We start from the raw sequence: 229,096 nt of genomic DNA on the forward strand, positions 1-229,096 counted from the left end.
AACAGCGTGCGCAGTCCGGGCGCGTCGAACGGGCGCACCAGCGCCCCTGCGGGCAGGCCCACTTCGAGCCCGGCACCGTGCTGCCACTCACCCGGCGAGCCGTGGACCGGCGCCGCCACCGACGGGCCCGCCTCCTCCGTCAGGGGCAGCACCTCATCGGCGGGCACTGTGGAGCGCGCCGCACCGGGGAGTGTGAACTGCGCGGTCCACGAGCCGCCGAACGAGCGGCCGCCCAACTTGGGCATCCAGTCCGGCAGATGCTTGCTGTAGTACCCCGGACCCGCGTACGGGTACACGTCCATCGTCACCAGCAGGTCGTGGAGGAACTGCACACTCTCCCCGGACCCGAACCCGAACCCGAACCCGGACCTGGACCTCGGGCCCGACTGGGACGCGGAGCTCTCCGCGGACGCGGCCCCGGACTCGGAGCTGACGACCGACACCGTGTGCTCCTCGGTCACCTCACTCTTCGCGGTCCATGAGTGGGAGTGGCCGAATCCGGCCATGAGCAGGGAGGCCGGACGGTGCGCCACGCCCGGATTGGCGATGGCGTACACGCCCCAGGAAGCGGACAGGCCTGACTGGGTCGTGGCGGTCGTGCGCTCGGTCGTCTCCAGGCCGTCCTTCGAGGTGTGGCGGGAGAGGGTGGCGTGGTAACGCCCCTCGCCGAGCCGGGCCCGCAGCACCACCAGCTGCTCCACCTTGCCGAAGGGCGTGTCACCCGCCAGGAACACCGGCCGCCCGCCGTTCAGCATCTCCTCGATCACCGTGCCGAAGCCGGACGCGGTCAGCGACGGGCCCAGCACGTCGTGGATCAGCCTGTCGTTGATGCGGTCGAACTTCGCCACCCGTGCCGACGCCGTCCGCCCGTTCTCCACCGACCACTGGTCGAGCCGGCGGGCGATCTGCTGGACCAGCTCTCCGCCGGCCTCCAGCCGGTACAGCTCGACGCGCCCGCTGCCCCGGCCCGTGTTCGCGGGCGCCCGTACCGCCGGTATGTCCGGTGTCCCGGCCACCGCGGAAGGTTCGTCCGGCGTCGTGTCCACGGCCGGTTGTGCCGCAGGTGTGCCGTCGGCGGGCTGAAGTTCGGCGTCCGCGTCGGTCTCGGCCGCTGCCGCGCGGTACCGCTCGGCATCGTCGGCGAACAGCCTGGCGATGTCCTGCTCGGTCAGCTCGCCGATGCGGTGGATCTCCCGGGCGGGTACCCACAGGGTGGCCGCGTCCGGTACCAGTGCCCAGGTCGACCGCTCGTCGGCCGGGGTCCGGTGGACCATGGTCGCAAGGTCCTGCCAGGCCGTGTCCTTGCGCGTGCGCACCTCGTACGTCACATCGAAGGTGACCAGGTAACCGCGTTCGACCCACTCGTCGGCGGACATGGCCTCTGCGGCATGTGCGGTGGACGTGCCCTGTGTCTCGGCGTAGGTCAGTGAGCCGCCGAGCTCGGCGCCGACGGAGGTGCGGAGGTCGGTGAGCGGGGTCGTGACGCCGCCGGCGAGCTTGCCCTTGACGGCCCACCCTCGCTGGGTGTCCGACGTCTGCTCGACCTGGCCGAAGCGCGTACCGCCGAAGGTGTGCTCCTCGTCGACCGCCACGATCCGGGGGTCGCCGAGCCGGGCCGACAGATCCACGCGCGCGAGCAGCTCGCGGTTGCCGGCGAGTCCCGCCCGGTTGTGGCTCTTGAGGGTGACGGTGTCCTTGAATCCCACGGTCCGCTCGAACCCGGCCATGCGGGCCGCCGGACCCGTGAAGTTCTCCAGGACGTCCAGGGCGGCGTTGCGTTCGTTGATCTCGTCCGGTGTGCGCTCCAGCCAGTTCTTGCCCTGGTGCTGGTCGAACGCGGCCGGGGCACTGCCCAGCAGCGGCCGGCGGTAGAGCTCCCGCCAGCTCGTTCCGCTTGGCGCGGACAGCATCCCCGCCACCGTGCTCTGCAGCCCCGGGACCGGCTTGAGCGAGTCCAGCCGGTAACCGGCGGGCAGGTGTCCCTCGCGCTGGACGGGCCGCGGCGTGCCCCCTTCCCGCCAGAGCGGGGCGGACGGTTCGGCCGGCGCCTGCGTCGGCTCCGAGAGCGGCACCACGGTCCGCTCGGGCACCGCCACCTCGGCACGGCCGGGAATCGTCGCGGCCACGTAGCCGGCGGCGGCGTCCGCCTCTCGCCACCGCGCCACCTCGCCCGGCTCCGACCAGCGGCCACCCACCCGGACCTCGAAGTCGACCGGGAAGTCGAAGCGATGGATTCCCGTGCCGCCGCCCAGCGGCCGTTCGTCCCGCAGGCGCTGCGTCACCTTGCGGGTGACCACCTGGTTGGCCTTGTAGGCCAGGCCGGTCCCGAGGTACTCGGCCTGGTGCGTCTGGGCGATGGACCCGGCGCCCGCCACTCCGACGCCACCGTCCTTCCGCCGGGTGACGGCGGTGTTCTGGGCGTGGCTCGCGGCGACTGTTCCGCTGAGCGTCACCTGCGCGCCGTCGCCCAGGTACCGGCCGTCCGCGGGCCGCATTACGCCGCGGACGAAGACGTCCGGGGCGCCGCTGCGCCATGCGCTCAGCGGGAACCGTACGCCGTCCCCGCCGTGCGCCACCTCCCGCGCGTGCTCCCGCAGGAAGGCGCGGAACTCCATCGCCACGTCCGGCAGTCGAGCGGCGTCCAGCAGCCCTTCCGCCTCCAGACGGTGCAGGACCCGGCCGGCGATCTCCTCCACCGTCTCGTCCGTGAGGCGGTAGGCGGCGTCCAGCCGGTCCGCCACGGTGAACCGGCTCACCCCGGTCGGCTCCGGGACGAAGGGCCGCGGTGTGGCGGCATCCTGGGATGCCGCGGCGGCAGTGGTGAACGCCGCGGTTTCGGTGGACGCTTCGTCGAGCGACGCGGTGTCAGCAGGGGCTTCGTCGAAGGCCGCGGTCTCGGTCGTGGCGTCCGTGGACACCGTGCGCCCGCTCTCGTCCGCCGGTACCGCGTCGTCACGCTCACGCGTCCACAGCGTCGCCACACCGCCGTCCACCCGCTGCGCCACACCGTCGTGGCCGCCCACGCGGACGACGAGGGCGAACTCCGCCTGACGCTTGTGGATCGGTCCCTTGTACGTCTCCGCTTCGGTGTGTTCGCGTGTGTCGGTGATGTCGGTGACGCTCTTGGTCAGGCTGTAGCCCAGAACGACCGGACCCAGTACGCCGGCCGTGTGGACGGTGTTGCCCACTCCCAGCGTGAGGCCACCGCCCCAGCGCCGGGTCACTCCCTGCCCCCAGGTGCTCTCCTCGCTGATCCGGCGGGTGCGGGTGACCGTGCCTTCCGCCTCCGGTAGGTCCCGTACGACGATGTCCTTGGCGACGGCCACCGCGACCTGGGTCCTGCCCCAACCTCCCTTGAACGGGAAGGACTTGCGGACCACCTGACCGCCGAACAGTTCCGGCGCACGCCCTGGAAGCTGATCCAGCCAGGCACGCAGTTCCCGTGCCACGGGATCGTTCACGCGGAAGGTGCTGCCCAGCGCGCCCTCCACGGCCTTGAGGACGCCGGGGCCGACGCCTGCGAACTCGGCGTGCAGCACTTCCTCGGTCCGCCGTGGCCCGGCGTCCTGCGCCCCGTCGGGCAGCGTGACGGTGTCCGCGGCCGGCTTGGGCCAGGCGAGCTTCACCGGGATGTGGACGACGTCCTCCCGCTTCCTGGCCTCGCTCCAGGGCCAGCGGCCGGGCTTGCGTACCGAGATGCGGTACGTCACCGTGTGGCCGGCCTGCGCGACCGGTACCCCGGTCTCGGCGACCTCCGTCTTCATGTCGCGCTTGGTCTTCGTGGACAGGCTCGTGTCCCGGGCGTTGATCAACCCGGCGATCTTTCCGGCGATCTGCAGGAAGGGCAGGGGGATGCGGGCCGCCCGCGGCTCGAGGACCGGTTGCTGACGCGTGACCGACGCGCCGCGGTTCTCCGTGGTGCGGGTGTGACTGAATCCGAAGTCCTCGGTGGCCGACGCCACCCCGTGCGGGGTGCCGAGACCCACGGCCTCCACCACCACCTGCGGTCCGCCGTCCACACCGGCGCCGAGGTCGACGCTGTAGCCGCCGTCCAGGGAGCGGTGGAAGTGCTCCTTGAGCTGCTCGTCCGAGAAGGCGTTGTCGATCAGGGCGTACGTGGCGTGGTCGGCGGCGGTGCGGCCGACCATCCGGACGATCGCGGTGCGCACGTCGAAGCCGTCGATCTCACCGCTCACCTTGGGCCGGTCCGCCCGCGCCCGCCGCATCAGTTCGGCGGGGTCGAGCGGGTTGCCGCTCGACCCGAGCACGTCCGCCAGGTCGGCCTGGGCGAACAGCTGGTTCAGGGTCCGCTCCGCGGAGCCGGGCTGCTGCGTGGAAGCGGGCGCCGCCTGCATCACACCCATGGCACCGTCCGACACGTCCTGCCCCGTGGCGGCACCGGCCGTGTCCTGCTCGGCGGACGGCTCCGGTAGCGGCTGCCCGGTGGCCGAGTGGGTCACGTCCTGCCCGCCGTCGGACTGAGCCATGTCCTGCCTGGCGGCGGCACGGACCACGTCCTCCTCGGCGGACGGCTCCGGCCGCGACTCGCCGCCGGCGACGCGAGCCGTGACCTGCTCCGTGGCGGCACCGACCGTGTCCTGCCCGGCAGACGGCTCCGGCCGCGACTGCTCGATGGCCGAGTGGGCCATGTCCTGCCCGGCAGACGGCTCCGATAGCGGCTGCTCGATTGCCGAGTGGGCCACGTCCTGCCCGACGGCCGAGCGCGCCATGCCCTGCCCGGTCGCGGCACGGACCACGTCCTCCTCGGCAGACGGCTCCGGCCGCGACTGCTCGCCAGCGACGCGGGCCGCGTCCTGCCCCGTGGCCGAGTGGGCGTCCTGCGCGGTGGCCGAGTGGGCCGCGTCCTGCCCGGCGGCCGAGTGGGCCGCGTCCCGCCCCGTGGCGGCACCGGCCGTGTCCTGCTCGGCGAGTTGCTCCGGTCGTGCCTCGGTCGCCGGTGGCTCCAGAGCGGCCGGCGGCAGATCCTGTTCCGCTCCGTCCGCGTCATCCACCGGCTCCGGCAGCGAATCCTCGCCCGCCGCAACGTCCGTCCGTGACGACCGGGACCCGGCGACCTCCGCACCGACCTCCGACTGCTGGACGCCGGGCCGCTCGAACGGCACCCGGGGTGCCGCCCCGTCCTGCCCCGGAGGCAGCACCCGCGCGTCGCCACCGTCGGTGACCTCCGGTACGGCGTGGTCGAACCGGCCACCGGCGAAGGCGACCGTTCTGCCGTCGTCGGCGACCCGGAGGGCGATGCCGGCCTGGAAGTCGGACCTCCAGTGGCTGCCGGGGAGTTCGTGGTCGGCCGGCGCGGCGACCGTCTCCTCCGGGCGGTGCCCGGTTACGGCCGCCTCCGCAGCGACAGCAAGCTCCTCGGGCTCTCCCTGCGCAAGCGTCCCGTCCTCAGCCGACTCCGCCGCCCTCCGCGGGGGCGAACTCGCCAAGAGGTCCGCCAGACTTGGCCCCGGGTGGCGGGTAGGGACCTCGTCGGGCTCTCCCTGTGGAAGCGTCCTGTCCCCGGCCGCCTCCGCAGCCGCCCTCCTCGGGGGCGAACTCGCCAAGAGGTCCGCCAGGGTCGGCCGTGGGTGGGTGATGGTGATGACCGCGCGGCGGAGGGCGCCCGTGCCGTCGGCAGGACTCGTGCCGGGCGGGTACTCGCGGCCGCGGGACGTGACGACCACGGGGAAGTCGGCGGCATTCAGTGTGGCGGGCGCCCCTGCCTCCGTCAGGTGCCTGTGCAGGCTTTCGGTGAAGGCGTCGGCCACCGCGTCGGCTCGCTCCTGCCCTCGCCGGACGGCACGGCCGTAGTCGGGCCGCCCGAGTACGGTGCCGTTGCCGTGACCGCTGATCGACACAGCCGGCAGCGGCCGTCCCCGCTCGGCGGCCGCCATGCCCTCCCGGGCCGTGTTCGCGGCGAGGGCGTCGATGGCCTGCCTGGCATCGGTGGTCAGCCGGTGGGATCCCCGGTCGAAGAGGATGTGCCGGGTGACCGGTTCGGGCGCCGGCATCTGCTGTGCCGCATGATCGATGTGACGTGCGTCGATCTGGAGGGGCGTGGGCCTGGAGCGCTGCGTGGGCGGGGCGGCCGCGGCGGGGTGGTCCGCCAGGTCGGAGCGGCGGGAGACCGGGTCGAGGGCGGGCGTGCCGGGGTCGGTGATGCCGGCCAGGGAGTCGAGGACCCTTGCCAGCGCCGGGCCGGGCTGCCGTGTGCCCAGCGCCTCGGTGATCCGGCCGCGCATGTCGGCGGCGAAGCCGCGGTACTCGTCGTTCCTGGCCGGGAGGACGATGCTGTCGCCGACCTTGTACCGGTAGTCCTTGAGTATCTCGTCGCGGCGTCTGCGCAGTTCGCCGGTGAGCGCCAGCCGGACGTCGTGCGGCAGGTTCTCCCTCAGCGCGGCCGTGACGTGCGCGCCGAGGGCCTCGAAGCCGGAGCGGATCGCGAACCGCTCGGCCATCAGCTCACCGTGGACCCGGCCCAGTTGCCGGTCGGCGGTCCTGCGCTGCCCCCGCAGGGTGGGCCGCGCCTCGGTGAGGCGGTAGTCCACCGGCCGCTCCGACGGGTTGCTGGTGCGGAACTGCTCGTACTCCTTGTAGAGGGTCTGCGCGATGGTCGCCTGGGAGGCCCAGAGGCTCACGTGGTCGCGGACGAACACGTCGACGGCCGCCCGCTTGCCGGCACGGTCGTGGATGCCGTTCTTGAGGTGCTCGGGGGCGTGCTGGTCGAAGTACGCCTCCACCTGCTTTCTCGACAGGTACTTGTCGCCGGGCTCACGCAGTCCGGGGGTGTTGTAGTGGGCCGCGACGATTTCCCGGAGTGTCCTCGCCATGGCCTCGTTCGTGGCGGGACTGACGAAGCCGGCGCCCTCGGTGAAGACGGGGTTCCCGGGCATGCCCTCGTTCGGGACGCCGAGCCTGCCGCGGAGTTCGCCGAGGGGCCGGACGTCGCCCCAGGAGTCGGGACGACCCTGAGTCGGTCCGTCCGTGTAGGTGCGCACCGAATTGGGCAGCGCCGTCCGGCGGAGCAGTTCGAGGGAGTGGGGGTTTCTGATGCCGAACTGGTTGGACGCGTAGGGCTTGTCGACGTTCAAGTCGTCCATGATCTCGCCGGGCCCGTACGCGCTGTCCCCGGCCTGGTGCTCGTTGACCGCCCCACGCGAGATCTCGTTGGCGACGCGGAGCGGCACGAGGAAGGACCGGATCACCGGCTCGGTCGCGCCCTGGGCCTTGTACTTGTCGATCCATTTGATCTGGCGCAAGGGCTGGCCGATGCTGACCCAGAAGACGCTCTCCGTGGGTTTCGTGTACTCCGGGGTTCCGGTGTGGATCTGGACGACTCCGTTGGCGTCCTGACCGACGTCCTTGTGCTGCGGTTTGTCGGTGCCCAGTTCGTCCCCGAACACGGCCGTATAGACGGCCGCATACGGTTCGCCGTCGATGACGACGACCTCGGGGATGTCGCGGTGGATGAAGCCGGCCCCCCTGGGGGCCGTGACGCGGCTCGCGCTCAGGTACTGCGCGCCGGGGACGGCCAGGGCGCTCCGGTAGGTGTCGAAGGCGTTCAGAGCCCGGTGGGCGGCGTTGACCGACTCGTCGGTGTACTGGGTGTCGGGCAGGGTGTCGATCAGCTGCCGGGTCTCGTGGACCCAGGCCGCCCGGTGCCGCGGTGCGACACCGTCCAGGAACGCGCCGATGCTCTGCCGCAGCCGCTCGGGATCGGCGTCGGGCCTGACCACCAGGTTCTTCAGCTCGTCCCGGAACCGCCCGAACCGCTGGTGTTCTGCGGGGTCTCCCGGGGTCTGGCGGGCGCCCTTTGTCTTCGGCGTGGTGGACGCGGAGTCCGTCAGCGGGTGGTCGCGGACGACCGGTCCGGAGTCCACGGCGTTCTCGATGGCGGCCAGGTATTCCTTCGGGACGCCCGGGGAGGGTGCCTCGACGACATCGGCCATGATGCCGCTGCGGCTGGACTTCCCGGTGGTGTTGCGGAAGACCGAGTCCGGCGCGTAGTAGGTGTCCGGCAGGCCGACGAAGTGGCCGAACTCGTGCAGGCCCAGCAGGTCGTTGAGCTGCCGCCGCCGCGCCAGCTCCTCGGGGGCGAGCGCGGGGTCCTCGCTGTGCAGGCGGAAGCGCAGCTGGTCGGAGCGGCCGGGCTCGGGCGACATGCTGAGCTCGATCGCCTCGGGGTGGTCCGGGACGTGGCTGAGGTTGAGGTCGATGTGGAGCTGATCGCCGGAACGGGGCAGCCGTAGACCGGTGTTGAAGTGGTCGTCCAGCGCCTGCCGCCAGCGGGCCTCGAACCGCGCCAGCATGTCCTGGTGGAAGCCGTCGCCGAACCGCACCGGCAGATGCAGGTTCAGGTTGCGCACCCAGCGGCCGTCGTCGGCCTGGATCCGGCGCACCCACGCCCGGATGAGGGTGCTGCTGCCGGGCAGCGTGCCGTCGCCGGCCGGCCTGCCCCGCTCGGGATCGAAGCGCTCGGTCCACAGCTCGCTGCCGACCGCGTCGGCCCTGCGGTGGCGCCACTGCTCGGGCCGTACCGGATCCGGCGCCGGGAACACGAGTGCCTGCGGTGCGTGACCGGCCTCGCTCCGTACGGCCGATGCCCCGGCCGGCGCCTGCGAAGGCCGCTGCCCCCCGGTGCCCAGGAGGCTCTCGGGTGTCGCACCCTCGCGCCGGCCCCTGGCCAGCCTCTCGGCCAGCATCACACCCTCGGCGGTTCCCCGGCGGGGACCGCCGTGCAGGTGGATCTCCTGCGCCACCCGCATGGTGTGCCAGTACTGCTCGGGATCGCGCTGGAGCAGCGCCGGATCGATCAGGCGGTGCCCGACCAGGGGAGGCAGAGGTTCGTCGACCACTGTGTCGAACGGGTTGTAGGTCCGGGTGATGAAGACGGCGCTGTCCCAGAGGGCGTGGGACTTCGAGATCGTCATCTCGGCCAACTGCTGTGCGAACCGCCGCAGTTCCTCCGGCACCTCCACGGGTGCCGACACCGGCGTCGCGGCGGCCGTGGCGGCCCTCGCCCGCTCCAGGATCTGCTCGGCCTCCTGGGCGGTGACCGGCCTTCTCACCTCGCTGTTGACGGCGGTCGGGTCGAACGCGGGGTTGGACTTCCACCTGCCCCGGATGTGGCTGCCCTGCGCGTCCTCGATGTGCTGCGCCCGCCTGATGAACTGCGGGCGGATACCGCCCGGGAACGCGATCTCGTGCTCTTCGGTGTGCGGGTTTCCGGCCTTCGCGCGTTGCGGTTCATGACCGAGCTCATCGCCCTGCTCGTCGAACCGGTGGTCCTTCAGCGTCTCGTTGACGTCGATGCCACCCGGCGCGTGGATCTCGTACCGGAATTTCGCGGGGTGGGTGTAGTTGTCGTCCTTCGACGTGCTGACGAACATCGAAGGGCCCCACGCGACCACGTACTGCGCCAGGTCGCCCCTCTCGGTTCCCCTGGCCTCGAAGCCCTGCTTGAAGACGACCTTCGGCGGTCTGAGGTCATAGCGCCACAGGGGTTCGTAGGAGTCGCGCCATACGAGGCCCTCCGGGCGCAGACTCGACAGGTCCAGTGTGGGGTCGACGGCCGCCGCGAGCCGGTCCGGCACGATCAGCGACTGGTCGCGCAGCGCTCCGTCCTCGTCGAGGTCCCAGCGCAGCCGCGTCTCCGCCTGCCCCGGCACCGGCACGGTGACCGCCACACCGCCGTGACCGGCGCGCCGGATGTCCGCTCCGGGGACCGGCGAACCGTCTGCGTCCGTCAGTCTCGGCGCGGTGTCGACACCGGAGGGTGTCTCGAACCGCGCGACGTAGCCGGCGCCGGGCAGTGGCACGTCCCGGTGGGTGAAACGGCCGTCCGCCGAGAAGTGCAGTTCTCCCCCGGTGCCGGTGACGATGAAGCCCCCGTCCGGGCCGGACCGCACCGCGTGGCCGGGCAGCGGCGAACCGTCGGGGCCCACGAACTCCAGCCGGTCCGGGACTGCTGAGGCAGCGTCACCCGCAGCCCTCGTGATCCGCGCTCCCTGCTCCGTCAGCGCCCCGGCTCCGCGCAGCGGCAGCGCCGCCGGCTGCACAGACGCCTCCGCAGGCGTTCCGGACTCGTCCGTGAGGGGCGGGCCGTCGGCCTGGAGGGTCAGATCCGCGGTCGGGACCTCGGGAGCACCGCCCCGCAGGCTCTCCCGCACGGCCCCGACGCCGCGCTGTGCGGCCAGGTCCCCGGCCGCGGCCTCGGCCCGGCTCTGCCGGTCCACCGCGCCTTCGCTCCGGTGCAGTACCTGCGCCACTCGCATCGTGGCCCAGTACTGCTCGGGGGCGCGCTCCAGCAGGCCTCGGGCATCCTCGTCCAGCGTGAGACGGAACGGGAGATGCTGCGCGGCGATCTGCGCCGCCTCGTCCCAGAGCCGACGTGCCTTCGGCTCGCTCAGCTTGCCGAACTCACGCTCGGCGAAGCGGCTCAGCGCTGCATCGGGGGCGACCTCCGGGACGCGCTGAGCGGCGGCGCTGTGCCGGTCTCCCTCGGAAGTCCCTGTTTGCGGAGGTGTCTTGGCATGCTGCGGCATCGCGGGCGGTCGCGGTTCTTCGAGCCGGGAGACCATCTGCTGTGCCGCGTCCGCGGCGGGTACGGGGCGCTGCGCGTCGTGGGGCGCGGCGTGCTGTTCGGGGGCTCGGACCGGGGACTGGGGTTCGTCCGGGGTGGCGGAGGTCGCCAGTTCCTCCGCGGCGACCGCGGGTGCCGTGTCGGGCGTGGTGTCCGCGGTGGTCTCGGGGGTCGTGTCGGCTGTGGTCTCGTCGCCGACCGCCCGGACGGGTGCGATCTGTGCTTCCTCCAGCGTGGTTCTGAAGGTGCCCTCGTACTCGGCCTCGTGACGCAGCCACGCCTCGGCGTCGTGGTCCTCCGGGCCCCGGATACGGTCGTGGGCGGTGACCGTGTCGCGGCGGAGGTCGTCCGCGAGCGCGCTGGAGGCCTCAGACGCAGCCTCGGGTTCCTCCGCAACGGCTTGCGACGTGCGGGCCTCCGGCGACGCACCGAGATCGCCGCCGCTGCGGGAGGACGGCGCATGAGCAGACGCGGACAGCGCCTCGGACGGGACCACAACCGGCCCCGACGCGCCCGCCGTTCGCGGCTCAATGGCAACGGACGGCTGGGGATCGGCGGTCGCCGACGGCTCAGGGCCGGTGACGGTCGAGGAGCCAGAGTCGACGGCAACCGACGGCCGGGAACCGGCAATCGCCGACGACTCAGGGCCGGTGACGGTCGAGGGGCCAGAGTCGACGGCAACCGACGGCCCGGAACCGGCAATCGCCGACGACTCAGCGCCAGTGACGGTCGACGGCCGGGACTCGACCGCAACCGACGGCCGGGGGTCAGCGGACTGCGCGAGCGTGTCCGGCTCCGACGGCTGGGGAGCATCGGCGGGTTGTGTGCGCCTGTCCGAATCCAGCGTCACCGGTGTGTCCGCAGGCTGCGCGAGCCTGCTCGGCTCAACCGGCCCTGGTGCATCCGGAGACCCCGCGAGCCTGTCCGCTCCCACCGGCCCTGCAGCATCCGCACGCTGCGGCGCCACCGGCCTGCCGGGCTGGGCGGCCGGGTTGGGCCCCTCGGCCACGGTCTGTTCCGTGGACAGTGCCGGCCGCGAGGCCTCGTGCGGACCGGACGCCGCCGAGTCCGGCGACTCCTCGCCCTCCGTCCCGCCCGGGCGGGACACCCGGGCGTCGGCGGTGGCTGGGTCGGTGTCCAGGCCGGTGCGTGAGCCGATGCCGGCGTCCGTGCCCGTGCCGCCGACGACCGGCACAACCGGCGTACCGCTGAGGGAGTCGGCCCGGGTTGTGTCGACAGGGGCTGTGTCGGCGGAGGAGTCGCGACCGCCGACACGGGGGGTGTCCGCCGTGCCCGTCCTTCCGGCATCTCTGTCGGTGAAGGTCCGCTCCGACGCGGGCTCGGCCACAGGCGTGCTGCTGGGCGTCTGTGTCCGGGCTCCCTCGGAGGTGTCCCCTGAAGGCAGGGCGACGTGATCCGCAGCCCGGCCGGGCTCGGTGCTCTGCTCCGGGGGCGCGGTGGGGTGCCCAGTCGGCTCCGTGGCGCGCTCGGGCTGCGTCGCCGAGGTTCCGCGGGCAGGCGCCGGGGCCACGTCGTGCTGCTCGTGTGTTGCCGAGGTGTCGTGGGCGGGCGCCTGGGCCGCGTCCTGGTGCTCGATCTCCGCGAGGGTCCGCTCGAGGTCCGAGACCTGCGGGACCCGCGAGGGCATGGTGGCCCGGTCGACGCGTGGACCGGGGTCCGGCGGTGACGGCAGTCCCGTGTCGGCCTCCGGGCGCGGCCGCTGGGCCTGTATGACGTCGGACGCGGGCCCGGGTGCGGACGGCTCGACACGCGGCTGCCGCGCCTGCGGGGACGTCTCCGCGTGCCCCTGGCCCGTCGGCACGTCGCCCGGACGCCCCAAGGGAGTCACCGGCGCGCTCGGCAGTCCCCCGACCTCGGAAACGATACGGTCGGCCGCCTCGTCGGACCACGGCACATGCGGCTCGTCGCCGATGGGGCGCGGCTCGGGCGGGACCGTCGCATCGGGCCCGGTGCCGCCGCCCGGCAAGTTCCGCACCTCCGGCTGCGGATCGGGCCGACCGGCGGTCGACGGCTCCGGCCGGGTGGCCGGTGCATTCGGCAGGGCATCCGGCTCGCCGGTGTGGAGGCTCGGCAGGGCGTCCGGCTCGACAGCGTGAGTGCTCGGCACGGACCCCGGCCTGCCAGTCGGCACATCCGGCAGACCGTCCGGCCCGTCGGTGGAGGCGTTCAGCAGGGCGTCCGGCTCGACAGCGTGAGTGCTCGGCACGGACCCCGGGCTGGCCTGGGGCACATCCGGCAGACCGTCCGGGCTGTGGGCGGGGGCGCTCGGCAGGGGGTCGGGGGTGGTCGTGGGGGCGCTGGGCAGGTCGTCGAGCTCGTCAAGGGTGAAGGGGACGTGCTCGTCGGGCTCCTGGTGCAGGAACTGCTGCTCCTCCTGTGTGCGTGCGAGTTCCTGCTCGGCTCGCCTGGTGATGCCTTCCTGGACGAGGCGGTCCAGTCGGCTCCCGGACCCTGTCGTACCGGACTCCGTTCCACTGCCGCGGCCGGACCCCGCACCGGGTTGGTCCGAGCCCGGCGCCGGGTGATCGATCTGCTGCTCGAGTTCGTGGCGCAGCGCGGCGGTGTTCTCGTCGGGGGTGCGCGTCGAGGCCAGGCGCTGTTCCGCCTGGTCCAGTTGCCGCCGGGTCTCCTGTACGGCCTCCTCGGGCGCGCCGGACCGGCGCTCCTGGGTGAGTTGGTCGCGCAGGCGACTGACTTCCTGCTCGTGGGCACGGACCTGCGCCACCCGCTGCTGCTCGTCGGCCTGGCGCTGCTGCTCCCGCTCACCGAGGTAGTCACTCAGGTGCTGTTCGGCGGTACGCGCCTCCTGCGGGCTGCCCGCCGTCTCCATCCGCCGTATCAGCTCGGCCTCGCGCGGGTCCTGATGCGCCCCGTCGCCGCGCAGCGCCTCGAACCGCCGCATCAGGTCCGCGTGGGCCGCCGCGGCAGCCGACCCCGCACCGCCACCGCCCTGCTGACGCAGCCGTTCCTCCAACTGCCGCGTCTGCTCTTCGATCCGGCGGTCGGTGTACTGCTTGAGCTCCTGCTGCGCCTGACGCGCTTCCTGAGGCGTCCGGGCGTTCTCCACCTGCCGTACGAGGTCCGCGCGGTGGGCGTCCGCCTCCGGCGCGCCGCCCGGGGTCAGCACCGTACGCAGCTCGGCCATGCGCCGCTCCGCCGGGGTCCAGTTGTTGAACCTCGCCTGTGCGTCGAGTGCCTGCCCCCGCTCCCGCGGCGTCGTCGCAACATCGACCCGGTGCTGCAGCGCCTCCTGCTGGTGCACGCCCAGCTCATGGATGATCCGGGATCGCTCCTGCGGGCTCGTCACGGCGTCGAGCTGCTGCCGCAGCTCGACCTGGCGGGGATCCTGCGCCGTACCGCCGTTCAGACGGTCGATCCGCCGCAGCAGGTCCTCGTCCGCCGCCTGCGTCCGGGCGTCCTCCTGCGTGTGCAGGCGCTCGGTGAGCGTCTGCTGCTGCTCCTGGATCTGCCGGTCCGTGTACTCCTTGAGTTCCTGGTGCGCCTGACGCGCCTCCTGAGGCGTCCGGGCCTGCTCCACCTTCTGCACCAACTGCTCGCGTTGCGGGTCCTCGACGGGCAGCAGCCCCTCGCGCAGGGTGTTGAGCTGCCGCTCCTGCGGCGCCGACTGGTTGTGCGCGACCAGGTCACGAAGCGCCCGCTCGTGCTCCTCGGGTGTGTCCGCCTGCAGCACCCGCTGCAACAGCTCCTGTCCGCGCGTGTCCGGCAGCGCCCGTGCGCGCAGCGCGTCCAGCCGTCGTTCCAGCGCGGTCTCGGCACTGCCCTGGCGCACGTCGTCGAGCCGCTGCTGCAGGTAACGCTGATCCTGGAACTCCCGCAGCTCCTCACGGGCTTGCGCCGCCTCCTGTGGCGACCGCGCCGAATCCTCCAGCGCGACCGTCCGGCGCCGCATGACGTCGGACGCGGGGTCGGACTGAGCCAGCCGGTCCAGACGCTGCTGCATCTGCTGATGCCACTCCAGGTCCTGCTGCAGCGCCTCCCGCACCGTCGGGTCACTGACCGTGGCGATCTCCCGGCGAATGTGTTCCGCGGCCGAGTCGAAGGAGCGCGGGCCGTTCTCGGAAACCACCTCGACCGGAAGGTGACGCTCGACGAAGTCGGTGTACTCCTTCAGCGCGCTGTCCAGCATGACCGGCTTACCCGTCCGCTGCGCCCGCTCCACGGCGTCCACCTGGGAACGCCAGGCGCCCTCCTCCACCCCCAGCTCACGCAGCCGGGAGAAGCCGCCCTCCACATGGGTACGGAAATCCGTCATCCGCTGGTCGAGGATTCCGTGCTCGACCGCCGTCCGGAACGCGTGCAGACGCCGGGCCGCCTCACCCCAGTCGCCCGCCCCTGCCGCCTCGCGCACCGAGTCGGCCTGCCGTCGCCACTGCGTCTCGGGCAGCCCGGCCGTCCGCGCGATCGTGCTGAGCCCGTCGACACGGCTGCGCACCTGCTGCGGCAGCGGCGCCTGCCTCCCGGTCGGAGCGGCAGGAAGGTCCGTGACCAGCGCGCGCGGCGACGGGTCCGGCAAGGCGGCCGCGTCGAACGGCTTCGGGGCGTCCGGCAGATCCAGGTGTTCCTCGTCGGGACGCTGCACGGTCGTGTCCGGCGACCGGTCCTGCGACGGGACTTCCGACGGATCCGGCGACGAGTCCGGCAACGCGGACGCGTCGAACGGCTTCGGAGCATCCGGCAGATCCAGCTGCTCCTCGTCCGGACGCTGCCCGGTCTCGTGCTCCTCGGGCACCTCCCCGGGCACCTGCTCCGAAGCCTCTTCGGGCACCGGCGCCGGGTGCTCCGGGATGCCCGGTTCGACCTCGCTCTCCAGACCGTGCTTGAGCGTCTCCGCGAACGACTTGTCGACCGTGGGCACGTCGATGTGCTCCGGAGACCTGCCGTCGTGCAGGGTGTGGCCGTGGGCGATGGCCCCGCCCAGCGCTCCGGCCGCGGTGCCCAGCCCGAGGTCCTGGCCGGCGTCGAATATGAGATTGGACGCCTCGGCCGTGCCGAGACCGGCCAGAGCGCCTTCGACGGCATTGCCGAGGAAGGACTTGGAGAACCCCGGGGCCAGGTGGCGCATGAGCTGCCCCATCCCGCCGCCGACGAGCCCACCGAGGGCCCCCATCTCCGCCGCGCTCTTCGTGGAGTTCCAGTCCCAGTGCGTACGGTCGCCCTTCAGGAACTGGAGGACCTGCACCGCGGCGTCCATGCCGACCTGCATCACGATCGACGTGATGACCGCGATGAACAGCTCGCGCAGGATCGTCTGAACTGCGAACCGCCCCATCGTGATCACGGCCGGAACCGCCGCCGCGCCGAATCCCGTGGCCGTCAGATACGCGATTTCCGCGGCCATCCACGCCAGCTGCAGGATGATCATGTACTTCGCGTACTCGATCTCCAGCGCGATCTCCTGCGCCATCTGCCCGAGCTGCTCGGCCGACGTGGCCATCACAGGCAGCGTCGAACTCAACTGGTTGACGAACTGCCCGAACTGTTCCGCCGGAGCCCCGGCCAGACTCTCGAACGTCGCGGCGGTAGCCGGATTGAGCTCACCGAGCAGCTGGTTCAGCTCCTGGGCCGTCGAGTTCCACACCGCGCCCAGTTCGGCGAGGTGATCCTCGTTCCCGGTCGGAAACTCCTGACCGACGGTGATCTTGGCGAATGGCTGCAATTCCGGCGGAATCATTATGCTCATGAATTGCGGGCCTTTCTGCCAGAAAACTTCAGAAAAACGTCAGCGATGTGCAGGGCCGGGGCCGCGCGAACCACCCGACGGCTTCGTGTCCGCGGCGGGAGACGCGTGCGTGCCGGTGCCGCGCTCCAGACCGTGCGCCGTCGCTTTTGCCTGCTCTTCGGTCTGGTGGAAGCCCTTCGCCATGGTCTCCAGACCGTCGGCCGTGCTGTCCAGCACGTCGACGATTCCCTTCAGCCCGTCGATCATCTGGTCCCGGGGAGTGAGGTACTGCTGCGCGAAGGCCTTTCCCATCGGGTCGTCGCCCCAGCAGTCGCCGAGCTCGTTCATACGAGACTCCAGCTGGCCGAGAACCTGCCTCATCTGGTCGGAAAATGCCCGCACCTGAGGGGCGTTCTTGGCCAGACGGTCGGGATCCACAGCGAAGTAGTCGGAAGACACTGCGACCTCCTGTCTCATGTCGACTCAGCGGGGAGAAATCCCCGGATTCCGGGGTTTCCGGGGGAATCTGAGATTCCGGGTTCCAGGAATCCCGGGGGTTCTCAGGCGAGCGGAGGCCGTGCGATCCGGGGACCGCCCGCTCCTCGGCCGGGCCGACCGTTGACGACGTACTCCTGGACCTCGTCCGCCATGGCCGGCGTCTCGGGCAGCAGTCCGCCCAGGTCGGCCTTGCCCTGCAGCAGATCGGTGGCGGAGATCCCCTCGGGAAGGTGGCCGGACAGCACCTCGGCCACTTCCGCCATGGCGGTGGTCCGGGCCTTCTGGATGGTCGAGACGAGGATCTGCGAGAGCTCCAGAGGAGCCATGCGCTTGTAGGCGCCGGTGGGGAACTCGATCGCGGTCACCTCACCCTGTGAGTTCACCGTGACCTTCAGCGCCTGACGAGGAGCCGTCGCGCTCGCCTGGACCTCACGCATCCTGCGCTGCAGGTCGCCGATCTGGGCCCGCTCCCTGCGGTACGCGCCCAGCAGCTCTTCGATGTGCTGGTCATAGGGACTACTTGGCACGTTGCACCTCTCCCACCTGCCATGACGCGAGCGCCCCATGTCAATGGGAGCGCTCCCCGCGTCTCTCGCGCAGATTCGATGAGAGACAGGAAACATGCCCCTCCCGGACTGCGGAACCGATTAGGCCGAGGGTGACCCGAAGGACACCGACCTCTGCCCCAACGGCCAGGTGCGGCGAACGCGGCGGCTGATCCCGACGCGCTCCGCCGCACCGTCACCGCACCGCAGCGTCACGGCGCCGCACGGTCAGCCGAGCGCGTCGGCCTGGTCGGGGACGGCGCCCCAGGAATCGGCGCCCTGCCTCAGCAGGTCGGCGATGCCGTGGCTGCTCTTCGCCTCCTCGCCGTCCTCCTCCGTCTCCTCCGCCTGCTCGTCCTCCTCCTCGTCGTCGGGCACCTCCGCGGTGCTGAGCAGCATCCCGGCGTACCCGGTGACCGGCATCGGCGGCTGTTCGGCGGCTGCGGCCTGGGAGCGGTCGGGCCGCCAGGTGGCCAGGGCCGGAGCGGTGACGGGCTCGGCGGAGCTGATGTCGGGGGCGGGGGTCTGCGGGAAGCCGAGCCCGGCGGCGAAGGCCGCGCCGTCCTCGTCTCTCCACCCCGGCTCCTTGGCAGCGGTGTCCGTGCCGTCCTGCTGGTGCTGCTGCTCGTCCCCGTCGGCGTCCATGCCTGCCTCGGGCACCGCGCCGTCCTCGTCGCTCCACCCGTCGTCGTCGCTGAGGACGTACTTGGGCAGGAGCTCTTCCTCCTCCTCGTCCTCGGTACGGCGTCCGCCGGGCGCCCACAGCATCGCGGGGTCGGAGGCCTCCCAGGCGCTGGTGTCCTCCACGGTCTCCGCACTGCGGACCACCGCGACACGCTCCTCGGCGAGCTCGTCCGACGTCGCGGACGCGGCACCGCGGAGAATCGCCCCTCCGGCGGGGGCCCCCTGCGTCTCGCTCGGCAGGTCCTCGGCTCCGGGATCGGCCCAGCCGTTCTCGGTGTCCCCCAGCAGCCCCGAGGAGTCCGAGCGCTCGTCGGTCCCCCGGGGGGCCCCGCCGGACGCCCCGTACGGCGGCATCATGCCGCCTCCCTGAGCAGCCGCTTCCTCGGATGCCGTGGCCGCACCGAGACCGGCCTCCTCGGCGCCCTCCGGTGCGCCGGCGACCGTCTCGCCCTCGGCGGGCACCGACGCCCCGGCGACCCCCACGCGCGCGGCGGTGGGCAGCGGACCCGGACGTACCACGGTGGGCTCTTCCACCCCGTCCTCCTGGGTCGTCGCCGGTACCGGCGGTGCCGGCGGGGTCGGCTGAGCGGCGCCGGTCAGCGTGCCGGGCAGAGGAAGCAGAGGGGGAACGAGCACGGCGTCGTCGTCATGCTCCTCCTTCTTCTTGGGCGCGGGCATGCCGGCACCCGTCACGCCGGGGAGCGCCACACCATCGACGTCGGCATCTGGCGACACCGTCGCACCGGCGCTCTGGTGCACCAGTCCGGGACCGCCCGCGGACGCCCCTCCGGACGGGGAGACCTCGCCGTCACCGGGTACGTCGCCGTGTGCATCCGCCCACGGCTCGACGCCGCGCGACACCAGTCCGGAGGCGTCCGAACGGTGCTCCTCCTTCGGCGCACCACCAGCGCCCGGCGCCATGGGCATGAACGGCATCCCTCCACCAGCACCTTCCGGCACCGCCACCGAGACGGGAGTCGCGCCGGCGCCTGTGCCGCGCACCCCGCCACCGCCGGCGCTGCCGTGGCCCAGTGAGCCGGCCGGCACAGGGGAAACAGACTCGTGCGGCACCGACCCGCTCGGCACCGACATGTGCGGCGCGGACCCTATGGGCGTCGACATGTGCGGTACGGATCCAGCGGGGAGCGACCCCTCGGGCAACGGCGGCACCGACCCCGGCACAGACCCAGCGGGCACCGACGCGTGCGGCGCAGACCCGGGGGACAACGACCCCTGGGGCAACGGCGACACCGACCCGCTGGACACCGACTCACGCGGCACAGACCCGGCCGGTAGCGACCCACCAGGCACGGACGCCTGCGGCACAGAGCCGGGGGCCAACGACCCCTCGGGCAACGGCGACACCGACCCGGTCGGCACCGACCCAGCGCCCTGGCCCGGCATCACCAACCCAGGCCCACCGGCACCAGCACCCGCGCTCGGCGACAGCTCACCCTCAACGGGCGACACCACACCCTTACCCGCCCACGGCTCAACACCACCCGCCACCAAACCGGAAGCGTCCGAACGGTGCTCCTCCTTCGACGCACCACCACCCGGAGACATCGGCATGAACGGCATCCCCGCACCCATGCCAGCACCGGCACCGGCACCGGGCCCGTCCGGGACAGATCCCAGGCTAGGAACCCCACCCAAGGACACACCGCCGGCACCAACACCAGACCCAGCACCGCGCGCCCCGACACCACCACGACCCAACAGGTCAGACGGCAACGGAGAAGCAGAGACGTGCGGCACCGACACATGCGACACAGACCCGGGGGCCAACGACCCCTCAGGCAACGGCGACACAGAGCCAGGCACGGACCCAGTGGGCACCGACGCCTGCGGCACAGAGCCGGGGGCCAACGACCCCTCGGGCAACGGCGACACCGACCCGCTCGGCACCGACCCAGCGCCCTGGCCCGGCATCACCAACCCAGGCCCACCGGCACCAGCACCCGCGCTCGGCGACAGCTCACCCTCAACGGGCGACACCGCGCCCTTGCCCGCCCACGGCTCAACACCACGCGACACCAAACCGGAAGCGTCCGAACGGTGCTCCTCCTTCGACGCACCACCACCCGGAGACATCGGCATGAACGGCATCCCCGCACCCATGCCAGCACCCGTACCAACACCAGCCCCAGCACCGGCGACATTCCCCTCCGGCGCGGGAATCCCGCCCAACGACACACCACCAGCACCAGAGCCGGCACCAACACCGCGCACCCCGACACCACCATGACCCAACAAGTCAGACGGCAACGGAGAAACAGACACACCCGGCGGCACCGCAACATGCGACACAGACCCGGGGGCCAACGACCCCTCGGGCAACGGCGACACCGACTCCGGCGCAGATCCAGCGGGCACCGACACATGTGACACAGACCCGGAGGGCAGAGCCCCGTCGGGCAACGGCGACACCGACCCGGACGGCACCGACCCAGCGCCCTGGCCCGGCATCACCAACCCAGGCCCACCGGCACCAGCACCCGCCGTCGGCGACACCTCACCCTCAACGGGCAACACCACACCCTTACCCGACCACGGCTCAACACCACGCCCCACCAAACCGGAAGCGTCCGAGCGGTGCTCCTCCTTCGGCGCACCACCACCCGGCGACATCGGCATGAGCGGCATCCCCGCGCCCATGCCAGCACCCGTACCAACACCAGCCCCAGCACCGGCGACATTCCCCTCCGGCGCGGGAACCCCGCCCAACGAGACACCACCAGCGCCAACACCAGACCCAGCACCAGCGCCGCGCACCCCAGCACCACCATGACCCAACAAGTCAGACGGCAACGGAGAAGCAGAGACGTGCGGCACCGACACATGCGACACAGACCCGGGGGCCAACGACCCCTCAGGCAACGGCGACACAGAGCCAGGCAGCGACGCACCCGGCACGGACGCGGTGGGCAGCGACCCGTCAGGCAGCGGCATCACCAGCCCAGGCCCGCCGGCACCAGCACCCGCGCTCGGCGACAGCTCACCCTCAACGGGCGACACCGCGCCCTTGCCCGCCCACGGCTCAACACCACGCGCCACCAAACCGGAAGCGTCCGAACGGTGCTCCTCCTTCGACGCACCACCAGCACCCGGCGACATCGGCATGAACGGCATCCCCGCACCAGCACCCGTACCAGCACCAGTCCCCTCCGGAACAGACCCCAGACCAGGAAGCCCACCCAACGACACACCACCAGCACCAACACCGGCACCGCGCACCCCTACACCACCAGCACCACCATGACCCAACAAGTCAGACGGCAACGGAGAAGCAGAGACGTGCGGCACCGACCCGGAGGGCACCGACAGGTGAGGCACGGATCCGGCGGGCAGCGACCCACCCGGCACCGACACATGCGACACAGAACCGGGGGCCAACGCCCCCTCGGGCAACGGCGACACCGACCCGGACGGCACCGACCCAGCGCCCTGGCCCGGCATCACCAACCCAGGCCCACCGGCACCAGCACCCGCGCTCGGCGACACCTCACCCTCAACGGGCGACACCACACCCTTGCCCGCCCACGGCTCAACACCACGCGACACCAAACCGGAAGCGTCCGAACGGTGCTCCTCCTTCGACGCACCACCACCCGGAGACATCGGCATGAACGGCATCCCCGCACCCATGCCAGCACCCGTACCAACACCGTGCACCCCGGCACCATCCGCACCACCATGACCCAACAAGTCAGACGGCAACGGCGAAACAGCCACCCCCGGCACCGACCCACCCGGCGCCGTCACCCCGCTCGTCGGCACATGCGACGAGAGGGACACGGGCTTGATACCTGCGAGGCCGCCGGCCGGCACGCTCACGCCGCCCGCGTTGACATCCTGCGAGGTGGGAAGCACGCCCCCGACCTTGCTGCCCTTCAGCAAACCCGACGGCATCGGCGACGGAGAGCCGAGAGTGGGCGACGTACGCTCATCGGCGGCGCCCTTGCGCCGGCTCGACGGCATGGTCGGCAGAGGCATCGCACCAGGGTCGACCAAGCCCCCCGTGGGCGACAGCCCTCCACCGGTGGTCGGGAGCGAGCCGAGGGAGACGGGCTTGACGCCTGCGAGGCCGCCGGCCGGCACGCTCACGCCACCCGCGTTGACACCCTGCGGCGAGGGAAGCCCACTCCCGAGCTTGCTGCCCTTCAGCAAACCCGACGGCATCGGCGACGGAGAGCCGATCGACGGCGACGAGGGCCCGCCCTTGATCCCGGGCGCCGTCGGCAACGTCGCGTCCGGCGCGGAGCCAGGGTTGAGGGCCGCGTGCATCGCGGGGTCCAGTTTCCCGGGGAAGGGCGCGGGTGACGGCATGGACCCCGGCAGCGGCGAGTTCACCGGCGCCGAAGCCAGCTTGGCCGACGTCACCGGCGAGCTGCCCGGCAACCCCATCGGCGGCACCCCGAGCACCGGAGAATCGACCGGCGCACCACCCGGAGCGCCCAGCGGGTCTTGCACCGGCGCCGAGGCCAACTGGGTCGGCGTAACCGGCGAGTTGCTGGGCAACCCCATCGGCGGCGCCCCCAGCACCGGAGAGTTCAGCGACGTACCGCCGCCGATGCCCGACGGATCCGGCAAACCCGACGCACTCGGGGCACCCTGCAGCGCGGGCCCCCCGAGTCCCCCCGGGGAGAAGGGCGTCGGAGACGACAACGGGGGCACGGATATCGGCGACGAGGGCCCCACCGGTGCGGATATCGGGGACGAGGACAACTGGGGTACGGATACCGTCTGCGAGAACCCCGGGGACGGGGACAGCGAAGGCACGGATACCGGGGACGGGGACACCGAGGGGATGGTCGGCGTGGGGGGCGTCTTGATGGGGGGGAGAGCACCGCCGGGGTGAACATCCGGCAGCGGTTGGATCTCCGGCGGCGTGAGATTGGGGTTCGGACCGCTGGTCGGAGACGTGACGTTCTCCGGGGAAACCTGGCTGAGCGTGCGCGTCTGGAGGGAGTACTGCCGGGCCAGCGAATGCAGCACAGTGCGCATGTCGTCCGTCATCATCTTGACGATCTGAGGGTTCCGGCTGACCGGAATGAGCCCGTTGTCCATCGGCTCGATGCCGAGGTTCAGTGCCTGCTGCGCGTACCAGTGGTCGATGGTGGCGATGTTCGCCTGGGCCACCGCGAGGTTGTTGCCGGCGTCGACGAGGGTCTGCGCGACCGATGCGCCCATACTGCCCCCGGACAGCGCGTTGGCGCCGGACGCCACCTGCTTGGAGAAGGTCTGCATCATGGTCATGAAGGAGTCCGCCGCGGCACCCTTCCACGGTGCGTCCTGGTGGCCGGCCAGCGCGTTGGCCTGCGCGACGATGTTCTGCGAGACCATCTGCAGGACTTCCTGCACGAACTGGAAGGTGTCACCGGCGTCATAGAGGCTCTGCGGGGAGACCACGCTCTCGGCCCGGTGCGCGTCCTGCTGGGAAGGAAGATTCGAACCACCGACGATGACCGCTTCGATCTGTTTCCAGTTCCAGGTGTCGTAGTCATTCGTGGACCCCATGACGGAGTTGTTGCCGAAGATCCCGGAGGTGTCCGACTCCTGGGTGGTGTTGCCGGTGTTGTAGTCCTTGCTTTCGGGTTTCCATCCCATGGCGTCCAAGCTCCCGTTCGTGCCTGTATGGGCAAACGCCTAAAGCGGCGTCAGGTACACACCCACCTGACGCCGCCTGCGGCAGCCGTACGGCTTGTTCTCATCCACCAGTGCCCATCTTGCTGAAATCGCCCTGTGCGGACTGCATTGCGTTGTTCAGATCCTCCGCCGTCATCTTGGCCTCTTCTTCGGTGGTCTTGTACTTGGCGCTCAGCTGGCGTACGCCGGCGCTGAGATCTGCCAGACCCTGGCCGAGATCGTGGAGTATCTTGATGTATTTGTCCTGGAGCCCCGAGTCACCGTTGGCTCCGCAGGTGACCTGCCGAAGTGCGTAGCCGTCGTAGAAGGCGCCGGGATTGACCCGTTCAAGCTGCATGAGCTTTTTGTACGCCTCCGTCACCGGCCCGGCCAGCTTTTCCATGTTGTCGGCGAAGAGTTCCATGGACGGCGTGTCGACGGACGTCTTCCTTCCGCCGGCCGAACCGCCGGGAACCTTCGGCGGTGTGGGGTCGTGCCGCTGCGGCCCGGATCGCGTCTGCGGCGCGTGGAACGTCGTCGGATCCCACTCCTTCGGCGACGACTGGGGCTGCTCCTTGCCGTACGAACCGCCGTTGTCGCCCCAGTCGAGGGAATTGGTATCCGGCATCAGTGGTTCCAGATGTTCACGCCGGACCGCTCACCGTCGGCGTAGTGGCCGGTGATCTGGTTCAGTGCCATCTGGGCGTTGGCGGCCTGCGTGGCCATGTCTGCGGCGCCATTGGCCCAGATGCTGCGCTGCTGGTCGAACAGGTCGCGCGCGCCGCTCTCCCACTCGACAATCGACTTCATGGTGCCGCTCTGCAGTTGCTCCAGGAAGTCGTTGATCCGATGAGAGATGGTGCCCATCTGGGTGACTGCCTCTTCGAGGCCATCGAACTGGAGGCTGTAATCCGCCATTTGATTCTCCTATTCCTTTTCTGCGGGAGGGGGAGGGGGGAAGGTGACTGTTTCTCAGAAACCGGGGAGGGTCGGAGTGGTGATTCCGGCAGCGGCCTGCTGGGCGCGCTGGATGGTCGCCTGGTTCGTCTGGTCCAACACGTTGGTGTTCTGGGTCAGAGCGTTTTCCATGCCGTTGAGGACCTGGACCACCTTGTTGAAGTCCGCGAGCCAGCTCTGCAGTGCCCGGTCGAATGACTGGTAAGCCTCTCCGCTCCACACGGACGAGATGTTGCTGACCGTCTGGGACATCGACCTGTACTGGCTGTTGAAGTTGGCGACGCCATTCGAGAAGACGTTGATGGCCTGCCGGAGTCCGGCAAGATCGACCTGTGTCATGTTGCCTGCCATGGAATCCTCCTGTTCGGGTTTCGAGTTCCTGGTGGAACCTTCTGCTCATACTTTCTCGGAGCCCGGCGGCGAATGGAATGGCATTCGGCGTCCCTTGCCCGGTCCACCAGCGATCGTTGCCCCGACGACTCCCGTCAGGCGCCTGCGCCCGCGCCCGCCAGAGCCGGGCTGCCCTCCTGCCCAGGCGCCTGACCTGCGCCGACGGTCCCGGCGGCGTCCTCGCGGAGGGCCGGCCGGATGGCGGGAGAGTCGGCCGCGGTCAGACGTTCGGCGAATCGGTGCGCCCCGTACGACCCCGCCGGAGGAGGCGAGTCGGTGAAGTGCTCGACGAGTGAGCCGCGCACATGGTCCTCGACCGTGAATCCACGAACGGTCAGGTACCGCAGGGAGAGTTCCGCCAGCTCCGCTCCGGAGTAGTCGGGGAACGGCAGGTACTCGGCGAAGCACGTGGCCAGTTCGGAGCCCGGTGGCGCGTTCAGTGCCTCCGCGAGGGTCGACTGCTCACCGCAGAGCACCACCGCCACCTCGGCGTTGGCCGCCGCGGCGGCGCGCAGGGCGCCCGTCACGGCGCTGCGTTCCGCCTCCGGGCGGGCCTGGAACGCCTCGTCCAGTTCGAGCAGCAGCAGCCCGCCGGCGGCCTCGTCGAAGAGGGCGGCGGCGTACGCCTCGGCCTGCTCCCGCCAGCGCGCCGGGAACGCCGAGAGGGCCTGCCGGTGTACCGCGCCGGTCGCCAGGAGGCCGTGCTCGGCGAGGCAGCGGGCGTACAGGCAGGCCACGGCGCTGCGGCCGCTGCCCTGCTTGCCGGCGAACACCAGGTTCATCAGCCCCGCGACCGGCTGGCGCTGCCGGTGCAACTCCGCGAGTCCGGCGAGGCGTTCGAGCAACGAGGTGCGGACCGTTTCCAGCCCGACCAGGTTCGCCAGGCGCCGGCTGCTGCGTGGGACCGGCTGCGGGTTGCCCCCGGAGCTGGGTGCGGCGGGCTCGGCGCCGGGCGCGGTCTCCACGTCGTCGGCCGTCAGGCGTGTGAACTCGCAGTCTTCCGCGGGGGGTTGGGTGGCCAGCCGGGATGCCTGCCGGTTGATCATCGACTCGAACAGCTGGCGGGCCACACGGCCGTTGCCGAACGTCGGCCCCTTCGGGATCCGCTCGAAGTAGGCGGTGAGGGCGTCCAGCGCGGAGTCGGTGAGCTCGTAGTAGTGCTTGCCGCACAGGCCTCGGACGATCGTCACGAGCTCGTCCACCGAGTAGTTGGGGAACTCGACGGTGCGCGAGAAGCGTGACGCCATGCCGGGGTTGGAGGACAGGAACTGGTCCATCTGCTCGGAGTAGCCGGCGACGATGACCACGATCTCGTCCCGGTGGTCCTCCATGAGCTTCATGAGGGTCTCGACGGCCTCCTGGCCGAAGTCGGGGCCGCTCCCCTTGGCCTGGCTGGTCAGGGTGTAGGCCTCGTCGATGAAGAGCACGCCGCCGATCGCCTTGGTGAAGACCTCCGTGGTCTTGATGGCCGTGGCGCCGATGTACTGCGCGACGAGATCGGCGCGCGCGACCTCCACGATGTGGCCCTGGCTGAGGATGCCCAGTTCGGCGAGGACCGCGCCGTAGAGCCGGGCCACCGTCGTCTTGCCCGTGCCCGGGGGGCCGGCGAACACCAGGTGCCGGCTCATCGGGGGCATGGGCAGGCCCATCTCCTCCCGGCGCTGAGCCATCTTGTTGAGGTTGATGAGGCCGGTGACCTCCTGTTTGACGCTCTCCAGCCCGACCAGCGCGTCGAGTTCGGCGAGCGGTCCGGTGCCGGTGTGCTGCGCGCTCTCCGGCGCGCCCGGCTCCTGCGCGCCGTCCTGCGGCCGCTGCTTCCCCTTCGGCCCGGACTTGGTCTTCCGGTCGCCGCCGGTCAGGTTGGTGGCGGTGAACTGCGGGTTGTCCCGGAGCTGGTGCACCTGCCGGCCGCCGTTGTCCCGCACCTCGCAGTCGCGGACGACGACGGGCTCCTCGGTGTTGGTGCGTACGCCGTCCCCGGCGTTGTCGAAGATCGTGCAGTTGCTGACCTCGGCCCGCGCCTTGGCCTGGATGTTGAGGCCGTGCCCGCGGGCACTGTGCACCCGGCATCCGATCGCCGTGACCGATCCGCCACCGGTCACCCGGACGCCGTCGGTCCCGGAGCCGGCGATCTCGCTGTCGCGCAGGGTGAGCGTCGCGCCGGTCCCGATGAGGATCTCGCAGCCATGGAGCCAGGCGGACACCACCTCCGCGGAGCCGTCGGTCACGGAGATGCCGGAGCCGCCGGCGGTGCGCAGGCGCAGCCCCTGGAACGTACCGGTCCCCTTCTCGGCCAGCTCGACCGCGTTCGCCCGGTCGGTGGCGATCTCACTGTCCCGCAGCGCGACCTTGGCGGCGCCCGCCACCCGTAGTCCGATGCCGGCGCCCTCGGCCACCGTCAGCCGTTCCAGCTCGGCGGTGGCGCCGTCCGAGACGACCACGGCGGCCTCGGCCGCCCCGCGTACGGACAGTTGTCTGAGGTCGGCCGTACTGCCGCCGTCCACGGCCACGCCCACCGACGCCTGCGTGATCTCGCAGTTCTCCAGCCGGGGCCGCGACTTGCCGGTGATGCGGACCGCGGTACGGCCGGGGGCGGCGACGTGGCACTCCTTGAGCAGCGGACTCGCACCGCCGGCGATGTGCACCGACTCCGCCCCGGACCCGGAGAACCGGCACCCGGCGAGGGTGATCCGGCCCTTGCCGGTGAGGTACGCGTCCACGCTCACGCTGTCCGTCACGGTGAGGCCGGACACCTCGGCCGCGCCGTTCTGCTCGACGACCAGAGCCGGCTTGCCGCTCCCGGTGATCTTCGTGTCCTGGATCTGCGCGTGCCCGTGTCCGTTGACGCAGATCCCGTTGCCCGCGGCCCGGTCGACGACGCTCTTGCGGACCGTCAGCCGCCCGCTCTCGGCGACCACGATGGACGACGAGCGGGTCTCCTTCACGACGGTCCGCTCGACGGTGTTGCCACCGGCCGAGGTCACCACGATCCCGGCGCCCTGCGCCTCGTCGATCCGGCAGTCCCGTGCCACCAGCGTTCCCTGGTGCCACGCCAGGATCGCCGTCCAGCCCGCGCCGGTGATCCGGCAGGTGTCCAGTGCGGCCTCGCCGCGCCGGATCTCGACGGCGGCCGTGTCGTCGTCCCCACCGGAGATCGTCAGCCCTGAGAGCTGCACGGCCTCGGCGTCGATGACGACGGCGCTTCCCGAGCGCGCGCGGATGAGTACCTCGCCCGCGCCGCTCTCGGCGGCGACGGTCACCATGCGCGTGATGACCAGCGCTTCCTCGTACGTCCCTGTGGCTACGGTGATCAGCGCGTCGTCGGAGGCGGCCCGCAGTGCCTCGCCGATGGACTGGTAGGCGCCGGGTCGGTCCGGGGAGACCAGCAGGACCTGCCTCGTCATGGCGTCGTTCCCTTCCTGGGTGGTGCTGTGTCGGCGCCGCGCCGTGCTGCGCTGCGGTCGGTGAGGATCAGCCCCGGCGGATGGCGCAGCGCGCCGACGGCCGTCGCCGGGAGCCGTACGGCGGGTTTGGTGTCCCGCCACTCCGTGGCGGCCTGCTCCAGCCGGGTGAGGGCGATGTCGTCCAGTGGGAGGCGGCGCAGGTCGACGTTCCCGTCCGCGCCGATCTCCGGCCCCGTCAGCTCCCGCAGCAGCAGTACGCGCCGTTCCTCGTCGCGCACCCCGAGCACCTTGAAGCTGGTGCCGGGCAGGTAGAACACCCGGTCGGGGACGGTGGGGTCCAGCAGCGCGGTGCGGCGCGCGGTCATCGACCAGATCAGTACGTCGACGTCGCCGGGCAGGTCCGGATGCGCGGTGGTCAGCGCGGAGCAGAACGCCCACTCGGTGACGACCCGCCGCTTGCCGTACCACTGCCACTCCGCCTCGCTCAGCGTGGTGCGCAGCATCGTGGCACCGCGATAGGAGGGCAGTCGGCGCAGCCCTGACGCCACGCAACGCGCCAGCGGCACGTGCGGGCCGACGGCCGCGCTGCGCACGGCGCTGTCGATCCGGTCGGTTCCGCCGGACAGGTACAGCCGGACCGCGACCAGGTCGGTGACCACATCGTCGGCCGACTGCCGGGAGCCGCCGCGCAGCCCGGGCGACTCGGACAGCACCCGCGCCACGTGGTTCGCGGCGGCGTCGTACTGCTGCTGGAACGTCCGCCGCAACCAGGCGCGCTCCTGCTCGATGCCGCGCTCCGGGAGTGCGGCGCAGGCTTCGGCGGTGGGCACGGGTTGCACGCGGACCGCCGACCGCTGGGCCTTGGGCCGCGCGGCGGGCGGGGCACCCGGCCCGGGGGCGGGCGTCGTCGAAGGGCCGGGCTCAGGGGGCGCCGACGGCACCGGGGCAGCCGTCGCAGGAGGTACAGGGGATGACGTCGGTGCCGGTGCCGCAGGGGGCGGGGGTGAGGTCCGCGGCGCCCGGTGGACGTCGGGCTCGGGATCGACGGTGTCCGCATCGGTGGCGGGAGCGTCGGCCCCAGCGGACGGCACCTCGGCCCCACCGGCTGAAGCAAGATCGGCCGCACCACCGGAAGAGCCCTCGGCCGATTCGGCAGGCGCGGGCCCGGATGGCGGGGCGGACTCCAGGCGAAGGCCCCGCGGGCGGATGGGCGCCGGTAGGGACGGCGTCGCCTGCGCGGTCGGTGCGCCCGGCGTCGCCGGACCGGTGATCGGGGCTTCGGCCGCGCCGGGCACGGGACCCGCCCCCCCGACGTCAGGGGTCGACGCGTGCGCCTTCTCCTCGTCGACGGTCCCTGGGCCGTCCGTCGCGTGTTCCGGTACGGGGCCGACAGGCCCCGGCGCACCTGTGGCAGACGCCGGTACGGCCGCGGGCACACCCTCCCCCGCCTCGGGCACCGCCGCCCCGGTCGCCGACAGCGCACCGCCGACTCCGGGAACTCCACCGCCGGCTCCGGGCACCCCGCTCGCAGGTCCCCTCGGGCCCCGCGCAGGATCAGACGCTCCCGCCTCCGGATCAGCCGCTCCTGCCACAGCCCCCCGCGCGGACTCCGCGGCTCCACCCGCAACCCCCGGCGGCGAACCGAGCCCCTCAGAGCCCGCGGGCGCCTCAGACCCCGCGAACCCGCCAGAACCCGCAGTGCCCTGCCCTCCGGCCCCGCTCCACGGCGCTGCCGCACCCAACTCCTCCAAGGAGCCCCCGCCGGAGTCCGTCTCGGGGATGTGCTTCGGAGCGGGCAGCACCCGGCAGCGCTCGCCGAGCAGCGGATCGAGACCCCGCCGTACCTCTTCGGCCAGCGACCGCATCCGCTCCGCCGACTCGGGGGTGCCCGCGTCGAAGTGGATGACCATGCGGGCCGGATCGCCGGGTACGCGGTGCACCGCGGGGGCGTCGGCCGACGCTGTCGGTGGCCGTAGCCACAGACCGCTCTGGGTCACCTCCAGAACGGCGTCGGGCGTGTACCGGTAGACACCCGGCGCGACCTCCGGCAGGCCGTCCGCCGGCGCACGGCGGCCACGCAGCTCGGGCGGCGGCGCGACGCCACCGGTCGCACCCACGGGCCGGTAGACCATCTCGCGCACGAGGGCGGGCGGGCCGGGTGTGCCGTCGGCGCCGGGCACGCGCAGTTGGGGCCCGTCGGTGCCCGGCTCGCCGGGCGTCGGCAGCCCGGCGTAGACGGTGATCTCATGGCCGAACCGGTCGGCCAGCACCTGACCGAGTGCGCTGCCCTCCGGCACGGCGATCGGCCCGTAGGGCGCGAAGCGCACCAGCGGCCGGGCGTCCGGCGCGACGCATCCCCACAGTCGTTCGATGTCCCTCAGCGACAGGTCCGGGCCGCCGGGGCAACCCAGCACCACGGTGAGCCGGTCGGACTGGCTGAGCAGACCGACCGCCAGCCGCCTGCGGTGGACGTCATGCTCGCTGTCCTGCTGGTCGGACCGCCTGATCCAGATGCCGGCGGGCAGCGGTTCGGCCGTTGCTTCCGCACTGGTCGCGAAGGAGCGCTGCGGTACGGCCTCGTCCCAGCCCGGCACGGGAAAGCGGCGCGACACCCGGGTGACGCGCATGTGCGACACGAGCCGTGACCAGGCGGAGGGGTGGCTCGGGTGGAAGCCCAGCCACCCCGAACCGGCGTCCTCCGGCACGAAGAGCACGCCTCCGGGGGCGGGAAGCATCCAGCCGTCCGGAGCGAGCACGGTCCGCTCGAGCCGGTCGGCCAGGAGTTGCCCGACCTTCTGCGCGCTCGCGCGACACGGTCGGCCCGTGATCAGCCGGAAGGACCGACCCCGGCGTCTGAGCAGGCGGGCGACCGACTCCCAGTCCTCGGCCGGCGGGTCCTCCGGGAGGTCGACGACGACCAGGGTGTGCTCGGGGTCGTGGGCCAGTCCGCCGACGAAGGCTCGCACCTGTGGGTTGAGCTTCCCCTCGGGATGGACCAGCAGCGCATCGCCGATGCTGCGGCATTCCAGGGGCGTACGGTTCACGTCGCTCGGCCCTCGCTCGAGTTGCACCATGTCGCGCCCCCTAGCCCGCACGGGCCGTGACGGCGGCCCGGGCCTTGTTGGTGTCCAGCGTCGGGCCGGTGGGGGCCAGGTCGAGCAGTTGCCCGGGCAGGGTCCGCACCTTGGCCTGGCCGTATCCGAGCGCCGTGAGCGCGTTGCTGTCGGCGAGCGGGTACTTCTCGCCGCTGTCGGTGACCAGGAAGATCCGCGAGGCCGGGTCGGACGCCGTCTGCGCGGACCGTGCCGTGACGAGCAGGCCCTTGGCCGGGGGCACGTACAGACCGGAGGGCCGTGAACCGGCGACGGGCTCGGTGACGACCGAGCCGCCGGTGGAGCTGTCGGCCTTCTGCAGCACGCACAGGGCCGAGTCGCCGGGATCGAAAGCCGGCCTCGACAGGAGGTCGGGCACGGCGGTCAGCAGGGAGCGATCCCGCGAGAGCGGGGCCGCCGCGATGTCGGCCGCGCTCACCTGCCTCGGCGTGCTGGTGCCGGGTACGGCGCTGAGCAGGGCGAACTCGGTGCGGTTGACCGGGGCGAGGCCGTCGGACCGCAGCACGTACATCTCCTGGGCGCCGGCGGCCGTGGTCTGGAACAGCTGCCCCACCTTCGCGGACCGGCCGGCCACCGACCGGCCCCGGGAACCCGCCCCGGGGATGTGCGGAGCGCTCAGCGTCCCGCCGGACGGCAGTCGGGCCAGCCACGCCGAGGAGACCGGGACGGTCGGCTGGGCCATCAGGCCGAGCGCGACCAGTTCGCCACGGGAGCGCAGCTTGAGCGTCCGGCCGTTCCACAGGATGTACGTGGTGCGATCCGGCCCGGAGAGCAGGATCCGCCGGTTGCCCGGGACGGGCGTGGCGCGGCCGGCGGGGGCCAGGTCCACCAGGGTGTGCGCGCTGCCGGGCGGCAGGCACACCGCGCGGTCTCCGGAGAGCAGGTCGGCGGCGCCCGGCACGTCGTCGGGTGCGCCGAGGATGCCGAGCTGCGGGCCGCGCCGGACGTCCGCGAGGGATGCCCGTGCGACGGAGACGGTCTTGCCGCCGTTCCCGGCGGCCAGCAACGCGGAGGCGTAGTTGGCCATGGGGTAGAGCTGCTCGTCGATGTAGAGGTACCGGTTGCCGGTCTCCTGCTCGATGACGATCGCCCCGGGACTGCGCCAGGCCGTGCTCTCCTTCGGGCTGATCAGGCCGTAGACCGCGAAGCCCGCGGCGAGCAGGGCCGCGACCAGCGCGCCGAACTGCATGCCGAGGCTCCCGCGTCGCATGGGGACCTCGACCGGGCCGGGGTCACCGGCCACCAGCGCCGACACGAGCCGGCCGACGGCGAAACGGTGTGCCTGGACGTGATCGCGTCGATTCTGCACCGCAGCCCCCTCAGCCGGCCAGCGAGCGGAAGTACGCGTACGCGTCCAGGACCTGCAGCAGCAGCGGGATGAGGGCGAGGGCCGTGAGGCCCTCGAGGATTTCGCCGAGCCGCCCCCAGATGGGCCGCAGCCTCGCTCCGGGCAGTCGCGAGGCACCCGTCAGCAGCAGCGCGGCGGCGGCGCACAGCCCGAGCATGGCGGCGGCCCGTGCCGGCGGGGAGGCATGGAGCGCGAAGGACAGCACGACCAGGATCGCCCCCAGCCCGCCGGCGACCACCAGCGCGATGCGCTGCACCGCGTTGCCCACGCCGCGTGCGCGCAGCAGCACCGCCGCGCTGAACACGCCGGCGAACAGCGGGCCCGACCAGTGCGGGACCTGCACCAGCAGCGCGAAGGCCACCGTGAGGACACCGGCGGCGGAGAGGGAGTAGACACCGAGGTAGCCGTCCGCGACCGCGACCCGGCGGGTGACCAGGGCCTCCGGCAGCGGGTCGATGCCCTGCTGGAGCTCCTCGGAGTTGTGCGGGAGCGCCACCACGCGCAGTCTGGCCGCGAACAGCGCCAGTCGCGGCAGGACCGGGGACACGGCGAACATGGCCGCTGCGAGGACCGCGGCGACCTGCGTGGCGTCCCACGCCAGGACGATCGACAGGAACGACCCGATCTCGACCGTGCCGGCCAGCATGAGCAGGGGGCCGAACACCGCGATCGGCACCCTGCCGGTGGCCAGGACCGCGGCGGCCGCCACTCCGGTCAGCGCGGCGGTGACCAGCCCGTCGAGTCGTCCCGGTACCAGCAGCCCGGCCGGGCCGGCCGCCACGGACAGTCCGGCCAACGCGGCGAACAGGCATGCCCCGAGGCCGGTGATGGTCCCTGTGGCACGGTCCTGGAGCGTCTTGGTGACCATGGCGCAGCCGACGACCAGTCCCAGGGCGAGCACACCGCAGGTGAGCCCGGTCAGCAGGTGCGGGCGGGCGGCGACGACCAGGGCGGCGAGGGACGCCAGTGTCAGACAGGCCAGCAGGAGGCAGAGCAGCCGGGTCAGCTCCGGTCGCCAGCGGTCGCGTCGGGCGTTGATCGTGGTGGCGACCCCGTCGGCCACGTCGTCGAACTGCAGCTCCGACAGAAGGGCGTCCTTCGGCCGCAGGTACAGGATGTCGCCGTCGCGCAGGCCGAGGGAGTCCGGGGTGCCGTCCAGGTCGAGCGCGGCCTCGCCGAGCCGCTGGAGCGCCCAGCTGCCGCCGAGTTCCTCCTCGCTGACGGCCCGCTTCAGCACCACGGGCAGGATGCTGCCGACCGTGGCGGAGAGGGGGACCGCGAGGTCGGTGCGGCCCTTGGCCGCGCTGATGGTCAGCCTGCAGACGTCGGCGGTCCCCCAGGGCCCGGTACGAGTGGGGGACGACGCGGCGGTGCTCATGATTCTCCTGCGGTGCAAGGACGGGGAAACAGCGATGCGGTGCGCGGGCGCCGTGTGCGAGGTGCGGGGGGCCCGGAGGGCCGGTTCATGACGGGGACGCCGGTCCGGTTCATGACGGTGCCGCCGGTCCGGTTCATGACGGTGCCGCCAGTCCGGTCTGGAGCAGCCCGACCCCGCGCCGGGTGACGATCTGGGCGCGGCCGGGGGGCAGGGTGCGCGGCTTGGCCTCGCCGATGAACTTGCCCTCCTCCTTGGGGTAGGAGAAGAGCAGCGCCGGGGTTCCCAGTTCCCACATCCGGCGCAGCAGCGGGTCCATCATGGCGCGCATCGCTCCGGAGGTGCTGCGCGCGACGACGATGTGCAGTCCGATGTTGGCCGCCTGGGACAGCAGCGGCACCATGGACGACATCGGGTTGTCCATGGCACTGCCGGTGGCGAACAGGTCGTAGTCGTCGATGAGCATGAACAGCCGCGGCCCCTGCCACCAGTCGCGCTGCGCCAGCCGCTCGGGGGCGATGTCGGGGCCGGGCACCCGGCCGCTCACCGACACCGCCGCGCTGCCCGCCAGTTCCGCCAGTGCCTCGGTGCCCACGGCGTAGCCGACGCGGTATTCCTCGGGGACGTCCCGCAGGAGCTGCCGTCCGGGGTCGGCGAGCAGGATGCGTGCCTCGGCGGGGGTGTAGCGGGCGGTGACCGCCTTGGCGACCAGGCGCAGCGCGTTGGTCTTGCCGGTGGCGTCGTCGCCGAAGGCCATCAGGTGCGGCAGCTTCTCGAAGTCGTGCCATACGGGCTGCAGGCGCTTCTCGTCCCAGCCCAGGCAGGCACGCAGGTCGCCGTCCGGCGGCGGCAGTTGGTCGACCGGAAGGCTGGTGGGCAGCAGCCGGACGCCGGGGGCCGAGCGGCCGGTCCAGAACGTCTCGATCTCCGCCGCCGCGGACTTGGTCGCGGTGGTGAGGTCCTCGATGGCCGACGAGCCGTCGAGGCGGGGCAGCGTGGACAGGAAGTGGTGGCCCGAGCTGGTGAGACCGCGGCCGGGGCGGGGGGGCACTCCGGCGGCCTGACGTGTGCCGACCTCGGACTCCATGCTGTCGCCGAGGCGGAGTTCGAGCTTGGTTCCCATCAGGTCGCGCTGCTTGGGGCGGATCTCCGACCAGCGGACCGCCGAGGCGACCACGTGCACGCCGAAGGAGAGGCCGCGGGCGGCCAGGTCGGCGACACGGTCCTCCAGTTCGTCGAAGTCCTGCCGGAGGGTGGACCACCCGTCGACCACGAAGAAGACGTCGCCGTACGGGTCGTCGATCTGCCCGCTCCTGCGCAGTGCGCGGTATGCGGACATCGACTCCAGTCCCATGCTGGTGAAGAGCTCCTCGCGCGTCTCCAGTACCTGGGTCATCTCCTCGACGGTGCGCAGTACCCGGTCGCGTTCGAGGCGGGTGGCGACCGAGCCGACGTGCGGCAGGCCCGCGATGGAGACGAGGCCGCCGCCGCCGAAGTCCAGACAGTAGAACTGGACCTCTTCCGGGGTGTGCGTCAGGGCGAGGGAGAGGATCAGGCTGCGCAGCAGGGTGGACTTGCCGGTCTGCGGGGCTCCCGCGATGCCGACGTGTCCGTCGGCTCCGGAGAGGTCGGCGACCAGCAGTTCGCGTGCCTGCTCGTAGGGGCGGTCCACCATGCCGAGCGGTACTTTCAGGGCACCGAGCGCCGGGTAGTCGCTCGCGCTCATTCCGCGCACCGGGTCGGGCACGATGCCCGGCAGCAACTGGTCCAGGCTCGGCGACTCGTCCAGCGGCGGCAGCCACACCTGGCGGGCGGGCGGGCCGGCGTCGGTGAGCCGGTCGATCATGATGTCGAGCAGGCTCTCGGAGCTCTCGGACTGCTCCTCGTCGTGGTCCGGTCCGTCCGGTTCCGGTGCGCCGGCCGCCATGTCGGCGGCGTCCTGGCCGGCCGGCAGCGGCGGCCGCTGCTCCAGCCCGAACGGGACGATCTCGGCGGCCGGTCCGCTGGGACCATCGCCCGTGGAGGAGTGGGTCTGCGGCTGCGGACAGGGTCCGGAGACGTAAGCGGCCTTGAACCGCACCAGGTTGGTGGTGTCGACCTTGAGATAGCCGTGGCCGGGCGCCGAGGGCAGCTCGTAGGCTCCCGTGATGCCGATCACGCTGCGCGACTCCATGGAGGAGAAGGTGCGCAGGGCGATCCGGTAGGACAGGTGGCCGGCGACCTTGTGGATGCTGCCTTCGTCGAGGCGCTGCGAGGCGAGCAGCAGGTGCACGCCGAGGCTTCGCCCGACGCGTCCGATCATCACGAACAGCTCGATGAACTCCGGCTTGCTGGAGAGCAGTTCGGAGAACTCGTCGACGATGAGGAGCAGCGAGGGCATCGGGGCGAGCCGGGCGCCGCCGAGCCGGGCCTTCTCGTAGTCGAAGAGGTTGGCGTAGCCGGCCTCGCGGAGCAGTTCCTGGCGGCGGATCACCTCACCCTGGAGCGAGTCGCGCATCCGGTCGACCAGCGGCAGCTCGTCGGCCAGGTTGGTGATGACGGCGGAGGTGTGCGGCAGCTTCTCCATGTTGAGGAAGGTGGCGCCGCCCTTGAAGTCGACCAGGACGAGATTGAGGATCTCGGAGGAGTGGGTCGCGCACAGGCCGAGGACCAGCGTGCGCAGGAGTTCGCTCTTGCCGGACCCGGTGGCGCCGATCAGCAGGCCGTGTGGCCCCATGCCGCTCTGGGCGGACTCCTTGAAGTCCAGCTCGACGACCTCGCCGTCCTCGGTCACTCCGAGGGGCACCCGCAGCCGGGCGTGCTGAGGGGTGCGCGGCCGCCACTGGCCGGTGACGTCGAATGCCCGCGGGTCGCGGATGCCGAGCAGGGCGGTCAGGTCGAAGTCGTTCTCGAAGGGTTCGTCGACCAGGTCCACGATCCCGCTGGTGCGCATCGGCGCCAGGTATCTGGCCAGGCGCTCGGCCGCGGCCGGGCTCAGCTCGTCGGCCCGCGCGGACGCGGTCGAGTCACCGGAGGGGAAGCTCACCCGGCCCTTCTCGGCGGTCAGCCGCAGCACCTTGGGGCCACCGGTCATGGCGCCGGTCAGGTCCAGCAGGACGACATTGCGCAGTCCGGCGCCGAGCAGCCTGGACCCGGGTGGGATCCGCTCCCCCACGGCGACGATCACCACGAACGGCTCGGACGTGCTGGGGGCCTCCGACTTGTCGTGGTCGGGGCGGTCGCTGACGTCCTGGCCGAGGAGCTCCATGAGTGCGTCGTGGTCGGTGGCGACGAGCCGCAACGCACCGGCCGCGTCGCCCTCGCGCGGGTGCGCGTTGTGCGGCAGCCACTTCACCCAGTCCCAGTCCGCCCGCCTGCGCTCGTCGGTGAGTACGGCTATCCGCAGTTCGTCCGGCGAGTGGAAGACGGCCAGCTGGCAGAGGATCGCCCGGACCATGCCGTAGGCGGCGGTGCCGTCCCCGGCGAACTCGACGCTGCTGAAGCTGCGCAGTGAGACGGGGACGGCCATGCCCTCGACCGTCTGGTGGGCCTTGATGAACCTGCGCAGCGAGATCGCCGTGAGGGGTTCGAGGTCCTCGACGGGCTTGGTCTCGGGGGGTACGAAGCGCAGCGCGGCGCGCCGTGAGCCGAGCCCGACCCGGACCCGGGCGAAGTCGTCATGGCTGGCGCGGCGCTCCCACAGCCGGGGACCCATCGCCAGGGACCACAGGTCCTGGGGTTCCGGATGGTCCCAGCGGACCGCGGCCCGCTGCTCGGCCGCCGCATCCCTGGCCTGCTTGCGCAGTTGGGCGAGATAGCGCAGGTAGTCCCGACGCTCGGCCCGCATCCGGCGTTTGCGTTCCTTGCCGGACTGCCCGAGCTGGGTCAGGCTCATGGCGATCATGGAGATGCCCATCATCCCGGACATCATGTACGTGGTGGGCGAACCGTGGCCCATGGAGAGCCCCACGGCCATGACCGCCGAGCCCAGTCCCATGGGGAGGAAGGCCAGGGCGGACCCGAAGTCGGCACTCGCCGGCTCGCCGAGCACAGGCGGCTCGGCGAGCTCGATCTCGCCCTCGGGCATCTCGGGCCCGGTCGCGCGCGATCCGCGCTTCACCGCCACCGTGTTCGTCATCGTCGTCCTCCACCGGACAGCCCGCGGGAGCGCTCCCAACAGCTCACAGCGCCCCGCACCGCATCGCATAGGCGACCGCGTGCGAGCGGTTGCGCAGGTTCAACCGCGTCAGCATGCCGCTGACGATGTTCTTGATGGTCCGTTCCGAGTAGTTGAGCTGCTGCGCGATCTCCACGGTGTCCAGGCCGTCGGCGAGCAGCCTCAGGACCTCGACCTCCCTCTCCTGGAGACCGCCGACGGTCAGGCCCTGCGGCACCAGCACGGTGCGCTGGATCGTCCGGACCTGCTCAAGCAGCCATCCGACCATCTTCTCGGGGACGACGGCCCGGTCCCTGCTGCAGTCCCGGATGGCCTTGACCACCCGGTCCCGGTCGGCCTCCTCGCGCGGCAAGAAGCTCACCAAGCCGCTGCTGACAGCCCGCATCAGATGGTGTTCGCCGATGGTCTCGGCGACGAGCACGATGCGCATCTCAGGGTTGGTCGACTCCGAGGCGGAACGTTCCATCCAGCGGACGACCTCCTCAGTGGTCTCGTGGACCGTCACCAGCAGGACGTCGGCCTCGCATCTTCGCTCCGGCGGGAGCAACGTGATCCCGGGCATGGAGCGCAGACAGGCGACGGCACCCTCGCCGGTGACGGGGTCACCGGCGTGCACGGCCACGCCGATCACCTCGCGCCGCTCCCTCACCGGGTTCACCTCTGCCGTGCGGGCGGTCATATCGTCCTGCCCGCGTCGGCCGGGTGGTGCGCGTCAGCCACGATGGGCACCGCAGGGGAACAGACACTGCTCATGGACGCTCCAAACTGTGGTGGTGCAGCCCCCCAAACCTCGCCGCGCACCCAGATGTTGACGTGTCCCCCACCATGTCGAACGAACCGGAACGACCCGGCGAGGGTAAGCGGTTAACTTCTAAGGCACTTCACATAGGGCGGTCAAGCAAAGGTTGGGTAATTCGGATCCTCGGAGACACCCCGGAATTCCCGGCCGACCGACGACTTACCGGTACGGTGCACAAGAGGCGGCCACCGCGGCAATGACACCTTGAGCAAACGTGAGCCACTTCATGGAATGTTCACCAGAAGGTCACCCGGACCTGGCGACAATTGAGGAAATGTCGGATTCGTCGCCTGCTTTCATCGCCCCTTATGGCATATGGAGCGCCCGGTTCACCCCGGCCCGACAGCACCCTCTTCACCATCACCCGCCGGGCGGCAGAAGGATGTGAGGTCCATCACCCAGGACCGCGCCCCGGCCACGAAATAATAACGAAACCCAAACTTGGAACCGGTATAGATCGAGGGCGCGTCTGGACCTGGCGAAAAGGTAAGCGGAATCGTCGGCGGCGAGTAATTCCATGCCTTTCCGGCCGCGCACCCCTCACAAACTAACGGGTATGTGATTCCTAAACTATCAATGCGGCAGACGACCCAAAGGCGGAGTGGGGCCCGGCCCGGACTTCCACTTCGGTGCGAGGCCGTCGCCTTCCCCGAGGCGAAGTTCGTCGCCACCCTCCTCGGCGGCGTCCTGCTCTTCCAGCAGGAGCACGTCCGGGTCGCCGACACCCCCACCCCCGGCGACCGCGCCGCCTGGATCGATCTCCTCGACGAGATGGCCGCCCTCGACCCGCAGTTGGTGGTCCCCGGCCACCGCCTGCCGGGCGCGCCCGCCGACGCCTCCGCCATCGCCGCCACCCGCGCGTACCTGCTCGCCTTCGAGGAGGAGCTGGACAGGGCGGCCGACGGCGCGGCACTGACCGAGGCGCAGGTCGAGCGCCACCCGGGCCACGGTATGCAGATCGCCGCCAAGAACGGTGCGGTACGAGGCCATGACTCCGTAAGGCAGCCGGAGGCGGCCAACTCCCCCCGGACTGTGGACCCGTTCGTCCTGCCGGGCATGGGTCGAGGACCCGACCCATCCCGCGGACAGGCGGTCGCACAAACCACCCGGCACCGGCATGGTTCAGCCATAAAGGGGAAAATGCTATTCCATTAGTGGTATTTACGGCACTTCGGAGCGGCGCGCCGCGTCCGGTACGCGCCCCGAGGCGCACCCCCCGACCCTGCCGGCCCGAAGAACGGCGCAGGTATGAACAAGGGGGACGGCGAGTCCGCTGGGAGACCGGTTGCCGCCTGGCGCAGGCAACTGCGCAGTGCACGGCAGACCCGTCGGCGCGCCCGTCTGCTGCGCAAGGCGGCACGTGAGGCGATGCCCTGGTGGCGCAGGATGTTCCCCACCTGGCGCATGGTTCTCAGCGGCCTGCTCACCATGATCCTGCTCGTGGTCGCGGCGTTCTTCGCGCTGTACGTGACCGTCCAGGTCCCCGACCCCAACGCCGCGGCGGTGAGCCAGAGCAACGTCTACTACTACGCCGACGGCACCGAGATCGGCCGCACGGGCGCGGTCAACCGCGAATCGCTGCCGCTGTCGGAGATCTCCGTCAGCATGCAGCACGCCGTGGTCGCCGCGGAGGACCGGACGTTCTACTCCAACCAGGGCGTGGACGCCCGCGGCATCCTGCGCGCGGCATGGAGCACCGTCACCGGCAGAGGGCTGCAGGGCGGTTCCACCATCACCCAGCAGTACGTGCGGAACTACTACCTCACCCGTGAGCAGACCCTCGACCGCAAGGTCAGAGAGGCCATCATCGCGATCAAGGTCAACGAGACGCAGAGCAAGGACTCGGTCATGGCCGGGTACCTGAACACCAGTTACTTCGGCCGCAACGCCTACGGCATCCGTGCCGCCGCCCAGGCCTACTACGGCATCCGCGCCTCCCAGCTCAGCGTTCCTCAGAGCGCCTACCTCGCCGCGCTGCTCAAGGCACCCAGCAGCTACGACGTCTCCACGGCGACCCCGGCCCTCAGGGCGGCGGCCGTCGCCCGCTGGAACTACGTCCTGGACGGCATGGTCGGCCTGGGCTACCTGGACAAGGACCGGCGCGCCGAAATGACCTTCCCGGAACCGAGGGCGCCGCGGCCCACCCCCGGGGTCGGCGGCCAGGCCGGGTACCTCATCGACATCGCCCGCAGATACCTGATCGACCACGACATCGTCGACGAGGCCACGCTCGGCTCGGGCGGCTGGCAGATCACCACCACCTTCGTGAAGAAGGACCAGCAGGCGCTGGTCACGGCGGTGAAGAAGGGCCTGCGGAACCTGCCGGACACCCGTCAGGCCAGGTCCATCCGGGTCGGCGCGGCATCCGTGGACCCGTCGACGGGACGGATCGTCGCCGCCTACGGCGGACCCGACTACGCCGTCCGCCCCTACAACGACGCCGTCCGGCACGACCTCCAGGTCGGTTCCACCTTCAAGCCGTTCGACCTCGCGGCCGCACTGCAGCACCACGCCACCACCCAGGACGGCCGCGCCATCACCCCCCGAACCCGGTACGACGGCACCAGCCGCCACTGTGTGCAGGGCCTGCCGCGCGGTTTCCACTACTGCCCGCCCAACGAGGACGACCGCGACTACGGCCGGATCAGCCTGCGTACGGCGATGATGAAGTCGGTCAACGCCGTGTACGCGCAGGAGGGCGCCGACGCCGGTCTGACCCGTGTCCGCAAGGCCGCCGTCGCCGCCGGACTGCCCGCCGACACACCCGACATGGGCGCCACACCCGCCCTGACCCTCGGTGTGGCCACGCCCAGTCCGCTCGACATGGCCGGCGCGTACGCGACCTTCGACCACCACGGCCGGCACATCGCTCCGTGGGCGGTGCAACAGCTCACCCGTGACAACAAGCCGTACGACCTGCCCGGTCACGAGGCCACCCGGGCGTTCTCCCGCGCCACGGCCGACCAGGTCACCGCGGTGCTCAAGGGTGTCGTCAGCCCCGAGGGCACCGGCTATCTGGCCACCGCCCTGGGCCGGCCGGCCGCGGGAAAGACCGGCACGACGGACGACAACCTCTCGGCCTGGTTCGTCGGCTACACGCCCGAACTGACCACATCCGTGGCCATGTTCGCCGAGCAGCCCACGGACCACACCCGGATCTCCCTCGGCGACGCCGCCGGCATCAGCCGGGTCAACGGCGGCTCCTATCCGACCCGGATCTGGACGGCGTACATGTCCGCCGCGCTGAAGAACCGACCGGTGCACGACTTCCGGCTCGAGCTGCCCGCGCAGGCCCACACCCCGAGAACCGAGGCCAGGCCACACCCCACGAACCCACCGAGCCACACCACGGCCCCCACCCACAGGCCGCCCACGACTCCCGCCCCCACGACCACGCCCAAGCCGCCGCAGAGCACGCCCCCGGCGACCACGACGCCCCCCACACCCACGCCGACCGAGACCGGACCGCCCACACCCACGGACCCGCCATCGACCCCGACAACGCCACCGAGCGGGACGAGCACCAGTCCCCCGCCGCCCTGACGCAGGCACCTCACGGCCGTTTCGGCGGCTGGATCCATCCCAGGGACCGCTCGACGGCCCGCTTCCAGCTGGCGTACTCCCACTCCCGCCGTCCCGGGTCCATGTCCGGCAGCCACTGGGCGGCCATGTGCCAGTTGCGGCGCAGCACCTGCAGGTCCGGCCAGTAGCCGACCGCGAGCCCTGCGGCGTAGGCGGCACCGAGCGACACGGTCTCGTGGACGAGCGGCCGTACGACGGGAACGTCGAGCACGTCGGCCAGGATCTGCATGAGCAGATGGTCGGAGGTCATGCCGCCGTCCACCTTGAGCTGCTTCAGGGCGAGCGCGGAGTCGGCGTTCATGGCGTCGACGACCTCGCGGGTCTGCCAGCCGGTGGCCTCCAGGACGGCCCGCGCCAGATGCCCCTTGGTGATGTACGAGGTGAGGCCGACGATGACGCCCCGGGCGTCGCTGCGCCAGTGCGGCGCGAACAGGCCGGAGAACGCGGGGACGATGTAGCAGCCGCCGTTGTCCTCGACGGTGCGTGCCAGCGTCTCGATCTCGGGTGCGCTGTGGATCAGGCCGAGCCGGTCGCGGAACCACTGGACGAGCGAGCCCGTGACGGCCATCGGGCCTTCCAGGGCGTAGACCGTGGGCTGGTCCGCGATCTTGTAGGCGATGGTGGTGAGCAGCCCGTGCTGCGAGCGCACGAGGTCGGTACCGGTGTTCATCACCAGGAAACTGCCGGTCCCGTACGTGCATTTCGCCTCGCCGGGCGAGAAACAGGTCTGTCCGAACAGGGCCGCCTGCTGGTCGCCGAGGGCCGCCGTGATGGGCACGCCCGGGAGGAGCGAGCGGGCTTCGCCGTAGCGTTCCGCGGACGGACGGATCCCGGGCAGCATCGAACGCGGCACACCGAAGAAGTCCATCAGGGCTTCGTCCCAGGTCAGCGTGCGGATGTCCATGAGCATGGTGCGGCTGGCGTTGGTGGCGTCGGTGATGTGCAGGCCGCCGTCCGTGCCACCGGTGAGGTTCCAGATCAGCCAGCTCTCCATGGTGCCGAACAGCACCTCGCCGTCCCGGGCGCGCTGCTCCAGCCCGTCGACGTGGTCGAACAGCCAGCGGATGCGGGGGGCGGAGAAGTACGTCGAAGGGGGCAGGCAGCAGTGTTCGAGGAAGAACTCGTCGCCGGGCTGTTTCCTCAGCTCATCGACGAGCGGGGCGGTGCGCATGTCCTGCCAGACGATGGCCCTGCCCAGCGGGGCCCCGGTCCGCGGGTCCCAGAGGACCGTCGTCTCGCGCTGGTTGGCGATGCCGATGGCCGAGATCTGTCCGGCATCGACTCCGGCGTTCGAGAGAGCCTCGGGGACGACGCGCTGGAGATTGCGCCAGATCTCGACGGCGTCGTGCTCGACCCAGCCCGGCCGCGGGAAGAACTGCTGGTGCTCCCGCTGGGCGACCGACACCAGCCGTCCGCTGTGGTCGAACAGGATGCATCGCGTGGAGGTGGTGCCCTGGTCGATGGACATCACATACCGCTCAACCATGATCGGCCCTGCCTTCCGATGTGTCGCGGAGGTGCTGGGGACCTACCAGCGGGCCGCGCCCAGGTCTCTGGAGATCGCACGTGCCGCCTCCCGCAGCACGGTGATCAGGGCCGGCTGAGGCCGGCCTTTGGTGTCGCAGATCCGCTCGACGGCGCCGGACACCCCGATCGCGCCCACCACCAGACCGCCCTGCCCCCGGATCGGCGCGGCGATACCGGCTTCCCCCATGCTCATTTCCTGCACCTCGGCGCCCCAGCCCAGATCCCGTATCTCGGCCAGAGCGCGGTTGATCTCCTCCGGGTGGACCAGCGTGTGCCGGGTGTACGGCTCCGGTGCCTCCTCCAGCAGGACATCGACGGGCGTGACTCCGAAGGCCAGCAGGACCTTGCCGAGCGAGGAGGCGTGCAAGGGCAGCAGTGCGCCGACGTCGAGGGTCTGGAGGGTGTCGTCCGGCCGGAAGACATGGTGGATGACGAGCACCCTGCCCTCCAGGGGCGTGCCCAGGCGTACGGCCTCGCCGCTGCGGGCGGCCAGGGCGTCGGCCCAGTTGATGGAGCGCGACCGCAGTTCGTTCACGTCGAGATAACTGGTGCCGAGGTGCAGCAGAGCCGCCCCGAGCTGGTACTTTCCGGTCGCCGGGTCCTGCTCCACGAAGTCCACGTGTTGCAGGGTGCGCAGGATGCCGTGGGCGGTGCCCTTGGCCAGACCCAGCGACGACGCCACCTCACCGAGCCCCATCCGACGGGATCCGCCGGCGAGCAGGCGCAGGATCGCCGCCGCTCGCTCTATGGACTGGACTGGGCCGGCCATGAAGCGATGGTAGTCCGAGTTCTTCCGGTTTGGGGACTGTCGTTCGGTAATGCCGACCCATGTTCATTGACCGACGGAATTTCCCTCCTTAGCGTGCATCAGTCACGCCCGGCCTGCCGCCCCCACGCTTCCCCAAGGAGGAAACATGACAGCAGCGCAGCTCGACGCCGCGCCCCGCGGGGAAGCCGAACACGTCCTTCCGCTGCCGCACGCCCCGGGGGCCGTCTCGGCCGTACGCCACCACATACGGCAGATCCTCACCGACTGGAACCTGGCCGGGGACATCACCGAGGACGTACTGCTGGTGGCCTCGGAGCTGCTCACCAACGCCATCGTCCACGCCCTGCCCCCGGCGACGCTGAGCCTCTCGCACAGCGAGGTGGACAGGTGCCGAGCGGTACGCGTGGAGGTGACCGACAGGGGGCCGGTGGGATCGGCGGGACTGTCCACGTCCACCGCCGACCCGGACGAGCACGGCCGAGGCCTGGGCATCGTCACCGCACTGTCGACCCGGTGCGGCGTCCACGTGCACTCGGGCGGGACGAGCAGGTGGGCGGAGCTGCAGGTCGGGCTGGGCTGAGGCCACCCTCGACGGAGGCTGTCTCCTCCACTGCTTCATTGCAACGCAACGTTGCATTTGAGGGCAGCGTCATTGCATCAATTTACCGCCTTTCACCTGGGTTGTTGCCTCAATCGAGATTGACGATATTCCGAATGCAACGTAGCTTTCGGGAGCGCCAAACACGTCATGTCTCGTCGAGATGAGGAATAGCGATGAGCGAGTCCCTCCACACGGTCCCGACGCTGCCGACGACCCGTCGGTCCGGCTGCCCCTTCGACCCGCCGACCGAGTTACTCGACGCCCGTCGGCACGGCCCCATCAGCCGCTTCACTCATGTCGGGGGGAAACCTGGCTGGCTGATCACCGGATACGACCTGGTCAGGTCCGTGCTGGCCGACCCGCGGTTCAGCTCGCGCAAGGAACTGCTGAACGTGGGCGACTTCGAGGTTCCTCCGGCGCCGCCCGGCGAGTTCCTCCTCATGGACGAGCCGCAGCACGGGCGCTATCGCAAGCCGCTGGTGGGCAGGTTCACGGTACGTCGGATGCGTCTGCTCACCGAGCGCATCGAGCAGATCACCGCCGACTGCCTGGACGCCATGGAGAAGGCGGGGCCGCCGACGGACCTGGTGACCGCGTTCGCCAAGCCCATCCCCACCATCGTGATCTGTGAGCTGCTGGGGGTGCCGTACCAGGACCGGGATTCCTTCCAGGAGCAGATCGACACGTTCATGGGAGGGGAGACCGGCGACGAGGAGCTGATAGCGGCCTACACGGCGACGCAGGAGTACCTCGCGAAGCTGGTGGCCGCCAAGCGGGCGAACCCCACCGACGACGTGCTCAGCGAACTCACCGACAGCGATCTGACCGACCAGGAGCTGCAGGGGATCAGCCTGATCCTGCTGGCCGCCGGATTCGACACCACCGCCAACATGCTCTCCCTCGGCACCTTCGCCCTGCTGCAGAACCCGGCGCAACTGGCCGCGCTGCGCGCCGACCCCGCGCTCACCGACGCGGCCGTGGAGGAGCTGCTGCGCTATCTGAGCGTCGCCAAGACGTTCATGAGGACGGCCCTCGAGGACATCGAACTGGGCGGCCAGACCATCGAGGCCGGGACGACGGTCGTCCTGTCGTACAACACCGCCAACCGCGACCCCGAGCGCTTCGCCGACCCCCATGTGCTCGACCTGCAAAGGCAGGACGCCGGCGGGCACCTGGCCTTCAGCCACGGCATCCACCAGTGCCTGGGGCAGCAGTTGGCCCGGGTCGAGATGCGGGTCGCGTTCCGCGCGCTGGTCGACCGCTTCCCCACCCTGCGCCTGGCCGTACCGGCTGAGGAAGTCGTCCTGCGCCCGGAGAGCGCGGACATCTACGGCGTGAAGAGCCTCCCGGTCACCTGGGACAGGGCGTAGCCATGACGACGACGCACCTGCGCATCGACCGTGAGCGCTGCATCGGCGCGGGAATGTGCGCCCTGACCGCGCCCGAAGTCTTCGACCAGGACCCCGACGACGGCCGTGTGCTCCTGCTGCACACCGAGCCGACGACCGCCCACCGCGCCGCCGCACGGATGGCCGCCGGCGTCTGCCCCTCCGGGGCGATCACCCTCCACGAGCCGGAACCCGGCGGCTCCTGACGCCGACTCGGCGTGCGCGCCCGGGTCAAGTACCTCACGCGAGCCAACGGGCAGCGGTCTCGTGGGTATTGGCGCGATCAAGCCCGATGACGAGGACTCGAAGGGGTGCACATCGAGCGCAGGGAACGCGCCCCGGCGGCGCCCACCTGTGACCGCCGTCGGGCACGTCCCGGCAGATGCGGCGAGCACTTGCCGGGACACAAGTCAAAACGTTCATTCGCGCATGCGTACACCCGGGGCACACAGCAATGCCGCCCCGATGACAACCAAGGCGAGCGCGGGCGCACAACCCAGAGCGTTCGAAATTTGCTTATTATCCGACCTTCGCAAGGGCTCTTGTCTCGATCTCACGCTCTGCAGCTAGCTATGTGCTGCGTCCGCTTCCTGGGCGGGGTTCCCGATGAACCTCGGCCCGACCGACGGTCCTCTGGGCCGCCGGTCAGGGAGGTGGCCGGCAACCTGCACGTGAGGAGTAGTCATGAAGAAGGCATACGAGGCACCGACGCTCGTCCGGCTCGGTACCTTCCGGAAGGAGACGGGGCTCCTTCAGAGCTCCGGCAACGACCGGCTGATCCTGAGCAAGAACTGACGACCGACGGTCCTTGACCCGACGTCATGACTGAACTGCACGAAAGTGCGGGGACGGGCCCCGGCGACGCGCACTTCGCGGTCTTCACCGACCGTGCGGACGCGGCCGCCGTGGCCCGCTCCTTCGCCCGCCCCGGAAGCCGGACCCTCGCGCATGCGTCGGGCCGGCCCTGGCTGGTCGGCCACTGGCAGGACGACGAGATCGTCACGGCGAGCGCCGGCGACGCCTCCCTCGCCGTCGTCGGCTGCTGCCCGATCGACGTCGACGAACTGCGGCGCCGCGCCGCCCGGTTGCGTGATCTCACGGAGCTCGACGCACTGGCCCGATCCCTCCCCGGCAGTTTCCACCTCGTCGGCGCCCTCGACGGACAGATCAGGGTGCAAGGCACCGCCTCCGGACTGCGACTCGTCTTCCACGCGGAGATCGACGGCGGGCGAGTGGCCGCGACCCGCGCCGACACTCTGGCCGCCGTCCTGGGCCTGGAACCCGACGTGGAGGAGCTGGCCGTAAGGCTGCTGTGGCCCGCCCCGTACCCGCTGTTCGAGACGTCGATGTGGCGTGCGGTCACCGCCGTTCCGCCGCAGGACGCCGTGATCGTCGCCGCGGACGGGCGCACCGTACGGCACACCCGGTGGTGGACACCGCCCGAACCGGTCCGGCCGCTCGCCGAAGCGGCGCCCCTGATCCGGACGGCACTTCAGGAGGCCGTCGGCGCGCGTACCCGTCAGGGCGGCGTGGTGAGCTGCGACCTGTCCGGGGGCCTGGACTCCACCTCCGTCTGCTTCCTGGCCGACCGCTCCCCCGCCCGCGTGGTGGCCAGTACCTGGCCGGGACGCGATCCGGCGGACACCGACCTGTCCTGGGCGAAGCGGGCGATGGAGTACCTGCCGGACGTCGAGCACGTGGTCTGGGACGCCGACGCCTCACCGCTGGTCTACGAGGACCTGCTCGGCATCGACGACCTCCTCGACGAACCCACCATCGGTGTCATGGACCGCTCCCGGGTCCTGCACCACCTGCCCCCGCTCGCCGCACGCGGCAGCCGGCTGCATCTGACCGGCATCGGCGGCGACCACGTGGCATGGTGCTCCGAGGCGTACTACCACCGGCTGCTGCGCACCCGTCCGCTGTTCGCCCTGCGCCAGCTGCGCGGCTTCCGGGCGCTGTGGCAATGGCCGCTCGGCGGCACAGCGCGCGCTCTCGCCGACTTCCGCCCGTACGGGAAGTGGCTCGCCGACGCCGCCGGTGGCCTGCGGGGACCGCTGCCTCCGTCCGTCGCAACGGGGCTCGGCTGGGGCATGGCCCCGCGTCTGTTCGACTGGGTGACTCCCGAGGCCGAGCGGATGGCCCGCCGGGCCCTGCTCGATGCCGCGGCGACGGCCTCCCCGCTGCATCCGGACCGTGGACTGCACACCGACCTGGAGCAGATCCGCTCGTGCACGCGCATCATCCGGCAGTGGGACCGGATGGCGGCCCGCGCCGGCCTCCCGATGGCCTCTCCCTTCCTCGACGACCGCGTCATCGAGGCGTGCCTCGCCGTACGTCCCGGCGAGCGCGTCACGCCCTGGCGGTACAAGCCCGTCCTGAGCGCCGCGATGCGCGGGATCGTGCCCGAGGAGTGCCTGCAACGCAGCAACAAGGCCACGGCCTCCATGGACGCCTCCAACGGACTGCGTGAACACCGCGCCGACCTGCTGGCCCTGTGGGAGGACTCACGGCTGGCGGAACTGGGCCTGGTGGACGGCGCAGAGCTGCGCCGCCTCGCCCGTCGTCCCGCCACCCGGGGGCTCTCCGACGCGATCCTCTACTCCACGATCGCGGCGGAGGTGTGGCTGCGCGGACTTGCCCGCGGCCGCACCCCTGTCTCAAACCCCTGACCGCATCCCGGTCCCTCACGTCAGAAAGGCCCTCACATGCCCCTGCGGTTCGGCGACAACGTCTCCACGGCCGAGACCGACTACGGCACCGTGCTGCTGGACGAAAAGGCCGGTGCCTATTGGGAGTTGAACCCGACGGCCACCTTGGTCGTGCGGACGCTGCTGGACGGTGGCGAGGAGGCGGACGCGGCCGCCGCCCTCGCCCAGGAGTTCGACATCGACAAGGCGCAGGCCCAGCAGGACGTCGAGACGCTCGTACGGGAGCTGCGCGACTCGGGCCTCGCCTCATGACGACGCCCAGCGCGCTGGAGCGGCCCACCGGTGTGCCCCTGGCCCGCCGCCTGGCCGCCCGCCTCGTCCTGCTCCCCGCCGTCGCCCTCGCCCTGCTGCCGCCCCGCCACCTCCGCACCGTGCTCGGCGTCCTGCGGCGCGGCGCCGTGCCTGCGACCAGCGCACAGGCCCAGAACGCACGTGACGCCATGTGCGCCGCAAGCCTGCGCTGCGCCGGACCCAAGGGCTGCCTGCCGCGCTCCCTGGGAGCGGCACTGCTGTGCCGGCTCGGCGGCACCTGGCCGACCTGGTGCACCGGCGTACGGGTCACCCCGCCCTTCACCGCGCACGCCTGGATCGAGGCCGAGGACCGTCCCGTCGGCGAGGGAGTCCCGCAGGGCTACTTCGCCCGGCTGGTGACCGTCGACCCGTTGCCACGGCCGACGGACCGATGACCGGCGCGACGGCCTCGCGCGATGATCGGGCCACGGTCGCCGAAGCCGACAAGTCCACCCTGGCGGCAGTGGCCACGATGTACCGGCTCACCGCGGGACATCGGAGCGCCATCGCCGTCGCCAGCCTGCTGACCCTCGTCGGCTCCGCCCTGGGACTGGCCCAGCCACTCGTCGCCAAGCAGGTCGTGGACGCGAGCGGCCGCGGACAGCTCATCTGGCCGCTGCTGGTACTCCTGGGCATGCTCTTCGTCGTCGAGGCGGCGACGGGGGCAGCGGGACGCTTCCTGCTGGAACGGATGGGCGAAGGCGTCGTACGGCAACTCCGGCACGGGCTGGTGGGCCGGCTGCTCCGACTGGAGATGAGGGAGTACGACCGCCACCGGGGCGGCGACCTCATCTCCCGGGTGACGGCCGACACCACCTTGCTGCGGGAGGTCGTCTCGCAGGCCCTGGTCGATCTCGTCACGGGAAGCCTGGTGGCCGCCGGGGCGATCGCCCTCATGGCGTGGCTGGACCTCATGCTGCTGCTCCTGGTCGCCGCGACCGTGACAGCGGCGGCCGTGGTGGTCGCCTCGCTGCTCACGGGCATCAGGAACGCATCCGAGCACATGCAGGGCTCGGTCGGTGCCGTCGCCGCCGACATGGAACGCGCCCTCGGCGCCCTGCCGATGGTCCGCGTGCACCGCGCCGAGGAGCGCGAGGCGGCCGGCATCGGCGCCCGCGTGGACGCGGCCTACGGCGCGGGGGTGCGCACCGCGAAGCTCGCCTCCGTGATGAGCTCCGCCGTCGAACTCGCCGTCCAGGGCTCCTTCCTCATCGTCCTGGTCGTCGGCGGCCTGCGCGTGGGCGGTCGCGCCGGCTCCCTCGGCGACCTCGTCGCGTTCCTGCTGTACGCCTCCTACCTCGTTCTGCCGCTGTCCTCCGTCTTCCGCGCGGTGGGCCTGGTCCAACGCGGGATGGGCGCCTACCAGCGCATCGACGAGGCACTCCGCCTCCCCGTGGAGCCCATCGCACCCCAGAACCCGAGTACCCCCGCGCCTGCACCCGCGCTGCGGCCGACCGGCCCGTCCGGCACCCGCGAACAGCCCGTCCTCGCCCTGCACGACGTCCACTTCGGCTACGACCCGGAGCGGCCGGTCCTGCGCGGTGTCTCGTTCGCCGTCCCGCAGCGTCGGCACGTGGCCCTGGTGGGCCGGTCCGGCGCCGGCAAGAGCACGGTGTTCGCCCTGATCGCGAGGTTCTACGAGCCGGATGCCGGCACCTTGCTCTTCGACGGGCGGCCGGCGACCGAGCTCACCCGTGACTCCTGCCGCCGCGGCATCGCCGTGGTCGACCAGAACACCCATGTCGTCCACGGCACCCTGCGCGACAACATCACCTACGCCGTACCCGACGCCACGGAAGCGGAGATCCGTCGCGTCGTCGAACTGGCCCGGCTCGACGAGGTCGTCGACCGGCTGCCCGGGGGCCTGGCCACCGTCATCGGTGAACGCGGCGGCAACCTCTCCGGCGGCGAACGCCAACGTGTCGCCCTCGCACGCGCGTTGCTGGCCCGCCCCTCACTGCTCCTGCTGGACGAGCCCACCTCCCACCTCGACGCGATCAACGAATCGGCGCTCACCACTGTCATGAAGGACATCGCCCAGGAATGCGCCCTGCTGGTCATCGCGCACCGCCTGTCCACCGTGCAGCACGCCGACCACATCGTGGTGCTCCAGGACGGCCGCACGGCCGCCGGCGGCCGCCACGAGGACCTGCTGGTCAGCAGCGCCCTCTATCGCGAACTCGCCGCGAGCCAGATGCTCCGGGCGGGCGGGGAGCCCAGGGTCGGCAAGCGCATGCGGACGGACGGGTGAAGCCTCGAACGAGCCCGAGCCTCCGTTCCCACCCCTTGCTCCAGCTATCGATATTCGATAGATTCCCATCGCAACTCGATGGAGGGCCGGGTCATGGGAAAGCTGGCCGTGCGTGCGCTGCGCGCCGTGCTCGTGGTGGTGTTCGGCGGCACCGTGTTCGTGCAGGCAGGGATGGTGTGGGTGCTGGCCACCGGGAGCGACCCCGAGGACGGGACGCTCCCGCTGACCCCGCTGCGCGTGCTCACGATCCTGGGCATGCTGTCGGTCCAGGTCGCCCTGGTCTGCGTAGGGCGCCTGGTGACAATGGTGCGACGGGGAACCGTGTTCTCCCACGCCGCCTTCCGGTACGTGGACGGCGTGATCGGTGCGATCGTGGCGGCCGCCCTTGTGTGGTTCGCGGTGACGGCCGTCAATGCCCCCGGTCAGCGGGACGACCCGGGCGTCACCGTCATCATGGGCGGGATCGGTCTGGCCATCCTCGGGGTCGCGCTCATCGTGCTCGTCCTGCGGATGCTGCTCGCCCAGGCCGTCGCGCGTGACGTCGAAGCGTCGCAGATGCAGGCCGAGTTGGACGAGGTGATCTGATGCCGATCGCCGTCGACATCGACGTCATGCTGGCCAGGCGGAAGATGTCCGTGGGCGAGCTCGCGGACCGCGTGGGGATCACGCCCGCCAATTTGGCGGTACTCAAGAACGGCCGCGCCAAGGCGGTCCGCTTCACGACGCTCGCCGCCCTCTGCGAGGTTCTCAAGTGCCAACCGGGCGACCTACTGCGCTGGGAGGCGGAGGACGCCGCAAGCGGATGACATGACCCTGGACGGGCGGGGTGGGTGCCGCGATGCAGTGACGACCGGCCCACAGGCGCAGGCCCCTGACCCGAACATGGAGTACTGCCATGCCTCTGCTCCGCATCGATCTCGCCAAGGGCCGCAGCGAGGCCCAGGTCCGCGCCGTGGCCGACGCCGTCCACGGCCGGGCTGTCGTCGAGGTACCGGCCGTGCCCGAGCGCGACCCCCTCCAGATCATCACCGAGCACGCGGCAAGCCGGGTCATCGCGCTCGATGCCGGCCTGGGCTTCGACACTGGCTTGCCACAATGGCCACGGACCACCGACCCACCGACCCGAAGGGAACCTCCGTGGACGGCCAACTGGCACAGTTGCTGGGCGACTTGTACGAGGAAGGCCGGGCTCACGACGGACCCCTGGCGGACCGGCTGCTGCGCCTGCGCAACATGACGCCGGACGCGGCGGGGCTGATCGCCCTGCTGATCCGTGTCCAGCACAGCACCAGGGTGCTGGAGATCGGAACGTCCAACGGCTACTCCGCGATCTGGTTCGCCGACGCGGTACGCGACACCGGCGGCCGGCTGACCACGGTCGAGATCGACGAACTCCGTGTCGCGCAGGCACAGCGGAACCTCAGACGCGCCGGCGTTCAGGACCATGTGGACGTCGTACACGGCGACGGGGCCGAGGTACTTGCCCGCACCCCCGACGCGTCCGTCGATCTCGTCGTGCTGGACGCGGAGCGACCTGCGTACGTGGGGTACTGGCCGGAGTTGCGGCGCGTGCTGACGCCGCAGGGAGTTGTGGCGGTCGACAACGCCGTGAGCCACCGTGAGCAAGTGACCTCCTTCCACGAGCAGTTGGCCACCGACCCCGAATTCGCCGTTCACTTGCAGGAAGCGGGCGACGGGGTGCTCACTGCGGTCCGACTACGGTGAGTGCCGCTCGACCGGGGAATCACGTACCCTGCGCGGCGTGAAGGAGATAGTGACGTATCTCGAAATGACTTCGCGTGATCAGCTCAGTCCAGCCGCTCCGGTACCTGGCCTGGTCCTGGAGCCCCTCGACCGGGACTCGCCGCTGGTCGTCGACATACAGGCCGAGATCGGCGCTCCCTATGGCTGGAAGAGCGCAAGCCGCAGCAGGGAGGAATGGCTCATCTGGTTCGCCGAGGCACCGGGCAGGACGTTCTGGTTGCTGTCCTTCGAGGGAGAACCGGCCGGCTTGGTCTCCTGCGATCTTCATCCGGACGGCGAGGTGGAGATCGAGACCTTCGGACTGTTGCCGAAGTTCGTCGGCAGGGGCCTGGGAGGATTCGCGCTGACGCTCGGCGTCCAGCAGGCGTGGGAGTCGGCTCCCTCGGCGAACAGGGTCTGGCTGCACACGTCGACGCTGGACCATCCCCGCGCTCTGCCCAACTATCGCCGTCGAGGTTTCCGCCCCTTCAGAACCGAGGAACGTGAGCGCGGCTGAGGAGACGTTCGCCGGGGCTGTGCGGCGCGAGGGCGATGAGTCCGCCACGGTGAGCCGCGCGAAGTCCCGCCGGAACGGCATACGTTCCAGATTCCACGAAGTACCGGAGGAAAACGAGCGAATCGGTTCGACGTAAGCGCTTCGACAGGAAGCCACGACCGGCGATGTGCGGAGCCGACGGCATATCGCGCGGCGAGTGCGGCACCGACGTGACGGTCGAAGTCCGACCGCTTCCACCGGTGTTCCCCGAACCGGCGCTCGATGGCCCGTCCGTCGGGCTGTATCCCTGCTCAGCGGCATGATGGTGGGTCAGCCGAGCGACCCGGGCTGCGGCGCCGGGTACAGCCGCGACGGCCTCATCGGCCCGGCGGCAGACGGCCACACCGTCGTACCCCTGCCGCCACACCGCAACTTTTCGAGCACGCAGAGAGCTTGCGCACCGCGGGAATCAGCAGTCGAATCGATTCGGCAACAGGGTTCGCGGCAGGGGGCTCCACACCCGTGACAGCCCCCGCGAAGCCGGGAGCACCGTCTCCCCCCGAAACCTCTCTGCAATCCCATAGCACCACGGCACGTTCAAGCGCTTAGGCATGTGAAAGCACCGCCACCACAACCCGAGCGGGTTGCACCGGCACGGTAGGGAGATCAGATGGGAACCACACGTACAAGACGCCACCTGTCGTCCGAGCGCGGTGGCGTCGCGCGGTTACTCGCGACGGTGCGACACCGCGGCAGGCCCGGGAACGCGTGGAAATCGTTCGCCCGGGCGGGGGCCGCCGCCGCCCTCGTCGCGGGAGCTCTGGCCGGCGCCACCGCCACGGCCGGCACGGCCCGGGCCGCCACGTCCGGACCCTGCGACATCTACGCGGCAGGCGGGACGCCCTGCGTGGCGGCGCACAGCACGACCCGAGCCCTGTACGCCTCGTACAACGGGCCGCTGTACCAGGTCCGCCGCGCCTCGGACAACACCACCCGCAACATCGGCGTCCTGAGCGCGGGCGGGTACGCCGACGCCGCCGCCCAGGACTCGTTCTGCTCGGGGACGACCTGTCTGATCACGATCATCTACGACCAGTCGGGCCGTGGGAACAACCTCACCCAGGCACCCGGCGGCGGTGCGGCGGGCGGCCCCGACAACCTCGCGAACGCGACCGCCGCGCCCACCACGGTGGGCGGCCACAAGGCCTACGGCGTCTTCGTGGCGCCCGGCACGGGCTACCGCAACAACCACACCAACGGCATCGCCACCGGGGACAACCCCGAGGGCATGTACGCGGTCCTCGACGGCACGCACTACAACGGCGGCTGCTGCTTCGACTACGGCAATGCCGAGACGGACAGCAACGACGACGGCAACGGCACCATGGAGGCCATCTACTTCGGCAACATCAAGGTCTGGGGCTACGGCAGTGGCAACGGCCCATGGATCATGGCCGACCTGGAGAACGGCCTCTTCTCGGGCGTCAATCAGCACTACAACGCGAACGACCCGACCATCAACTACCGGTACACGACCGCCATCATCAAGGGCGGGGCGAACCACTGGGCGATCCGTGGCGGCAACGCCCAGTCGGGCAACCTGTCCACGTTCTACGACGGAGTGCGCCCCAATGTCGCGGGCTACAACCCGATGCGCAAGCAGGGCGCCATCATCCTGGGCATCGGCGGCGACAACAGCAAGGGCGCCCAAGGCACCTTCTACGAAGGTGTGATGACCTCCGGATACCCGTCGGACGCCACCGAGAACGCCGTCCAGGCCAACATCACCGCGGCCGGATACAGCAACTCCTCCGGGGGAACGGGCACCGGCGCGCTGCACGCGGTCGGCGCCGGCAAGTGCCTCGACGTTCCCAACTCGTCGACCACGGCCGGCACGCAGCTGCAGATCTGGGACTGCAGCGGAGGCGCCAACCAGAGCTGGACCCGTACGTCCGCCAACCAGCTGACCGTGTACAGCGGCAGCAGCCAGATGTGCCTGGACGCGTACAACAACCAGACGTCGGCCGGTACCAAGGTGGTGACCTGGCCGTGCAACGGCGGCGTCAACCAGCAGTGGCAGGTGAACTCCGACGGCACCGTCACCGGCACCCAGTCCGGGCTCTGCCTCGACGTCACCGGTGCCTCCACGGCCAACGGCGCCCTGGCGGAACTCTGGCCGTGCAACGGCGGGTCCAACCAGCAATGGAGCCTCAACTGACCTGAACGGCTCCGTCCCGTGGCCGCCGCACCGGCGACCACGGGCCACCCGCCACCAGACGCGCCACCACCGGAGGATGACCATGTTCAGAGCCGGAGCGCTCCGCGGCCTGTGGGCCGCCCCCGTAGCTCTGCTCGCCCTGCTGGCCGGCAGCCCGGCCACCGCCGGGATCGCATACGCGGTACCGGCAGAACGCCTGGCTGCGACCGCCGACCTGTACGTGGCGCCGGATGCGGCTCCCGGCGGAAACGGCACCGCCGAGCAGCCGTTCGCCACCATCGACCAGGCAAAGCAGCCCGCGCACCGGCTCTCGGCCGACTCGAACGTCGTCGTCCACCTGGCCGGTGGCACCTACCGGCTGACCAAGCCACTTGCCTTCGGCTCCGACGAGGGCGGCCAGAACGGCCACACCATCACCTACCAGGCCGTGTCCGGCCAGCAGCCGGTCGTGACCGGCGCCCAGCAGATCACTGGTTGGCAGGTTCATGATCAGGCAAAGAACATCTGGTCGGTCCACGTCGGCTCCGGCGTGAACACCCGCCAGCTGTACGTGAACGGCAAGGAGGCACCGCGAGCGGCGATCCAGGTGCCCCGCTCCGCCTTCACCTTCACCCAGACCGGCCTGACGATCACCGACTCCTCCCTCGACTACCTGGCCGGCCTCTCGGACCAGAACCACATGGAGGTCGAGAGCCTCAACTCCTTCACCGACCGCTATGCGCCGGTCCAGTCGATCAGCGGCAGGACCGTCACCATGCAGCAGCCCGCGTGGAACAACAACTCCTGGGGCTACGACACCATCAACGCGCCGTTCGCCGGCGGGACGATGTACCTGGAGAACAACTACGCGTTCCTGCAGCAGGCCGGGCAGTGGTACCTCGACTCGTCCACCGGCGACCTCTACTACCGGGCCCAGCCCGGACAGAACCCGAACAGCCTCGACGTCGAACTCCCCCGGTTGCAGAGCCTGCTCGGCATCAGCGGCAGCTACGGCTCACCGGCCACCGGTCTGGGCTTCAGCGGCATCCGGTTCACGGGCACCTCCTGGCTCGGACCCAGCGGGCCCGACGGCTACGCGGACCAGCAGAGCGGCGCCCACATCACCGGCGCCTACGCGATGCCCGCCAACTGGCTGAGCACCTGCAAGTCGGGATGCACGCAGTTCGAGGCCACCCGCAACCACTGGGCGCAGATGCCCGCGGCCGTCCAGGTCTCCGCCGCCAGCGGCATCACGTTCTCCGGCAACGCGTTCTCCGAGCTCGGACAGGCCGGACTCGGCGTGGGCAACGACGGCGTCGCCAACGCGTCCGGCACCGGACTCGGCGCGAACGGCGTCACCATCACCGGCAACACGTTCACCGACACCGCCGGCAGCGGCATCCAGGTCGGCGGGATCCAGCCGGACGCGCACCATCCCGGCAACCCGCAGATGACCAACCAGAACATCACCATCAGCAACAACAAGGTGAGCGGGGTCGGCACCGACTACAAGGAGACCGCCGCGATCCTGTCCACGTACGTCACGAACGCGACGATCACCCACAACCAGTGCGACCACCTGCCCTACGACGGGATCGACATCGGCTGGGGCTGGGGCGCCAACGACCCGGGCGGCAGCCAGGACTACGTCAACCGGGGCACGTACAACTACCAGCCCGTCTACAGCACCCCGACGACGCTGAAGAACAACACCGTCACCCACAACCTGATCTTCGACACCAAGAACGCGATGTTCGACGGCGGCAGCATCTACAACCTGTCCGCGAACCCCGGCTCGGTGATCTCCGAGAACTACATGTACGACAACAACCGCACCACCGCCCTGTACCTGGACGAGGGCTCCCGCTATCTGAAGGTGTCCAACAACGTCGTGCAGGACGCGGGCAACTGGGCGCTCACCAACGCCAACGCCAACAACCACACCGACGACAGCACGTTCTCCGGCAACTGGTACAACGGCGGCAACACGTACGTGGCGACGGGTCCTCCGCACAACAACGTCCTGACCGGCAACGTCCAGGTCAGCGGCACCAACTGGCCCCAGGGCGCGCAGCAGGTCATCCAACAGGCGGGCGTTCAGGCCTCATCAGGCGGTGAATTCCCCACCGGATACCACCAGTTGGTGATCGGCAGCGACAGCCTGTGCCTGGACGTGTACGGCAACTCCGGCAGCGCGGGCGCCGCAGTGGACCAGTGGACCTGCAACGGACAGAGCAACCAGCAGTTCCAGTTCGTACCGGTCTCCGGAGGTTACGGACGGCTGCAGTCGAAGAACTCGGGCCTGGTGGTGGGGGTTTCGGGCAGCCTCACGGCCGCCGGAACGCCCGACATCGTGCAGCAGGCGTCGAGCGGAGCGACCGGCGCCCTGTGGCTGCCGGTACGGCAGTCCGACGGTTCGTACTCCTTCCAGAACCAGAGCAGCGGCCTGTGCCTGGACGTCTACGGCGGCGGCAGCAACCTCGGCCAGCAGCTCGACCAGTGGCCCTGCAAGAACACGGCCGGCAGCAACCAGGACTTCACCCCGCGCTGACCGACTCACCCGCTCGTTCACCCCCACCCACTGTCCCGCACCCAGTGAGGAACACAGATGAAGAAGTCCACGGCACTCCTGGCCGTCGCGCTGACGGCAGCGGTCGGCACCGGCACCGCGTTGCCCGCGGCGGCCGCCACCGGCACCGGATCACCGGCCCCCGCCGCACGGGCCGCCGCCGCGCCCACCGCCCTACGGCTGATGCCGCTGGGCGACTCCATCACCTGGGGCGTCGGAAGCCCGTCCGGGAACGGCTACCGGGGCTTCCTGTGGAACCGGTTGGCGAACGAAGGGCATGCCCTGGACTTCGTGGGATCGGGCCGCAACGGCACGATGTCCGACCCGGACAACGAGGGCCACTCCGGCTGGCACATCAGCGAGATAGCCGGCATCGCGGACTCCGTGCTGGCCCGGTACCGGCCCAACGTGATCACTCTGGAGATCGGCACCAATGATCTCAACGGCGGCTCTCAGGCCGAGCCCGCCGCCGAACGGCTCCATGCGCTCATCGACCAGATCACGGCCGACGCCCCTGACGCGACGGTCCTCGTCGGCACCGTGATCGTCTCCACCAGCGGCACGGAGGAGGCCACCCGCCCCGCGTTCAACGCCAAACTGCCGGGCATCGTCCAGGCCGAGCAGGCTGCCGGCAAGCATGTGCGCCTGGTGGACATGAGCGCTCTGACCACCGCGGACCTGTCCGACTCCTTGCACCCCAACGACAACGGCTTCGGCAAGATGGCTGACGCCTTCAACGCCGGGGTCCAGGCCGCGGACGCGGCAGGCTGGATCAAGCCGCCGGTCTCCGTGGGCGGGCCGGTGCGCTCCGGGATCGCCGGGAAGTGCCTGGACGTCAACGGCGGCAACAGCGCCAACGGAACCGCCGTGCAGATCTGGTCCTGCAACGGCGCCGACGCGCAGCTGTGGTCCGCGCGCTCGGACGGCACCTTGCGGGCGCTCGGGAAGTGCCTCGACGCCACGGGCGGTGGTACCGCCAACGGCACCAAGATCGAGATCTGGGACTGCAACGGCGGCACCAACCAACAGTGGCAGGCCTACAACGGCGGTTACCGCAACCCGGTTTCCGGCCGCTGTCTCGACGACCCCGGTGCGTCTGCCACCGACGGTACACAACTGGTCCTGTGGGACTGCAACGGCGGAGCCAACCAGCAGTGGAGCGCACCGCCGGTCAGCTCGGCCTTGTGACCGGCCCGACTCGCGACCCCGGCACCGGCTTGTGGTCGGTGTCTCTCCCCCACACACAAGGAGAACGATCCGTCATGTTCTGGCTCAACGCAGAGCCCCGTCCGCGCAAGGCCTTGGCCCTGGCCGCCTCACTGGCAGCCGGCACGGCTCTGGCCCTGGCCGGCCCGGCGAACCCCGCCGCCCACGCGGCCTCCGGCACCCTGGGCGCGGCGGCGGCCGACAGCGGCCGCTACTTCGGCACGGCCGTGGCCGCGGGCCGTCTCGGCGACCCGACGTACTCCACCATCCTCGACCGGGAATTCAACATGATCACCCCGGAGAACGAGATGAAGTGGGACACCACCGAACCGTCCCGCGGCAACTTCAACTTCGGGCCCGGCGACCAGATCGTCAACCACGCCAACGCGCACGGGCAGCGAATGCGCGGGCACACGCTCGTCTGGCACTCCCAACTTCCGTCCTGGGTCAGCTCCATCAGGGACGCGAACACCCTGCGCGGTGTGATGGACAACCACATCACCACCGAGATGAACCACTTCAAGGGCAAGATCTACGCCTGGGACGTGGTCAACGAGGCGTTCGCCGACAACGGCAGCGGCCAGCAGCGCAGTTCGGTGTTCCACGACGTGCTGGGCAACGGCTTCATCGAGGAGGCGTTCCGCACCGCGCGGACGGCCGACCCGGCGGCCAAGCTCTGCTACAACGACTACAACATCGAGAACTGGTCCGACGCCAAGACCCAGGGCGTCTACAACATGGTCAAGGACTTCAAGTCCCGCGGCGTGCCCATCGACTGCGTCGGATTCCAGTCCCACTTCGGCACCGGCGGCCCGCCGGCCAGCTTCCAGACCACGCTGTCGAACTTCGCCGCGCTCGGCGTCGACGTACAGATCACCGAGCTGGACATCGCGCAGGCGCCGGCAAGCGCCTACGCGAACACCGTCAAGGCGTGCATGAACGTCGCGCGTTGCACCGGCATCACCGTGTGGGGCATCCGCGACAGCGACTCCTGGCGCAGCGGCGAGAACCCGCTGCTGTTCGACAACAACGGCAACAAGAAGCCCGCCTACGACGCGACCCTGACCGCGCTGGGCGGCGGCACCGGGAACCCGGGCGGCGGCATCGTCTCGGGCCAGGTGTACCAGGTGAGCGTGGCCTCCGCCGGGCGGGTGCTGGACGTGCCGAGCGGGCAGACCGGGAACGGCACGCCGGTGCAGGTCTGGGACGCCAACGGGAGCGCCGCGAACCAGCAGTGGCGGGCGAACCAGAACAGCGACGGCTCGTACACGCTGACCAACATCGCCAGTGGGCGGGTGCTGGACGAGCCCGGTGGCCAGACCGGCAACGGCACGCGGCCGACGATCTGGGACAACAACGGCGGTGCGAACCAGCACTGGCGAGCCACCCAGAACGGCGACGGTTCGTACACCCTGATCAACGTGGCCTCCGGCCGCGCGCTGGAGGTCCCCGCGGGGCAGAGCGCCAACGGGAGCCCCGTCCAGATCTGGGACTCCAACGGCGGCGCCAACCAGCACTGGAATTTCAGGTGAGGCGATCGGCACCCAGCGCCCGCACCTGATCCCCCGACGAACGCCTGCGTCCGGCACTCCGGTCGTCGCCGGACGCGGGTTTCGGCTGCCCTCAGAGCGGCCTGACCAGGACAAACATGGGATGGATCGCACCCCGAAAGGCTCGGAAACTTCTATTGACAGGGCCATACCCCTGTGGGATCACTGTGCGACATGGGATGTATGAGTGCTCCCTGTGCGTGCACGGCACTCTCCGTCCTTTCCCTCCCTCCCCCCCCGCCCGCATATCCGAGGACACAGAATGCAGCCTCCATCCGCTCCGCACCGCAGCCCCGCGGCTCGTGCATCGCGCTTACCGGCTGCGGCCGCCGTATCCGTGATGGCGCTGCTGGCCATGTTGCTGGCGACCGCGCCGACGTGGTCGGCGCCGGCGTCCGCGGCAGCCCTGGTGAGTTCGGCGTCGGGGCGGTGCCTGGACGTCAAGGGCAACGTCGACACGCCGGGCACGGGGCTGGAGATCTGGGACTGCAACAACCAGGCCAACCAGGCGTTCGAGTTCACGGCGGCGGGTGAGCTGAGGACGATGAGCGGCACCCGGTGCGTGGACGCCTACGACACCCGGACGGCTCCCGGAGCCCCGGTGGTCGTCCGGGGGTGCGACGGGCGGGCGACCCAGGTCTGGCGACAGAACCCCGACGGGTCCGTCACCGGAGTCGCCTCCGGATTCTGCCTGGACGTGAGCGGGGCGGGAACGGCCGACGGCACCGCGGTCATCCTGTGGACCTGCAACGGCCAGAGCAACCAGAAGTGGACCACGAACCCGTCGACACCTCCGCCTCCCGCCAACGGGTCGGGCCCGTGCGACATCTACGCCGCGGGCGGTACGCCGTGCGTGGCCGCGCACAGCACCGTGCGCGCGCTCTACGGTTCGTACAACGGCTCCCTCTACCAGGTCAGGCGCGCCTCGGACAACGCCACCAGGGACATCGGCGTCCTGGCGGCGGGCGGCTTCGCCGACGCGGCGGCGCAGGACGCGTTCTGCGCGGGCACCTCGTGTGTGATCACGGTCGTCCGCGACCAGTCCGGACACGGCAACGACCTGTGGTACCAGGGGTCGGCCCAGGTCCCGGGGTCGAGTCAGAGCAGCCCGGCCAAGGCGACGTCCGAGTCACTGACGGCCGGCGGCACCAAGGCGTACTCGCTGTACATCAACCCCGGCAACAGCTACTGGCGGGACGGCCATCTGACGGGCGTACCGACCGGTGCCGCACCCGAAGGCGCATACATGGTGACCAGCGGCACCCACGTCAACAACGGCTGCTGCTTCGACTACGGCAACAGCGAGACGACCAGGAAGGCCGACGCCGCCGGGGCGATGGACGCGATCAACTTCGGCACCCAGTGCTGGTTCGGCGGCTGTTCGGGCAGCGGCCCCTGGGTGCAGGCCGATCTCGAGTGGGGCCTGTACCCCGGCGGCAGCCAGTCCTGGAACCCCAACCAGCGGGCGTTCACGAGCAAGTTCGTCACCGCGATGCTGAAGAACAACGGCACGTCGAGGTTCGCCCTCAAGGGCGGCAACGCCCAGTCCGGCGCCCTGACCACCCTGTGGGACGGCGGGTTGCCCGGCGGATACAGCCCCATGAAGAAACAAGGAGCCATCGTGCTGGGCAGCGGCGGCGACTGCTGCAAGCCCGGCGGCGGCGCCAACCTGAGCGCCGGCACCTTCTACGAGGGAGCCATGGTCGCCGGCTACCCCTCCGACGCGACCGACAACGCGGTGCAGGCCAACATCACCGCCGCCGGCTACCGCTGACCCGCACCCCAGCTCCCCAACTCGCCCCAGGAGTCGATGACTTATGCCCACGACCACTGCCAGAGCCAAGCGTCCTAGGTCGCTGTCCCGGCTGCGTTCCCTGCGCAGAACCCTCGCGCTCGCCTTCTCGGCCGTGCTGCTCACCGCGACCGCGCCCCTCCTCTCCCTCGGCACGGCCGGGCCCGCCGCCGCGCTCGGCAACGGGCTCGCGCCGACCCCGCAGATGGGCTTCAACGACTGGAACGCGTACGGCTGCGACGTCTCCGAGTCGCTGATCAAGTCCACGGCCCAGGCGATGCACACCAACGGCATGCAGGCGGCCGGCTACACCTACGTCAACATCGACGACTGCTGGATGACCCACAACCGCGACTCCGGCGGCCACCTGGTGCCGGACCCGGCGAAGTTCCCCGACGGCATCAAGGGCACCGCGGACTACGTGCACTCGCTCGGACTGAAGCTGGGGATCTACGAGGACGCGGGCACCGCGACCTGTGCGGGATACCCGGGCAGCCTGGGCCACGAGACCACGGACGCGCAGTCGTTCGCGGCGTGGGGCGTCGACTACCTCAAGTACGACAACTGCAACAACACCGGCGTGGCGGCGAAGACCCGGTACACGGCGATGCGGGACGCCCTGGCGGCCACCGGACGGCCGATCCTGTACAGCCTGTGCAACTGGGGCCAGGAGAACGTGTGGACCTGGGGCGCGGACGTCGGCAACAGCTGGCGCACCACCGGTGACATCAGCCCGACCTTCTCCAGCATGCTGTCGATCTTCCACAGCAACGTGGGCCTGGCCTCCTACGCGGGCCCCGGCCACTGGAACGACCCGGACATGCTGGAGGTGGGCAACGGCTCGATGACGGCCACCGAGAACCGCAGCGAGTTCAGTCTGTGGGCGGAGATGGCCGCACCGCTCATCGCGGGCACCAACATCCCCTCGGCCAGCTCCTCCACCCTGTCCGTCCTGACCAACTCCCGGGTGATCGCGGTCGACCAGGACCCCCTCGGCAAGCAGGGGACCATGGTGTCCTCCTCGGGCGGTCTGGACGTGCTGGCCAAGCCGCTGGCCAACGGGGACGTGTCGGTGGCGCTGTTCAACGAGACGGGCTCCACGGCGACCATCACCACCACCGCTTCAGCGGTCGGGAAGACCGGGGCGTCCGCCTACACCCTCACCGACCTGTGGTCGGGCGCGTCCTCGACCACCTCCGGCACCATCAGCGCATCGGTACCGGCGCACGGCACGGTCATGTACCGGGTCGCGGGCGGCACCAGCGGTGGCGGCGGCACCAGCGTGACCGGCCCGCTGCACGCGGTCGGCGCGGGCAAGTGCCTGGACGTGCCGAACTCCACCACCACCGCGGGCACCCAGGTGGAGATCTGGAGCTGCAACGGCGGCGCCAACCAGACCTGGACGCACTCCACCTCCAACCAGCTCACCGTCTACTCCGGCAGCGGTCAAATGTGCCTGGACGCCTACAACAACCAGACCACACCGGGGACGAAGGTGGAGATCTGGCAGTGCAACGGCCAGAGCAACCAGCAGTGGACGCTGAACTCCGACGGCACGATCACCGGCGTCCAGTCCGGCCTGTGCCTGGACGTCACCGGCGGGGCCACGGCCGACGGAACGCTCGCCCAGCTGTGGACCTGCAACGGCGGCAGCGGCCAGCGGTGGACGCTGGGATGACCCCGTCCTCCCCGCGGCCACCGGCAGCTTCGGTGCCGTCGTACGGCGGCACCGCCACCGAGGAGGTCTCCTTGCCCGGATCAGCAACCGATCGCCGACGATGTCGTTTCCCGGCCGTGCTCCTGATCGCCCTGGCGATGGCCCTGGCCGCGCTCGGGACACCCTCGTTCGCCACCACCGCGCGGACCGGCACACCTGCCGCCGTCCACGCGCCCGTGCCCGCGGCGGACGCGTCGCTCCCGTGCGACCTCTACGCGGCGGGCGGCACGCCGTGCGTGACGGCGCACGCCACCACCAGGGCACTCTTCGCGGCGTACAACGGGCCGCTGTACCAGATCCAGCGGGCCTCCGACCACAGCTACCGCGACATCGGGGTGCTCGCTCCGGGCGGATACGCCGACGGCGCCTCCCAGGTGTCGTTCTGCGCGGGCACGTCCTGCACGATCACGAAGATCTACGACCAGACCGCCAAGCACAACGACATGCCGATCTCCTGGGGCGGCTACTGGAAGGGCCCGGGTCCCAACGGATCCGACGTCGGGGCGGACGCCATGGCCCTGCCGGTGACCGCGGGCGGCCACCAGGTCTTCGGCGTCAAGGTCACCCCGGGCGTCGGCTACCGGATCGACCACGCGAGCGGCGTGCCCACCGGCGCCCAGCCCGAGGGAATCTACATGGTGACCTCGTCGAACTACACGAGCCAGTGGTGCTGCTTCGACTACGGCAGCGGCGAGAACTCCCACACGGACACCGGCAACGCCACGATGAACGCCATCTACTGGGGCACCGCCTGCTGGTTCGGCGGCTGCACGGGCAGCGGCCCGTGGGTCGAGGCCGACCTGGAGAACGGCATGTTCCACACCAACACCGGCTCCAACAAGGACCCGAACAACCCGGGCGTGCACTATCCGTTCGTCAGCGCGTGGCTGAAGAACAACGGCACCAGCAACTTCACCCTCAAATACGGCAACGGCACGAGCGGCGGCCTGACCACCACCTTCTCCGGTCCCCTGCCGAACGGCTACTCGCCGATGAAGGTCGACAGTTCGGTCCTGCTCGGCACCGGGGGCGACAACAGTCCCAATGGCGTGGGCGAGTTCTTCGAAGGCGCGATAACGGCGGGCTATCCCTCCGACGCCACCGAGAACGCGGTCCAGGCCGCCGTCACTGCCGCCAACTACGGGTCGGGAAGCGGTAGTAGCACGACCGGCGCCGTGCACGCGGTGGGTGCGGCCAAGTGTCTCGACGTGCCGGGCGCATCCACGACGGCGGGTACGCAGCCGCAGATCTGGGAGTGCAACGGCGCGGTGAACCAGACGTGGACCGCGACCGCGTCCCACCAGCTCACCGTGTACTCCGGCAGCAGCCAACTGTGCCTGGACGCCTACAACAAGGGCACCAGCCCGGGCACGAAGGTCATCACCTGGCCCTGCAACGGCCAGACCAACCAGCAGTGGAACCTCAATGCCAACGGCACCGTCACCAGTGCCCACTCCGGCCTCTGCCTGGACGTGACCGGCGCCGCCACCGCCAACGGCAGCCTCGTACAGCTGTGGACCTGCAACGGCGGATCCAACCAGAAGTGGTCGCTGAGCTGACCCGATGAATCGCTGTATCGCCGAATCGCTGTATCGCTGAACCGCCGGCCCATAGGAGGTCCGTATGAGGAAGCGATCGAGGGACCGCCGTGTGCTGCTCACCGTCGGCGTCGTGTTGGCGTTCGTGCTGCAGTTGCTGTCGGCGGCCGGGAGCCGGGCCTTCGCGGGCGAGGCGCTGAGCGTGAACCTGGCGTCGACGCGAGGCCCGTCGACCGGTGTGGGCGAGGGGTTCCTCTACGGCTTCACCCAGGACGGCAGCCAGCCTGTGGACCAGTTCATCCAGCCGCTGGGCATCAACGCGTTCCGCGGCGGGGGCTGGTTCTCCGGCGGCTGGATCAAGGACAACTACCAGTACGGAGCGGCCAGTCGGGCCGACGTCGACTCGATCATCGCGCAGGCGAAACGGCTGACCCGGCCGCCGTACCACGCGCAGTACCAGGTGCTCGTCAGCGACATCTACGGCGCGAACGGCGGCCAGCCGTCCAACACGACGTACCCGTGCGACAACGGCAACTGCGCGAACTGGATCAGCTTCATCGACTCCACCGTGGGAGCGCTCCAAGCGTCGGGACTGAAGTTCTCCTACGACATCTGGAACGAGCCTGACATCTCCTACTTCTGGACCCGGGGTGTCAACAGCGCCCAGTACTTCCAGATGTGGGACACCGCCTACCGCGAGATCCGGCGCATCGCCCCCACGGCGCAGATCGTGGGTCCCTCGTTCGCCTACACCCCGCAAGGCAGGTCAGGGCAGTGGCAGACCTGGCTCGCGCATGTGAAGGCGGCCGGGACGGTGCCGGACATGATCACCAACCATGACGAGGGCGACGTGGACGACCCCGTCACCGTCTCGCAGTCCCTCAACAGTGCGCTCAGCTCGGCGGGCATCGGGGCGCGGCCGCTGTCCGCCAACGAGTACCAGCCGGCCGACCGGCAGACCGCCGGGGTGACGGCCTGGTACCTGGCGCGGTTCGCGCAGTCCGGATACGCCAACGCGATGCGCGGCAACTGGGTGTGCTGCGTCACCCCCAACCTGACGGGAGTCCTCACGCAGAGCGGGGGCAGCTGGCAGCCGACCGGCAACTGGTGGGCGCTTCGGGACTACGCCGACATGACCGGCACCCTCGTCGACACCTCAGGCCAGGTCGGCTCGACGGCCATCGCGGCCTCCGAGGACTCCGCCGCCGGGCGCGCGGTGGCTGTCATCGGCGACTCCAACGGCTATACCGGCGCCGCATCGGTGGCCTTCAACGGGCTGTCGTCCGTCCCGTGGCTGACGAACGCCGGCAGCGTCCACGTCACCGTGCACCGCATCCCGGACCAGGCGCCGCTCGCCGCCCCACAGACCGTGTACGACCAGAACGTCAGCACCTCCGGCGGCTCGATCACCGTGCCGTTCACGTTCCAGGCCTCGCACGACGCCTTCGCCGTCTATCTCACCCCGGCAACGTCCGGCGGCGGTAGCTTCCCGGACGGCTACCACCAACTCGTGGTCGCGAGCGACCAGTTGTGCCTTGACGTCTACGGCAACTCCGGCACCGCGGGCGCCGCGGTCGACCAGTGGACCTGCAACGGGCAGAGCAACCAGCAGTTCCGGTTCGTGCCGGTCTCGGACGGCTACGGCGAACTGCGCGCCCAGAGCTCCGGCCAGGACGTGGCGGTCGCCGGCAGCTCCACGGCGGCGGGCACCCCGGACATCGTCCAGCAGGCCCCCGGCACGGCGGCGAACGCCCTCTGGCTGCCCGTGCGCCAGTCCGACGGCACCTACGCCTTCCAGAACCGCAACAGCGGTCTGTGCCTGGACGTCTACGGCGCCGTCGGCACGGCAGGACAGCAACTGGACCAGTGGCAGTGCAAGAACGCGCCGGGCACCAACCAGGACTTCGCCGTCCGCTGATGCCGCATCCGACGCGGACCCCCCACCGACCTGCGAAAGGAACCCCCACCGTGTCAGCATTCAGACGGCTGTTGCGGCGCCTGCGCGGCTCGACGGCCGTGCTCGCGGGCCTCGTCCTGGCCGCCGGCGGCCTCGTCGGCACGGCCGCCGCCACGGCCCACGCCGCCACCTCCATCACCGTCAACGGTACGTCCGGCGGACGGACCTTCGACGGCGTCGGCGCGATCAGCGGCGGAGGCGGCAACAGCAGACTCCTGATCGACTACCCGGAGCCCGAACGCGGCCAGGTCCTCGACTACCTCTTCAAGCCCGGTTACGGCGCCTCCCTGCAGATCCTCAAGGCCGAGATCGGCGGGGACACCAACTCGACCTCGGGAGCCGAGCCCAGCCACCAGCACACCCGTTCCGACCTGAACTGCGACCGCGGCTACGAATGGTGGCTGATGGAGCAGGCCAAGGCCCGCAACCCGAACATCAAGCTCTACGGCCTCGCCTGGGGCGCCCCCGGCTGGATCGGCGGCGGGAACTTCTGGTCCACCGACATGGTCAACTACCTTGTCTCATGGCTGGGTTGCGCCAAACAGCACGGCCTCACCATCGACTACCTCGGCGGCTGGAACGAACGCGGTTACAACATCTCCTGGTACGAGCAGCTGCGCAGCGCGCTCAACTCCAATGGCTACGGCAGCGTCAAGATCGTAGCGGCCGACTCGGACTGGTCAGTGGCCAACGACGTCAACTCCAACGCTGCGTTCGCCGCAGCGGTGAACGTCATCGGCACGCACTACCCCTGCGGCTACCGCTCCTCCCAGTCCAACTGCTCGGTGCCGTCGGCCGCCACGTCGTCCGGTAAGTCGCTGTGGGCGAGCGAGAACGGCTCCGACGACTACAACGCGGGAGCCCCGGCCGTGGCCCGCGGGATCAACCGCGGATACATCGACGGCCGCATGACCGCGTATCTCAACTGGCCGGTGGTCGCGGCGATCACGCCCAACCTGCCGTATCCCACCATGGGCCTCGCCCTGGCCTCGCAGCCGTGGTCCGGCCACTACGCGATCGGCAAGAACACCTGGGTGATGGCGCACACCAGCCAGTTCACGGCCCCGGGCTGGAAGTACCTCGACGCCTCCAGCGGCTACATCGGCGGCAACCGGAACAACGGCAGCTACGTCTCGCTGAAGTCCCCGAACAACTCCGACTACTCCACGGTCATCGAGACCATGGACGCCGGCAGCGCCCAGACGCTGAACTTCGACGTCACCGGAGGGCTGTCCACCGGAGCCGTCCACGTCTGGTCGACCGACGTCAACTCCGGTAATCAGGCCGACTACTTCGTGCACACCACGGACATCACCCCGTCCGGCGGCGGCTTCAGCCTGACCGTGCAGCCCCATCGCGTCTACACCCTGACCACCACGACCGGCCAGGGCAAGGGCACCGCCACCGGCCCCGCCCAGGGCACGATGAGCATGCCGTACAGCGACTCCTTCGACGGCTACGCCACCGGCACCGAGGCGAAGTACCTCATGGACTGGCAGGGCGCCTTCGAGGTGGCGGGCTGCGGCGGCGGCCGCAGCGGCAAGTGCGTGCGCCAGATGAGCCCGCAGAAGCCGATCACGTGGGACGCGCTGTCCGATCCGCACGCCCTGCTCGGTGACACCGGCTGGAGCAACTACACCGTCTCGTCCGACGTGTTGCTGGAACAGCCGGGATACGCCGAGCTGATCGGGCGCGCGGGCGGCCAGGACTACAGCAGCACCGGAGGGCTGAACGCCTACCACCTGCGGGTCAGCGACACCGGAGCCTGGTCGATCCTGAACTCCAACATCAACGGCAATGTCACCACCCTCGCCCACGGCACGGTCGCGGCACTGGGCACCAACCGGTGGCACACCCTGGCCCTGACCTTCTCCGGCACCACCCTCACTGCCGTGATCGACGGTTCCACGGTCGGTTCCGTCAGCGACCGCACATGGGCCGCCGGACAGGCCGGTTACGCGACCAGCCAGGGCGAGACGGCACAGTTCGACAACCTGTCCCTCACCCCCGGCAGCGGCGGACCCGGCGGGGGCACGACCGCCGCGATCGTCGGGGCCGCCTCCGGCCGGTGCGTGGACGTGCCGAACCAGTCGCAGACGTCCGGCACCCAGGTGGAGCTGTGGGACTGCAACGGCGGCAGCAACCAGCAGTGGACGAACACCCCGGCCGGTGAACTACGGGTCTACGGCAACGCCTGCCTGGACGCCTCGGGCGGCGGCACCACCCCCGGCACCAAGGTCGACATCTGGACCTGCAACGGCCAGAGCAACCAGCAGTGGACGCTCAACGCCGACGGCACGATCACCGGTGCCCAGTCCGGCCTCTGCCTGGACGCCACCGGCGCGGGAACGGCCAACGGCACCCTGCTGGAGCTGTGGACCTGCGGCGGCGGCAGCAACCAGAAGTGGACGCGCAACTGACCTGATCCGGTGCCCTCTGAGATCTGACCTCCGAGATCTGCGATCTGAGACCACCCACCCCGTCAATGACGCCGAGAGGCCCGCATGACTTCCACCTCCCTTCCGATCAGCCGCCGCCGGCTGCTGGCGGCGACCGGCGCCGCCACGGCCCTCGGCCTGCTGCGGTTCGCCCCCGAGGCCGCCGCGACCGACGGCCCCACGAGCTACACCGCGAGCTGGGCCTCCGTGGACCAACACCCTCCGGCTCCGGCCTGGTTCAAGGACGCCAAGTTCGGCATCTACTACCACTGGGGCGCCTTCAGCGTCCCCGCGTTCGGCAACGAGTGGTACCCGCGCAACATGTACGTGGGCGGCTCGGCCGAGAACCGGCACCACATCGCCACCTACGGCGACCCCTCGGCGTGGCCGTACAACAACTTCATCGACGGAGCCCGCGACAAGGCGGGCAACTTCGTGCAGTTCGCCCCCAAGCTCGCCTCGCAGGGCGGCCGTTGGGACCCGGACGCCTGGGCGCGGCTGTTCAAGGCCGCGGGCGCGCGGTTCGCAGGACCGGTCGCCGAGCACCACGACGGCTTCTCCATGTGGAACAGCCGCGCCAACCCGTGGAACTCCGTCCAGCACGGCCCCCGACTCGACCTCGTGGGGCTGCACGCGCAGGCCATCCGAGGGCAGGGCCTGAAGTTCATGGCGTCCCTGCACCACGCCTACCACTTCAACGGCTTCTACGACCATGTGCCGTCGCAGTCGGACCCGGCCCTGCGCATCCTCTACGGCCAGCAGGGCTCGGCCGCGGAGAACAAGCTCTGGTACGACAAGCTGGTCGAGGTCATCGACACCTACCAGCCGGACCTGCTCTGGCAGGACTTCGACCTGAACCTGGTGCAGGAGTCCTACCGGCTCCAGTTCCTCGCGCACTACTACAACCAGGCCGTCTCCTGGAACAAGGACGTGGCCGCGACCTACAAGGACGGCCTGAACAACAAGGGTGAGGTCTTCGACTTCGAGCGCGGCGGCCCGGCAGGACTGCTCACCCCCTACTGGCTGACCGACGACAGCATCTCCTCCTCCAGCTGGTGCTACACGGAGGGCATCGGCTACTACTCGACGCAGGCACTGCTGCACTCGCTGATCGACCGCGTCAGCAAGGGCGGCACCATGCTGCTGAACATCGCCCCGATGGCCGACGGCACCATCCCCTCCGGACAGCAGTCGATCCTGCTCGCCATGGGCGACTGGCTCGGCCGCTTCGGAGAGGCGATCTACGGCACCCGCTCCTGGACCAGCTACGGCGAGGGCCCCACGCCCATGGGCGGAGGCTCGTTCAGCGGCCCGGTGGCCGGCACTCCGAAGGACATCCGGTTCACCCGCAGCCAGGACAACAAGGTGCTCTACGCCACCACGCTGGGCTGGCAGGGCGCCACCACGACCATCACGACGCTGAACTCCAACCGGATCAACCTCAGCAGCCTGACCGGCGCCCAACTGCTCAACAACGCTGCCGGCACCTACGTCAACCTGCCCACCCCGACGCAGGACAGCAGCGGACTGCACCTGGCCATGCCCTCGTCGAACCCGCCGTTCAGCGCACTGGCGTACACGGTCAAGCTCACCTTCTCCGGTGAGATTCCCGTCCTGGGCGCACCGGGCGGCTCGACGACCTGGGTGAAGATCGCCAACGCGACCAGCGGGCTGGTGCTCGACAGTGGGGGCAACGTCGCCGCCGGCTCCAACCTCAAGCAGTGGAACTACGACGGCAGCGCCAACCTCCAGTGGCAGCTGATCGACCTCGGCAACGGCTACTACCGCATCATCAACCGCACCAACGGCATGGCCGCCGACAGCTGGGGCAACTCCGCCAACGGCGCTCCCGCCCGGCAGGAGGCGTGGAACGGCGGCAACAACCAGCAGTGGTCGCTGGTCGGCGTCGGCGGCGACCGCTACCAGATCGTCAACCGCGGCACCGGCACGGCGCTCGACGGCAGCGGCAGCACCACCGTGGGCTCGACCGCGGTGCTGTGGACGCCGAACTCCAGCACCAACAACGCATGGACCATCACCGGCGTGTGAACCGCCCCCCACCACCACGGAAGAAGGAGTGCATGAAACGCACACCACTCTTGACGTCCATCGCGGCTGCGTTACTTCTCGTCCTGTCGGCTGCGGGCTCCTCGTTCAGCAGCGGCCTCGTTACGCCCGCGTCGACCACGACCACCGGCGCCCTCAGTGCGACCGCCGGCTGTGGCAAGGCCCCGGCCCTGACCAGTGGCACCCACACCATCCAGAGCGGCGGCCAGACACGCAGTTACATCCTGCGGGTCCCGGCCAACTACGACAACAACCATCCCTACCGGCTGATCTTCGGTTTCCACTGGCGCGGCGGCACAGCCAACGACGTCGACTCGGGCGGAACGGACGGCTACAACTGGTCCTACTACGGCCTGCGGCGCCTGGCTGACAACGCGGACAACGGCACGATCTTCGTCGCCCCGCAGGGCAACGGCAACGGCTGGGCCAACCCCGGCGGCCAGGACGTGGCCTTCGTCGACGCCATGGTCAGCCAGCTCGAAGCAGGTCTGTGCGTCGACACCACCCAGTTGTTCGCCGGCGGCTTCAGCTACGGCGGCGGGATGTCGTACGCCCTCGCCTGTTCCCGGGCGACGGTCTTCCGTGCGGTCGCGGTCTACTCCGGCGCGAACCTCAGCGGGTGCAACGGCGGCAACCAGCCCATCGCCTACATGGGTCTGCACGGCCTCAGGGACAACGTGCTGCCCATCTCATTGGGACGGGAACTGCGCGACACGTTCGTCCGGGCCAACGGCTGCACCCCGCAGAACCCGCCCGAGCCGGCCAACGGAAGCCTGACGCACATCATCACCACCTACTCCGGATGCAAGTCCGGATACCCCGTCGTCTGGGCCGCGTTCGACGGAGCGGGCCATGACCCCGGCCCCATAGACGGTTCCACGGGTGACGGCTGGCGCACCTGGACATCGGCAGCCGTGTGGCAGTTCTTCACCCAGTTCGGCTCCAACCAGCCGCCGCCACCGACCTCCGGCAACCAGGAGATCGTCGGACAGCAGTCGGGGCGCTGCCTCGACATCAACAACTCCACGACGGCCAACGGCACGCAGGCCCAACTGTGGGACTGCAACGGCGGCTCCAACCAACGGTGGACCCACACCACCGGAAAGCAGCTCATGGTCTACGGCAACAAGTGCCTGGGCGTCGGCCAGTCCGCGGGCAACGGCACCCCCGCGGCGATCTGGGACTGCACCGGACAACCGGACCAGCAATGGAACGTCAATCCCGACGGCACGATCACAGCTGCACAGTCGGGGCTCTGCCTGGACGCCAACGGCCAGCAGACCGCGAACGGGACGAAAGTCCAGCTGTGGAACTGCACGGGCGGCGCGAACCAGCACTGGCAGCTCAGGAACTGACCCACCGGGGCCAGGCCCGACCCCATCCGGCCTGGCCCCCAAGTGGCCCCCAAAAACGACCAAGTCGGGTCCCGCGCCATCCTCAGGCCGACCCGAGTGATTGGCATCAATGCCAGTACCGGCGTGTGCTGAGTTCTGGGGAGTCCACCCGTCGCAGGGCGACGGCGTGCAGTGGATGAGTACGACTCATCAGGAGACGTAACCCACTCACAGCGGCGGTTTCGGCGGCTCCGCCGTGCCTCGCGGCCCACTCGACTCCGCGGGCGCCGTTCGCGTCGACGTCACCGACAACACGGTGCAGGCCGACATCGCCGCGACCTGCCGTCGCCGAGCCGCGCGTGACCTGGGCGATGCCGCTCGCAGCCGCGTGGCGGAGACCCCCTGGAGACCTCGCGCGGCTGCTCCCTTCCCCCAAACGATGCGCTAGGAGGCGCGCGATGCCCAGAACCACCACACCTCTCTTACGCGCGGCCATGGCAGCCGTGTGCTCCATCGGTCTGCTCGGTGCGGTCGGCGGCACGGCTCATGCCGGTCCGCCGACCGCGGTCCGAGCGTCCCCGCCCATCTATCTCGACACCTCGTATTCCTTCCCTGAGCGGGCCGCTGACCTCGTCTCACGGATGTCCCTGGACGAGAAGGTCCAGCAACTGCGCACCAACAGCGCGCCGGCCATTCCGCGGCTGGGCGTACAGCAGTACACGTACTGGAGCGAGGGACAGCACGGCATCAACGCGCTGTACGCCAACACCCATCCGGGCTCCGTGACCGGCGGTGTGCACGCCACCAGCTTCCCCACCAACTTCGCCGCGTCCATGTCCTGGGACAAGGACCTGATGTACAAGGAGACGACGGCGATCTCCGACGAGGCCCGGGGCCTGCTGGACAAGTCGCTGTGGGGAACCGGGCAGAACAACCTCGGGCCCTCGAAGGACAACTACGGGATGCTCACCTACTGGGCACCGACGGTCAATCTCGACCGTGACCCGCGCTGGGGCCGCACCGATGAGGCGTTCGGCGAGGACCCGTACTTCACCGCGCAGATGGCCGGCGCGTTCGTCAACGGATATCAGGGCCAGAGCCCCGACGGCACCGCACGGAGCAAGTACCTGAAGGTCGCCGCGACGGCGAAGCACTACGCGCTCAACAACGTCGAGCAAGACCGCACCGGGATCAGCTCGAACGTGTCGGACGACGACCTGTACGACTACTACACCGCACAGTTCAGGAGCCTCATCGAGAAGTCGCGTGTCGCAGGCCTGATGACGTCGTACAACGCGATCAACGGCACCCCGTCGGCGGCCAACACGTACACCACCAACCAGATCGCGCAGCGCACGTACGGCTTCGGCGGGTACATCACCTCCGACTGCGGCGCGGTCGGCACCACGTACCAGTCCTTCCCGGCCGGCCACGACTGGGCGCCGCCCGGCTGGACCACGGACCACAAGGGCGCCAATGCGACGTGGACCAGCACCGCCACGGGACGGCAGGTGTCGGGAGCAGCGGGCGGTCAGGCCTACGCACTGCGGGCGGGCACCCACGTCAACTGCACGGGCGCGGAGGCCACCTCGGCCAACCTGGAGCAGGCGATCAAGGCCGGCGTCCTCAGCGAAGGCGTCATCGACAACGCGCTGGTGCACCTGTTCACCGTCCGGATGCGGACCGGTGAGTTCGACCCGGTGAACCAGCAGGAATACACGAAGATCACCAAGGACGTCATCGAGTCCCCGGCCCACCAGGGGCTGGCCCGGACCGTCGCCGACAACGCGCTCGTCCTCCTGCAGAACGACAAGGTCACGGGCCACGACAAGCCGCTGCTGCCGGCCGACCCGGCCACACTGAAGAAAGTCGTCATCGTCGGCGACCAGGCAGGGAAGGTCACCCTCGGCGGCTACTCCGGCGATCCCACCAAGAAGGTGGATGCCGTCAAGGGCATCACGGCCCAGGTCAAGGCGGCCAACCCCGACGCGCAGATCGTCCACGACGCGGCCGGCACCTCCAGCACCGCGACCGGCCCGGCGACGTTGAGCGCCGAGACCCGGGCCGCCGTCAAGAGCGCCGACCTGGTGGTCGTCGCGGTCGGCACCGACGACGCCACCGCGGGCGAGGGCAAGGACCGCGGCGGGCTGGCCCTGCCCGGCAACTACGGCAGCCTCATCGACCAGGTCACCGCCCTGGGCAACCCCAGGACGGTGCTGGACATCCAGTCCGACGGGCCCGTCGCCATCGAGCCCTACCGCGCCAAGGTGGCCTCGATCGTCTTCGCCGGCTACAACGGTGAAAGCCAGGGTGACGCCCTCGCCGACGTCCTGTTCGGCAAGCAGAACCCCAGCGGGCACCTCAACTTCACCTGGTACAAGGACGACTCCCAGCTGCCCGCCCTCTCCGACTACGACCTCACACCCGGCGGGACCGGCGGTCTGGGCCGCACCTACCAGTACTTCACCGGCACGCCGACCTACCCCTTCGGCCACGGGCTGAGCTACACCACCTTCGCCTACTCCCACGTCCGCGCCGACCGCTCCTCGGTGCACGCCGACGGAACGGTGAAGGTCCGCTTCGACGTCACCAACACCGGCACCGTGCCCGGAACCACCGTCGCCCAGCTCTACGCGGCCACCGACTTCACGGTCAAGGACCGCGAACTGCCGAAGAAGCGGCTCGTGGGCTTCCAGAAGACCCGGGTCCTGGGGCCCGGCGCCACCCAGCACGTCACCCTGCGCGTCCGGGTGCCCGACCTCGCCTTCCACGACGGCCGGAAGGCCAAGCAGGTCGTCCATGAGGGCACGTACCGTTTCGAGGTGGGGCCGGACTCCGCCACCACCGCCGGAGCGGCCAAGGTCACCGTGCACGGCAGCCTCACCCCGCACGTGAAGTACGTGACCGTACAGCCGGAGGCCGTGGTCCACAGCGCGGGCGACACCATCGACCTCACCGCCCGCAACCAGTGGATCAAGGACGACACCGACCCCACGGCTCAGCCCGGCCGCAACCTGAACGTCACCGCCGACCACGTCGTGGAGGCCGTCAACGACGACGGCTCCTTCCTGGACCTGTCCAGGACCAAGGTCCGCTACACGAGCAGCGACCCCTCCGTCGCCACCGTCAACGGCAAGGGGCTGGTCACCGCGGTGGGCAACGGCGTCGCCACCATCCGCGCGACCGTGCGCGGCGTCACCGGCTCCGCCGTGATCCGCGTCCACCACAGCCTGGCCCTGTCCGCCGACCCCATCGTCAAGCCCGGTTCCCCCGTGACGGCGACCACCACCTACACCAACACCGGCCCGACCGCCCTGGCGAACGCCTCGGTCACTCTGGACGTGCCCGACGGCTGGCGGGCCACCCCCACCTCACCGGCCGCCTTCCCCGCCATCCCGGCCGGCGCCTCGGTCAGGACCACCTGGACGGTCACGCCGCCCGCCGGTGTCAAACCCGGCACCTTCGACCTCGCCGCTTCGGCGGACTACCAGGGCGCCCGGGCCAGCGACGACGCGGCCGGCCAACTGTTCGTCCCCTACGCGTCCCTCAGCGACATCACCAAGAACACCGCCATCAGCGATGACGCCAACCCTCGCGCCGGCGATCTCGACGGCGGAGGTCAGAGCCTGTCCCAGCAAGCGCTCGCCGCCCAGGGGATCACCTCCGGCGGCACCGTCACCCACGACGGACTGACCTTCACCTGGCCCACCACCGGCACCGGCAAGCCCGACAACATCGTGGCCGGCGGCCAGACCGTGCCGTTCTCCGGAAGCGGCGCCAAGCTCGGCTTCCTCGGCACCGCCGACTACGGCAACGCCTCCGGCACCGGCCTGATCACCTACACCGACGGCACCAGCCAGAAGTACACCCTGTCCTTCGCCGACTGGTGGAGCACCACGCCCTCCTACGGCTCCGACATCGTCGCCACGACCGACTACTTCAACAACGCCGGCGGCAAGGTCCAGCAGAAGGTGAATGTGTACGGCGCCACCGTGCCGCTCCGGGCAGGCAAGACCGTGGCCTATCTGACCCTGCCGAACGTCGGCTCCGAAGCAGTGTCGGGCCAGGTGGCCATGCACATCTTCGCCACAGCCATCGGCTGACCACCCGTCCCCGGCGGGCGCAGGATCATGCGGCGCCCGCCGGGCGTCCGCAAGGGCCCTACCGATCACCGGAAAGAGGTTCATCCATGAGACGCACTCTGCGCGCGGTCCTGGCGATGGTGCTCCTGCCACTGGTCGCAGCCTTGACTCTCCTGGCACCCCAACCCGCGGCCGCGGCGAGCCTGACCCGCGTCACCGGCTTCGGGAACAACCCCACCAACCTCAACATGTACCTCTACGTGCCCGACCACCTGGCACCCAGGCCCGCCCTGCTGGTCCTGGTCCACTACTGCGGAGGCTCGGCCGGTGGGATCTTCGGCGGCAACGGACACGACTACGTGACCGCCGCCGACCGGTACGGCTACATCATCGTCCTGCCCGAGGCCACCCGCGACGGGCACTGCTTCGACGTCTCGTCCCCGGCGGCGCTCAAGCGTGACGGCGGCAGCGACTCCACCGGCATCATGTCGATGGTCGGTTACACACGCCAGCGCTACAACGTCGACCCGGCCCGCATCGTCGTCAGCGGGTTCTCGTCGGGAGCCATGATGACGAATGTGCTGGCCGCCGAATACCCCGATGTCTTCAGTGCCGCCTCAGCGTTCTCCGGGGTGCCGGCGGGCTGCTTCGCCACCGACAACGGCTCCATGTGGAACAGCCAGTGCGCCGGCGGCAGCATCATCAAATCGGCTCAGCAATGGGGCGACCTGGCCCGCTCCATGTATCCGGGCTACACCGGCCGCTACCCGCGCATGCAGGCGTGGCACGGCACCACCGACACGACCCTCGCCTATCCCAACTTCGGCGAGGAGATCAAGCAGTGGACCAACCTCCACGGCCTGAGTCAGACACCCACCGCCACCGACCAGCCGCAGTCATCCTGGACCCGCACCCGCTACGGCGACACCGGCCCGCAGTCCCCCGTCGAAGGCATCAGCATCGCGGGCACCGGCCACACCCTGCCGCAGCCCGGCATGCTCGCCTACGCCATCACCTTCCTCGGTCTCGACGGCGGCGGCACCACCCCTCCGCCGCCCAGCACCTCCGGTGCGCTGCACGCGGTGGGTGCAGGCAAGTGCCTGGACGTGCCGAACGCGTCGACGACGGCAGGTACGCAGCTGCAGATCTACGACTGCTACGGCGGGGCCAACCAGCTCTGGACCCGCACCGGGTCCGGCCAACTGACGGTGACCATGTCGGGCACCACCTTGTGTCTGGACGCCTACAACCACCAGACCACGTCCGGCACCAAGGTGGTGACCTGGCCGTGCAACGGCGGCGACAACCAGAAGTGGAACCTGAACACCGACGGAACGGTCACCGGCGTCCAGTCCGGCCTGTGCCTGGACGTCACCGGCGCCTCTACTGCCAACGGCACCCCGGTTCAACTGTGGAGCTGCAGCGGCGGCAACAACCAGAAGTGGAACCTCAGCTGACTCCATCCCTGTCCGGGCCGGGCACGCCCCGGCCCGGACACGGCGAAAACTCCGACGGGAACGCGCCCCCTTGACGCGGCGCCGGCCTACCGGCGGGCGACTCCGCCACTCAGAGGAACGGCGGAGCAGTGGTGCTGCCGCACACGCAGGGGAGGGCTTCGGACGAACAACCTTCAAGATCCGCGAGAAGATGGCCGACGCACGGCTGAGAGTCTCGTCCTCGGAGCCATCGGATCGGCCTCGGGATCCTTTCCCGGGCCAGGTCACTCCGAGTGCTCTTCGTCCCTTTCCGCCTCAGAGCGCCCGCAGCCGGCGTCCCTGGGTCCGCATCGCGGAGCTTCCGAAGCTGGAACAGCTCTGCGCGCGGCGCTATGTCGAGCGCGAGAACTCAATTACCGTTGATCGCCAAACCGCGCAGTGGCTCGAAATCGGAGTGTTCTCGCCGCGCACGGCACAGGAGTGTTGCGCGGCGGGGATTACGCCCGACATGCTGCTCCGCCCGTTCCGAATGGCTGGCAAACCTCTGCATGAAGGTCAGTTGGCCCTGAAGCAGGCTCTGGACTGCCAGGAGGTCAGTGCCGAGGAGATCCGCCTGGAACTGATGCGGACCGGGGTCCTGCTGGGCCAAGAACGACACATCTGAAGCCGAGGGGTGGGCGGCACTCCGGCGTGAAGCATGCAGGGCCCCCGCCAACGGACCGGCCGTGTCTGTGAGAAATTGCGCAGACGAGTCCCCAGAAACGATCGAGGGCCTCGTCTCACATGATGTGATCCAAGGCCCTGACCTGCGACTACGGAGAAGACTCCAGTCGGGACGACAGGATTTGAACCTGCGACCCCTTGACCCCCAGTCAAGTGCGCTACCAAGCTGCGCCACGTCCCGATGCGCTTACCGCGGTGAACCGCGTGATCGCGCGGACAGCACTTTACCCCACGTGCGGGGTGGTGCCGAAGCCGGTCGGTGGAGGGGGACAATCGGGCGTATGGGCAGTGCGGGACGCAGGAGCAGCGGGTCGTCGGGCCGGGCGGCCGGGGCGCGGGACCGGGACGGTGAGGGGCGGGCGCGCAATGCCCGGCCGCGGGACGGGCTCGGGCGGCCACTGCCGTACGGCGCGGACGGGGTGGCCCGGCAGCCCGAGGGTGTCGTGCGCACCCCGGAGCAGAGCGTCGCCGAGGCGCAGGCGCTGCTGGACGCCGGCAAGCCTTTTCATGCGCATGAGGTGTTCGAGGATGCATGGAAGTCGGGGCCGGTGGAGGAGCGGGAGCTGTGGCGGGGGCTGGCGCAGATCGCCGTAGGGCTCACGCATGCCGCTCGGGGGAACGTCACCGGCGGCGCCAGGTTGCTGCGTCGGGGGGCCGGGGCCGTGGAGCAGTGGGCCGCGGAATCGGGGCGGCAGCGGCCGTACGGGATGGATCTCGTGGGGCTTGTCGGCTGGGGGCGTGAGCTGGCGGACGACGTTGAGGGTGGTGGCGAGGCTGTCGATGCGGGGGCACGGGCGCCGCGGTTGCGCGGGCGGACCCCATAGGGATCGGCGTAATCCTCTCCACCAGGGGACCAAGCCACGGCCGGTGGTTGCTGCGAATGATTCAGCGCGTCGCCTGACCGGTACCGCAGCCCATCTCCGGCACCAACGGCCTTTCGTCCATGGAGCCGTGCCCGGGAGAGCCCGGACACCGGCCCCGTTCATGTCACCGAGCGGGTTCTGCTCGGCGAAGATCGCGGAAGACCGCCGGGGTCGTCCATCCGCGCAGCGTGGCGTGGATCGTGGAGCGGAATGCGGCCTCGGCCGTGGTGGTGTCCAGAGCCCCGGCCAGTTCGAGAGTCACGAGCCCGTGCAGGGTGGCCCAGATCGACAGGGCGATCGACGTTGCGTCGCCGTCGAGTACGGACGCCGCCAGCGCGCGGTAGATCGCCGCGAGGAGCGGACGGATCGGGTCACGGGCACCGGCCTCCCCTGACGGGTCGAAGGACTGCACACCGCCGAACAGCACCGTGTAGAGGTGGCTGTGTCCGCGCCCCCAGCGGCGGTAGGCGAAGGCCAGCGCGTAGAGGTCGGCGAGCGGGTCCGCGGAGGTCGGCACCGCCGACAGGTCCTGGAAAAGGCCGGCGACGGCTCTGTCGCGCACCGCACCGATGAGTCCGTCCTTGCCGCCGAACAAGGAGTACACCGCCGTCGTCGACGCCTCGGCAGCGGCGGCCACGGCGCGGACCGTGACCGACTCTCGCGGGAGCGTGGCGAGCATCTCGGTCGCGCACACCACAAGCCGCTCTTTGACAGCTTCGTCGTTCGTTCTCGGCCTACCCACGGCAGCAGCCTACCGTCTCTGATAACGTCGTTTTGAAACAGAGTTCTGAAACTGCCCGGAGGTCCGCCGTGCCCACGTACGCCCTACGTCTCGCCCCCCTCACCGGACGCTTATTGCTGGCCCTGGCCGCCGTCGCGGCCCTGGTCGTCGTCTTTCTCGCACTGATCGCCCTCACGGACGGAGAGGGCACGGGGCTCGTCGCCTGGCTGACGACCGTGGGAGTCGGGGCGGTCCTCGCGCTGTGGCGGGGTCGGCGCCGCACCTGGCCGGCGCGGCTCGTGCCGTTTCTGCCGGTGGTCGTCGCGGCAGCATTGACGGCGGCGGTCTGCATCCCGACCGTGCCGACCGCCCGGCGGTACCCGCCCGCCCTGCCGTTCGTGGCCACCCAGCACTGGAGGCTGGCCACAGGCAGCCGGGTCGCCGTGTACCACTACCCGCCCGCGCGCTCCGGACCCCGGCATCCCATCCCGCTCGTGTACCTCAACGGCGGACCGGTCCGTGGCATCTCCGTGCTCGACCACCGGTTCCTGCAACTCCTGGCACACCAGGGATACGACGTCTACGCCTACGAACAGGCCGGCGGCGGACGAAGCGACCTGCTCCCCATGGGCCAGTACACGATCTCCAGGTCGGTCCGCGACCTCGGCGCCTTCGTCGACCGCCTGGACAAGGGAAGGGTCGACATCCTCGGATTCTCCTCGGGCGGGGCCGTGCTCACCCGAGCCCTGGCCGACCCACGCGTCGCCGCACGCCTGCACCGGGCGATCATCGCCGAGCCCGGACCCATGGACGGCCCCACCGCGCACATCACCGGGCACAAGGGCCGAAAATCCGCCCGCGGCCTCGCGCCGGCCATGTCCGGACCGCGATCGACACACGTCCCCCGGTACGCCGTGACCTTCGGCCTCATGCGACTCGGACTCCTCACCCCCGACACCGGGCTGATCGGACAGGCCGAAGGCGACAACGCGTTCACCGCCGCCGACCTCGGCAGCGACACCGCATCCGCCTACTGCGCACGCGACGCGCACCGCATCCCCGTCGAGGACACCGCGCAGAACTTCTCCTTCAGCGCCGCCGCCAGTCTCCGCATCCAGCAGACGGTCAGGGACTCGCCCTCCATCGCCGCGCAACTGAGGCGCTCCCGGACCCCCGCGATGCTCATGATCGCCGAGTGCTCCTCCCAGCTCCGCCAGTGGGCGACCGCCGTCCTTGCCGATGACCCCGCCATCCAGCGCACGCAGTACCTGCCCGGCGTCGGACACCACTTGTGGAACGGCCTCGGCGACAACAACGGCCGGGCCGTGGCCGTCATCACCGCGTTCCTTCAGGGCAGGCCGGCGCCCCTGCCGAACTCCCCGACCCGCGACGAGATCCCTGCGTTTCTGCACGACCACAAATGAGGGAAGACAGAGCGGTCCGTCGCCCCCTACCCGCTCGTCAGGGATGCGGTGTACGGACTGTCAGTGGTGTGCGGCAGACTCGGGGTGTGCGAAAGATTCATGTCATCGGTATCGGCGCGGGCGACCCCGACCAGCTCACCCTGCAGGCGGTCAGGGCGCTGCGGAGCACGGACGTGTTCTTCATTCTCGAGAAGGGTGAGGTGAAGGACGACCTCACCCGCCTCCGCCGGGACATGCTCGACACGCACATACCGGACGGGGCGTCGTACCGGGTGGTCGAGGCGAGGGATCCGGAGCGGGACCGCAGGGCCGGCGGTGCGGCCTACTCCCCCGCTGTCGGGGAGTGGCGCAGTGCCCGCGCCGACATCTACGAGCAGCTGATCGCCGAGGAGTTGGGCGAGGACGAGAGCGGCGCGTTCCTGGTGTGGGGGGATCCGGCGTTGTACGACAGCACGATCGGGATTCTGGAGGAGGTGCGGGAGCGGGGTGCCGTTGAGTTCGACTATGACGTCGTTCCCGGCATCAGCAGTGTGTCCGCGCTGGTCGCCCGGCATCGTACGGGGCTGAACCGGGTGGCCCGGCCCGTCCAGATCACCACCGGGCGGCGGCTCGCCGAGGGCTTCCCGGAGGGGGTGGACGACGTGGTCGTGATGCTGGACGCCCACCAGACCTTCCGGCAGTACGCCGACGAGGACATCGACATCTACTGGGGCGCGTACATCGGCACCCCGGACGAGATCCTCGCCTCCGGGCCGATCGGTGAGGTCGCGCCGCGGATCGAGCGGCTGCGGGCCGAGGCCCGCGAGCGCAAGGGGTGGATCATGGACACGTATCTGCTGCGCAGGCGTCCCGGGGACCAGTAGGCATGCAGCCGGAGTCGCTGTCCCGCGACGGCTATCTCCTCTCCCACACCGAGGCGGGCGAACGGGAGGCCGCGGTGATCACCGAGTCATGGGGCAGCTGGCTGGAGGCACGCGTCCAGGAGGACGTGGGCCGCCCCGCCGGAACGGACCTTCGAGCTGCGGTGGACACCATCGCCAAGCGCCTCCTGGTCGAGGACCTGAGCACCGGTCCGCCTCAGCGGTCACGGGAGCCGGTCACCGCTGCCGCCGCCTGAAAACGGCGTGCCCCGCGAGGCGGAGGGTCGCCATACTCGCCCCACGTCTCCCGCACCCGTCCGCTTCCACGACCACCGTCGCACTGCGTACGACTTCGCCGGGTCCAAGCTGGTGCGCTGCCCACGCTGCGACCGCGTCGCCCACTCCGAGCGGCGCCCGGGCCGGACGGCGGACACCCGGGGCCGGACGTACCCGGAAGAGCGTCTGGTCTGCCGCTCCTGCGGCCTGTCCCGCATCGACACCGGACCGCACCGTGGGACACGGCGGCCCGGTCAGAGATGCTGCCGGCCGGCCCCGGCTCTGTGGCTGCGGGCGGATACCAGGCACGGTGAGCTGTGGGCGTACAACCTCGAACACCTCGACCTGATCCGGCGGTTCGTCGCCGCCGACCTGCGGGAGCGGGCGCCCTGGTACGACACCGGGCAGAAGATGACGCTGGTGGCGCGACTGCCCGCCTGGATCAAGAGCGCCAAGAACCTCGCCGAGATCCCGCGCGCGATCGGCCGGCTGCGAGCCTCGGTCACGACGGGCTGAGGCCCAGCCGGGCGAGAGCCTCCGGCACATCGGGGACGGCGGTCACTCCCTCCGGCAACGGCGGCCTTCGCACGACCACGACCGGCAGCCCAAGTCCGCGGGCGGCCGTGAGCTTGGCGGCTGTCGCCTCTCCCCCGCTGTCCTTCGTCACCACGACGTCGACCAGGTACTCGCGCAGCAGCGCCGTCTCGTCGTCCACCGTGAACGGCCCGCGCGCCAGCAGCACTTCCGTGTGCGGCGGCATCGGCGGCTCGGGGGGCTCCACGGACCGTACGACGAAGTGACGGTTCGTCAAGTGGGCGAAGGCGGACAGGCCCATGCGTCCCGTGGTGAGGAAGACGCGGGGGCCGAAGCGCGGCAGCAGGTCCGCCGCCGCGGCGAGAGACGGGACCATGTGCCAGCGGTCCTCGGGACCGGGCCGCCAGCCCGGCCGGCGCAGGACGACCGCCGGGACGCCGGTCGCCGACGCGGCCTGGGCCGCGTTCGCCGTGATGGCCTCGGCGAAGGGGTGCGTGGCGTCGACGAGGGCGTCCACGCGCTGCTCGCGCAGCCAGTCGGCCAGCCCTTCCGCCCCGCCGAAGCCTCCGACGCGTACGTCTCCTGCGAGCGCGCCCGGCCGGGTCACCCGCCCCGCGAGCGAGGTCGTGACGCGGACGCCCGGGAGCGCCGTGAGCGCGGCGGCCAGTTCGCGGGCCTCGGTGGTGCCGCCGAGGATCAGGACGTGGGGGGACATGGGTGCGAGCGTACGAGGTCGGCGGTGGGCGCGGTTGCGGGGGATGCGGGACGGCCGCCCGGCGGGGGTGCCGGGCGGGCGTCTTGTTCATGTGCTCAGCCCTGGCGGGCCTTGAAGCGGGGGTCCTTCTTGTTGATCACGTAGACCACGCCGCGTCGGCGGACCACCTGGGCTCCGGGCTTGGACTTCAGTGCGCGCAGGGACTTGCGGACCTTCATGGTTCTGGCCTCCTCGGGTAGGGCGCGGGACCGCGTCAGTGACGGGTCGCCGTGGAGCGGCCGTAGCGGCGCTCGAAGCGCTCCACCCGGCCGGCCGTGTCCAGGACCCGCGACCTGCCCGTGTAGAAGGGGTGGGAGGCCGAGGAGATCTCGACATCGATCACGGGGTAGGTGCGGCCGTCCTCCCACTCGATCGTCTTCGAGGAGTCGGCGGTGGAGCGGGTCAGGAAGGTGACGTCCGCGGTGCGGTCGCGGAAGACCACGTACCGGGAGTCGGGATGGATGCGGGGCTTCATGGGGTTTTCCTTTCCGGGACCGCGGCCGGAGGGTGGTTCCTCAAGGCCGCGGTCTGGTCGTCGCGGGCTGCTTCAGCGCTCCTCGCGGAACTCGACGTGCGCGCCGGCCACGGGGTCGTACTTGCGCAGGACGAGTCGGTCGGGGTCGTTGACGCGGTTCTTGCGGGTCACGTAGGTGACGCCGGTGCCGGCCGTCGACTTCAGCTTGACGACGGGGCGCGCGGTGCTGCGTGCCATGAGGTTCTCCCTTCGCCCACGCCACGGATCATTGATCCGAGCATGTCAATCACAGCCGGTCCAACAACGCCTTCGGCCGTCGCATTCCCGGGGTGGCGGGTGGTGCGCGGTTATCGTCCAGGCATGGAGTCAGTGCGTGAGTCCCTGAGCGGGTCTGTACGTGAGTCCGTGCGTGCCGTCCTCATCGACATCGACGGGGTGCTCACGGTCTCGTGGGAGCCGTTGCCTGGGGCGGTGGAGGCATTGCGGGAGATCCGGGAGGCCGGGTTCGGGGTCGCGCTGGTCACCAACACGACGTCGCGGACCCGGGCGTCCATCGCCGGGACCCTGCGGGAGGCGGGGTTCGCGGTCGACGCGGAGGACATCCTGACCGCGCCCGTCGCCACCGCCGCGTATCTCGCCGGGCAGTGCCCGGGGGCGCGGTGTGTGCTGCTGAACAGCGGGGACATCCGGGAGGATCTCAGCGGGGTCGCGCTGCTCGACCCCGAGGATGCGGAGAGCGTGCCGGACGTCGTGATCGTCGGGGGTGCGGGGCCGGAGTTCGGCTACGACGCGCTCAACCGGGCCTTCGGGTATCTGCAGCGCGGGGCCCGACTGGTGGCCGTACACCGGAATCTGTACTGGCGTACCGATGCCGGGCTGCAGCTCGACTCCGGAGCGTTTCTCGTCGGGCTGGAGCAGGCGGCCCGGACGGAGGCGGAGGTGACCGGGAAGCCGTCGGCGGCGTTCTTCGAGGCGGGGCTGGCGCGGCTCGGGGTGGGGGCGGGTGAGGCGCTGATGGTCGGGGACGACATCGAGTCCGATGTGCTGGCGGCGCAGCGCGCGGGGATCACGGGGGTGCTGGTGAAGACGGGGAAGTATCTGCCCGAGACGCATCGGGACGCGAGCGGTACGCCGGATCACGTCATCGAGTCGTTCGCGGATCTGCCGGGGTTGTTGCGGGGTTCGGCGGAGACGTAGGTCGGTCAGCTCAGTAGCAGCTGCAGGCCACCCACGATCGTGGCGGCGATCACGAGTTGTTCGAAGAGGCGCTGGTTGATTCGGTTCACAGCCCATTTGCCGAACAACGCACCGGGCACGACGAACACCGCGAGTGCGGCGTCAAGGAGCAGCGAGCGGCCGTCGATCAGGCCGAGGCCGGCACTGAAGGGCACCTTCGACACGTTCACGATCAGGAAGAAGAACGCCGACGTGCCCAGGAAGCCGAGTTTCCGGAAGCCCGCCGACAGCAGGTACATCGACATCACCGGGCCGCCCGCGTTGGCGACCATCGTGGTGAAGCCGCCGAGCACGCCGTACGAGCGGGCCTTGACCCGACCGGACCTAGTGGCCACCGAGTCCGGCTCCTCGTCGGCCTCCGCCGTGCGCCGCCGCCACACCGTCACGCCCGCCATCAGCAGCAGGATCGCGCCGATCGACGTCCGTACGACCCCGTCGTCGGCCCACACCAGGAACACCGTGCCGACGACCACGCCTGCCGCGACCGCCGGGAACAGCCGCCACAGCGTGGGCCAGTGGGCGTGTCGGCGGTAGGTGAGGACGGCGAGGACGTCGCCGACGATCAGGATCGGCAGGAGTACGCCGGTGGAGGCGCGGGCGGGCAGGACCGCCGCGAAGATGGCGAGGCTCACCGTGTTCGCCCCGCTCACGGCTGTTTTGGAGAAGCCGACGAGGAGGGCTGCGAAGGCGAGGGCGGCGAACTCCCAGCCGGTTATGTGCCAGAGCGTCATCGTGTTCATGCGGGGACCGATGCTATGTGCAGCCAACGGGGCGTGTAAGTACCGTCTCGCTGGTTGGCACCCGGCGGTGGTGTGCTGGGGGCTGCCGCCCCCAGACCCCCGCTTCGGCCTGAACGGCCTCGTCCTCGAACGCCGGACGGGCTGAGGTGCGCGGACCGGCGTGCAGGGGTGCCGTCCAGCGGGCCTCGCGAAATCCCCTGCGGTTCGGCCAGCGCCCCTTCAGGGGCGCGGGGAACTGCGCGACCAGCCGCGACGACGCCGCAGCCGGAAGACGGCAGATCGCCGCACAACCCGCGGCGCGCTCAGTGCCGCTCCACCAGCACCGCACACCCCTGCCCGACCCCTACGCACATCGTCGCCAGCCCCCGCTCCGCCCCCGTCCGCCGCATCCGGTGCAGCAAGGTGGTCAGGATCCGTGCCCCCGAGCAGCCCAGCGGGTGCCCCAGGGCGATCGCGCCGCCGCTCGGGTTGACCAGGTCGGGGTCGATGCCGAGCTGGTCGACGCAGGCGAGGGCCTGGGCGGCGAACGCCTCGTTGAATTCGGCCTCCTGGATGTCGGCGATCGTCCAGTCGGCGCGGGTGAGGGCCTTGCGGGTGGCGGGGACCGGGCCGATGCCCATCACGTCGGGGTGGACTCCGGCCGAGGCGCCGGCGACGTAACGGCCCAGGGATTCCAGGCCCAGGTCGTTGAGCGCCTCCTCGCTGACCAGGAGGAGGCCCGCGGCGCCGTCGTTCATGGGTGAGGCGTTGCCCGCCGTCACCGTGCCGCCCGCCCGGAAGACCGGCTTCAGGCGGGAGAGTTTCTCGTACGACGTGTCCTCACGGATGCATTCATCGGCATCGACGAGCACGCCGTCGGGGCGCTCCACCGGCAGGAGTTCGTCGTCGAAGTGGCCGTTCTTACGGGCGTCCGCGGCGCGTTGGTGGCTGCGCAGGGCGAACTCGTCCTGGCGTTCGCGGGTGATGCCGTGCCGGTCGGCGACCTCCTCCGCGGTCTCGCCCATGGACAGCAGGCCATGGAGGTCCTTCATCGCCGGGTTGACCAGGCGCCAGCCGAGGCGGGTGTCGACGGTCTCGATGCGGTGCGGGAGGGCCTCGTCGGGGCGGGGCAGCACGAAGGGGGCGCGACTCATCGACTCGGAGCCGCCCGCGAGGACGATGTCGGCCTCCCCGGCGGCGATGGTGCGGGCGGCGGTTGTCACCGCCTCCAGGCCCGAGGCGCACAGGCGGTTGACCGTGGCGCCGGGGACGGATTCGGGGAGGCCGGCGAGCAGCGCGGCCATCCGGGCGACGTTGCGGTTGTCCTCGCCCGCCTGGTTGGCGGCGCCCCAGTAGACGTCGTCGACGCGTGCCGGGTCGAGGGCGGGGACGTCGGCGACGAGAGCGCGGATCACGTGCGCGGCGAGGTCGTCGGGGCGCACGGAGGACAGGGCTCCGCGCAGCTTGCCGATGGGGGTGCGGCGGGCGGCCGCGAAGTGGACGGGGCGCACGACAGGACTCCTGACCGACGGCACACTCGAACAATTAATTAGCGCTGCTAGTTTTGGAGTGTAGACCGCTGCCGCGTCCCCTGGGAAGATCCCGGAAGGTCACCAGGACACCAGGTCACCAGGAACCAGGACCTTCACCGACGCAGCTGGAGGAGACATGGCCGACGCCCGCGAGCACGTCCTCACGGGGAGCCACGGTTCGATCGCCGTACGCGAGTGGCCCCGGGAGCGGCCCCGGTATCTGGCGCTGGTGGTGCACGGTTACGGGGAGCACGCGGGGCGGTACGAGGAACTGGCCGGGGTGCTGGTCGAGCACGGCGCCGCGGTCTTCGCCCCCGATCATGTCGGGCACGGCAGGTCGGCCGGCGAGCGGGTGCTGATCGAGGACTTCGAGGACGTGGTCGGTGACGTCCATCTGGTGGCGGAGCTGGCGCGGTCCCTGCACCCGGGGGCGCCCGTCGTGCTGGTCGGGCACTCCATGGGCGGGCTGATCTCGGCCCGTTACGCCCAGAGGTACGGCGACGAGCTCGCCGCGCTCGTGCTGTCCGGGCCGGTGATCGGCGCATGGGAGCTGCCGGGGCAGCTGCTCGCACTCGACGAGATCCCCGATACGCCCATCGGTCCGGCCTCGCTCTCCCGGGATGCGGCGGTCGGGGCGGCGTACGTGGCCGATCCGCTGGTCTGGCACGGCCCGATGAAGCGGCCGACCGTGGAGGCGTTCGCCCGGACGCTGAAGACCGTCGCCAAGAACGGCGACGTCGGTCGGCTCCCGCTGTTGTGGCTGCACGGCGACGACGACCGGCTGGTCCCGCTCGCCGGGAGCCGCGTCGGCGTCGAGCAGTTCAGCGGCGGCAACCTCACCGAGCGGATCTATCCCGGCGCCCGGCACGAGGTGTTCAACGAGACCAACAAGGCCGAGGTCTTCGCGGATCTGTCCCGGTTCCTGGACGGTGTGCTCACGGGCTGAGACGGCACCTGGCGGTCCCGCGTCTTGTTTGCACCACTTGGCCCTGGGCACCCGAGCCCGCGTGGAGTGACCGCAACGGCTGGAAGGAGAAGCGCCCATGACCGCGGTGAAGAGCACACTTCCGGAACCGGCCCGCAAGATCGCCGGCGACGCGCTGCAGAGCACTCTCGTGGATCTTCTCGGGCTCTCACTGATCGCGAAGCAGGTGCACTGGAACATCGTGGGCCCGCGTTTCCGCTCGATCCACCTCCAGCTCGACGAGGTGGTGGCCACGGCCCGCTCGTACGCCGACACGGTCGCCGAGCGCTCCTCGGCACTCGGCCTGCCGCCCGACGGCCGGCCCGAGACGATCGCGGCGGCCTACACGCTGCCGGGCCCGAAGGACGGCTGGGTGCGCGACACGGACGTCGTCCAGCTGATCGTGGACGCGCTGGAGGCGGCGATCGGACGGCTGCGCGAGCGCATCGCCGCGACCGCCGAGCCGGACCCCGTCACCCAGGACCTGCTGATCTCCCTCACCTCGGAGCTCGAGAAGCAGCGGTGGATGTTCGACGCGGAGAACTGGCCGCGCGAGGACTGACCGTCGACGGCCGGACCATGCACGTACGGGGACCATGCACGTACGGAAGGGGCACTCGATGACCGACGCCCTCGAACTCGACGCGCTGTGGGACGACTTCCACCGCGCGGTGAACATGACCTCCCAGGAGCTCGCCGCCTGGCTGCGGGTGAGCGACGCCGACGAGAACACCGAGCCGCTGCCCGACCAGGCGGGCTCGCCCATCGGACAGCACGTCCTCGCGATCCTGCAGAAACGGCGCACGGACCTCACCGACGACGACGTACGCGTGATGTACGAAGTCGTGGACACGGTCACCGAGCAGTCGGACCTGGAGAACGAGCCGGAGGCCGAGGACACCGACCGCCGGCACCGGCTGATGACGATCGGCCATGACCCGCTGAAGCCATGAGCCGTCAGCAGGACGTCGTACGCGAACTCGTGCGCGCGCACGGGCAGACGTTCGCCGAGGAGGCGGGCATCACGCTCAGGGACACCCCACAGCCGCTGTACCGGCTGCTGGTTCTCGCGCTGCTGCTCAGTGCCCGCATCCGCGGGTCGATCGCCGTCGACACGGCCCGCGAGCTGTACCGGGCGGGTCTGCGCGACCCGCGCCGGATGGCCGGGGCCGACTGGCAGCAGCGGGTGGACGCCCTCGGCCGCGGCGGCTACCGGCGCTACGACGAGCGCACCGCCACCCAACTCGGCGACGGCGCCCAGCTGTTGACCGAGCGTTGGGGCGGGGATCTGCGCCGGCTGCGGAAGGAGGCGGACGGCGATGTCGGCGAACTGCGCCGTCTGCTCCAGGAGGTCCCGGGTCTGGGCCCGGCCGGCGCCGACATCTTCCTGCGCGAAGTCCAGCGGGTGTGGCCGCAAGCCGGACCCTACCTGGACCGCAAGGCGCTCGACGGAGCTGAACGGCTGGGACTGCCGAAGGACCCGGACCGGTTGGTGAAGCTCGCCGGGAACACCCAACCGGCGGTGCTCGCCGCCGCGTTGGTGCGGGCGGCGCTCGACAAGGAGGTGGCCGAAGACAGTCTCCGCCGCGCAGCATGATCGTGTAACACTGCTCGCACGCACGCCTTTTCCGGGCCTGTCGAGCAGAGGAGCGTCACGTGACGGGGACCGAGCCGGCCGCACAGCGGATCGACACGACCAGGCCGCACCCGGCCCGTGTCTACGACTGGTACCTCGGCGGCAAGGACAACTACCCCGTCGACGAGCAACTGGGTCGGCAGATCGCGTCCATGCAGGGGGATGCGCCGCGGGCCGCCCGCGCCAACCGCCGGTTCATGCAGCGCGCCACGCGCAGGCTCGTCGAGCAGTCGGGGATCTGCCAGTTCCTCGACATCGGGACGGGCATCCCCACCGAGCCCAACCTCCACCAGATCGCCCAGCGCGTCGCACCGGACGCGCGCGTCGTCTACGTCGACAACGACCCGATCGTCCTCGCCCACGCCGGCGCCCTGCTGCGCGGCACCCCGGAGGGCGTCACCGAGTATCTGCAGGCCGACGCCCGCGACCCCGCCGCCATCCTCGAACAGGCGGGCCGCATCCTCGACTTCGAACGCCCGGTCGCCCTCTCCCTGATCGCCCTGCTGCACTTCATCGCCGACGAGGACGGCGCCTACGACCTGGTGGGCACCCTCGTCGACGCCCTCGCCCCGGGCAGTTGTCTGGTCCTGTCCGCGATGACGGCGGACTTCGAGCCGGAGAACGTACGGCGGGGCATCGAGGCCTACGCGGCGGGCGGAGTGACCCTGGTGGCCCGCACGCACGCCGAAATGGGCGGCTTCTTCAAGGGACTCGACCTCATCGAGCCGGGCATCGTGTCCGTGGTGGACTGGCATCCGGAGCTCGGCGTGGACGAGACACCGGACGGTGAGGGGCCCGTGTCGCTGTACGGGGGCGTCGGCGTCAAGGGCTGACTCAGGGCCGCCGGTCACCACGGAGGAAGTCCGCCAGCGCGCTCAAGTCGCGTCGGCCCAGGCCCTGTTCCACTGCTTCACCCACCAGCCGCCTGTTGGCGACTGCCTGGTGCATGGGTGCGCCCACGCGCTCGGCGAGCGCAAGGGCCAGGTCGAGGTCCTTGGCGACGAGTTCGAGAGTGAACGCGACCGTCGCCGTCTCCGGGTGCAGATACGCCTCCTTCTTGTACTGCACGAACGGCGCCCCTGCGGCACCGGCCGCGAACACCTCGTACGCCGACTCCCGGGACACCCCCGCCCGTTCGGCGAGGACGAGCGCCTCCGAGAGTGCCTGGTTGAGGCCGAGGAGCAGGGAGTTGACGGCCAGCTTCATCGCCGCGCCCGTGCCGGCGGGGCCGACATGGACGATGTGGGCGGCCAGCACCTCCAGCACGGGGCGGGCCCGTTCCAGGGCGGATGCGTCCCCGCCCTCCATGACGGTGAGCCTGCCCTGTTCGACGAAGACGACGCTGCCGGAGACCGGGGCGTCCAGCAGGGCCGCGCCCGCCTTCTCGACCAGGGTTGCCAGGGCGGTCACCGTCTCGGGGGCGACGGTGCTGGTCTCCACGACCACCGCCCCGGCACGCAGCCCGGCGGCGATGCCGTCCTCCCCGCCGTACGCCTCCCTTACGGCCGTGTCGTCCGCGAGGGAGACGAGGACGACGTCCGCCGCCGCGGCCGCGTGGCGGGGCGTGCCGACGACGGCGGCCCCGGTCGCCTCGGCCTTGGCGCGGGTGCGGTTGTACGCCGTCACCGCGAGGCCGGCCTCGCGCAGCCGTATCGCCATGGCCGCGCCCATACGGCCGGTGCCGATCACCGCGACGCGCGGCTTCAGGTCATCTGTTTCGCTCACCCCAGCAGCCACCCCCCGTCCACGCTCAACTCCACTGCGTTGACCGACCGGTTGCGCAGCAGGAAGTCCACCGAGTCCACCACGTCCGCCACGGTGGCGAGCCGTCCGGTCGGGGTCCTGGCGCGCAGGGCGGCCAGTACCTCCTCCGGCTTGGCCTGCCAGTAGGGGCTGTCGCCCACGACTCCGGGGTGGACGGCGTTGACGCGGACCGGCGCGAGTTCGACCGCGAGGGTGTTCACCAGGCCCCGTACGCCTGCGTTGACCGTGGCCACGGTGGTCGCGCCGGGGTAGGGGCGCTCCTTGGCCTGGCCGCCGAAGATGACGATCGCGCTGTCGTCGGTCATGCGCGGCCGCAGCACGTGCACGACCTCGGTGTAGCCGACCAGCTTGAGGGTGACCAGGCGCAGGGCGGCCGTGATGTCGTAGTCCGTCGCCCGGTTCTCGTCGCGGGAGACGCCCGCGAGGACCAGGTGGTCGACGCGTCCGACGTCCGCCAGCGCCGCGGCGATCTCGCGCGGCCGGGACAGGTCGAGGGCCAGGCCTCGCCCGCCGATCTCCTTGGCGACGGTGTCGGCGCGGTCCCGGTCGCGGCCGGTGAGGATTACCTCGTCGCCCCCCTCGGCCCGGACCCGGGCGAACTCGCGGCCGATGCCCGACGTACCGCCGACCACCACGACGCTACTCATGACTCCAGGGCCTCCCTCAGGTACTCCCAGTCCCGTGTGAACCGGTACGAGTGGCGCGGCGGCGGCTGCGGCGCCTGAGTCTCCAGCCAACGCAGCGGTCCCGTACCGGCGTTGGCGAAACCGTGCACGCAGCCGGCGCCCGCCCAGGCGCAGTCGCCGGGCCCGAGCCGGTAGCGCTCGCCGTCGAACACCGCGTCCGCCTCCCCTTCGAGGAAGTAGTACGTCTCCTCGAAGGGGTGGTCGTGGGTGCCGGCGACGCCGTCGGGCGCGTACTGGACCATGAACATCGTCGATGCGACCGCGCCGAGGTCGCTGTCGACCATCATCTTGACGGTGATGCCGCTGTAGACGAGCAGCGCGGTGCGCATGCTCGCCGAGACGGCGAGGAGATCCTGGGACTGTTTGCCGGGGTCCATCTGGGCGGGCTCGAAGTGGCCGAAGTTGCGGGTGCGCGGGTCGCGGACGTCGATACGGACGGGACTGCGCAGAGGCAGGTCGCGCACTGCCTGCGTGTCGTACCCGTAGCGCGCCCTCGGGACCGGCGCCAGCATGTCCGCCCAGCGTGCGGGCGTGTCCCCGGTGCCGCGCCAGGCGTGCGGGACGCCGGTCGGGAGGATGCCGTAGTCGCCCTCCTCCAGGAGGTACGAGCCCTCGGGCATGTCGAGGATCACCGTCCCGTCGAGGATGTGGAAGCTCTCCTCGTACGAGTGCACATGCGCCGGCACCGCGCCGTCCGGGCGCAGTTCGCACAGGCCGAAGCCGGTGTGCACGCTGCCGTCGTCCTCGCCGACGAGTGTGCGCCGCCGGTGGCCGTGTGCGTCGTACGGCGGCTCGGTCGCGTCGGCGGCCCGCCGCACCAGATGCCGGGTCATGCGGTCGGCTTCGCCTCCTTCGCCTTCGCTTCCTTCGCCGCCAGGAGCCGGTCGCGGGACTCCTCGACGAGTTGCCGGGCGCGTGCGACATCGGCCGTCAGCCTGCCGTCGCGCTTGCGGATCACCCCGTCGACGATGACCGTCTCGACGTTGGAGACGTCCGCGCACAGCGTGACCGCGGAGGCCGCGTCGTGCACCGGCGCGATGTTCAGCGCGGTGGCGTCGAGGGCGACGACGTCGGCGCGCTTGCCGGGGGTCAGGGAACCGGTGCGGTGCTCCAGTCCCGCGACATGCGCGCCGTTGCTCGTCGCGATCTCCAGCATCTGACGTGCCGTCAACATGCTCTCTGGCACGGGCATGTTGGCCTGCCAGCAGTCGGCGTTGAGCCGGGCGCGCTCGGCGCCGAAGGCCGCGCGGATCTGGGTGAACATGTCGCCGGGCACGGTGGTGACGACATCGATGCTCAGGGAGGGGCGCAGCCCGTGCTCGATCGCCGCCATCACGGGCGGCCAGCCGTGCCCCATCTGGGTCTCCACCTGCGGCGCGATGGAGACCGTACCGCCGCTGTCGGCGACCATCTGCCACTCGTCCTCGTGGAGGTAGCAGCAGTGGATGTAGGTGGTGTCCGGGCCGAGCAGGCCGAGGTCGTTGAGCTGTTTCACCATGCCGAAGCGGCCGGCGAGGCGCCCCATCGCCACATGCACGGTGATCGGGATGCCGAGCTCACGGGCGAGGGCCCATTCGGAGGTGACGACGTCGTTGACGCAGAAGCCGGGGCCGCGCGTGGCGAGCGCCATGGTCAGCAGGCCGTCGTCGGAGGAGAAGTACTTGGCGCGGATACGGCGGACGTCGTCGCCCGGGATCGCGATCTTGCTCTCGAACCAGTAGTCCGCGAGGGAGGTGTTGGCGCTGCCGTAGGCGTACTGGGCGCGGATGCCGGTCTCCGTGAGCGCCTTGATCGCGGCGTCCGGGTGCTCGGGCGTGTTGTTGATGTGGGACCAGTCGACGAGCGTGGTGATACCGGCGTTGAGGCACTCCAGGGCGCCGGCGAGGTTGGCCGCGTACACGTCCTCGGGGGTGTACAGCGGGGCGAAGGTGTCGAGGATGTCGACGAAGTAGTCGTCGAGGGTGGCGTCGGGGGCGACGCCGCGGATCGAGGCCTCCCAGGTGTGGCGGTGGGTGTCGACGAACCCGGGGATCACGATGCGGCCGCTCATGTCGAGGACCTCGGCATCGGCGCTGATCTCCGGCTGTACGGCCGCGATCCTGCCGTCCTCGATGAGGACGTCACCCCTCGGCAGATCGCCGACGGAGGGATCCATCGAGAGCACGTGCCCCGCGCGAAGCAGTATCCGATCGGTCATCGCGCTTCCTCCTCAGGGGTGTTCAGTACGCGGCGAGATTCCGCACGGCCGCCACGACCTTGTCCACAGTGGGAATGACTTGCTCCTCCAGCGCGTCGGCGAACGGCAGCGGCACGCACTCCCCCGCCACCCGGCGCACCGGCGCGTCCAGCAGCGTGAAGCCCTCGTCGGCGACGATCGACACGAGGGTGGCGCCCCAGCCGCCCTGGTAGGGGTTCTCCTCGACGGTCACCAGCCGCGAGGTCTTCGCCAGGGAGGCGAGGACGGTGGCGACGTCGAGCGGGACGAGGCAGCGCAGGTCGACGACCTCGGTGTCGATGCCCTCTGCGGACAGCCGCGAGGCGGCCCGCAGCGCCACCGGGACCATGGAGGCGAGCGCGACCAGTGTCACGTCGGCGCCCTCGCGCACCACAGTGGCGCGGCCCAGCTCGACCACGTGATCCGGCGGCGCGGGCGCACCCTTGCTCGCCAGCAGCCCCTTGTGCTCGAAGAAGACCACGGGGTCGTCACTGCGAATGGCCGCCGCCATCATGCCGATGACGTCGGCGGGCGTGGCGGGGGCCGCGATCTTCAGCCCCGGGACGGTCAGCGCCCAGTTCTCCGTGGCCTGCGAGTGCTGGGCTCCGAAGCCGAGACCGCCGCCGTTGGCGGTGCGCACCACGAGCGGCACGGTGACCTGACCGCCCGTCATGTACCGCACCTTCGGTATCTCGTTGGCGAGGTAGTCCCAGCAGCAGGCCAGGAAGTCGGAGAACATGATCTCGGCGACCGGCCGCATCCCGGTCATCGCGGCGCCCATCGCCGCGCCCACGATGGCCTGTTCGGAGATGGGCGTGTCCCACACCCGCTCGGGCCCGAACTCCTTCAGCAGCCCGACGGTCGTCTTGAACACCCCACCGGCCTCGCCGATGTCCTCGCCGAGGCAGACCACGGCAGGGTCGCGGCGCATCTCCCGCGCGATGCCCTCGGCGACCGCCTCGCGGTAGGTGATGACGTCACGGTCCGAGCTCACGTCCGCCATGCCGCACCTCCGTCCGCCCATACGTCGGTCAGCGCCTCGCCGGGATCGGGCGGCGGCGCGTTCTTCGCCGCCTCGACCGCCTGCTGTACGAGGTCACGGGCGCGCTCGTCGGCCGCGGTGACCGTCGCCTCGTCCGCCCCCAGCTCGACGAGGCGTCCGCGGGCGACGTCCAACGGGTCGTGCTTGAGCCAGCGTTCGACCTCCTCGGCCGGACGGTAGGTGGCCGGGTCGGCGCGGCTGTGCCCGAAGTGGCGGTAGGTCTCGGCCTCCAGCAGAGCAGGCCCGTCTCCCGCCCGGGCCCGCCCGGCGAGGCGGGCGACCGCCTCCTTCACGGCGACGACGTCGTTGCCGTCGACGACCTCGCCGGGGATGCCGTACGCGGGCGCCCGGTCGGCCGCCGGGCGGGCGACGGCCGTGACGTCGGCGATCGGCGTGTACTCCATGTACAGGTTGTTCTCGCAGACGAACAGCACCGGCAGCTTCCATACGGCTGCCAGGTTGAGCGCCTCGTGGAAGGCGCCGATGTTGGTGGCGCCGTCGCCGAAGAAGGCGACGGCCACCTGCTGCGTCCCGCGCAGCCGGGCCGACCATGCGGCGCCGACGGCCATCGGCAGGTGGGCGCCGACGATGGCGTACGAGCCGAGCATGAACGCGTCCGCCTTGGTGAGGTGCATGGAGCCGCCCTTGGCCCTGCACAACCCCGTTGCCCTCTGCATGAGTTCGGCGAGGCACTCCTCGGGGGTGGCGCCGCGGGCCATCGCGTGGTGGTGGCCGCGGTAGGTGGCGAAGACGTAGTCGTCGGGGCGCAGGGCTGCGCTCGCGCCGACGGCGATCGCCTCGTGCCCGGCGGCGAGGTGGGTGGTGCCCTTGACCAGTCCGGACAGGAACAGGTCGTGGGCGGCCTTCTCCGTACGGCGGATGACGGCCATCTGCTCGTACAGGGTGAGGAGTTCGTCGCGGTCAGCCATCAAGTGCCCCCGCTGGTAGGGGTGTTGAGGTGGGACTGGGCCTCGCGCCGGGTGTTGAGCTCGCCGCCGACCGTCCAGTACTTGCGGCCCGCCACCAGCAGTTCCTCGGCGGGGAACTTGGTGATGACCTCGCAGCCGTGGGCGGTGACGACCAGTTCCTCCTCGATGCGGGCCGCGGACCAGCCGTCGGCGGCCGGCCAGTAGGTCTCCAGGGCGAACACCATGCCCTCTTCGAGGACTTCGGGGTGGTCGAGGGAGACCAGCCGGCTGAAGATGGGCTTCTCCCAGATCGACAGGCCGACCCCGTGGCCGTACTGCAGGGCGAAGGCGGCGGTCTCGTCGGCGAAGCCGAACTCCTCGGCGCGCGGCCACACTTGGACGATGTCGGCGGTGGTGGCGCCGGGGCGGACGAGGGCGATGGCCTGGTCCATGTACTCGCGGCAGCGGACGTACGCGTCCCGTTGGGCGCGGGAGGCGCTGCCGACCGCGAAGGTGCGGTAGTAGCAGGTGCGGTAGCCGAGGTGGCTGTGCAGGATGTCGAAGAAGGCGGGGTCGCCGGGGCGGATCAGGCGGTCGCTGTAGACGTGCGGGTGGGGTGAACAGCGTTCGCCGGAGATGGCGTTGACGCCTTCGACGTACTCGCTGCCGAGGTCGTAGAGGACCTTGCTGACCAGGCCGACGCACTCGTTCTCGCGCACGCCCGGGCGCAGGTAGCCGTACAGCTCCTCGTAGGCCGCGTCGACCATCGCGCACGCCTGGGTGAGCAGGGAGATCTCGTCGCGGGTCTTGGTGCGGCGGGCCTCCAGGAAGACCTGTTGGCCGTCGACGACGTCGATGCCCTCGGCGCGCAGGGCGGCAAGGATCGGCATCTCGGCGACGTCGATGCCGAGCGGTTCGCCCGCGAGGCCGTGCTCGCGCAGCTCGGTGGCGATCTTGGCGGCGACGTCCTCGGCGATCCCCGCCTCCGGGTGGAAGGCGCCGCGCAGGGTGGAGATGCCGGCGCGGGCGCCGGTGGGCGGGCCGCCCTTGCCGTCGCTGTAGTCCAGCCACGGGTTGTACAGCTGGTGGTGGCGGGCCGCGGAGCCGAAGTCCCAGACGACCGGTTCGCCGCCGCGCACCAGCAGGGCGAAGCGGATCAGCTTGTCCATCGCCCAGGTGCCGATGTGCGTGGCGGTCATATAGCGGATGTTGGCGAAGTCGAAGCTGAGCACCGCGCCCAGCGAGGAGCGGTTCAGGGTCTCGTTGAGCCGGGCCAGGCGCTGCTTGCGCAGCCGGTCCAGGTCGATGCGCTCTTCCCAGTCGACGGCGTTGGGTCCATATGTGCGGATCGCCATGGCGACCACCCCCACTCCGGAGTGAACGACCACACCGGGCAGGTGTCAAGTGTTACTGAACACTCTGGCCGAACACGAACCAGACCCCGACGGCCGGTTCAGTTCCATCATTCCGGTAGCGGTGCGGGGTCGTCGACTCGAAGCAGACGGCGTCACCGGGGCCCAGCGTGTACTCGTCGAAGCCGAGGGTGAGGACCAGTTCACCCGAGGTCAGATAGCCGTACTCGGTGCCGGTGTGCCGCATCAGGCCGCCGGAGCTGGAGGAGGAGCCGCCGGGCCGGTAGGTCACCAGCAGGAAGTCGACGTCCGTGCCCGGAACACGCCCGAGCCGCTCCCACACGACCCCCGAGTCCAGCTCCAGCAGCTCCCGCTCCCCCGGTGTGACCAGCGGTCCGATGCGTCGGCCCGGGTCGGCGGCGAAGGCCGCGAGGGCGTGCAGGACGGTGGCGGGGGCGGCGGCCGCGGCCACGACCGGCGATGCGGGGAGCTCGCCCTCATAGCCGTCGAAGAGCGCCTCCACGGAGATCGACAGTGCGGTGGTGATGGCGTACAGCGTGCTCACCGACGGCTGGCTCTTGCCGGTCTCGATCTGGGAGACCAGGCTCGCGGAGACACCGACCTCCCGCGCGAGGGCGCGCAGGCTCACGCCTTTGGCCAGGCGTGCCTGCCGGATGCGTGCGCCGACGGGCGGCACGGCGGCAGGGGACACGGGTGCTCCCCTCTCGGGCGGACATGTGCAGCACCATTGAACAGCGGGGGCCGGCCGTGACGCCAGGGCCTCAGGCGAGGAGCGAAGTGCGGGGGGCGGCGCAGGCGCGCCGGGAAGACCGACCGTGCCTCCCAGCCTGCCCCGGCGCGCGGCCCCGTGTGCAGGCCGCCGCCGAGTGCGGTCACCACTGGACGCCCGGTCGGGTCGAGATCACGGCCTGGGCCTGGCAGAAGGGGTGTGCGCAGCCGAGTGCCTAGAGGTTCAGCACGCGCGCGACGGTGCGCAGCACTCCGTTGTCGTTGTTGGACGGGGCCAGGTGCCGTGCCCGTGCGATGACGTCCGGGTGGGCGTTGGCCATGGCGAAGGACCACTCGGCGGCGTCCAGCATCTCCAGGTCGTTGAGGTAGTCGCCGAAGACCATGGTCTGGGCGGGCGTGATGCCCAGTTCGTGCTGGAGGCGGCGGAGGGCAGAGCCCTTGTTGGCGGTGCGGTTCATGACGTCGACCCAGTGCTCGCCGGAGACGACCACTTGGTGGGTCGGGGTGAAGGACTGAAGCGCGGGCGCGGTGGTGTGCGCGGCGGAGCCGAAGTCGAAGAGGGCGACCTTGATGACGTCGTCGTCGAGCGCGGTGGCGTCCTCGACGACGCGGTGCTCGACGTAGTACTTGCGCACCTCGGCCAGGAACGCCTCGTCGCTGCGCTCGACGTAGGCGGAGCGCTTGCCGCAGACGACGGCGCCCACGTCGACACCCTCGGCGACCAGACGCCGTACGGCCTGCACGACGCGGGCCGCGACACCGGGCTCCAGCGGGTCCGAGCTGAGCTCCACGCCGTCCCGCACCACATAGGTGCCGTTCTCCGCGATGAACACCATGCCCTCGGCGACCTCGGCGAACTCCCGCGCCAGCGTGGCGTACTGCCGCCCGCTCGCCGGGCTGAACAGCACTCCGCGCCGACGCAGTTCGGCCAGCGTCTCCCAGAGGCCGGGCGGGATCCGCTTGGCGTCGTCCAGCAGCGTCCCGTCCATGTCGGTGACGACCAGGCGTATGTCGGCGGGGCCGGTGGGCAGGCCGGAGGCGGTGCGGAGGGGTGAGGCGGCGGGGGACATGACCTGCTTCCGGTGGGGCGCGACGGGGCGCCGGACGGCTTACGGCGGTCCCGTCACCCTACGCGAGCTGCGCGGACGCTCAGCTTCCGGACCGGATCAGGCCCGTGAGGTAGCGCCACAGCGACGAGCGCCGCTTGGCGGCCTGGTCCGGTGCCGGCGGTGCATCCGGTACGTCCGCCGCGGGCGCCGGCGCCAGGGGCAGTGGCGGCCCGGACAGCTCGTACCGCACCGGCAGCGAGCGCAGCCCCCGCATGAACGGCGAGGAGCGCCAAGGTAGTTGGTCGACGGGCAGGGCGAGTTCCAGGTGCCCGAAGCGTTCGAAGACGCGGCTGACGCCCGCTGCCGCGATCGTCGACGCCAGCTCGCGGGCCGGGCACTGGCGGGGGCCCGCGCCCCACGACAGATGGGCGCGGCTGCTGATGCTGGAACCCGGTGCCATCTGGCCGGCGAACAGGGGGTCGGCATGGGCGGCGGCGGACGAGACCCACACGGGGTCGCCGGCGCGGATGGTGTAGTTGCCGAGCCGGGTGTCCGCGGCCGCGAACCTCGGCACGAAGTTGACCAGCGGCGGCTTGCGCATGACCACGCGGTTCATGGTCTCGCGCACCATGCCTGCGGACAGGGTGGTGCGGACCCCGCCCTCGTTCTCTCCTGCGATCACCTCGACGACGGTGTTCGAGATGAGGATGCCGACATGGTCGGAGGTCATGCCGAGCAGCATGAACAGCTCGCGGGCCAGCCCGTCGACGGACAGGTCCGGGTGGGCGGCGAGGAGGTGGGAGGGGAAGTCGTCGCCCGGCTTCTCGATCTTGGCGGCGGCTAGTTCGGTGAGCGTCACCAGCAGGCGTTCCAGGGCGGGTTCGGCGTCGGGGCCTGCGTCCAGCACCCGCCACATGTCCATCAGGGCGTCGTCGCCCTGCGAGCCGGGGAAGCCGAGCAGATGGCTCGCCGCCATCAGCGGGAGCGGGCGGGAGAACTGCGCCGACAGGTCGGCCATGCCCGTGCCGCCGCCCTGGGCGAGCAGGGAGATCAGCTCGTCGGCGTATCCGGTGACGGCCGCCTTGAGCCGTTTGGCCTGGGGGCCCCGCGCGTCCTGGAAGGGTCGCAGGGCGGTGTCCCAAGCGCCGCGCAGCGTGCGGTAGCCGGAGCCGCCCTGGATCAGCACGTGGTTGACCTCCAGGGAGGGACCGAGCGGCCAGTCGGCGGGCACCCGGCCCTCCGTCCTCGCCCGCCAGTTCTCCAGGCCCTTGGGCCAGCCTGCGTCGTCCTGGAGCACCTGCAGCGACTCGCGATAGCCGAGCACGAGCCACGCCGGCACGCCCAGCAGGTCGACCGGTGCGACCGGGCCGTGGCGCTCCCGCAGCCGCTCGTAGACGAGCGCGGGACGGGTCTCGTAGTCCCGGGTCAGCAGGGGTTCCGGAGCCAGGTCCTCCAGCGGCGTGCCCGCCCGCTCCGCGCTGTCCTCGTCGACCAAGTGGAACTCCATGCTTTCGCCGCCCCCTTCGACACCGCCCGCAACGGTCCGCGGCATGCGGGTACCCGCGAACCCCCGGGGGACCGTACCTCAGGTGTCACAGAAGTCACACGGCAGGGTACTCACAGGTAGCAAGGCAGACGCCTGCCCTCAGTTCCGCTCGCCGCTCCCGGCGACCATCCGCTCCAGCCGGTCGAAGCGTTCGTGCAGGGCACGGGCGGTCTCCTCGCCCAACTCCTGGGCATGCAGGGCGAGATGGTGACGGCGTTTCTGCTCCCGTCCGACGAACCAGGTGGCGAGGGCCGCGGTGACCATGCCGTATGTGGTGATCCCGACGACCATCACGACGGCGCCGATGACGCGGCCGCCGAGGGTCACCGGGTAGAAGTCGCCGTACCCGACGGTGGTGGCCGTCTCGATCGACCACCACAGGGCCTGGGGGTACGTCCGCAGATTGGCGCGCGGTGCGTCGTGTTCGGCGGCGACGACGGCCCACGAGCCGATGAGCATCACCACGCCCAGCACGGCCGTCGCCCCGCCCGCCGCCTTCAGGTGCAGGGAGCGGCCCTGCCGGCCGAGCAGCAACGCGACCGCCCTGGCGAGGAATCCGGGCAGCATGGTCACTCCTCGGTGTGCGTCGGCATGGGGTCAGTTTCGCCGGGGGCGGGCGTGCGGGCATGCCGGGCGGGGCGTTCGAGTTGCCGTGCGGGGTGGGGCGTTGTGCGCTGGAGGCATGTACTTCTCCGCACCGGGCAACGGACCGGGTCCATGACGGCGGATCCCCCCTCGGTGCCGGAGACCTACGGCTTCGACTGCATGGACTGCGGTCACACCTGGAAGGCCGACTTCCAGCTCATGTTCTTCACCGACCCGCTGGATCCCTCGGGCCTGACCACCCAGGAGTACGTCGACGAGGCGGGCCGGGCCGTGCGGTCTCCGCTTGCGGAGGCGGTCTGCCCCGAGTGCGGCGGGCGCAGGGTGCGCGTGCACGCGGAGCGGGGAACGCCCTGACGGCCCGCTCACCCGAACGGGCCGTCGTGCCTCGTGGGGCGCTAGGGCCGGTGGTGCGCTGAAGGGAGGTCCCCAGCTGCTCCGGAGGCATCCGCGATGATCCGTCGCCCGTCCCCTCTCGTGCGTGCGCTCGCCTCGGCCGTGGCGGTGAGCACCTTGCTGGCCCTCGCGTCGTGCTCGGGCGACGGCGACGCTTCCCAGGCCTCCGACGCCACGGCCACCCCGCTCGCGGCCCGTACGTCGGCCCCGGTCCCCACCCGTACGTCGGCCCCGCCCCGCCTGACCCGGGCCGGGGCACAGGCCGCGCTCATCACCGAGGACGACCTGGAGGGCGACTGGAACCAGGTCAAGGGCGCCGCCGCCTGGGGCGACACCCTGCTCATCGGGAAGGTCGCCGTCGCCCAGTTCCTCACCGCGAAGGCGGACGCAGCCGACTGCCAGCGGTTCCTCGACGCGCTCTACGACGACGACCTGCTGGGCGAGCCGACCGGCGCGTCCGCGCTGACCGGCTTCGAGCAGGGCGACTCCCGCCTCCTCTACCAGGTCGCCGCCTACAACCCCGTCCGGCTGAGCGCCGCGCTGGCCTGGCTGAAGACCCTGCCGGTCAAGTGCGACCAGTTCACCGCGACCGACGCCAAGGGCGGCAAGCGGACGGTCCAGGTGACCACCGCCTCGGTGCCCAAGCAGGGCGACGCCCGGCAGGGCCTGCACGTGACGGTGCAGGGCACCGCGAACGGCGAACCCGCCACCCTCACCCTGGACGTGGCCGCCGTACGCGTGGGCAACGACGCGATCACCGTCACCGCCGGCGGCCTGGCCGGGGGCGCGCACTCCTCCCTGGAGTCGGCGGTGCGCACGGGCGCCCAGCGGCTGAAGGACGTCCAGAGCGGCAAGACGCCCGCCGCCGGTCCCGGCCGGACCGGCTGACGGCCGGTCAACCGGCCCGTTCCGCACACCTGATCGGTCGATTTCCGGGACAGCGTGATCACCGGGCGGCACAATGGCGGCAACAGCCGCAGGTGTTGAGAAGGAGCAGAGTTGTGAGTGAGAGCCACACCCCGGGCGGGTCGGCGAGGCTGAACACCGGTGTGGCGCACAACGCGCGCGTGTGGAACTACTGGATCGGCGGCAAGGACAACTACGAGGTCGACCAGCAGGTCGGCGAACACGTCGCCGGAATGTTCCCGATCATCCGGGAGATCGCCCGCGCGGACCGCTGGTTCCTGGGCCGTGCGGTGCGGTTCCTGGCCGAGGAGCGCGGGGTGCGGCAGTTCCTGGACATCGGCACCGGGCTGCCGACCGCGGACAACACCCACCAGATCGCCCAGCGGATCGCCCCCGACGCCCGGATCGTCTACGTCGACAACGACCCCATCGTGCTCGCCCACGCCCGCACCCTGCTGACGGGCACCCACGAGGGGGTCACCGACTACATCGACGCCGACGTCCACGACCCCGACGCCATCCTCGAACGCGCCTCCCGCACCCTCGACTTCAGCCGGCCGGTCGCGGTGATGATGCTGGGCATCCTCAACTTCGTACTGGACACCGAGAAGGCGCGCGAGATCGTACGGAAGGTCGTCGCCGCGGTGCCCTCCGGCAGCTTTTTGGTCCTCACCCACCCCACCTTCGACGACGACCTGGGCGGCGCGGGCCAGATCCCGGCGATGAAGTTCTGGAACGAGAACGCCACCCCGCCGATCACCGCCCGCAGCGGAGAGGACATCGCCGCGTTCTTCGACGGGCTGGACCTCCTGGAGCCGGGCCTGGTGTCGTGCTCGCAGTGGCGTGCCGAGCCCGGATCGCCCGCCGTGGTACCGCAGTTCGGGGCGGTGGCCGTGAAACCCTGACGGAACAGCCCTGACGGACGTTCCGAGCGTGGAGGACGTATGACGACCCTTGCCGACCCCGTCCCCGGCGGGCGCCCCGGTGACGTCGAACGGGCCACCGCGCTCAGCGGCGAACTGTCCGAGCGGGGCGTGCACGGCATCGTGCTGGCCTACGTCGACACCGCCGGGGTCGCCCGGGTCAAGACCGTCCCGACGGCCAAGCTGGCCTCGGCGGCGGCCTGGGGCGTCGGCATGTCACCGGTGTTCGACACGTTCCTGGCGAACGACTCCATCGTCTCCACCGACGTCCTGGGCTCCCCGGACGGCGACCTGCGCCTCTACCCCGACCTCGACCGACTCGTCGTCCTGGCCGGACAGCCCGGCTGGGCGTGGGCGCCGGTCGACCGGATCACACAGGAGGGCGAGCCCCACCCGGGCTGCAGCCGCACGGTCCTGCGCCGCGTCGTCTCCGAGGCCTCCGACCGGCACGGCCTCACCTTCAAGGCCGGCATCGAGGTCGAGTGGGCCGTCGGGCAGGGCCCCGCGGAGGGCGGCGACTTCGTACCCGCGACCTCAGGTCCCGCCTACAGCGCCACCCGCCAGGTCGAGCTCAGCGACTACACGGCCGACCTGCTGGCCGCGTTCGCCGCGCAGGGCGTGGACGTCGAGCAGATCCATCCCGAGTACGCGGCCGGGCAGTTCGAGATCTCGGTGGGCGCCCTGGACCCGGTCGCGGCGGCCGACCGGAGCGTGCTGGTACGGCAGACCATCCGCGCCGTCGCCCGGCGCCACGGACTGGTGGTGTCCTTCGCCCCGGCGGTCTTCGCGCAGGGCGTCGGCAACGGCGGCCACGTCCACCTCTCCGCCTGGCGCGACGGCGTCAACCTGCACTCCGGGGGCGAGGACCGCTACGGCATGACCGCCGACGCCGAGTCCTTCGCGGCCGGACTGCTCGCCCGCCTCCCGGCCCTGACGGCGGTGACCGCACCCAGCCCGGCGAGCTATCTGCGCCTCAAACCCTCCCAGTGGGCCGGGGTGTTCACCGCGTGGGGCCGCGAGACCCGTGAGGCCGCGGTGCGCATCGTCACGGGCACGGCGGGCCTGCGCGAGCAGGCCGCGAACCTGGAGGTCAAGCCGGTCGACCTGGCCGCCAACCCCTACCTCGCCCTCGCCTGCCTCATCGCGGCCGGACTGGACGGCCTGACCTCGTCCGCGCCCCTGCCCGAGGAGATCACCGGCGATCCGGCCCGCCTCGAACCCGCGGACGCGGCGGCCCGGGGTGTACGCCGCCTGCCGACCTCGCTCGCCGAGTCCGTCGAGGAGTTCCGCAAGGACGGACTGCTGCGGGCCACGCTCGGCCCGGTCCTCGCGGACGCCGTGATCGCCGTACGGCAAGGGGAGATCGCGGCGGCGCACGGGCTGGACGACGAGCGGGTGGCGGCGGCGTACCGCTGGAAGTACTGACCATGACCGGCCCGGTCCAAGAGGCGCTGGACGCGCTGGAGTTGGTGGACCACCACTGCCACGGCGTCGTCACCGCCGACCTGCCCCGGGAGGACTTCGAGGACCTGATCACCGAGGGTGCGGCCTGGCCCGGCATCTCCCGCTTCGACAGCCCGGTCGGTGTGGCGATCCGCCGCCACTGCGCCCCGCTGCTGGACCTGCCGCGCCACGCACCGCCCGATGAATACCTGGCCCGGCGCACCGAGTTGGGCTCGCGCGAAGTGCACCGCCGCTTCCTCACCGCCGCCCGGACCAGCACCTTCTGCGTGGACACCGGGTACGCGCCGCAGCGCCTCACCACGCCCGCGGAACTCGCCGAGACCGCAGGCGGGACGGCGTACGAGGTCGTACGGCTGGAAGGCGTCGCCGAGACGGTGGCGGCGCGGGGCGTCGAGCCCGACGACTACGGCGACGCCTTTCAGGCGGCCGCGCTGGAGGCCGTACGGCGGCCGGGCGTGGTGGCGGTGAAGTCCGTGGCCGCGTACCGCACGGGCTTCGACCTGGACCCGGCCCCTCCGTCCGCCACAGAGGTCACCGAGGCGGCCCGGAAGTGGCTCGCGCGAGGCGGCCGCCTGGACGATCCCGTCCTCGTACGACACCTGCTGTGGACCGCGGTAGGCCTCGGTCTCCCCCTCCAGCTCCACACCGGCTTCGGCGACAACGACATCCGTCTGCACCGCGTCGACCCCACCCACCTCACCGACTGGCTGCACCTGACCACCGGCACCATCCCCGTGCTGTTCCTGCACTGCTGGCCGTACCAGCGCCAGGCCGCCTATCTGGCCGCGGTGTTCGAGCACGTGTACCTGGACGTGGGCCTCACCCTCCACCACGTCGGCCCGGCGCGCGCCCGGGCTGTCCTGGAGGAGGCGTTGGAGATCACACCGTTCCGCAAGCTGCTGTACAGCTCCGACGCGTACGGTGTGGCCGAGTTCTACTGTCTGGGCGCGCTCGCCTTCCGCCGCGGTCTGGCCGGTCTGCTGCAGGACCGGGTGGATTCCGACGAACTGGGTCTGCCCGACGCGCTGCGGTTCGCGGAGTGGGCGGGAGCACACAATGCCAGCCGGGTCTACGGCCTTTCCGGCCCCTCCTGAAAGTATGATCAAGCAATGTCTGACATGACCGAAACCACGCCGGGCTGGCTCAGCCCCGACGACCTCGAGCTGGCTCGCGCCCGTATGCCGATCCTGTACGTCGAGGCCGTGCCCGTGCGCGTCGACGACAGCGGCGAAGTGACCAGTGTCGGCCTGCTGCTGCGCATCGGCCCGGACGGGACGGTCAGCCGGACCCTGGTCTCCGGTCGCGTCCTGCACCACGAGCGGGTCCGCGACGCCCTGCTGCGCCACCTGGAGAAGGACCTCGGCCCGGTGGCGCTGCCCCGGATCCCGGCCTCCCTGCAGCCCTTCACGGTCGCGGAGTACTTCCCGACGCAGGGCATCACGCCGTACCACGACCCGCGTCAGCACGCCGTGTCCCTGGCCTACGTCGTCCCGGTCACCGGGGACTGCCGGCCCCGGCAGGACGCCCTGGACCTGGTGTGGTTCAGCCCGCAGGACGCCGTGTCGGAAGCGGTCCAGAGCGAGATGCCCGGCGGGCACGGGGTGCTGCTCAGGCAGGCCCTCGCCCACGTCGGCTGCTCAGTCTGAGCATCGCGCTGAAGGGTGTGACGGGGTGCTCCACGCGCTCCCCGTCCACGGTGATGTCGGCCACCTCGTTGTAGAACGCGAGGAGTCCCTTGATCGTGCCCACGGCGGGCAGCGGGTCCGGGTAGCTCCAGACGATGTTCGGCGGTACGTCGGCCTCGCCCCGCACCGACCAGTACTGCGCCGTGCCCTTGTAGGGGCAGCCGGTGTGGTGCTCGGTGGTTTCGAGGAGGTCGAGGCGGACGTCCTCGCGCGGAATGTAGTAGCGGGTCGGCAGACCGGTCTCGAAGAGCAGCACGGGCCGGCGGGTGTCGGCGACGGGCATGCCGCCGACCGAGACCTGGACATGGCGGCTGCTCGGGATGGCATCCACCCGCTTGTGCGGGTCACGGGGGTGGATGAAGATCTCTTCCTCCTCCTCGTACCAGTGGTCCAGGCCCCTGCCGCTGCGCCGGAACCACTCGAAGGCGATGTACTCGGCCAGGTCGGCGGCCGGGAAGGTCCAGGCTGCGTTCTCCAGCAGCTCACCGTCGACTTCGAGGTCGTAGAAGATCCTGGATCCGGTGTGGGCGCCCGTACGCGGGTTCTTCGCGGTGCGCAGCAGGTCCTCGCGTACGTCGGCGCGCGGGAAGGCGTACTGCGGCACGGGCAGCGAGGGCTCCCAGACGAGGACGGGGTGCCGGCTGTCGACGACGGTGACCTCACCCTTGCGGCCACGCACCCAGCGTTCGCTGGGCTCCCACAGGAGGCCTTCGGGGGTGGTGCGCAGGGATCGTTCGGTGGGGAGTGCACTCATGGACCGCTCTCCTTCGGCTCGTTCAGGAGCAGCATGCATCCAGCTTCGCCGCTTCGGTGCGGGGAAGCGAGGACCTGGCTGTCCGGGCACGAACCCTGACCTTCGTCACGTCGTGTCGGCCTCCAGCTCGGCCAGGCGGTGCAGCGACGCTACGGCTCGGGCAGATGAAGGGCCATCGACCCGTCCGCGTGCCCGGGGACCGCGACCACCACTGCGCCGCCGCCGAAGTCCAGCACGCCACCGTCCTCCACCTCCCGGTCCACCCGGCACGGCGGAGCCGGGGGCAGGGGCGGCCACGCCGCCCGGCTCGGCACCTCGAACTCCTCCAGCACCGGCGGCGACCCGCTCGCCGTCGAACACCTTCTCGATGCTCGCCCCTTCCAACCCCTGCGGTCGTTCGCTGACGGCTGAGCAGGCGGTCACTTCCGCTCCAGCGCGGCCAGCCGCAGTTCCAGCTGGTCGACCCGGTGTCGTAGCAGGGTGACCTGGGCCTCCAGGCTGACCTCCCGCTCCGCCCGGCGCTGAATGCGCGGTGACGCGGCGGCGCGCTCGATCACCGCGTCCAGCTGGACCAGGCGCTGCGGCCCGTTCGGGCCGTCCACCAGCCGGGACCGGATCTCGCCGTTGCGGTACCAGGACCGCAGGGCCGAGCGGGAAACACCGGTCTCGGCTTCGGCCTTGGCCAGCGTGACCCAGGGCTTCTCGTCCAGCTGCTCGAACAGCTCCAGCTCGCTCTGCCAGCGCGCGAGCCGGTCCTCCCAGTCCGACGGTGACGACTCCATCAGACCCTCCCTTCGACACCGTGACCCTGTCAATAACAGTGTATTGACAGGGTTGGGACCATGGAACCATGACATTCGAAAGGTTCACGGGCAAAGCCCGTCAGGTGGTTGTCGCTGCTCAGGAGCAGGCGAGGCTGCTCAAGCACGACTACATCGGCACGGAGCACCTCCTGTTGGGGCTGCTCGAGGTGCCGGACGGCATGGCAGCGAAGGTCCTGCACCAGCTCGGGTACGGCAAGGAAGCGGCGCAGATCGACATCGCCGCGGTCGTCAAGCCCGGCACGCAGGAGCTGAACGGCCATATCCCGTTCACACCGCAGGCGAAGAAGACGCTGGAACGCGCTCTGCGCGAGGCGCAGCGACTGCACCACCACCACGTCGGTACGGAACACATCCTGCTCGCCCTGGTCAGGGAGGGTGAGGGCGTCGGCGCGAAGGTGCTCGCCGAGCGGATCCGTCCGGTCAGCAAGGTCCGTGCCGCGGTGCTGGCCTCCGTGGAGGGATCGCAGGACCTCGCTGCGGGCCCATGGCCCGCCGGCACACCCGCCACCAAGGACACCATGTCCACCGCGAGCGCGCTGGCCGGTGACGCACCCGTCGGCAGTCATCACCTGCTGGAGGCGATGCTGCGGGCGGAGAACAGCATGGCGGCCAGGGTGCTGCGCGAACTCGGCGTCGACCCGGACGCCGTAGCCGCCAAGATCGACGAACTGGATCCGGAGACGACCACGGACGCGAACCCGGAGGAAGCCGCCGCGCGCAAGATGGAGATCCGGCTGGTCGACGGCGAGGTGCACCTGATCCTGCGGGACCAGGCAACGGTCACGGCGGCCAAGAAGGTGACCGAGCTGTCCGGCGGCCCGATCCAGGGCGTCGGGCCGGTCGCCGGCCTGTTCGTCCCGCTCTGGCGGTCGGCCAACCAGCTGCTGCAGCAGATCGAGCGCACGCTGCAACCGGAGCCCGAAGAGGACGACGGCTCCCCCGCGAGCAAGGTGGCCAAGGCCGTTCGCACGGTCCTCGCACCCCGGCTCCGCCGGTGAACCCGCTGGTAGGCCGGCCGGAACCCGCCGGTGGGACAGAAGAGGGCAGGGGCTCGGGGGCGGCAACCATCGCCATCGTCGGAGCCGGCTTGGGCGGCCTGGCACTTGCCCGGGTGCTGCACGTGCACGGCATCGACACCGTCGTGTACGAACGTGACTCGTCACGCGATGCGCGCGGTCAGGGCGGCATGCTCGACATCCACTCCGGCCGGCGTGCACTGCGCGAGGCCGGACTGATGGACCAGTTCTACGCGATGGCCCGTGGTGAAGGCCAGGACATGCGCCTTCTCGAACCGGACGGCACCCTGCTGCTCCAGGAGGACACGCCCGACGACGCCCCGCTCGCCCGACCCGAGGTCGACCGCGCCGATCTGCGCAACCTGCTGCTGGACTCCCTGCCCGACGACACGGTGCGCTGGGGGCACGCGGTCGAGTCCGCCGACAACGGCCTGCTGCGCTTCGCCGACGGCAGCAGTGCGACGTACGACCTGCTGGTCGGCGCCGACGGCGCGCAGTCCCGGGTCCGTGCACTGCTCACCGACGCCCGACCGGCGCACACCGGCCAGAACATCGTCGAGCTCGGCATTCCCGACATCGACCGCACCCACCCGGACCTCGCGGCGATGGTCGGGCGCGGCAACTACTGGGTGCTCGGCGACGGACAGTCCCTGTCGGCGCAGCGCAACGGCGACGGCCGCGTACGCGTCTACCTGAGCTGGCACAACACGGCCGAGGACTGGTTCGCCACCAGTGGGATCCCCTTCGGTGACCCGGCGGCCGCCCGGGGGCGGCTGATCGACCTGTTCGCCGACTGGGCCCCCCGGTTCACGGCACTGATCGCAGCCTGCGACGACACGGTCCTGCCGCGGTCGATCACCACTCTCCCGGTCGGCCTGACCTGGCCGCCGAGGCCGGACGTCACACTGCTCGGCGATGCCGCGCACCTGATGCCACCGGTGGGGCAGGGCGCCAACATGGCACTGCTCGACGGCGCCCTGCTCGGGCTCGCGCTGGCCGCGCATCCGGACGACTTTCCCGCCGCGGTCAAGGAGTACGAGCGCGAGATGTTCGAACGCACCGGCGCCGCCGGCCGCCAGTCCGCGCGTATGCAGCAGCTCCTGTCGTCACCGGACCCCGCCCGCAAACTGCTCGCGTTCTTCCAACCGGGCTGAAGGCAGCCGCACGGTCCATGCCGGGCATGATGACCCCCATGGACCTTGAGCCGTACCGGGGCGAGTTGGTGGCGTACTGCTATCGGATGGTGGGCTCGTTCCACGAGGCCGAGGATCTGGTGCAGGAGACGATGCTGCGGGCCTGGAAGGCCCGGGAGCGGTACGACGCCTCGCGCGCGACGGTGCGGACCTGGCTGTACCGGATCGCCACCAATGTCTGTCTGACCACGCTGGAGGGGCGGGCGCGGCGGCCGTTGCCGTCCGGGCTCGGTGCGCCGAGCGAGGACCCGGGGGCGCCGCTCACCCCGGCCTTCGACATCCCGTGGCTGCAGCCGTTTCCCGACGCCCGCTACGACGTCGAGACGCGGGCCGATCTGCGGCTGGCGCTGGTGGCGGCGATGCAGCTGCTGCCGGCCCGGCAGCGCGCGGTGCTGGTGCTGCGGGAGGTGCTGGAGTTCAGTGCCGCCGAGGTCGCGGAGCAGCTCGGGACGACGGTCGCCGCCGTCAACAGCTCGCTGCAGCGGGCCCGCGCCGCGGTGGCCGAGGCGGGCGATCCGGACGAGGTCCACGAGCCGGACGACGCCGAGGCGCGGGAGGCCGTCCGGCGGTACGCGCGCGCCTTCGAGGCAGCCGACGTTCCCGCCCTGGTGCGGCTGCTGACCGACGCGGCCGTCCTGGAGATGCCGCCGGTGCCGCTGTGGTACCGGGGCCGCGGCGACTACGGCCTGTTCATGGAGCGGGTCTTCGCGATGCGCGGGACGGGGTGGCTCACACGGCAGCTCACCGCCGGCGGACAGCCCGCTCTCGCCGCCTACGCGCCCACGGACGACGGCGGCCACCGGCTGCACACGCTGCAGGTGTTCACGGTGGCCGACGGGCGGGTCGCGCGGAACGTCGTCTTCGCGGACCCGCGCGTCTTCGAGGCGTTCGACCTGCCCGGAGAGATTTCTTCGGACGACTTCGGCCGCGGGCGATGAGTCCGGCCGGTGGCGCCGGTACATACCGGTGACCACCGATCGAGACATCCGAGAGGACAACGCCATGAGCGTCATCGTCATCGCCTTCACCACGCTGGACGGCATCGTCTCCGACCCGGACGGCCGCGCGGGCACACCTGGCGGCGGCTGGATGTTCCGGCACGGCCCCGAGGCGGTGGCCGGGGACAAGTTCCGGCTCGGGGCCGCTCTGGACGAGGGGGTCCTGCTGCTGGGCCGTACCACCTGGGAGCTGTTCTCCCAGCTGTGGCCGGGCCGCGACGACCCGTTCGCCGCGCGCATGAACGCCGCCCGGAAGCTGGTCGCCACCCGCACCCTCACCGATGTCTCCGCCTGGGCGAACTCGCAGACGCTCACGGGCGACCTGGTGGACGCGGTCAAGCAGGAGAAGCGCGACGTTGTCGTCGCCGGCAGCCTCAGCGTCGTCCACGCGCTGATGGCCGAGGACCTGATCGACGAATACCGCCTGATCACCTTCCCCACGATTCTCGGCACCGGCGACCGCCTCTTCCCCACGGACACCCCACCCGTCCACCTGGAGTGCGAGTCGGCGCAGCAGACGGGCCCCACCGTTCTCACGCGCTACCGGAGGGCCGGGCGATGACAGCGGCCACCGCCGTGGGCGAGGTCTGACGCCGTCCGTGGTCCTGGAGGTCGGGCCGGAAGACCAGGCTGCACGGACTCAGCGGTGTTCAGGGTTCTCCGCGTCGAAGCGGCAACCGGCGTCCCACTCGGAACGCTGGTTGCCGTGGGCGGGGATGCCCTTGGCGCGCTTCAGCATGGCGGCCAGATGCATCAGGTTCCAGGTCATGAACGTGGTGTTGCGGTTGGTGAAGTCGTTCTCCGGGCCGCCCGATCCGGGGTCCAGATACGACGGTCCGGGGCCTGCCGCTCCGATCCAGCCGGCGTCGGCCTGCGGCGGGATCGTGTAGCCCAGGTGCTGCAGGCTGTAGAGGACGTTCATCGCGCAGTGCTTCACGCCGTCCTCGTTGCCGGTGATCAGGCAGCCGCCGACCCGGCCGTAATAGGCGTACTGTCCGGCGGAGTTGAGAAGAGAGGAACAGCTGTAGAGCCGCTCGATCACCTGCTTGGTGACCGAGCTGTTGTCGCCGAGCCAGATCGGTCCGGCGATGACCAGGATGTCCGCGGCCATCACCTGCTCGTACAGCGCCGGCCAGTCGTCGGTGGTGAAGCCGTGCTCGGTCATGTCGGGGTAGACGCCGGGGGCGATGTCATGGTCGACGGCGCGGATCTCGGAGGTGGTGACCCCGCGCGACATCATGATCGAGGCACTCTTGTCGATCAGCCCCTGGGTGTGGCTGAGCTGGGGCGAGGGCTTGAGGGTGCAGTTGATGAAGAGGGCGGTGAGGTCCTCGAAGCGGTACGTGTCGTCGGTCGCGGGCGATGCGGTCATGGGCGTACTCCTTCAGCCGGGATCGCCGGGGCCGGTCCGAGCCGCGGCTCAGCAGCAGCCTCTCGCCGCGGCGGCGATTTGTCCTGCTCTGGCGCGGAGGCGTAAGGGAGCCGTCATATCGGGACGCCGTATGCCTTACGCCGCGCGCCCGCAGCCCGGCACGGGGATCCTGGGAAGATGACGATCGACGTGTCCGTGGCACGCGTGATCCCGCTGCCGCCCGAGCAGGTGGCGGAGTACGCCATGGAGTGGCGCCACGACGCGGACTGGACCCAGGGACTTCCCCCGGCTGCTGGACATGGTGTCGGTGGCGGGCCCGATGCCCATGCACGTGACGTACTCCTTCGAGCCGGACCCGGCCGGCACCCTGGCCCGCGTTCGCTCCACCCTGCGCAAGGGCCTCCGCGATCTCGAACGCCGACTCACGCAACGAGCGGAACCCACGGAACCCGAGGATTGAGGCCCCATGGCGTACGACGAAGGACTCGCCGAACGGATCCGGCTGCACCTGGGCGCCGATCCCGACGTCGCCGAGAAGCACATGTTCGGCGGCATCGCCTTCCTGCTGCGCGGGAACATGGCCGTCGGCGTGACCGGGGACGACCTGATGGTCCGCGCCGGCCCCGACGCGACGGACACCGCGCTGGCCCGGCCGGGTGCCCGTCTGTTCGACATGACGGGCCGCCCGATGCGCGGCTGGGTCGTCGTGGGCTCCTCGGCCGTGACCGAGGACGAGACACTCGGCGCGTGGATCGACGAGGGGTACGCCTTCGCCGCGGGTCTGCCGCCCAAGTAAGGGGAGCGGTCTCAGTGCGCGGCGTCCAGCCGGGCCCGCTGCTCCGCCGTCAGTTCCAGGTCGACCGCGGCCAGGTTCTCGTCCAGTTGGGCGAGCGTCGAGGCGCCGGCGAGCGGGATGATCGGGAGGTCCGCGCCCAACTGCCAGGCCAGGACGACCTGGTTGGCGGTGGCGCCGGTCTCGCGGGCGATCTCGTGCAGGACGGTGAGGCGGGCCGGGGTGCCGGGGTGGTCGTAGTCCGCGGGCAGCCGGTCGGGGTGGGTGTAGCTGCCCCTCAGGAGCGGTGAGTACGCGACCAGGGTCAGGGTGGGCTCGGCCCGCAGATACGTCAGCAGATCGGGTCCCGCATGGCCGAGGCTGCCGTCCGGGAACAAGTCGTCGGGTACGTCGGAGCGCGGGCGCAGGTAGCTGTGCGCGTACTGGAGGACCTCGTAGCCCGGCAGCCCGGCCGCGGCGGCGATCGCGCGGGCCCGCTCCACCCGCCAGGCGGCCTGGTTGCTCACGCCGAGCAGTCCCGCCGTGCCCTCGGCGACCAGTTCCGCGAAGCCCTCGACCGTCTCGCGCTGGGGCACCGTCGGGTCGTCGATATGGGCGTAGAGCAGGTCGAGTTTGTCGACGCCGAGGCGTTCGCGGCTGCGTTCGGCGGACTCGCGGATGACCTTCGCCGACAGGCCCTCCGGGTTGTCGATGTAGCTGGTGCCGGGGGCCAGCGGGCGGGCGCCGAGCTTGGTCGCGATGAAGATCTCCTCGCCGATGCCGCGGCTGCGCCGCCAGCGGCCGAGGAGTTCCTCGCTCTGGCCGCCCTGGCCACCGTCCTCCCAGAAGGCGTAGTTGTCGGACGTGTCGATGAAGTTTCCGCCGGCCTCGACGTACCGGTCGAGCAGGGCGAACGACGTCTCCTCGTCCGTCCGTGAGCCGAACAGCATCGCGCCGAGCGCGAGCACGCTCACCTCGCGGCTGGTGTGCGGGTCTGTTCCGATGGTGCGGTACTTCATGCCGGGTCCTCCCGTCCGTGCCCGTGGTTTCGGGTACGGACGGGAGTCTTCTGCTTGAAGCGCACTTCAAGTCAAGGGGCCCGCGTGCACTACTTACTGAACGGGCCCTCAAGCGCCGCCCACTGCAACAGCATGATCGTCTTGGCGTCGACGATCTCCCCGGTGCGGATCATCTCCAGGGCCCGGCGGAAGGGGAGTTCGACGATCTCGATGTCCTCGCCCTCCTCGTCCAGGCCGCCGCCCTCGTGAGTGCGGGTCGAGGGGCCGTAGGCGGCGGCGTAGAAGCTGACCCGTTCGGTGACCGAGCCCGGGCTCATATAGACGTCGAAGACGTGCTGGACGTCGCCGATGGTGTGGCCGGTCTCCTCCACCACCTCGCGCCGCACGGCGAGTTCGGGGTGTTCGTCCTCGTCGTCGAGGAGGCCGCCCGGTGTCTCGACCAGCATGCCGTCGGGGTGCCCGTTCACGTACACCGGGAAGCGGAACTGCCGTGTGAGCAGGACGGTTTCGCGTTCGGTGTCGTAGAGCAGCATGGTGGCGCCGTTGCCGCGGTCGTGCGTCTCGCGCTGCTGGGTGGACCAGGTGCCGTCGGCGTGCCGGAAGTCGAAGGTGGTGGCACGCTCGACGTACCAGTGGCTGGAGAGCAGTTCCACCTCCCGCACCTTCACTCGGGGGTTGCCGGTCAGGTCGAGTCCGGTGCGGTCCAGGCCGGTGCGGCCGCGCCGGTCCGGGGTGTCGATGCCGGCGGTCATCGCGGACCGCCGGCGGTGCGTGCGTAGGTCATGGTCGCTGTCTACCACGGCCTCCGGTCAGCTCGGGGTCAGGACGTGGCAGTGCCAGGCCGGCAGGTCGACGAACAGGCCCGGGGTGAGGAGTCGGTCGCCGTCGCGGTCGTAGGTCTGGTCGGTGAGCAGGTCGGTCAGTCGGCAGGGGCGGCCGGCGAGGTCGGGCCAGGGCAGGGGGACTCGTCCCTGGGACGGGGTGTCGGAGTAGTTGACGATCACGAGGTGTCGCGTTTTGGAGCTGCTCCAGCTCCAGGCGAGCAGGTTGCGGTGGGTGTCGTTGTCCGGCCAGCCGGTGGTGTTGAGCAGGCGCCAGTCGCCTTCGCGTACGGCGGCCGCGGCGGGGAGCAACTGGCTGTAGAAGGTGCGGAGTTGCTCGTCAAGCGGTTCCTGCGGGCGGCGGGCGAGGAAGACGGGTGGGCGGACCTTGCGGCCCTCGAACTGGCCCTCGTGCCAGAGCGTCGCACCGGGCAGGGTGGCGACGGTGACGGCTGCGGCGCGCTGCTGCGCGCCCGGAAGGGTGGCGGCGGCCCGCGGCTCGTCGTGGTTCTCCAGGAAGCGGACCAGGCCGCGCTGGTAGCCGAGGTCGGCCTGGAGGTGGGTGCGGGTGGACTCGGCGTCCTCGTGGAGGAGGCGGTCGTAGAGCCGCTTGTCGTAGCAGTGGTCGAAGCCCTGTTGCTGGAGGGCCCATTCGAGGTCCCAGTAGGCCTCGGCGACGAAGAGGAGGTCGGGGTGGTGCGCCCGGACCCGCGGGACGACGTACGGCCAGAAGTCGTCCGCGGGCAGCGGGCCCGCCCGGTCGCCCCAGGTCTTGGCGAAGACGTCGTTCATCAGCAGCATCGCCATGTCGCAGCGCACGCCGTCCGCCTGGTCGCCGATGGAGACGAGGGTGTCGACTGCCGCCGTGCGCAGGTCCTCGCTGAAGGCGTTGAGCTGGACGACGTCCGGCCAGGGGGCGAAGTACGGGTCGCGGCCGTTGGCGTAGATGTGGCCGCCGACGTCGAGGAAGGCTTCGGGTGACCGGGCCAGGTCTTCGCGGGTGCCCTGGATCAGACGCTCGGGGTGCTCGGTGAGCCAGGGGTGGTCGGGGGCCACGTGGTTGGGCACGTAGTCGAGGATCAACCGCAGCCCGCGGGCGGCCAGTTGGGCGCGCGCCTCGGCCAGGCCGTCCGGGCCGCCGAGGGAGGCGTCGACCACGTAGTTCCGTACGCAGTACGCGGATCCGGCGATGTCCGCCTCGGTCAGGTCCGGCAGCGCCTGGCGGAAGGACGCGACCAGGGACTCGTCCCGCAGGGCGATCGCGAGTCCGGCCGGGCTGCGCTCCCAGACGCCCATCAGCCAGACGGTGTCGATGCCGGGCCGGGCGACCTCGTCCCAGACCTCGGCGGGGACGTCTCCCAGGGTGACCCGGCGCCCGTGGCGCCCGCTCAACTCGCCCAGCCAGACAAGCGTGTTGATCTCGTGGATGACGGTCATGACAGGGGCTCCTCGTCTCCCGAGCCCGCGAACCGTTCATCCCGCTCGTCCTGTTCCCTCACGGAGCGCAGCGACTCCCGGCCGCCGCGGTGCCAGTCGTCGGCGCTGATCGCGTGGAAGAGGGTCGCGGTGGCGGCCACCAGCCCGGTCCAGCCGGTCTGGTGGGAGGCGCCGAGGCCCGCGCCGTTGTCGCCGTGGAAGTACTCGTAGAAGAGGATCAGATCCTTCCAGTGGGGGTCCTTGGCGAACTTGGGCTGTGCGCCGTGGACCGGGCGGTGGCCGTCCTCCCCGGTCAGGAAGGTGGCGGTGAGCCGGTCGGAGATCTCGCGGGCCACCTCGTAGAGGTTCAGCTGCCGTCCGGAGCCGGTCGGGCACTCCACGGTGAAGTCCGGGCCGTGATAGCTGTGCAGGTTGAGCAGGGCGCGGATGAGGAGGAGGTTCATCGGGAACCAGACGGGGCCGCGCCAGTTGGAGTTGCCGCCGAACATGGCGGAGTCGGACTCGGCCGGCAGATAGCCGACACCGTACGTCCGGCCGTTGACGTCGAAGTGGTACGGGTGCTCGGCGTGGTAGCGGGAGAGGGACCGGATGCCGTGCGGACCCAGGAACTCCTCCTCGTCGAGCATGCGGGCGAGGATGCGGCGCAGCCGGTCCTCGCCGAAGAGGGCGAAGAGGTAGCGGCCGTTCTCGTCTGCCGTCCCCAGGTCGTGCTGTTGGACGACGGCCTCGACGGCCGGATGTCGCCGGATGAACTCCTTCGCTCCCGCCACCAGTTCGGGGAAGGTGCGGTCGGCGCGGCCGCCGATCACACTGGTCGCCGCGAGTGGTATCAAGCCGACCAGGGACCGCACCTTCAACCGGGTGGCGCTGCCGTCGGGCAGCCGCAGCACGTCGTAGAAGAAGCCGTCCTCCTCGTCCCACAGGCTGGCGTTGTCCTTGCCGATGCGGTTCATGGCGACCGCGATCCACGCGAAGTGCTCGAAGAGCATCTGCGCCTGCTCGACGTAGACGGGGTTGTCGACGGCGAGTTCGATGGCGATGTCGAGGAGGTTCTGGCAGTACAGCGCCATCCATGCCGTTCCGTCGGCCTGGTCGATGTGGCCGCCGGTGGGCAGGGGCGCGCTGCGGTCGAAGACGCCGATGTTGTCGAGGCCGAGGAAGCCGCCCTGGAAGACGTTGTTGCCGTCGACGTCCTTGCGGTTGAGCCACCAGGTGAAGTTCTTCGTCAGCTTCTGGAAGGCGTTCTCCAGGAAGGCCCGGTCGGCGTGGCCGGTGCGGTGTTTCTCGAGTTCGTAGACGAAGAGGACCGCCCAGGCGTGCACGGGCGGGTTGACGTCGCCGAAGTTCCATTCGTACGCGGGGATCTGGCCGTTGGGGTGGAGGTAGAGGCGGCGCAGGAGCAGCTCCAGCTGGCCCTTGGCGAAGCCGATGTCGACCATGGACAGGGCGAGGGTGTGGAAGGCGAGGTCCCAGGCCGCGAACCAGGGGTACTCCCAGGTGTCCGGCATCGACATGACCTCGTCGTTGACCATGTGGTACCAGGCGCTGTTGCGGATGCCGGGGTCGGCTGCAAGGGGGTCGACGCCGTGCTCGGCCAGCCAGCGCTCGACGTCGAGGTAGTAGTACTGCTTGCTCCACAGCATGCCCGCGAGTGCCTGGCGCACCAGTCGGCGCTCGTCCTCGCCCATGCCGTCGGGGACGACGTCCTCGTAGAAGGCGTCGGCCTCGGTCCGGCGGATGTCCAGGGTGGCCGCGAACTCCGCCCAGGGATCGGCGAGTTCGGTGTCGGACAGCCGCAGCCGCACGGTCACGCTGTCACCGGCGGGGACGAGCAGGGTGTGGTGGAGGGCGGCCTTGGTGCCGGTCTGTGCGGGGTTGACGGCACCGGTCTCGCCGTGGACGACGCAACGGTCGATGCCGTCCTTGACGTAGGGCGTGCTGTTCGGGCTGCCGAAGATGCGCTGGTTGTTGGTCTCGTTCTCGGTGAACAGGGCGGGTGCGTCGGTGTCGCAGTACAGCCACCGTGGGCCGAGTTCGTCGTGGTCGGCGCGGACGGCGTTCCCCGCCCGGCGCAGGCTCGGGACGGCCGTGCCACCGGCCCACGACCAGGTGTGCCGGAACCAGAGGGTCGGTAGCAGGTGCAGGGTGGCCTCGTCGGGGCCGCGGTTGTGTGCGGTGATCTCGATCAGGAGGTCCTCGGGGCCGGCCTTGGCGTACTCGACGAACACGTCGAAGTAGCGGTCCTCGTCGAAGATGCCGGTGTCGAGCAGCTCGTACTCGAAGTCGCGGCGGCCGCGGGCCTTGTTGGTGTTGACGAGGTCGGCGTAGGGGTACTCGCCCTGCGGATACTTGTACAGGTACTTCATGTACGAGTGGGTGGGCGTGCTGTCGAGGTGGAAGTAGTACTCCTTGACGTCCTCGCCGTGGTTGCCCTCGGTGTTGGTCAGGCCGAACATCCGCTCCTTGAGGATCGGGTCGCGGCCGTTCCACAGGGCGAGCGCGAAGCACAGCCGCTGCTTGTCGTCGCTGACACCGGCGATGCCGTCCTCGCCCCAGCGGTAGGCGCGGGAGCGTGCCTGGTCATGGGTGAAGTACGACCAGGCCTCGCCGTCGGGGCTGTAGTCCTCCCGGACGGTCCCCCACTGGCGTTCGCTGAGGTAGGGGCCCCAGCGGCGCCAGGCCGCCCGGGACGCGTCGGCCTCCGCCAGCCGCCGCCGCTCGGCGCCCACCGTGCCGCTGTCCTCCGCCATCGCCGCCTCCTCCGCCCAGCCCGGCATTGTTCCCAGACTCGGACGTCCCGGACGGGCCCGCAATGGGTGCGCGGCGGAGGGGGGACTTCCCTGTCCGACGAGGACGACACCGGTGCGGTGAATCAGGTCCAGGAGATCGTGGGGCTGTGGGCGGTGTGCTGGGCCGAGACGTCATCGGCACCTGTCTCGACGGCTCCTCCGTACTCGGTTCCTCGGTGCTCGGCTCCTCGCCGGGCTGCTCCGGAACTCCGGCTTCCGGAACAAGGCCCGCCCCATCGAGCTGTCCTCGGTAAGGGTGGCCAGCAGGGGCGTCCATCCGCTTGTGGGCGCCCGGGCGAGCCGCGCCGGGCGTAGTCGTGGCCGGCCTTGGTGCCCCGCGGGACGATCCGGGCCCCGTCTCCGGCCGGGACGAAGGCCGCCTCGCCCTCGTCGTCCATGCTGCGGAACGGGGCGTTGACCGGCACGTCGAGACCGCGTGCCAGCCGGGAGAGGGTGGTGAGGCTGCACGCCGTCCAGGCGTTCTCGATCTTCGACAGCATGGTCTTGGAGATGCCGATCCGCTCGGAGTTCTCGAACTCCTCTGCGGGGGTGTCGTGCCCGGTCACCGGCGCGTGTTACGCCGTGCGCCCCAGCCGGAAGCGGGGATGGGGCTCCGCGCGGCCGGTCGCGAGGTCGGCCGCCATCGCGCCGATGAGCGGGGTGAACTTCGCGCCGTGACCCGAGCACGGGGAGACGATGACGAAAGGGCCGTGGCGGTCGAGGACGAAGTCCTCGTCGGGGGTGGTGGTGTAGAGGCAGGTGGCCTCGGCGACGGGGTCGGGGGCGAGGCCGGGGAGACGGTCGCGGACGAAGCCGCTGACCCGCGTCCGCGACGACGCGTCGACGACCCCGCTGCGGGTGCGGGCGGTGGTGGGCGTGCCGCGGTCGTGTTCGGCGACCTTGTACGTGGGCAGCGGGCCACCGTCGCTTCCCGAGGGCAGGCCGTAGAGACGCAGCTCCCCGTCCCAGATCAGTGTCGGCCACTGCACGGACGGATCCCGCCGCGGGAAGTGGAAGACCTGCTGCTGGGTCACCTCCAGCGGCGGCAGCGGGACGGGCAGTCCGAGCTCGGGCAGCCACGCCCCGGCGGCGATCACCACGGTGTCCGCGAGGACCTCGCGGCCGTCGTCGGTGCGCAGGAGCACCTTCTCGGGAGTGCCCTGGACGTCGATGCCCGTGACACGTGTACCGATGATCGCTTCCGCGCCGTGCTCGCACGCCTGCCGGACGCAGGCCGCCACGGTCTGGTCGGCATCGATGACGCCCGCGTCGGGATGATGGAGCACCGGGCCCGTGATGCGGATGCAGGGCCAGCGCTCGGAGGCCTCTTCAGGGCCGAGGAGCTCATGCGGCACTCCGGCCGCGGAGAGGAGCTCGGCGATCGCCTTCGGGTCGTGGTCCTCCCCCATGTCGAGGCCACCGGTCGTGCGCAGCAAGGGAGTTGAGCTGTCCTGCTCCAGTTCCCGCCACTGTTCGTACGCCTGTCCGGTCAGGTGCACGTAGAAGGGGTCGGCGTACGCCCGCCGGACGATCCGTGAGCTGCCGTGCGAGCTGCCGTGCTTGTGGCCGATGTCGTACGCCTCGATCAGCGTGACCTCGTGGCCGCGCCGGGCCAGTTGCCAGGCGGTGGCCGCACCCATCAGCCCGGCACCCACGACGGCGATCACGGGCCCTCCCCAGGGATCCAGTTCATACCCGCGAGCGGGACGCGGGCCATGGCGGCGGATTCGATGGTAAGGGCAACCATGTCCTGGGGCGCTCACGGACCAGCTGCCTACGCCCGCCCGGTCCAGACGTCGCTCTCCCAGCCGGGCCGAGCCAGCGAGTCCGACCACAAGCAGCAACAGGGCGGAGTAGGGCGGGAGTTGGGCTCAGGTTCCCGGTACCGGGAACAGCATGCAGCTGCTGGTGGCGTGTGCGAGCAGGCGGTCCGCCGAGTCGAGGAGCCGCGCCTCGGCGAGCGCCGTGCGCCGGCCGCTGTTGAGGACACTGCCGACCGCGCGGACCTTGCCCGTGTCGGCCGTGATCGGGCGCAGGAACTTCACGGTCAGGTCGAGCGAGGTGTAGCCCATGCCCGGCGGCAGGGTGGACTGGACGGCGCAGCCGGCCGCGGAGTCGAGCATCGTGGCGTAGATGCCTCCGTGGACGCTGCCGATGGGGTTGTAGTGCTCCTCGCCCGGCTCCAGGGAGAACACCGCGTGGCCGTGGTCGACCTCTTCGATCGACATGCCCAGCGTGGCGCCGATCGGCGGCGCGGGCAGCCGGCCGGCAAGGATCTCGCGAAGGAAGTGCAGGCCGGAGCCCTGCCCGACGGCGGCCGCCGAGATCGCGGGGTCGTCCCAGTCGTACGTACGAGAGCGTTCCATGCGGCTGCGCTTCCTCCCTGGCCCACTGACTATGTTTCTCGAAGCTAGCCCTGCGGTCAGCTGACTGTCAATGCAGAAGTCAGGTGTCCTACCATGGCGGTATGAAGTGGCTCGAGATGAGCACCGAGAACTGCCCGATCCAGCGCAGCCTCAACCTGATCGGCGAGAAGTGGTCACTGCTGCTCCTGCGCGACGCCTTCAACGGGGTGCGCCGCTTCGACGACTTCCGCCGTCATGTGGGACTGTCCGAGGCGGTCCTCTCCGACCGCCTGCGCAAGCTGGTCGCGGCCGAGATCCTGCGGACGGTCCCCTACCAGGAGCACGGCAGCCGGACCCGCTACGAGTACCGCCTCACCCCCAAGGGCCGCGATCTGTGGCCGGTCATCGTGGCGCTGCGGCAGTGGGGCGAGATGTACGTCGGGGATCCCGAGGGGCCGGTCCTGGAGGTCCGGCACCGCGACTGCGGCGCCCCCGTGCGGGTCGTGGTCGAGTGCCCCGACGAGCACACCGAGCTCTCCCCGAGGGATGTCACGGTGACACCGGGGCCGGCGGCGCGCCTGCAGGCCTGAGAGCCCGAAGGCCTGTCCGGCGGATCTGCCGGACAGGCCCGTGCCCCGAGGAGGGCTCAGCGCTTGAGCGTGAAGGTGAAGTCGCCGGACAGCTTGCCGCTCAGCCGGACTGCCGAGACGAGCTTCCCCTCCGCGAGCAGCCGCTCGACCTCGGCCCGCGACAGACCGCACCGTCAGCGATCAGCCGCACCGGCCGGACCGGGATCCGCGCGGCGAAGCGGACGGAGACGTCGATCGCCTCGCGCTCCAGATGATCCGATCCGTCGGTGTCGAGGTGCCAGGCTCCGGCCCAGTCGAGGGCTATTCGATTACGGCGCTGCAGGGCCGGATCCTGGAGCAACTCGGCTGCCAGATCAGGATCGTTGGCATGCATCCGGTCCAGCAGCTCAGGTCGTACGGAGCGTACGTTCATCCGCTCCAGGACCGTGAGTTTGGCCGTGTCCCCGCAACCGCTGCACAGCACGAGGAGCCATGCGTCGAGGAGCTTGTGGTTGGCGTTGACCCGGAACTTGCCGTTGGGCCGGAAGCGCTCGGACGCGCAGGCGGGGCAACGGCGGAGAACGGTCGGCAGGCAGGTGGGCATGACCACCCAGGTGTTGAGCACAGAAGTACACCGGTTTCAGTGAGAAGTCCGCAGCAAGAAGCAGCGCGGCGCAGCTGCGCGACGCGCGACAGATCAGCTCTCGGGAGGTCTCACACGGTGTACAACGGCACGTCCTTGCCTGGGCGACTTGGTCCGGCAGCACGGTAAGGCAGGCCGGCGGCGCTGATCCACTGGTTTTCGAGCGACTCGGATCCGCCGCGGGGCAGTTCAGCGGCAGAGTGCCTGCGAGGTCCCGGACGATGACCGCGTCCGCGGTTCTCCGGCGCCAGGGTCAGCCGCCCGGCCCATGGCGACGCCGGTGTGGGCTGCGGCCAGGGCCGGGGCGTCGCTGACGCCGTCCCCGACGACCCGCCTCACCGACGCCGTGGGCATGGAGTCCGCCTGCGCCCACCAGTTGCGCCTGCTGCGCGACAGTACGACCTAGGCCTCCTGGCCGTCCGGCTGCCGGACGACGGAGCGGCGCTCGGCGGAGGGGCGGCGGCGCAGCAGCAGGCGTCTTGCGGGGCGCTCCACCGCCTCGTACAGGACCCAGGACAGGCCGAGCGACACGGCGAAGGCGATGGCGGTGACGGCCAGCCCCGCCGTCGGGCCGAAGAGAGGTTTCGTGCCCAGCAGGTTGGTACCGGCCCGCAGCACGAGCAGGTGGACCATGTAGAAGGCGAAGGAGAGCTCCCCCAGCCGTACCAGTCGCCGGTGGCGCCACATCGAGGGCAGTCCGCGCAGGTCCGCGACGGCGGCCGCCGGGATGAGCAGGGCGAAGCCGATGACGGTGCAGGTGGTGGGCGCGTAGCCGTCGGTGACCTGCGGGACGAGGAAGTAGCCGATGATCGCGAGGGCGAGGGAGGCCTCCAGGCCGGGTCCGCGCCAACGGTCGAGCAGCACCAGCCGGGCGACGGCGACGCCCAGGACGAACTCGGGCAGGCGCGCGGCGGGGAACGAGGCGATGGGCTGGTCCAGCCAGTGGTGTGCGTCCACCCATGCCAGTGCCACCACCGCCAGCACCGATGCGCCGGCCAGCGCCGCCGAGCCGCGGGCGCCCAGACGGCGCAGGAGCAGCGCCAGCAGCGGGAAGACGGCGTAGAAGAAGGCCTCGCAGGCCAGTGACCAGCTGACCGGGTCCAGCGTCTGCCACCATGGGCGCCACCAGGAATGGACCAGCAGCACATTGGCCAGTCCCTGGCTCAGGGACGGCTTGGACTGGTGGGCCAGCGTGTACGCCATGAGCAACGCGATCGCGGCCGTGACCAGGTGCACCGGCAGGATGCGGGCGATGCGACGACGCCAGAAGGCGGGCGCCCGGTCACCCGGCCGGGCCGACCAGGTCAGGACGAACCCGGACAGCACGAAGAAGAACGACACCCCCGTCGCGCCGGCCCTGAAGGCCCAGGTGACGAGGGAGCCGGCGGTGCCGTCGAAATAGTGGAAGTTGCGCACGTGCAGTCCGAAGACCAGCAGTGCGGCCATCCATCGCAGGCCGGTGAGGGACGGCAGCGAGGGCGCCGGAGCGGCCGGGGAACTCCTGGTGGTGGTCGTGGAATCGGTGGTGGACGGCGGCCGGGGCGCCCTGGTCGCCGTCGTCATCGAATCACCTGCAGGGGACTGTTCGTGCTGTGCATGAAGCGGGGCATGGAGGGGAACGTTGCCCGTTCAGCACCTTTCATTCATTCCCGTACCGCACGTCACACCAATGGGGTCGAACCTCGGCCCCACAGCCGCTCAATCGCGGCCGCGCCCCCTGTCCAGACGTTCGAGAACGGCACGCGCCATCGCTTCCTCACCCTTGGCGTTGGGGTGCGCGGGGGCGGCGGGCGAGGCCGGCTGGAGCGGTTCGATCCAGCGGACGTCGGGCGCCTTGCACATGTCGTGGCCCACCATGGGCCCGTAGGTGTCGACGTACTGCGCACGGTCCCACTCGGCGACCAGCCGCAGCATCAGGTTCAGTCGCTTGCCGGTGTCGCGCAGATAGGCGAAGTCCTTGGCCGCGAACGGCACCGAGGGATAGCAGCCGCTGCCGTCGTCGGGCAGCAGGTCGGGGTAGCCCACGACGAGCACCCGGGCGTGCGGCGCCCTGGTGTGAACGGCCCGCAGCACCGCGTCGATCTTCGGCGCGGTCCGTGCGACGGCGACCGTGAGCTGGTCAATGCCGGACGAGGCGTAGTAGCGCCGGCACGGGTCGCCGGTCGGGTCCTGGGAGCTGAGGCGCGCGCACGTGCCGATGATCGAGCTGAAGCCGATGTCGTTGCCGCCGATCTGGACCGTCACCAGACCGGTGTCGCGGTTCAGCGCGTCCAACTGGGGCCCGTTGGTGCCCTGCGCCTTCCACATGTTGTCGGTCGTCGCTCCACTGCAGCTGACGTCCTTGAACGCGGTCGCCTTTCGCGCCGCCGCCACGATCGAGGGGTAATTGTGGTCGGAGCGGGCACAGTTGGCGTCCACCTGCTGCGGGATGAGGGGGCCCGCCGTGTAGGAGTCCCCGAGCGACACATAGCGGGTGTCCCGGCCGTGTCCCCCGCCGAACGCCGCGGCAGGCGTCGTGGACGCCGCGACGAGAGCGCAGCCGCCGAGCGCCGCCCCCACCGCCATCCCCCGCCGTCGGCGTCTCGCCGCTGAGCCCGAACGCGTGTCGTTGGCCATGCGATTCCTCCCCCTGAGACCCGGATGTCGCGCGGAGCCGGCACCGAGGCGCGGGCGTCACACGCGACGCAGCCTGTATACCGCCCGGTATGTCTCCGGGGCCAGAGGCGGGAAGCGGGCAACTGGCCTTCCCGGCAAAGGGGATCCATCGGTTCCGGGGGCTGAACCGCCCGCCGCTCAGGGGCGTCTACATCCCCGCGGCACACGCCGCATCGGCATCCCCGTTGGGTCCGCGACCCAGGTAGGTCTATCGTCTGAATCGTGGGCCAGAACATAGGAGAGCGGCCATGATGCCGCAGGACGAAGCCGTGATCGGCTGCACGGGGAAGGTGCTCGTCGGAACCCGCGGATCCGCGGGGCCCGGCGAAATCCTGGTGCGGGTCAGAGGCGGTTCCGAGACCTTCCTCGCCTGGTCCGAAGATCCCCTGCCCACGGGGGCGACGGTGCTGGTGATCGAGTCGCGCGGATGTCGTGAGGTCGGCGTCATCGAGTGGGTGGATCCATTGGACGCGCTCGGCGGCGACACCGCCGGCGCAGACTGAGGAGTAGAAAGAAACATGTTCGGATACCGCGTTCCCGCTCCCGACGAGGCGATGTTGATCTCGGGAGGCAGGCGGGGACTGGGGGGCGCGCCGTTCCGAGTGGTGACGGGCCACGGCAAGTTCGTGATCCCGTTCTTCCGCAAGACCCGCTTCCTCACCCTGTCGATGTGCGAGTCCGAGGTCACCGAGACCTGTGTGACCCGGCAGGGCATCTCGCTGCACGTCCGCGCGGTCATCGCGTTCAAGGTCGGCAACGACCACGAGAGCATCATCAACGCCGGCCAGCGCTTCCTCTCCGACCAGGAGCAGATGTCGGTCCTGACCGGCCGGATCTTCGCCGGTCACCTGCGGGCGATCATCGGCTCGATGACGGTCGAGGAGATCGTGACCGAGCGGCAGAAGCTCGCCGCGGAGGTCCTGGACACCTCGAAGACCGAGATGGCGAAGATCGGCCTGATCGTGGACTCGCTGCAGATCCAGTCGATCGACGACGGCGACGCCGGCTACATCGACGCGATGTCCGCGCCGCACAAGGCGGCCATCCAGCGGCAGGCCCAGATCGCCCAGGCCCAGGCCACCCAGGCCTCGGTCGAGGCGGAGCAGGCGGCGGCCCGCAAGCAGGCCGAGTACGCCCGGCAGACCGCCATCGTGAAGGCCGAGTACTCGGCCGAGGTGGACCGCGCCCAGGCACAGGCGGCCCAGGCCGGACCGCTGGCGCAGGCACACGCCCAGCAGGAGGTGCTGGCCGCGCAGACCGAGCTGGCGCAGCGCCAGGCCAAGCTGCGTCAGCAGCAGCTGGTCGCCGAGATCGTGAAGCCCGCCGAGGCCGAGGCCGAGCGGGTCAGGGTGCTGGCCGCGGCGGAGGCGGAGCGCATGAAGATCCAGGCCGAGGCGGCGGCCTCGTACGACCGGGTCGCCCTCGACCGGATGCTGATCGACCAGCTCCCGCAGATCGTGAAGGAGGCGGCAGGCGGCCTGGCGGGCGCCAACGTCAACGTCCTGAACGGCGCGGACGGCCTGGGCGAGATCGCCGCGGGCCTGGTCTCCCAGGGCCTGACCATCCTCGACTCGGTCCGGCAGAACCTGAACGGCCAGGACGCCACCGACGGCCGCCGGCCCGAGGAGAACCCCGGCAGCGGCCTGCTCCAGCTGCGCTCGGGCAAGGAGAGGAAGTCGGACGACGGGCCGGTCGACGTCGACTGAGCGCTCCGCTGGATGGGCCGCGATGGGCCGTATGCCGGCTGCGGGCCCGTCGTGGCTGGTCGCGCAGTTCCCCGCGCCCCTTTGGGGCGCGGCCCACCTCACCGGGAGCCCCCCATGACCGGTATCCGCCGTAAGAGACCCGTCGAAGTCTCCGACGCCATCCAGCCGCCGAGCAACACCGAACTGATCGTCGGCGTCGTGTCGGTGACCTTGCTGGTGGAGGTCCTGGGGGTGCTGTCCGGGTCCGAGGTGTGGCTGCTCGGGCTGCTGGTCTTCCTGCCGGGGACGGCGTCGGCGCTGTGCACCGTGCGGCAGACGGGGTTCGTCGCCGCGTGGACCTCGCTCGTCGTCACCACCACCGCGGTGGTGCGGGCCCCGGTCGGCGGGCACTGGCTCGACCGGCTGCTGCTGGTCCTGTTCACCCTCGCGCTGGGGGTGGCCTCCGTCTACGCCTGTCATCGGCGCATCAGGCGCGAGCACGAGATGCTGCGGCTGCGTTCGACCGCCGCGGCCATGCAACGGCACATCCTGCACCCGCTGCCCCTGGTCACCGACGACGTGCTGGTCAACGGCGTCTACGAGCCCGTACAGGAGGACCGGCTCGTCGGCGGCGACATCTACGACGTCGTCGACTCGCCCTTCGGTACCCGGGTGCTGATCGGCGACGTGCAGGGCAAGGGGCTGGCCGCCGTGGGCGCCGCCTTCGCCGTCATCGGCGCCTTCCGTGAGGCGGCCCACCGGGAACCCACGCTCACCGCGCTCGTCGACGCCCTGGACGCGGCGGTCGTCCGCCACAACTCGTACGCCGAACAGACCGGCGACGACGAGCGGTTCGTCACCGCCCTCATCCTCGGCGTCGACGCCGGCAGCGAGGTGCAGGTCGTCAACTGCGGCCACATTCCTCCCCGGTTGATGCACGAGGGCCTGGTCACCACGCCGCCGCTGGACTCCGGTGTCCCGCTCGGTCTCGCCGAACTGGCCGCGGAACCCACGACCGTGGAATGGTTCGACTTCCCGGCCGGTTCGACGCTGCTGCTGACCACGGACGGCCTCACCGAGACCCGCGCCGACGACGGCACGTTCTACCCGCTCGACGAGCGACTGTCGAAGCACCTCGGACTTCCCCCCACCGAGCTGCCCCGGGCGCTGCACGAGGACGCCCTCGCGTTCACCGACGCCGACCGCCGGCACGACGACATCGCCGTCCTGACCGTCCGCCGCTCCCCGCGCCACTGAGCACACCGTGCTCCGGTGCGGCCCGCCTGGCCGAGCCGGTTGGCATCAGAGCTCCGGCATGGCCCTCAGCAGAGGCGACAGACATGGATCCGGCCGCGGTCTCCCCGCTCCCTGCGGGCGTCAGCCTGCGCCGGTTGCTGATGTCCCTGGGTGACTCACTGGTGGAGGTACAGGCCGCTCCCGCCGGACTGGACGTCGAGATCCAGGGCGTGGCGCTGCTCGACCCCGAGGACCCGCCGACGGCGCAGCCGGGCGAGCTGGTCCTCGCCATCGGTGCCCGGGGCCGGGCCGCCCGTCCCGTACTGCGGGCCGCCGGACGCGACGGAGCCGCCGCCGTCCTGGTCGAACCGGCCGGAGCCGGCCGGGCCGCCGCCCTCAGCGAGACCGCCGCCGAGGCCGGGGTCGCCCTGCTGTCGCTGCGCGGCGAGGCACGCTGGGAGCAGGTGAACGCGCCGGCCCGCGCCGCCCTCGACGACGCACCGCCGGGTGAGTACGAGGCAGCGGCCGAGGAGGGCGATCTGTTCTCGCTCGTCCAGACGACCGCCCTGCTGACCGGCGGCATCGGGTCAGCATCGAGGACGCCGCCAACCGGGTGCTGGCCTACTCGCGCTCCACCGACTCCGACGAGATCGACGACCTGCGGCGGCGTTCCATCCTCGGCTGGCAGGGCCCTGAGGCGTATCTGGCGAAGCTGCGCGAGTGGGGCGTGTTCCAGCACCTGCACTCCAGCGACAAGGTGATCGGCATCGACAGCCACCCGGAGCTGGGCATCCGCCGCCGCCTCGCGGTGGCCATCCGCTCCGGGGAGCGGCAGCTGGGGACCATCTGGGTGCAGGAGGGTTCGACGCCGCTGTCCGAGCACTCGGAGCGGGCGCTGCTGGGTGCCGCCCGGGTCGCCGCGCACCATCTGGCGCGCCGCCGCCGGGAACTCTCCGACGACCTGACCCTCACCCGCACACTGCTGGCCGGACTGCTGGAGGGCAGCACCGGCCCGCAGCCGCTGGCCACCCATCTCGGTCTCGACGCCGGCCGCCCAGCTGCCGTCCTGGGTTTCTCGTACGGCACCGCCGAGGCGGTCACCGCTCCCGAACTGACCCACACCGAGGTCACCAACCTCATCTCGGTGCAGATCGCCGCCCGGCACCGCAGCGCTCTGGTGACCCAGGTCGACCCCCGGATCTATGTACTGCTGCCGCAGTTGCCCCGCGGCATCGACACGGAGACCCTGCGCAGCTGGGCTCAGGAGATCGCCGACACCGCCCGCCGGTATCTGGGCCTGCCGCTGCGCGGCTCGATCGGCTGCCTGGTTCCCGGGCTCGGTCAGACCCCCGACTCGCGCCGTGAGGCCGACCGCATCCTCGACGCGATGCTGGGCGCCGGCGTCGCCGCCGCGGTCGCCGCGCTGCCGGACATCCAGGCGGAAGTCCTGATCAGCGAAATGCTGACACTGCTCTCCGCCCACCCCGAGATACGCGACCCACGGCTGACCGCGCTGGTCGCCCACGACAGCCGGCACCAGGGCCGGCTCGCCGAGTCGCTGCTGGCCTACCTCAACTGCTTCGGCGACGTCCGAGCGGCCGCCGCCGAGCTGCATGTGCACCGCAACACGCTGCGCTACCGCATCCGCCGGGCCGAGGAACTCACCGGTCTCGACCTGAGCCGCCCCGACCAGCGACTGCTGGCCATGCTCCAGTTGCGGCTGCCGCCCGGCGCCTGAGCCCTGCTTCGCATTGTCCGGCCGTACAACCATCGAGGACTACTTCGTCCCCGGGAACAAACACGTCCCCTCGCGGCCGCCCATACGCTTGCGCAAATCCATTTCCGCCAGTGAAACGGATCACTTCCCGCAAGGGAACGGAACGCGGCGCGGGCCCCTCCCCCGCGGCCCTCCCCACCACTCAATGGATGTCGACATGACTACACGTCCCCCTGGTGCTGTGGCTTCTGCCACCGCTCCTCCCGCCAGTGGTCAGACTCCCGATCAGGCCACTCTGCGGCCTGGCCTCAAGAACCGCCATCTGTCGATGATCGCCATCGGCGGGGTGATCGGCGCCGGGCTCTTCGTCGGGTCCGCCTCCGGCATCGCCGCCGCCGGGCCCGGCATCCTGCTCTCGTACGCGCTGGTCGGCGCCCTGGTCGTGTTCGTGATGCGGATGCTCGGCGAGATGGCCGCGGCGAACCCGACCTCCGGCTCCTTCTCCGCCTATGCGGACCGGGCGCTCGGCCGCTGGGCCGGGTTCTCGATCGGCTGGCTGTACTGGTTCTTCTGGGTCGTGGTGCTCGCCGTGGAGGCGACCGCGGGTGCCGTGATCCTGGAGGGGTGGGTGCCCGCCGTACCGCAGTGGGCCTGGGCGCTGATCGTTATGGTCGTGCTCACCATCACGAACCTGGCCTCGGTCGGCTCCTTCGGGGAGTTCGAGTTCTGGTTCGCCGGCATCAAGGTCGTCGCCATCACCGGCTTCATCGTCCTCGGCGGCCTGGCGATCTTCGGTGTGCTGCCCGGCTCCGACCATGCCGCGACGGGCTTCACCAACCTCACCGCGCACGGCGGCTTCCTGCCGAACGGGCCCGGTGCGATCCTCACCGGCATCCTGCTGGTCGTCTTCTCCTTCATGGGCAGCGAGATCGTCACCCTCGCCGCCGGCGAGTCCGCCAACGCACGACAGGCGGTCGCCAAGGCCACTCGAAGCGTGATCTGGCGGGTCGGCGTCTTCTACGTCGGATCGATCCTCGTCGTGGTCTCGCTGTTGCCGTGGAACGACCCCGCGATCGCCAAGAAGGGCTCGTACGTTGCGGCCCTCGACTCGATCGGCATCCCGCACGCCGGCCAGATCATGAACTTCATCGTGCTGACCGCCGTGCTGTCCTGTCTCAACTCCGGCCTCTACACAGCCTCCCGGATGGCGTTCTCCCTCGGACAGCGCGGCGACGCCCCGCGCTCCTTCGTACGGACGAACTCCCGCGGCGTGCCGCAGCCCGCGATCCTGGCCTCGGTGGCCTTCGGCTTCGTCGCGGTCGGCTTCAACTACCTGTGGCCGGACACCGTCTTCCAGTTCCTGCTGAACTCCTCCGGCGCGGTCGCGCTCTTCGTCTGGCTGGTCATCTGCTTCTCGCAGCTGCGGATGCGGGGGATCATCCTGCGCGAGACCCCGGAGAAGCTCGTCGTCCGCATGTGGCTCTTCCCGTACCTGACCTGGGCCACCATCGGCATGATCTCGTTCGTCCTCCTCTACATGCTCACGGACGACAGCAAGGGCGGCGGACGCATCCAGGTACTGCTCTCGGTGCTCGTCGCCGCGCTGGTGATCGCGATCTCCCTGGTTCGCGAACGCATCCGCCGGAACGGCACTCGGGACGCACTCGTGTCCCAGTAACCGCAGCGAACTGCTGCATGGTTTCGTGGCTCCCCGCTGCTGTGGCGGGGAGCCACGGCGCGTCAACTGCCCGCATCAGGCGGGGGTTTCACTGACAACTGACATCGGATGTGAGCATCCACACCTCCTTCACCATTGCGCCCCCCGCCCCCACACGGCAGAGTGTTCGAACTGCTGGAATCAGTAAGCGAGTTGCCCGTACACGTCACGGCATGGCCTCACGGGCGAAGCGGAAGGAAGACGTGTGAGCCCGATTTCGGTCCGGGGACTGGCAGTGGCTTCGGCCTCCGCCGTCACCGCTGTCGGAAGCGTCGTCGGAGCCACCTCGCCCGGCACCACGCACACGAACGACGCCGAAGCGACGGCAGCCGACTCGACGCTGCTCGCGGATCTGCCCGCGGGGCAGCAGGCCCAGGTTCAGACCGCGTCCCTGACGCAGCAGGCCGACGTCCAGGCCGTCCAGGCGGACGCGAGCGCCAGGAAGGACGCCGAGCAGGCGGCCCGCAAGGCTGCCGCAGCGACCGCGGTCGCGAAGAAGGAAGCCGCGGAGAAGGCGGCAAAGGAGCGGACCGAAGCCAAGGCGGCCACCGAGCACAGCAGCGCCGTCGTCCCGACCAAGAGCTCGTACACCGTCGCCGAGATCCAGGCGATAGCCCGGCAGATCGTGCCCAGCGGCCAGTTCCAGTGCTTCAGCAACATCGTGGACCGCGAGTCCGGCTGGAACATGCAGGCCCTCAACGCCTCCTCCGGCGCCTACGGCCTCATGCAGGCACTGCCCGGCTACAAGTACTCTTCCGTCGGCTCCGACTGGCACACCAACCCGGCCACCCAGATCAAGTGGGGCCTGAACTACATGAACAGCACGTACGGCAGCCCCTGCCAGGCCTGGGCCTTCTGGCAGACCCACCACGCGTACTGAAGTCGCTCGACGGTGCAGCGGGGCCACTTGGTGGCCCCGCCGGTTCAGCTCCCGCCAAGCCTTCCCGCCCCGTAGACAGGTAGTTGGGCTGGTTGCTCTCCCGCACCGATCGCGCCTACGGCGAACCGGCGCACAGCCGGGAGCGGCGCTCTGGGGGTACCTCGTCGCCAACTCCGCTACCAGCTCGGGCACTTGAAGGTTCGAAGGCCTGTCGTGCCCCGTATGCGCACTGGATACTGGACACGGTACGGACCAGGGAACCGGGGGAGGCAGCATGGCTGGACGTTCGCGGGCGCAATGGGGGCTGGTACGGGAGAAGGCGTTGCTGATCAGCGCGCTCCTGCTCATTTCCGGAAGCTGGCTGTGGTTGGCGACGCTCCACCACTCCGGGCCCGACGGCTCGACTGCGAACCAGTACCTGAACCTGCTTGGCAACACCCTGGTCCAGGCCGGTGCGGTGGCTCTGATCCTCGATCTGATCAACCTCAAGCGGTACGCGACCCAGGAGCTGGTCGCCGCCCTGCTCTCCAGCGACGGATATCTGAGTCAGCTCAGCAGTCTGGAGCAGGAACGTCACCTCAAGCGCGCCGTCCGGGCCCGCTTCCCCAACGACGGTGGTGTGTCGCAGGCCGTGGACTGGCTGGTGGCGACACTCGCCGCACCTCCGCGCAGCAGCTACCGGGCCGAGATCGAACTGTCGGACCAGCCGGCGCAGGAACGGTTCGCCGACTCCGCGCCGCCGCTGCCGGACAGCGTGCTGCGGATCAAGGCGTCCTTCACCTACCGTACCGACGCCAACACCTCCCGCCGCCCGGTACGGATCAACGGCGACGGCGTCATCCACTCCCAGCTGATCCCCATCCCGGCGAACACCGAACTCACCCGGCGCTTCCGAGCCGGGCGGCTGTCCACGGAGGAGTGCCTGGTCTGGGTACGGCACGTGCTGCAGCCCAGCATCAAAGTGGTGCTGCCCAGCCACGCCGTGCCCCTGCGGATCGAACCCGACCTCGGCGGCATATCGCTCACCGACAGCTCGAACGGCACGCTCTGGCTGGAGTTCGACGTGACCTGCCAGCAGATGCTGATGCAGCCCGGCGAACAGGCCTGGGTCACCTACACACACCGGCAGCTGTGCAACCGGCACGACAACTACGTATGGCGCTCGTCCGCCCGCACGTACGACTTCTCGTTCCGGGCGATCGGCTTCCAGGACTACCAGCTCATGCCGATCGCCAACCTGGCCTCACAGTCGACGGTCAGCCAGCTCAACCTGCTCAACGACGAGATCCGCTGCTCCGGGATGATCCTGCCCGAGTCGATGTTCGCCTTCGCATGGAGTCCCTGGTCCGAAGGCCTCAACGGCCTGCGGCAGTCGGTCGACGGGCAAACCGGTGAACCGCCCCGGCCCGAACCCGATCCCGATCCCGTCTGACGCGGTGAATCAGCCCTCCGAGGCGTACAGGTCGCGCCAGTCCTCGCGCGGGCGTACGACTCGCGGGCTGCCGCCCTCCACGATGATCTCCGGGGGACGCCGGTTGGTGTTGTAGTTGGAGGCCATCACCATCCCGTACGCCCCCGCGTCCAGGAAGGCGACCAGGTCACCGGGGACGAGGTCGGGCAGTTGCGCGTCCTGGGCGAACGTGTCGGTCGACTCACACACCGGACCGACCACCTCGGTCGGCCCCACCGAGGGCGCTTCCCGCACGGGCACGATGCGATGGGCCGACGTACGGTACAGGGCCGGGCGAATGAAGTGGTGCATCCCCGTGTCCAGGACCAGCATCCGGCGACCGGGCCGATGCTTGCGGTACAGCACCTTGGCCACCAGCACACCGGCCGGGCCGGCGACCGACCGGCCGGGCTCCAGGAACAGATCGAGGTCCTCGCGCCCGGACAGCAGCGGAGCCAGCGCGGCCGCGAACTCCTCCGGCCCCGGCACGCTCTCCCCGCCGTGGTCGATGGGGAAACCGCCCCCGATGTCCAGCCGCCGGAAGCCGACCAGGCCCACCTGCTGCGCGTACTCCAGCACATCCAGCAGCACTTCGGTGGCCCGCACCATCCCCGCCGGTTCCGGCACCTGCGAGCCCACATGCATGTGCACGCCCAGCGGTTCCAGATCCGGGTACCGCCCGGCCGCGAAGCCGTCGAGCAACTCCCGTGCCTCGTCGGCCGGAACCCCGAACTTCGCCCGCGCGCTCCCGGTCTGCATGGGCGCCAGCGTCGCCACCGTCACCGCGGGATTGATCCGCAGCCCCACCCGTACCCTGCGCCCCGCGCCCCGCGCGATCCTCTGCAGTGCGTCCAGCTCATCGGCCGACTCCACATTGACAAGCACCCCGTGACGGACGGCCAGCAGCAGTTCCTCATCCGTCTTCCCCACGCCCGCGAAGGTGGTCTGCGCAGGGTCCCCGCCCGCGTCCAGCACACGGCTCAGCTCGCCACCGCTCACCACATCGAACCCCGACCCCAGCGCCGCGAACCTGGTCAGGACCGCCTGATTGGAGTTGGCTTTCACGGAGTACGAGACACTCCCGCCCAGCGACGCGAACGCCTCCCGGACCCGGACCAGGTTCGCCACCATGGCGTCCAGCGAGTAGACATACGCGGGAGTACCGACCCCGGCCACGACCCGGTCGAGCGGCAGCCCGTCCAGGCACAGGACGCCGTCGATGTATCGCACCGGCGTGGGCGTGGTGCAGTCCCGTGAAAGGGTGGGTGATACGTCCATTGGAGACCCTTCTCCCCTGGCAGTGCGGGCTGAGCAGCAACTCACCGATCTGTTTGTGACACTACGCCACATCGTATGGAGCGACGCACAGTTGCCCCTCTACCCCGCCCGACCATGTCCGCAGATTCACCAGCTGCTCGTCGGCGGGGTTCGTCTCGATCTTCGGTGAGTGACGGCGCAGTCGGTTGCGCGCCCGCTCGGCGAGCGCCGCCGGGTCGACGGGTACCCACACCGGGAGCCGTCAGGGAAGGCGAGGCCTCCCGACTGATTCAACCTCGAAGCCGGAGACGGCCCACACAGAAGAAGGGCCCTCGCAGGCTCCTGCCTGCGAAGACCCTTCGCACCGTCGGGACGACAGGATTTGAACCTGCGACCCCTTGACCCCCAGTCAAGTGCGCTACCAAGCTGCGCCACGTCCCGGTGCCCGTCTGACCTGGGGTTTCCCCTGACCGGACGTGCATGGAAACCATACCGCACTCGGGTCGATGGTCGCGCATGGCTTTTGTCTGGGGCCGCCGGGGAGCAGTCCGCGGCGGCACTTGACCTGAAGTTTGGTTGAGGTTGCACGATCGTCCGCATGACGATCACCGAGGAACAGCGGCGTACGTACACGTACGAGGACCTGCCCAGGCTGATGGAGCTGATGACGGGCGACGAGAAGCACGGCCCGGCGGCGACGTCCACGCTGGACGTGCTGTGGGTGCTGTACGACCGGGTGCTGCGGGTTGGGCCGGAGCGGATGGCCGACCCGGCGCGGGACCGGTTTCTGCTGTCGAAGGGGCATGGCCCGATGGCGTACTACGCGGTGCTCGCCGCCAAGGGCTTTGTGCCCGTGGACTGGCTGCCCGGGTTCGGGACGTACGCCTCTCCGCTCGGGCACCATCCGGACCGTGTGCTCGTGCCGGGGGCCGAGATCGGCAGTGGGTCGTTGGGGCACGGGCTGCCGATCGCTGTGGGTACGGCGCTGGGGCTGCGTGCGCAGGGCTTGCACGAGCCGCGGGTCTGGGTGCTGATCGGGGACGCCGAGCTGGACGAGGGCAGCAATCACGAGGCGATCGCCTTCGCGGGGCCCGCCGGGCTCGGGCAACTGCACACCGTCGTCGTCGACAACTCCTCCGCCAGCCATGCCCGGCCCGGCGGCATCGCCGCCCGTTTCGAGGCCGCGGGCTGGTCCGCGGTCACGGTCGACGGTCGCGATCACGAAGCGCTCCATGCCGCTTTCACCGCTCCGCATCCGGGCCGCCCGCATGTCGTCGTGGCACAGGTGGAGCCGAAGAGCGCCTGAGACCCGCTTCCTCCTCCTGAGACCCGCTTCCTCCTGCGGTATTTGCTCCACCACCAGAAAGGCCAGACCATCCATGGACACCATGCGTGACCGTTTCGCCCCCGTCGTCTCACGGCTGCTCGACGAGGATCCGCGGGTCGCGGTCGTCCTCGCCGAGATCGGCAGGGACGCTTTCGCCGAGGCACAGCGGCGACATCCGGACCGGGTGCTCAATGTCGGCATCCGCGAGCAGCTGCTGATCGGGGCCGGTGCGGGGCTGGCACTGACCGGGCTGCGGCCCGTCGTGCACACCTTCGCCAGCTTCCTCGTCGAGCGCCCCTTCGAGCAGGTCAAGTTGGATCTGGGGCATCAGAACGTGGGTGCGGTGCTGGTCAGTGCCGCCGGGTCCTTCGACTGGCCGGCGGGTGGATACACGCACATGGCTCCCGGCGACGTGGCCCTCCTCGACACCCTGGACGGCTGGATCGTGCACGTGCCCGGGCATCCCGACGAGGCCGAGACGCTGCTGCGGCATGCGGTCGCCGCGGGCGACGACAAGGTGTACGTGAGGTTGTCCGTGCAGTCGAACACGGAGGGGCTTCCGGTCGACGGCGAGCGTTTCCTCACCGTCCGCGAAGGTCGCTCCGGCATTGTCGTCGCCGTCGGACCGATGCTGGACGCCGTGCTCGCCGCCACGGCGGGGCTCGACGTGACCGTGCTGTACGCGACGACCGTGCGCCCCTTCGACTCGGCCGCACTGCGCCGGGCGACGGAGACGGCCGGGACGGATGTCGTCCTCGTCGAGCCGTACCTGGCGGGCACGTCGACGGCCGCCGCGAACGACGCGCTGTCCGACGTCCCCCACCGTGTGCTGGGGCTCGGCGTGGGCCGCAGTGAGCTTCGCCGGTACGGCCGCATCGAGGAGCACGTGGCCGCGCGCGGCCTGGACGCCCGATCACTGCGGGAGCGGATCGGCAGCTTTGTATCAGGCGGGCGGGTGGGTGCCCGGGTCGGGTGAGGCGGGGCGCCGGCGGGTGGCCGGGGGCATCACCGGGTAGCCCGGGGCGTCACCGCGTGGCCCGGGATGCCGCCGCGTGGCCCGGGATGGCCGCCGCGTGGCCCGGAGCGTCACCGCGTGGCCCGGGATGCCGCCGGGTGAGCCGGCACCGAGCACTGGTGAACCAAGGCGGCGGCTGCGAGTCAGGGCGTTGGCGCGTGGCAGCTGGGCATGTCGGTGTGGGAGAGAGCGAGGCGAGCAGGCGGATGCGCGCCGTCAGCCTGTCGTCTGCGAACGCAGCCGCCGGCCTGCCGCCCCCGTACCCCGATCCGCCGCGGGAGCATCGACGCGTGCCCGGCGAAGGGAGCCAACCAAGCAAGCCAAACCAGTCGACGCCCGCCGCCAGCCCGTCACCTCCGAACACGGCCGCCGGCCCGCCGCCCCTGTACCCCGATCCGACACGGAAGCATCGACCCGTACCGGGCGAAAGCGAGCCAACCAAGCAAGCCAAACCAGTCGACGCCCGCCGCCAGCCCGTCACCTCCGAACACGGCCACCGGCCCGCCACCCCCGTACCCCGATCCGCCATCGGTTCGTCGGGGCGAGCAGGCGGATGTCCCCCGTCAGGCCGCTGCCTCCGAGCACCGCTGCCGGTCGGCCACCCCCGCTCCCGAGCCCCCCGTCGATGCATCAGCGCGTATCAGGTTGCGTATCGCCGGTACCGAGAGCAGGGAGATCGGGATGGCGAAGCTCATCGCTGCGGCGGCGAGGAGGACGTGGTCGGCGCCGACGGCCGTGGCGGCGGGGCCGGCGAGGGCTTGGCCGACCGGCATCATCGCGAGGGAGCCGGCGACGTCGTACGCGTGGATGCGGTTGAGGACGTCGGGCGGGACCTGGGTCTGGACGCTCGTCGCCCACATCACGCCCCAGAAGGACATCCCGGCCCCGGCGACGGCCGCTCCGGCCGCCATGGCCGGTACGCCGAGTCCGGCACCGACGGTGGCCGGGAAGCCCGCGAAGGCGAACAGGGAGAGGGCACCGGCGCGCAGCATGCGGCGGGGGCGCAGGCGCAGGGCGAGGAGGCCGCCGATGACGGTGCCGGCGCCGAGGGCGGAGTTGACCACGCCGTAGGCGCGCGGGCCGTGCTGCTGGACGACCTCCGTCGCCACCAGCGGGACGGAGGGGCCCCAGACGGCGATCATGTACACGCACCAGACGGCGATCACGCCCCACAGCCATGTGCGCGCCCTGAACTCCCGCCATCCTTCGATCAGATCGGCCCGGAAGGCACTGCCACCGCCGTGCCCCGCCGGACCGCTGCCCGGGGCGAGCGGGGGCAGGCGGAGCAGCAGGAGGCACAGGGCGCTGACCGCGTATGTCGCCGCATGGGCCGCGAAGACGCCGCCTGGCGAGGCGAAGCCCACCAGGACGCCTGCGAGCGCGGGACCGGCGAGCTGGGCCGCGGACTCGGCGATGCGTATGGCGCCGTTCGCGCCCTGGATGTCGGAGGCGAGCCGGGGCACCGTACTGGCGACGCCGGGCTGGAACACGGCGCCCGCGGCACCGTTGACGAAGCCGATGACGCAGATGTCCCAGAGCACGACGTGGCCGGAGTAGAACAGCCCCGCGGCCAGGGACTGGGTGCCGAGGCGTACGAGGTCGGCGCCGATCATCAGCTTCTGCGTGCTGAAGCGGTCGGCGATCACCCCGCCGAAGACCACAAGCCCGGCGAAGGCGACGGAGGTCGCGGCCATCGCGAGGCCGACCGCGCCCGCTCCGTACCCGTGTTGCAGCAGGCCCGCGGCGAGAGCGACGGGCAGCATGGTGTCGCCGAGCCGGGCGACCGCACGCGCGACGAAGAACAGCGCGAAGTCCCGTGACCACACCGGCCCCACGTCTCCCTTTGGCGCCTGGGCTTCGGCAACGATGTCACGCGGTCCGCCGACCGCTCCTTCCGAGCCGTCGTGATGTTTTCCTTGCCCCACCCCGGCTCCTGGGTCCGACGGCTGTGATGACGTCCCGGTCACCCCGTCCCCCTCCCCTCCCCGCTGCTCGATCCCCCACGATCCCCGCACCCCGACGTCTCCGTGATAGCCGAAGCCCCCTCCGCTCCGGCTCCCACACCCGACTTCGGATCATGTCACGCGCCACTGACAACGCTCGAAGCGTTTTCAGTCCGCGTCCGGAAGCCCCAACTCCGGGTAGGCGTCCAACAGTCGGGGCGGGGCCGCCTGGCGCCAGGAGTCCGCGAGGATGTCGCGCAGCTCGCCCTCGTCCTCGATCGCGGCGAGGCGGGCCCTCACCCAGGCGAACTGCGCCTCGTGGTCGGCGATCCAGAACTTGCCCGGCTCGGCCAGCACCAGTTCGTCGCGCTCCTCCTTGGGGCAGCGCACGGCGATGGAGGTCTCGTCCTCGGGCAACGTGGCGAACATCTTCCCCGCCACCCGGAACGTGGGCATGCTCCAGGCGATCTTCTCCGTCGTGTCCGGCAGAGCGAGGCAGATACGGCGTACGTCTTCGGCATCCGGCATGCTCCGCACCGTAGCCGTTGCCACTGACAATCACCTGGTGAGGGCGTCGGGCGACTACCTCACGCTGCCGGTGGACCCAGCTTCTTGAAGTAGATCGACGTCGGTCGCAGCACGCCGTCCGGGGCGGCCGCGTAGTCCGGTATCGCGCCGATCCGGGTCCAGCCGGCCGCACGGTAGAGGTGCTCGGCGAGGCTGTCGGTCTCGGTGTCCAGGTGCAGCAGGGTGATGCCCGCCTCGGCGGCGGCCTCCTCTGCGGTGGTCAGGAGTGTCCGGCCGAGGCCCTGTCCCCGGGCGTCCCGGTGCACCATCAGCTTGACCAGTTCGGCACGGTGACGGCTGTTGGGCTTGTCCGGGAAGGCCAGGCTGACGGTGCCCACCACCCGCTCACCGTCGAGCGCCGCCCACACGGCGAGCTGCCCGGCGGCGACGGCCGCGGCGCGCTCCCTCCACCAGACGAGGGCCTCCGCACGGTCGAACGGTGCGAGAAAGCCGATGGAGGCGCCGCCGTCCACGGTGTCGACGAGGAGGTCCGCCAACGCGTCCACGCGCGCGTGCAGTTCATCGCAGTCCAACCGGCTCACGATCACGGCAGCACCACCGCCAGGACGTAGCGCACGTCGTCCGGTCCCGTGCACCGGAACCGGGTCGGCCCCCACACCCGCAGCCGCAGACAGTCCCCGGTGCCGAGGTGGTGCTCCACCTCCTGTGCCGTCACCTCGAGTGCTCCTTCCAGAACCCAGATGTGCTGTTCGAGACCGGGCACGGGCGGCCGGTCGTAGGCGATGTCCGCGCCCGCGGTCAGCCGTCCCTCGACGAGTTCGCCGCGCAGCCCGGCGTGCGGCGGCGACACGGACCGTCGTACGAAACCGGAGGCCCGGTCCTCCCAGACCTGCTGCTCGGCGGCGGCCACCAGCAGCGCCGGCTCCGCCTCCACCTCGCTGAGCAGCTGGGACATGGTGCGCCCGTACACACCGCACAGGCGGTTCAGGAGCGAGGCGGTGGGGCTGGTCTCGGCCCGTTCGGCGCGGGAGAGCGTCGAGCGGCTGACCCCGCTGCGCTCCGCCAACTCCCCCAGCGACCAACCCCGTTCGGCCCGCAGCTCGGCCAGCCGGGCACCGAGCCGGGCGTCGACGGGGTCGGGCCCTGTCTCACCATCGTCCTGTTTCATATTCGGGATACTATCCCAGATGCGAGACGACAGTCTCTATGGCTTCCGCCAGTCCCTCCCGCCGAATGTCATCGGGGTGCCGGGGTGACCGGGGCGTCCGCGCCGGCGATGACGCGCTCAGCGTCGGGGAGGAACACCTTGAGGTCGGCCCGGTCCCGCCCTTCGATCCCGATGGCGAAGAGATGGTTCTTGCCGCCGTATCTCACGTCGGCCAGATACAGGCGGAGTACCGCGGGCTCCGCCATGCCATAGACGTTGTCTCCGGCGTGCGGCCAGGTCAGGAAGTCCACACAGGTCCGTACCGGGCAGTCGGAGGCCTCGTTCACTGCTTTGCCGGAGACAGCGATGTCGATCACCTTCGCCGGGAGAGCGCCGGTGCCGATCATGCCGCTCCGGGGTGTGGAGACCTGTAGGTTCGGGCGGGCTGCGAGCCAGGCCGCCAGCCCTGTGGCAGTACTGGCCACTCCGGCGGCGCGTTTGCGGTCCCTGTCCACCGGGATGAGGTCGGACCAGAACAGGACCCGGTGCAGATCCCAACTGCCCTCCGGTGCCACGGAGAACTCGACGGGCTGGTCCTCATGGCTCTCCCACCGCTGCGTGAAGGTCACCGTCAGATGCCCGTCGAAGAAGTGAGACGTCCGATGAGGGCCCGAAGGCAGGCTTCCGGGGTCGGAAAACCCGGAGAGGCATTCCGGAGCGCAGCCCGGGATCCCCGCCGATGCGGTGGTCGTCGGCTTCCTGGATGAATCACCCGAATTGCGCGAGCCACTGGAGCTGCCGCACCCGGCGAGAAGGACCACGGTCAGCGGGAGAGCGAGGAGCCTGAGAGCCGATTTCATGACAGACCCCGCAATGCGATGGGATGCCCAAGTCGCCCAATAATTCCAGACCCTGATGCATCGGCATAGGCACAGGCGGGCGCACCGACGCAGCTGACTCGTCATGCACGGCCGATGGTCGGTCCCCTACCCCCGTGCCGCCTCGTCGAGCGCTTCCAGCACCGGCCGGATCAGCGGGTGTTCCTCGGCTCCCCGCCGTACCGCCGCGAAGACCCGGCGGGTGGGCGCGATCCCGTCCACCGGACGTACGACCACGCCCGTGAGGTCCATTCCCCGCAGCGCCGAGCGCGGTACGAGGGCCACGCCCGCGTCCGCCGAGGCGAGGGCGACGACGGCGCGGAAGTCGTCCGAGGAGTGTTCCAGGCGGGGCTGGAATCCGGCGCCCTCGCAGGCCAGGACGACCACTTCGTGGCAGGGGTTGCCGGGGTACGGGCCGATCCACGGGTCCTTGGCCAGGTCGGCCAGCGGGATCTCGGGGGCCTCGGCCAGCCGGTGGCTCACCGGGACGACCGCGTCGAAGGGCTCGGCGTACAGCGGTACGTGGGTCAGGCGTGGGTCGTCGGCGGGTGGCGCCCCGCGGTACTCGACCGCGACCGCGACGTCGACCTGGCGGTCCAGGACCATCGGCAGGCTGGCGTCGCCCTCGGCGTCCTGGACGCGGATGCGGATGCCGGGCGCGGAGGAGGCGAGGCGCGCCACGGCCGGCGCCACGACCAGGGCGATGCCGGTCGCGAAGGACGCGACGGTGACCGTGCCGGCGGCGCCCGAGCTGTACGCGGCGAGCTCGGCCTCCGCGCGCTCCAGCTGGGCGAGGACCGCGTTGGTGTGACCGAGCAGGATCTCACCGGCCGGGGTGAGCCGTACGCCCTTGGCGCTGCGTTCGACCAGGCGGTGGCCCGTCTCCTGTTCCAACGCCGTCAGCTGCTGGGAGACGGCGGAGGGCGTGAGATACAGCGCGGCGGCAGCCGCCGTCACCGTGCGGTGGTCGGCCACCGCACGGAGGATGTGGAGCCGCCGCGCCTCGATCATGGGATCGATTATCTCAATATGTCCGGGACGGCCGGATCAGGCCTCCAGTTCCGCCCGTGCCGCCACGAAGGCGTCGACGGCCCGGTTGACGTCGTCCGTCGAGTGCGCGGCGGACAGCTGGACGCGGATGCGGGCCTGCCCCTGCGGCACGACCGGGTAGGAGAAGCCGATCACGTACACGCCCCGCTCAAGGAGCAGCTCCGCGAGGCGGCCCGCCTTGGTCGCGTCACCGATCATCACGGGCGCGATGGCGTGGTCGCCGGGGAGGATCTCGAACCCCTCTTCGGTCATCCGGCTGCGGAACAGGGCGGTGTTCTCGGCGAGGCGGATGCGCAGGTCGTCCGCCGACTCGAGGAGGTCGAGGACCTTCAGCGAGGCCGCGGCGATCACCGGGGCGAGCGTGTTGGAGAAGAGGTACGGTCGCGAGCGCTGGCGCAGGAGCGCGACGATCTCGGCGCGGGCGGCGACGTAGCCGCCGGACGCACCGCCGAGCGCCTTGCCCAGGGTGCCCGTGAGGATGTCGACGCGGTCCATGACGCCGTGCAGCTCGGGGGTGCCGCGGCCACCGGGGCCGACGAAGCCGACGGCATGGGAGTCGTCGACCATGACCATGGCGTCGTAGCGGTCGGCGAGGTCGCAGATCTCGCGCAGGGGCGCCACATAGCCGTCCATGGAGAAGACGCCGTCGGTGACGATCAGCCGGCGGCGGGCGTCGGAGGCGTCCTTCAACTGCCGTTCCAGATCGGCCAGATCACGGTTGGCGTAACGGAAACGGCGGGCCTTGGACAGGCGGATGCCGTCGATGATCGACGCGTGGTTCAGGGCGTCGGAGATGACGGCGTCCTCGGGGCCGAGCAGCGTCTCGAAGACACCGCCGTTGGCATCGAAGCAGGAGGAGTAGAGGATCGTTTCCTCCTGGCCGAGGAAGGCGGACAGCCTCGCTTCCAGCTCCTTGTGCACCTCCTGGGTGCCGCAGATGAAGCGGACCGACGCCATGCCGTAGCCCCAGCGGTCCAGGGCCTGGTGCGCGGCGGCGACGACCTCGGGGTGGTCGGCGAGGCCGAGGTAGTTGTTGGCGCAGAAGTTGAGGACCTCGCCGGGGCGGCCGCCCGCGGTGACGTTCACGGTCGCGGACTGCGGGGTGCCGATCACACGCTCGGGCTTGTGCAGGCCGGCGGTCCGGATCTCGTCGAGGGTGGCGCGCAGGTCGTCGCGCACGGAGTCGAACATGGGGAAGCTCCTGAAAGTGCTGACGGGTGAAGGGAGTTACGCGGTCCAGTCGAGGATGACCTTGCCGCCGCGGCCGCTCGCCGCGTCGGCGAACGCCGCCTCGAAGTCGCCGTAGCCGTACCGGCCGGTGATCACGGGTGACAGGTCGAGGCCCGCTTCCAGCAGCACGGACATCGCGTACCAGGTCTCGAACATCTCCCGGCCGTAGATGCCCTTGATGGTGATCATGGAGGTGACGATGCGGGCCCAGTCGACCGGGAACTCCTGGGCGGGCAGGCCGAGCATGGCGATACGGCCGCCGTGCGTCATGTTGGCGATCATGTCGCGCATGGCCTCGGGGCGGCCGGACATCTCCAGGCCGATGTCGAAGCCCTCACGCAGCCCCAACTCCCGCTGCCCGTCGGCGATTTCGGACTCCGCCACGTTCAGCGCGAGACTCACGCCGATCTTGCGGGCCAGCTCCAGCCGCTCCTCGCTGACGTCGGTGATCACGACGTTGCGGGCGCCCGCGTGCCGTGCCACCGCGGCGGCCATCAGGCCGATCGGGCCGGCCCCCGTGATGAGCACGTCCTCGCCGACCAGCGGAAAGGAGAGGGCCGTGTGCACGGCGTTGCCGAACGGGTCGAAGATCGCGGCGACGTCGAGGTCCACAGGTGCCCGGTGCACCCACACATTGGCGGCGGGCAGGGCGACGTACTCCGCGAAGGCCCCGTCGCGTCCGACGCCGAGCCCGACCGTGGCCCGGCACAGGTGCCGCCGCCCGGCCAGGCAGTTGCGGCACTTCCCGCAGACCAGGTGCCCCTCGCCGCTCACCCGGTCGCCGACGGCGATGTCCGCGACGTCACGCCCGGTCTCCACGACCTCGCCGACGAACTCGTGCCCGGCCACCAGCGGCGTACGGATGGCCTGCTGCGCCCAGCCGTCCCAGGCCCGGATGTGCAGATCGGTGCCGCAGATGCCGGTGCGCAGCACCTTGATCAGTACGTCGCCGGGCCCGACGGCCGGCTCCGGCACGTCCGCGAGCCACAGCCCGGGCTCAGCCTTCTCCTTGACCAGCGCCTTCACGCTACGGCTCCTGTGGGTGCGGCCCCGGTCCCGGGCATGCCGAAGGCGCCCGTATCCGGGGAGAGGGGTGGAATCGCGTAGCAATCTGCCGTACGACGCCACCCCTGGTCCATCGAGGTTTTCTTAACCCGTGCCGCAGCTGTGCTTCACACCCGGCCCGCGGGCCCCAAGGAGGAGGCCCGGCCCCCTAGGCGAGACGGGAGACCTGGTAGTGACTGATGTACCAATCGCCTCCCACCCGGGTCACCAGCACCGAGAGCTTGACCTGCAGCGCGGGCCGGTCCGTGAATGTGAACTCGACGTCCAAGTAGCCGAGAACGAGACCGTCGGCCGGGCGTCTGGTCTCGAGGATGCGGTAGGCCGCCTTCATGCCGAGGGGCTGCGAGTCGTAGTACTCGGCGACGCCCTCCCGTCCGACGCTGTACGGGTGCAGCCCCTGGAAGACGGCGTCCTCGGTGAAGCGGGCGGCGACGCGCTCGGGTTGGTGTGCGTCGACGGCGGTCTTCCATGCGTCGAGGACCGCGCTCAGGATCGCCTTGTCGTCCGTGTTGGTGGTCATGTCCGTTCCCTGGCGAGTGATCTGACGGGGCATCAATGTCCGGCGCTCATACCGCCGTCCACGTGCAATATCTCGCCGGTGACGAACGGGGCCGTCTCCAGGAAGAGCACCGCGTCGACGATGTCGCTCACTTCTCCCATCCGGCCCACCGGGTGCAGGGCGGAGAGGAACTCGTGGGTCTCCTCGGGGTGCATGGGGGTCCTGATGGTGCCGGGCGAGACGGCGTTGACGCGGAGGCCTCGGGTCGCGTACTCGATGGCGAGGGACTTGGTGGCGGACTGCAGGCCGCCCTTGGTCAGCGAGGCCAGGACGGAGGGGACTCGGGAGTCCGCGGCATCCACCAGGCTGGTGGTGATGTTGACGATGTGGCCGCCGCCCTGGGCGAGCAGATGCGGTACGGCCTGCTGGGTGAGGTGGAAGAAGCCGGCGACGTTGATGCCGGTCACGGCGGCGTAGTCCTCGGCCGTGTAGTCCGTGAACGGCTTGGCGACGAAGACGCCCGCGTTGTTGACCAGCGTGTCGATACGACCGAAACGCTCGACGGCGGCCGCGACCACCCGCTCCGCTGTCGCCGGGTCGGCGATGTCGCCCTGGACGGTGAGGACGTCGGCGTCGTCGGCGGGGGCAATGGTGCGCGAGGTGGCGACGACCGCGTGGCCGACCTTGCGGTAGCCCTCGACGAGGGCGGCGCCGATGCCCTGGGAGGCGCCGGTGACGATCGCGACCTTCTGGTTCTGCGTGCTCATGGTGACCTTCTTCCGAGAGCTGACCGGCTACTAGCCGACCGGTCGACTATTTGGACCGTAGGTCGGGCGGCGCAGCGGCGGAAGGATCGCCTTTCTCCTGGCTGGGAGGCGCAGGCTCCCAGATCAGGTCAGCCCGGGAGCGCGTACGGATCGTCGGCGGGCAGCCAGGCGTCCGGGGCGTGGATTCCGAGGTCGCCGACGCCCGCGCACAGGGCGTCGACGGCGCCGAGGACTCCGGCGCGGTCCTCGCTCTTTCGCCAGACCAGGGACCAGGTCCAGTAGACCTTCGGGGCGACGATCTCCCGGCGGACCAGGTCGGGCGGGAGCGGAGTGGTCTGCCCCTTGGGCGAGTTGAGGACCGGGCGGCGGCAGCGGCGGACGTGGTCGAAGAAGGCCGGGCCGGTGATCGCCCCGTCCGAGATGCGTACGACACGGGCGCCGGTGGCCTGTGCCAGCTCCTCGGCGTACGCGTTCCAGGATGCCCACGCGGTGATGTCGTCGTCGATGAGGACGTCGGTGTCATGGGCCGCCACATCCGGTACGTCATGGGAGTCGCCGCCCTTGGCGACGGCGTACAGCCGGTCGGTGCCGAGCAGCCGGGCCCGCAGCCCGAGCCGCTCGAGGTCCTCGGTGCGCAGCCAGCACACGGCGAGGTCCAGGCTGCCGTCGGCCACCCGGGCCGCCTGGGTGTGCGAGGGGGCGACCCACGCGTCGACGTGCACTCGGGCCACCGCTGCCGTACGCGAAGTCAGGTCCGGGGGAAGCCAGTTGACGTAACCGAGCCGTACCGACTGCGAACCCGACAGTCGGCCGGCCCGGCGCTTGAGGTCGTCGGCCCGTGCCAGCAGGGCGCGGGTGTGCGGGAGCAGGTCGGCTCCGGCGGGGGTGAGGGAGACCGAGCGGCGGTCCCGGTCGAACAGCCGCACGCCCAGGTCCCGTTCGAGGGCCTTGATCTGCTGAGAGAGCGAGGGGCCCGCGATGAGCAGCCGCTCGGCGGCCCGGCCGAAGTTCAGTTCCTCGGCGACCGCGACGAAGTAGCGCAGCTGGCGCAGTTCCACGCGCGCCATGGTACGCGCGCTGGGAGGCTGCGCCTATCAGCAGCGAGGCAGCCGGTCGTGGCATCGGTGCTGGTCACGGGCACACCATGGGCCCACCAACGACGATCGGAGCACATCATGCGCGAGTTCCTGGTCGAGATCACCACCACCGTCCCCGAGGGCACCGGCCAGGACGAGGTCGACCGGCGGCGGGCCGCCGAGGCCGTCCGTGCGCGGGAGCTGGCCGCCACCGGCCATCTGGCCCGACTGTGGCGCCCCGTGGGCGAGATGCGCAGCATCGGCGTGTGGCGGGCCGCCGACGAGGCGGAGCTGCACGAGAAGGTGCTCGGCACGCTGCCGCTGCGCCCGTGGATGACGCTCGCCGTCACTCCGCTCGAGTCCCACCCCAACGACCCGGGCCGGGTCGAAGGCACCCGATGAGCGCCCCTTCCTCCCCCTGGACGCATGTCGCGCAGGCCGCGGCGGCGCTCGCGGCCGGCATGGGCGTCGGCCGCTTCGTCTACACACCGATCCTGCCCCTGATGCACACCCAGGCGGGCCTGACCGCCGGCGGCGGAGCCGACCTGGCGACCGCCAACTACATCGGCTATCTCGTCGGCGCGCTCGCGGGCATCCTGCTTCCCGCGCTGGTGCGATCGCGTGCCGTACTGCGCTGCTCCCTGCTCGCGCTGACCGCGACACTCGCCGCGATGCCCCTCACCCACAGCCCCGCGATGTGGAGCGTGCTGCGGCTGCTGTCCGGAGTGGTGAGCGCCCTGGTGTTCGTCGTCGCGGCCAGTTCCCTCCTGCATCATCTGCGCGGGCACCCTGCGCACCTGCCCGGCTGGGCCATCGGCGGCGTCGGCGGCGGCATCGCGCTGTCCGGTCTGCTGCTCCTGGCACTGCGGTCCGTCGCTGACTGGCGGGCCGCCTGGTGGGCCTCGGCCGCGCTCACCGCGCTGCTCGCCGTCGGCGCATGGAACCTGCGGCCGGAGGCGGCTTTGCGCGCGAGCAGCGAGAAACCGGGGAGTACGGCACCCCGCACACACCGCTGGTTCGGTGCGCTGTTCGTGAGCTACTCCCTGGAGGGCATCGGCTACATCGTCGCCGGAACCTTCCTGGTCGCGGCGATCGGCCAGGGCTCCCCCGGCTGGGTCGGGAACGGCTCCTGGGTTCTGGTGGGGATGGCCGCCGCGGTGTCCCCGGCGCTGTGGGCGCGGCTGGGACGCCGCTGGTCCCGGCCCGCCCTGCTGCTCGCCGCGCTGGTGGTGCAGGCGGTCGGCATCGCCCTGCCCGCCCTGATCGGCGGAACGGCTGCGGCGCTCGTCTCGGCGGTGCTGTTCGGCGGCACGTTCCTGGGCATCAGCATGCTCACCCTGGCCATCGGGGCCCACCTGCGCTTCCCCCGCTCGGTCGCGCTGCTGACCGCCGGCTATTCCGTCGGCCAGATCCTGGGCCCGCTCGCCGTCGCCCCGCTGCTGCACCACGGCTACCACCGCGCGCTGCTGTCGGCCGCCCTCGTGGTCCTCGCCGCGGCCGCGGCCGCCGCCGTGCTGCGGATCGGCTTCCCGCACCACATGGTCGTAGTACGACACACAGCAACGCCGCGGCAGCGAGAATCGACCGGGGGCGACCGGCCGGCCGACACCGGTCCCGACACTCTCGCCCCGCAGCAGGCCAACTGACGTGGAGCCGCCGATGAACACCGCACGGGATCTCGCGATCGTCGCCCTGGACGCGGCGCCCAGCCGCCAGGTCCAGCAGGGCGAACTGTCACTCGCACTCGCGGGAGCCGAGGTGCTCGACCTCATCGAGGCCCTGGCGCTCGCCCTGGACGGTGACCGTATCCTCCCCAGCGCCCCGTCACCCACGGGCGACCGCCTGTTGGACGAGGCCGTCTCCTCCCTCGTACGGCAGGAGCCGTACGAGACGGTCGAGGACTGGCTGTGGCGCCGGGGCCGTGGGCTGTCCTCGGCCTATGTCGACGACCTGGAGCGAGTGGGACTGACCGCCCGGCCGCGTGGCCGCCGGATTTCGCTGCGGACCGGGCGGGCCGAGCTGGTCGACTCGGCGGCCCGGCAGCAGGCCGAGGACCGCTGGGCATCCGGCGAGCCGGTCCTCGCCGCCCTCGCTGCCGCCGCCGGCATCCACGAAGAAGTCACCGAGGGGCACGAGGGCCTCTCCGGTGAGGCCGTCACGACCGTACTTGCCGCTGTCGGCGACGCGGTGATGGAGCTGGAGGCCGTACGCCAGCGCAAGGCGATCGAGGACGCCGCGTTCGACAATGTGTGGCGCGGCTACTGAGCGCTCCGCGGATGGAGCCGCGATGGGCCGTCGGTCACCTGCGAGCCCGTCGTGGCTGGTCGCGCGCGGCGGAGCCGCATATTGACTCAGTCCCGCTCCCCTTTAGGGGGCTGCCGAACCCGTGGCGCCCAACAAAGCCCGGCAGTTGTTCCACAGGGGGCTGAGCCGACTGGTGTTGTTGTACAGCTTGGCGAACATGACCTGGCCCTCGATCTGAGCCACCACCGCCTGCGCCGCCTCCCGGGTGTCGGTCACGGTGACCTCGCCGCGCTCGCGGGCCTCGGTGATCACCGCCTCGACCATGTCGACCTGCGCGTCGAAGATCTCCTGCAGCCGGCCGCGGACGGCCTCGGCCCGGTTGCTCAGTTCCAGGGTCAGGTTGCCGAACAGGCAGCCCGCCACGGTGCCGCAGCTCTGCTGGGCGGCGCGCCGGCCGGCCTCCGTCTCCTCGCAGAGCTGCCGCAGCCGCTGCAGTGGTTCCCCGTCGCCGTCCAACGCGCGTGCCCAGTCGCGCTGTTGGGCCGCCCAGTGCTCGTCGACGACGGTGAGCGCGAGGGCCTCCTTCGACTCGAAGAAGTAGTAGAAACTGCCCTTCGGCACCCCGGCCGCCCTGCAGATCTCGGCCACGCCCAGCGCCGTGTAACCGCGTCCCTCGATGAGCGAGCGTGCGGCACCGAGGATCTTCTGCCTGGCGTCACTGGTGCGTCCCACGACGCAAGAGTACGTAAGTACTAGACCGGTCGGCTAGTGAGGGGCCGACCGCCGTCACAGCAGCGGGAGCCCGTCCGCCTCCCGCCGCTCCAGCCGTGCGACCAGGTCCGCCGCCGTCGACTTGATGGTCTCCAGGCCGGGCCTGCCCCAGGGCCGTGGCTCCACGTCGACGACGCACACGGTGCCGAGCACCATCCCCGTACTGTCGATCAGCGGTGCGCCCAGATAGGAGCGGATGCCGAACTCGTCGACCACCGGATTGCCCGCGAACCGCGGGTAGTCGCAGACGTCCTCCAGGACCAGCGCCTTGCGCCGGACCACCACATGAGGGCAGAAGCCGTGGTCGCGGGCGAGTTCGCGGCCCAGGACGGGGGTGGTGCCGTCCGCCTTCACCACCGGCCGGGCGACGTCCGAGAGATGCAGGCCCGCGAAGAACTGCCGGTTCTCGTCGATGAAGTTGACCATGGCGTACGGCGCCCCGGTGAGCTCGGCGAGGTGGTCCGCGTAGGCGTCGAGGGCGGGGTCCGGGTGTTCTGCGAGGCCCAGTTGGCCGAGGCGCCGGGCCCGGGCGGGGGCCTCCTTGTCCTCGGGGGTGAGCAGCAGCCGACCGGCCGGGCGCGCCGGGTCGTACCTCATGAGCGGGCTCCGTCACTGTGGACGCAGGGCATATACGGGCTCCGTGGCAGTGTGCGGGGATCACATGTGGGCGCCGTGGCTCGGCGCATGCGTCGGGGCGTGGGCGATGAGGTGTCGTACGAGGGTGAGCAGGGTCTGCACTCCGGAACTGGAGATCCGGGCGTCGCAGCGCACGACGGGGATCGCCGGGTCGAGGTCGATGGCGGCGCGGACCTCCTCGGGGTCGTAGCGGTACGAGCCGTCGAACTCGTTGATCGCGACGATGAAGCCGAGTCCGCGCTGCTCGAAGAAGTCGACCGCCGCGAAGCACTCCTCCAGGCGGCGGGTGTCGGCGAGGATGACCGCGCCGAGCGCGCCCTCGGAGAGCTCGTCCCACATGAACCAGAACCGCTCCTGCCCGGGCGTGCCGAACAGGTACAGCACGTGTTCCGGGTCGAGGGTGATGCGGCCGAAGTCCATGGCCACCGTCGTCTCGACCTTGTTCTCGATCCCGTCGAGAGAGTCGGTCGCGGCGCTGACCGTGGTGAGCAGCTCCTCCGTGCTGAGCGGCGCGATCTCGCTGACCGCGCCCACGAAGGTCGTCTTGCCTACTCCGAACCCGCCCGCCACCAGGATCTTCAGTGCGGTGGGGAAGGGATCAGAGCTGTCGTCGTAGTCCATCGAGCACTGCCTCCAGAAGGGCCCGGTCAGTCGGGTTGTGGTGGAACTCGGGTGGCTTGGTGGTGAGCGCCCCGCAGTCGACGAGGTCCGACAGCAGCACCTTGGTGACCACGGCCGGCAGCTTCAGCTGGGCGGCCACCTCGGCGACCGAGACGGGCGCGCGGCACAGGTCGAGCGCCTGCGCGTGTTCGGGGCCGAGGTAGCCGAGGGGGGTGGCTCCGGTGGCCATCACGTGCGACAGGAGGTCGAGCGCGATGGTGGGCCGGGTGCGTCCGTTGCTGACCGTGAAGGGGCGCACGAGCCGACCGGCCGCGTCGTCGAGCCAGGGCCCGTCGCCGACCGCCGCCACGCTCAAGGCCTCATCGCCGTGGGTTCGACGGCGTGCTGCCGGGGCGCGGTGACCAGGTAGGGGCGGACGCTCTTGACGAGCATCGCCATCTCATAGCCGAGCACCGCCGCATCGGCCTCGCGGCCGGCCAGTACGGCGAGACAGGTGCCGGAGCCGGCCGTGGTCACGAACAGGAGCGTCGAGTCGAGTTCGACGACGACCTGGCGGACCTCGCCACCGTCACCGAAGCGGACCCCGGCGCTGCGGCCGAGGGAGTACAGGCCGGAGGCCAGCGCGGCCATGTGGTCGGCGCTGTCGGCATCGAGGCCGTGGACCGACTTCACAAGCCCGTCGCAGGAGAGAAGTACCGCACTGGTCGTGTGGGGTACGCGCTGCACGAGGCCGCTCATCAGCCAGTCGAGATCGGATACATGGCCGGTCGGCGCATCGCTCGCCATGGTGGATCGACTCCTTGGGGTACGAAGGTCTGCGGGAGCGGTGGGGGTGGTGGTGGCGGGGGTGGGAACAGAGGTGGTCATCCGGCTGGTGCGCTCCCGTCGTGCCGGGTGGGGTGGTCGGTGCCGCGCGCGGACGCGGGGCGCGCCTCGGCTATGTGGGCCGGGTCCATGTGCGATACGTCAATGGAGGGCGGCGGGGCTGTGGCGGTGACGTCCGTGTGGAGCACGTCCAGGGGGGAGCTCGGGAGGATGGGCGCGGCCTCGGTGTGAGCCGGGCCGGTGAGGGGGCGCGACTCGATGTGCGGCGACCGGTCCATGGGCTCGGAGGTCATGTGTGCCGACTCCGTATGGAGCGGCTCCATGTGGGCCGACGCGATGTGGGACGGCTCTGTGTGGGCCGAAGCCATGTGGTCCGGTTCCCAGTGCGTCGACGATGCCGTGTGCACGGCTCCCGTGTACTCCGAGTGCTCCGCGTACTCCGAGCGCTCCGACTCGAGGTTCTGCTGGGCCTCCGCCAGGCCGATGCCGCGCTGGAAGGCGGCCATCAGGCCGGGGTCGTGGCCGGCGAGGTACTCGGACTCCTGGCGTGGCGCCGGGCCGTCGCGCAGTTGGGGTGCGATGTGCTCCTGGGCGCGGCGGCGCGGCAGTTGGGGCTTGCCCATGGTGCCGCGGACGGTGCCGGCGCGGGGCGTGGGCGGCGTGGACGCGTTCTCTTCGACGAGCCGCCGGTCGTCCGGCCGGATACCGGGCAGGGCCTCCGCGGGATTGGCCCGCTCCTCGTGGGCGCCGCGCACCGGGAGCGGCGCCGATCCGCTGCCGCTCGCGGTGCTGCTGTTGAGCGGGCTGCCGTTCGGGGCGGCGGCCGTGGGCGGCGGGGGCGCGACGCGACGCCCGGCGGTCTCGGGTCGGGGGCCGGGCGGAGCCTGCGGCTGGGACCGCGGCGGCACGGACGGCTCCGGCATCCCCATCACGCCCGTGACAGCGTGCGGCTGCGCCGCGCCTCCGGGAACGCCCGGCGTGGAGCCCAGCAGCCCCTGCGGTACGACGAGCACGGCCTGCACTCCGCCGTAGATGTTGGTCTGCAGGCGGACGTTGATGCCGTGCCGCCGCGCGAGCTGTGAGACCACGAACAGCCCGATGCGGCCGTCCGCGAGCAGGCTCGCCACGTTGACCTGGTCGGGGTCGGCGAGCAGGGCGTTCATCTTCTTCTGCTCGGCCACCGGCATGCCGAGGCCTCGGTCCTCGACCTCGACGGCGAGCCCCGAGGTGACGAGGTTGGCGCGCAGCAGCACCTGGGTGTGCGGTGCGGAGAACACCGTGGCGTTCTCGACGAGTTCGGCCAGCAGGTGGATGACGTCCGCGACGGCGTGGCCGCGCAGGGTGCCGTCGATCGGCGGCACCAGCTTGACCCGGGAGTACTGCTCGACCTCGGCGATGGCGGAGCGCAGCACCTCGGTCATGGACACGGGGTTGCTCCACTGGCGGCGGGAGACGGCGCCGCCGAGGACGGCGAGGTTCTCGGCGTGGCGGCGGATCCGGGTGGCGAGGTGGTCGACGTGGAAGAGGCCCTTGAGCAGGTCCGGGTCCTCGATCTCGTTCTCCAGCTCGTCGAGGATGGAGATCTCCCGGTGCACCAGCGACTGCAGGCGCCGGGCGAGGTTGACGAAGACCTCGAGCTTCTGTTCGCTGCCTGCCTGACTGGACAGCTGGGCGGCCTGGACGACGGCGGTGAGGGCACCGTCGTGCGCGCGGGTCAGGTCGGCGGCGAGCAGCTCGAAGTCGTCGGCATCGTCCGCGGGAGCGCTGCGCGGCTTGCGCGGGGGCGGGGTGTCGCCGCGGCGCAGTGACTCGACGAGGGCGCGCAGGTCGGCCTCGCCGCGTCCGCTGATGCGACGCAGGGCGCCGAGGCGGTCGCTGACCGATCTGGCGGTGCGGTCGGCGGCGACGGAGGCGATCAGGATCCCTGCGAGCGCCACCGCGGCGGCGCCGGCGAGCACGCCCCACAGGATGAGGCCGGGCCGTGCTCCGGTGGTGCGGACGGTGAACAGGACCGCCGCGCTCGCGCTCAGGGCCACCGCCACCGGCGGCAGCACGGCGAGCCGCAGCAGCTGGGGCCGTATGTGCGTCTCGGGCAGCGAGGGCACGGGACGGGCAACCGGCCGTCCGTGCCGCCCGCCCTCGCGGCGGTCTGCGCGGGCGGCCGGTGCGCGAAGGTGAGACATCGGTGTCCTCGTCGTACTGATCCGTCGGTGCCTGGGGCGCGTGCTGCGCGGTTCGGGCATGCGTTGCCCGATGGACACTCACAGTAGTCGGCAACACATCATGTGCGGTGGGCAGTTGACAAAGTCCCACGCACAGCGTCCCGCTCTGGTATGAGCACTCGTACGACAGACCGATAAACCCAGTGGCTGCATGATCCCGCTTGACGATGGATCGATCAGAGCTGGTCAGAAGCGGTCACCAGGAAAGAGTGAGGACCGGGGAGCGACTGCTCCCCGGTCCTCACCGCATGCTCTTTTCTGTCCGCCCGACAGCCCGCCGGGACCGTTTCGGGACGCTCACGCGCCTCCAGAAGTCATCCCCCGAACATCACTCAGCGTAGCGAACTAGGCCTTCGGCTGGGTGAACCGGATGCTGTTGCCGAAGGGGTCACGCAGTCCGCAGTCGATCCCGTACGGCCGCTCGGTGGGCTCCTCGGTGAACTCGACGCCCTTGGCCTTGAGGGTCTCGTACGTCTTTCGGCAGTCCTCGGTCCGGAAGATGAGGAAGCCGCCCGTCGCGCCCTTGGTCAGCAGCTCGCGGACCTGCTCCGCGGTCTCCTCGGACAGCCGCGGCGGGCCGGGGCGCTCCAGGAGAACCTCGCGGTCGGGCTGGCCGGGGACGTTGACGGTGAGCCAGCGCATGAAGCCGAGGTCGGCGTCGGTGTTGACCTCCAGGCCGAGCTTGCCGACGTAGAAGTCGAGGGCCTCGTCCTGGTCGAGGACGTAGATCTGCGAGTGCGTGATTGCTGTGAACATGTGCATCACGCTACGAGCCCGGCCCCGCGAAAACTTATCCAAAACTGCTCTGTCCACCGAAGAGCGAGCAGAAGAACGAGCAGGAGGACGAGACGATCAGACGCACGAGGGGCCTGTCAGGCGCTCGGCCGCATCCACGCCATGGTGAAACAGGTGGGGACGTCCAGGGCGACGGCCTGCTTGCGGTACTCCCTGGGCGAGCGGCCGACGACGTCGCGGAAGGTGCGGCTGAACGTTCCCGGGCTGCCGAAGCCGACCTCGAAGCAGATGTCCGTGATGCTGCGGTCGGTCTCCCGGAGCAGGAACATGGCGCGCTCGACACGTCGGCGCTGCAGATAGCGGTGCGGTGTCTCGCCGAACGTGGCGCGGAAGGTGCGGGCGAAATGCGCCGGGGAGACATGGGCGATCCGGGCCAGGGCGGGCACGTCCAGCGGCTGCGCGTAGGCGCGGTCCATCGCGTCCCGGGCCCGCAGCATGCGGCGGTTCGTTTCTTCGGCGGCGCGGCTCACGGCGCCATCACACCATGGTTCGCCGGATCGTTCCGCTCTGGGTCGCAGGGCCCCTGGCTAGCCTGGTGAGGAGAGGGGCCGCCGTTCGACGGCCCGAGCGGAAGGAGCCTTCATGGAGCTTCCACGCGACGAGGTCGCCGTCGCCCGTCCCGGCGACCGACGCCCCGGGCCCGCAACGGCGGGGATGGACCGGCAGGAGGCGTTCGCCACCGACGGCATGTGGTCGGGATTCGTCCGCACCGAACCCGGGATGGTCTCCGGCTGGCACCACCACGGCGAACACGAGTCGGTGATCTACGTCCTCACGGGGGCCCTGAGGATGGAGTTCGGCCCGAACGGCTCGCGCACCGTCGACGCCGGTCCCGGCGACTTCATCTACGTGCCGAAGGGCGCCGTTCACCGGGAGAGCAACCCTTCGGCCCGCCGACATCATCGTCACCAGGGCGGGGACGGGGCAGTCCACGTTCAACGTGGAGGGACCCGCGCAGAGCTGAGACGCCTTCCCCTCCATACGGCGGTGTCGTCAGCGAAGGGCGGCCAGCTCCCCGCCCGGCAGGTGGATCCAGCCCTCCCGCCGGGCAGCGGCACGCTCATCCGGGGTGCGCGGCCACCGGGTGTCCCCGACCAGAACGGCCCTCGCGACCAGGGCGCAGAGCAGGGCGTCGAGATGGTCGTGGCTGTCGGTGCACGTAGCGCGCACGGGCTCGGGCAGGACCAGTCCCAGGCCCTCCTCGACCGCGAGAACGATGTGCTCACGGACCTCGCGCGCTGCGGGAGTGGCGCTCTTGTAGCTGCGGGCCTGGCGGATGCCCCACAGCCGCAGCGCGGCGGCCGGATACACCTCGGCGATCCGGCCCGAACCGTCCCGCGGCACCGGTGTGCCGGTGGCCGCCAGTGCGTCCAGGAGGCGGGCCGCACGCAGGGCCACGACGCCCAGCAGATCGGTGGACACCGACAGCGGAGGGCGCATCGAGGTCGCCTTCCACGTGAGGTCGTCGGTCAGCCGGAACCGCAGTGCGTCAAGACCGGGCCGGCCGTCCGTGCGCTCCTCGAACCGGGTCGGCGGCGGCAGTCGCAGGCCCTGGTGATGGGCGAGGACCGTGGCCACGAAGCTCGACGGCCAGCCGAGCGGGCAGTCGAGGCCGGTCTTGTCGGCGGCCCGGATCAGCCCCAGCAGATCCTCGTCCGCTTCCGGCACGACGAACCCCACCGTCAGGGCGCCGTCGACTGCCCACGCGACACGGCACACGGCGGTACGCCGCGCACTGGCAGCCAGGTCGACCCCCACCGTCACCGTCTGCTGACGGCTCATGCCGGGATCCGCTCCCGGCGGGCCCGGTCGGCTCACGGCCTCACCCGCCGAGGTCAGCCCGCCGATACCGTCTCGGGCTCTCCTGTGCCCTCCGCGGACCTGCCGTCGGCCTCGGCCTGGGCCTCGGCACCCGAGTCGGCGGTCGTCTTGATCGCCGCCTCGGTCAGCACGTCCGCCGTCGGCCAGCCGCCGGCCGGGGCCTGGGCGACGGCACGCCACCACGGCTCGGACGGGACGGTCTCCGCGGTGGGCTCGAAGGGCTCTCCGGGGCGGGGCAGGGCGATGCGGGAACCCGTGGCGCGGGCGGCCGCGACCGTGCCCTCGCCGGGCTCCGCCCAGGGGTGCGTCGCCAGGTTGAAGGTGGCCCAGTGGATCGGCATCATCACGCCGTGCGGCTCGCCGCCCTGCAGATCGAGGTGGGCGCGCATGCCCTCTTCGGGCGTCATGTGGATGTCGGGCCAGAAGTCGGAGTAGGCGCCGATCTGGATCATCGTGGCGTCGAACGGTCCGTGCTCGGCGCCGATGTCCTTGAAGCCCTCGAAGTAGCCGGTGTCCCCGCTGTGGAAGATCCGGTGCTCGTCCCCGGCGACGGACCAGGAGGCCCACAGGGTGTGCTGGGTGTTGCGCAGGCCGCGGCCGCAGAAGTGGCGGGCCGGGGTGGCGGTCAGGGTGAGGCCGCCGACCTCGGTCGCCTCGTGCCAGTCCAGCTCGCGCAGCCGGTCGGCGGACACGCCCCAGTGTTCGAGGTGGGCGCCGACGCCGAGGGGGACGGCGAACAGCGTGTCCGTGTCGGCCAGCGCCTTGATGGTCGGGAGGTCCAGGTGATCGTAGTGGTCGTGCGAGATGACGACGACGTCCACCGGGCCGAGCGCGGCGATCGGCAGCGGCACCGGGTGCAGCCGCTTGGGGCCGACGAAGGAGAACGGGGAGCAGCGCTCGCCCCACACCGGGTCGAAGAGCACCCGCTGCCCGTCGATCTCGGCGAGCACGCTGGAGTGCCCCATCCAGGTCAGTCGCAGTCCGGTGGCCGGCGGCTTCGCGATGTCGGCGAGCGTCGTGGGGTGCACCGGCACCGTGCCCTTGGGGGCGCGCCGGGGCCGCTCGTCCTTGTCGAAGAAGACCTTCGCGAAGTCCAGCGTGGAGCCGGAGGGCCGGGTCCGGGCGATGCCTCCGGGATTCTGGAAGACGCCGTCCTTGAAGTGCGGTGATCTGCGGATGCGCGCGAGGCGCTCACCGCTCGGGTCCGCGCCGAAGCCCGCGGGCTGCAGCGCACGGAGCCCGGAGCTCAGGGAACGGAAACCGGACACGGTACCTCCAGGTGGCGTCGATGAGGCATTCCATTATGGTCGGCTCCTGCGACAACACCTGGGTCGTCCGGGTCGCTGCGGGCTCATTCCAAGGAAAGCCCAAAGATTGCCTACCGCTTGGTGAACCGCGGACGGTCGGCCTCCATTCCCGTCGCCCTGCCGGCACCGAGGTGATCGATCCGCCCGTTGACAGGGTGTGCCCCCGCTTCCGATACTGACTGACGATTCAGTAAATGGGGACCTTCGACACCCCGCCACCCCCCTGATCCCCATTCGCGAGGAGATCGCATGACCGCCCCCCTGATGTCGGTCACCTGGACCGACCACCTCACCGGCCGCCAGGGTTTCCTGGTCGTCGACCGGCTGGTGCGCGGCGTCTCCAGCGGCGGACTGCGCATGCGCGCGGGCTGCACCTTGGACGAGGTCGCGGGCCTCGCGCGCGGGATGACTATGAAGGAGGCGCTGCACTACAACCCCGAGGGCCGCTACGTCCCCCTGGGCGGCGCCAAGGGCGGCATCGACTGCGATCCCCAGGACCCGGGGGCGTATGCGCTCCTGGTGCGCTACCTGCGGGCCATGAAGCCGTACGTCGAAGACTTCTGGACCACCGGTGAGGACCTCGGTCTCAGCCAGGACGTGGTCGACCGGGCGGTGGCCGAGGCGGGGCTCGTGTCGTCCGTCCAGGCCGTGTACCCGCTGCTCGACGACGAGGCGGCGGCGCGGCGGCGGCTCGCGGACGCGTTCGCGATCGAGGTGGACGGCATCGGGCTGGACGAGCTGGTCGGCGGGTGCGGGGTCGCCGAGTCGGCGTTGGCCGCCCTGGACCGCTCGGGCGTGCCGTACACGGGGACGCGGGTCGCCGTGCAGGGGCTGGGCACGATGGGCGGGGCGACGGCGCGTTTCCTCGCCCGCGCGGGACTCACCGTGGTCGCCGTCGCCGACATCAAGGGCACGATCGCCAACCCGGCCGGCCTCGACGTCGAGGCGCTGCTCACCGCGCGGGACGCGTACGGCACCGTGGACCGTGCGGCCCTGCGCCCCGGCGACCATGAACTGCCCGGCGACTCCTGGCTCGCGGTCGAGGCGGAGGTGCTCGTGCCCGCGGCGGTCTCGTACGCGATCGACGCCGCCGACCAGGACCGCATCACCGCCCGCTGGATCGTCGAGGCGGCCAACATGCCCGTACTGCCTGAGGCGGAGGAGCTGTTGGCCGCGCGCGGGGTGACCGTGCTGCCGGATGTGGTCGTCAACTCTGGTACGAACGCATGGTGGTGGTGGACGCTGTTCGGCGACATCGGCCCGGACGCTCAGGAGGCGTTCGCCCACACCCGCCGCTCGATGCGCGCCCTGACCGAGCAGATGCTGGCCCGCGCGGAGGCCGACGGGACGACCCCGCGGGCGGCGGCGCACGCCATCGTCGCGGACCGGCTGCCGGTGATCGCGGAACGTTTCGGCTGGTACCGGTGAGGGCGGTCCGGCGTTCTGTGCGGGTCATCTCGCACGCCGACTGCGGGTATGTCGAAAGTGCTGCTGGAAGCCTGCGCCATCTGCCCCAGGATCGGGCGTAATTCGGTGGCATTCGGCGTGCGGATCAGAAAGGCTCGCGGCCATGGTCTCGGTACTGCAGAACGTGGCGATCGACTGTGCGGATGCCTACGAGCTGGCCCGGTTCTGGAGCAGTGTGACGGGCCGTCCGCTGCATCCGGAGGTCGGACCGGGTGACCCGGAGACTCAGGTGCTGCTGGCGGAGGGCCCGGTGTTGCACTTCAACCAGGTGCCCGAGGCCAAGACGATCAAGAACCGGATCCATCTGTGTCTGCGCCCCGAGACCTTCCGCGATCAGGAGGTGGACCGGCTGCTGGGCCTCGGTGCCACCTTCGTCGCCGATCACCGGAACCCCGATGGTTCGGGCTGGGCCGTCCTCGCTGATCCCGAAGGCAACGAATTCTGCGTTCTGCGCAGCGAGTCCGACCGGGCGGCCATGCATTCCTGACGCTCACGCGCCCGCCTTGGTCGGTTTCACACCGCGCCCCGTGTCGAACCCGCCGAGTGCCGACCTCGCCCGGCGCCGTCAGCGGTGACGGAATAGGGTGACCGCGTGGCGAGAGTGCGGTTGAGCGTGGCCGAGCGGCGCGAGGAGTTGCTGCGGGCCGCCATCGGGCAGATCGAGGCGCGGGGTGTGGCAGCGGTCAGGATCGCCGACGTGGCCTCGGCACTCGGCGTGAGCAACGCGCTGGTGCTGTACCACTTCTCCACGAAGGAGAAGCTGGTGGCCGCCGCGTTCACCTTCGCGGCCGAGGACGACCTCGCGCAGCTGCGCAAACTTCTCGGCCGCCGTACGACGGCGCTGCGGCGCTTGCGGTCGGCGGTGCGCTGGTACGCGCCGACGGGCCAGGCCAAGGGCTGGCGGCTGTGGATCGAGGGCTGGGCGGCGGCGCTGCGCGAGCCCGCGCTGCAGGAGGTCACGCGTGACCTCGACAAGCAGTGGAAGGCCGCGATCGCCGAGGTCATCGCGGAGGGCGTGGCTGCGGGCGAGTTCCGCTGCCCGGACCCGCACGGCGCGGCCCTGCGCCTGACCGCCCTGCTGGACGGGCTCGCCGTGCAGCTGACCTCGTACGCCGGTGCGGTGTCGCGGGCGCGGGCGCAGGAGTGGGTGGACGAGGCGCTGGCCCGGGAACTGGGGCTGGAGCGGGCGGCGTTGACGACTGCGGAGCGCTGAGAGCCTGTGTCTGTCCCGGCCGGGGTTCAGACACAGGCTCTCAGCCCCGCACTTGGCGGGGGCTCGTTTCCGACGGCTCTCAGGCCACCGAAGCGATCCGCATCTTGATGTCGTCCGGCGACAGCGCGCCCTTCGCCGTGACATGGTCCCCGGACGACTCGCCCCGCAGCCGGCGGCCGATCCACGGCACCAGGTACTCGCGCGCCCAGTGCACGTCGTCCCGTCGCACCTCGAGGGTGCCGCGCGGCGGGAGCGGCGGCCAGGGCTGGTCGGGGTCGGCCGGCACATCGAGGCCGAGGACCTGCCCGGCGCGGAGCGCCACACGCGTGTGCCCCTCGGGCGAGAGGTGGAGGCGGTCGCCGTCCCACGCCCTGCGGTCCTGGACGGTCTTCAGGGACCACAGGTCGAGCACGGGACAGCCGTACCGGTCGGCGATGGCCCGGACATGACCGTTGTAGGTGGCGATCTTGCCGCGCAGGTGCTTGAGCACGGGGACGCCTCGGGTGTCGAAGCCGGTGGTCACCATGACCGTGCCGGCGACTTCGGTGAGCCGGATGACCGCCCGCTCGAAACGCTCGGCGACCTCGTCGGGGTCGGTGCCGGGACGGATGATGTCGTTGCCGCCCGCACAGAAGGAGACCAGGTCCGGCGCCAGTTCGACGGCCTGCGGTACCTGGTCCTCCACGATCTGGTCGAGTAGTTTGCCGCGCACGGCGAGGTTGGTGTACCTGAAGTCGCCCTCGGGTCGCCGGTCCGCGAGAAGCACCGCGAACCGGTCGGCCCAGCCGACGAACGCCCCGTCGGGGCCGGGGTCGCCGACGCCCTCGGTGAAGCTGTCCCCCACCGCAACGTACGACCCGATCACTGATCTGCTGTCACTCTTCGAATCGTCTGCCACATCGACCATGATTCACCTTCGAATGTGACCTACGCGACCGTAGGAAAGGGTTGACGCGCGGTGAGATAAGCCACTTCTAAAGTGTTCACCAAGCTCGGAATAACCCTTCGACCAGGGATGTTGACGCGTCAGCAATGTTGCGGGGGAGCCGCGCGTTGTTCCACCAGCGGACCGTCGAGCCGTCGGAGACGATACGGACGCCCCGTGCAGCCCCGCCACAAGAACGCAATACGGCAAACACGAGCGCAGCCGGACACACCGAAGGCCGGACCCGGGGATCGAGGTCCGGCCTTCGGCAGCGTGTCAGGCAGGTGGTTCTCGGGGGACGTCAGCCGACGCCGACGCCCTTCGAGCGGAGGTAGGCGACCGGGTCCACGTCGGAGCCGTAGTCGGGCGTGGTGCGGATCTCGAAGTGCAGGTGCGGGCCCGTCACATTGCCGGTCGCGCCGGAGAGGCCGAGCTGCTGACCCGCGGTCACGGTCTGGCCGACCGAGACGGAGATCTGGGACATGTGGCCGTACTGGGCGTAGTGGCCGTCGGCGAGCCTGACGACGACCTGGTTGCCGTAGGCGCCGCCCCAGCCCGCGGAGACGACCGTGCCCGCGCCCACGGACTTGATGGAGGTGCCGGTCGGGACGACGAAGTCGACGCCGGTGTGGTAGCCGCTCGACCACATGCTGCCGGGCACGTGGTAGCCGGTGCCGACGGTGGCACCGAGCACCGGGAGGGTAAAGCCGGTAGGGGCGGAGTCCGAGGCCTTGGTGGCAGTCGTCCTGTCGGCGGACGAGGTCGCCTTCGGGGCGGACGAGGACGACTTGCTGGTGTCCGTCGCGGCCTTCCGGCCGATCGTCAGCTTCAGGCCCGGGTGGATCAGCGACGGGTCGTCACCGACGGCCCGGCGGTTGTCCGAGTAGAGCCTGTGCCAGCCACCGTGGACGTGCTGCTCGTCAGCGATCTTCGAGAGGTAGTCCCCGGCCCGCACCGAATAAGTCCGCACGCCCGCATTGCCGGCGGCACTCTTCTGAGCCGCCTTCTTCTCGGCGACCGGAAGGGACTGGACGGCCTTTTCCGAAACCGACTCGGAAACGGATTTGGTTGTGGCGGCATGGGCGCCGGTGGCCCCCATGAGCGGGAGAGCGAGTGCGGCGCCACCGGTTCCGGCGACGGCGATGGAGCGAGTGAAGCGCTGGGGCTTCGGGCGACGGTGCTTACCCTTCGCGGGCATGACGAATTCCTCTCCGGCGCCTGCGAGGTGAGCTGTCGGGTTCGGGCTGGAGATGCCCGGCCGCGCATGCGACGCGGCTTTACCCCTAGCCGTTCCGGAGACCGGAACAGGCGGTTGTACCTGTGGGTCCCCCGCTCCTGCCGTTCACGGGTGAGTTGTGCGGGCACCGGGCGGCGGCAGGATTGGGCGTCCGTCCGGATTGGTGGCGAACGTAAGCGACCAAGACGCAAAGGAACAAGTGACGGTTCCCCGTGAATGCGTTTCTATTGATCCCTTGAGAGAAAACCAGGTGACCCTGCGTGAATTCCGAGGTGATCGTCTCGGTCAAACGCCCTTGTAAAGCACGTGAATTACGTGGACATGACGCGCCACGCACTGTCACGGATATGACGCTCCTCACGCGCCTCCACTCCAGGATCCTCTATTCGGGGGCGAGTTGGAATGAAGAGGTAGAAGGAGCGCCAATCCGGACAGAAGACTCAGATGCGCCGCAGACGGAAAACTGCCGCATCGAGGTCGCCACGCAATCCGGTACGCAGTCCGTGATGCTGCAATACGGCACCGCTGTGGATTTCGCCCGTTTCGGGGCATTCATACGAGGCTGTCGGGTCGAGGCCCCGCAGTCGCAGCGCCGGTACGGGCTCGCCGTAGCTCTGCGCCTGGAGCCACGCGAGGACGACCGCCTCGTCCCCTCGCACGTACTGCACCGCACTCAGCCCGCCCCGCGGAGGCCGCAGCCGGTGGAGGTCCCCGTGCTGCACCAGCGGCCGGATCTCCTTGTAGAGCGCCACCCACTCGCCGGCCTCGGCGAGCTCCTCGTCGCTCCACCGAGTGAGGTCCCCACCGACCCCGAGTACGCCGGCCATGGAGCTCACGAACCGGAAGCGCAGCGAGCTGACCCGGCCATTGAGCTGGGTGTTCGGACTGTCGGTGACCCAGGCGGCCATCACTCGTGCAGGGTGGATCTGGCTGAAGCCGTGCTGGATGGCGAGCCGGTCGAGCGGATCGGTGTTGTCGGAGGTCCACACCTGGTCCGTACGGCTCATGATCCCGAGGTCGATCCGTCCGCCGCCGCCCGAGCAGGACTCGAAGACGACACCGGGGTGGGCCGCCCGCAGCCGGTCCAACAGGGCGTACAGTCCCCGGACATGATCGACCCAGAGGCGCTGCGGATAGGGCTCGCCGGGCCAGCCCGCGTCGGTGAAGCAGCGGTTGAAGTCCCACTTCACATAGTCGATGGGGGCACTGGAGAGGAGCGCGTCGAGCTGCTCCCAGAGGTATTCCTGGACGTCTTCCCGGGCCAGGTTCAGTACGAGCTGGTTGCGGAATTCCGTCCGCTTGCGTCCCGGCTGGAACTGCACCCAGTCGGGGTGGGCGCGGTAGAGCTCACTGTCCGGGTTGACCATCTCGGGCTCGACCCAGATGCCGAACTGCATGCCCAGGGCGTGCACATAGTCCGCGAGAGGCTTGAGGCCGTTCGGGAAGCGGTCCCGGTTGACCGTCCAGTCGCCGAGTCCCGCGCGGTCGCTGGTGCGCTTGCCGAACCAGCCGTCGTCGACCACGAACAGCTCGACGCCGATCGCCGCGGCCCGCCGTGCCAGGGTTCCCTGCTGCTCCTCGGAGATGTCGAACTCCGTGGCCTCCCAGGAGTTGAACAGCACCGGCCGGTCCTGGTCGGCGTCGGGGATGACGTAGGCGCGCTGGTAGGCGTGCCAGGCGCGGCTCGCACCGCCGAAGCCGCCGTCGCTCCACAGACCGGCGAAGACGGGGGTGGTGTACGACTCCCCCGCCTCCAGGCGCAGCAGCCCGGAGTCGTCGTAACCGGCGCCGCCGGTGATCTGCACGCGCGCGTCCGGGAGTTGCGCCACCGCGATCCGCCAGGAACCCGACCAGCCCAGAGCGCAGCCGTAGACCTCACCGCGTTCCTCCGTGGCGTCGGTGTCGAGGGCGACCCAGGGCAGGTGCTGGTGTCCGGTGTGGCCGCGGCGGCTGCCGATGATCTTCTCACCGTAGGTGAGAAGCGAGGCGGTCAGCCGGGACTCGGCGGCCCAGCGGCCGTGCAGCTGGGACAGCCGCCACTCCTCGCGCTCGGGCAGTGTCCAGGTCGCGGAGTCGGCCCGCAGCAGCTCCAGAGCGGGCCCCTCGTTGTCGAGGGTCACCCAGCGCTCCACGACGTCGTGCCGCATCCGGTAGTGCAGCGTGATCGCAAGCCCACCGTCCCGGAAGCCCAGCCGGAGGTGGTCGCCCTCCGACTCGTACCTCTCGAAGCGCCACTCGGTGCCGCGCCGCTCGTCGGTGCGCACGGACAGGGCGGGCCGCACGAAGCGGGGGCCGCCCTCCACCGGGTACTCCTCGTGTCCGTCGAGCGGGGACTCGAAGGGCCTGTAGTCCGGCAGCGGGCGGACGGCGAGTGCCTCGGCGTCGGCGAGCGCGATCCGGGGGCCCCAGTGCAGGTGCAGCAGCTCGTCGTCCTCGGTGAGATGGACGGCGTAACTGCTGGCCGGCCCCGAGAGGAGCCAGGTACGGCCGTTGTCTGCGATCTCCAGCATCAAGCCCTCACACATTCGAACAGGCGCGACCAATCACCAACATCATCAAGCCACGTGTGCCCTGGTCGCAACGCCTGTGGACAACTCATTGCCTCAGGAATCCATGTCGTATCGTCGGGAGGGTGCCCGTCGACGAGCCGCGCCGGACGGGCGGACTGGGAGGAGCCCCCGTGACGCAGCAGATCCCGTCGACCGAGCCCGAGCTTGCCGGAGTCCGCAACTTCCGTGATGTGGGCGGACTTCCGACCGTGGACGGACGGCGGGTGCGGTACGGGGTGCTGTTCCGCAGCGGCCACCTCGCGCACGCGACCGAGGAGGACGCCGAGTTCCTGGCCTCCTTGGGACTGCACACGATCTTCGACTTCCGCAACGCGGCGGACCAGAAGCTGGAAGGCCCGGACGTCGAGCTGCCGGGTGTGCGCAATGTGAACCTGCCGCTGACCGACCCGGCGGACGGCTCCGGGTTCTGGAAGATGGTCCGGGACGGCGAGATCGAGCAGCTGCGCGAGCTCCTCGGCGACGGCAAGGCGGCCAACCGAATGATCGTCTCCTACCGCACGATCATCAAGGAGCGCACCGCCGAGCACGCGCGCGTGCTGCGCTCGCTCGCCGACGACAGTGTGCCCGCCCTGATGCACTGCGCGGCGGGCAAGGACCGTGCGGGACTCTCCATAGCCGTGACCCTGCTCGCGCTGGGCGTCGAGCGCGAGGCGATCGTCGCGGACTACCTGGAGTCGAACGCCAAGCACCGCCGCTACAAGGTGCACCGCAGCAGCAGCTCCGCCTCGGCCTACTCCCCCGAGGTGATGGAGCTGCTCAGCCCTCTGTTCGAGGCGCGCGCCGAGTATCTGACGGCGGCTTTCGAGACGATCGAGGAGACGTGGGGCGACGTCGACACGTATCTGGAGCAGGGTCTGGCACTCACCCCGCAGCTCCGCGAGCTGCTGCGCGAGCGACTGCTCGACTGACCGCGCGCCCTACTTCGCGCCCACCGAGAACAGCAAGTAGATGAAGGCCGCGAAGAGGTGCCCCACCGCGATGTAGATGATCAGGCGCACCCACAGGGCGCGGGGGAACTTCTCCTCCATGTTGCTGTTGCTCATGGCATCTCTCCGGTGATCGGGCCCAGGCACAGCGTGGCCGTCGGGCTCTGCAGCAGGGTGTGAACGAACAGGAGCTCGACGCCGTCGGGATCCTGGGCGGCGATCCGGTGCGGGGTCAGCGAGTCGAAGTGGGCGCTGTCGCCGGGGGCGAGCCGGTGGGTGGTGTCCCCCAGGCGCAGCCGCAGCCGTCCCTTGAGGACGTACAGCCACTCCTCGCCGGGGTGCACCCGCACGATGTCGCCCTGTGAGCCGTGCGGCACATGGACGCGCAGGGCCTGCATGCCGCGGCCGGGCGCGCCGGCCTGCCAGTAGGTCCAGCCGCCGGCGGCGGTCGGTTCCATGTCGGCGGCGCGCACGACGGCGTCCCGGTCGGCGACCGTCTCGCCGAGCAGCTCCGAGACGGTCGTACTGTAGATACGGGCAAGGGCCAGCAGCATCGGCAGCGACGGCTGACGCTGCCCGGTCTCCAGCCGGGAGAGGTGTGCCGCCGACAGCCCGGCGGCACCTGCCGCGGCCTCCAGCGTGAGGGAGGCACGGCGGCGCAGCGCGCGGAGCTGGGGTGCGACGGCGGGCAGCTCCGCTTCGGCTTCCGAAGAGCTCATACCTCCATTCAGCCGGAGCTTTGCCTGTCGGGCAAATTCGTTGCCTCAGAGGCAAAACCCGGGCTGCTCAGCGGTTGGCGACCGCCTGCTTCACCAGCGTCTTGCCGAAGTCCCACATGAGGCCGCCGCCGCTGTGGGCGTCATCCATCACAGCACTAAAGGCGTCGACGAACCGGTCCACGTCCTGCTCGCCGATGGTCAGCGGCGGGATCAGCTTGATCACCTCCAGGTGGTCGCCGGAGACCTGGGTGAGGATCCGGTGCCGCTGCAGCAGCGGTACGACGACCATCTGCGCGAACAGGCCCTTCCGCGCGGCCTGCAGCATCGTCCAGCGGCTGCGCAGCTTCAGCGACTTGGGCCTGCCGAACTCGATGCCGATCATCAGGCCCCGGCCGCGGACGTCCGCGAGCAGCTCGTACTTGTCGATCAGCCCCGCGAGCCGGGATTTCAGCTGCTCTCCGGTCGCGCGCGCATGGGCGACGACCTGCTCGTTGTCCATGACGGACAGCACGGCGAGACCGGCCGCCATCGCCTGGGCGTTGGACCCGAAGCTCGCCGAGTGGACCAGCACCCGGTCCATCGACGAGTAGACCTTCTTGAAGATCCAGTCCTTGCCGAGGGTGGCGCCGACGGGCACATAACCGCCCGAGAGCGCCTTGGCCACGCACACCAGGTCCGGCTCGACGCCCTCCTCGTGCTGGTAGGCGTAGAAGTCTCCGGTCCTGCCGAGGCCCGTCTGCACCTCGTCGGCGATGAGCAGCGCCTTGTGCTTGTGCAGCAGCTCCTGGGCGGCGCGGAGGTAACCGGGCGGGGCCTCGTGCACGCCCTTGCCCTGGATCGGCTCGACGATCAGGGCAGCGACGTCGCCCTTCTTCAACTCCCGTGTCAGGGCGTCGAGATCGCCGAGCGGTACGGCGGTGTCGGGCAGCAGCGGGGCGAAGCCGTCGCGGAAGCCGTCCTCGCCGTTCACCGACAGCGACCCGGTGGTCAGGCCGTGGAAGGCGTGGTCGCAGTACAGGATCCGCGGCCGCCCGGTGGCGTACCGGGCGAACTTCAGCGCGGTCTCCACCGCCTCCGTACCGCTGTTGCCGAAGAACACGCGGTCCAGGTGCGGGCTGTACGTGAGCAGCTTCTCGGCCAGCAGTCCGGGCAGCGGCTGGCAGTCGAAGCGGGTGAGGTCGGCGAGGGAGGCGTCGAGGACGTCGTGCAGCGCCTTGCGGACGACGGGGTGGTGGCGGCCCAGACCCATCACCCCGAACCCGGCGAGCATGTCCAGGTAGTCGTTGCCGTCCGCGTCCCAGAAGTGGGCGCCCTCGGCGCGCTCGTAGACCTTGTCGAAGCCGATGGTGTGCAGCATGCGCGGGAGCTGGGGGTTCAGGTACTTCCCGTGCAGCTCGTAGCGCTCGGCTCCCCGCTCGGCCAGGAGTGCGCCGAGGTCGAACTCCTTGGTCATTCAGCCCTCTCCTTGACTGTGCCGTCCAGCTGTTCCTTGACGGCCAGGGTGTCCTCGGCCTCCTTGACAGCGAGGCTCGCGCTGATCCGTCCGGCCACCTCCACCGGTGTGAGGCCGATGTCGGCGAGCACCTCCCCGCGCTTGGCGTGCGCGAGGAACTGCTCCGGGATGCCGAACCGCCGTACGGGGACATCGACTTCGGCGTCCCCGAGCGCCAGCGCCACCGCCGCGCCGACCCCGCTCGCACGGCTGTTGTCCTCGACGACGGCCACCAGGCGGTGCTCGGCGGCGAGGCCCGGGAGCGCCGGGTCGACGGGCTTGACCCAGCGCGGGTCGACGACGGTGCACGAGATACCGCGCGCCTCCAGCAGCTCGGCGGCCTGCAGACACACGGGCGCCATCACACCGACGGCGACCAGCAGCACATCGGAGGTGTCCGGGCCGCGGTGCAGGACGTCGAGGCCGCCCACCCGGTCGATCGCCGGGATCTCGGGCCCCACCGACTCCTTCGGGAAGCGGACCAGCGTCGGCGCGTCGTCGACGGCGACGGCCTCCCGCAGCTGCGCCCGCAGCTGGTCGGCATCGCGTGGCGCGGCGATCCTGAGCCCCGGCACGACCTGGAGGATCGACATGTCCCACATGCCGTTGTGGGACGGCCCGTCGACGCCGGTGACGCCTGCCCGGTCCAGCACGAACGTCACCCCGCAGCGGTGCAGCGCCACATCCATCAGAAGCTGGTCGAAGGCACGGTTGAGGAAGGTGGCGTAGACGGCGACGACCGGGTGCAGCCCACCGGTCGCAAGGCCGGCCGCGGAGACGGCCGCATGCTGCTCGGCGATGCCGACGTCCCACACCCGGTCCGGGAAGCGGGCGGCGAACTTGCCGAGCCCCACCGGGTGCAGCATGGCCGCCGTGATCGCCACGATGTCCTCCCGCTCCTCGCCGATCGCGACGATCTCGTCGCCGAACACCGAGGTCCAGGAAGGGCCGCCTGCGGGGGCGAGGGGCTCGCAGGTGAGCGGGTCCATCACGCCGACGGTGTGGAAGTGGTCCTCCTCGTGGGCGACGGCGGGCTCGTAACCGCGGCCCTTCTCCGTCAGGCAGTGGACGAGGACCGGTCCGTGGAAGCGCTTCGCGCGCCGCAGCGCCGACTCGACGGCCCCGATGTCGTGCCCGTCGATCGGGCCGACGTACTTCAGGCCCAGGTCCTCGAACATGCCCTGCGGGGCGAAGGCGTCCTTGAAGCCCTTCTTGGCGCCGTGCAGCGACTCGTAGATGGTGTTGCCGACGACCGGTGTGCGCAGCAGCACGTCCTTGCCCCAGGCGAGCACCTTCTCGTAGCCGTCGGTGGTGCGCAGGGTGGCCAGGTGGTTGGCGAGGCCGCCTATGGTCGGCGCGTAGGAGCGCTCGTTGTCGTTGACCACGATGATCAGCGGCCGGTCCTTGGCGGCCGCGATGTTGTTCAGCGCCTCCCAGGCCATGCCGCCGGTCAGGGCGCCGTCGCCGATGACCGCGACGACATGGCCCTTCTCGCCCTGCACCTGGCGGGCCTTGGCGAGGCCGTCGGCCCAGCCGAGCGCCGTGGAGGCGTGGCTGTTCTCGACGATGTCGTGCTCGGACTCCTCGCGCGAGGGATAGCCGGACAGGCCTCCCTTTCCGCGCAGCTTGGAGAAGTCCTTACGGCCCGTCAGGATCTTGTGTACGTAGCTCTGATGACCGGTGTCCCAGACGATGCGGTCGACGGGCGACTCGAAGACCCGGTGGAGCGCGATGGAGAGTTCCACCACCCCCAGGTTGGGCCCGAGGTGCCCGCCGGTCCTGGCCACCGCGTGCACCAGGAACTCTCTGATCTCTTCGGACAGTTCGCGAAGCTCCGTCTCGGACAGCGCCTTCAGGTCGCGTGGTCCCCGGATGTTCTCCAGAATGGTCACGCTCGGGCCCCCTTCGGTCCGTGCTGTTCAACTCACGGTGACGGCCGGCTCCCCCGACGCGCCGTCCTGTTCCATCTGTTCGGCGATCTTCATCGCTTCCTCGATGAGGGTCTCCACGATCTTCGACTCGGGTACGGTCTTGATGACCTCGCCCTTGACGAAGATCTGCCCCTTGCCGTTGCCGGAGGCGACCCCCAGGTCCGCCTCCCGCGCCTCACCCGGGCCGTTGACCACACAACCCATCACGGCTACCCGCAACGGGACTTCCATGCCCGTAAGGCCCGCCGTGACCTCGTCGGCCAGCTTGTAGACATCGACCTGGGCGCGGCCGCAGGAGGGACAGGAGACGATCTCCAGCCGCCGCTGCTTGAGGTTCAGGGACTCCAGGATCTGCAGTCCGACCTTGACCTCCTCGGCGGGCGGGGCGCTGAGCGAGACCCTGATGGTGTCGCCGATGCCCTGCGAGAGCAGCGCGCCGAAGGCGACCGCCGACTTGATCGTGCCCTGGAAGGCGGGCCCGGCCTCGGTGACTCCGAGGTGCAGCGGGTAGTCGCACTGCGCGGCGAGCTGCTTGTACGCCTCGATCATCACGACCGGGTCGTTGTGCTTGACCGAGATCTTGATGTCGCGGAAGCCGTGCTCCTCGAAGAGGGACGCCTCCCACAGCGCGCTCTCGACGAGCGCCTCCGGAGTCGCCCTGCCGTACTTCTGCAGCAGCCGCTTGTCCAGCGACCCGGCGTTGACCCCGATCCTGATCGGTGTGCCGTGGTCCTTCGCGGCCCGTGCGATCTCCTTCACCTGGTCGTCGAACTTCTTGATGTTGCCGGGGTTCACCCGCACCGCCGCACAGCCCGCCTCGATCGCCGCGAACACGTACTTCGGCTGGAAGTGGATGTCCGCGATCACCGGGATCTGCGACTTGCGGGCGATGGTCGCGAGGGCGTCCGCGTCGTCCTGCGTGGGGCAGGCGACGCGGACGATCTGGCAGCCGGACGCCGTGAGTTCGGCGATCTGCTGCAGGGTGGCACCGATGTCCGAGGTACGGGTCGTCGTCATCGACTGCACCGACACCGGGGCCCCGCCCCCGACCGCCACCGGCCCGACGTGGATCTGCCGCGACACGCGCCGCTCGGCGATCGGACGGGCCGGTACCTCGGGGACGCCCAAGGAGATGGCGGTCATCGTGTCACTCCCGGTTCCCGGAGACCGTCTCGCGCATCGCACGCAGGGACTCCTTCAGGGAGCCCATGGTGGCGAGGACGGCGGTGGGCTCGTAGCCGCAGTGCGCCATGCAGTTGGCGCAGCGCGGGTCCTTGCCGCGGCCGTACTTGTCCCAGTCGGTCTCCTCGATGAGTTCGCGGTACGTCGGCACGTACCCGTCGCTCATCAGGTAGCAGGGGCGCTGCCAGCCGAAGAGCGAGTAGTTCGGGATGGCCCAGGCGGTGCACGGGAAGTCGACCTTGCCCTCGAGGAAGTCGAGGAACAGCGGCGAGTGGTTCAGCCGCCACTTCCTGCGGTTGCCGCCCGCGAAGGCCTTCTTGAACAGCTCACGGGTCTGCTCCACGCCCAGGAAGTGCTCCTGGTCGGGCGCCTTCTCGTAGGCGTAGGCGGGCGAGATCATCATCTCGTCGACCTTGAGGTCGTCGTTGAGGAAGTTGAGCACCTCGATGATGGTCTGCGGGGTGTCCGTGTTGAAGAAGGTCGAGTTGGTGGTGACCCGGAAGCCGCGCCGCTTGGCCTCCTTGATCGCCTCCACGGCCTCGTCGAACACGCCCTCCTTGGCCACCGACTCGTCGTGCCGCTCGCGCAGCCCGTCGATGTGCACGGCGAAGGCGAAATAGGGAGAGGGCTTGAACTTGTCCATCTTCTTGCGCAGCAGCATCGCGTTGGTGCAGAGGAAGACGTACTTCTTCCTCGCCACCAACTGCCGCACGATCTCATCGATCTGAGGGTGCATCAGAGGCTCGCCGCCCGCGATGGACACCATGGGGGCACCGGATTCGAGCACCGCCCCGACGGCCTGCGCGACCGGCATGCGCTGCTTGAGCACACCCGCCGGATGCTGGATCTTGCCGCAGCCCTCGCACTTCAGATTGCATGCGAAGAGCGGTTCCAGCTCCACGATCAGCGGAAACTTGTCCCGCTTGCGGAGCTTCTGTTCAGCCAAGTACGTAGCGACCTTGATGGACTGACGCAGCGGCATGGCCATCTGGCTCACCTCCTGGGGAGCAGCAAAGAACGGTGCCATTCGACGAAAGCTGGAAGTACGGCACGAAGGACACGGAAAGCTGATATTCCACCGCGGACCGTGCCGATTCGAACAAGTTCATGTTCAGGAGCGTCCACGACCACCCGCACAGCCGCAACCGGGCGCGCGCCGGTGCGCACGGCGCTCAGAAGCGTGGCTGCGGACTCCATGTCGACCGCGATTGCGCCGGTCGCGAGCAGATCCGACCGCTCGTGACCGCGTACGACATGATCGGAGCCGGTGACGGGACCGGTGTGGACGGTGCGCCCGGGCACCGCGCGCCCGAGCTCCTTGACGAGCAGGTCGGTCCCCACGCACGGAACGGTTCCGTCCGGATCCCGGGTCTCCTCGGCGACGACCAGGTCGCCCGGGTGCATACCGGGGGCGAGCCCCGCACAGAAGCCGGTGGCCAGCACGGCCGCCCCGCTCCAGGCCGGGTCCGCGAGCATCCGGGTGACGGAGCGCTCGGCCGCCCTGGGCCCCATGCCCGTACGGAGCAGGGTGACGGGCCCGCCGGCCCCGCCGCGGTCGCCGGCGCGCAGGGCGAGGTGCTCGATGCCGAGCGCGCAAGCGATCAGCAGCGGGGCCGGGGCGGGCTGGGTGCTCATCAGCCCCCCTCGGCCTCGGCGAGAGGCTTCTTGGAGAAGGGCTCGCCGTTGACGTAGCGGCCGAGTGCGGTCAGTGGGAAGACCTGCCGGTAGAGGTGGTAGTTGATCGAGAAGTCCCAGGGGAAGCCGGTTCCGGTGAAGTAGGGCTCGTCCCAGGAACCGTCCTCCCGCTGGGTGGCCGCGAGCCATTCGACGCCGCGCTCGACGGCCTTGGAGTCCCTCTCCCCCGCGGCCAGCAGGGCCATCAGCGCCCACGCCGTCTGCGAGGCGGTGGAGGCACCCCTGCCGCTCCATTCCTCCACGTACTTGTAGGAGCGCAGGTCCTCGCCCCAGCCGCCGTCGTCGTTCTGCACCGACTCCAGCCAGGCCACGGCCCGCCGGATCGCGGGGTGCGAGCCGGGGAAGCCCGCCGCGACCAGGGCGGGTACGACGGATCCGGTGCCGTAGACGTAGTTGACGCCCCAGCGTCCGAACCACGAGCCGTTCGGTTCCTGCTCGGCGAGCAGCCACTCGATGCCGCGCCGGGTGCGCGGGTCGTGCGAGAGGCCCTCGACGGCCAGCATCTCCACCACATGGGCGGTCACGTCCGCGGACGGCGGGTCGATGACCTCGCCGAAGTCGCAGAACGGCAGCCGGTTGGGGAAGGGGCTGGTGTTGTCGACGTCGAAGGCGCCCCACGCCCCGTTCTTCGACTGCATCCCGAGGTTCCAGCGCACCCCGCGCCCGATCGCCTTCTCCACCCGCTCCGGGTCGTGGTGCCGCACGCGGCGCAGCGCGAGGACGACCTCGGCGGTGTCGTCGATGTCGGGGTAGTTGTCGTTGTGGAACTCGAACGCCCAGCCGCCGGGCGGCAGCCCGGGCCGCTTGACCGCCCAGTCGCCGGGCCGGACGATCTCCTCGCCGAGCATCCAGTCCGCCGCCTTGACCAGCTGCGGATGGTCGGCGGGCACGCCCGCGTCGACGAGCGCGATGGTCGCCAGGCAGGTGTCCCACACGGGCGACTGGCAGGCCTCGATCATCCGGGCGCCGTCCTCGCGCCACACGGCGAAACGGTCCAGCGACGCCAGCCCCTCGCGCAGCACGGGATGTTCCAGGTCGTAGCCCAGCAGATACAGGGCGATCACCGAGTACACGGCCGGCGGCTGGATGCCGCCCCAGCAGCCGTCGTTCTCCTGCCGCTCGATGATCCAGCGGGCGGCGGAGTTCATGGCCGCCTTGCGCAGTCTGCGCGGCACGACCTTGCGCAGCTGGTGCAGGCCCTTGTCGAGCCGCTGGAAGGCTCCGTCCCAACTCGCCACCGGGGCAAGGGGTTTGGGTGGGTTCGGGTTGGCGGGGTCGGTGTGCAGCTCGTCGAGCGGGAAGGGCGCGGGCCGCACCGGCCGCTTCGCGGACACGACCGTGAGCGGGACGATGGTCTGCCGGGCCCAGCACCCGAAGTCGTAGATGTTGAGCGGTACCCACTTGGGGAAGTAGATGAGCTCCGGCGGGAGTTCGGGCAGGTCCTCCCACTTCCACCAGCCGAACAGGGCCAGCCAGATCCGGGTGAAGACCCGGGCCGCGGCGATCCCGCCCTGCTCGCGGATCCAGGCGGAGGCCTGCGCCATGTGCGGGGCGTCCGGCGTGTCGCCCGCCAGACGCAGGGCGACGTATGCCTCGATGGTGGTGGAGAGTTCGCCCGGTCCGCCGTAGAAGGTGGCCCAGGTGCCGTCCTCGCGCTGCTCGCCTCGGATGAACAGGGCGGCGGCGTGCGCGGTGTCCTCGTCCAGGATGCCGAGGAACTGCCTGAGGAGCAGGTCCTCGGCGTCCATGGTCACGTTGGTCTCGAGGTCGCCCTTCCACCAGCCCTGGGCGTCCTGCCGGGACAGCAGGAAGTCGGTGGAGCGCTGTACGGCGCGTACGGCGGCATCGCGCGCCCCCGCCGCCACGGGGCTCGTGCTGTCGGTTTCGCTGGCCGAGGCTGCCCGGGGCGGCAGGGCCCCGGTGCTTCCGTCGGTCGTCGCTGTCATGGCTTCCCCTTCGTGCAGTCGTGCAAATCGTGCTGCTGTGGGTCCGCCGTCGGCCGGTGCTCGTGTTCCCGCGACACCGGCCGGCGACTACGCGAGGGCTATTCGACCGATAGTGATCATCTCTTTCGTACGACGACGAAGTCGGCGAGCGCCGTGAACTGAGCCCGCACCCGGTCGGGCATGTCGATGGCGTGCAGGGCCTCAATGGCGGTGTTGTGCTGGCGGCGCGCCTCTTCGGCGGTCCACTCACGGCCGCCCGCCTCCTCGATGAGGGCGGCGCGGGAGGCGAACTCCTCCTCGGAGAAGTTCTCGAAGTCGCTGCTCTTGGCGTCGGCGGCGAGGATCTCGCCGAGCCGCTCGGAGGCGGATCCACCCGCCGCGAGCGCGGCCACGACCGGCAGGGACTTCTTGCGCTGGCGCAGGTCGCTCCAGGTCTGCTTGCCGGTGGAGACCGGGTCGCCCCAGATGCCCAGCAGGTCGTCGACGGCCTGGAAGGCGAGGCCCAGGTGGTAGCCGTACTTCTCCAGGGTGTCGGCGGTGCGGTCGTCCGCGCCGCCGAGCACCGCGCCGATGGAGGAGGCGCAGGCGAGCAGGGCGCCGGTCTTGTTGCCCTCCATCTCCAGGCACTCCTCGACGCTGACGCGGTCGCGGTGCTCGTAGGAGATGTCCTGCGCCTGACCGTCGATCAGGGCGCGGGTGGCGGTGGTCAGACGGCGGGTGGCGCGGCCGGCCTCGACGGTGCCGAGCTCCAGCAGGATCTCGTTGGCGAGGGCGAACAGGGCGTCGCCGACGAGGATCGCCTGGGCGGGGCCGTGCACCTTCCAGACGGTGTCGCGGTGGCGGCGCTGTTCGTCGCCGTCCATCAGGTCGTCGTGCAGGAGCGAGAAGTTGTGGACGAGTTCGACGGCCACGGCGCCGGGGATGCCGACCTCGGGTGCGGCGCCGGTGACCTCTGCGGAGAGCACCGCGAGGGCGGGGCGCACGGCCTTGCCGCCATCGCCCTCGGCGGGGTTGCCGTCGGCGTCGATCCAGCCGAAGTGGTAGGCGGAAACGGTGTCCATGGGAGGGGCCAGGCGGTCGACGGCCGCCCGCAGTACCGGTGTGGCAAGGGTCCGGCCGCGCTCCAGGAGCGCGGTCACGTCCACTGCGGTCGCTCGATCGGCCGTCTCGGCCGGGGGCACAGTGGGCACAGTCTCTCCTCTTGTTGCGGTACCGGGGGTGCGGGGGCCTGCCGCGTGCTGATCGAGCATCACGCCGCCTCCTCGACGTCGAAGAGGTGACTCGGGCGGGGCCGGCCCAGGGTGGCGAGGGCGGCGTCCGCCGCACTCACTCCACTGCGGACCGCACTCTCCATGGTCGCGGGCCACCCGGTGGCGGTCCACGCTCCGGCCAGGTAGAGGCCGGGGGCTTTGGTGCGGGCGCCGGGCCGCAGCCGCCCGACGCCGGGGGTGGGGGCGAACGTCGCCGTGCGCTCCCTGGTCACGAAGAAGTCCTTCACCTCTGCCCCGCGAGTGCCGGGCAGCAGGCGTTCCAGCTCGGGCAGATAGCGCTCGCGCAGCACGGCGACCGGCTCGTCGATCTCGTCCTGCGCGGCCGACTGGGACAGCGCGAGGTACTGGCCCTCGCGCAGCCCGGAGGCCGCGGTGCGGTCGAAGACCCACTGCACGGGGGTGCCCAGGGCCGCGAAGAACGGCTTGTGCAGCACCTTGCGGTCGTAGACGACATGGACGTTGAGGATCGGCGCGGTGCCGATCTCCAGAAGATTTTCGGGGGCGTCGAGCGCGCCCTGAGGCAGCAGGTCGTGGGCCTCACGCTGGGGTACGGCGAGCACTACGGCGTCCGCGGCGAGGCTGTCGCCGGGAACCTGAACGCTCCAACGCCCGTTTTCGTCAGTGAGGATGGAGGTGACGCGTGTACGGACCTCGGTACGGACGCCCGCGGAGTCGAGCGCCTTGCGGGCGAGCCGGTCGTGCAGTTCGCCCAGCGGGACGTGGGCCCATCCGATGTCGGCCGCGCCCGGGTCGGACAGCAGACCGGTCTTGAACACCATCGCGGCGAGCCCCAGCGAGGCGTCGCCCGCGACCGCGTTGAGGGTGGCGACCCCGACCAGGTCCCACAGGGCCTCGACGGCACGTGCCGACTGACCGTGCGCGGTCAGCCAGCTGCCGAAGTCCTGCGTGTCCAGGTCCGGATCGGCGAGGTCGAGCCCCTTGAGCGCGAGCGCGGCCCGGCCCACCTTGGCCCGCTCGGCGAGCGAGAGATGCGGATACGTGGCGAGGCTGCGCCCCAGGTGCAGAGGCACCGGCAGGGCATCCCGACGCAGCCTGCCCAGCCGCCGCCCCTCGGGCTTGTCGACGTCGAGTACGGGCACGTCGAGACGATCCTGCAGCGGTGCCAGCGCCGTCCCCTCGATGCGGTCGAGGAACCAGCGGTACGCGGTGCAGCAGCGCAGATAGACGTGCTGTCCGTTGTCGACGGTCAGTTCACCGCGCTGGAAGGAGAAGGCCAGGCCGCCCAGTCTCGGCCTGCCCTCGATCAGGGTGACGCGGACTCCCGCGTCGGCGAGTGCGAGTGCGGCGGTGATGCCGGCCAGCCCGCCGCCGACCACGACGGCGTCCCTCGCGGAACGCCCCGCCGGATCCGCGAGCGGCTCGTCGGACCGCGTGCCGTCGTCGCTCATCGTGCGCCCTCCCCTGCGCGACCGCCGTGGTCGAACCGTGCACGGTCGGCCGTCGCAGTCAGGGACGCCGTCCCCGCCCGGAGGGTTGCGTGCCGCTTTTCTCCGGTGGCATCACCTTGGCCCTGTTTGTCCATCAGGTGCGCCTCCTGACGGTCCTGCGCGTCACATGCCGGGCATCCAGGCCGGACAGGCCGCGTACGGCGACGTAGGCCTTCTCCCGGCCGGGCAGCGAGACCCGGCCGCGCAGCACGGCCTCCGGGTCGCGCTCGATGCGGTCGAGCAGCCGGCGGTAGATGCCGGCCATGGCGGCGACGCAGGCGCCACTGCGCCGGTCGAGCATGGGGAGCAGCCGGTAGCCCTCGGCGAAAAGGGCGCGGGCCCGTCGCACTTCGAAGTGCACGAGGCCCGCGAAGTCGGAGCCCTCCGGCGGTGTCGGCCCGTTGAATCCGGCCGAGCACCCGAATTTCGCGAGGTCGTCGGAGGGCAGATAGATGCGGCCGCCCTCGGCGTCCTCGCGGACGTCTCTGAGGATGTTGGTGAGCTGCAGCGCGAGGCCCAGGGTGTCGGCGTACTCCGGGGCACGGTCGGCGCCGCGCGCCCCGGGTTCCGTGCCGAACACGCCGAGCGAGAGCCGTCCGATGGCGCCCGCGACGCAGCGGCAGTAGACCTTCAGGTCGTCCCAGGTCTCGTAGGTCTCGCCGCGTACGTCCATCAGCACGCCGTCGATCAGCTCGTCCAGGCCGTCGAGCGGGATCGGGAAGGTCTCGGCGGCATGGGCGAGGGCGACGGCGACCGGGTCGATGTCGTCCTCGGCGACCGCCCCCTCACGCACCCGGGTCAGCAGCGCCCGGGTGTCCTCGAGTCTTGCCGCCTTGACCTCGCCGGCCAGCGCGCCGTCGCCGATGTCGTCGACACGCCGGGAAAACGCGTAGAGCGCCGACATCGCGCGGCGCTTGGGCGTCGGCAGCAGCCTGATGCCGTAGGCGAAGTTACGGGCCTGCTGTCCGGTGACGGCCTCGCAGTAGCTGTAGGCGGCGAGTACCGGTGCGGACACGTGTTGTTCCGACTCCACGGTCCGGATCACCCCTCTCCTCGCAGAGTCACGCCCACCTCGCGCAGCAGCTGGACCTTGCCGGGCTTGGGCGGGCCGGGAAGTACGTCGTATTCCGCGGCGGCGATCGCCTTGACCGCCGCCCTTCCCCCCGCCACGAATCCCGCAAGCAGCAGCTTCAACCTGCCGTGGACGCTACCCACGAGGGGGGCGCCTTCATTCAGGAGATCGCGGGCGCGTTGCGCTTCGTACGCAACCAGTGCGCGCAACGATGCGCCCGCGGTGGATGTGGCGAGATCCGCCTCTTGAACATGGAAGTGCTTCATGTCCTCGGCGGGCAGATAGATGCGGTCGCGGCCGAGGTCCTCGGCGACGTCCTGCAGGTGTTCGACGATCTGGAGGGCCGTGCAGATCGCGTCCGAGAGGCGGATGCGTTCGGGCGTCGAGGTGCCGGTGACGGACAGGACCAGGCGGCCGACGGGATTGGCCGACAGTTCGCAGTACGCGAGCAGATCGTCGTAGGTCTCGTAGCGGCTGACGAGCTGGTCCTGGCGGTTGGCGGCGATCAGGCCGAGGAAGGGCTCGGGGGTGAGCGAACAGCGGCGGACCGTGCGCTGGAGGCGGCGCAGCAGGGGGTGGCGCGGGGTCGAGCCGAAGACCCGGTTCAGGTCGGCTTCGAAGGCGTCCAGGAGCAGCAGCCGGTCCTCGGCGTCCTCGGGCGACACGCCGAGCAGACGGGCGTCGGCGCCGCCGGGGGCCAGGTCGCCGTCGCCGATGTCGTCGACCAGGCGGGCGAATCCGTACACGGCCATGAGATCGGCGCGCCAGGCCCTGGGCAGGAAGAAAGGTGCCACGGGGAAGTTCTCGCCCGCGGCCTTGTCGAGCGTGTCGCGCTCCGGATCAACGGCGTGCGACGTGCCGGTTCCCGTCACCGTCGGCTGCCCGGGGCGGGGACGGCACATGCTGCGTTCAGCTGGGGAGTTTCCGTAGCCATTGCCGTCACATCTCCCGTTCTACACTGCCGACCCAATGCATACTATTTCGGACACGCCGCCCGGCTGTCCGCGCGGCCGTCCCGTCCGAGGGTGTCGCGCATTATCGCCCCACTTGCTGCGTTTCGGGACCGGTACAGCTTACGTTGTACAACGCAGCGTGGTTCGCTGGGGTGTCCTGCACATCACAACAACACACCGATTGGTGTCAAGATTCCTAAGGCCAGACCGAGTTGACGTTTCCTTTGCAGACGCGGGGCCCCGCCGCAGAGGTTGCGGCGGGGCCCCGCGATCCGTTCTGGCCGGTGCGTCCAGGCCGGGGTGGTCTACTTGCCGGTGAACTTCTCGTACTCCTTGAGGACCTCTTCGGTCGGCCCGTCCATGCGCAGCTCGCCGCGTTCCAGCCACAGGACCCGGTCGCAGGTGTCGCGGATCGACTTGTTGTTGTGGCTGACGAGAAACACCGTGCCGGCCTCCTTGCGCAGCTCACGGATGCGTTCCTCGGAGCGCTTCTGGAACTTGCGGTCGCCGGTGGCCAGCGCCTCGTCGATCATCAGGACGTCGTGGTCCTTGGCGGCGGCGATGGAGAAGCGCAGTCGGGCCGCCATACCGGAGGAGTAGGTACGCATCGGCAGGGTGATGAAGTCGCCCTTCTCGTTGATGCCCGAGAAGTCGACGATCTCCTGGTAGCGCTCCCGGATCTGCTCGCGGGTCATCCCCATGGCGAGCCCGCCCAATATGACGTTGCGTTCACCGGTCAGGTCGTTCATCAGGGCCGCGTTCACGCCCAGCAGCGAGGGCTGGCCGTTGGTGTAGACACGGCCGCTCTCCGCCGGGAGCAGACCGGCGATGGCGCGCAGCAGCGTCGACTTGCCGGAGCCGTTGGAGCCGATGAGGCCGACGGCCTCGCCGCGGTAGGCGACGAAGGAGACGCCCTTGACGGCGTGCACCTTGCGCACCCCGCGCTCCTCGCCGCGCTTGACGATGCGGCTGAGGGCGGCGGTGGCGCTGCCCTTGCCGGTCTTCGCGCCGTGCACGCGGTAGACGATGTGGAGCTCGTCGGCGATGACGGTGGGGATCCGCTCGCCGGTCTGCCGGTCGGTCTGCTCAGCCACGGCCGTACCTTTCCTCCGCCTTCCAGAAGTACACGAAGCCCCCGAGGGCGAACAGGGCGGCCCAGCCGCCCGCGACCACCCAGACGTGCTCGGGCAGGTTCTCCGAGCCGTAGCCGTCGATGAGCGCGAAGCGCATCAGGTCCATGTAGATGGCGGCCGGGTTCCACTGCAGGACGTTCGCCAGCCACTGCGGCTTGTCGGCCAGCATGATCGGGATGGAGAACATCACGCCGGACGCGTACATCCACGTCCGCATCACGAACGGCATCAGCTGCGCGAGGTCCGGGGTCTTGGCGCCCGCGCGGGCCATGATCAGCGCGAGGCCGGTGTTGAACAGGAACTGCAGGGCCAGCACCGGGACGATCAGCAGCCAGGACAGGTCCGGGAGACTGCCGAAGCCGATCGCCACGGCGAACAGCACGATCATCGAGAACAGCAGCTGCTGGAGCTGCTGCAGCGCGAAGGAGATCGGCAGCGAGGCGCGCGGGAAGTGCAGGGCGCGGACCAGTCCGAGGTTGCCGGAGATCGCGCGCACGCCCGCCATCACCGAGCTCTGCGTGAAGGTGAACACGAACACGCCCGTGACCAGGAACGGGATGTAGATGTCACGCGGCAGGCCGCGGTTGGCCTTGAGGAGCATGCCGAAGATGAAGAAGTACACGGCCGCGTTCAGCAGCGGCGTCGCCACCTGCCACAGCTGGCCGAGCTTGGCCTGGCTGTACTGGGCGGTCAGCTTCGCCCGGGAGAAGGCGAGGATGAAGTGACGCCGGTCCCAGAGCTGGCGGACGTACTCGACAAGGGAGGGCCGGGCGCCGCTCACGGTCAGCCCGTACTTGGCGGCCAGCCGGCTCGCCGGGAGGCCCTCGTCGGGCGACACGGCCGCGCCCAGGGCGACCGTGCCGTCGTGCGTTGTCTCACTCACTGGTGGAAACTTTCGTCTTCGGGATGCGCAGCCTGTGCGGGCATGGGCAAGAGCCGGGGCCCGGGTGGGGCCGATTGCTCACAGGAATGAGCTTGTCAGATCACCGGAGGTCGGCCCAGCCGGGTCAGCCGCCACACCGTACGCCACTTCATCGGCCTGCGTGGCCCGCACGGAGTGGTCCAGCCTTCCCGGAACCCGCCGAACCATGCCTTCAGGGCGGGCCGCGAGGGGCGGCGGACGAGGGTGAGCAGCAGCCAGACGCCGAGGTAGACCGGGACCAGCGGGGCGGGGAGGTTGCGGCGGGCCAGCCAGACCCGGTTGCGGGCGACCATGCGGTGGTAGACCGCGTGCCGCGAAGGCGCGGTCGTCGGGTGGTACAGCACCATGTCGGACCGGTAGTCGATCATCCAGCCCGCGTCGAGGGCCCGCCATGCCAGGTCGGTTTCCTCGTGGGCGTAGAAGAATTCGTCCGGGAGTCCGCCCACTTCGGCGAAGACCTTCGTACGGACGGCGTTGGCGCCGCCGAGGAAGGTGGTGACCCGGGAGGAGCGCATCGGGTCGGCGGCGCGCAGGCGCGGCACATGGCGGCGCTGGGTGACCCCGGTGTCGGGGTCGGCGATGCGGAAGCTGATGATGCCGAGCTTCGGGTCGGCCTCGAAGGCCTGACGGCACAGCTCGGCGGTGTCGTGCTGGGCGAGGAGTCCGTCGTCGTCGAGGAACATCAATATGTCGACGTCGCGGCCACTGGGGCCGAAGGCCTCTATGCCGACGTTGCGGCCGCCGGGGATGCCGAGGTTCTCGGGCAGCTCGATGGTGCGGACGCCCTCGGGGACGTCCGGGACGGGCGAGCCGTTGCCGACCACGACCACCTCGACACGGTCGCCGTCCTGCTTGGCGACCGAGTCGAGCAGGGCGCGGAGCTCGTCGGGGCGGTTGCCCATGGTGATGATCACCGCGCCGACCCTCATGCCGGTCACTTCAGCCTGCTGGAGGCGAGGATGGACACGAGGTGCAGCAGGGTCTGCAGCAGTGCGATGCCGGCCATCACCGCGACGCCGAGCCGGGAGAAGAAGAGGTCCCCGCGCGCCTGGTCGACGACGGCCAGGACCAGGATCACCAACGAGGCCTCGATGCCGAGGATCAGCCGGTGGAACTTGAAGGCGGCGGCGGCCTTGCGGGCCAGTGCCATGCCGGAGGAGCGCATCTCGGCGGCGGCCTCCTGGACCGGCGGCTTGCCCGCCTGGTGCCGGGCGACGCCGACCAGGTCGGTCTCGGCCTTGATCAGGATGGCGCCGAGTGCGGCCAGCGTGCCGAGGAAGGCCCACAGCCAGTCGATACGGCCGCTGCCCCACAGGTCGGCGGCGCGCAGCCCGAAGCCGACGAGGACGGCGGCATCGGTGAGGTAGGCGCCGACCCGGTCCAGGTAGACACCGCTGAGCGAGTACTGCTTCTTCCAGCGCGCGATCTCGCCGTCGACGCAGTCCAGCAGCAGATACATCTGGACGCAGACCACGCCGAGCACGGCGCCCGTGATCCCCGGCACCAGCAGGGCCGGGGCCGCGAGCACGCCGAAGACGGTCATCAGATACGTGAGCTGGTTGGGCGTGACCCTGGTGTTCACCAGGTAGCGGTCGACCCGCAGGGACACCTCACGCATGTAGAGGCGCCCCATCCAGTGCTCACCGCTGCGCCGGTCCTTGACCCCTGCGGGGTGGACGACCGGGCGGAGTTCAGCTACCGATGGCCTTGACATAGTCGGCGTAGATGTCCTTGATCTGGTCGGTTGTGAGGTCGAGGTGTTCGAGGATCGTGTAGCGGCCGGGCCGGGTCTCCGGGGCGAACTCCACGACGCGGACGAACTCGTCCACCGTGAAGCCGATCTCCTCCGGGAGCACCGGAAGCCCGTGCCGGCGCAGTACCTCGGCCGTGTGCGCCGACTCCTCGTGGGCGCCGCGCAGGTACATCGCGAAGGCGGCGCCGAGGCCGCACTGCTCGCCGTGGCTGGCGGCCCGCTTGGGGTAGAGCAGGTCGAAGGCGTGGTTGATCTCGTGGCAGGAGCCGGAGGCGGGGCGCGAGTCGCCGGAGATCGACATCGCGATGCCGGTGAGGACCAGCGCCTCGGCGAGCACCTGGAGGAAGTCGTTGTCCCCGATGCCACCGGGGTGGCGGAGCACCGCCTCGCCCGCCTGGCGGGCCATGGCGGCGGCGAGGCCGTCGATCTTCTCTCCGTTGACGCGGTTGGACAGCTCCCAGTCCGCGATCGAGTTGATGTTGGAGATCGCGTCGCCGATGCCCGCGCGCACGAAGCGTGCCGGGGCCTGGCGGATGACGTCGAGGTCGATGACGGCCGCGATCGGGTTGGGCACGCCGTACGAGCCACGGCCCGCGTCGTTGTCCAGGGTGGCGACCGGTGAGCACAGGCCGTCGTGCGCAAGGTTCGTCGGCACCGCGACCAGGGGCAGCCCGACGCGTGCCGCGGCGAACTTGGCGCAGTCGATGATCTTGCCGCCGCCGAGGCCGACGACAGCGTCGTAGTGGCCGGCCTTTATGTCGGCGGCCAGCCGCACCGCGTCGTCGAGGGTGCCGCCGCCGACCTCGTACCAGGTGGCTCCGGGCAGGGTCGGTGCGATCCGCTCGCGCAGCTTGGCGCCGGAGCCGCCGCTGACGGCGACGGCGAGCCTGCCCGAGGTCGAGATGCGCTCGTCGGCGAGCACGCACGCCAGATCGTCGAGGGCACCCGGGCGGATGTCCACGACGAGCGGTGAGGGAATGAGCCGGGTCAGTACTGGCACGCGATCTCCCGTCCGCGGGCGAGATCGTCGTGGTTGTCGATCTCGACCCACTTGACGTCGCCGATCGGCGCCACATCGATCCGGAAGCCGCGGTTCACCAGTTCCTGGTACCCGTGCTCGTAGAACTGCTGCGGGTCGGTCTCCCAGACGGCCTTCAGGGCGTCGGCCAGCTCGGGGGCGGCGTCGCCCTCGATGAGCGTGACGCCGATGTACTCGCCGGTCGCCTCGGCCGGGTCCATCAGCTTGGTGATCTTCGTCATGCCCTGCTCGGGGTCGACGACGACCTTCATCTCCTCGTCGGCCAGGCTCTTCACCGTGTCCAGGGCGAGGATGATCTTCTTGCCGTCGCCGCGCGCGGCGAGCAGCGTCTGCTCGACGGAGACCGGGTGGACGGTGTCGCCGTTGGCGAGGATCACACCGTCCTTGAGGGCGTCACGACCGCACCAGAGGGAGTAGGCGTTGTTCCACTCCTCGGCCTTGTCGTTGTCGATGAGGGTGAGCTTGAGGCCGTACTTCGCCTCCAGGGCGGCCTTGCGCTCGTACACGGCCTCCTTGCGGTAGCCGACGATGATCGCGACCTCGGTCAGACCGATCTCGGCGAAGTTGCCGAGGGTCAGGTCCAGGACCGTCGGTTCGCCCTCTATGCCCGCGGGCCCCACCGGCACCAGCGCCTTGGGAAGGCTGTCGGTGTAGGGGCGCAGACGGCGTCCGGCGCCGGCCGCCAGCACGAGGCCGATCATGCGGGTTCTCCTTCATCGTGTACGGCGGGGGCCCCGGAGGACACCCAGAAGCGGATGCTCTCGACGAGCACCACCAGGGCGACGGCCACGGCAACCACCGCGAGCGCGACCTTGAACTGCGAGGCGGTGAGCACCGCGGCCAGGACGGTGACGAGCAGCGTCCGCCCCTCGTGCCCCCCGATGGCGCGCACCAGCCAGGCCGGGGGCGCTCCGGCGTTGCCGCGGATGCGGTACACCGTGTCGTAGTGATGGTAGGCGACGGCCGCCACCAGCCCGAAAGCCGCAGGAAGTGCTCCGTTCACGTCCGCTTGGGCCGCCAGTACCAGGACGGTGCCGTATTCGGCGGCGCGGAAGAGGGGCGGGACCAGCCAGTCGAGGGCGCCCTTCAGCGGACGGCGCAGAGCCTGAGCTGCGGTGTTCGCGTACACGAGGGCGCCGACGACGGGGGCCCAGGTCACACCGGAGAACAGGGAAACGGCCAGAACGACCGTGCCCGCGAGGGCGAGCAGGAAGGGACCCCCGAGCTGGCGGGGGGTCACCCGGCCCAGGAAGGAGGCGAGCGGCCCGTTGTCCGCCAGGTCCGCCAGCGCCTGCGCCGCCCGGTCCGTCCGCCGGGCCTTGCGGGTCAGCGAGCGCAGCACCCGGCCCGCCGTGGTGTACGTCGCCGCGAAGGCGCAGCCGATGAGCAGGACGTAGAAGGTGATCCGGGGCGTCGTGACCGCCGTCAGGACCGCGATCATCGCCCAGCGCTCGCCGATCGGCAGCACGATCATGCGGCGCACCCACACCGTCCAGCCGACGCTGTCCAGCTTGTCGGAGAGGGCCGCCGTGGGGCTGGTGTTGGCGGTCGCGTCGTGGTTGGCCTCGTTGAAGGAGAAGTCGACGACGTGCCGGCAGGTCTGCAGGATCATCGCGCCGAGGGCGAGGGCCCATACGTCGTCACCGCCGCGGGCCGCTCCCAGCGCGAGGCCGGCGTAGTAGGCGTACTCCTTGGCCCGGTCGAAGGTGGCGTCGAGCCAGGCGCCGAGCGTGGAGTACTGCAGGGAGTAGCGGGCCAGCTGGCCGTCGGTGCAGTCCAGTACGAAGGACGCGATCAGCAGGACGCCCGCCGCGACGAAGCCGATGCGGGTACCGGTGGCCGCGCAGCCCGCGGCGATCAGCGCGGTGAGCAGAGAGGCGGTGGTGACCTGGTTGGGGGTCAGGCCACGGCGGGCGCACCAGCGGGCGATGTAGCGGGAGTAGGGGCTGATGAAGAACGTGGTGAAGAAGCCGTCGCGGGACTTCACGGCCGACTTCAGGCGTACGGCCTCGTCGTCGACGTTCGCGACGGCTTGCCGTGCCTCGTTGCGGGACTGCGGGTCGGCGGGGACGGCGGCGACCAGGCTGCCGAGTTCCGGGCGGTGCACCTCGGCGCCCTCGCTGTCGAGGGCGGTGACGATGCGGTCGGCGAGGCTGTCGACGGCGAGTGCCGTGCCGCCGCCGGCCGAGTTCTCGCGGGCCATCGCGCGGGTCAGGGCCTGGCGGCCGGCCGACTGGGCCGTGACGGCGCCCGGGATCGCGGCGAGCGGGAAGCGGGGGTCGGTGAGGCCGAGGCGCAGGGCGTGCAGGTGCCCCACGAAGCGGGCGTCGACCACGGCGACCCGCTGGTCACCGGGCGCCTGGGCCAGCAGCGTCTCGGCGTCGGCGGTGTCGGCGGCGATCCGTACGTCGAAGCCGAGGGACCGCAGATCGCCCTCGATCGACGATCCGGGGACCGGCTGACCGGTGAGGATGGCGGTCGACAACCGAACTCACTCCCTGGGTGCCGGCGCGCCGGCGCCGGTCATGTGCACGATGGGGCGCCCCTTGGCTGCACCAGGCGGGCGGCATGTCGGCAGAGGCTATCGGATGCCCGGAGCGCGGAGTTCACCGCCCGTTCACGGGCCGATCAACGCCGTCTCCACTGGCCTTTGCCGCGATCATCATCGGTGATCCGGGGTCTCGCGGACAAACCGCGGTGCCCAGATCAGGCATCCGGGACATTGGGGGTCGCCGGGTGGTGTCGGCATAGGGTGGGCGACCATGACATGGCTGATCACAGGCGGAGCGGGATACATAGGGGCCCATGTGGTGCGGGCCATGGCCGACGCCGGGGAGCGGGTCGTCGCGCTGGACGACCTCTCGGCCGGCTTCCCCGCCCGGCTGCCGGCGGAGGTGCCGCTCGTCGAGGGCTCGACGGTCGACGGCTCCCTGCTGAAGAGGGTGTTCGCCGAGTACGGGGTGACCGGCGTCGTCCACCTCGCCGCTCGCAAGCAGGTCGCCGAGTCCGTGGCGCAGCCCACCCGCTACTACCGGGAGAACGTCGGAGGTCTCGCGACGCTCCTGGAGGCGGCCGCCGGGGCCGGGGTCGGGAAGTTCCTGTTCTCCTCGTCCGCTGCCGTCTACGGCAACCCCGATGTGGAACTCATCACCGAGGACACCCCGTGCGCGCCGGTGAACCCGTACGGCGAGACGAAACTCACCGGCGAGTGGCTGGTCCGGGCGGCGGGCCGGGCGCACGACATCTCCACGGTCTGTCTGCGGTATTTCAACGTGGCGGGCGCGGCAGCCCCCGAACTGGCCGACACGGGCGTCTTCAACATCGTTCCCATGGTCTTCGACCGGCTCACCCGTGACGAGGCGCCGCGGATCTTCGGCGACGACTATCCGACGCCGGACGGCACCTGCATCCGCGACTACATCCATGTCGCCGACCTGGCCGAGGCGCATCTGGCCGCGGCACGGCGGCTGGCCGACCGCAGCGGTGACCTCACGGTGAACATCGGCCGCGGCGAGGGCGTCTCCGTACGCGAGTTGATCACGGTCATCGGCGAGGTGACCGGCGACCGCCGCCCGGCCCTCGTCGAGGGCCGCCGCCCCGGGGACGCGCCCCGCGCGGTCGCCTCCGCCGCCCGGGCCGCCGAGGAGCTGGGCTGGACCGCACGGCGCGGGGTGCGCGAGATGGTCGAGTCGGCCTGGCGCGGCTGGCTGCTGCACCATGCCCCCCGCCCGTAGTTCACTTTCATCCTGGGCGCAGCACGGGAAGGCGGCTGCCTGGGGGCTGGGCACGATCACGGACACGGGCACGCGCATGCCCCGCCCACCGGGTACGGCCGCGGCGGCGTACCGCGGGCGGCTGCGCGTCGCGCTGTCGATCACGCTCACCGTCATGGTGGTCGAGATAGTCGGCGGTGTACTCGCGGACTCGCTCGCGCTGCTCTCGGACGCCGCCCACATCTGACCGACGCGCTGGGCCTGGGCATGGCGCTGTTCGCGATCCGCCTCGCGGGCCGCCCGCCGAGCGGCAACCGCACCTTCGGATACGCCCGCGCCGAGATCCTCGCGGCGCTCACCAACTGTCTGCTGCTGCTCGGCGTCGGCGGCTACGTCCTGTACGAGGCGATCCAGCGGTTCGTCACACCGGCCGACACCACGGGCGGGCTGACCGTCGTGTTCGGTCCGATCGGCCTGGTCGCGAACATGATCTCGCTGACGCTGCTGGTGCGCGGCCGGCAGGAGAGCCTGAACGTACGGAGCGCGTGCCTGGAGGTCGCGGCGGACGCGCTCGGCTCCCTCGCTGTGATCGTCTCCGCGCTGGTGATCCTGGCCACCGGCCGGCAGGCCGCCGACCCGATCGCCTCGCCGGTGATCGGCCTGATGATCGTGCCGCGCACCTGGAAGCTGCTGCGCGAGACCCTGGACGTCCTGCTGGAGGCGGCTCCCAGGGACATCGACATGGCGGACGTACGGGCCCACATCCTGGACCTGGACGGGGTCGAGGACGTCCACGACCTGCACGCCTGGACGATCACGTCCGGGATGCCGGTGCTGTCCGCGCACGTGGTCGTGCGTTCCGACGTCCTCAGCGCCATCGGCCACGAGAAGATGCTCCACGAGCACGAGGCGAGCGTGTCCCATTGAGGCAGGTGGGCCGCAGTTTGGCCGGAATGCAGCCGTCCGGCGCGCGTCGGCGTCGTTAAGCCTCACAGGTTGTCCTGGACGGTTCCCCGCCGACCGCTACGGGCACGATCAACTACCGGGCCCCTCTTCCGGTCTTCAACCGGTGACGGCCGTGCCCGCGCCTCGCGCGGGACATGCGGGCGCGCCGCGAAGTGCCGGGAGTGCCGGATTCGTACGGCAGACTTGGGGCGCGAAGACCGATGTGAAGGATGGGTATGCCGATCACACCTGCCACCGCGACGCACACTTCGTCGAACGGCGCCGCAGACGCGATTTTGCTGGAACTGGTCGACGAGAACGGCGTCACGATCGGCACCGCGGAGAAGCTCGCCGCCCATCAGCCGCCGGGGCAGCTGCACCGCGCCTTCTCCGTCTTCCTCTTCGACGAGCGCGGCCGGCTGCTGCTCCAGCAGCGGGCGCTGGGCAAGTACCACTCCCCCGGCGTGTGGTCGAACACCTGCTGCGGCCACCCCTACCCCGGAGAGGCGCCCTTCGCGGCGGCGGCCCGGCGGACGTTCGAGGAGCTGGGCGTGTCGCCCTCGCTGCTCGCCGAGGCGGGCACGGTCCGCTACAACCACCCCGACCCGGACTCGGGCCTGGTCGAGCAGGAGTACAACCACCTGTTCGTCGGGATGGTGCAGTCGCCGCTGCGGCCGGACCCGGAGGAGGTCGGCGCGACGGCCTTCGTGACGCCCGCGGAGCTCGCGGAGCGGCACGCCAAGGACACCTTCTCGTCCTGGTTCATGACCGTCCTGGACGCGGCCCGCCCGGCCGTCAGGGAGCTGACCGGCCCGTCGGCCGGTTGGTGACCTCCGTCAGAGCACCCTCAGGGGTTTGAGCGGCAGGGCGGCCCAGATCACCTTGCCGCCGCTCGACGTGTGCTCGACGTCGCACACGCCTCCCGCCTCCCGGGCGACCTCGCTGACCAGGAGCAGCCCCCGGCCGCCCTCGCCGCTGTGGTCTGTCTCCAGAGCGGTCGGGCGGTAGGGGTGGTTGTCCTCCACGGACACCCGCACCCACTCGGCGCCGACGGCGACCTCCACGGCGAGCATCGGCGACAGCAGCGCCGCGTGCCGGACGGCGTTCGTGACCAGCTCCGAGACGATCAGCAGCAGGCCGTACACGAGATCGTCGGAGACGGGCACCCCCTGGCGGTGGAGCAGGTCCCGTACGGCGTGCCGGGCCTGCGGGACCGAGGGCTCGATGGCGGGCGCGGTGAACCGCCAGACGCCTTCGTACGGCAGCGGGTCCGCGGGCCCCGGGTCGCGGGGCGCGTCGGCGCCGCCTTCTGGGCGTGGGCCGGACCCGCGCCCATGGTTGTCCATCGTCCGGTCGCCACCCTTGCGCTCGATTGTCACCACACGTCGAGTGTTGGTAACGACCCGCGGCACTCCGGATGACTGAACACAAGTCAGCAGGTATCGAGCACTTATGACCGTTGGCGTATGACACGGTCAGTTGTGGGACTGGTCCTGTCACGCTTCAGCCGACTTCGCGAACTCTTCGGGTTGTACGGGTTAGGGCGCCCCCATCTTGATCACGTGCCCGGCGCGGCGGCTAGCATCCGGCCATGGAGCCCCAGCTGCTGCACAGCGTCACCGACTCGGTCGCCACCGTCGTCATCCACCACCCGGCGAAGCGCAACGCCATGACGGCCGCGATGTGGGCCGCCCTGCCGCCGCTGCTCGACACCCTCGCGGCCGACCCGGGCGTACGGGCGCTGGTGCTGACCGGGGAGGGCTCGACGTTCTGCGCGGGTGCCGACATCTCCACGCTGCAGGGGTCGCCGGAGGAGGCCCAGGGGCTCGCGGTGCGGGCCGAGGAGGCCCTGGCCGCCTTCCCGAAGCCGACACTGGCCGCGATCCGCGGGCACTGCGTGGGCGGCGGCTCGCAGCTGGCGGCGGCCTGCGATCTGCGGTTCGCCATGGAGGGGGCGCTGTTCGGGGTGACGCCCGCGAAACTCGGGATCGTGTATCCGGCCTCCTCCACGCGTCGGCTGGTGTCGCTGGTGGGTCCGGCCGCCGCCAAGTACCTGCTGTTCTCGGGCGAGTTGATCGACGCGGAGCGGGCCCTGCGCACGGGCCTGGTGGACGAGGTGCTGCCCCAGGGTGAACTCGCCAAGCGGGTCGCGGAGTTCACCCGGATCCTGGCGGCGCGTTCGCAGCTCACCCAGGCCGCGGCGAAGGAGTTCGCGAACGGGCGCACCGACCGGGACGCGTACTGGACGCAGCAGGCGCGCGGCAGCGGCGACACCGTGGAGGGCGTCGCCGCGTTCCTGGAGCGCAGGCAGCCGCGCTTCACCTGGACCACGTCAGGATGAAGCGGTTCTTGGAGCGGAACTCCTCGACGAGGCGCGCGGGCGCCTTCTCGGGCGAGCCCGCGTCGTAGGGCGGCCGCGGGTCGTACTCGGTCAACAGCTGGACGGCCTGGGCGTGTTCCTCGCCCGCGAACCGGCCGACCAGGGGCAGCCCCATGTCGAGGCCGGAGGAGACACCGGCCGCGGTGAGGTACTTGCCGTCGGTCACGACGTGCTCGCCGGTCGGGGCGGCTGCGCAGGAAGGTGGTCGTGTCGACCGCACGGAGCCAGTCCAGGAGAACCCTGTTCTCGGCCTGGGTGAAGGTCCCGGGGCCGTGCCGAGGGCCTTCACGAAGGCGCGGCGCATTCCCTCGGGGCGCCGTGGCCGCCGACGCGGGAGATCTCCTCGATGCCGTCGGCCGTGTCCTCCAGGAGGCGGCGGGCATGTTCGAGGCGGACGCGGTCGACGTAGCGGCCGGGTGTCATTCCCGTCTCCGTTTCTTGGGAGGCGGGCGGATGGCTGCAGTGACGAGTTCCCCACCTTTCCTGCCATCGGGTGCGCGCCACTGGAGCCCGTACCAACCAGTCGGTAACCTGCCCGTCATGACTACTGCCGCCCTCGATGCGCACGCCGGCCGCCGCTGCCACAACGCGCTCAACTCCCTGCACGCGACGTACTACTTCTCACCCGACCTGGGCAGGGAACTGGGCGCTCTCGGCATCACACACCCCAGGGCCGTCAACCTCGCAGCGCGGGCGGCCGCGCTGGGGCCGGTCGGGCCGGGCACGGTGACGGCGACGTTCTACAACTACAGGTACGAGCTCGTGGCCCGCTATGTGCCCGCCGTATGGGAGAGCGCCACGCCCGCGCAGGTCCTGGCCGCACGCGCGCGTGCCGTCGATGCCACCCTGCGCCGCCTGCTGGGGGAGGACACCGTGGCGTCCGAGGAGATGGCTCAGGCGGCGCGGCTGGCGCTGCGGGCCGCCGAGGCCTGTTCGCGCGCCGCCCGGCCCCTGTACGCCGCCTACGCCGACCTGCCGGTGCCCGACGAGCCGCATCTGGCGTACTTCCACGCCACCACGCTGCTGCGCGAGCACCGGGGCGACGGGCATCTCGCCGTGCTGATGTCCGCCGAGCTGGACGGTCTGGAGGCGGTGGTGACCCACACCGCGACCGGCAAGGGCATGACGCCGAAGTGGGTCTTCGGCAGCCGCGGCTGGAAGCAGGAGGACTGGGACGCGGCCTGCGGGCGGCTGCGGCAGCGCGGGCTGCTGGACGAGGCGGGCGAGCTGACGGAGCGGGGCCTCGCGCTGCGGGCGGACATCGAGGCGGAGACGGACCGGCTGGACCGGGCGCCGTACGAGCACCTGGGGGCGGAGGGCGTCGCGCGGCTGACGGAGCTGGGGACGGGGTTCGCGCGGGCCGCACTCGCCGCCGGGGCCTACCCGGCGGATCTGATCGGCAAGCACTGACGAAAGCCGGGTACCCGGACCTCGCCCGGCCGCCGCGGCCGGGCGGGAACGGGTGACGGAAAGGGGAATTTCGTGTTCCGAGCCATTGCAGACGTACTGCGGCAGATCGCCGGCGCGATCGCCACCGTCGTCACTCTGCCCTTCCGGGCACTGGCCCGGCTCTTCGGCGGAGCCTCTGGTTCCGCGCGGGGCCACAGGGCTTGATTCCGCCGTCCCGCCTCGCCGGTGGCCGCCCTGATCCCCGAGTGTCGGTGCCGCCTGCCACAATTGCCGCGCAACCTCAGTGAGAAGGCGGTACCGGATCGTGACGACACCCGGATCCAGCGGGTCCACCAACGTAGGGTCCATCGAAGGCAGGATCGCCGAGGAGCTCGGCGTACGGGAGCGGCAGGTCAAGGCTGCCGTGGAACTGCTCGACGGCGGTTCGACGGTGCCCTTCATCGCCCGCTACCGCAAGGAAGCGACCGAGATGCTCGACGATGCGCAGCTGCGCACGATCGAGGAGCGGCTGCGCTATCTGCGGGAGCTGGAGGAGCGGCGGACCGCGATCCTGGAGTCGGTGCGCGAGCAGGGCAAGCTGACCGCCGAGCTGGAGGCGCAGATCCGCGGCGCCGAGACCAAGGCGCGGCTCGAGGACATCTACCTGCCGTACAAGCCCAAGCGCCGTACGAAGGCCCAGATCGCGCGCGAGGCCGGGCTGGAGCCGCTCGCCGAGGGCCTGCTCGGCGACCCGACGGTCGAGCCGCTCGCCGCGGCCGCCGCGTTCGTCGACGCGGACAAGGGCGTCGCCGATCCGCAGGCCGCCCTGGACGGCGCCCGCGCGATCCTCACCGAGCGGTTCTCCGAGGACGCCGACCTGATCGGCGAGCTGCGCGAGCGCATGTGGGTACGCGGACGGCTGGCCGCCAAGGTGCGGGAGGGCAAGGAGGAGGCGGGCGCCAAGTTCGCCGACTACTTCGACTTCGCCGAGCCGTTCACCGAGCTGCCCTCGCACCGCATTCTCGCCATGCTGCGCGGCGAGAAGGAGGAGGTCCTCGACCTCGTCCTGGAGCCGGAGGAGCCCACGGACGGCCCCTCGTCGTACGAGGCCATCGTCGCCTCGAAGTTCCAGATCGCCGACCGCGGCCGTCCCGGCGACAAGTGGCTGACGGACACGGTCCGTTGGGCCTGGCGCACCCGCATCCTGGTGCACCTCGGCATCGACCTGCGCCTCCGGCTGCGCACGGCCGCCGAGGACGAGGCCGTGCAGGTGTTCGCGGCGAACCTGCGCGACCTGCTGCTCGCCGCCCCGGCCGGCACGCGCGCGACGCTGGGCCTGGACCCCGGGTTCCGTACGGGCGTGAAGGTCGCCGTCATCGACGCCACCGGCAAGGTGGTGGCCACGGACGTCATCTACCCGCACGTCCCGGCGAACAAGTGGGACGAGGCGATCGCCAAGCTGGCCCGCCTCGCGAAGGAACACGCGGTCGAGCTGGTCGCGATCGGCAACGGCACGGCGTCCCGCGAGACCGACAAGCTCGCCGGTGAACTCATCACCAAGCACCCCGAGTTGGGCCTCACCAAGGTGATGGTGTCCGAGGCGGGCGCGTCCGTGTACTCGGCGTCCGCGTTCGCCTCGCAGGAACTGCCCGACATGGATGTGTCGCTGCGCGGCGCCGTCTCCATCGCGCGCCGCCTCCAGGACCCGCTCGCCGAGCTGGTGAAGATCGACCCCAAGTCGATCGGCGTCGGCCAGTACCAGCACGACCTGTCCGAGGTGAAGCTGTCGCGCTCGCTGGACGCGGTGGTCGAGGACTGTGTGAACGGTGTCGGCGTGGACGTCAACACGGCCTCCGCCCCGCTGCTCGCCCGGGTCTCCGGCATCACCTCCGGGCTGGCCGAGAACATCGTGGCGCACCGGGACGCCAACGGCCCGTTCAAGTCCCGTACCCAGCTGAAGAGCGTGGCGCGGCTGGGTCCGAAGGCGTACGAGCAGTGCGCGGGCTTCCTGCGGATCCGCGGCGGCGACGACCCCCTGGACGCCTCCAGCGTGCACCCGGAGGCGTACCCGGTCGTCCGGCGCATGGTGAAGACGTCCGGGCAGGAAGTGGCGTCGCTCATCGGCAACACGGGCGTGCTGCGTTCGCTGAAGCCGAGTGAGTTCGTGGACGAGACGTTCGGTCTGCCGACCGTCACCGACATCCTCAAGGAGCTGGAGAAGCCCGGGCGCGACCCGCGACCCGCGTTCAAGACGGCCACCTTCAAGGAGGGCGTCGAGAAGATCTCCGACCTGTCGTCCGGGATGGTCCTGGAGGGCGTGGTCACGAATGTGGCGGCCTTCGGGGCGTTCATCGACGTCGGTGTCCACCAGGACGGTCTGGCGCATGTCTCCGCGCTGTCCAAGACGTTCGTCAAGGACCCGCGGGATGTGGTGAAGCCCGGCGACATCGTCAAGGTGAAGGTGCTGGACGTCGACATTCCGCGCAAGCGGATCTCGCTGACGCTGCGGCTGGACGACGAGGCCGCGCCGCAGGGTGACGGCGGCGACCGTCGCCAGCGAGGGGCACGTCCGCCTCAGCAGCGGCAGCAGCAGCAGCAGCAGCGTCAGGGCAGCGGCCGGGGTGGGCAGGGCGGCGGTCGTGGCGGGCAGGGCGGCGGTTCGCGCCAGGCGGCGGCGCCTGCCAACAGTGCGATGGCCGATGCCCTGCGCCGGGCCGGATTGCTTGATCCGAAGGGTAAGCGGTGAGCTGAGGGGGCTGGTCGTGGGGAATCTGCGGACCCGTCGTGGCTGGTCGCGCCCCACGGCGGAGCCGCTGATGTGACAGCCCCGCGCCCCTGGAAAGCGGCGCTGCGCGCCCTTTCGGACCTGCAGTGACCGGCAGTGACCGGCAGTGACCGGCAGTGTTGCCGCACACGCCGTCACCTGGGAAGTGCTCGGGAGCCGCGGGTACGAGACCGCCTGGGTCGAGTTCGCCGACGGCTCCCTGACGGCCCGTGGCCGAGCCCTCGGGATCGTTCCGGAGCCGTACTGGATCTCGTACACGCTCGAGACCGGCGAAGGGTTCATGACCCGGTGGCTGGCGGTCACCGCGGAGACCGAGACCGGTAGCCGCACTCTCGGTCTGCGGCGCGACGACACCGGGCGGTGGACCGCGGACGGCGAACCGGTGCCCGGCGTCGAGGGCGCGCTCGACTGCGATCTGGGCCCGTGCCCGCTCACCAACACCATGCCGGTGCTGCGCCACGGCCTTCATCGGGCGCCCGGCGAGCGGGAGTTCCTGATGGCGTGGGTGTCGGTGCCGGGCCTGGTGGTACGGCCGTCGCAGCAGACCGACACCCATCTCGGGCGCACTGACGGCGGCGGCCGTGTCCGGTTCGCGTCCGGTTCGCGTCCGGCGAGTTCCGCGGTGACCTGGAGTTCGACGCGGACGGCTGCGTCGTCGACTGTCCCGGACTGGCGAGGCGCCTGCCTGAAGCCGCGCTGTCAGCCGTTCCAGCGGGGGTTGCGCCCACTGATGCCGAGCGCACGCTCGAAGGCGGGGGCGTCGGAGGGCACCGGCACGGGCGGGCCGTAGCTGCCGTTGATGCGTGCCTGGTCGGCGAGCTGCTCGACCACGCCGAGTGCCGCCCGCGCGGTGTCCTGGCTGAGCTCGAAGGGGCTGCCGGTGGCCCGCGCCAAGTCCCAGCCGTGCAGGGCGAGTTCGTGCAGGGTGATGGAGGCGGCGAGAGAGGCGGGCATCTCCCCCGGGCCGAACTCGGTGGTGCCGTCGTAGGCAGCCGGGTCGGACCAGGCCTCGGTGGCCTGGGCCGCTGAGTCGGCCAGCGACTGCGGTGTCATGGCCGGGGCGGGGGCGCCCTCGCCGGGCTGCGCCTCCTTGCCGGCGGCGCGCGCGGCGGACAGGAGGGTTCCGCCCAGGTGGTCGACGAGCTCGGAGACGGTGAACTTCTCGCAGGGCGTGGGGTCCTGGAGCTGTTCCTCGCGGATGCCGGAGGCCGTCGAGGCGACGGCTTCGGCGCACTCGCGGATGGCGGGGTGCAGTGTGCTGTGCTGGGTGGCGTTCACGGGTTCTCTCCCTGCAGGTGTTTTCTGGCGGGCCGGCTGGGGTGCGGTTGCGGTCAGCAGGTGCAGAAGGGCACGGACTCGCCGGTCTCGGCGTACTGCTTGAGCTGCACGAACTTTGTCGCCCAGCCGTAGGTGAAGTCGCGGTGGGCGTCGTCGACGGCGGGGAGGCCGCTGTCGGTGAAGCGCAGGGTGACACCGCCCTCCCGGCGCGCGAGGATCTCGTAGACCTGTTCGGTTCCGGTCCAGGGGCCGTTCCCGCCCGTCAGGACCAGACGCTTGCCGGGCTCCGCCTCCGTGACGCGCAGCCGCCACGGCTCGGGTACACCCGGGAACTCCAGCTCGTGCAGGCCACCCACGCCCTTGTCCGCAGAGGCCGTGGTGGTGAACCAGCCGTGGATCCCGTCGGCAGTGGAGATCGCGGTGTACACGGTCTCCGGGTCGGCCTCGATGGTCGGTTGCATCGCGATGTCGGGCATGACGTGTGTTCCTTCTCCAGGGGTGCTCGCGGGTCGGCGCCCTCACTTTCGTTTTAGTGATGACTAAAATGTAGGCACGAGGCTCCGGCAAATTCAAGTGGCGACTAAAATGAACTCCATGGACGCGGTACAGGTGGTCGCTGAACCCCGGCGACGCGAGATCCTCCGCCTGGTGTGGGACGAGGAGCGGTCGGCGGGTGAGATCGCCGACCGGTTCGACGTCACGTTCGGTGCGGTCTCCCAGCACCTCAAGGTGCTCAGGGACGCCGGTCTGGTCACGCTGCGCCAGGACGGCAAGAAGCGCTTCTACCGCGCCGACCGCGAAGCCCTTGGTCCGCTGGCCTCGTATCTGCAGTCCATGTGGGCGGACAGGCTGGACACGCTCGCCCAGCTGTCGGAGGCGGCGGAACGAGCGGAGCGCGGCGAAGGGACGGACACGTGAGCGTCAATGCGGTCACCGTGGAGCGGCTCATCGCCGCGCGACCGGAGACGGTGTTCTCCTTCTTCACCGACCGGGACAAGTGGCTGTCCTGGATGGGCGCGGACGGCACGTTCAGCTTCGAGCCCGGCGGCGAGTACCGGACGCGGGTCAACGGCGACAACGTCGCGGAGGGCCGTTTCATCGAGATCGACCCGCCGAAGCGGGTGGTGTTCACCTGGGGCTGGGCCGACGACGGGATGTCGGTGCCGCCCGGCTCCACGACGGTCGAGATCACCCTGGAACCGGTCGCCGAGGGCACTCTCCTCCGCCTGGTCCACCGCGACCTGCCGTCCCCCGAGGCGTCTGCCGCGCACCAGGAGGGCTGGACGCACTACACCGACCGTCTCGCGACGGTGGCTGCGGGCGGCGCCCCAGGGCCCGACGACTGGATGTGAGCCGGCCCGCTCAGCTCTGCTGCGGAGGCGGCGGGGTGCCGTTCATCCGGGCACGGTTCTCCGCGAGCAGTTCCTGCACGCGCTGCTCGACCTCCGCTGGGTCCACACCGAGGGACCGGCCGATGTGCACGGCCCACACCTCCGAGCGCACATTGGTCTCGAAGTCCAGGTCGGCGCGGACGTTCTCGCGGGCGGCCTGCCGGTTCTGGCTCACCATCACGAAGGTGGACAGGAAGATCGCCTCCAAGCTGACGATCATGGTGAGCAGTCCGAAGGGGTACGGGTCCCAGACCGCCCCCTTGCCGAAAGCTCCCTCGTTGCACACGATCCACACCGCGAACCACAGGGCGTGCAGATAGACGAAGGTCATGGTCCCGGCGAAGGCGGTGATCGCGTCCGCGATCCGGTCCTGGGTCCCGCGCATCCGTGCAAGGACGTCCTGCTCGTGCACGATCCGCACGGCCGGCCGCTTCGCCTCAGAACCCATGGCCCCTCCTTGTGACGCGATGTGCCTCGATCACCTGCGGCGCCCTCATGGCCGGTCGCGCCCGAGCCGCGGCGGACGCCACCCGCCTGTTCAGCGCTCCGTGACTTTTCCGTCCGCCACCTCGAGCCGCCGGTTCACGTGGACCGCGTCGAGCATCCGGCGGTCGTGGGTGACGAGAAGGAGGGTGCCCTCGTAGGCGTCGAGGGCCGACTCCAGCTGTTCGATGGCCGGCAGGTCGAGGTGGTTGGTCGGCTCGTCGAGGACGAGCAGGTTGACGCCCCTGCCCTGCAGCAACGCCAGGGCGGCGCGTGTGCGTTCGCCCGGGGAGAGGGTCGCCGCCGGGCGCAGGACGTGTTCGGACTTCAGGCCGAACTTGGCCAGCAGCGTGCGCACTTCGACCGGCTCGGTGTCCGGTACGGCGGCGCAGAACGCGTCGAGCAGGACCTCCGTGCCGTGGAACAGCTTGCGGGCCTGGTCGACCTCGCCGACCAGGACGCCGGAGCCCAGGCTCGCGTCGCCCGCGTCCAGGGGGATCCGGCCGAGCAGGGCGCCCAGCAGGGTCGACTTGCCGGCGCCGTTCGCCCCGGTCACCGCCACCCGGTCCGCCCAGTCGATCTGCAGGGAGACCGGGCCGAAGGTGAAGTCGCCGCGCCGCACCTCGGCGTCCCGCAGGGTGGCCACGACGGCGCCCGAGCGCGGGGCCGACGCGATCTCCATGCGCAGCTCCCACTCCTTGCGGGGTTCCTCGACCACGTCGAGCCGCTCGATCATGCGCTGGGTCTGCCTGGCCTTCGCAGCCTGCTTCTCGCTGGCCTCGCTGCGGAACTTGCGGCCGATCTTGTCGTTGTCGTTGCTCGCCTTGCGGCGGGCGTTCTTGACTCCCTTGTCCATCCAGGAGCGCTGCATCTGGGCCCGGTCCTGGAGGGCGGCGCGCTTGTCCGCGTACTCCTCGTAGTCCTCGCGGGCGTGCCGGCGGGCGACGTCCCGCTCCTCCAGGTAGGCCTCGTAGCCGCCGCCGTAGAGGGTGATCTGCTGCTGGGCGAGGTCGAGTTCGAGGACCTTGGTGACCGTGCGGGTGAGGAACTCGCGGTCGTGGCTGACGACGACGGTGCCGGCGCGCAGGCTCTTCACGAACCGCTCCAGACGCTCCAGGCCGTCCAGGTCGAGGTCGTTGGTCGGCTCGTCGAGCAGGAAGACGTCGTAGCGGGAGAGGAGCAGGGAGGCGAGTCCGGCGCGGGCCGCCTGGCCGCCGGACAGGGACGTCATCGGCTGGTCCAGGTCCACGGCCAGGCCCAGGGAGTCGGCGACCTCCTCGGACCGCTCCTCCAGGTCGGCGCCGCCAAGGTCGAGCCAGCGCTCCAGGCTGGTCGCGTACGCGTCGTCGGCGCCGGGTGCGCCGTCGACCAGGGCCTGCGTGGCCTCGTCCATCACGCGCTGGGCCTCCGCGACACCGGTACGGCGGGCGAGGAACTCCCGGACGGTCTCGCCGGGGCGCCGCTCCGGCTCCTGCGGGAGGTGGCCCACGGTCGCGGTCGGCGGGGAGAGCCTGAGCTCCCCCTGCTCCGGGGTGAGCAGCCCCGCGAGCATCCTGAGCAGGGTGGACTTGCCCGCGCCGTTGGCACCGACCAGCCCGATCACGTCTCCGGGCGCGACCACGAGGTCGAGCCCGGAGAAGAGGGAGCGGTCGCCGTGGCCGGCGGCTAGGTTCTTGGCGACGAGAGTGGCGGTCACAGAGGGCGATCCTAATGGGCGGGTCGCGTCGGACGCGCCCCCGAAGGGCGCGGGCTGTGTCGATCTGCGGCTCCGCCCGATGGGGGTCCCCCCGATCGAGCGGAGCCGAAAGTGGGGGCCGCGACCAGCCACAACGGGCCCGCAGACGGCTGACGCCAGCTCGCGGCACCCCCCTCTCCGGTCGCCGCTCCCGAAGCGGAGCGCTACCGCGCCATCGCCTCCACCAGCACGCTCCCCGCCGTCCGTGCCACCACGAACGACTCCCCCTTCACCGCCTTGGCGTCCAGGGCGATGCGGTGGCGGCCCGGTTCGAGGACGCCGTCGAAGACCTCGTGGGTGTGGGTGCGGTAGAGGCGGTCGAGGCGGTACGCGGTGAGGCGGACCCGACAGGGCGAGGTGACCTCGACGCCCGCCTCGCCGTCGGCCGCCACCAGACGGGTCAGGCGGCGCTGCTCCGCCGGACTGCGGTCCAGGGCGTGTTCGATCTGGGCGACGAGGAGCGGGACTATCGGGGCGAGCCCCTCGACGTACACCACGTCGACGCCCGCCTGCTCGAAGGAGCGGCGTACGGCGGCGCGTTGCTCCTGGGCGATGGCGCGGCCGAAGGCGACGGCGCCGTAGGCGCGCAGTTCGTCGGCGGGGACTCCGTCGGCGTCGTGGGCGATGTCGGCGCCGATGCCGATGGTGCGCAGGGCGGCGGCGAGCTTGGCGAGGAGGGCGACTCGGGCGCCGATCAGCAGGACCCGGCGGCGGGCGCCCTGCGACTCGCCGTCGAGGAGGGCGGCCAGCGCCTCGCGGTACTCGGCGCCGTGGAAGCGGAAGGGGCCGATGCCGTGGTAGCCGTTGAGTTCGAGGTCGGCGTGTTCGTCGGTCTGCCAGGCGAAGTCCCGCCAGATGTAGTCGTCCCCTTCCGGGCCGCCCCGCTCGATGATCGCGGTGACGGCGCCGCAGGCCAGGTCGGCGCACTCGGGGCAGCCGTAGATGACGTAACGGCCGTCCGGAAGCGGTGGGTCCGCCTCCAGGAGGAGGCTGCGGACCTGTTCGGTGAAGATCGCGGGTGGGATGTCGGAGGCGAGCGGGGAGACGGCGTCGAGGTCGGAGAGCTGGAACAGCAGCGGGCGTCCGTCGACGATGAAGTCCACGAAGTCCCGGTGCACTTGGTAGTCACCGTTGGCGAGGACTCCACCGGCACGCATCGCCGGTGCCAGGCCGAAGGTCGCGTATTCGGCAGACATGCTGTGAGTATCCCCAGAGTGGGAGCTGTCTGAGCACGGCATGACATATTCCGCTAACGTCCCCGCGTGGAGAGCGTGCGGAACAACGATGTCATCGTGGTGGGCGCCGGGGTCATCGGGCTGACCACGGCCGTCGTCCTCGCCGAGCGCGGCGTACGGGTGCGGGTGTGGACGCGGGATCCCGTGGAGGCGACCACCTCGGCGGTTGCGGGCGCGCTGTGGTGGCCGTACCGGATCGAGCCGGTCGCGCGGGCGCGCGTATGGGCACTCCAATCGCTCGATGTGTACGAGGAGTTGGCGACGCGGCCCGAGTCGACCGGCGTACGCATGGTCGAAGGGGTACTGGGCGAGGCGGATCTCGACCGGGCCGAGGCCTGGGCGGCTGCCCGGGTGCCCGGGCTTCGGGTGTCGACGGCCGAGGAGTACGCGGGGAGGGGGCTGTGGGCGCGGCTGCCGCTCATCGACATGTCGGCTCATCTGCCGTGGCTGCGCGAGCGGTTGGTGAAGGCGGGTGGGGTGGTCGAGGAGCGTACGGTCGCCGGCTTCGCCGAGGTGGACGCGCCGGTGGTCGTCAACTGCACTGGGCTGGGGGCGCGTTCGCTGGTGCCGGATGCGTCCGTGCGGCCGGTGCGCGGGCAGTTGGTCGTCGTGGAGAATCCCGGCATCCGCGCGTGGCTCACTTCCACGGGCGCGGACGGGGAGATGGCGTATTTCTTTCCTCAGCCCGGGCGGCTGGTGCTGGGCGGTACGGCCGAGGAGGATGCCTGGTCGCTGGAGCCGGATCCGGCGGTGGCCGAGGCGATCGTGCGGCGGTGTGCGGCGCTGCGGCCGGAGATCGCGGGGGCGCGGGTTCTGGAGCACCGGGTCGGGCTGCGGCCCGCGCGGTTCGCTGCGCGGCTGGAGCGGGAAGTCCTGCCCGGGGGGCGGGTGTTGGTGCATAACTATGGTCACGGTGGGGCTGGTGTGACCGTGGCGTGGGGATGTGCGGGGGAGGCGGCCGGGTTGGCTTGCCCGGCCGCCTAGCGCTCCGCGGGGTGCGTTGTTCGTCGTCTGCGGCTGTGTCGTGGCTGGTCGCGCAGTTCCCCGCGCCCCTAAGAGCCGCTGCTAAGCCGTAGGGGACTTTGCGCAGCCCGCTTAGCCGATGGGGACGCGGTGTGCGGCGCTCGGGTCGCGTACGCCCTTCAGCATCGTTGCCGCGGGTGCGGACGGTGACTTGCCGGAGGTGGCGCGGGCGAAGGCTGCCGCGCCGCCGACCAGCGGGACGTTGGCCGAGGTGTGGGTCAGGTCCAGGGTGAGGGTCGGTTTGTCGGCCGGTGGGTCGATGAGGTCCTTGTCGGTGCCCGCGACGATCAGGGCGAGGCGGTGGCCGGTCGGGACGACATGGTCGGTGGGCGCGAGGTCCAGGGTGATGGTGTACGCCTTGCCCGGGGTGAGCGGGACGCCCCTGGTGTCGGAGGCGTAGTTGCCGAGGTCGGCCCACCCGCGGCTGAGCACCGTGTAGTCGACGGCGGTCTTCTTGGCCTCGGTGGCCTTGAAGCAGGCGCTGTCGCCCGCTGTGCTCGCGCCCCAGCAGGTGCGCTCGGTGAGGGTGGTGATGCCCTCCGCGGAGTCGGCGTAGTCACGGATGGTGTCGGGGCCGAGGTCGACGAGGACGGCGGAGAGGTGGGCCGTCTTCGTGGTGGGGGTTGCGGTGACGGTGACCTTGGAGGAGCCGGACAGCCGCAGGTCGTGGGTGAGGGGCTTGGTGACGAAGCCTGCCTTGTCGGGGGTCGAGGTGTCGATCTTCGCGGCCCAGTCGGTCTCGCTCAGCTGCGGGTTGTCGGTGAAGGTCTCGGTGCCGTCGCCCTTGGTCAGGCCGAGGGTGCCGACGCCCGCCTGGGCGCCCTGGTCCGGGCGGAGGGTCGTGGGGCGGGTGCCGCTCGGGGGCCAGGACCGCGAGGTCACCCACTGGTCGGGGTGGCGCTCGATGTCGGCCATGGGCTCGCGGTCGATGCCGTTGTCGTAGCCGAGGAGTTCGTGGTCGAACCAGCGGTGCAGGGTGTCGACCCAGGCGGCACGGCGGAAGTCGAAGGGGTCGACATGGCCGGTCTGGGAGAGCCAGATCTTGCGCTCGACGCCGTTCTTGGCGAGGGCGTCCCACCACTGGCCGAGGTTCTTGGTGCGGACGTTGAGGTCCTGCATGCCGTGTACGAGGAAGACGCTGGCCCGCACCTTGCTCGCGCTCCTGACGTAGTCGCGCTCGGTCCAGAACGGCGTCCGGTCGCCGGTGCGCGGGGCCCCGTCGACGATCTTCTGCTGGACGGCCGCGCACTTGGCCCGGGCGTCGGGGCTGTCGACGTAGTTCGAGAGCCAGTCGGGGCCGGAGTCGTAGAGCGGGGCACCCTTGGCGAAGTAGTAGTCGTACCAGGAGGAGATGGCGCTGATCGGGACGACGGTCTTGAGGCCCTTGACGCCGGTCGCGGCGACGCCGTTGGCGATCGTACCGTCCCAGCTCTTGCCGATCATGCCGGTCTTCCCGTTGGTCCAGGTCGCCCGGGCGGTCGTGGTGCCGGTGCGGGTCGTGTACGCCTTGGCCCTGCCGTTCAGCCAGTCGACGACGGCCTTCGCGGACTGGATGTCGCCGCGGCCGCCGACGTCGACGCAGCCGTCGGAGCGGTTGGTGCCGGCGAGGTCGACGCCGACGAAGGCGTAACCGCGGGGCACGAAGTAGTTGTCGTAGAAGAGCGGCATCTGGACGACGTCGCCGTTCGCGTCGTACGTCTTCTTCTGGCTCTCGTTGCCGCGGCCGCAGCAGGAGTAGTAGGGACTGGCATCCATGATGACGGGGACCTTGCGGCCCTGCTGGGCAAGTTCGCGGGGGCGGACGATGTCGACGGCGACGCGGTCGGCCTTGCCGTCGCCGTCCCCGTCGAGTCCGGTGTCCACCCATACGGCCTCGCGGATGGCGTTGTCGTAGGAGTAGACGGGCCGGCTCTCCCGCGGGGCACTGTGAGCCGCCGCGGGGGTGAGGAACGCTGCCATGAGGGCGGCGACGGCCGCCGCTGCGAGCGGTCTCCAGGTCGTGAAGCGCATGCGTATGGGCATGCGCGGACGGTACAACGGTCAACTCCCGTGCAGAAGAGTGCAATCGGACGCCTGCGAGGCCCATGGGGAAGCGGAGGCGGCTGCTCATGTCGGCCGAATGGCGATCGTGTGACACATGGGGCCATGGACATGCCCGGGGACACAGGGACTGAATAGGCTCCGAACAGACCTCGTACTCCTACGACTTGGAGCTTTCGTGCACCGCAGAATCATCACGCCGGGCGCACTCGCTGCCGCGTCCCTGATGCTGGCGATCCCGGCGTCGGCCGCGAGCTACTCCCCCGGCGCACCGGGCATCGGCGACCCCTACTACCCGGCCTACGGCAACGGCGGATACGACGTCTCCCACTACGACCTGCGGCTCCAATACCAGCCCACGACGGACGAGGTGGGCGGTACGGCGACGATCTCGGCCAGGACGACGCAGGATCTGTCGAGCTTCGACCTGGACTTCCTGCTGGACGTCAGCGAGGTGCGGGTCAACGGCGTCAAGGCGTCCTTCGCGACCTCGGGCCAGCACGAGCTGGTCGTGACGCCGAAGACTCCGCTGGCCAAGGGCACGCCGATCACCGTGGTGGTCCGCTACAGCGGAGTGCCGTCCACCAAGACCGCGTACGGCTTCAACGCCTGGCATCGCACGCCGGACGGGGCGGTCGCGGCGGACGAGCCCGAGGCGGCCTGGTGGTGGTTCCCGAGCAACGACCACCCGCTCGACAAGGCGACCTACGACGTGTCGGTGGCGGTGCCGGACGGCACCCAGGCGATCTCCAACGGCACGCTGCAGTCGACGAGTTCGAAGCTCGGCTGGACCCGCTACAACTGGCGGGAGAACAAGCCGCAGGCGACGTATCTGGCCACACTGGCGGTCGGCAAGTTCGACATCACGACCAGCACCTCCGAGGGCGGTGTGCCGGTCGTCAACGCCTACAGCAAGGACCTCGGCGACAACGACGGGGCCGCGCGGGCGAGCGTGGAGCGCACCGGGGAGCTCGTGGACTGGCTGAGCGGCTACTTCGGGCCGTATCCCTTCAGCTCGGCCGGCGGGTACGTGCCCAACACGACCACGGGGTACGCGCTGGAGACGCAGACCCGCGTGTACTACAGCCCGAAGCAGTTCGCGAACGGCTCCAACACCTCGGTGGTCGTGCATGAGCTGGCGCACCAGTGGTACGGCGACAGCGTGTCCTTGAAGGGCTGGAAGGACATCTGGATCAACGAGGGCTTCGCGCGGTACGCGCAGTGGCTGTGGTCGGAGCACGAGGGCGAGGGCACGACGCAGCAGCTCGCCGACTACGTGTACGCCTCGCACCCCGCGGACGACGCGTTCTGGAAGGTCAAGCCGGGTGACCCCGGTCCTGACAACCAGTTCGACATCGCTGTCTACGACCGGGGGGCGCTGGCGCTGCAGGCGCTGCGGAACGCGGTCGGCGATGACGCGTTCTTCGCCATTCTGAAGGGGTGGCCGCAGACGCACGCGTACGGCAACGCTTCTGTCGCCGACTTCCAGGCCTATGCCGAGCAGGTGTCGGGGAAGTCGCTGGCCTCGTTGTTCGACACGTGGCTGTTCCAGCCGACCAAGCCGAGCGCTCCCGCGGCGAAGGGGGCGGCGATGGCCAAGTCGGCGGCCGGCACCGCGCAACCGAAGTCGTGGAAGAAGATCGAGGCTACGAACGACGTGCACTGAGCGTTTGCCGGGTTCGGTGGTGTGGGGACTGCGGGCCGGATGTGGCTGGTAGCGCCCCGCGGCGGAGCCGCTGATGTGACGGCCCCCGCGCCCCTAAAGGGGCGCTCCCCTTGCCAGGAGTTCCTCGCGGCCTATCGCCTCCGCCTCCGTGGACGGCACCGTGCAGGCGTGGGCTCCCGCGATCGTGCCGTACACGGCGCTGCGTGTGGGGGTTTCGCGGTTCAGCCAGCCGTAGAGGAAGGCCGCCGCGAAGGCGTCGCCCGCGCCGTTGGAGTCGACCACCGGTGCGGGTGGCGTGGCGGGCGGTATGTGGGTGAGCTCGTCGTCGGCCAGCAGGTACGCGCCCTTCGCGCCTGCCGTGGCGACGACCACCTGCGCCCGGCCCCGGTCGGCGATCCGGCGCATCGTGCGCTCGGGGTCGGACAGGGCGGCGGCGGACAGGAAGACGACGTCCGCCGCCTGCGCGAACGGCTCGTGGTACGGGTTCTTGCCGTCCCAGTCGTGCAGATCGGTGGAGACGGTCGCGCCCGACTCACGCAGCAGCGGCAAGGCATCGGCGCAGGGTTGGGTGATGGCGACGTGGACATGGCGGCTCGCACCGGCCAGCGCACGCACCATGTCCTCCGGGAAGCGGTGGTCGCCCTGTGTGCGGCTCACGTCGTACAGCGACAGGCGTCTGCCGTCGGGGCCGACGAGGTTGACCGCGCGCTTGGTGCCGGCGGGGTGGAAGACGGCGGTGAGCGCGATGCCGTTGTCCCGGTGCAGGGCACGGACGAGGTCGGCCTCGGGGTCGTCGCCGAGCATGTCGAGGTGATGGACGCGCAGGCCGAGGGCGTTGAGCCCGAGGGCCACGAAGTCGCCGGTCTGTCCGGCGCGGGTGCGGATCCCGGACTCGATCATGTAGCTGTCGGCGTACGGCAACGGAAGCTCCGGCACATACACGATGGTGTCCACGCCCGCCCCGCCCAGCACGAGGACGTCGGTTTCACGGCTCAACTCTGGCCCTCCCCATGGTCGTAGACGGAGACCTTGATGCCCCGCTTCACGAGACGCTCGGTGATCAGCGGTTCGATGCGGGACATGTGCCTCCAGCAGCCCGCCAAGGCGCTCTGTCGGGTTGGCAGGTTATATCGCCGTGGGCCCACCGGACGTTGGGTGGCTGCAGGTTGGTGGGTGGCTGGTCGCGCAGTTCCCCGCGCCCCTTCAGGGCGCGTCCCTGACCGTACGCCCCCTCCGGCTCCGGGCAGTGGCGCCATGCGGACGCAACGGTGGCGTCACCCCGGACATAGATGATCTCCGACATGACGCCACCGTAGGCGATGCCACTGACAGTGGCCCTGGCCTGCTACTTCGTCAGTTCGGTCAGTTCCCGGTCGCCGGCCCGTGCGACCCTGCGTCGGACCGCGAACCAGCCGGCGACCAGCATTGCGGCGATCACGGGGATGAGGAGGAGGGTCTTGCGGCCGACCTCGGCGTCGTTCCACATCAGGGCGAGTACGGCGAGCAGGAAGGCGATCGTGGTGATCTCCGTGACCGGGCTGCCGGGCAGGCGGAAGGACGGGCGGGTGACCAGGCCCGCCTTGGCGCGGCGGACGAAGACCAGGTGGCAGATCATGATGATCACCCAGGTCGAGACGATGCCGAGAGAGGCGACGTTCAGCACGATCTCGAAGGCCTGGCTCGGCATGAGGTAGTTGAGGCCGACGCCGAGCACGCACACCGCGCAGGTGAGCAGGATGCCGCCGTAGGGGACCTGGCTGCGGTTCATGCGGGCCGTGAACCTGGGCGCCGAGCCCGCCGTCGCCATCGAGCGCAGGATGCGGCCCGTCGAGTACAGGCCCGAGTTCAGCGAGGACATCGCGGCCGTCAGGACGACCAGGTTCATCACGTCGCCCGCCGCCGGGATGCCGATCTTCGACAGGACCGTGACGAAGGGGCTCTGGTCCGCCGAGTACACCGAACCCGGGAGCAGCAGGGCCAGCAGGACGACCGAGCCGACGTAGAAGAGGCCCACCCGCCACATGATGGAGTTCACGGCGCGCGGGACGACCTTCTCCGGCTCGGCGGTCTCGCCCGCGGCGACGCCGACCAGTTCCAGGGCGGCGTACGCGAAGATCACGCCCTGCATGACGAGGACGACCGGCATCAGGCCGTGCGGGAGGACCCCGCCGTGGTCGTTGATCACGCTCAGGCCGGGGGTGTGGCCGCCGACCTCGTGCCGGGTGGCCAGCAGGAAGATGCCGATCAGCATGAAGCCGACGAGCGTGGCGACCTTGATGATCGCGAACCAGAACTCCATCTCGCCGAAGATCTTCACCGAGATCAGGTTCACGGCGAGCACGACGGCCAGCGCGATCAGGGCGAGCGCCCACTGCGGGATGCTCGTGAACATGCTCCAGTAGTGCGTGTACAGCGCGATCGCCGTGATGTCGGCGATTCCCGTCGTCGACCAGTTCAGGAAGTACATCCAGCCGGCGACATACGCGCCCTTCTCGCCGAGGAACTCGCGCGCGTACGACACGAAGGAACCGGAGGAGGGGCGGTAGAGGACCAGTTCGCCCAGCGCCCGGACGACGAAGAAGGCGAAGATCCCGCACACCAGGTAGGCGAGCGCGAGGGCCGGGCCCGCGTTGTGCAGGCGGCCGCCGGCGCCCAGGAAGAGGCCGGTGCCGATGGCGCCGCCGATGGCGATCATGTTGACGTGGCGGGCCTTGAGGTCCTTGCTGTAGCCGGCGTCACCCGCGTCCGCGGGCGCCTGGGCCGCATCGGTCCGGGTGGCGGCCTGTGCCGTGTCCACGGCGTCCTTGCTCACAGGTGGTTCCACTCTCTGGTGCGCCCGAGCGGGTCGCGCTCGGGTGTCCGGACGTACTCGGTCGGCGCGTTCGGTGGGGCGCAGACCAACGCGGCACCTTCCCCCGGGTGGCAGGACGCATGCGATGGCATAGATCACAGAGCGGTACTTCTCACAAGCCTCACGCGCCCCTCGTACCGGGTTTCGCAGTACTGGTGTGACAGCGATACTGCTGCGCATGACGACCGACACCGACAGCGGCAGCGACACCGCGGAGCCGACGCTCACCATCGACGAACTGGCCGCGCGGGCCGGCGTCACGGTCCGCACGGTCCGGTTCTACGGCACCAAGGGGCTGCTGCCGCGCCCGGTGATCGGTCCGCGCCGGGTGGGCCGCTACGGGCAGCAGCACGTGGCCCGGCTGGCGCTGATCGAGGAGCTGCAGCACCAGGGCATGACGCTGGCGGCGATCGAGCGTTACATGGCGCAGCTGCCGCCCGGTCTCAGCAACCACGACCTGGCGATCCACCGGGCCGTGGTGGCGTCCTGGGCGCCGGACACCGTGGAGACGGTGAGCGCGGCGGAGCTGCGGCGCCGGGCGGGGCGGCCGCTGGCCGAGGACGAGGTGGAGCGGCTGTGCGCCATGAACGTGATCCGGCGCGACGGGGAGTCGTACCGCGTCGACTCCGGCCTGCTCCGGCTCGCCGTGCAGCTCCTCGACGTACCGCTGTCCGAGGAAGCGATCCTGGCGGCGCGCCGGGTACTGATCGAGCACTCGCGGGCCGCCGCGCACGAGCTGTCGCAGCTGTTCCGTGACGAGGTCTCCCAGCGGGCGGAGCAGGACGTGAAGTCGCTGTCCGCGCACATGCAGCCCATCGTGGTGCAGGCGCTGCTGACGACCTTCCAGCGGTCGCTCAAGGAGGAGGTGCACCAGTGGCTCGACGCCTCACTCGACCTCTCGGAGGAAGGCGTCTCGGAGGAAGGCGTCTCGGAGGAAGGCGTCTCGGAGGAAGGCGTCTCGGAGGAAGGCGTCTCGGAGGAAGGCCGACCCTCCTGAGGCGTTGAGTCCGAACGAGAGCATGCCTGTCGGGGCTTGTGCTGCAGCGCACACCCGCGCGCCCACATGGTCCACGTCGAGGCGGCGGGTTCCGCCCGTCACGGAGAGGGCGGCGCGGGGCGGGGGCCGTGGTCGCGGACGTGGATCGAGGTGGCCGGTTACCTTCTCCAGGAACAGGGTGTCGGCGCCGTCGGGGACGGCCAGGTGCACGTTCTCGTCCCGCAGCTCGCGCACGGTCGGCGCCGACTGGCCGAGCACGAACAGCCCGGGCCCGATGCGGTAACCGCCCTCCTCGGTGCGCTCGACCGGGCCGAGCCGGACCAGCTCACCGATCAGCCGGTGCGCGGTCGGCTTGGGCGGTCCGGTGCACAGGGCCGGCTCGGCGAGGGCGAGGGCAAGGAAGCGGGTCACCGCAGGGGTACGTCGACCAGCAGCGGCCCCGTCAGCTCGCCCGCCCCGGCGACCCGTTCACGCAAGTGGTCCGCGCTGTCCGCGCGTACGGCGTCGACCCCGAAGAAGCGCGCCGCCTGGGTGAAGTCCAGTGGCCCCAGCTCCGTGCCGGGGCAGACACCCTGGCTGCCCATCGCCCCGTAGGTGTCCTGGACGGTCTGGTGGACGCCGTTGCTCATCACCACGAACAGGACAGGGACGTACTGGCGGGCGGCGCTCCACAGGCCCTGGAGGCCGAACAGGGTGCAGCCGTCGCCCAGACGGCGACCACCGGGCGGCCGGGCTCTGCGAGGGCGCGGCCGACGGCGGCGCGGTCCACGCCCTCGTCGCGCAGGATCTCCAGCAGGGCGAGGGCGGGACGGTACCCCATGGGGGCTCCTCGGGGGGCGGCCGTGTGAGCCTTTCGCGGGTCAGCGTGCGGTGTCCCTGGCCGTGATTGATCTTTTCAGCCCGCCCGGCGTTTGAGGACGAGGCCGTTCAGGCCGAAAGCGGGGGTCTGGGGGCGGCAGCCCCCAGGGGACGGGAACCCTCCGCCGAAGGGGTCACGCGTCCGCGAACCGCTCCCCCTTCTCCGCCTTCCGCACCAGCAGCGCAGGCGGCGCAAACCGCTCCCCGTAGCGGTCCGCCAGCTCACGCGCGCGTGCCACGAAGCCCGGCAGGCCGCCCTCGTAGCCGTTGATGTACTGCAGCACGCCCCCCGTCCAGCCGGGGAAGCCGATACCGAAGATGGAGCCGATGTTGGCGTCGGCGACCGACGTCAGGACGCCCTCCTCCAGAAGCCTCACGGTGTCGAGCGCCTCGGAGAAAAGCATCCGCTCCTGCATGTCCCGGAACGGGATCTCATGCCCCGGCTTGGTGAAGTGCTCGCGCAGCCCGGGCCACAGCCCCACCCGCTTGCCCGCCTCGTCGTAGTCGTAGAAACCCGCTCCCCCACTGCGGCCCGTACGCCCGAACTCGTCGACCATGCAGTCGATGACCGCCTCGGCCGGGTGCGTCGGCCAGGTGCCGCCCGCCTCCTCCACGGCCCGCTTCGACTCATTGCGGATCTTGCGCGGGAGCGTGAGCGTCAGCTCGTCCATCAGGGAGAGGACCTTGGCCGGGTAGCCCGCCTGCGCCGCCGCCTGCTCGACGGATGCGGGCTCGATGCCCTCGCCGACCATCGCGACGCCCTCGTTGATGAAGTGGCCGATCACACGGGAGGTGAAGAAGCCGCGGGAGTCGTTCACGACGATCGGTGTCTTCTTGATCTGGCGGACCAGGTCGAAGGCGCGGGCGAGGGCCTCCTCGCCCGTCTGCTCGCCCTTGATGATCTCGACGAGCGGCATCTTGTCGACCGGAGAGAAGAAGTGCAGACCGATGAAGTCGGCCTGGCGCTCCACTCCCTCCGCCAGCGCGGTGATCGGCAGCGTCGACGTGTTGGAGCACAGCAGGGCGTCCGGTTCGACGATGTGCTGGATCTCCTGGAAGACCTTGTGCTTGAGCTCCGGGTTCTCGAACACGGCCTCGATGACCGCGTCGCAGCCGGCCACGTCCTGCGGGTCGGCCGTCGGCGTGATGCGGGCGAGCAGCGCGTCCGCCTTCTCCTGCGTCGTACGGCCCCGGGAGACGGCCTTCGCGCACAGCTGCTCGGAGTAGCCCTTGCCCTTGACGGCCGCCTCGAGCGACACGTCCTTCAGGACCACCTCGATGCCCGCACGGGCGCACGAGTACGCGATGCCCGCGCCCATCATCCCGGCGCCCAGGACGGCGACCCTGCGGACCGGACGCGACTCGATGCCCTTGGGACGGTTGGCACCGGAGTTGACGGCCTGGAGGTCGAAGAAGAAGGCCTGGATCATGTTCTTGGACGTCTGGCCGGCGGCCAGCTCCACGAAGTACCGCGCCTCGATGACCTGCGCCGTCTCGAAGTCGACCTGGGAGCCCTCGACGGCCGCGGCGAGGATGTTGCGCGGCGCCGGGTAGGGGGCGCCGTTCGTCTGCTTGCGCAGGGTGGCGGGGAAGGCGGGCAGGTTGGCGGCGAACTTGGGGTTCGCGGGGGTGCCGCCGGGGATGCGGTAGCCGGGCTTGTCCCAGGGCTGCTGCGACTCGGGGTTGGCGTCGATGAAGGCGCGGGCCTTGGCGAGCAACTCGTCCTGGGTGGCGGCCACTTCGTGGATCAGGCCGTTCTGCAGGGCGCGCTGGGCGTTGTACTGGGTGCCCTGCAGCAGCACCTTCAGCAGCGCGTCGGCGATGCCCAGCAGGCGTACGGTGCGCACGACGCCACCGCCGCCGGGGAGCAGGCCGAGGGTGACCTCCGGGCAGCCGATCTTCGTGCCGGAGGTGTCGAGCGCGACCCGGTGGTGGCAGGCCAGCGCGATCTCGTAACCGCCGCCGAGGGCCGCGCCGTTGATCGCGGCGACGACCGGCTTGCCCAGGGTCTCGATGCGGCGCAGGTTGCGCTTGATGGCCATGCCGCCGTCGAAGAGGTCCTGTGCGGTCTCGGGGGTGACCCGGATGAGGTCGCGCAGGTCGCCGCCGGCGAAGAAGGTCTTCTTGGCGGAGGTGAGGATGATGCCGCGGATGGAGTCCTTCTCGGCCTCCAGGCGGTCGGTGATCACGGCGAGGGAGTCGCGGAACGCCTGGTTCATGGTGTTCGCGGACTGGTTCGGGTCGTCGAGTACGAGGGTGACGACGCCGGTGCGGTCCTGTTCCCAGCGGATGGTGGTGCTCTGCGTCATGACGGGGGTCTCCGTAGAAGTCTCTGAAGTCTCTTGGTTCCGCCGGGTGTTCAGATGCGCTCGACGATCGTGGCGATGCCCATGCCGCCGCCGACGCAGAGGGTCGCGAGGCCGTAGCGCTTGTCCTGGCGCTCCAGTTCATCGACGAGGCTGCCGAGGATCATGGCGCCGGTCGCGCCGAGCGGATGGCCGAGGGCGATCGCGCCCCCGTTGACGTTGACCTTGTCCAGGGACAGGCCCATGTCCTTGACGAAGCGCAGGACGACTGCGGCGAAGGCCTCGTTGATCTCGACCAGGTCGATGTCGTCGATGGTCAGTCCGGCCTTGGCGAGGGCCTTGCGGGTGGCGGGCGCGGGACCGGTGAGCATGATCGTCGGCTCTGAGCCGGAGACGGCGGCGGAGACGATCCGCGCGCGCGGCCGCAACCCGTACCGCTCCCCCACCTCCTTCGAACCGATCGCGACCAGCGAGGCGCCGTCGACGATGCCGGAGGAGTTGCCCGCATGGTGGACGTGGTCGATCTTCTCGACCCAGTGGTACTTCTGCAGGGCCACGGCGTCGAAGCCGCCGAGCTCGCCGATGTCCGCGAAGGACGGCTTCAGCTTGGCGAGGGAGTCGGCGGTGGTGCCCGGGCGCAGGTGCTCGTCGTGGTCGAGGACCGTCAGACCGCTGCGGTCCTTCACGGGGACGACGGAGCGGTCGAAGCGGCCCTCCTTCCACGCCGTGGCCGCCCGCTCCTGGGAGAGCGCCGCGTACTCGTCGACGTCACGGCGCGAGAAACCCTCGATGGTGGCGATCAGGTCGGCGCCGATGCCCTGCGGCACGAAGTTGACGGCGAGGTTGGTCATCGGGTCGTTGAACCAGGCGCCGCCGTCGGAGGCCATCGGCACCCGGGACATGGACTCGACGCCGCCCGCGAGGACCAGGTCCTCCCAGCCCGAACGGACCTTGGCGGCGGCCATGTTGACGGCCTCCAGACCGGACGCACAGAAGCGGTTCTCCTGTACGCCGGCGACCGTGTCCGGGAGGCCCGCGGCGACGGCGGCGATGCGGGCGATGTCGGAGCCCTGGTCGCCGACCGGGCCGACGACGCCCAGCACGATGTCGTCGATCGCCGCCGGGTCCAGGCCGGGGAAGCGGCCCTGGATCTCGTGGATGAGTCCGACGACCAGGTCGATGGGCTTGGTGCCGTGCAAGGAGCCGTTCGCCTTGCCGCGGCCGCGCGGGGTGCGGATCGCGTCGTACACGTACGCTTCGGTGCTCACTGGAAAGCCTTTCGGGGTGAGGGGCAGCCGGGCAACGAGCTTCAGTCCAGCAGGGAACGGCCGATGATCTCCTTCATGATCTCGGTCGTCCCGCCGTAGATGGTCTGGATACGGCCGTCGGTGAAGGCCCGGGCGACCGGGTACTCGGTCATGTAGCCGTAGCCGCCGTGCAGTTGGAGGCAGCGGTCGGCGACCCGCTTCTGCAGTTCGGTCGCCCACCACTTGGCCATGGAGGCGTCCACCGCGTCGAGCCGGCCGTTCGAGTGCTCCTCCACGCAGCGGTCGAGGAACGCGCGCGTGACGGCGCACTCGGTGGCCATCTCGGCCATCTCGAAGCGGATGTGCTGCTTGGTGGCGAGCGGCCGGCCGAAGGCCTCGCGCTCCTTGACGTACTCGGTGGTGATCTCCAGCAGGTGCTCGGCGGCCGCGATCGCGGAGACGGCGATGCTGAGGCGCTCCTGCGCGAGGTTGGTCATCAGGTGGCCGAAGGCGCCGCCCAGGGTGCCGAGCAGGTTCTCCTTGGGCACGCGCACGTCGGTGAAGAACAGCTCGGCCGTGTCCTGCGCCTTCTGGCCGATCTTGTCGAGGTTGCGGCCGCGCTCGAAGCCGTCCGTGCCGCGTTCGACGACAAGGAGGGACAGGCCGTGCGCGCCGCCCTCCGGGGTGGTCTTCGCGACGACGATCACCAGGTCGGCGAGGATCCCGTTGGAGATGAACGTCTTGGCGCCGTTCAGCAGCCAGTGATCGCCCCGGTCCTCGGCGTGCGTACGGATGCCCTGGAGGTCGGAGCCCGCGCCCGGCTCGGTCATGGCGATCGCGGTGATGATCGACCCGTCGCAGAAGCCGGGCAGCCAGCGCCGCTTCTGCTCGTCGGTGGCGAGGCCGGTGAGATACGGGCCGATGACGTCGTTGTGCAGGCCGAGAGCGAGCCCGGGAGTGCCCGCGCGGGTGAACTCCTCGGCCAGGACGGTGGCGTAGCGGAAGTCGGAGGTGCCGCCGCCCCCGTACTCCTCGGGCACGGCGAGTCCGAGCAGGCCCTGCTTGCCGGCGGCCCGCCAGGCGTCGCGGGAGACGATGCCGTCCTTCTCCCACTGCTCGTAGTACGGCAGCACCTCCCTGGCCAGGAAGGCACGCACGGTCGCGCGGAACGCGTCGTGCTCGGGGGCGAAGATCTGCCGCTTCATTCGGAGCCCTTCATGAGTTCCTGGTCCTTCAGGAGGTCGGGTACGTCCCAGTCGCGCGCCACAGCGGCGGTGTCGGCGCCGGGCTGCGCGGGGCCGGTCCGTACCGCCGTGGGAGTGGCGGAGAAGCGGGGGGCGGGTGCGGGCTGGGTGATGCCGCCGTGACCGGTGAAGGTGCCGCGGGCGGCGAGGTGCGGGTGGTGCGGGGCCTCGCGCAGGGACAGCACGGGCGCCACGCACGCGTCGGAGCCCTCGAAGACGGCCGTCCACTCGTCCCGGGTGCGGGATTTGAAGCGGGCCGCTACCGCCTCGCGCAGTTCGCCCCAGCGGGTCCAGTCCTTGCGGGCGTCGGCGTGCTCCGGGATGCCGAGAACGCGCACGAACTCGTCGTAGAACTGCGGTTCCAGGGCGCCGACGGCCATGTGCTTGCCGTCGGCCGTCTCGTAGGTGCCGTAGTAGGGGCAGCCGCCGTCCAGGAGGTTGGCGCCGCGGCGGTCCTGCCAGCCGCCGGCGGCGAGCATGCCGTGGATCATCGCGGCGAGGTGGGAGGTGCCGTCGACGATGGCGGCGTCGACGACCTGGCCGGTGCCGCCCGCGCGCGCGTGGTGGAGCGCGGCGAGGACGCCGACGACCAGGTAGAGGGAGCCGCCCGCGTAGTCGCCGAGGAGGTTGGCGGGGACGGCCGGGGGCTCGTCCGGGCTGCCGATCATCCCGAGGGTGCCGGTGAGGGCGATGTACGCGATGTCGTGGCCGGCGCGGTGCGCGAGGGGGCCTTCCTGGCCCCACCCCGTCATCCTGCCGTAGACGAGCGCCGGGTTGCGGGCGTGGCAGGCCTCGGGGCCGACGCCGAGGCGTTCGGCCACTTTGGGGCGGTAGCCCTCGATGAGGATGTCGGCGCGTGCGGCGAGGTCGAGGACGCGTGCGGGGCCGTCCGCGGACTTCAGGTCGACGATCACCGAGCGCTTGTTGCGGTTGGTGATGTCGTACTCCGTGTTGATCGCGAGCCCGACGCCGCCGGGGCGGTCCACGCGCACGACGTCGGCGCCCAGGTCGGCGAGGAGCATGGCGGCGAACGGGCCGGGCCCGATACCGGCCAGCTCCACCACGCGCACGCCGGAGAGCGGGCCGTGTCCAGGCGTCTTTGCCTCTGCCATGCAGTCCCCAGGGGTTGTGACACAACTGCTGTAACACTAGTGATGTTAGGAACACGTTCCAGCGGACACAAGACCCGGGAGAGCAAGCGCTTAGCCAAGTTGCGCCGCGGCCATGCCCCTCACCGCGAGTCCAGCTCGGCTATCAGCCGCTTCGGTGCGATCACGCGGTAGCTCTCCTCCACCCAGTCGCACAGCAGCTCCGCCGCCGGTGCGCCCTCCTCCGCCAGCGGGATGCGGACCCAGCCGGCCTTGCCCAGCCCGTATCCGGCGGGTTCCGCGCCCGGGGAGGTGAGGGCGTGCGCGTGGGCCGCGTCCTCCCTGAGCTTCACCGTGATGCCCAGCGGGTAGCTGCCGTCGTCCATGCCGAGGAACACGAACACCTTCTTGTTGACCTTGGCCACGGTCTCACCCCACGGAAACTCCTCGGCGGCACCCGGCAGCCCGAGAGCGAACTCGCGCACTTTCTCCCACTTCCTCAGGGCGCGTTCGGGCACGGTCACCGCTTACCTCCGGGCTCGTCGTCGGGCTCCGCACATCTCACGCTAGCCTCGGCCACCGACAACGGCGCGTGCTGCGGACCGAGGGGTGTCATGAGCAGGCTGAACAGGACGGACCGTCCGTACGACATCGTGCTCTTCGGAGCCACGGGCTTCGTCGGGGCGCTCACCGCGGAGTACCTCGCCGCGCATGCGCCCGACGACCTGCGCTGGGCGATCGCGGGCCGCAGCGAACAGAAGCTGGAGCGGCTGCGCGAGCGGCTGCCCGGCAGCGGGAAGGTCGGGCTGCTGAGGGCGGACGTGGCCGACCCGGCGTCGCTGCGCGAACTCGCGGAGCACGCGCGCGTGGTGGCCACGACCGTGGGACCGTATGTGACGTACGGCGAGGAGCTGGTGGCCGCCTGCGCGGACAGTGGTGCGGACTATCTCGACCTCTCCGGTGAGCCCGAGTTCGTGGACCTCATGTACGTCCGGCACGATGCACGCGCGCGTGAGACCGGTGCGCGGCTGGTGCATGCCTGCGGGTTCGACTCGATCCCCCATGACCTGGGCGCGTACTTCACCGTGCGGCAGCTGCCGGAGGGGGTGCCGCTGACGGTGGACGGGTTCGTGACGGCCGACGCCACCTTCTCCGGCGGGACGTTCGCGTCGGCGCTGAACCAGTTCTCGCGGGTGCGGCCGATGCTGGCCGCCGAGCGTGACCGAAAGCGGCACGAGCCGCGCCTGGTGGGGCGGCGGGCGGGCGCGCCGACGGGTGTGCCGCGGTTCGCGAAGGAGGTCGGCGCCTGGGCGCTGCCGCTGCCGACCATCGACGCGCAGATCGTGGGCCGCTCCGCGAAGGCCCTGGAGCGCTACGGCCCCGACTTCCGCTACCGCCACTACGCGGCCGTGCGGCACCTGCCCGTAGCCGTGGGCGGGATCGCGGCCGTCGGCGGTCTCTTCGCGGCCGCCCAACTGCCGCCCGCGCGGCGCTGGTTGTCGGACCGGCTCAAGCCCGGCGAGGGGCCGAGCGCCGAGAAGCGGGCGAAGAGCTGGTTCAGGGTCCGCTTCGTGGGCGAGGGCGGCGGCCGGCAGGTGCTCACGGAGGTCGCGGGCGGCGACCCCGGCTACGACGAGACGGCGAAGATGTTCGCCGAGTCGGCGCTGTCGCTGGCCTTCGACGACCTGCCGCCGACGGCCGGCCAGGTCACCACGGCGGTCGCGATGGGCGACGCGCTCACGGAACGGCTGCGGCGGGCGGGGATCACCTTCCGGGTGGCGTCGAGCGGGTGAATCGGCACTCCTGAGGCGCAGGCGCGAGCAGGACCGACGCGCGACCGCGCTCGGCATCCTGTCCCCTTCCCGGCTCTGGCCGGGCGCCTGGGCGCCTGGGCGCCTGGGCGCAGGAACGGTGCACGTTCGTCGTCTGCGCCGGGCCGCGGCACTGGCGCGAGGGACCTGCGAACAGCGAGCGGACTCGGCGGCGGGCCCCGCACCGGGTCCGCCACCGAGGCGGTGTGCGCCCAGTGCCCCCGTCAGGGTGGCGAGGTCGGACTTCCGAGGCGGCGCCGCAGGAACGGCTCCTGGGACAGTACGGCGCCCACACTGAGCCCTACAGCGACGGCCACGGACACGACGATCAGCCAGGACAGCATGACGAAGACCGAACCCGCGGAACCGTAGTCGGACAGTGCCCGGTTGAGCGCCCGCGGCATGTAGAAGTGTGCGGCCACGGACAGACAGCTCACTGCGATCGCCGTGAGGACAGCCCCCGGCAGCAGGGGCGCCCAGCGGACGGCTCCGCCCAGCAGTAGATGCTGGGTCCACCACCACATGGCCGTCTGCACGGCCAGAACGATCGGAATGCCCAGCCACGCCCCCAGGCCGAACCCGTCGCGCAGCAACCCTTGCGCGACCAGCGCGCCGAGCCACAGCGCGATCCATGCGAGCCATCTCCACGGAGCGACTTTCGTTCCTCCGGGGGGCAACAGCCAGACCCGTTTGCACAGCCGCTGCACCGCACGGCTGACCGCGGTGGCCGACAGCAGCACCATCAGCCCGCCCACCACGCCGATCGCCTGGCGCACGTTGTCGGTCGGTGGCTGGAACACCTGCTGCACCTCGGACTTCGACTGCCCGCTCAGACCGAAGACGGCGCTGACTGACTTGACGACCTGGTTCTGCACCGCCTCGGGCGCGTACGCGGACAGCACGAACAGCAACGGGACCGCGGTCAGGAAACACTGCGCCGCGATGCGGGTGGCGGAGTCGAAGATGTTCACCGCCACCATGCGGTCCAGAAGTGCTGTGATGACGGGAAAGCGGATCTCCAGGCGCGCGTGGACGGCCTTCAGCCAGGCCGTCAGTTGCCCGAGACGGCCACGCCACCGTGACGCGCGCGAGTCCGTGACCGCATCCCGGCGCCGCATCAGCCGCGAGTCTCCATCGTCGCCCCTTCCCTTTCCAGAGTGCGCGACGAAGCGGCCCTCGGCACCCTGCCGCAGGCACGGGCCAAGACCGGCTCAACCGTCACATGAGATGCGGTAGGTCACAGCCGTGCATAGGCTCGACCCGTACGGTGCCTGATGGGATCGCCCATGGTCTTCGACCTCCTGCTCATCGCCCTCGCCATCACGCTGGACCCGCTCCCTCTCATGGCGTTCGTCCTGGTGGTGGCATCCGTCAAGGGCGTTCGGACAGGGCTCGCCTTCATCGCGGGATGGATGACGTGTTTCGTCGCGGTGATCGCTCTGGTCCTGACGGTGACCGGCGGGCAGCCCCCGGAGCCGAGGTCGCCTCCGTCCACGGCACAACTCGCGGTCAAGGTCGCCATCGGAGTGTCACTGGTCGTCTACGGCGTCCACAGGCGCCGAAGGGCCGGTCGCCACGATCCGTCCGTCGCCGTCGCCTCGCCGCGGAAGGGCAGGTCGTCCTCCTTCCTCACCTCCCGGATAGACCGCGGCGCGCTCTGGCCGGCGGCGGGGCTTGCGATCCTTCTGCAACCGTGGGGGCTTGTCGCCGCCGGCGCCGTGACGGTGATGGAGGCCGACGGCTCCGACCCCACGACCTGGCCGATACTGGCCGGGTACTGCATCGTGGCGACCGCCACTCTGCTCGCCGCGGAGCTGTATGTCGTCTTCAAGCCGGCGTCTGCCCAACACCGACTACGGGAACTGCGCTCCTGGATGCAGGGCCACGCGGAACCGGCGATCGTGTACGGCAGTGTCGTGGTCGGCCTGTTGCTTGCGGGAAAGAGTGCCTACGCGCTGGCCCAATGAGGTCATGTCCGGCGTGGCTCGGCTTGCCCGCCGAGCGCGTGGTCCAGGTCGCGAGCCGGCACTGTCGCCACCCGCGGAACGGGAGCTAGGACCATCCCGCCACCGTGTAGAGCATCCCGGCGATCCAGCCGAGCCCCGCCAGCACGGCAAGGACCAGCGCGGCCGTCACGGCACGCTCGACGGGACGGTTGGGATCGGCGAGGGGCTTCGGGGCGCGGTGCGTCGTCATGGGGCACAGCCTGCCGACGGGCGCACCGCACCCACATCCGTACGAGTACTCAGTCCGGCTACTCAGATCACCCGTCGAGCGGCTCGGGCGGCCGGCCGCCCAGCGCGTCCGCGATCCGGTCCCGCACGGCGGGATCGGCCGCGGCGGCGAGCCGCCAGGCGAGGGGACCGATCTGCCACCCCGCGTGGTGGTCGAAGAACGGAGGAGGCCCGGCCTCGTTGTGGGCGACCTTGCCGACCAGCTCCGCGAGGCGGAACACGATCCGCTGCTCCTGCGTGAACTGCTCCTCGTCCGCCCATCCGCGGCGGACCAGCTCGAACACCTCGCGTCCACGGCTCCACCGGTCGCGGTCCCCCGCGAACTCCAGGGCCGCCTCGATCTCCGGCGTCCGCCCCTGCCCTGTGGCCGCCGCCCGGAGCACATGGCCCGCCCAGGTCACCGGGTCGGACTGACGCTCGAACAGGGTGCGTCCCCACGACCGGGTGGGGTCCGCCGCCGCACGGTCGGCCAGTGGTTTCCTCGGGGCGGCAGCCTCCCGCAATGCCTTGCGGCACAACGCGTCCGCCCTGCGGGTGGTCTCCGGGAGGCGGTAGGCGGGGGTGAGCGCCAGCGTGTGGGCGCAGGCGTTGTCGAGGCTCACGCGATGGCCGACCGAGACGAAGACCGGCTTGACGGAGTCCCGGGTGCGCAGCGCGCGGCCGACCTCCTCGGTGTCCGCGAGGAGGGGTGCGCTGCTGCCGCGCGGGGCGGCCGGGTCGTCATGGGCGAAGGCGAAGGGGTTCTTCGCGACGCCGATGGAGGGCAGGCCCGTCAGGACGCCGAGGTGGCTGGCGAGGCCGAAGCGGCGCGGGTGGGCCAGGCCGTAGCCGTCGCAGACGACCAGGCCGGGCGGGCACGGCAGGGCGTCGAGGGCCGCGAGGACCGCGGGGATCTCGCGGAAGGCGAGCAGTCCGGGGACGTACGGGAAGGAGATGCGGCCGACGGCCGTCGCCTCCGCGACGACCTCCAGCGTCGCCGCATCGAGGACGACCGCCGCGGCCGCGACGACGTCCCGCTCGTCGTCGTACGCCACGTCGACGCCGGTGATCTGGCCGGTGCCCGGCGGCGGTCCCGGCTCGTCGAGCACCACCTGTGTCCGCAGTTCGTCCTGTACGGCGCGGGCCTGTTCCTCGGTCGCGGGCCAGCCGGCGGGGATGGGTACGGTCGTCATGATGGGGACGAGCGTACGGCCCTGAGCCCCCGCGACGGCGGGAGGATCCTCGCCGTCGCCGGGGACGGGGTACTCAGCCCTTCTTCGCGTTCAGCGCGCGCTGCAGCTGCCCCTTGTTCATGTTCGAACGGCCCTCGATACCGCGCTGCTTGGCCTCGTTGTACAGCTGGTCGCGGGTGGGGCCCTGGGAGCCCTGGCCGGACCGCTGGCCACCGCGCTTGCCGGATGACATGTCCTTCGTGGAGCTGCGGCTGGCGGACTTGGACTCGCCGGACCGGGCACGCTCCTTGTTCACCGTCCGCGCCGCGATCTCCTTGGCACGTCCGGTGCTCTCACCCCGGTCCTGCGCGCTCTTCTTGATGTGCTCGTACTGGCGCTCACGCTTGGAGCTGGAACCTGCGGGCATGCTCGCTCACTCCCTTCGCACTCCGCGACCGGGTACCCGCTTCACCCCGTGCGTCACCGCTCCAGACGAGCCACCCTCCCTTGCTCCCCCGCCGCCCAGCAGCCCAGGTCCGCCGTGCAGTCCACGGTGTCGTACGAGCCCGTGTCGACGGTCCGCCAGGTGCGGCCGCCGTCGGTGGTCAGGTCGGTGCCGGTGGGGCCGACCGCGAGGGCCGCGGTGCGGCTGTGCGGGAGCCAGGCGGCGCCGGACCGGTAGGCGGGCGGCGGGGTGGCCGCGGGCTGCCAGGTGCGGCCGCCGTCGGAGGTGCGGGCCGCGGCCTGCGGGGAGGTCTGGTCGGGGCGGTAGTCGCCACCGACCGCGAGGCCGTGGGTGCGGTCGCGGAAGGCGAGCGCGAAGACGCCCTTCGCCGGGTCGCCCGCCGGGACCGGTGTGTCCGCGGCCGTCCAGGTGAGTCCGCGGTCGGCGGAGTGCAGCACGCGCGCGCGTGCACCGCCACCGGTGGCCAGCCAGACGTCCGAGGGGCCGGAGGCGACCAGGCACTGCCCACTCGCCGCGAAGCCCGCCTCGCCGTCCAGCGCGGC

At 70.7% G+C, this 229,096-nt stretch carries 195 protein-coding genes, 2 tRNA genes, 10 pseudogenes and 1 riboswitch (2 of these 208 cut by a window edge); of the genes and pseudogenes, 88 read left to right on the forward strand and 119 right to left on the reverse strand.

Features of this window, described 5'->3' with window-relative positions:
- The 4 genes from ACWDAG_RS00500 to ACWDAG_RS00515 all read right to left on the reverse strand — a co-directional run.
- Positions 1–16,304: the 5' portion of a scabin-related ADP-ribosyltransferase gene (locus tag ACWDAG_RS00500; RefSeq protein ID WP_450693368.1), read on the reverse strand. 8,158 nt of this gene lie to the left of the window's left edge; the window shows 16,304 of its 24,462 coding nt (coding positions 1–16,304); it begins with the start codon at positions 16,302–16,304; the stop codon falls past the left edge of the window.
- A gap of 39 nt (positions 16,305–16,343) precedes the next feature.
- Positions 16,344–16,742 (reverse strand): WXG100 family type VII secretion target, encoded by a 399-nt coding sequence (locus ACWDAG_RS00505; protein WP_450693369.1) that lies wholly within the window; start codon positions 16,740–16,742, stop codon positions 16,344–16,346.
- Positions 16,743–16,843: 101 nt separating this feature from the next.
- A complete protein-coding gene (locus ACWDAG_RS00510) occupies positions 16,844–17,308 on the reverse strand; it encodes a YbaB/EbfC family nucleoid-associated protein (protein ID WP_450693370.1) in 465 nt (154 codons plus the stop codon).
- A gap of 246 nt (positions 17,309–17,554) precedes the next feature.
- Complete coding sequence (locus ACWDAG_RS00515) at positions 17,555–18,946, reverse strand: hypothetical protein (protein ID WP_450693371.1); 1,392 nt, start codon at positions 18,944–18,946, stop codon at positions 17,555–17,557.
- A gap of 3,217 nt (positions 18,947–22,163) precedes the next feature.
- On the opposite strand from ACWDAG_RS00515, the gene ACWDAG_RS00520 reads away from it, so the two are divergent.
- Positions 22,164–22,871: a hypothetical protein gene (locus ACWDAG_RS00520; RefSeq protein WP_450693372.1), complete on the forward strand. Its 708-nt coding sequence runs from the start codon at positions 22,164–22,166 to the stop codon at positions 22,869–22,871.
- Between the two features lie 192 nt (positions 22,872–23,063).
- Positions 23,064–23,402 (forward strand): hypothetical protein, encoded by a 339-nt coding sequence (locus tag ACWDAG_RS00525; protein ID WP_450693373.1) that lies wholly within the window; start codon positions 23,064–23,066, stop codon positions 23,400–23,402.
- A gap of 318 nt (positions 23,403–23,720) precedes the next feature.
- On the opposite strand, the gene ACWDAG_RS00530 is transcribed toward ACWDAG_RS00525, so the two are convergent.
- From ACWDAG_RS00530 to ACWDAG_RS00570, 9 genes are all read right to left on the reverse strand, one after another.
- Positions 23,721–24,266 carry a hypothetical protein gene (locus tag ACWDAG_RS00530; RefSeq protein ID WP_450693374.1) on the reverse strand — a complete coding sequence of 182 codons (546 nt, stop codon included), beginning with the start codon at positions 24,264–24,266 and terminating at the stop codon, positions 23,721–23,723.
- Positions 24,266–24,556, reverse strand: a complete 291-nt coding sequence (locus tag ACWDAG_RS00535) for a WXG100 family type VII secretion target (protein ID WP_450693375.1) — start codon at positions 24,554–24,556, stop codon at positions 24,266–24,268. Before ACWDAG_RS00535 ends, ACWDAG_RS00530 begins: the two co-directional genes overlap by 1 nt.
- Before the next feature lie 54 nt (positions 24,557–24,610).
- Positions 24,611–24,946 carry a WXG100 family type VII secretion target gene (locus ACWDAG_RS00540; protein WP_450693376.1) on the reverse strand — a complete coding sequence of 112 codons (336 nt, stop codon included), beginning with the start codon at positions 24,944–24,946 and terminating at the stop codon, positions 24,611–24,613.
- A 134-nt stretch (positions 24,947–25,080) separates the two neighbouring features.
- A complete protein-coding gene (locus ACWDAG_RS00545) occupies positions 25,081–28,389 on the reverse strand; it encodes a right-handed parallel beta-helix repeat-containing protein (protein WP_450693377.1) in 3,309 nt (1,102 codons plus the stop codon).
- Complete coding sequence (locus ACWDAG_RS00550; RefSeq protein ID WP_450693378.1) at positions 28,386–31,463, reverse strand: hypothetical protein; 3,078 nt, start codon at positions 31,461–31,463, stop codon at positions 28,386–28,388. Before ACWDAG_RS00550 ends, ACWDAG_RS00545 begins: the two co-directional genes overlap by 4 nt.
- 10 nt (positions 31,464–31,473) lie before the next feature.
- Complete coding sequence (gene eccB / locus ACWDAG_RS00555) at positions 31,474–32,811, reverse strand: type VII secretion protein EccB (RefSeq protein ID WP_450693379.1); 1,338 nt, start codon at positions 32,809–32,811, stop codon at positions 31,474–31,476.
- A gap of 10 nt (positions 32,812–32,821) precedes the next feature.
- Positions 32,822–34,228 carry a type VII secretion integral membrane protein EccD gene (gene eccD, locus ACWDAG_RS00560; protein WP_450693380.1) on the reverse strand — a complete coding sequence of 469 codons (1,407 nt, stop codon included), beginning with the start codon at positions 34,226–34,228 and terminating at the stop codon, positions 32,822–32,824.
- 133 nt (positions 34,229–34,361) lie between these two features.
- Positions 34,362–38,342 carry a type VII secretion protein EccCa gene (gene eccCa, locus ACWDAG_RS00565; protein ID WP_450693381.1) on the reverse strand — a complete coding sequence of 1,327 codons (3,981 nt, stop codon included), beginning with the start codon at positions 38,340–38,342 and terminating at the stop codon, positions 34,362–34,364.
- A 43-nt stretch (positions 38,343–38,385) separates the two neighbouring features.
- Positions 38,386–39,060 carry a response regulator transcription factor gene (locus tag ACWDAG_RS00570; protein ID WP_450693382.1) on the reverse strand — a complete coding sequence of 225 codons (675 nt, stop codon included), beginning with the start codon at positions 39,058–39,060 and terminating at the stop codon, positions 38,386–38,388.
- Positions 39,061–39,852: 792 nt separating this feature from the next.
- Between ACWDAG_RS00570 and ACWDAG_RS00575 the strand changes: the two are divergent.
- Both ACWDAG_RS00575 and ACWDAG_RS00580 read left to right on the forward strand, forming a co-directional pair.
- A pseudogene (locus ACWDAG_RS00575) lies at positions 39,853–40,158 on the forward strand (MBL fold metallo-hydrolase); the annotation flags it as partial.
- Positions 40,159–40,428: 270 nt separating this feature from the next.
- Positions 40,429–42,723 (forward strand): transglycosylase domain-containing protein, encoded by a 2,295-nt coding sequence (locus ACWDAG_RS00580; protein ID WP_450693383.1) that lies wholly within the window; start codon positions 40,429–40,431, stop codon positions 42,721–42,723.
- A 10-nt stretch (positions 42,724–42,733) separates the two neighbouring features.
- On the opposite strand, the gene glpK is transcribed toward ACWDAG_RS00580, so the two are convergent.
- Complete coding sequence (gene glpK, locus ACWDAG_RS00585) at positions 42,734–44,248, reverse strand: glycerol kinase GlpK (protein WP_450693384.1); 1,515 nt, start codon at positions 44,246–44,248, stop codon at positions 42,734–42,736.
- A gap of 42 nt (positions 44,249–44,290) precedes the next feature.
- Positions 44,291–45,058 (reverse strand): IclR family transcriptional regulator, encoded by a 768-nt coding sequence (locus ACWDAG_RS00590; RefSeq protein ID WP_450693385.1) that lies wholly within the window; start codon positions 45,056–45,058, stop codon positions 44,291–44,293.
- Between the two features lie 145 nt (positions 45,059–45,203).
- Between ACWDAG_RS00590 and ACWDAG_RS00595 the strand changes: the two genes are divergently transcribed.
- From ACWDAG_RS00595 to ACWDAG_RS00720, 26 genes and pseudogenes are all read left to right on the forward strand, one after another.
- Positions 45,204–45,638 (forward strand): ATP-binding protein, encoded by a 435-nt coding sequence (locus ACWDAG_RS00595; protein ID WP_450693386.1) that lies wholly within the window; start codon positions 45,204–45,206, stop codon positions 45,636–45,638.
- 194 nt (positions 45,639–45,832) lie between these two features.
- Complete coding sequence (locus ACWDAG_RS00600; RefSeq protein ID WP_450693387.1) at positions 45,833–47,029, forward strand: cytochrome P450; 1,197 nt, start codon at positions 45,833–45,835, stop codon at positions 47,027–47,029.
- A 2-nt stretch (positions 47,030–47,031) separates the two neighbouring features.
- Positions 47,032–47,253, forward strand: a complete 222-nt coding sequence (locus tag ACWDAG_RS00605; RefSeq protein ID WP_450693388.1) for a ferredoxin — start codon at positions 47,032–47,034, stop codon at positions 47,251–47,253.
- 478 nt (positions 47,254–47,731) lie between these two features.
- Positions 47,732–47,842: a keywimysin-related RiPP gene (locus ACWDAG_RS00610; protein WP_107490514.1), complete on the forward strand. Its 111-nt coding sequence runs from the start codon at positions 47,732–47,734 to the stop codon at positions 47,840–47,842.
- Between the two features lie 26 nt (positions 47,843–47,868).
- Positions 47,869–49,719 (forward strand): lasso peptide isopeptide bond-forming cyclase, encoded by a 1,851-nt coding sequence (locus ACWDAG_RS00615; protein ID WP_450693389.1) that lies wholly within the window; start codon positions 47,869–47,871, stop codon positions 49,717–49,719.
- A 36-nt stretch (positions 49,720–49,755) separates the two neighbouring features.
- Positions 49,756–50,010: a lasso peptide biosynthesis PqqD family chaperone gene (locus ACWDAG_RS00620; protein WP_450693390.1), complete on the forward strand. Its 255-nt coding sequence runs from the start codon at positions 49,756–49,758 to the stop codon at positions 50,008–50,010.
- On the forward strand, positions 50,007–50,444 hold the full coding sequence (locus tag ACWDAG_RS00625; RefSeq protein WP_450693391.1) for a lasso peptide biosynthesis B2 protein: 438 nt from the start codon (positions 50,007–50,009) through the stop codon (positions 50,442–50,444). The genes ACWDAG_RS00620 and ACWDAG_RS00625 overlap by 4 nt, the downstream gene beginning before the upstream one ends.
- Positions 50,441–52,300, forward strand: coding sequence for an ABC transporter ATP-binding protein (locus ACWDAG_RS00630; RefSeq protein WP_450693392.1), 1,860 nt, complete (start codon positions 50,441–50,443; stop codon positions 52,298–52,300). The genes ACWDAG_RS00625 and ACWDAG_RS00630 overlap by 4 nt, the downstream gene beginning before the upstream one ends.
- Positions 52,301–52,393: 93 nt before the next feature.
- Positions 52,394–52,885 (forward strand): DUF2975 domain-containing protein, encoded by a 492-nt coding sequence (locus tag ACWDAG_RS00635; RefSeq protein WP_450693393.1) that lies wholly within the window; start codon positions 52,394–52,396, stop codon positions 52,883–52,885.
- Positions 52,885–53,106 carry a helix-turn-helix domain-containing protein gene (locus tag ACWDAG_RS00640; RefSeq protein ID WP_200393784.1) on the forward strand — a complete coding sequence of 74 codons (222 nt, stop codon included), beginning with the start codon at positions 52,885–52,887 and terminating at the stop codon, positions 53,104–53,106. Before ACWDAG_RS00635 ends, ACWDAG_RS00640 begins: the two co-directional genes overlap by 1 nt.
- Positions 53,107–53,437: 331 nt before the next feature.
- Complete coding sequence (locus tag ACWDAG_RS00645; protein WP_450693394.1) at positions 53,438–54,025, forward strand: O-methyltransferase; 588 nt, start codon at positions 53,438–53,440, stop codon at positions 54,023–54,025.
- A 37-nt stretch (positions 54,026–54,062) separates the two neighbouring features.
- Positions 54,063–54,560, forward strand: a complete 498-nt coding sequence (locus ACWDAG_RS00650) for a GNAT family N-acetyltransferase (protein WP_450693395.1) — start codon at positions 54,063–54,065, stop codon at positions 54,558–54,560.
- A gap of 649 nt (positions 54,561–55,209) precedes the next feature.
- Positions 55,210–56,757, forward strand: coding sequence for an arabinofuranosidase catalytic domain-containing protein (locus tag ACWDAG_RS00655; RefSeq protein WP_450693396.1), 1,548 nt, complete (start codon positions 55,210–55,212; stop codon positions 56,755–56,757).
- A 76-nt stretch (positions 56,758–56,833) separates the two neighbouring features.
- Positions 56,834–59,287, forward strand: coding sequence for an RICIN domain-containing protein (locus ACWDAG_RS00660; protein WP_450693397.1), 2,454 nt, complete (start codon positions 56,834–56,836; stop codon positions 59,285–59,287).
- A 57-nt stretch (positions 59,288–59,344) separates the two neighbouring features.
- Complete coding sequence (locus tag ACWDAG_RS00665) at positions 59,345–60,493, forward strand: ricin-type beta-trefoil lectin domain protein (protein ID WP_450693398.1); 1,149 nt, start codon at positions 59,345–59,347, stop codon at positions 60,491–60,493.
- Between the two features lie 74 nt (positions 60,494–60,567).
- Positions 60,568–62,040 (forward strand): annotated as a pseudogene (locus tag ACWDAG_RS00670) (endo-1,4-beta-xylanase); the annotation flags it as partial.
- A 361-nt stretch (positions 62,041–62,401) separates the two neighbouring features.
- Positions 62,402–63,835 carry an arabinofuranosidase catalytic domain-containing protein gene (locus ACWDAG_RS00675; RefSeq protein ID WP_450693399.1) on the forward strand — a complete coding sequence of 478 codons (1,434 nt, stop codon included), beginning with the start codon at positions 62,402–62,404 and terminating at the stop codon, positions 63,833–63,835.
- A gap of 43 nt (positions 63,836–63,878) precedes the next feature.
- Positions 63,879–65,531 carry a glycoside hydrolase family 27 protein gene (locus ACWDAG_RS00680; protein WP_450693400.1) on the forward strand — a complete coding sequence of 551 codons (1,653 nt, stop codon included), beginning with the start codon at positions 63,879–63,881 and terminating at the stop codon, positions 65,529–65,531.
- 137 nt (positions 65,532–65,668) lie between these two features.
- Entirely contained in the window at positions 65,669–67,129 is a 1,461-nt protein-coding gene (locus ACWDAG_RS00685) for an arabinofuranosidase catalytic domain-containing protein (RefSeq protein ID WP_450693925.1), read from the forward strand.
- Between the two features lie 64 nt (positions 67,130–67,193).
- Positions 67,194–69,026, forward strand: coding sequence for an RICIN domain-containing protein (locus ACWDAG_RS00690; protein ID WP_450693401.1), 1,833 nt, complete (start codon positions 67,194–67,196; stop codon positions 69,024–69,026).
- Positions 69,027–69,076: 50 nt separating this feature from the next.
- Complete coding sequence (locus ACWDAG_RS00695) at positions 69,077–71,485, forward strand: ricin-type beta-trefoil lectin domain protein (protein ID WP_450693402.1); 2,409 nt, start codon at positions 69,077–69,079, stop codon at positions 71,483–71,485.
- 84 nt (positions 71,486–71,569) lie between these two features.
- Positions 71,570–73,552: an alpha-L-fucosidase gene (locus tag ACWDAG_RS00700; RefSeq protein ID WP_450693403.1), complete on the forward strand. Its 1,983-nt coding sequence runs from the start codon at positions 71,570–71,572 to the stop codon at positions 73,550–73,552.
- A 32-nt stretch (positions 73,553–73,584) separates the two neighbouring features.
- The gene (locus tag ACWDAG_RS00705) at positions 73,585–74,925 is read left to right on the forward strand and encodes a ricin-type beta-trefoil lectin domain protein (protein ID WP_450693404.1); all 1,341 of its coding nucleotides are present in this window, start codon (positions 73,585–73,587) and stop codon (positions 74,923–74,925) included.
- Positions 74,926–75,362: 437 nt separating this feature from the next.
- Positions 75,363–79,007: a glycoside hydrolase family 3 C-terminal domain-containing protein gene (locus ACWDAG_RS00710; RefSeq protein WP_450693405.1), complete on the forward strand. Its 3,645-nt coding sequence runs from the start codon at positions 75,363–75,365 to the stop codon at positions 79,005–79,007.
- Positions 79,008–79,093: 86 nt separating this feature from the next.
- Positions 79,094–80,443: an extracellular catalytic domain type 1 short-chain-length polyhydroxyalkanoate depolymerase gene (locus ACWDAG_RS00715; RefSeq protein ID WP_450693406.1), complete on the forward strand. Its 1,350-nt coding sequence runs from the start codon at positions 79,094–79,096 to the stop codon at positions 80,441–80,443.
- A 190-nt stretch (positions 80,444–80,633) separates the two neighbouring features.
- Entirely contained in the window at positions 80,634–81,086 is a 453-nt protein-coding gene (locus tag ACWDAG_RS00720) for a hypothetical protein (RefSeq protein WP_450693407.1), read from the forward strand.
- Positions 81,087–81,252: 166 nt separating this feature from the next.
- On the opposite strand, the gene ACWDAG_RS00725 is transcribed toward ACWDAG_RS00720, so the two are convergent.
- Positions 81,253–81,326 (reverse strand) — tRNA-Pro (locus tag ACWDAG_RS00725).
- Positions 81,327–81,426: 100 nt separating this feature from the next.
- Here ACWDAG_RS00725 and ACWDAG_RS00730 point away from each other — a divergent pair.
- Positions 81,427–81,969: a DUF309 domain-containing protein gene (locus ACWDAG_RS00730; RefSeq protein WP_450693408.1), complete on the forward strand. Its 543-nt coding sequence runs from the start codon at positions 81,427–81,429 to the stop codon at positions 81,967–81,969.
- A gap of 163 nt (positions 81,970–82,132) precedes the next feature.
- On the opposite strand, the gene ACWDAG_RS00735 is transcribed toward ACWDAG_RS00730, so the two are convergent.
- Positions 82,133–82,750 carry a TetR/AcrR family transcriptional regulator gene (locus ACWDAG_RS00735; RefSeq protein ID WP_450693409.1) on the reverse strand — a complete coding sequence of 206 codons (618 nt, stop codon included), beginning with the start codon at positions 82,748–82,750 and terminating at the stop codon, positions 82,133–82,135.
- A gap of 68 nt (positions 82,751–82,818) precedes the next feature.
- Here ACWDAG_RS00735 and ACWDAG_RS00740 point away from each other — a divergent pair, with 68 nt between their 5' ends.
- The 4 genes and pseudogenes from ACWDAG_RS00740 (at position 82,819) to ACWDAG_RS00755 (ending at position 85,805) form a co-directional block, all read left to right on the forward strand.
- Positions 82,819–84,153 carry an alpha/beta fold hydrolase gene (locus tag ACWDAG_RS00740; protein ID WP_450693410.1) on the forward strand — a complete coding sequence of 445 codons (1,335 nt, stop codon included), beginning with the start codon at positions 82,819–82,821 and terminating at the stop codon, positions 84,151–84,153.
- Between the two features lie 86 nt (positions 84,154–84,239).
- A complete protein-coding gene (gene cobF, locus ACWDAG_RS00745) occupies positions 84,240–85,016 on the forward strand; it encodes a precorrin-6A synthase (deacetylating) (RefSeq protein ID WP_450693411.1) in 777 nt (258 codons plus the stop codon).
- 17 nt (positions 85,017–85,033) lie between these two features.
- A pseudogene (locus tag ACWDAG_RS00750) lies at positions 85,034–85,270 on the forward strand (MFS transporter); the annotation flags it as partial.
- A gap of 7 nt (positions 85,271–85,277) precedes the next feature.
- Positions 85,278–85,805: a hypothetical protein gene (locus tag ACWDAG_RS00755; protein WP_450693412.1), complete on the forward strand. Its 528-nt coding sequence runs from the start codon at positions 85,278–85,280 to the stop codon at positions 85,803–85,805.
- Here ACWDAG_RS00755 and ACWDAG_RS00760 read toward each other — a convergent pair.
- The 4 genes from ACWDAG_RS00760 to rpmG form a co-directional block, all read right to left on the reverse strand.
- A complete protein-coding gene (locus tag ACWDAG_RS00760) occupies positions 85,792–86,538 on the reverse strand; it encodes a cobalt-precorrin-6A reductase (RefSeq protein ID WP_450693413.1) in 747 nt (248 codons plus the stop codon). The two genes, ACWDAG_RS00755 and ACWDAG_RS00760, sit on opposite strands and share 14 nt — an antisense overlap.
- A 95-nt stretch (positions 86,539–86,633) precedes the next feature.
- Entirely contained in the window at positions 86,634–86,756 is a 123-nt protein-coding gene (ykgO, locus tag ACWDAG_RS00765) for a type B 50S ribosomal protein L36 (protein WP_266963304.1), read from the reverse strand.
- Between the two features lie 35 nt (positions 86,757–86,791).
- Positions 86,792–87,052: a type B 50S ribosomal protein L31 gene (locus ACWDAG_RS00770; RefSeq protein ID WP_450693414.1), complete on the reverse strand. Its 261-nt coding sequence runs from the start codon at positions 87,050–87,052 to the stop codon at positions 86,792–86,794.
- 72 nt (positions 87,053–87,124) lie between these two features.
- On the reverse strand, positions 87,125–87,289 hold the full coding sequence (gene rpmG, locus ACWDAG_RS00775; protein ID WP_450693415.1) for a 50S ribosomal protein L33: 165 nt from the start codon (positions 87,287–87,289) through the stop codon (positions 87,125–87,127).
- A 123-nt stretch (positions 87,290–87,412) separates the two neighbouring features.
- On the opposite strand from rpmG, the gene ACWDAG_RS00780 reads away from it, so the two are divergent.
- On the forward strand, positions 87,413–88,249 hold the full coding sequence (locus tag ACWDAG_RS00780) for an HAD-IIA family hydrolase (protein ID WP_450693416.1): 837 nt from the start codon (positions 87,413–87,415) through the stop codon (positions 88,247–88,249).
- Between the two features lie 5 nt (positions 88,250–88,254).
- Here the strand turns inward: ACWDAG_RS00780 and ACWDAG_RS00785 are convergent, their stop codons facing one another.
- Together ACWDAG_RS00785 and ACWDAG_RS00790 are read right to left on the reverse strand one after the other, a co-directional pair.
- Complete coding sequence (locus ACWDAG_RS00785; protein WP_450693417.1) at positions 88,255–89,028, reverse strand: sulfite exporter TauE/SafE family protein; 774 nt, start codon at positions 89,026–89,028, stop codon at positions 88,255–88,257.
- Between the two features lie 302 nt (positions 89,029–89,330).
- Entirely contained in the window at positions 89,331–90,518 is a 1,188-nt protein-coding gene (locus tag ACWDAG_RS00790; protein WP_450693418.1) for a thiolase family protein, read from the reverse strand.
- Between the two features lie 157 nt (positions 90,519–90,675).
- On the opposite strand from ACWDAG_RS00790, the gene ACWDAG_RS00795 reads away from it, so the two are divergent.
- The 5 genes from ACWDAG_RS00795 to ACWDAG_RS00815 all read left to right on the forward strand — a co-directional run bounded on the left by ACWDAG_RS00795 (position 90,676) and on the right by ACWDAG_RS00815 (position 93,972).
- Positions 90,676–91,485, forward strand: a complete 810-nt coding sequence (locus ACWDAG_RS00795; protein WP_450693419.1) for an alpha/beta hydrolase — start codon at positions 90,676–90,678, stop codon at positions 91,483–91,485.
- Between the two features lie 97 nt (positions 91,486–91,582).
- Positions 91,583–92,065 (forward strand): Dps family protein, encoded by a 483-nt coding sequence (locus ACWDAG_RS00800; RefSeq protein ID WP_450693420.1) that lies wholly within the window; start codon positions 91,583–91,585, stop codon positions 92,063–92,065.
- A gap of 58 nt (positions 92,066–92,123) precedes the next feature.
- Positions 92,124–92,456, forward strand: coding sequence for a DUF3140 domain-containing protein (locus ACWDAG_RS00805; protein ID WP_450693421.1), 333 nt, complete (start codon positions 92,124–92,126; stop codon positions 92,454–92,456).
- Entirely contained in the window at positions 92,453–93,100 is a 648-nt protein-coding gene (locus ACWDAG_RS00810) for an endonuclease (RefSeq protein ID WP_450693422.1), read from the forward strand. The genes ACWDAG_RS00805 and ACWDAG_RS00810 overlap by 4 nt, the downstream gene beginning before the upstream one ends.
- A 59-nt stretch (positions 93,101–93,159) precedes the next feature.
- Entirely contained in the window at positions 93,160–93,972 is an 813-nt protein-coding gene (locus tag ACWDAG_RS00815; RefSeq protein WP_450693423.1) for an SAM-dependent methyltransferase, read from the forward strand.
- A 1-nt stretch (position 93,973) separates the two neighbouring features.
- Here ACWDAG_RS00815 and ACWDAG_RS00820 read toward each other — a convergent pair whose 3' ends face one another.
- The 11 genes from ACWDAG_RS00820 to ACWDAG_RS00870 form a co-directional block, all read right to left on the reverse strand.
- Entirely contained in the window at positions 93,974–94,864 is an 891-nt protein-coding gene (locus ACWDAG_RS00820; protein WP_450693424.1) for an NAD(P)-dependent oxidoreductase, read from the reverse strand.
- Positions 94,861–95,550 carry an SDR family NAD(P)-dependent oxidoreductase gene (locus ACWDAG_RS00825; protein WP_450693425.1) on the reverse strand — a complete coding sequence of 230 codons (690 nt, stop codon included), beginning with the start codon at positions 95,548–95,550 and terminating at the stop codon, positions 94,861–94,863. Before ACWDAG_RS00825 ends, ACWDAG_RS00820 begins: the two co-directional genes overlap by 4 nt.
- On the reverse strand, positions 95,547–96,422 hold the full coding sequence (locus ACWDAG_RS00830) for a cupin domain-containing protein (protein ID WP_450693426.1): 876 nt from the start codon (positions 96,420–96,422) through the stop codon (positions 95,547–95,549). Before ACWDAG_RS00830 ends, ACWDAG_RS00825 begins: the two co-directional genes overlap by 4 nt.
- Positions 96,419–97,786 (reverse strand): amidohydrolase family protein, encoded by a 1,368-nt coding sequence (locus ACWDAG_RS00835; RefSeq protein ID WP_450693427.1) that lies wholly within the window; start codon positions 97,784–97,786, stop codon positions 96,419–96,421. Before ACWDAG_RS00835 ends, ACWDAG_RS00830 begins: the two co-directional genes overlap by 4 nt.
- A gap of 22 nt (positions 97,787–97,808) precedes the next feature.
- Complete coding sequence (locus ACWDAG_RS00840; protein ID WP_450693428.1) at positions 97,809–98,807, reverse strand: alpha-ketoacid dehydrogenase subunit beta; 999 nt, start codon at positions 98,805–98,807, stop codon at positions 97,809–97,811.
- Positions 98,795–99,775 carry a thiamine pyrophosphate-dependent dehydrogenase E1 component subunit alpha gene (locus ACWDAG_RS00845; RefSeq protein ID WP_450693429.1) on the reverse strand — a complete coding sequence of 327 codons (981 nt, stop codon included), beginning with the start codon at positions 99,773–99,775 and terminating at the stop codon, positions 98,795–98,797. The genes ACWDAG_RS00840 and ACWDAG_RS00845 overlap by 13 nt, the downstream gene beginning before the upstream one ends.
- A complete protein-coding gene (locus ACWDAG_RS00850; RefSeq protein ID WP_450693430.1) occupies positions 99,775–101,109 on the reverse strand; it encodes a M24 family metallopeptidase in 1,335 nt (444 codons plus the stop codon). The genes ACWDAG_RS00845 and ACWDAG_RS00850 overlap by 1 nt, the downstream gene beginning before the upstream one ends.
- A gap of 52 nt (positions 101,110–101,161) precedes the next feature.
- Complete coding sequence (locus tag ACWDAG_RS00855; RefSeq protein WP_450693431.1) at positions 101,162–101,818, reverse strand: helix-turn-helix domain-containing protein; 657 nt, start codon at positions 101,816–101,818, stop codon at positions 101,162–101,164.
- A gap of 253 nt (positions 101,819–102,071) precedes the next feature.
- Entirely contained in the window at positions 102,072–102,926 is an 855-nt protein-coding gene (locus ACWDAG_RS00860) for a Cof-type HAD-IIB family hydrolase (RefSeq protein WP_450693432.1), read from the reverse strand.
- 79 nt (positions 102,927–103,005) lie between these two features.
- On the reverse strand, positions 103,006–104,412 hold the full coding sequence (locus ACWDAG_RS00865) for a cytochrome P450 (RefSeq protein ID WP_450693433.1): 1,407 nt from the start codon (positions 104,410–104,412) through the stop codon (positions 103,006–103,008).
- Between the two features lie 138 nt (positions 104,413–104,550).
- Positions 104,551–105,018: a potassium channel family protein gene (locus ACWDAG_RS00870; protein WP_450693434.1), complete on the reverse strand. Its 468-nt coding sequence runs from the start codon at positions 105,016–105,018 to the stop codon at positions 104,551–104,553.
- A gap of 150 nt (positions 105,019–105,168) precedes the next feature.
- Here ACWDAG_RS00870 and ACWDAG_RS00875 point away from each other — a divergent pair, with 150 nt between their 5' ends.
- The 6 genes from ACWDAG_RS00875 (at position 105,169) to ACWDAG_RS00900 (ending at position 110,389) form a co-directional block, all read left to right on the forward strand.
- The gene (locus ACWDAG_RS00875) at positions 105,169–105,411 is read left to right on the forward strand and encodes a hypothetical protein (protein WP_450693435.1); all 243 of its coding nucleotides are present in this window, start codon (positions 105,169–105,171) and stop codon (positions 105,409–105,411) included.
- Positions 105,412–105,507: 96 nt separating this feature from the next.
- Positions 105,508–106,338 (forward strand): hypothetical protein, encoded by an 831-nt coding sequence (locus ACWDAG_RS00880; RefSeq protein WP_450693436.1) that lies wholly within the window; start codon positions 105,508–105,510, stop codon positions 106,336–106,338.
- 113 nt (positions 106,339–106,451) lie between these two features.
- A complete protein-coding gene (locus tag ACWDAG_RS00885) occupies positions 106,452–107,261 on the forward strand; it encodes an SAM-dependent methyltransferase (protein WP_450693437.1) in 810 nt (269 codons plus the stop codon).
- A 39-nt stretch (positions 107,262–107,300) separates the two neighbouring features.
- A complete protein-coding gene (locus tag ACWDAG_RS00890; protein ID WP_450693438.1) occupies positions 107,301–108,704 on the forward strand; it encodes a glutamine synthetase family protein in 1,404 nt (467 codons plus the stop codon).
- A 2-nt stretch (positions 108,705–108,706) separates the two neighbouring features.
- Complete coding sequence (locus ACWDAG_RS00895) at positions 108,707–109,837, forward strand: amidohydrolase family protein (protein WP_450693439.1); 1,131 nt, start codon at positions 108,707–108,709, stop codon at positions 109,835–109,837.
- Positions 109,838–109,852: 15 nt separating this feature from the next.
- Positions 109,853–110,389, forward strand: a complete 537-nt coding sequence (locus tag ACWDAG_RS00900) for an NUDIX hydrolase family protein (RefSeq protein ID WP_450693440.1) — start codon at positions 109,853–109,855, stop codon at positions 110,387–110,389.
- On the opposite strand, the gene ACWDAG_RS00905 is transcribed toward ACWDAG_RS00900, so the two are convergent.
- The 3 genes from ACWDAG_RS00905 to ACWDAG_RS00915 form a co-directional block, all read right to left on the reverse strand.
- On the reverse strand, positions 110,352–111,182 hold the full coding sequence (locus ACWDAG_RS00905) for a DUF427 domain-containing protein (RefSeq protein WP_450693441.1): 831 nt from the start codon (positions 111,180–111,182) through the stop codon (positions 110,352–110,354). The two genes, ACWDAG_RS00900 and ACWDAG_RS00905, sit on opposite strands and share 38 nt — an antisense overlap.
- Positions 111,183–111,331: 149 nt before the next feature.
- Positions 111,332–111,514, reverse strand: a complete 183-nt coding sequence (locus tag ACWDAG_RS00910) for a hypothetical protein (protein WP_450693442.1) — start codon at positions 111,512–111,514, stop codon at positions 111,332–111,334.
- An 87-nt stretch (positions 111,515–111,601) separates the two neighbouring features.
- The gene (locus ACWDAG_RS00915) at positions 111,602–111,964 is read right to left on the reverse strand and encodes an excisionase (RefSeq protein ID WP_450693443.1); all 363 of its coding nucleotides are present in this window, start codon (positions 111,962–111,964) and stop codon (positions 111,602–111,604) included.
- Positions 111,965–112,032: 68 nt separating this feature from the next.
- Here ACWDAG_RS00915 and ACWDAG_RS00920 point away from each other — a divergent pair, with 68 nt between their 5' ends.
- The 4 genes from ACWDAG_RS00920 (at position 112,033) to ACWDAG_RS00935 (ending at position 115,775) form a co-directional block, all read left to right on the forward strand.
- Entirely contained in the window at positions 112,033–113,004 is a 972-nt protein-coding gene (locus ACWDAG_RS00920) for a Clp protease N-terminal domain-containing protein (RefSeq protein WP_450693444.1), read from the forward strand.
- Positions 113,005–113,072: 68 nt separating this feature from the next.
- Entirely contained in the window at positions 113,073–114,176 is a 1,104-nt protein-coding gene (locus ACWDAG_RS00925) for an FAD-dependent oxidoreductase (protein WP_450693926.1), read from the forward strand.
- 38 nt (positions 114,177–114,214) lie between these two features.
- A complete protein-coding gene (locus tag ACWDAG_RS00930) occupies positions 114,215–115,153 on the forward strand; it encodes a sigma-70 family RNA polymerase sigma factor (RefSeq protein ID WP_450693445.1) in 939 nt (312 codons plus the stop codon).
- A gap of 64 nt (positions 115,154–115,217) precedes the next feature.
- Entirely contained in the window at positions 115,218–115,775 is a 558-nt protein-coding gene (locus ACWDAG_RS00935) for a dihydrofolate reductase family protein (RefSeq protein WP_450693446.1), read from the forward strand.
- A 78-nt stretch (positions 115,776–115,853) separates the two neighbouring features.
- On the opposite strand, the gene ACWDAG_RS00940 is transcribed toward ACWDAG_RS00935, so the two are convergent.
- Entirely contained in the window at positions 115,854–116,585 is a 732-nt protein-coding gene (locus ACWDAG_RS00940) for a flavodoxin family protein (protein ID WP_450693447.1), read from the reverse strand.
- 319 nt (positions 116,586–116,904) lie between these two features.
- On the opposite strand from ACWDAG_RS00940, the gene ACWDAG_RS00945 reads away from it, so the two are divergent.
- A complete protein-coding gene (locus ACWDAG_RS00945; protein WP_450693448.1) occupies positions 116,905–117,045 on the forward strand; it encodes a hypothetical protein in 141 nt (46 codons plus the stop codon).
- A gap of 6 nt (positions 117,046–117,051) precedes the next feature.
- Positions 117,052–117,381 carry a TfoX/Sxy family protein gene (locus ACWDAG_RS00950; protein ID WP_450693449.1) on the forward strand — a complete coding sequence of 110 codons (330 nt, stop codon included), beginning with the start codon at positions 117,052–117,054 and terminating at the stop codon, positions 117,379–117,381.
- Between the two features lie 11 nt (positions 117,382–117,392).
- On the opposite strand, the gene ACWDAG_RS00955 is transcribed toward ACWDAG_RS00950, so the two are convergent.
- The 7 genes from ACWDAG_RS00955 to ACWDAG_RS00985 all read right to left on the reverse strand — a co-directional run bounded on the left by ACWDAG_RS00955 (position 117,393) and on the right by ACWDAG_RS00985 (position 125,789).
- Complete coding sequence (locus ACWDAG_RS00955) at positions 117,393–118,376, reverse strand: aldo/keto reductase (RefSeq protein WP_450693450.1); 984 nt, start codon at positions 118,374–118,376, stop codon at positions 117,393–117,395.
- Between the two features lie 89 nt (positions 118,377–118,465).
- Entirely contained in the window at positions 118,466–119,128 is a 663-nt protein-coding gene (locus tag ACWDAG_RS00960) for an NUDIX domain-containing protein (protein WP_450693451.1), read from the reverse strand.
- Between the two features lie 57 nt (positions 119,129–119,185).
- Positions 119,186–120,634 (reverse strand): alpha-amylase, encoded by a 1,449-nt coding sequence (locus tag ACWDAG_RS00965; protein WP_450693452.1) that lies wholly within the window; start codon positions 120,632–120,634, stop codon positions 119,186–119,188.
- A complete protein-coding gene (locus tag ACWDAG_RS00970) occupies positions 120,631–123,384 on the reverse strand; it encodes an MGH1-like glycoside hydrolase domain-containing protein (protein WP_450693453.1) in 2,754 nt (917 codons plus the stop codon). Before ACWDAG_RS00970 ends, ACWDAG_RS00965 begins: the two co-directional genes overlap by 4 nt.
- A 122-nt stretch (positions 123,385–123,506) precedes the next feature.
- Positions 123,507–123,989, reverse strand: coding sequence for a helix-turn-helix domain-containing protein (locus ACWDAG_RS00975; RefSeq protein ID WP_450693454.1), 483 nt, complete (start codon positions 123,987–123,989; stop codon positions 123,507–123,509).
- A gap of 9 nt (positions 123,990–123,998) precedes the next feature.
- Positions 123,999–125,090 (reverse strand): FAD-dependent oxidoreductase, encoded by a 1,092-nt coding sequence (locus tag ACWDAG_RS00980; RefSeq protein ID WP_450693455.1) that lies wholly within the window; start codon positions 125,088–125,090, stop codon positions 123,999–124,001.
- Between the two features lie 204 nt (positions 125,091–125,294).
- Positions 125,295–125,789, reverse strand: a complete 495-nt coding sequence (locus tag ACWDAG_RS00985) for a PaaI family thioesterase (protein WP_450693456.1) — start codon at positions 125,787–125,789, stop codon at positions 125,295–125,297.
- A gap of 101 nt (positions 125,790–125,890) precedes the next feature.
- On the opposite strand from ACWDAG_RS00985, the gene ACWDAG_RS00990 reads away from it, so the two are divergent.
- Positions 125,891–126,358 (forward strand): winged helix-turn-helix transcriptional regulator, encoded by a 468-nt coding sequence (locus ACWDAG_RS00990; protein ID WP_450693457.1) that lies wholly within the window; start codon positions 125,891–125,893, stop codon positions 126,356–126,358.
- Between the two features lie 56 nt (positions 126,359–126,414).
- Here the strand turns inward: ACWDAG_RS00990 and ACWDAG_RS00995 are convergent.
- A pseudogene (locus tag ACWDAG_RS00995) lies at positions 126,415–126,962 on the reverse strand (DUF1062 domain-containing protein).
- Positions 126,963–127,248: 286 nt separating this feature from the next.
- Between ACWDAG_RS00995 and ACWDAG_RS01000 the strand changes: the two are divergent.
- Positions 127,249–127,386 (forward strand): hypothetical protein, encoded by a 138-nt coding sequence (locus tag ACWDAG_RS01000; RefSeq protein ID WP_450693458.1) that lies wholly within the window; start codon positions 127,249–127,251, stop codon positions 127,384–127,386.
- Here the strand turns inward: ACWDAG_RS01000 and ACWDAG_RS01005 are convergent.
- Both ACWDAG_RS01005 and ACWDAG_RS01010 read right to left on the reverse strand, forming a co-directional pair.
- Positions 127,383–128,543 (reverse strand): acyltransferase family protein, encoded by a 1,161-nt coding sequence (locus tag ACWDAG_RS01005; protein WP_450693459.1) that lies wholly within the window; start codon positions 128,541–128,543, stop codon positions 127,383–127,385. The two genes, ACWDAG_RS01000 and ACWDAG_RS01005, sit on opposite strands and share 4 nt — an antisense overlap.
- Positions 128,544–128,678: 135 nt before the next feature.
- Positions 128,679–129,596, reverse strand: a complete 918-nt coding sequence (locus ACWDAG_RS01010) for an SGNH/GDSL hydrolase family protein (RefSeq protein WP_450693460.1) — start codon at positions 129,594–129,596, stop codon at positions 128,679–128,681.
- Positions 129,597–129,886: 290 nt separating this feature from the next.
- Between ACWDAG_RS01010 and ACWDAG_RS01015 the strand changes: the two genes are divergently transcribed.
- From ACWDAG_RS01015 to ACWDAG_RS01050, 8 genes are all read left to right on the forward strand, one after another.
- Positions 129,887–130,138, forward strand: a complete 252-nt coding sequence (locus tag ACWDAG_RS01015) for a hypothetical protein (RefSeq protein WP_450693927.1) — start codon at positions 129,887–129,889, stop codon at positions 130,136–130,138.
- Between the two features lie 15 nt (positions 130,139–130,153).
- Complete coding sequence (locus tag ACWDAG_RS01020; protein WP_450693461.1) at positions 130,154–131,341, forward strand: SPFH domain-containing protein; 1,188 nt, start codon at positions 130,154–130,156, stop codon at positions 131,339–131,341.
- A 114-nt stretch (positions 131,342–131,455) separates the two neighbouring features.
- Positions 131,456–132,577 carry a PP2C family protein-serine/threonine phosphatase gene (locus tag ACWDAG_RS01025; RefSeq protein ID WP_450693462.1) on the forward strand — a complete coding sequence of 374 codons (1,122 nt, stop codon included), beginning with the start codon at positions 131,456–131,458 and terminating at the stop codon, positions 132,575–132,577.
- Between the two features lie 83 nt (positions 132,578–132,660).
- Positions 132,661–133,317, forward strand: a complete 657-nt coding sequence (locus ACWDAG_RS01030) for a hypothetical protein (RefSeq protein WP_450693463.1) — start codon at positions 132,661–132,663, stop codon at positions 133,315–133,317.
- Positions 133,318–133,406: 89 nt separating this feature from the next.
- Positions 133,407–134,294 carry a PucR family transcriptional regulator gene (locus tag ACWDAG_RS01035; RefSeq protein ID WP_450693928.1) on the forward strand — a complete coding sequence of 296 codons (888 nt, stop codon included), beginning with the start codon at positions 133,407–133,409 and terminating at the stop codon, positions 134,292–134,294.
- A gap of 196 nt (positions 134,295–134,490) precedes the next feature.
- Positions 134,491–135,951 (forward strand): amino acid permease, encoded by a 1,461-nt coding sequence (locus ACWDAG_RS01040; protein WP_450693464.1) that lies wholly within the window; start codon positions 134,491–134,493, stop codon positions 135,949–135,951.
- A gap of 244 nt (positions 135,952–136,195) precedes the next feature.
- Positions 136,196–136,870, forward strand: a complete 675-nt coding sequence (locus tag ACWDAG_RS01045) for an aggregation-promoting factor C-terminal-like domain-containing protein (RefSeq protein ID WP_450693465.1) — start codon at positions 136,196–136,198, stop codon at positions 136,868–136,870.
- Positions 136,871–137,144: 274 nt separating this feature from the next.
- Positions 137,145–138,302, forward strand: a complete 1,158-nt coding sequence (locus ACWDAG_RS01050; RefSeq protein WP_450693466.1) for a hypothetical protein — start codon at positions 137,145–137,147, stop codon at positions 138,300–138,302.
- A 9-nt stretch (positions 138,303–138,311) separates the two neighbouring features.
- On the opposite strand, the gene lysA is transcribed toward ACWDAG_RS01050, so the two are convergent.
- Positions 138,312–139,598 carry a diaminopimelate decarboxylase gene (lysA, locus tag ACWDAG_RS01055; RefSeq protein WP_450693467.1) on the reverse strand — a complete coding sequence of 429 codons (1,287 nt, stop codon included), beginning with the start codon at positions 139,596–139,598 and terminating at the stop codon, positions 138,312–138,314.
- A 346-nt stretch (positions 139,599–139,944) separates the two neighbouring features.
- A tRNA-Pro gene (locus ACWDAG_RS01060) sits at positions 139,945–140,018 on the reverse strand.
- 157 nt (positions 140,019–140,175) lie between these two features.
- On the opposite strand from ACWDAG_RS01060, the gene ACWDAG_RS01065 reads away from it, so the two are divergent.
- Together ACWDAG_RS01065 and ACWDAG_RS01070 are read left to right on the forward strand one after the other, a co-directional pair.
- Positions 140,176–140,883, forward strand: coding sequence for a transketolase (locus ACWDAG_RS01065; RefSeq protein ID WP_450693468.1), 708 nt, complete (start codon positions 140,176–140,178; stop codon positions 140,881–140,883).
- 73 nt (positions 140,884–140,956) lie between these two features.
- Positions 140,957–141,880, forward strand: coding sequence for a transketolase family protein (locus ACWDAG_RS01070; protein WP_450693469.1), 924 nt, complete (start codon positions 140,957–140,959; stop codon positions 141,878–141,880).
- A 602-nt stretch (positions 141,881–142,482) separates the two neighbouring features.
- Here ACWDAG_RS01070 and ACWDAG_RS01075 read toward each other — a convergent pair.
- The 11 genes from ACWDAG_RS01075 to ACWDAG_RS01125 form a co-directional block, all read right to left on the reverse strand.
- Positions 142,483–143,745 (reverse strand): MFS transporter, encoded by a 1,263-nt coding sequence (locus ACWDAG_RS01075; RefSeq protein WP_450693470.1) that lies wholly within the window; start codon positions 143,743–143,745, stop codon positions 142,483–142,485.
- Positions 143,746–144,030: 285 nt separating this feature from the next.
- Positions 144,031–144,390, reverse strand: coding sequence for an MmcQ/YjbR family DNA-binding protein (locus ACWDAG_RS01080; RefSeq protein WP_351468789.1), 360 nt, complete (start codon positions 144,388–144,390; stop codon positions 144,031–144,033).
- Positions 144,391–144,449: 59 nt separating this feature from the next.
- Positions 144,450–144,977, reverse strand: coding sequence for an N-acetyltransferase family protein (locus tag ACWDAG_RS01085; protein WP_450693471.1), 528 nt, complete (start codon positions 144,975–144,977; stop codon positions 144,450–144,452).
- Positions 144,974–145,558, reverse strand: coding sequence for a helix-turn-helix domain-containing protein (locus tag ACWDAG_RS01090; protein WP_450693472.1), 585 nt, complete (start codon positions 145,556–145,558; stop codon positions 144,974–144,976). The genes ACWDAG_RS01085 and ACWDAG_RS01090 overlap by 4 nt, the downstream gene beginning before the upstream one ends.
- 68 nt (positions 145,559–145,626) lie before the next feature.
- Positions 145,627–146,166, reverse strand: coding sequence for a hypothetical protein (locus tag ACWDAG_RS01095; RefSeq protein WP_450693473.1), 540 nt, complete (start codon positions 146,164–146,166; stop codon positions 145,627–145,629).
- Between the two features lie 357 nt (positions 146,167–146,523).
- On the reverse strand, positions 146,524–147,426 hold the full coding sequence (locus ACWDAG_RS01100) for a LysR family transcriptional regulator (RefSeq protein ID WP_450693474.1): 903 nt from the start codon (positions 147,424–147,426) through the stop codon (positions 146,524–146,526).
- A 36-nt stretch (positions 147,427–147,462) separates the two neighbouring features.
- The gene (locus tag ACWDAG_RS01105) at positions 147,463–148,656 is read right to left on the reverse strand and encodes a glycine C-acetyltransferase (RefSeq protein WP_450693475.1); all 1,194 of its coding nucleotides are present in this window, start codon (positions 148,654–148,656) and stop codon (positions 147,463–147,465) included.
- Positions 148,657–148,692: 36 nt separating this feature from the next.
- A complete protein-coding gene (tdh, locus tag ACWDAG_RS01110; RefSeq protein WP_450693476.1) occupies positions 148,693–149,721 on the reverse strand; it encodes an L-threonine 3-dehydrogenase in 1,029 nt (342 codons plus the stop codon).
- A 187-nt stretch (positions 149,722–149,908) separates the two neighbouring features.
- Positions 149,909–150,280, reverse strand: a complete 372-nt coding sequence (locus ACWDAG_RS01115) for a YybH family protein (protein ID WP_450693477.1) — start codon at positions 150,278–150,280, stop codon at positions 149,909–149,911.
- A gap of 32 nt (positions 150,281–150,312) precedes the next feature.
- On the reverse strand, positions 150,313–151,026 hold the full coding sequence (locus ACWDAG_RS01120; RefSeq protein WP_450693478.1) for an SDR family NAD(P)-dependent oxidoreductase: 714 nt from the start codon (positions 151,024–151,026) through the stop codon (positions 150,313–150,315).
- 128 nt (positions 151,027–151,154) lie between these two features.
- Positions 151,155–152,093, reverse strand: a complete 939-nt coding sequence (locus tag ACWDAG_RS01125) for a LysR family transcriptional regulator (RefSeq protein ID WP_450693479.1) — start codon at positions 152,091–152,093, stop codon at positions 151,155–151,157.
- A 108-nt stretch (positions 152,094–152,201) separates the two neighbouring features.
- On the opposite strand from ACWDAG_RS01125, the gene ACWDAG_RS01130 reads away from it, so the two are divergent.
- From ACWDAG_RS01130 to ACWDAG_RS01140, 3 genes are read left to right on the forward strand one after another with little or no spacing between them, the layout of a single operon-like run.
- Positions 152,202–152,504, forward strand: coding sequence for a muconolactone Delta-isomerase family protein (locus ACWDAG_RS01130; RefSeq protein WP_450693480.1), 303 nt, complete (start codon positions 152,202–152,204; stop codon positions 152,502–152,504).
- Positions 152,501–153,748: a YbfB/YjiJ family MFS transporter gene (locus ACWDAG_RS01135; RefSeq protein WP_450693481.1), complete on the forward strand. Its 1,248-nt coding sequence runs from the start codon at positions 152,501–152,503 to the stop codon at positions 153,746–153,748. The genes ACWDAG_RS01130 and ACWDAG_RS01135 overlap by 4 nt, the downstream gene beginning before the upstream one ends.
- A 13-nt stretch (positions 153,749–153,761) precedes the next feature.
- A complete protein-coding gene (locus ACWDAG_RS01140) occupies positions 153,762–154,367 on the forward strand; it encodes a GOLPH3/VPS74 family protein (RefSeq protein ID WP_450693482.1) in 606 nt (201 codons plus the stop codon).
- Positions 154,368–154,469: 102 nt separating this feature from the next.
- Here the strand turns inward: ACWDAG_RS01140 and ACWDAG_RS01145 are convergent, their stop codons facing one another.
- From ACWDAG_RS01145 to ACWDAG_RS01180, 8 genes are all read right to left on the reverse strand, one after another.
- A complete protein-coding gene (locus tag ACWDAG_RS01145; protein ID WP_450693483.1) occupies positions 154,470–155,078 on the reverse strand; it encodes a TetR/AcrR family transcriptional regulator in 609 nt (202 codons plus the stop codon).
- A 54-nt stretch (positions 155,079–155,132) separates the two neighbouring features.
- Complete coding sequence (locus ACWDAG_RS01150) at positions 155,133–155,714, reverse strand: GAF domain-containing protein (RefSeq protein ID WP_232650512.1); 582 nt, start codon at positions 155,712–155,714, stop codon at positions 155,133–155,135.
- A gap of 60 nt (positions 155,715–155,774) precedes the next feature.
- Entirely contained in the window at positions 155,775–156,374 is a 600-nt protein-coding gene (locus ACWDAG_RS01155) for a GTP-binding protein (protein ID WP_450693484.1), read from the reverse strand.
- Positions 156,352–156,723, reverse strand: coding sequence for a DUF742 domain-containing protein (locus ACWDAG_RS01160; RefSeq protein ID WP_030936141.1), 372 nt, complete (start codon positions 156,721–156,723; stop codon positions 156,352–156,354). Before ACWDAG_RS01160 ends, ACWDAG_RS01155 begins: the two co-directional genes overlap by 23 nt.
- Before the next feature lie 2 nt (positions 156,724–156,725).
- Positions 156,726–157,160: a roadblock/LC7 domain-containing protein gene (locus ACWDAG_RS01165; protein WP_450693485.1), complete on the reverse strand. Its 435-nt coding sequence runs from the start codon at positions 157,158–157,160 to the stop codon at positions 156,726–156,728.
- Between the two features lie 77 nt (positions 157,161–157,237).
- Positions 157,238–159,382, reverse strand: a complete 2,145-nt coding sequence (locus tag ACWDAG_RS01170) for a sensor histidine kinase (protein ID WP_450693486.1) — start codon at positions 159,380–159,382, stop codon at positions 157,238–157,240.
- 384 nt (positions 159,383–159,766) lie between these two features.
- Positions 159,767–160,177 carry a VOC family protein gene (locus ACWDAG_RS01175; RefSeq protein WP_030936149.1) on the reverse strand — a complete coding sequence of 137 codons (411 nt, stop codon included), beginning with the start codon at positions 160,175–160,177 and terminating at the stop codon, positions 159,767–159,769.
- A 116-nt stretch (positions 160,178–160,293) separates the two neighbouring features.
- Entirely contained in the window at positions 160,294–160,686 is a 393-nt protein-coding gene (locus ACWDAG_RS01180) for a helix-turn-helix domain-containing protein (protein WP_266529597.1), read from the reverse strand.
- Positions 160,687–160,903: 217 nt separating this feature from the next.
- On the opposite strand from ACWDAG_RS01180, the pseudogene ACWDAG_RS01185 reads away from it, so the two are divergent.
- A pseudogene (locus ACWDAG_RS01185) lies at positions 160,904–161,092 on the forward strand (cupin domain-containing protein); the annotation flags it as partial.
- A gap of 117 nt (positions 161,093–161,209) precedes the next feature.
- Here ACWDAG_RS01185 and ACWDAG_RS01190 read toward each other — a convergent pair.
- Complete coding sequence (locus ACWDAG_RS01190; protein WP_450693487.1) at positions 161,210–161,998, reverse strand: DUF429 domain-containing protein; 789 nt, start codon at positions 161,996–161,998, stop codon at positions 161,210–161,212.
- Positions 161,999–162,051: 53 nt separating this feature from the next.
- On the reverse strand, positions 162,052–163,305 hold the full coding sequence (locus ACWDAG_RS01195) for an MBL fold metallo-hydrolase (RefSeq protein ID WP_450693488.1): 1,254 nt from the start codon (positions 163,303–163,305) through the stop codon (positions 162,052–162,054).
- Between the two features lie 288 nt (positions 163,306–163,593).
- On the opposite strand from ACWDAG_RS01195, the gene ACWDAG_RS01200 reads away from it, so the two are divergent.
- The 3 genes from ACWDAG_RS01200 (at position 163,594) to ACWDAG_RS01210 (ending at position 166,024) form a co-directional block, all read left to right on the forward strand.
- Positions 163,594–164,772, forward strand: coding sequence for a Glu/Leu/Phe/Val dehydrogenase dimerization domain-containing protein (locus ACWDAG_RS01200; RefSeq protein ID WP_450693489.1), 1,179 nt, complete (start codon positions 163,594–163,596; stop codon positions 164,770–164,772).
- A 142-nt stretch (positions 164,773–164,914) separates the two neighbouring features.
- On the forward strand, positions 164,915–165,298 hold the full coding sequence (locus ACWDAG_RS01205) for a VOC family protein (protein ID WP_450693490.1): 384 nt from the start codon (positions 164,915–164,917) through the stop codon (positions 165,296–165,298).
- A gap of 105 nt (positions 165,299–165,403) precedes the next feature.
- The gene (locus ACWDAG_RS01210; RefSeq protein ID WP_450693491.1) at positions 165,404–166,024 is read left to right on the forward strand and encodes a TetR/AcrR family transcriptional regulator; all 621 of its coding nucleotides are present in this window, start codon (positions 165,404–165,406) and stop codon (positions 166,022–166,024) included.
- 79 nt (positions 166,025–166,103) lie between these two features.
- Here the strand turns inward: ACWDAG_RS01210 and ACWDAG_RS01215 are convergent, their stop codons facing one another.
- From ACWDAG_RS01215 to ACWDAG_RS01225, 3 genes are all read right to left on the reverse strand, one after another.
- Positions 166,104–166,889, reverse strand: a complete 786-nt coding sequence (locus ACWDAG_RS01215) for an SGNH/GDSL hydrolase family protein (RefSeq protein WP_450693929.1) — start codon at positions 166,887–166,889, stop codon at positions 166,104–166,106.
- 361 nt (positions 166,890–167,250) lie between these two features.
- Complete coding sequence (locus ACWDAG_RS01220; RefSeq protein WP_450693492.1) at positions 167,251–168,147, reverse strand: M23 family metallopeptidase; 897 nt, start codon at positions 168,145–168,147, stop codon at positions 167,251–167,253.
- 4 nt (positions 168,148–168,151) lie between these two features.
- Positions 168,152–168,310, reverse strand: a riboswitch (cyclic di-AMP (ydaO/yuaA leader).
- 316 nt (positions 168,311–168,626) lie between these two features.
- On the reverse strand, positions 168,627–170,696 hold the full coding sequence (locus ACWDAG_RS01225) for an alpha-galactosidase (RefSeq protein WP_450693493.1): 2,070 nt from the start codon (positions 170,694–170,696) through the stop codon (positions 168,627–168,629).
- A 170-nt stretch (positions 170,697–170,866) separates the two neighbouring features.
- Here ACWDAG_RS01225 and ACWDAG_RS01230 point away from each other — a divergent pair, with 170 nt between their 5' ends.
- Positions 170,867–171,664, forward strand: coding sequence for a tyrosine-protein phosphatase (locus ACWDAG_RS01230; protein WP_450693494.1), 798 nt, complete (start codon positions 170,867–170,869; stop codon positions 171,662–171,664).
- Between the two features lie 9 nt (positions 171,665–171,673).
- Here ACWDAG_RS01230 and ACWDAG_RS01235 read toward each other — a convergent pair whose 3' ends face one another.
- From ACWDAG_RS01235 to ACWDAG_RS01330, 20 genes are all read right to left on the reverse strand, one after another.
- Positions 171,674–171,799: a DUF6126 family protein gene (locus ACWDAG_RS01235; RefSeq protein ID WP_450693495.1), complete on the reverse strand. Its 126-nt coding sequence runs from the start codon at positions 171,797–171,799 to the stop codon at positions 171,674–171,676.
- A complete protein-coding gene (locus ACWDAG_RS01240; protein WP_450693496.1) occupies positions 171,796–172,401 on the reverse strand; it encodes a helix-turn-helix domain-containing protein in 606 nt (201 codons plus the stop codon). Before ACWDAG_RS01240 ends, ACWDAG_RS01235 begins: the two co-directional genes overlap by 4 nt.
- Positions 172,402–172,468: 67 nt before the next feature.
- On the reverse strand, positions 172,469–173,854 hold the full coding sequence (locus ACWDAG_RS01245) for an aspartate aminotransferase family protein (RefSeq protein ID WP_450693497.1): 1,386 nt from the start codon (positions 173,852–173,854) through the stop codon (positions 172,469–172,471).
- Positions 173,851–175,785 carry a 1-deoxy-D-xylulose-5-phosphate synthase gene (dxs, locus tag ACWDAG_RS01250; RefSeq protein ID WP_450693498.1) on the reverse strand — a complete coding sequence of 645 codons (1,935 nt, stop codon included), beginning with the start codon at positions 175,783–175,785 and terminating at the stop codon, positions 173,851–173,853. Before dxs ends, ACWDAG_RS01245 begins: the two co-directional genes overlap by 4 nt.
- 27 nt (positions 175,786–175,812) lie before the next feature.
- Positions 175,813–176,967: a flavodoxin-dependent (E)-4-hydroxy-3-methylbut-2-enyl-diphosphate synthase gene (gene ispG, locus ACWDAG_RS01255; RefSeq protein WP_450693499.1), complete on the reverse strand. Its 1,155-nt coding sequence runs from the start codon at positions 176,965–176,967 to the stop codon at positions 175,813–175,815.
- A 4-nt stretch (positions 176,968–176,971) separates the two neighbouring features.
- On the reverse strand, positions 176,972–177,994 hold the full coding sequence (gene hpnH, locus ACWDAG_RS01260; RefSeq protein ID WP_030936191.1) for an adenosyl-hopene transferase HpnH: 1,023 nt from the start codon (positions 177,992–177,994) through the stop codon (positions 176,972–176,974).
- 5 nt (positions 177,995–177,999) lie between these two features.
- The gene (locus ACWDAG_RS01265) at positions 178,000–178,641 is read right to left on the reverse strand and encodes a phosphorylase family protein (protein WP_450693500.1); all 642 of its coding nucleotides are present in this window, start codon (positions 178,639–178,641) and stop codon (positions 178,000–178,002) included.
- Positions 178,641–180,647, reverse strand: a complete 2,007-nt coding sequence (shc, locus tag ACWDAG_RS01270; RefSeq protein WP_450693501.1) for a squalene--hopene cyclase — start codon at positions 180,645–180,647, stop codon at positions 178,641–178,643. The genes ACWDAG_RS01265 and shc overlap by 1 nt, the downstream gene beginning before the upstream one ends.
- Before the next feature lie 116 nt (positions 180,648–180,763).
- Positions 180,764–181,828 (reverse strand): polyprenyl synthetase family protein, encoded by a 1,065-nt coding sequence (locus tag ACWDAG_RS01275; protein ID WP_450693930.1) that lies wholly within the window; start codon positions 181,826–181,828, stop codon positions 180,764–180,766.
- A 68-nt stretch (positions 181,829–181,896) separates the two neighbouring features.
- Entirely contained in the window at positions 181,897–183,327 is a 1,431-nt protein-coding gene (gene hpnE, locus ACWDAG_RS01280; RefSeq protein ID WP_450693502.1) for a hydroxysqualene dehydroxylase HpnE, read from the reverse strand.
- Positions 183,324–183,461 carry a DUF6380 family protein gene (locus tag ACWDAG_RS01285; protein WP_450693503.1) on the reverse strand — a complete coding sequence of 46 codons (138 nt, stop codon included), beginning with the start codon at positions 183,459–183,461 and terminating at the stop codon, positions 183,324–183,326. The genes hpnE and ACWDAG_RS01285 overlap by 4 nt, the downstream gene beginning before the upstream one ends.
- On the reverse strand, positions 183,461–184,411 hold the full coding sequence (gene hpnD, locus ACWDAG_RS01290; protein WP_450693504.1) for a presqualene diphosphate synthase HpnD: 951 nt from the start codon (positions 184,409–184,411) through the stop codon (positions 183,461–183,463). Before hpnD ends, ACWDAG_RS01285 begins: the two co-directional genes overlap by 1 nt.
- Entirely contained in the window at positions 184,408–185,340 is a 933-nt protein-coding gene (gene hpnC / locus ACWDAG_RS01295) for a squalene synthase HpnC (protein WP_450693505.1), read from the reverse strand. Before hpnC ends, hpnD begins: the two co-directional genes overlap by 4 nt.
- A 356-nt stretch (positions 185,341–185,696) precedes the next feature.
- Positions 185,697–186,485 (reverse strand): ABC transporter ATP-binding protein, encoded by a 789-nt coding sequence (locus ACWDAG_RS01300; RefSeq protein ID WP_450693506.1) that lies wholly within the window; start codon positions 186,483–186,485, stop codon positions 185,697–185,699.
- Positions 186,478–187,407, reverse strand: coding sequence for an ABC transporter permease (locus tag ACWDAG_RS01305; protein ID WP_450693507.1), 930 nt, complete (start codon positions 187,405–187,407; stop codon positions 186,478–186,480). Before ACWDAG_RS01305 ends, ACWDAG_RS01300 begins: the two co-directional genes overlap by 8 nt.
- Before the next feature lie 95 nt (positions 187,408–187,502).
- A complete protein-coding gene (locus ACWDAG_RS01310; RefSeq protein WP_450693931.1) occupies positions 187,503–188,375 on the reverse strand; it encodes a glycosyltransferase family 2 protein in 873 nt (290 codons plus the stop codon).
- Positions 188,376–188,380: 5 nt separating this feature from the next.
- On the reverse strand, positions 188,381–189,160 hold the full coding sequence (locus ACWDAG_RS01315) for a CDP-alcohol phosphatidyltransferase family protein (RefSeq protein ID WP_450693508.1): 780 nt from the start codon (positions 189,158–189,160) through the stop codon (positions 188,381–188,383).
- Entirely contained in the window at positions 189,138–190,199 is a 1,062-nt protein-coding gene (locus ACWDAG_RS01320) for an iron-containing alcohol dehydrogenase family protein (RefSeq protein ID WP_450693509.1), read from the reverse strand. The genes ACWDAG_RS01315 and ACWDAG_RS01320 overlap by 23 nt, the downstream gene beginning before the upstream one ends.
- Positions 190,187–190,939, reverse strand: coding sequence for a phosphocholine cytidylyltransferase family protein (locus ACWDAG_RS01325; protein ID WP_450693510.1), 753 nt, complete (start codon positions 190,937–190,939; stop codon positions 190,187–190,189). Before ACWDAG_RS01325 ends, ACWDAG_RS01320 begins: the two co-directional genes overlap by 13 nt.
- The gene (locus ACWDAG_RS01330) at positions 190,936–192,723 is read right to left on the reverse strand and encodes a DUF5941 domain-containing protein (RefSeq protein WP_450693511.1); all 1,788 of its coding nucleotides are present in this window, start codon (positions 192,721–192,723) and stop codon (positions 190,936–190,938) included. The genes ACWDAG_RS01325 and ACWDAG_RS01330 overlap by 4 nt, the downstream gene beginning before the upstream one ends.
- A gap of 277 nt (positions 192,724–193,000) precedes the next feature.
- On the opposite strand from ACWDAG_RS01330, the gene galE reads away from it, so the two are divergent.
- The 3 genes and pseudogenes from galE (at position 193,001) to idi (ending at position 195,726) form a co-directional block, all read left to right on the forward strand.
- Positions 193,001–193,972 (forward strand): UDP-glucose 4-epimerase GalE, encoded by a 972-nt coding sequence (galE, locus tag ACWDAG_RS01335; protein ID WP_450693512.1) that lies wholly within the window; start codon positions 193,001–193,003, stop codon positions 193,970–193,972.
- Positions 193,973–194,011: 39 nt separating this feature from the next.
- A pseudogene (locus ACWDAG_RS01340) lies at positions 194,012–194,854 on the forward strand (cation diffusion facilitator family transporter); the annotation flags it as partial.
- A 278-nt stretch (positions 194,855–195,132) separates the two neighbouring features.
- A complete protein-coding gene (gene idi, locus ACWDAG_RS01345; RefSeq protein WP_450693513.1) occupies positions 195,133–195,726 on the forward strand; it encodes an isopentenyl-diphosphate Delta-isomerase in 594 nt (197 codons plus the stop codon).
- A gap of 6 nt (positions 195,727–195,732) precedes the next feature.
- Here the strand turns inward: idi and ACWDAG_RS01350 are convergent, their stop codons facing one another.
- Positions 195,733–196,242 (reverse strand): ATP-binding protein, encoded by a 510-nt coding sequence (locus tag ACWDAG_RS01350; protein WP_450693932.1) that lies wholly within the window; start codon positions 196,240–196,242, stop codon positions 195,733–195,735.
- Between the two features lie 245 nt (positions 196,243–196,487).
- Between ACWDAG_RS01350 and ACWDAG_RS01355 the strand changes: the two genes are divergently transcribed.
- A complete protein-coding gene (locus ACWDAG_RS01355) occupies positions 196,488–197,237 on the forward strand; it encodes an enoyl-CoA hydratase/isomerase family protein (protein WP_450693514.1) in 750 nt (249 codons plus the stop codon).
- Here ACWDAG_RS01355 and ACWDAG_RS01360 read toward each other — a convergent pair.
- Both ACWDAG_RS01360 and ACWDAG_RS01365 read right to left on the reverse strand, forming a co-directional pair.
- Positions 197,215–197,548, reverse strand: a pseudogene (locus ACWDAG_RS01360) (DJ-1/PfpI family protein); the annotation flags it as partial. The gene ACWDAG_RS01355 and the pseudogene ACWDAG_RS01360 overlap by 23 nt on opposite strands.
- A pseudogene (locus ACWDAG_RS01365) lies at positions 197,542–197,711 on the reverse strand (helix-turn-helix domain-containing protein); the annotation flags it as partial. The pseudogenes ACWDAG_RS01360 and ACWDAG_RS01365, both read right to left, overlap by 7 nt.
- A 105-nt stretch (positions 197,712–197,816) precedes the next feature.
- On the opposite strand from ACWDAG_RS01365, the gene ACWDAG_RS01370 reads away from it, so the two are divergent.
- From ACWDAG_RS01370 to ACWDAG_RS01385, 4 genes are all read left to right on the forward strand, one after another.
- Positions 197,817–198,686: an SCO6745 family protein gene (locus ACWDAG_RS01370; protein ID WP_450693515.1), complete on the forward strand. Its 870-nt coding sequence runs from the start codon at positions 197,817–197,819 to the stop codon at positions 198,684–198,686.
- A gap of 72 nt (positions 198,687–198,758) precedes the next feature.
- Entirely contained in the window at positions 198,759–198,890 is a 132-nt protein-coding gene (locus tag ACWDAG_RS01375) for an LPFR motif small protein (protein ID WP_260327084.1), read from the forward strand.
- Positions 198,891–198,990: 100 nt separating this feature from the next.
- Positions 198,991–201,411, forward strand: coding sequence for a Tex family protein (locus tag ACWDAG_RS01380; RefSeq protein WP_450693516.1), 2,421 nt, complete (start codon positions 198,991–198,993; stop codon positions 201,409–201,411).
- 145 nt (positions 201,412–201,556) lie between these two features.
- Entirely contained in the window at positions 201,557–202,240 is a 684-nt protein-coding gene (locus tag ACWDAG_RS01385; RefSeq protein WP_450693517.1) for a putative glycolipid-binding domain-containing protein, read from the forward strand.
- On the opposite strand, the gene ACWDAG_RS01390 is transcribed toward ACWDAG_RS01385, so the two are convergent.
- Both ACWDAG_RS01390 and ACWDAG_RS01395 read right to left on the reverse strand, forming a co-directional pair.
- Entirely contained in the window at positions 202,150–202,728 is a 579-nt protein-coding gene (locus ACWDAG_RS01390; RefSeq protein WP_450693518.1) for a TIGR03086 family metal-binding protein, read from the reverse strand. The genes ACWDAG_RS01385 and ACWDAG_RS01390 overlap by 91 nt on opposite strands.
- Positions 202,729–202,781: 53 nt before the next feature.
- On the reverse strand, positions 202,782–203,204 hold the full coding sequence (locus tag ACWDAG_RS01395; protein WP_450693519.1) for an SRPBCC family protein: 423 nt from the start codon (positions 203,202–203,204) through the stop codon (positions 202,782–202,784).
- A gap of 118 nt (positions 203,205–203,322) precedes the next feature.
- On the opposite strand from ACWDAG_RS01395, the gene ACWDAG_RS01400 reads away from it, so the two are divergent.
- Together ACWDAG_RS01400 and ACWDAG_RS01405 are read left to right on the forward strand one after the other, a co-directional pair.
- A complete protein-coding gene (locus ACWDAG_RS01400) occupies positions 203,323–203,646 on the forward strand; it encodes an ArsR/SmtB family transcription factor (protein WP_450693520.1) in 324 nt (107 codons plus the stop codon).
- Positions 203,643–204,080: an SRPBCC family protein gene (locus tag ACWDAG_RS01405; RefSeq protein ID WP_450693521.1), complete on the forward strand. Its 438-nt coding sequence runs from the start codon at positions 203,643–203,645 to the stop codon at positions 204,078–204,080. Before ACWDAG_RS01400 ends, ACWDAG_RS01405 begins: the two co-directional genes overlap by 4 nt.
- A 10-nt stretch (positions 204,081–204,090) precedes the next feature.
- Here the strand turns inward: ACWDAG_RS01405 and ACWDAG_RS01410 are convergent, their stop codons facing one another.
- From ACWDAG_RS01410 to ACWDAG_RS01420, 3 genes are all read right to left on the reverse strand, one after another.
- Positions 204,091–204,567: a DUF1003 domain-containing protein gene (locus ACWDAG_RS01410; RefSeq protein ID WP_450693522.1), complete on the reverse strand. Its 477-nt coding sequence runs from the start codon at positions 204,565–204,567 to the stop codon at positions 204,091–204,093.
- A gap of 90 nt (positions 204,568–204,657) precedes the next feature.
- Positions 204,658–206,298 (reverse strand): ABC-F family ATP-binding cassette domain-containing protein, encoded by a 1,641-nt coding sequence (locus ACWDAG_RS01415; protein ID WP_450693523.1) that lies wholly within the window; start codon positions 206,296–206,298, stop codon positions 204,658–204,660.
- A 203-nt stretch (positions 206,299–206,501) separates the two neighbouring features.
- Complete coding sequence (locus tag ACWDAG_RS01420) at positions 206,502–207,533, reverse strand: oxidoreductase (RefSeq protein ID WP_450693524.1); 1,032 nt, start codon at positions 207,531–207,533, stop codon at positions 206,502–206,504.
- A gap of 66 nt (positions 207,534–207,599) precedes the next feature.
- On the opposite strand from ACWDAG_RS01420, the gene ACWDAG_RS01425 reads away from it, so the two are divergent.
- Positions 207,600–208,556, forward strand: coding sequence for an FAD-dependent oxidoreductase (locus ACWDAG_RS01425; RefSeq protein WP_450693525.1), 957 nt, complete (start codon positions 207,600–207,602; stop codon positions 208,554–208,556).
- Positions 208,557–208,667: 111 nt separating this feature from the next.
- Here the strand turns inward: ACWDAG_RS01425 and ACWDAG_RS01430 are convergent, their stop codons facing one another.
- Positions 208,668–210,617 (reverse strand): Xaa-Pro dipeptidyl-peptidase, encoded by a 1,950-nt coding sequence (locus ACWDAG_RS01430; RefSeq protein WP_450693526.1) that lies wholly within the window; start codon positions 210,615–210,617, stop codon positions 208,668–208,670.
- Positions 210,618–210,813: 196 nt separating this feature from the next.
- Between ACWDAG_RS01430 and ACWDAG_RS01435 the strand changes: the two genes are divergently transcribed.
- Complete coding sequence (locus tag ACWDAG_RS01435; RefSeq protein ID WP_450693527.1) at positions 210,814–212,301, forward strand: M1 family metallopeptidase; 1,488 nt, start codon at positions 210,814–210,816, stop codon at positions 212,299–212,301.
- A 93-nt stretch (positions 212,302–212,394) separates the two neighbouring features.
- Here ACWDAG_RS01435 and ACWDAG_RS01440 read toward each other — a convergent pair whose 3' ends face one another.
- The 3 genes and pseudogenes from ACWDAG_RS01440 to ACWDAG_RS01450 form a co-directional block, all read right to left on the reverse strand.
- On the reverse strand, positions 212,395–213,297 hold the full coding sequence (locus ACWDAG_RS01440; protein ID WP_450693528.1) for a PfkB family carbohydrate kinase: 903 nt from the start codon (positions 213,295–213,297) through the stop codon (positions 212,395–212,397).
- Positions 213,294–213,380: pseudogene (locus ACWDAG_RS01445) on the reverse strand (Appr-1-p processing protein); the annotation flags it as partial. The pseudogene ACWDAG_RS01445 and the gene ACWDAG_RS01440, both read right to left, overlap by 4 nt.
- Positions 213,381–213,646: 266 nt before the next feature.
- Complete coding sequence (locus ACWDAG_RS01450; protein WP_450693529.1) at positions 213,647–215,113, reverse strand: amino acid permease; 1,467 nt, start codon at positions 215,111–215,113, stop codon at positions 213,647–213,649.
- A gap of 217 nt (positions 215,114–215,330) precedes the next feature.
- Here ACWDAG_RS01450 and ACWDAG_RS01455 point away from each other — a divergent pair, with 217 nt between their 5' ends.
- Positions 215,331–216,149, forward strand: coding sequence for a MerR family transcriptional regulator (locus ACWDAG_RS01455; protein WP_450693530.1), 819 nt, complete (start codon positions 215,331–215,333; stop codon positions 216,147–216,149).
- On the opposite strand, the gene ACWDAG_RS01460 is transcribed toward ACWDAG_RS01455, so the two are convergent.
- The 8 genes from ACWDAG_RS01460 to ACWDAG_RS01495 form a co-directional block, all read right to left on the reverse strand.
- Positions 216,039–216,560: a hypothetical protein gene (locus ACWDAG_RS01460; RefSeq protein WP_450693531.1), complete on the reverse strand. Its 522-nt coding sequence runs from the start codon at positions 216,558–216,560 to the stop codon at positions 216,039–216,041. The two genes, ACWDAG_RS01455 and ACWDAG_RS01460, sit on opposite strands and share 111 nt — an antisense overlap.
- Complete coding sequence (locus ACWDAG_RS01465) at positions 216,557–216,859, reverse strand: thiamine pyrophosphate-dependent enzyme (RefSeq protein WP_450693933.1); 303 nt, start codon at positions 216,857–216,859, stop codon at positions 216,557–216,559. Before ACWDAG_RS01465 ends, ACWDAG_RS01460 begins: the two co-directional genes overlap by 4 nt.
- On the reverse strand, positions 216,778–216,969 hold the full coding sequence (locus ACWDAG_RS01470) for a hypothetical protein (protein ID WP_450693532.1): 192 nt from the start codon (positions 216,967–216,969) through the stop codon (positions 216,778–216,780). Before ACWDAG_RS01470 ends, ACWDAG_RS01465 begins: the two co-directional genes overlap by 82 nt.
- 172 nt (positions 216,970–217,141) lie before the next feature.
- Complete coding sequence (locus ACWDAG_RS01475; protein WP_450693533.1) at positions 217,142–219,316, reverse strand: 3-hydroxyacyl-CoA dehydrogenase NAD-binding domain-containing protein; 2,175 nt, start codon at positions 219,314–219,316, stop codon at positions 217,142–217,144.
- Positions 219,317–219,366: 50 nt separating this feature from the next.
- A complete protein-coding gene (locus tag ACWDAG_RS01480) occupies positions 219,367–220,581 on the reverse strand; it encodes an acetyl-CoA C-acetyltransferase (RefSeq protein ID WP_099932695.1) in 1,215 nt (404 codons plus the stop codon).
- Between the two features lie 41 nt (positions 220,582–220,622).
- Entirely contained in the window at positions 220,623–221,765 is a 1,143-nt protein-coding gene (locus ACWDAG_RS01485; protein ID WP_450693534.1) for an acyl-CoA dehydrogenase family protein, read from the reverse strand.
- Positions 221,762–222,916: a CaiB/BaiF CoA transferase family protein gene (locus ACWDAG_RS01490; protein WP_450693535.1), complete on the reverse strand. Its 1,155-nt coding sequence runs from the start codon at positions 222,914–222,916 to the stop codon at positions 221,762–221,764. Before ACWDAG_RS01490 ends, ACWDAG_RS01485 begins: the two co-directional genes overlap by 4 nt.
- A 119-nt stretch (positions 222,917–223,035) precedes the next feature.
- Positions 223,036–223,416: an MmcQ/YjbR family DNA-binding protein gene (locus ACWDAG_RS01495; RefSeq protein WP_450693536.1), complete on the reverse strand. Its 381-nt coding sequence runs from the start codon at positions 223,414–223,416 to the stop codon at positions 223,036–223,038.
- A 90-nt stretch (positions 223,417–223,506) separates the two neighbouring features.
- Here ACWDAG_RS01495 and ACWDAG_RS01500 point away from each other — a divergent pair, with 90 nt between their 5' ends.
- A complete protein-coding gene (locus ACWDAG_RS01500) occupies positions 223,507–224,685 on the forward strand; it encodes a saccharopine dehydrogenase family protein (RefSeq protein WP_450693537.1) in 1,179 nt (392 codons plus the stop codon).
- A gap of 242 nt (positions 224,686–224,927) precedes the next feature.
- Here the strand turns inward: ACWDAG_RS01500 and ACWDAG_RS01505 are convergent, their stop codons facing one another.
- Complete coding sequence (locus ACWDAG_RS01505; protein WP_450693538.1) at positions 224,928–225,821, reverse strand: YhjD/YihY/BrkB family envelope integrity protein; 894 nt, start codon at positions 225,819–225,821, stop codon at positions 224,928–224,930.
- A 168-nt stretch (positions 225,822–225,989) separates the two neighbouring features.
- On the opposite strand from ACWDAG_RS01505, the gene ACWDAG_RS01510 reads away from it, so the two are divergent.
- A complete protein-coding gene (locus ACWDAG_RS01510; protein WP_450693539.1) occupies positions 225,990–226,670 on the forward strand; it encodes a GAP family protein in 681 nt (226 codons plus the stop codon).
- Positions 226,671–226,755: 85 nt separating this feature from the next.
- On the opposite strand, the gene mmpA is transcribed toward ACWDAG_RS01510, so the two are convergent.
- The 4 genes and pseudogenes from mmpA to ACWDAG_RS01530 all read right to left on the reverse strand — a co-directional run.
- Positions 226,756–226,899: a morphogenic membrane protein MmpA gene (gene mmpA, locus ACWDAG_RS01515; protein ID WP_351468599.1), complete on the reverse strand. Its 144-nt coding sequence runs from the start codon at positions 226,897–226,899 to the stop codon at positions 226,756–226,758.
- 526 nt (positions 226,900–227,425) lie between these two features.
- Positions 227,426–228,109 (reverse strand): annotated as a pseudogene (locus ACWDAG_RS01520) (endonuclease V); the annotation flags it as partial.
- A 73-nt stretch (positions 228,110–228,182) separates the two neighbouring features.
- The gene (locus tag ACWDAG_RS01525; protein WP_123968762.1) at positions 228,183–228,515 is read right to left on the reverse strand and encodes a plasmid stabilization protein; all 333 of its coding nucleotides are present in this window, start codon (positions 228,513–228,515) and stop codon (positions 228,183–228,185) included.
- A 53-nt stretch (positions 228,516–228,568) separates the two neighbouring features.
- Positions 228,569–229,096, reverse strand: the 3' portion of a protein-coding gene (locus ACWDAG_RS01530; protein ID WP_450693540.1) for a WD40/YVTN/BNR-like repeat-containing protein. Its footprint extends 549 nt past the window's final position; only the last 528 of its 1,077 coding nucleotides appear in the window; the start codon falls outside the window, past its right edge — the gene reads right to left on this strand; its stop codon occupies positions 228,569–228,571.

The organism is Streptomyces sp. NPDC001157, from assembly GCF_053598255.1.

What these genes read in the sequence shown, in the direction of transcription:
- ACWDAG_RS00515 (WP_450693371.1), bottom strand. Translation starts at nt 18,946, where the DNA reads ATGCCGTTCATGCCCATGGCGCCGGGCGCTGGTGGTGCGCCGAAGGAG.
- ACWDAG_RS00525 (WP_450693373.1), top strand. Translation starts at nt 23,064, where the DNA reads ATGAGCCCGTTGTCCATCGGCTCGATGCCGAGGTTCAGTGCCTGCTGC.
- ACWDAG_RS00530 (WP_450693374.1), bottom strand. Translation starts at nt 24,266, where the DNA reads ATGCCGGATACCAATTCCCTCGACTGGGGCGACAACGGCGGTTCGTAC.
- ACWDAG_RS00535 (WP_450693375.1), bottom strand. Translation starts at nt 24,556, where the DNA reads ATGGCGGATTACAGCCTCCAGTTCGATGGCCTCGAAGAGGCAGTCACC.
- ACWDAG_RS00540 (WP_450693376.1), bottom strand. Translation starts at nt 24,946, where the DNA reads ATGGCAGGCAACATGACACAGGTCGATCTTGCCGGACTCCGGCAGGCC.
- ACWDAG_RS00545 (WP_450693377.1), bottom strand. Translation starts at nt 28,389, where the DNA reads ATGACGAGGCAGGTCCTGCTGGTCTCCCCGGACCGACCCGGCGCCTAC.
- ACWDAG_RS00550 (WP_450693378.1), bottom strand. Translation starts at nt 31,463, where the DNA reads ATGGTGCAACTCGAGCGAGGGCCGAGCGACGTGAACCGTACGCCCCTG.
- eccD (WP_450693380.1), bottom strand. Translation starts at nt 34,228, where the DNA reads ATGAGCACCGCCGCGTCGTCCCCCACTCGTACCGGGCCCTGGGGGACC.
- eccCa (WP_450693381.1), bottom strand. Translation starts at nt 38,342, where the DNA reads ATGACGAACACGGTGGCGGTGAAGCGCGGATCGCGCGCGACCGGGCCC.
- ACWDAG_RS00570 (WP_450693382.1), bottom strand. Translation starts at nt 39,060, where the DNA reads ATGACCGCCCGCACGGCAGAGGTGAACCCGGTGAGGGAGCGGCGCGAG.
- ACWDAG_RS00580 (WP_450693383.1), top strand. Translation starts at nt 40,429, where the DNA reads ATGAACAAGGGGGACGGCGAGTCCGCTGGGAGACCGGTTGCCGCCTGG.
- glpK (WP_450693384.1), bottom strand. Translation starts at nt 44,248, where the DNA reads ATGGTTGAGCGGTATGTGATGTCCATCGACCAGGGCACCACCTCCACG.
- ACWDAG_RS00590 (WP_450693385.1), bottom strand. Translation starts at nt 45,058, where the DNA reads ATGGCCGGCCCAGTCCAGTCCATAGAGCGAGCGGCGGCGATCCTGCGC.
- ACWDAG_RS00595 (WP_450693386.1), top strand. Translation starts at nt 45,204, where the DNA reads ATGACAGCAGCGCAGCTCGACGCCGCGCCCCGCGGGGAAGCCGAACAC.
- ACWDAG_RS00600 (WP_450693387.1), top strand. Translation starts at nt 45,833, where the DNA reads ATGAGCGAGTCCCTCCACACGGTCCCGACGCTGCCGACGACCCGTCGG.
- ACWDAG_RS00605 (WP_450693388.1), top strand. Translation starts at nt 47,032, where the DNA reads ATGACGACGACGCACCTGCGCATCGACCGTGAGCGCTGCATCGGCGCG.
- ACWDAG_RS00610 (WP_107490514.1), top strand. Translation starts at nt 47,732, where the DNA reads ATGAAGAAGGCATACGAGGCACCGACGCTCGTCCGGCTCGGTACCTTC.
- ACWDAG_RS00615 (WP_450693389.1), top strand. Translation starts at nt 47,869, where the DNA reads ATGACTGAACTGCACGAAAGTGCGGGGACGGGCCCCGGCGACGCGCAC.
- ACWDAG_RS00620 (WP_450693390.1), top strand. Translation starts at nt 49,756, where the DNA reads ATGCCCCTGCGGTTCGGCGACAACGTCTCCACGGCCGAGACCGACTAC.
- ACWDAG_RS00625 (WP_450693391.1), top strand. Translation starts at nt 50,007, where the DNA reads ATGACGACGCCCAGCGCGCTGGAGCGGCCCACCGGTGTGCCCCTGGCC.
- ACWDAG_RS00630 (WP_450693392.1), top strand. Translation starts at nt 50,441, where the DNA reads ATGACCGGCGCGACGGCCTCGCGCGATGATCGGGCCACGGTCGCCGAA.
- ACWDAG_RS00635 (WP_450693393.1), top strand. Translation starts at nt 52,394, where the DNA reads ATGGGAAAGCTGGCCGTGCGTGCGCTGCGCGCCGTGCTCGTGGTGGTG.
- ACWDAG_RS00640 (WP_200393784.1), top strand. Translation starts at nt 52,885, where the DNA reads ATGCCGATCGCCGTCGACATCGACGTCATGCTGGCCAGGCGGAAGATG.
- ACWDAG_RS00655 (WP_450693396.1), top strand. Translation starts at nt 55,210, where the DNA reads ATGGGAACCACACGTACAAGACGCCACCTGTCGTCCGAGCGCGGTGGC.
- ACWDAG_RS00660 (WP_450693397.1), top strand. Translation starts at nt 56,834, where the DNA reads ATGACCATGTTCAGAGCCGGAGCGCTCCGCGGCCTGTGGGCCGCCCCC.
- ACWDAG_RS00665 (WP_450693398.1), top strand. Translation starts at nt 59,345, where the DNA reads ATGAAGAAGTCCACGGCACTCCTGGCCGTCGCGCTGACGGCAGCGGTC.
- ACWDAG_RS00675 (WP_450693399.1), top strand. Translation starts at nt 62,402, where the DNA reads ATGGCGCTGCTGGCCATGTTGCTGGCGACCGCGCCGACGTGGTCGGCG.
- ACWDAG_RS00680 (WP_450693400.1), top strand. Translation starts at nt 63,879, where the DNA reads ATGCCCACGACCACTGCCAGAGCCAAGCGTCCTAGGTCGCTGTCCCGG.
- ACWDAG_RS00685 (WP_450693925.1), top strand. Translation starts at nt 65,669, where the DNA reads ATGGCCCTGGCCGCGCTCGGGACACCCTCGTTCGCCACCACCGCGCGG.
- ACWDAG_RS00690 (WP_450693401.1), top strand. Translation starts at nt 67,194, where the DNA reads ATGAGGAAGCGATCGAGGGACCGCCGTGTGCTGCTCACCGTCGGCGTC.
- ACWDAG_RS00700 (WP_450693403.1), top strand. Translation starts at nt 71,570, where the DNA reads ATGACTTCCACCTCCCTTCCGATCAGCCGCCGCCGGCTGCTGGCGGCG.
- ACWDAG_RS00705 (WP_450693404.1), top strand. Translation starts at nt 73,585, where the DNA reads ATGAAACGCACACCACTCTTGACGTCCATCGCGGCTGCGTTACTTCTC.
- ACWDAG_RS00710 (WP_450693405.1), top strand. Translation starts at nt 75,363, where the DNA reads ATGCCCAGAACCACCACACCTCTCTTACGCGCGGCCATGGCAGCCGTG.
- ACWDAG_RS00715 (WP_450693406.1), top strand. Translation starts at nt 79,094, where the DNA reads ATGAGACGCACTCTGCGCGCGGTCCTGGCGATGGTGCTCCTGCCACTG.
- ACWDAG_RS00720 (WP_450693407.1), top strand. Translation starts at nt 80,634, where the DNA reads ATGGCCGACGCACGGCTGAGAGTCTCGTCCTCGGAGCCATCGGATCGG.
- ACWDAG_RS00730 (WP_450693408.1), top strand. Translation starts at nt 81,427, where the DNA reads ATGGGCAGTGCGGGACGCAGGAGCAGCGGGTCGTCGGGCCGGGCGGCC.
- ACWDAG_RS00760 (WP_450693413.1), bottom strand. Translation starts at nt 86,538, where the DNA reads ATGTCCCCCCACGTCCTGATCCTCGGCGGCACCACCGAGGCCCGCGAA.
- ykgO (WP_266963304.1), bottom strand. Translation starts at nt 86,756, where the DNA reads ATGAAGGTCCGCAAGTCCCTGCGCGCACTGAAGTCCAAGCCCGGAGCC.
- ACWDAG_RS00770 (WP_450693414.1), bottom strand. Translation starts at nt 87,052, where the DNA reads ATGAAGCCCCGCATCCATCCCGACTCCCGGTACGTGGTCTTCCGCGAC.
- rpmG (WP_450693415.1), bottom strand. Translation starts at nt 87,289, where the DNA reads ATGGCACGCAGCACCGCGCGCCCCGTCGTCAAGCTGAAGTCGACGGCC.
- ACWDAG_RS00780 (WP_450693416.1), top strand. Translation starts at nt 87,413, where the DNA reads ATGGAGTCAGTGCGTGAGTCCCTGAGCGGGTCTGTACGTGAGTCCGTG.
- ACWDAG_RS00785 (WP_450693417.1), bottom strand. Translation starts at nt 89,028, where the DNA reads ATGAACACGATGACGCTCTGGCACATAACCGGCTGGGAGTTCGCCGCC.
- ACWDAG_RS00795 (WP_450693419.1), top strand. Translation starts at nt 90,676, where the DNA reads ATGGCCGACGCCCGCGAGCACGTCCTCACGGGGAGCCACGGTTCGATC.
- ACWDAG_RS00800 (WP_450693420.1), top strand. Translation starts at nt 91,583, where the DNA reads ATGACCGCGGTGAAGAGCACACTTCCGGAACCGGCCCGCAAGATCGCC.
- ACWDAG_RS00805 (WP_450693421.1), top strand. Translation starts at nt 92,124, where the DNA reads ATGACCGACGCCCTCGAACTCGACGCGCTGTGGGACGACTTCCACCGC.
- ACWDAG_RS00810 (WP_450693422.1), top strand. Translation starts at nt 92,453, where the DNA reads ATGAGCCGTCAGCAGGACGTCGTACGCGAACTCGTGCGCGCGCACGGG.
- ACWDAG_RS00825 (WP_450693425.1), bottom strand. Translation starts at nt 95,550, where the DNA reads ATGAGTAGCGTCGTGGTGGTCGGCGGTACGTCGGGCATCGGCCGCGAG.
- ACWDAG_RS00830 (WP_450693426.1), bottom strand. Translation starts at nt 96,422, where the DNA reads ATGACCCGGCATCTGGTGCGGCGGGCCGCCGACGCGACCGAGCCGCCG.
- ACWDAG_RS00835 (WP_450693427.1), bottom strand. Translation starts at nt 97,786, where the DNA reads ATGACCGATCGGATACTGCTTCGCGCGGGGCACGTGCTCTCGATGGAT.
- ACWDAG_RS00840 (WP_450693428.1), bottom strand. Translation starts at nt 98,807, where the DNA reads ATGGCGGACGTGAGCTCGGACCGTGACGTCATCACCTACCGCGAGGCG.
- ACWDAG_RS00845 (WP_450693429.1), bottom strand. Translation starts at nt 99,775, where the DNA reads ATGGCTGACCGCGACGAACTCCTCACCCTGTACGAGCAGATGGCCGTC.
- ACWDAG_RS00850 (WP_450693430.1), bottom strand. Translation starts at nt 101,109, where the DNA reads ATGGCGATCCGCACATATGGACCCAACGCCGTCGACTGGGAAGAGCGC.
- ACWDAG_RS00860 (WP_450693432.1), bottom strand. Translation starts at nt 102,926, where the DNA reads ATGTCCCCCGCCGCCTCACCCCTCCGCACCGCCTCCGGCCTGCCCACC.
- ACWDAG_RS00865 (WP_450693433.1), bottom strand. Translation starts at nt 104,412, where the DNA reads ATGGAGTTCCACTTGGTCGACGAGGACAGCGCGGAGCGGGCGGGCACG.
- ACWDAG_RS00870 (WP_450693434.1), bottom strand. Translation starts at nt 105,018, where the DNA reads ATGCTGCCCGGATTCCTCGCCAGGGCGGTCGCGTTGCTGCTCGGCCGG.
- ACWDAG_RS00875 (WP_450693435.1), top strand. Translation starts at nt 105,169, where the DNA reads ATGACGGCGGATCCCCCCTCGGTGCCGGAGACCTACGGCTTCGACTGC.
- ACWDAG_RS00880 (WP_450693436.1), top strand. Translation starts at nt 105,508, where the DNA reads ATGATCCGTCGCCCGTCCCCTCTCGTGCGTGCGCTCGCCTCGGCCGTG.
- ACWDAG_RS00890 (WP_450693438.1), top strand. Translation starts at nt 107,301, where the DNA reads ATGACGACCCTTGCCGACCCCGTCCCCGGCGGGCGCCCCGGTGACGTC.
- ACWDAG_RS00895 (WP_450693439.1), top strand. Translation starts at nt 108,707, where the DNA reads ATGACCGGCCCGGTCCAAGAGGCGCTGGACGCGCTGGAGTTGGTGGAC.
- ACWDAG_RS00900 (WP_450693440.1), top strand. Translation starts at nt 109,853, where the DNA reads ATGTCTGACATGACCGAAACCACGCCGGGCTGGCTCAGCCCCGACGAC.
- ACWDAG_RS00905 (WP_450693441.1), bottom strand. Translation starts at nt 111,182, where the DNA reads ATGAGTGCACTCCCCACCGAACGATCCCTGCGCACCACCCCCGAAGGC.
- ACWDAG_RS00915 (WP_450693443.1), bottom strand. Translation starts at nt 111,964, where the DNA reads ATGGAGTCGTCACCGTCGGACTGGGAGGACCGGCTCGCGCGCTGGCAG.
- ACWDAG_RS00920 (WP_450693444.1), top strand. Translation starts at nt 112,033, where the DNA reads ATGACATTCGAAAGGTTCACGGGCAAAGCCCGTCAGGTGGTTGTCGCT.
- ACWDAG_RS00930 (WP_450693445.1), top strand. Translation starts at nt 114,215, where the DNA reads ATGGACCTTGAGCCGTACCGGGGCGAGTTGGTGGCGTACTGCTATCGG.
- ACWDAG_RS00935 (WP_450693446.1), top strand. Translation starts at nt 115,218, where the DNA reads ATGAGCGTCATCGTCATCGCCTTCACCACGCTGGACGGCATCGTCTCC.
- ACWDAG_RS00940 (WP_450693447.1), bottom strand. Translation starts at nt 116,585, where the DNA reads ATGACCGCATCGCCCGCGACCGACGACACGTACCGCTTCGAGGACCTC.
- ACWDAG_RS00945 (WP_450693448.1), top strand. Translation starts at nt 116,905, where the DNA reads ATGCCCATGCACGTGACGTACTCCTTCGAGCCGGACCCGGCCGGCACC.
- ACWDAG_RS00950 (WP_450693449.1), top strand. Translation starts at nt 117,052, where the DNA reads ATGGCGTACGACGAAGGACTCGCCGAACGGATCCGGCTGCACCTGGGC.
- ACWDAG_RS00955 (WP_450693450.1), bottom strand. Translation starts at nt 118,376, where the DNA reads ATGAAGTACCGCACCATCGGAACAGACCCGCACACCAGCCGCGAGGTG.
- ACWDAG_RS00960 (WP_450693451.1), bottom strand. Translation starts at nt 119,128, where the DNA reads ATGACCGCCGGCATCGACACCCCGGACCGGCGCGGCCGCACCGGCCTG.
- ACWDAG_RS00965 (WP_450693452.1), bottom strand. Translation starts at nt 120,634, where the DNA reads ATGACCGTCATCCACGAGATCAACACGCTTGTCTGGCTGGGCGAGTTG.
- ACWDAG_RS00970 (WP_450693453.1), bottom strand. Translation starts at nt 123,384, where the DNA reads ATGGCGGAGGACAGCGGCACGGTGGGCGCCGAGCGGCGGCGGCTGGCG.
- ACWDAG_RS00985 (WP_450693456.1), bottom strand. Translation starts at nt 125,789, where the DNA reads ATGGAACGCTCTCGTACGTACGACTGGGACGACCCCGCGATCTCGGCG.
- ACWDAG_RS00990 (WP_450693457.1), top strand. Translation starts at nt 125,891, where the DNA reads ATGAAGTGGCTCGAGATGAGCACCGAGAACTGCCCGATCCAGCGCAGC.
- ACWDAG_RS01000 (WP_450693458.1), top strand. Translation starts at nt 127,249, where the DNA reads ATGGCGACGCCGGTGTGGGCTGCGGCCAGGGCCGGGGCGTCGCTGACG.
- ACWDAG_RS01005 (WP_450693459.1), bottom strand. Translation starts at nt 128,543, where the DNA reads ATGACGACGGCGACCAGGGCGCCCCGGCCGCCGTCCACCACCGATTCC.
- ACWDAG_RS01010 (WP_450693460.1), bottom strand. Translation starts at nt 129,596, where the DNA reads ATGGCCAACGACACGCGTTCGGGCTCAGCGGCGAGACGCCGACGGCGG.
- ACWDAG_RS01015 (WP_450693927.1), top strand. Translation starts at nt 129,887, where the DNA reads ATGCCGCAGGACGAAGCCGTGATCGGCTGCACGGGGAAGGTGCTCGTC.
- ACWDAG_RS01020 (WP_450693461.1), top strand. Translation starts at nt 130,154, where the DNA reads ATGTTCGGATACCGCGTTCCCGCTCCCGACGAGGCGATGTTGATCTCG.
- ACWDAG_RS01025 (WP_450693462.1), top strand. Translation starts at nt 131,456, where the DNA reads ATGACCGGTATCCGCCGTAAGAGACCCGTCGAAGTCTCCGACGCCATC.
- ACWDAG_RS01030 (WP_450693463.1), top strand. Translation starts at nt 132,661, where the DNA reads ATGGATCCGGCCGCGGTCTCCCCGCTCCCTGCGGGCGTCAGCCTGCGC.
- ACWDAG_RS01040 (WP_450693464.1), top strand. Translation starts at nt 134,491, where the DNA reads ATGACTACACGTCCCCCTGGTGCTGTGGCTTCTGCCACCGCTCCTCCC.
- ACWDAG_RS01050 (WP_450693466.1), top strand. Translation starts at nt 137,145, where the DNA reads ATGGCTGGACGTTCGCGGGCGCAATGGGGGCTGGTACGGGAGAAGGCG.
- lysA (WP_450693467.1), bottom strand. Translation starts at nt 139,598, where the DNA reads ATGGACGTATCACCCACCCTTTCACGGGACTGCACCACGCCCACGCCG.
- ACWDAG_RS01065 (WP_450693468.1), top strand. Translation starts at nt 140,176, where the DNA reads ATGACGATCACCGAGGAACAGCGGCGTACGTACACGTACGAGGACCTG.
- ACWDAG_RS01070 (WP_450693469.1), top strand. Translation starts at nt 140,957, where the DNA reads ATGGACACCATGCGTGACCGTTTCGCCCCCGTCGTCTCACGGCTGCTC.
- ACWDAG_RS01080 (WP_351468789.1), bottom strand. Translation starts at nt 144,390, where the DNA reads ATGCCGGATGCCGAAGACGTACGCCGTATCTGCCTCGCTCTGCCGGAC.
- ACWDAG_RS01090 (WP_450693472.1), bottom strand. Translation starts at nt 145,558, where the DNA reads ATGAAACAGGACGATGGTGAGACAGGGCCCGACCCCGTCGACGCCCGG.
- ACWDAG_RS01100 (WP_450693474.1), bottom strand. Translation starts at nt 147,426, where the DNA reads ATGATCGAGGCGCGGCGGCTCCACATCCTCCGTGCGGTGGCCGACCAC.
- ACWDAG_RS01105 (WP_450693475.1), bottom strand. Translation starts at nt 148,656, where the DNA reads ATGTTCGACTCCGTGCGCGACGACCTGCGCGCCACCCTCGACGAGATC.
- ACWDAG_RS01115 (WP_450693477.1), bottom strand. Translation starts at nt 150,280, where the DNA reads ATGACCACCAACACGGACGACAAGGCGATCCTGAGCGCGGTCCTCGAC.
- ACWDAG_RS01120 (WP_450693478.1), bottom strand. Translation starts at nt 151,026, where the DNA reads ATGAGCACGCAGAACCAGAAGGTCGCGATCGTCACCGGCGCCTCCCAG.
- ACWDAG_RS01125 (WP_450693479.1), bottom strand. Translation starts at nt 152,093, where the DNA reads ATGGCGCGCGTGGAACTGCGCCAGCTGCGCTACTTCGTCGCGGTCGCC.
- ACWDAG_RS01130 (WP_450693480.1), top strand. Translation starts at nt 152,202, where the DNA reads ATGCGCGAGTTCCTGGTCGAGATCACCACCACCGTCCCCGAGGGCACC.
- ACWDAG_RS01135 (WP_450693481.1), top strand. Translation starts at nt 152,501, where the DNA reads ATGAGCGCCCCTTCCTCCCCCTGGACGCATGTCGCGCAGGCCGCGGCG.
- ACWDAG_RS01140 (WP_450693482.1), top strand. Translation starts at nt 153,762, where the DNA reads ATGAACACCGCACGGGATCTCGCGATCGTCGCCCTGGACGCGGCGCCC.
- ACWDAG_RS01150 (WP_232650512.1), bottom strand. Translation starts at nt 155,714, where the DNA reads ATGAGGTACGACCCGGCGCGCCCGGCCGGTCGGCTGCTGCTCACCCCC.
- ACWDAG_RS01155 (WP_450693484.1), bottom strand. Translation starts at nt 156,374, where the DNA reads ATGGACTACGACGACAGCTCTGATCCCTTCCCCACCGCACTGAAGATC.
- ACWDAG_RS01165 (WP_450693485.1), bottom strand. Translation starts at nt 157,160, where the DNA reads ATGGCGAGCGATGCGCCGACCGGCCATGTATCCGATCTCGACTGGCTG.
- ACWDAG_RS01170 (WP_450693486.1), bottom strand. Translation starts at nt 159,382, where the DNA reads ATGTCTCACCTTCGCGCACCGGCCGCCCGCGCAGACCGCCGCGAGGGC.
- ACWDAG_RS01175 (WP_030936149.1), bottom strand. Translation starts at nt 160,177, where the DNA reads ATGTTCACAGCAATCACGCACTCGCAGATCTACGTCCTCGACCAGGAC.
- ACWDAG_RS01190 (WP_450693487.1), bottom strand. Translation starts at nt 161,998, where the DNA reads ATGAGCCGTCAGCAGACGGTGACGGTGGGGGTCGACCTGGCTGCCAGT.
- ACWDAG_RS01200 (WP_450693489.1), top strand. Translation starts at nt 163,594, where the DNA reads ATGACCGCCCCCCTGATGTCGGTCACCTGGACCGACCACCTCACCGGC.
- ACWDAG_RS01205 (WP_450693490.1), top strand. Translation starts at nt 164,915, where the DNA reads ATGGTCTCGGTACTGCAGAACGTGGCGATCGACTGTGCGGATGCCTAC.
- ACWDAG_RS01220 (WP_450693492.1), bottom strand. Translation starts at nt 168,147, where the DNA reads ATGCCCGCGAAGGGTAAGCACCGTCGCCCGAAGCCCCAGCGCTTCACT.
- ACWDAG_RS01225 (WP_450693493.1), bottom strand. Translation starts at nt 170,696, where the DNA reads ATGCTGGAGATCGCAGACAACGGCCGTACCTGGCTCCTCTCGGGGCCG.
- ACWDAG_RS01235 (WP_450693495.1), bottom strand. Translation starts at nt 171,799, where the DNA reads ATGAGCAACAGCAACATGGAGGAGAAGTTCCCCCGCGCCCTGTGGGTG.
- ACWDAG_RS01240 (WP_450693496.1), bottom strand. Translation starts at nt 172,401, where the DNA reads ATGAGCTCTTCGGAAGCCGAAGCGGAGCTGCCCGCCGTCGCACCCCAG.
- ACWDAG_RS01245 (WP_450693497.1), bottom strand. Translation starts at nt 173,854, where the DNA reads ATGACCAAGGAGTTCGACCTCGGCGCACTCCTGGCCGAGCGGGGAGCC.
- ispG (WP_450693499.1), bottom strand. Translation starts at nt 176,967, where the DNA reads ATGACCGCCATCTCCTTGGGCGTCCCCGAGGTACCGGCCCGTCCGATC.
- hpnH (WP_030936191.1), bottom strand. Translation starts at nt 177,994, where the DNA reads ATGGCCATGCCGCTGCGTCAGTCCATCAAGGTCGCTACGTACTTGGCT.
- ACWDAG_RS01265 (WP_450693500.1), bottom strand. Translation starts at nt 178,641, where the DNA reads ATGAGCACCCAGCCCGCCCCGGCCCCGCTGCTGATCGCTTGCGCGCTC.
- shc (WP_450693501.1), bottom strand. Translation starts at nt 180,647, where the DNA reads ATGACAGCGACGACCGACGGAAGCACCGGGGCCCTGCCGCCCCGGGCA.
- hpnE (WP_450693502.1), bottom strand. Translation starts at nt 183,327, where the DNA reads ATGAGCGACGACGGCACGCGGTCCGACGAGCCGCTCGCGGATCCGGCG.
- ACWDAG_RS01285 (WP_450693503.1), bottom strand. Translation starts at nt 183,461, where the DNA reads ATGGACAAACAGGGCCAAGGTGATGCCACCGGAGAAAAGCGGCACGCA.
- hpnC (WP_450693505.1), bottom strand. Translation starts at nt 185,340, where the DNA reads ATGTGCCGTCCCCGCCCCGGGCAGCCGACGGTGACGGGAACCGGCACG.
- ACWDAG_RS01310 (WP_450693931.1), bottom strand. Translation starts at nt 188,375, where the DNA reads ATGAGGGTCGGCGCGGTGATCATCACCATGGGCAACCGCCCCGACGAG.
- ACWDAG_RS01315 (WP_450693508.1), bottom strand. Translation starts at nt 189,160, where the DNA reads ATGTCAAGGCCATCGGTAGCTGAACTCCGCCCGGTCGTCCACCCCGCA.
- ACWDAG_RS01325 (WP_450693510.1), bottom strand. Translation starts at nt 190,939, where the DNA reads ATGATCGGCCTCGTGCTGGCGGCCGGCGCCGGACGCCGTCTGCGCCCC.
- galE (WP_450693512.1), top strand. Translation starts at nt 193,001, where the DNA reads ATGACATGGCTGATCACAGGCGGAGCGGGATACATAGGGGCCCATGTG.
- idi (WP_450693513.1), top strand. Translation starts at nt 195,133, where the DNA reads ATGCCGATCACACCTGCCACCGCGACGCACACTTCGTCGAACGGCGCC.
- ACWDAG_RS01350 (WP_450693932.1), bottom strand. Translation starts at nt 196,242, where the DNA reads ATGGACAACCATGGGCGCGGGTCCGGCCCACGCCCAGAAGGCGGCGCC.
- ACWDAG_RS01355 (WP_450693514.1), top strand. Translation starts at nt 196,488, where the DNA reads ATGGAGCCCCAGCTGCTGCACAGCGTCACCGACTCGGTCGCCACCGTC.
- ACWDAG_RS01370 (WP_450693515.1), top strand. Translation starts at nt 197,817, where the DNA reads ATGACTACTGCCGCCCTCGATGCGCACGCCGGCCGCCGCTGCCACAAC.
- ACWDAG_RS01395 (WP_450693519.1), bottom strand. Translation starts at nt 203,204, where the DNA reads ATGCCCGACATCGCGATGCAACCGACCATCGAGGCCGACCCGGAGACC.
- ACWDAG_RS01400 (WP_450693520.1), top strand. Translation starts at nt 203,323, where the DNA reads ATGGACGCGGTACAGGTGGTCGCTGAACCCCGGCGACGCGAGATCCTC.
- ACWDAG_RS01410 (WP_450693522.1), bottom strand. Translation starts at nt 204,567, where the DNA reads ATGGGTTCTGAGGCGAAGCGGCCGGCCGTGCGGATCGTGCACGAGCAG.
- ACWDAG_RS01420 (WP_450693524.1), bottom strand. Translation starts at nt 207,533, where the DNA reads ATGTCTGCCGAATACGCGACCTTCGGCCTGGCACCGGCGATGCGTGCC.
- ACWDAG_RS01430 (WP_450693526.1), bottom strand. Translation starts at nt 210,617, where the DNA reads ATGCCCATACGCATGCGCTTCACGACCTGGAGACCGCTCGCAGCGGCG.
- ACWDAG_RS01455 (WP_450693530.1), top strand. Translation starts at nt 215,331, where the DNA reads ATGACGACCGACACCGACAGCGGCAGCGACACCGCGGAGCCGACGCTC.
- ACWDAG_RS01470 (WP_450693532.1), bottom strand. Translation starts at nt 216,969, where the DNA reads ATGGGGTACCGTCCCGCCCTCGCCCTGCTGGAGATCCTGCGCGACGAG.
- ACWDAG_RS01475 (WP_450693533.1), bottom strand. Translation starts at nt 219,316, where the DNA reads ATGACGCAGAGCACCACCATCCGCTGGGAACAGGACCGCACCGGCGTC.
- ACWDAG_RS01485 (WP_450693534.1), bottom strand. Translation starts at nt 221,765, where the DNA reads ATGAAGCGGCAGATCTTCGCCCCCGAGCACGACGCGTTCCGCGCGACC.
- ACWDAG_RS01490 (WP_450693535.1), bottom strand. Translation starts at nt 222,916, where the DNA reads ATGGCAGAGGCAAAGACGCCTGGACACGGCCCGCTCTCCGGCGTGCGC.
- ACWDAG_RS01500 (WP_450693537.1), top strand. Translation starts at nt 223,507, where the DNA reads ATGAGCAGGCTGAACAGGACGGACCGTCCGTACGACATCGTGCTCTTC.
- ACWDAG_RS01505 (WP_450693538.1), bottom strand. Translation starts at nt 225,821, where the DNA reads ATGCGGCGCCGGGATGCGGTCACGGACTCGCGCGCGTCACGGTGGCGT.
- ACWDAG_RS01510 (WP_450693539.1), top strand. Translation starts at nt 225,990, where the DNA reads ATGGTCTTCGACCTCCTGCTCATCGCCCTCGCCATCACGCTGGACCCG.
- mmpA (WP_351468599.1), bottom strand. Translation starts at nt 226,899, where the DNA reads ATGACGACGCACCGCGCCCCGAAGCCCCTCGCCGATCCCAACCGTCCC.
- ACWDAG_RS01525 (WP_123968762.1), bottom strand. Translation starts at nt 228,515, where the DNA reads ATGCCCGCAGGTTCCAGCTCCAAGCGTGAGCGCCAGTACGAGCACATC.